Below are 230,686 nucleotides of genomic sequence, written 5' to 3' on the forward strand. Positions count from 1 at the left end.
CTTCTGCAACGCGATTTACAGGGATTCCTGTCATCATCGATACTACCTCAGCCACGTTTTCTTCCGTAACTGTTTCTCGGTGAAGCTTTGAGTCCTCTTCCCATTGCGCCTGCGCTGACTCCAAGGCCATTTCTAAATTCTTTTCGTCATCGCGTAACTTCGCTGCCTCTTCGTACTTCTGTCCGCTTACAGCTTTGGTTTTGCGATCTCTAATTTCTTCTAGTTTTGCTTCCAGCTCTAATATTTGCTGTGGCACTACGATATTTGTAATGTGAATACGCGATCCCGCCTCGTCCAAAGCGTCGATTGCCTTGTCCGGAAGGTAACGATCGGTCATGTAGCGATTGGTCAACTTCACACAGGCTTCGATAGCTTCATCCGTAAAGTTTACGTGGTGATGCGACTCGTACTTTCCTTTGATGTTGTGTAAAATCTGTACCGTTTCTTCCACAGTAGTCGGATCTACGATTACCTTTTGGAACCTGCGCTCTAAAGCTCCGTCCTTTTCGATATTCGTACGGTATTCATCTAAGGTGGTGGCACCGATACATTGAATTTCACCTCTTGCTAAGGCCGGCTTCAACATATTCGAAGCATCGAGTGAGCCCGTAGCTCCTCCGGCACCGACTATGGTGTGAATTTCGTCGATAAACAAAATAATGTCATCGTTCTTTTCGAGTTCGTTCATCAGAGCTTTCATACGCTCTTCGAACTGTCCTCTGTACTTTGTTCCCGCCACCAAGCTCGCTAAGTCGAGCGATACGATGCGCTTGTCAAATAAAATTCTCGACACCTTGCGGTTCACAATTCGCAGGGCTAAGCCTTCCGCGATGGCAGACTTCCCTACTCCTGGTTCACCGATAAGCATCGGGTTGTTCTTTTTACGACGGCTTAAAATTTGAGAGACGCGCTCTATTTCCTTTAATCGTCCTACTACTGGGTCTAACTTCCCTGACTCTGCCAAAGCCGTTAAATCGCGTCCAAAATTATCTAAAACAGGAGTTTTAGACTTCTTTTGTTGTTTGCTTCGCGATGACTGTTGTCCAAACGGGTTGCTCTTCTCGTCTGCAAACTCGTCGTCTGAAGGCGTTTCCGCTATTGGTGATGAAAAATCGTCCACGTGTAATTCTTTATATAGTGCTTTCGCTTGTTCGTAATCGATATCGTACTTCTGTAACAGTTTTGTTGTCGGATCATTTTCATTGCGTAGGATACACAGCAACAAGTGTGCGGTATCGATAGCATTGCTCTGATACAACTTTGCTTCTAAGAAGGTTGTTTTAATAGCTTTCTCTGCTTGTCTCGTTAGGTGAAGACTCTTCTTTTGGTTGCTACCGATCGCTGGGGTCGAGGGATTTAACTTCTCCAATTTATTACGCACCAAATCGAGATCTACATCAAATGTAGTCAAGATTTCAATGGCTTTCCCATCTCCTTTTCGTATCAACCCTAAAAGTAAGTGCTCTGTACCGATGAAGTCATGCCCCAATCGCAGTGCCTCTTCTTTACTGAAGGTGATCACATCTCTAACTTGTGGTGAAAAATTATCGTCCATAAAATTGATTTGTCTATTTGTAAAGTTAGTGAGTTTTTTCTAATAAAGAAACAAAAAAAATGCCACAAAGACCAATTATGACAAGTTGACTTTCATAAAAAGTCGAGATATTCATAAAAAAATTTCAAACTACTGCGAAAATTGTTAATAACTCTAGTCAATTCACGAGTCCAAACTTTGTGTATGAATTCCCATTATTGTATCTTGCAATGTTTTAGAAAACACGTGCTTTTGGGAGCACTAGAAAAAGGGGTTTTATGGTACATAAAATTCATTTTTTTTTATAGAAAAACGAGTACTAATATTTTAAACAAAAATATATGGCAGATGGTGAAAAGTTGATTCCTATCAACATTGAAGAACAAATGAAATCAGCCTACATTGACTACTCAATGTCGGTGATCGTCTCGAGAGCCCTACCAGATGTACGCGACGGATTAAAGCCGGTACACCGTAGAGTTTTATTCGGAATGCATGAGTTAGGAATTAAAGCTACAGGAGCCTACAAGAAATCAGCGAGAGTCGTTGGAGAAGTACTGGGAAAGTATCACCCGCATGGTGACACCTCAGTATATGATTCAATGGTTCGTATGGCGCAAGATTGGAGTATGCGTTACATGATGATTGACGGGCAAGGAAACTTCGGTTCTGTGGATGGCGATAGCCCAGCAGCAATGCGTTATACGGAGGTTCGTATGCAAAAAATATCTGAAGAAATGTTATCAGATATCGAAAAGGACACTGTAGATCACAAATTAAACTTCGACGACACATTAAAAGAACCTACTGTATTACCTACGCGAATTCCTAACCTACTAGTAAACGGTGCCTCAGGGATTGCCGTAGGAATGGCGACCAACATGGCCCCTCACAATTTAACGGAGGTCATTAACGGTACAGTAGCCTACATAGATAATAGAGATATAGAGATTGATGAGTTAATGCAACACATCAAAGCTCCTGACTTCCCTACCGGAGGTATCATTTACGGATACGATGGGGTACGTGACGCTTTCCACACCGGAAGAGGACGTATTGTAATGCGCGCCAAAGCTTCTATTGAAGAAGTAAAAGGACGTGAATGTATCATCGTTACCGAAATCCCTTACCAGGTAAACAAAGCAGAAATGATTAAGAAAACTGCTGACTTGGTAAACGAAAAGAAATTAGAAGGTATCGCGAGTATCCGCGATGAATCAGACAGAAAAGGAATGCGCATCGTGTACGTGTTAAAGCGCGACGCCATCCCTAATATCGTTTTAAATAAGCTCTTTAAGTATACACAATTACAAACGTCGTTTAGCGTAAACAACATCGCCTTGGTAAACGGACGTCCAGAGCAGTTGAATTTAAAACAACTCATCCACCACTTCGTAGAACACCGTCACGAAGTGATCGTTCGCAGAACGCAGTACGAGCTGAACAAAGCTGAAGCACGTGCACACATCCTTGAAGGATTGATTATCGCTTCTGATAATATCGACGAAGTAATTGAACTCATCAAAGGATCGTCAAATGCTGACGAGGCTCGCGAAAAGCTCATCGAACGCTTTGAACTTACTGAAATTCAAGCCCGTGCTATTGTTGAAATGCGCTTGCGTCAGTTAACAGGACTAGAGCAAGATAAATTGCGCAATGAATACGATGAAATTATCAAAACCATTGCCGATTTAAAAGACATTTTAGCGAACGAGGAAAGACGCTACAACATCGTAAAAGAAGAGTTATTACTCATCAAAGACAAATACGGTGACGAACGTCGATCTGTAATCGAGTACGCTGGTGGAGACATGCGTATCGAAGACATGATTCCAAATTCAAAAGTAGTGGTAACCATCTCAAACGCTGGGTATTTAAAACGTACCAACCTCGACGAGTACAAAGTGCAAAACAGAGGAGGACGCGGTCAGAAAGGAGCTACCACGCGTAACGCCGACTTCCTGGAACACTTATTTGTGGCTACCAACCACCAATACATGATGTTCTTTACCCAAAAAGGAAAAGTATTCTGGATGCGTGTATACGAAGTTCCTGAAGGAGGTAAAAACACCAAAGGACGCGCTATTCAGAACCTGATCAACATCGAACAAGACGACAAGGTAAAAGCTTTCTTAGTAACCGCCGACTTAAAAGACGAAGAGTACATCAATAACCACTACGTTATTATGGCTACCAAGAAAGGACGCGTTAAGAAAACTCCACTAGAGCAGTATTCTCGTCCTAGAGCAAACGGTATCAACGCCATTACTATTAAGGAAGACGACGAATTACTAGAAGCAAAATTAACCACTGGTGACAGCCAAGTGATGTTAGCATTAAAGTCTGGTAAGGCCATCCGTTTCGAAGAAGAAAAAACGCGCCCTATGGGTAGAACAGCTTCTGGAGTTCGCGGAATTAGCTTACAACACGACGAAGATGAAGTAATCGGAATGGTTTCTGTTAATGATATGGAGAGCAATATTCTCGTAGTTTCTGAAAAAGGATACGGAAAGCGTTCGAAGCTCGAAGACTACCGTATTACAAACCGTGGTGGTAAAGGAGTAAAAACGTTGAATATTTCTGAAAAAACAGGTAATTTAGTAGCCATCAAAAACGTGGATGACAGCAATGACCTGATGATTATCAACAAGTCTGGTTTGACAATCCGACTCGCTGTTGAGAATTTACGTGTGATGGGACGTGCAACGCAAGGAGTGCGCTTAATCAACATAAAAAACAACGACAGTATTGCTGCTGTTGCAAAAGTAATGCACGAAGAAGAAGAGGAAGAACAAGATGGTCAATTAGAAATTGGCATGGAAATTGAAAACTCTAATGACGAGAACCAAGAACAACAATAAATTTTAATTAAGAATGAAAAAACAAATTTTAGCACTTTCTTTAGGTGTAGCGTCTATGGCAACTTTTGCACAGAAGGCTGAGTTAAAGGCTGCGGAGAAAGCTATTAAGAAACAACAGTTCGCACAAGCTATTAGTTCAATTAACGCTGCTGAAAAGTTAATTGCTAATGCAGATGATAAATACAAAGCTAAGTTCTACTTCTTGAAAGGTAAAGCGTATGCAGCAAAGCAAGATTACGCTACCTCAGCAGCTGCTTTTAATAAGTTATTGGCTTTTGAGAAGGAGATTGACAGAGAGCGTTATACAAAAGATGCAGCTCCTTTATTAAACAAAATGATTCAGGACGTATCTAAAAAAGCAGTAAAAGTTTACAACGAAGGTAAAGACTACGATACCGCTGGTAAGTACTTTTACTTGACCTATCAGTTGAGCCCAAAAGATACTTCTTTTATGTACAACGCAGCAGTAGCCTATACGCAATCTAAAAACTACGAGAAAGCCTTAGGGTACTACAAGGAGTTAAAAGATATGGGCTATACCGGTATCGAAACGCAGTACATCGCTACCAACAAAGCGACAGGTAAAGTAGAGCCATTTAGCTCAAAAGCACAAAGAGATTTAATGGTGCGTTCTAAGCAGTACATCAAGCCTACTGTAAGAAAAACCAAATCGAAAGTAGCAAGTATGGCAAAGAGTGTTGCTTTGATCTTAAAAGAGCAAGGTAAAACTGAAGAAGCGATCAACGCAATGGCTGAAGCTCGTAAGCAAAATCCAAAAGATTTGAACTTAATCTTAAACGAAGCGCAATTATACATTGAGTTAGAGCGTATGGATAAGTTTGGTGAGTTGATGTCTGAAGCGATCTCTTTAGATCCTAACAACCCAATTTTGTACTATAACTTAGGTGTTGTAAACTACAACCAAGGACGTGTTGAGGACGCTAAAAAGTACTACGAAAAGGCGATCGAATTAAAGCCTGATTACTCAGATGCTTACATGAACTTAGCCGTTACTGTATTAGACAAAGACAAGAAAATTGTTGAAGAAATGAACAAAAACTTATCGAACTTTAAAAAGTACGATCAGTTAGCACTTCAACAAAAAGAAGTTTATAAGGAAGCCTTACCTTTCTTAGAAAAAGCGGATAGCTTAAACAGAAATATCGATACTGTAAAAACGTTAATGAACATTTACGAAGTATTAGAAATGTCTGACAAGGCTAAAGAATTCAGAGATTTATACAAATCAATGAGATAATATCACAAAAAAGCTGAGCAATTTGCTCAGCTTTTTTTAATTTTTACACATAAAAAAACAGTCTAAAAGTGGTTCTCTCAGACTGTTTTTTTTTATGCTTTCGGTTGTACTACCTTAGTGAAAAGTCGTTTCCATTTGAAGGTAGCCTAAGAATTCTTTCTTGGTGTCCTTTTCTTTAAACTTCCCACCGAATTCAGCAGTAACCGTACTACTTTCGATGTCTTTTACTCCTCTAGAGTTTACACATAAGTGCTTCGCATCAATCACACAAGCAACATCTTCTGTTCCTAGTGCTTCTTGCATTGCCTGTACAATTTGCATCGTCAAACGCTCTTGTACCTGCGGGCGCTTCGCAAAATACTCTACCAATCGATTCATTTTAGAAAGTCCAATTACTTTCCCATTAGAAATATACGCAACGTGCGCGCGTCCTACTATCGGTAACAAATGGTGCTCACAAGTAGAATACACTACGATATTCTTCTCCACCAACATCTCTCCGTAATTGTAGTTATTCTCAAAAGTCGAAGCTTTTGGTTTGTTAGCAGGATTTAACCCACTAAAAATCTCGTTTACGAAAGCCTTCGCTACACGCTTAGGAGTTCCTTGTAAACTGTCGTCCGTCAAATCCATTCCAAGAGTTTCTAAAATCTCTTTTACATTTTCTTGGATGCGTTCTATTTTTTCCTTGTCCGAAATATCAAAAGCATCGGCACGCAAAGGCGTTTTAGCAGATGTTCCGATGTGGTTTTCTCCTATTTCGTCAATTCTATCTTCGTTCATATTATTATTTAGTTCGAACATTTTTTTCAAAATTGATTTTGCAAAGATACAACAAACAGGTAAGTTAATTTATCAAATTCACTATTTCGTTTACAGTGAGCTCTTTTTGCTCCCCTCCTTGCATTTCTTTGATGGTAAATTTATCTTCTCGTACTTCGGTAACAACAAATTCTATGCCTCTATTGGTTACGTATTTCCATTGTTTCTTTTGTTGCTTGTTGCTCGTAGCTGTATCTGGGTACAATTCGGCATTGATTCCTGCAGTACGCAAAGTCTTTATCGCCTTTACTTTCGCTATATTCTCAGTCTCATCGAAGTTTAAGAACACCACTTTAGGTTTAGGCAATGCTACTTGCTCAAACAACCCGAGCTCCTCCATCACCAAATAAATTCGGTCAAGCCCAAAAGAGATACCCACACCCGACACGTCTTTTAGTCCGAAAATACCTGTCAAGTCGTCATAACGACCTCCACCTCCGATAGATCCCATTTTTACTTGCTCCGGAGCTGCTACTTCAAAAATAGCTCCGGTGTAATAGTTTAATCCTCTTGCTAAAGTAACATCTACGTCCAATTTCGCTGAAGTCAATCCGAGTTCTTCAATTGCCTGTACTATAAAGCGCAATTCACTTACACCAGCCATCCCTTCTTCCGAATCGGCCAACATTCCTTCTAGAGAGGTTAATTTATCAGCACTACTTCCTGAAAAATCAAATAGTGGTGCTACCTTTTCGATGGCTGTTTCAGAAATTCCCTTTGCGATCATCTCTTTTACAACCCCATCTTTTCCTATTTTGTCGAGCTTATCAAGTGCTACCGTAAAATCAATCAGCTTGTCTTTAGCACCGATCACCTCAGCTATTCCCGCCAAAATTTTACGATTGTTCATCTTAATTGTCGTTCCTTCCAAGCCTAAAGCACTGAAAACAGTATCGTACAACTGTACAAAATCTACTTCTTGCCAAAGCGAAGTACTTCCTACCACATCGGCATCACATTGATAGAATTCTCTAAAGCGTCCTTTTTGCGGACGGTCTGCACGCCAAACAGGTTGGATTTGGTAACGTTTAAAAGGAAAAGTAATATCGTTCTGATGTTGTACTACATAACGAGCAAACGGCACTGTTAAATCGTAACGCAAGGCTTTTTCCGATATTTTCGCTGTCATTTTTTGACTGTCCTTAGCGGTATATAAATCGTCATTTACCTTGCTCAAGTAATCTCCCGAGTTCAAAATTTTAAAGATCAAACGATCTCCTTCCTCACCGTATTTCCCCATCAAGGTTTCTGACTTTTCAAAACTTGGCGTTTCAATAGGTTGAAAACCGAAATGCTCGAATGATTGCTTGATAATTGAAAATATATAATTCCTCTTCGCAACTTCCGTTGACGAAAAATCTCTCGTTCCCTTTGGAATACTTGGCTTCATAGTGTTCTGATTATCTGTGTTCAATTCTCGTACTCAATTTAGCACTCCTCGGTAACAGCGGTTTAAGCAAAAATAGCTTCCTAGCCCTGGGCTGGTTTGACAACTGTTCAGCGCTGTGATAAATTGAGCCCACAAATATCAGAATTAATCAGCAGAATCGGAAAGTTTATTTGTATGTTTTAATCGGAAAATCGTAGCGTTCAGTTCGAAGCCTAACAATAAAATTATCGCGTTGAGCCACACAAAAAGCATCAAAATCAATAAGGTTCCAATCGACCCGTACAGTTGGTTGTACTTCGCAAACTCTACCACGTAAATCCCGAATAAATAAAAGGTGAACATCGACACAACAGTGGTCAATATTGCGCCTGGAGAAAAAAACCGCAAGTCTTTTCCCTGTTTCGTCCCATAGCGAAACAAGAGGGATACAATGGTAAAAATCATAATTAAAAACAGCAATCCTCTACCGTAGTAAAACAAATCTAAATCACTGGTATTGAACCACCCTTTCTCATTGATCTTAGCCAAGGCTATCTGATACAGCAAGACAAATACCACGGTGACTATCAAAAAGAAACTCATGAGTAGTGACACCCCTAGCGATATGATATAGGCGCGCAATATGTTTCTGTATTCTTGTACGTGATACGAATATTCAAATCCGCCAAAAATAGCATTCACTCCATTGGTCATCAAAAAGATCGACGCTAAAAAACCAAAAGATAAAAGTCCACCGTACTGATTGTTTAATATATCGCGCAGCACTCCGTCTACGGCATCAAATGTTTTGGGAGGCAACACCTCTTGAATCAACGAAAAAAGTCCTTCCTGAAAACCGTCGATAGGAATGTAAGGTATGAGCGTAAGGATAAATAGCAAAAATGGAAATATCGCCATAAAAAAACTATAGGCAATCCCCCCTGCTCTCGTGGTCAACGCTCCTTTAACGATGCCCATGATATACATTTCGATCACGTCGTACAACGACATTCCTTCTAAACCAGGAATCTTAATCGTTTTTCCAAATTTCACCAAGATATTGATGATCGGTATTTTTTCTAATCTACTTTCAATAGGTTTGGTCATAGCTCCCGTATTTTAAACTCACTCGACGATAATTTGATATTTTCGCAACAACCCTTCTAGTTGGTCTTTGGAAAATACCGCTCCCTTGACACGGTTTTTATCGAGGTCTAGGGACAATCCTTGAGCTGTAACAAAATTAACTTTTTCTAGCTTGGATTCCTCAAAAACAGCTTGATTTAACAAACAATTTTCAAAAGTACTTGCCGTCAGATTTGCTCCTGTAAAATCAACGGCGACAAGTTCGCAGTTTTTAAACTCAAACCCTGCCATGGCAACTCGGTAAAAAGAACTGTAGTTCAACTGACAGTTTTCAAAATCAGCTTTGAATAAAAACGGATCTGCTTCGCTAAATTTGACACCGAGTACTTTACAGGCTGTAAAAGTTACCTCTTTAAAACTAACTCCACGAACCTTGGTATTGCTCCAATTACAGTCTTCAAATTCACATTCCAAAAATTCTGAACTGTGAATGGCCAGGTCTGAAAAATCACAATGTACAAACCTACAAGCATCAAAGTCAGATTTACTGAGTGCTTCACTCGTAAATCTGACTTTGTGATATTCTTTTTGAGCGTAATACTCATTCATAGAACGCTGCTATTTTAATCCTCTGGCTTTTAACATCGGTGCCGCTTTCGGATCACGCCCTGCAAACTCTTTATACATGGCAGCGTAGTCCATCGTATTTCCTTTAGACAGCACTTGTTCACGGAATTTCTGTCCATTTTCACGTGTTAACAAGCCGTTGTTCTTAAACCAATCGTAGGCGTCATGACTCAACATTTCCGTCCACAAATACGAGTAATACCCTGCGGCATACCCGCCTGCAAAAACATGTGCAAAATACGTTGAGCGATAACGCGGAGGAATTTCTGCCAATTGCAATTTCATTTTTTCCAACGCTTCTTTTTCGAATTTAGCTACATCTGTAACAACCATATCAGTACCGATGGTATGCCAATTCATATCCAAGCTCGACGAACACAAGTTTTCTATGAGTGAATAGCCTTGATTAAAGGTCCCTGCATTTTTAATTTTCTCCAACAAGGCTGCCGGTATCACTTCTCCTGTTTCGTGGTGTAAGGCATAATTGTTTAAAATTTCCGGATGGGTAGCCCAATTCTCATTAAATTGAGAAGGAAACTCTACAAAATCACGAGCCACACTGGTTCCTGAAATCGATTCGTATTGTTGATTCCCAAACAAACCGTGTAAGGCATGTCCGAATTCGTGGAAAGTAGTTTCTACATTGTCAAAACTTATCAACGCAGGCTCTCCAGCCGCCGGTTTTTCGTAGTTACACACATTGAAAATGACCGGTTTTTGATTTCGTTGCTTCGATTGTTTTACAAAAGTACTCATCCAGGCGCCTCCTCGCTTGCTATCTCTGGCAAAAAAGTCACCGTAAAACAATCCTAGCTTACTACCGTCCTCTTCAAAAATCTCATAAACAACGACATCTGGGTGGTAAGTTGGGATATCGGTACGCTTTTTAAAGGTAATTCCGTATAACTTTGTCGCGGCATAAAAAACTCCTTTTTCAAGCACGTTGGTCAGTTCAAAATACTGTTTTACCTCATCTTCATTTAAATTGTATTTCGACTTGCGAACCTTCTCTGCATAATGGTTCCAGTCGTAAGGAGCTAGGGTAAATTTCTTACCTTCCTTGTCGATTTCCGCTTGAATTTCTTTAATTTCTGCTCCTGCTTTTTCCAAAGCTCCAGGAATCAATCCAGCAAACATTTCGAATACCTTTGAAGGATTTGAAGCCATAGTTCCTTGTAGACTCCAACTCGCGAAATTATCAAAACCTAATAAGGCAGCTTTCTGCGCTCGCAAGGTCACCATTTTAGCAACGAGCGCACTGGTATCAAATTCCCCCTGGTCTGCACGGTGGATTGATTTATCAAACAGCTCTTTGCGAACGGCTCTATCTTCAAGCGTTTGTAATAAAGGTTGCTGTGTGGTATTGATCAATTGGATTTCATAAGCATCTCCTTTTTTGAGTGCCTTTATCTTTTCATCTGACAAGCCAGCTAACTGTTCTTTTTGCTGGAGTGTAAGACCTCCTTTTTTACTAGCATCGAGTAATTTTTTACCAAAATCATTTGTTAAGCTCGCCAGTTCAGCATTGATTTCTTTAAGTTGCTTCTTTTTCTCTTCAGACAAATTAGCTCCGGCTTTTACAAAATTCTTGTAATACTCTTGTACCAAATGCTTTGATTCAGCATCCAACTCTAAGCTGTCCAATTGTTCGTAAACGGTTTTGATACGAGCAAACAAGGCTGTATTCAAATAAATCTCATCATTGTGCTCTGACATTTTTGGAGCCAATTCCTTTTGATTAGCACGGATGGTATCATTGGTATGCGCACCTGCCAATGCATAAAATACCGAACTCACACGGTCCAAATCTCGATCACTCTCTTCCAATGCTAAGATGGTATTCTCAAAAGTAGCTGCTTCTTTGTTGGCTACTATAGCTGCTATTTTTTCTTGCTGTAAGGCCATTCCTTTAAGCATAGCAGGCATGAAATGTTCGTTTTTGATCTTCGTAAAATCCGGTGCTCCGTACGCTAAAGTACTTGGAACTAGTAATGGGTTTTCCGTGGCTATCATAGGAGTGGTATCTTTTGTGGTCTCTTTGGTTTGGCAAGCCATAAGTAATACGAGACCGGCAGTTAAGTTTAGGTATTTTTTCATGTATATAGTAGTTTAGTCAACAGCTTTTAAGCTCAAATCTAAATTGTAAACAGAATGTGTTAAAGCCCCTGAAGAAATAAAGTCCACACCGCATTCCGCATACGCGCGAATCGTAGTTTCATTGATTCCTCCTGATGATTCTGTCAAGCAAGTATCACCGATCATGGCCACTGCTTTTCGGGTATCTTCGTAGTTAAAATTATCGATAAGAATTCGGTATACACCCGGGTTTTGAAGTATTTCCTCGATTTCTTTTAAGTTACGCGCTTCCACAATAATTTTTATATCGAGGCCTTTTTCAGCAAGGTAGCGCTGTGTTTTTTGTATAGCTTGAGTAATACCTCCTGCAAAATCGATGTGATTATCTTTGATCATCACCATATCGTACAAAGCGAAACGATGGTTTTCACCACCTCCAATTTTCACTGCCCATTTCTCGAGGGCTCGGATGCCTGGAGTTGTTTTACGGGTATCGAGCACTTTCGTCTTGGTTCCTTCCAAAAGGTTTGCAAAGAACTTCGTTTTCGTCGCAATAGCACTCATGCGTTGCATCGCATTTAACACTAAGCGTTCTGCCTGTAAAATGGATTGTGATTTTCCGCTAACGTAGAAAACAATATCACCATGACTCACTGGACTACCGTCTTCAATCAAGGTTTCTACTTGTAAATCGCTATCGACATATGCAAATACTTGCTTCGCAAATTCCACTCCTGCAATAATCCCTTCATCCTTTACCAAAAGCTTTGCTTTTCCTTGAGCTTCCGCAGGAATACACGACAGTGATGTGTGATCTCCATCTCCGATATCCTCGCGGATTGCATTGGCAATAATTAATTCTAACTCTTTATTAAATTGTTCTTTTGAAATCATAGTTCGTATTCTTGATGTAAAAATAAGTTTTTCATCAAGAATTGTCTAATTATATCAAAAGATAGTTCACTTTTACAAAAATGTACCTCCGTTCCTTTCAATCGTAGCTACAATTAAATACTTGGCTCGTGACAAATTCCCTTTGATGGCCCTTTGATAAGCAAAATTCATCATTCGACGTACCGAACGATTATTGGGGAATTGCTTTTTCAAGGTGTAAATATAGTAGGCCACCATCAAATCTTCTTCATTATAAGGCACGTTGGTATAGTTTTGAAGATAGGTCAAATACAACATCCCATGCTCTAAGGTGGGCTCTATCTGGGTACCTTCTCCGAAGTCATTCCAAGTAGCAATTTGCAAAAAATCAACAGGTTGTGCTATAGAAGCCTGTAAAGAAGCGTCAAACGCGGTAATTCCGCCGTCTGCAATGGTCCATTCATCGGGTGACGGAGCCTTCCATCCTCCCTCCACATAATAGTCGTTGAAACGCGGATAGGCTACCCCTCCAACGACATTTGTCGAAAAGTCAATCACATAATTGTAATATCCGTTTAAGGTTAACAAGTGATCCTTGTCAATCCAAGCAAATTCACCCGATGCATTTTCTGCACCAATGGTTGCTCTGGAACCCCATAAACTCAAAAAATCAACAGGGCTGTTGATAGCACTCAAAATCAAATCCCAATCCGCTTTGTCATCGATATAGGCCGGTCCAAACACCATAAACAAATTCTTATCTACACATTTATAATAATTGGGATGCGCAAAATACTGATTTTCAATATACGCCAAGTCATTCCTAGCTTGCTGTACCTGTAACGCTGTCAATCGTCGTTCCTGTTCCTTAATAACGCGATCTTCATACATCACACAGAACTGCAACGGTGTTTTTTCCAATTCCAAAATAAAGGACTCCACTCCTTGCTTGATTTGATCAAAATCTAGAATATCACGCATGCCATACCAATCAAAAATAACCCCTTCTACCCCGCTGAGCTGCATTAAGAGTATATGATATTGTTGCAGGTCTTTATCTCTAGTAGCATACGGACCTATCAAAGGGTAATAATGAGAGGCTATTTGTCGTTTTCCTGAAGCATCAACAATATCTGGATTTCTATTCGTCATGGTCCAGTGTTGCCCCCAAGCACCATCGTACTCTAAACTTCTAAACCAAGGCATATAATGTACAAAAAGTGGCTTCCCTTGTTTTGTGACCTTACGGAAAATACTAACTTCCGTGTTCCGTTCATCAAAGCGTTCTTCTTCTTGTATAATTTGTTCCCAATCAGCAAGTTTTATTTCCGAACTCCAAAGTTCATGAGGGGCTACTTTGTTAGCAGTTGTTTTTAACGGACTGCTGACAGGTTCAATTTCCACATCTTCTTGACAAGCTAAACAAAAGGAGACCAAGACTCCTACAATTAAAAAATTTACTTTCACTTTTTTCATAATACACTGTTTTACAACTACTTAAATCTACCAAAAAAAGTACCAAGACCACTCAGGTTAAATCCCTAATTTTATGGTAATTTTGCAGTCATAAGAACACGATATGAAGATTAAATTACTAGCCATAGGAAAAACAGACAGCAAGCAATTGGCACAATTGATTGAAGAATACCAAAAAAGGCTGCAGCATTATATCAAATTCGAACTAGAAATTATCCCGGACATCAAAAACGTAAAAAATTTACGAGAAGACCAACAAAAGGAAAAAGAGGGAGAACTCATTTTATCCAAACTGCAAAACTCCGATGTTCTCTGCTTGTTAGACGATAAAGGGAAACACTATACTTCCATAGAATTCGCTAATTTTTTACAGAAAAAAATGAATGCAGGAATCAAGCAGTTTGTTTTAGTCATAGGAGGTCCTTACGGATTTTCCGAAGCCGTTTACAAACGTGCCAATGGTAAGTTATCACTGTCAAAAATGACCTTTTCACATCAGATGATTCGCCTGTTTATCACCGAACAATTGTACCGCGGATTTACCATTTTACGCAACGAACCTTATCATCACGAATAATATAAACCCTACTTATTATGAAACTCGTTTTCGCTACCAACAATCTTAACAAACTGGCTGAAGTACAGCAAATGCTTCCTGACAGTATTGAATTAGTGTCACTAAAGGACATTGGTTGTTACGAAGATATTCCAGAGACAGCGACTACCTTGGAGGGCAACGCACAAATTAAAGCCAATCACATCACGGAAACCTACGGATACAACTGTTTTGCTGATGATACAGGTCTAGAGGTAGAAGCCTTAAACGGTGCCCCAGGGGTCTATTCTGCTCGTTATGCAGGAGAACCTAGTAATGCCGATAACAATATGGACAAACTACTCCATGCATTGGACAACGCTAGTACTAGAGCCGCACAATTCAGAACGGCTATTTGCCTCAATTTAAACGGAGAGCAATTCCTTTTTGAAGGTGTTTGTACCGGTGAAATACTTACAGAACGCGAAGGAGCGAAAGGCTTTGGCTACGATCCTATTTTTAAACCCACAGGACATCCGCGTTCTTTTGCTAACATGACTGCGGCAGAAAAGAACGCCATCAGTCATCGAGGTTTAGCCATACAGAAATTGGTGAATTTTTTAAAAGCCTTGTAGTCTAGTGCTTACAAAAACAACATATCGATGGTATTTTTTGGTACTGGTCATCGCCTTACTGATGCTGTTAATGCTAAATATCAGTATTGGATCGGTCCGCATCCCGTTTGACGATATCTTCGCTGCCCTTACAGGACAAGAAGTCAGCAAGCGCAGTTGGGAAGTCATCATTTGGAACTACCGATTGCCCAAAGCCCTTACCGCTCTTATGGTAGGCTCCGGACTCGCCGTAAGCGGATTGCTGATGCAAACGCTTTTTAGAAATCCACTGGCAGGCCCATTTGTCCTGGGAATTTCATCAGGGGCTAGCCTTGGAGTAGCGCTCTTTATACTAGGATCTGGACTTTTCGGTGGGCTTTTTAGTACCCATATCTTTCAAAACAGCTCTTTAGCTATGGCTGCAAGTGCCGGTTCATTCCTCGTCTTATCAGGAGTCATTTTAGCAGCTAATAGAGTCCGCAATACCATGTCTATCTTAATTATCGGTTTGATGTTTGGCTCCCTTACCTCATCGATTATTAGCATCCTTACCTATTTTAGTGAAGCTACAGAAATTCAACAATACCAATTTTGGAGTTTTGGAAGTTTAGGAAACCTAAGTTGGAAAGAACTCGGCGTATTTTTTGGCATCTACAGCTTGGCAATGATAGGAACCTTCAGCGTTATCAAACCACTGAATAGCTTTTTACTCGGAGAGTACTATGCAAAGAGCCTCGGAATCAACATCAAAAAAAGCAGAAATATCATTTTACTAATAACCAGTTTGCTCACTGGAGTTATCACTGCTTTTGCCGGCCCTATTGCCTTCGTTGGGCTCGCAGTGCCGCATATTGCCAAACTGTTGTTCACGAGTTCTAACCACAAAGTGCTACTTCCAGCTGTGAGCATACTCGGTGCATTGGTATTACTTATTTGCGATACGATTGCCCAATTACCTAACAGTGCTTTTGTACTACCTATTAATGCAATTACTTCTCTTTTCGGTGCTCCCGTGGTTATATGGCTACTACTCCGAAAGAAAAAGATGTATGTCTAACTGCTAAATTCCATCAATTTACACGTACCTTCGCGGTATAATTACCCATAGCAAGAATGAATAAGATGTCAACAGCTGTCGTGAATGCCATAGACCTAACCATTGGTTACCGCTCTAAAAAGCAGGTACACAAAGTGGCTTCTGAACTCAATTTTTCGCTGGGCAGTGGACAATTTATTGTCTTGCTGGGAAAAAATGGAATTGGTAAATCTACCTTACTCAGAACGCTCTCTAAAGTGCAGGCTCCGCTGCAAGGAACGGTACAGCTCAAAGGAAAACCCCTCGAAGCCATTCACGATCAGGAGTTAGCTACGATGCTCAGTCTGGTACTGACAGAACGCCTTCCTCCCAGTCAACTCACCGTTTTTGAACTCGTTGCTCTTGGACGACAACCCTATACCAACTGGCTCGATAATTTAAACAACGAGCATTTAAAGAAAATTCTTTGGGCCTTAGAGAAGACCGAAATCTCGCAGCTAAAAAACAAACGATTTTACGAATTGAGTGATGGACAATTACAACGCGTTCTCATTGCGCGCGCGTTGGCGCAAGATACGGAGCTCATTATTCTCGATGAACCAACAGCTCATTTGGACATCCACCATACCTACAAAGTTTTTTCTCTGCTTAAAGACCTGGTGAAAACTACCAATAAAACCATACTTATCTCCACGCACGAAGTCAACCTAGCCATTCAATTAGCTGACAGTTGCTTACTCCTCACCGAAGGAGGACAGCTTCACAGTGGTACCGCCAAGCAACTCATTGAAACCAATGCCTTTGACAGTTTGTTCCCAAAAGACTTAATAAGTTTTAACAAAACATTAGAACAATTCGTTATAAAGAAAACCTAAATTTGACCAATTGTACCGCTGAGTACGTCAACAACTAATCAACCCAAAACATTAAAAAAGTATTAATGAGAAAATTACTGTATTTAGCAAGTACGGCTGCCTTAATTGCCTGTGGTTCTAGTAAGGAAACTACGGGAATAGAGCCGGACGCATCGGTAGACTACGCCGAGAAATTTGCTAAGAGTATTACCGCCAAAGATCTAGGTAAACACTTATTTGTGTATGCTTCTGACGAATTTGAAGGAAGAGATACCGGTGAGCCTGGACAAAAAAAAGCGGTCAATTACCTAAAAGACTTCTATAAGAGTCAAGGAATTGCATCTCCTTTAGGAGGTGACGATTATTTCCAGGAAGTTCCTTCTGAATATTTGAGTAATAACAGAAGAGGACGTAGCCTTAAAGACTCAGAAAACGTAGTGGCTTATATCAAGGGAACTGAAAAGCCAGATGAAATTGTCGTGATCTCAGCACATTTAGATCACGAAGGTGTTAAAAATGGAGAAATCTACAACGGAGCAGACGATGACGGTTCAGGAACTGTTGCCATCCTGGAAATTGCTGAAGCCTTTAAAAAAGCGGTGGAAGCAGGTAGAGGTCCTAAGCGTTCGATACTCTTTCTTCACGTTACTGGAGAAGAAAAAGGGCTACTCGGTTCAAAATACTACACAGAAAATCCAATATTTCCTTTAAAAAATACCGTTACCGATTTAAATATCGATATGATCGGTCGTGTTGATGATCGTCATAAAGGAAATCCTAATTACGTATATCTAATTGGCTCTGATAAATTGAGTACAGAACTCCACAACATTTCAGAAGCCATCAATACCAAGTACACAAAAATTGACTTGGATTATAAATACAACGACGAAAATGACCCGAACAGATTTTACTATCGCTCGGATCACTACAACTTTGCAAAACACAATATTCCTATTATTTTTTACTTTAACGGAACACATGCTGACTACCATCAGCCTTCAGATACGCCAGATAAAATCAACTATCAATTACTTGAAAACAGAACGCGTTTAGTATTCCATACAGCCTGGGAAGTAGCCAATCGCGACAAGCGTATCGTTGCTGATAAAGCAAAATAATAATAGCAATTGACTATTTAAATTAATCGTTTATAAAAAACTCACCTCATTGTAGGTGAGTTTTTTATTTTCAATAAATGTGTATATTTGCCCTGAAATTGCATTGCTATGGAAATACCTTCACCTTTTTGCTGAGGAAGTTATCCCTATTTGCTTTGCATGAAAATTGCAATCATCAACAACCTATACATTATGACAAGAAAAGAAGATTTGGCCTTGGAAGAAAATCAGGCTGCAGAGAACACCCCTATGGCAACTACGGATACAGCAACCGTTGAAAATCCAGCAGAGAGCGCTGAGGAAGTTACAACGAGGTCTACCTCAGCTAACGAAGAGGATGAACCTTTGAGTTTTGACGAGTTCCTTAACAAACTATCTCCACGTGTGGCAGATCAAATAAAAAGCGAGCAAAACTTTCTCAAAGCAGTTTTTTCAGGGGTACTCGCTGGACTTATCGGAGCGGCTATTTGGGCCGCAATTACCGTAACCACAGAATATCAAATTGGCTATATGGCCATCGCAGTAGGAGCCCTAGTAGGAATTAGCATGCGTTACACCGGAAAAGGACTTGGTCAACATTTCGGTATTGCTGGTGCAGTCATTGCGTTAATGAGCTGTTTATTAGGGAACGTATTTAGCATTTTAGGATTTGTAGCCAATCAGGAAAGCATCAGCTTTTTTAACGTACTGATGATGTTCAACTACGAACAGCTGATACCTATTATGAAAGAATCATTCAGTCCTATTGATTTGCTTTTCTACGGAATTGCAGCTTATGAAGGATATAAATTCGCTTTCCGTACTTTTTCACAAGAAGAAGTACAACAATTAAGTGAACGTTCTTAAAAAATCTACCCCTATAAGCTATTACTTGTAGGGGTATTTTATTTCCTGTATTTTCACAACCTACTTAACAGCAACCTCCCTATTTTAGGTTCTTTTTTAATTTATGCTCATCACCTCTACCATAGTCGTCGCCCTTATAAGTTTTTACTTCGTTCGAAGAAAGAAAGGAGCGAAAAACGAGCCATGGAAAACTCCAAACACAGACTTTCCTGACGAGTGGAAACAAATTTTAAGCAATCATGTCGCATTTTACAATGCACTAGGCAACGAGCAAAAAACCTTATTCGAATACAAAACACACGAGTTTTTATTGAACTGTGCTATTATTGGCGTAGATACTTCCGTAGACACTACGGATCGTCTTTTAGTGGCTTCCAGTGCCATCATCCCTATTTTTAACTTTCCAGAATGGCGCTATCCTAACATTCAAGAAGTTATTTTGTACCCCTGTAGTTTTAGCAAAGATTTTGAGCGCACTGGCGAAGGCAGAAACGTACTAGGTATGGTGGGAACTGGCTACCTAGAAGGAAAGATGATTTTGTCAAAAAAAGCACTGCATTTGGGCTTTGTCAACGAAACCGACAAACACAATACAGCAATTCACGAATTTGTGCACCTCATCGACAAACTCGACGGTAAAGTAGATGGTATTCCCGAAGTGCTCTTATGTAGGCAATATACCATTCCATGGATTGACTTGATGAACAAAAAAATGGATGAAATCTACCGAAACGACTCAGATATCAATCCTTATGGAGGCACCAACCAGGCGGAATTCTTTTCTGTGGTCAGCGAATACTTTTTCGAACGCCCCAAACTACTGGCCAAAAAACATCCAGCACTTTACCGAAAAATGGAACTGATATTTAAACAAGATATGGACGCTATGAACTTGCGCCTACCCAGTGAAACACAGGTTGGCCGTAACGATCCCTGTCCTTGTAATAGCGGAAAAAAGTTTAAAAAATGCTGTGGAAAAAATTAAACTTTTCCCGTTCATGATTATTTTGTAATTTAGAGTAATGATAAGCTCTACGAGCACTTATTTTTTCCTCTTTTATGAACAAGTTAATTACTTTCATACTGCTTTTAGTTCTGAACCTAAATGGATTCAGTCAGCAAAAACAATCGCAACCCGCAACTAAAATCAATGTCTTATTTGTAGGGAACAGCCTGACCTATGAACACAAGCTACCAAAACTCGTAAAGAGGAAAGCGCGTTCGCAGGGGTACCGCATGGAAGTAACGTGCATTGCCTATCCCGATTTTTCCATTCGCGATCATTTGAATGGAGGAAAGATTCAACAACTTTTAAAGACAACTTCGTACGATTTCTTGGTCATTCAACAAGGACCTTCTTCTTCTCCATACGGAAAAGAAAGCCTTATAAAAGTAGGAGAAGAACTGCAAAAAATCTGTGCGACTACCAATACGACACTGTGTTATTATATGGTATGGCCTGCAAAAAATCAGCTGGATCGCTTAGACAATGTCATTGCCAATTACGAAGCAGCTGCAAAGCAAAACAAGGCTTTACTCATTCCTGTAGGGCGTTATTGGCGTGATTATATCCGTACAGAAAGCAATTACCTGCTCTACGGAAAAGATGGATTTCACCCATCGCTTAAAGGTGCTAAAATGAATGCAGAAATCATTGCTAACTACTTAATAAAAGCCTTCCGAGAGCCCTCTCAAACGCGCTAACGGCGACAATTTCTGGCATCTAACTTTTTTTTAGTAAGTTTGTAACTGTATCCCTCATCCCCCCGATTTATGACTCAATAAAATTTGAGCTTAAACTAATACCCGTTTAGCTACAGTTCTGGTTTTGAAGAGTCAATGTTATAAACACATTAAAAAATCTATCTCGTCGGAAGACGGGTACGCTAGCAAATGAAAAAATTAGTTCTTATCACTACCCTACTCACAATCAGTTATTCCTGTAGTTGGAAAGCACCGATTGGAAATTCACACAACAAATCACGAGAGCGGATTCAAAACAGAGAAAACGCCGTTCGGTACGATTTTAAAAACCTCAACTACAGTAAAAGCTTAGAGCTCTTTTCGAATAATGAGTTTATTTTTACTGAAACCCTAAATGGCTCCCTCGGGAACTCAACCGTCAAAGAGTATTTTGGCGACTATCATCAAGATAGCACCTCACTCCAATTATACCCGAAAGAAATTGCCATTAAAAAAATCCCTGAACATGCTAAAGAACATGTAAAAAGTACCTACTTCCCCTATGAAGAAGGTTCAAAAATAAATACCAACTACCTAAAGTTCGCCTGGAATCACAAAGAATACCTGTTATCAGAACAATTCAATACGCAATCGTATATCGATGAAAAAAATGACTTTCAACGTTTTGCAAACTTTGTAAATCAAGGTATAGAACCCGACGACAGCGGTGCTTATTTTACGCGAATTATACAAACCACTTCTCTAAATTCAGATAGTTTAGATTTAAAGCGAATTCCACAAAAATGGCGTTCTTATTTTATTAAAACTCCCATACAAGCACGGGTTATAGAGCACCGACAACACCCGTCTGAAAATCATCATTTAAATAAAAAAATGACCTGTTGGCACGTCACTATTGACAAAGGGACTGCCGATGGAGTACACCAAGGATTGGCTTTTACGACACAATACGAAGAGGTTCAAATAAAAATTGACTCGCTAGACAGCGGTACGAGTTACGGGCATTTTAAAAGTATAAACACCAGTCCAACATATATAGAAATTGGAACGGAAATGAGAACTCAATGGTAATACCAAAAAGACCGACCTTCACGTCGGTCTTTTTTTGGCTATACAGTAGTTACTACTTCTTAACCTAATGCTCATTTGTGATACGAATATTATTTGTAGCTTTAACCTTGTAAAAAATTGACCCCAATCAACGGGGTGGCTACTAAAAAAACTAACCATGCTAATTCAAAATCTTACGCGCCCTAGGTTCGGCGCCTTGCTTGCGCTATTCCTTATTTTACTGCAGAGCTGCACTACAGTCCGACTTATCAGTGATTACGATGAAATTACGGATAAAACGGTGACTCGTGTACAAGAAAAAGTCACCAAATACTTTGTCGTTCTCGACAGGACCATCGGAACACCAGCAGCTGCCTATGAAAACTTTGTAGAAACCTTTGACGACATCAAAGTAGATTTAAACACCTTAAAACTCAGAACGGCGGCACTCGATAAAAATCGCATTGTTGAAGACCAAATTAAAGAGCTCATTTCGATGGTTGACAACCTAGAAAAATTGCACAAAATAGGCTTCTTAAACGCGGCGCAAATACGCCCTCTTAAACAGCCCTTTGACAGTGCTTTCACCGCCATAATACGACTACAACTCGCTTTAAAAAGAGGAGAAAAATAACCAAACTACAACACCTATGAATTCAATTAATGTCAACGATGTACTACTCAAGATGATCGGAGCTGCCAAAGGCAAACTTCAAGAACACTGGGAAGCCGCTGCTCCCTTTGCGGAACAGCAGTTCAAATCACTAGCCGAAAATTTGGCACTCATCGTTAAACTACAACGCGAAGGCACCATTACTAAAGAACAAGCATCGTATTATCTAGAAATTCAAAAAAGCAGTGTACGCATCGTATTGCTCACCATTGAAGGGCTGGGGCTTTTAGCTGTCGAAGCAGCCATTAATGCTGCACTAGACATCGTCAAAACGGCCGTCAACACCGCCATTGGTTGGGATATCTTATAAAAAAAGCTAGGAAATATTTCCTAGCTTTCTATTTATAAATCAATTTCTTTTAGTGCTCGAATATTGTTGCGCTCTAAAAACGCATCAATGGTTTCGAAATGCTCAATTACTCGTTTGTCTTTAAACTCAAAAACTTTTTCACTCAACCCCTGCAAGAAGTCACGATCGTGCGATACTAAAATCAAGGTACCGTCATAATGCATCAAAGCCTCTTTAATCACGTCTTTGGAACGAATATCTAAGTGGTTAGTAGGCTCATCCAATATCAAAAGATTTACCGGTTCTAGCAATAACTTAACCATTGCCAAACGCGTTCGTTCTCCTCCTGAAAGAACCTTGACCTTTTTATCGATATCCTCTCCTCCGAACATAAAACGCCCTAATATCTTTTTGATCTGAGTTCTGATATCACCTTCCGCTACTTCGTCAACCGTTTGAAATACGGTTAACTCCGGATCCAACAACGACGCTTGGTTTTGTGCAAAATACCCCACTTTGGCGTTGTGTCCCAACTCGCAATGTCCTTCAAAATCAATTTCTCCCAAAATCGCTTTAATCATGGTTGATTTACCTTCACCATTACGTCCTACAAACGATACTTTCTCTCCTCTTGCTATGGAAAAACTAGCGTCTTCAAAGACGGTCAATTCCCCGTAGCGCTTCGAGAGTTCTTCGACTTTAACCGGATAATCTCCAGACCTCGGCGACGGTGGAAAACGCAATTTTAACGACGAATTATCCACTTCATCTACTTCAATAGGCACCAATTTTTCGAGCATGCGCTCACGAGAAGCCACCTGGTTAGTTTTTGAGTAGGTTCCTTTAAAACGTTCAATAAACGATTTGGTTTCCGCTATAAACTTTTGCTGTTCCTCGTAGGCTTTTAACTGATGAGCTCTGCGTTCTTTTCTCAATTCTAAGTAGTGCGTATAGTTGGCTTTGTAATCGTAAATGGTTCCCATACTCACCTCAATGGTTCTGTTGGTAATATTATCAACAAAAGCCTTATCATGAGAAATTACGACTACTGCTTTCGCCTTGTTTTTAAGAAACTGCTCCAACCAAATTACAGATTCAATATCTACGTGGTTAGTTGGCTCATCCAACAAAATTAAATCGGGTTTCTGCAATAAAATTTTTGCCAACTCGATACGCATTCTCCATCCCCCACTAAATTCAGAGGTCGGTCGGTCTAAATCGGTTTGCTTGAATCCCAGTCCTTTTAAGGCCTTCTCTACTTCAGCTTCGTAGTTAACTTCTTCCAATGCATAGTACACCTCCCCTAACTCCGAAACGCGTTCTATGATCTTCATATATGCTTCTGATTCGTAGTCCGTTCGCGTTTCTAGTTCCTTATTCAAGGCTTCCATTTCTTCCTTCATCGAAAAAATACGCGAAAAGGCTTTTGCCGCTTCTTCCTTCACAGTACAGTCGTCTTCCAACAACAAATGCTGCGGTAAATAGGCGATAACAGTATCCTTCGGACAACGTACACCTCCTTTAGTAGCCTGGTTAATGCCTGCAATAATTTTCATCATGGTAGATTTTCCTGCACCATTTTTTCCCATTAATGCAATCTTATCATTCTCATTGATGACAAAAGAAACATCGCTAAACAAAGCTTTACCGCTGAATTCCACGGTTAACTGATCTACAGATATCATATATATTAGAATTTGTGCGAAAATAGTAAAATCCGTTGTAGTATGGTCAATCCTCTGGGCTTCAAAACACTTCATTCCAACCTAAACAAATCAGCAACAACTTCTTATCATTATATAAATTACGTTAAACGGTTCGGATTATCCGAGCGATAGCCGTACCTTTTAGTAACTAATTAAACTTTAAAACTTAAAACTATGGCTACAAGTACCCAGTACCGCGTTGCTGAATGGCTTCCATCAGATGCCCTATTTCTTGAAAACTGGCTCACTGAACTCATTGACTACGTAGATCGCACCCCGCAATCGTTGGTTCCTCCTGTTCAAGACCTCAAAAAACTTATCGAAAGTAACAACTATTACCGCACCCTGTTTACAGCTATGTTTACCGAGATCCCCAACAAAGCTCCATACAACCAAACACCCACCGGTGCTCCTCAAGTACGTGACTACGAACACATGCTACTGTTAATCAATGCAATTATGACACAAGCTCCGGAATTCAACACCACGGGGCTCGTAGGCTTTCCTATCAACGCTATCCTAGATTGGCCCATGGGAACCCTTGCCGGATACGTCGCATTTTTGGATAAAAGGGTCAATGAAAAATTCAAGGCCATTTTAAATTATTGGAAATCGTTTTTACAAAGTTCGGATTCTACCTACGTATTGAATACTACAAGTCAAGGCTGGCTCTCCGATGAAGCCCTAAAAGAAATGTGCGACGTTGCTTATGGAAATGGAGCTTCCTTTACCGATATCTTTAACTGCCCTTCTCCTGATGTGCAAAATGCTTTCGGGTTCCAATCTTGGGACGATTTTTTTACCCGAACTTTTAAAGAGGGACTTCGCCCTGTAGCCGGAAAAGACAATCCTGATATCATCGTCAATGCCTGTGAGTCAGCTCCGTTCCGCCTAGAGAGAGATGTCCTTGAAAAAACCAACTTCTGGATTAAAGGGCAGCCCTATTCTTTGCGCGATATGCTCGCCGACGATATCTATACCTCACAGTTTATCGGTGGAACTGTATATCAAGCTTTTTTGAGTGCTTTGAGTTACCACCGTTGGAACAGTCCAGTAAGTGGTACAGTGCTCAAAGCCTATATTATTGACGGCAGTTATTATTCGGAAGATTACTACGAAGGATTTGCCAACCCTGCTGGTCCAGACAGTGCCGCTCCTAACCAATCGCAGGCCTACTTAACAGAGGTAGCAACACGTGCTTTAATTTTTATCGAAGCCGACAATCCTAAGATTGGCCTGATGTGTTTTATGTCGGTGGGCATGGCAGAAGTTTCTTCCAACGAAATCACTGTTAAGCAAGGACAGCGCATTGAAAAAGGCGAACAACTGGGCATGTTTCACTTCGGAGGTTCTACCCATTGCCTGATTTTCCGACCGGAAGTGCAGTTAGAATTTGACTTACACGACCAAATACCCGGATTGAACTCTAAAAATATTCCAGTACGCTCAAAATTAGCCACGGTAAAATAAAACCAAAAACGCCCCAAAATGGGGCGTTTTACTCTATTAGTGCAAGATTTTGAATAATAATTCTTTGAGAATGTCGGCATGAGAGAGCGCGTTGGCTCCTACTCCCTTGCTCTTGACATCAGCATCGCGAAGCAGTGCAATGGTTTGCGATACCTTCCGCATTGGATAATTTCTGGCGGCGGTCGCATAATCATCCACAAAATACGGATTTACTCCTAAGGCCCTCGCTACAGACGCTTTTGACTTGTCTTGTAAACCGTGATATAACAACAGCTGCGTAAAAAAACTGTTGAGCAACGAAATGCTCATCACTATCGGATTGCTCTTTGGGTTCTGTGCGAAATAATTGATAATACGATTTGCCTTAACCACATCGCGTTGCCCAATAGCCTTGCGCAACTCGAAATTGTTAAAATCTTTCGAGATCCCAATATTTTCTTCGATATGTGAAGGCGTAATAATCGTTTTTGCAGGCAAAATAGAAATCAACTTTTCCAACTCATTGTTAATCTTACTCAAGTTAGTACCTAAAAACTCAACCAACATTTGCGCTGCTTTAGGCTCTATATTAAATCCTTTGGTACCGAGGCGTTTTCGAATCCAATCGGACACTTGATTTTCGTATAGTTTTTTACTCTCAAAAATCACCCCATTCTTAGCAATGGCCTTATAGGCTTTTTTACGTTTGTCGAGCTTTTTGTATTTGTAGTTAAAAACGAGTACCGTGGAAGGCTGGGGTTGTGCTGCGTAGGCTTCTATTTTGTCAATGGTTCTACTCAAATCCTGTGCTTCTTTGACAATGAGTACTTGACGCTCTGCCATCATAGGAAAGCGCTTTGCAGAAGCAACAATCTCTTCGATAGTTACATCTCTACCGTACATCACCACCTGATTAAACCCTTTTTCAGATTCTTCCAAGACATTTTTTTCGATGTAGTCCGATATCTGATCGATGTAAAAGGCCTCTTCACCCATTAAAAAATAAATGGGTTTTATATTTCCACTGCGGATATCCTTAATTAGCTGTACTGCTTCATTCATTGTCCTTGTGCTCGATTTACTCCTTAGCTTCGGAAAGTTTTGCTATTTTTACTCCATGCAAAAATTAAATTTACCTCCCTGTGATTTCAGGCTCAAAAGTAACGAAAATAAGACGCTTATTTTCGATAGTTTGAGAAAAAAATACTTGGTATTAACTCCTGAAGAATGGGTACGGCAGCACTATGTACAGTACTTAGTAGCGCAAAAAAAATACCCGGTAAGTTTAATTGCCATTGAAAAACAACTCACAGTAAACGGTTTAAAAAAGCGAACGGATATCGTAGTATTCTCCCGCCTTGGAGTACCCGATATCATTGTCGAATGCAAGGCCCCATCCGTAAACATCACTCAGGCAACCTTCGATCAAATTGCGAGGTACAACATGAAACTAAACGCCCGATTGCTGGTGGTTACGAATGGCTTACAGCACTATTACTGTACCCTTGACAAAGAAAACGAACGCTATGTTTTTTTAAGAGACCTCCCTGAATACGAACGCAGCGTCTAAAGGCCAGAAATTAACGTATACTTATACCTTTAAATCAACTTAAAACTGTATTTTTGGCCTCTTGAAAATAGCTATCGTCATATTAAATTGGAACGGAAGAAAACTGTTAGAACAGTTTTTACCCAGTGTAGTAAACTACAGTGAACAAGAAGCTGAAGTCTACGTTGCTGACAACGCCTCTACAGATACTTCTATCGACTATATCAAAACGCAATTTCCTTCGGTTAAAATTGTTCAGAATGAGACCAATGGAGGATATGCCAAAGGATATAACGATGCTTTACAGCACATTGAGGCAGATATTTATTGCCTGTTAAACTCGGATATCGAGGTAACAGAAAACTGGTTAACCCCTGTAGTAGACTGCTTTAAAAAGCAACCTGAAACTGCGATCATCCAACCCAAATTACTGGATTACAAAGACAAAACCAAATTTGAATATGCCGGAGCTGGTGGTGGCTTTATCGATTTACTCGGTTATCCGTACTGCCGTGGTCGAATTTTTAATTTTTTAGAAACTGATACCGGACAATTCGATGATACCGCCGATATATTTTGGGCCTCGGGTGCCTGTTTGTTTATCCGATCGGAGGTATACCACAAATTAGGAGGCTTTGATGAAGATTACTTTGCCCATCAAGAAGAAATTGACCTCTGTTGGAGGGCGCAAAACGAAGGGTATAAAGTGAGCTATGTGGGAAGCTCAACAGTATATCATGTGGGTGGAGCAACCTTGCAAGAAAGCAATCCTCACAAGACCTTTTTAAATTTTAGAAATAGTTTATTAAACACGGTCAAAAACGTGCCAAAACGCTGGTTTTTGTTTGTCGTTTTTTCTCGACTGATACTCGATGGAGTCGCTGGTTTAAAATTTGCTTTGGAACTGCGTCCAGTGCACACTTTGGCCATTTTAAAAGCGCATATTAGTTTTTATGCTAATTTTTTGAAGTTCTTAGGAAAGCGAAAAAAACTACAGAAAAAGCTTCATTATAACCACTGTACTTCTGTGGTTTGGCAACACTTTATTGCAGGTAGAAAAAAGTTTAAGAATTTGCAATAAGAGCCTCTCGATCCTTGTAGATATACAAGAGTAAAAAGAACACGGCAACGCCGCCAAAGGTATGCCACAACCAATGCGTTCCCATAGGCAGCAGCACTACAAGTGAATCAAGAGTTCTGAAAACTATCGCGAGCGCAAAAAACACCAATCCCAAGCCAATATAATGTACCCTTTTCCACGCTGTTAAGTAAGCGTAATACAAAAAGGGAGCTATGACCGCAATGGCCGTCATCACATATCCGAACGAAATTCGAAACGAGTCGGGCAACGATAAAAATCGAGGAAGTATTGTGGCGACTAAAATTGCTACTAACAAACCAGTACGTTGCCACCAAACCGGAGTAATCTTTCCGATAAAATAAAGGATTCCTCCCAAGCAAACGATCATGATAGGCAACCAATCGAGCACTAGCCAAAACTCGTGACTTCTAGTTCCGTGAAACATAGTGCCACCGATCCAACTGATAAAAATAACTGGAATTGCAAACAGAAAAAAAGGATGCTGCTTAGGATGCTTTGCTATTTTCTGAAAAAAATAAATGAGAATGGCAATAAAAATTAAATTGCTAAACGTATTAAATGGTTCAACAGGCAAGCGCCCTTCGAGCGTTTCCTGATAAATAGGACCGCTGTCATTAGGAAACTTTGGCAACCAATTACAAAACATCTAAATCTCCTTTACCTTCTCTGATAACTTCGGGTTCCTCCGCTGTCAAATCAATCACAGTCGAAGCGTGATTATCTCCATACCCGCCATCGACCACGAGGTCAACGAGGTTCTGCCACTTTTCAAAAATAAGTTCAGGATCGGTAGTGTACTCTATAATTTCGTCTTCATCGTGAATCGATGTAGAAACTATAGGATTTCCGAGAGCTTCCACGATGCTTCTCGCTATATTGTTATCGGGCACGCGAATCCCAACGGTCTTTCTCTTTTTAAAGGTCTTGGGAAGGCTATTACTTCCAGGCAATACAAAAGTATAGGGACCTGGAAGTGCTCTTTTTAATATCTTATAGGTCGGAGTATCTATTTGTTTTACGTAATCCGATAAATGACTCAAGTCATTACAAACAAATGAAAAGTTTGCTTTATCCAGCTTTACTCCTTTTAATTTTGCCACGCGTTCCAAAGCTTTCGCATTGGTAATATCGCACCCCAGTCCGTACACGGTATCTGTCGGGTAAATGATAACGCCCCCTTTTTGTAAAACCTTGACGATTTTATCAATTTCTTTCGGGTTCGGATTTTCGTTATAAAGCTTTACAAACTGTCCCATACTCACTAATAATTGTCAAAATCAAAATCGTCAAGACGCTCAAAACCGGTGAAATTATCTCCAAACTCATCGTCGAACTCCTTGTCATCACCTTTCGTTAAATCGTCTGCCTTAAACTCTTTCATCGGAGCCTCGCCTGGAATTTCTCCCACAGACAACACCACTGCTCCGTCATCACCATCGGCTTGCAGGGCTACTAACTCGATGTAAAACGTCCACATGTGCAAAAAATCATACACGTAAATCAATTTGTCATTCACACGTAACAACGTGTCTTTGATTGAGCAGTTTGCCATCGAAAGACCTTCTCCTGCCTCAGCCATATTAAACAACGGTATTTCTTCTCCTTGGTTCCACTCATCATCTGTACGGTAAAAAGAAGCCATTTCCTGACCGTCAAATCCAAAGGCCTTGGCTGCAGCGAAATGCATGTCCTCTAAGGATTTGTTCTCATCGATAACAAAAGTTCTAATTACGTCTTCTTGCGTATCTAATATAGCGCGTACTTTATACATTAGGTTGTTTTTTATAGGTACAAAAATACGTATTTTTGAATGAAATTTCTTTTTGTATTTATGGATTCACAACAATTATTAAACAAACTCAACAGTTTTAATAAAAATACCCTCATGGAAACCTTGGATATTGAGTTTATCGCAATAGGCGAAGACTACATGACAGTATCCATGCCAGTAAACCCCAACGTACACCAACCCTTTGGGTTACTTCACGGTGGCGCCAGTGCAGCACTCGCAGAAACTGTTGGAAGTTCTGCCTCTGCCTTTCTATTTGCAGACGCAAAAACACAAGTGATCAAAGGAATCGAACTCAGCATTAACCATGTCAAAAGTAAAAAAGAAGGAATGGTATATGCCACTGCTCGTCCTATTCACCTCGGAAAAACCACCCATTTGTTAGAAGTTAAAATTGTAGATGAGGAAGACCGATTGATTTCCATAGCCAAACTCACAAATATCGTTTTACCCAAAAAATGAGAAAGCGACTATCAAAAATAATTCGCTATGCCAGCATTAGCTTACTGGTCCTACTCGTTGCACTATACGTGGTATTTGTACGTTTTTCAGCTCCGCCTTCTGACAAGGCTTTGATGGAGCTTTTCCAAACCAGTCCCACCCCACTAACCATCGCTAAATGGCACTTTAAGGATTTTTCATTTCGCGTACTCAAAACAGCCCTCAATCCCGCCAAACCTACACTGGTCTTTGTACACGGGACTATTGGGTCTTGTGCTAATTTTGAAGCCTATATGAACGACAGTACGCTGACCGAGCATTTTAACATGCTCTCCTACGATCGAATCGGCTACAACTATAACGATCCACATCCGGTACAAGAGAGCATTGCCTTTGAACGCGATATGCTCCATAGCATTTTAGACCAACTCCCCAACGACAATACCATACTCGTAGGTTATTCGTACGGCGGCCCCATTGCACTTGCCACTCGTAAAAAGCTAAAAAAAGTAGTACTTTTGGCTCCTGCGGTGTACAGTGCGGTAGAACCAATGCCTTGGATGGTAAACTTGTACCGCTGGCCAATGACACGATGGATGATTCCTAAAGTATGGCAGGAAGCCTCCAAAGAAAAACTATCACATCGTTCCGATTTGCAAAACTTTGAAAAAACGTGGGCTTCAACCCCGAATCAAGTGATTAGCATGCACGGTAATTCCGACTGGATAGTCCCTTTGGAGAATTCGACCTATTTACAAAAACAACTACCGAGCTCACGTTTTCAGTTGATCCCTTTACACGATGCTGGGCACGATTTAGTTTGGAGTCGATTTGAACCTATTAAACAACAACTCTTAAAGCTCAAAGATTGACCTTATTTGACGACATACAAAACGCATTACAACAACAGCGTCCTTTTGTAATTTACAACAAGGCAGGCAGTGACCGACTGAAAGCGATCATACAACAGAATGACCAGGTGTATTACAGCGATGAACTAAATGAAAGCGGATTCGTTTTTGCTCCATTTTTAAAAAATACGGCTCCTATTCTGATTCCCTTAGCGGAATCCATATGTAAGGAGGTACACTTTAATCCACAACAGGTAACCGTTCAGCCTAGCACAATTACTGACCTTAACTCAGCAGCGCAACAACACATACAGCTTGTTAAAAAAGCGGTCGAGACAATTGAATCAGGGGCATTTCAGAAGGTTGTACTGTCGAGAAGTGAGGTGGTTTCACTCCGCAAAGGAACCCTGCTTAGCATCTTTGAACGACTCCTACACAGCTATCCGAATGCCTTTACCTATTTGTGGTACCACCCTAAAATTGGACTGTGGTCAGGAGCAACTCCGGAAACACTAGTAACCGTCAACAACAAGGAATTCCGTACCATGGCGCTTGCAGGTACTCAGGTATACCGAGGAAGTACAGACGTGGAATGGGGAGCCAAGGAAATTGAAGAACAACAAATGGTAACGGAGTATATTTGCGAGCAATTAAGTTCTCTTGCTCCAGATCTTCACTGCGGGCCGTTGCACACGGCAAAAGCAGGGAGCCTACTTCACTTAAAAACGATGATTACTGGAACTTATGAAGGAGCGCTCAGTACGCTTGTGAATCGCTTACACCCAACACCAGCGGTATGTGGCCTTCCCAAGGAAGCGGCACTCGACTTTATCAACAAACACGAAAACTATTCGCGAAAATATTATACAGGATACTTAGGAGAAGTCGATATTGAAAAACAAACGGAACTCTTTGTCAACTTGCGCTGTATGGAGCTCGAAACCTCTAAAGCCACCTTGTATATCGGTGGAGGTATCACCGTCGACAGCATTCCCGAAAATGAATGGGAAGAAACCGTTGCGAAATCCAAAGTGATGAAACAAGTATTGTAAGTTCCCGGATAGGGTAACTCAAGTGACATCATCAAGTAAAAACAAAAAAAACCACATAGTGATTAAAGCTAGGTGGTTTTTATAGTGTAAATTGAATTTGAATTGAAATTTTAAGGTACAACAATGAGCTTAACTCAAGCTGTTTCCTTAAATATCATCAAAAGAAACATCGGTAAAACTCTCTGCAGAGGCTTCTACGGCCGCTTCTTCTTTTTTGTAATCTCTTTGATGGCGCTCACTAATAACTTCCTCTCCTTTTTCGCTTACAATGTAATTAGTTGCCTTGTCCAACATGTCCTTAAAGTCAGAAAAATCTTCTTTGTACAAGTAGATCTTGTGCTTTTGGTAGTGGAATGAACCATCATCGTGTGTAAACTTCTTACTTTCCGTAATTGTTAAGTAGTAATCATCAGCCTTAGTTGACCTAACATCAAAAAAATAGGTTCTTCTACCAGCTCTTAAAACCTGTGAAAAAATTTCTTCTTGTTCTACTCTCTCGCTCATAATTCTTGTCTTAAGTAATATAAGTAATAGTTGTTTATTTAAAATTGCTCAACAAATCTAACAAAATAATTGACGTAACAATGCGAAACACTATATTTCTTTTTCCAAAAGTTGCTGATTATACAAATCTTTGTAATATCCTTCATGTTCTATGAGCTGATTGTGAACTCCTTGTTGAATGATCTTACCATCTTCTAGGATAAGTATCATATCTGCATTCTTAGCTGAGGATATTCTATGGCTGATTATGAAGGTTGTTTTACCACTTGAAACCTTTTCTAGGTTCGTCAAAATTCGTTCTTCCGTTTCCGTATCTACCGCTGAAAGACAATCGTCAAACACCAATATTTGGGGGTCTTTGATAATCGCTCTGGCAATAGAAGTTCGCTGTTTTTGTCCTCCTGACAGGGTAACACCACGCTCCCCTAAAACCGTTTGATACCCTTCGCTGAAATCCATGATATTCTCGTGAATTACCGCATTTTTAGCAGCTTCCTGAATCTCAGTAAGCTCCGCCGTTGCTTTACCAAATTTGATATTGTTCTCTATGGTATCTGAAAACAAAAATGGATCTTGAGGTACAAACCCGATTTGATTGCGCAAATCGTACAAATTGCATTCCTTGATATCCACTCCATCCACTAAAATTTGTCCACCTGTAGTATCGTACAAACGCGAAACGAGGTTGACTATTGAAGACTTTCCACTTCCGGTAGTCCCTAAAATGGCCACCGTTTGTCCTTGTGCTACCTTAAAGCTAATACCTTTCAGTGCGGTGATGTCTGTATCGTCGTAATGCAACCACACATCTTTGAACTCAATAGTTCCTTGAATTTCGGTTCCTGTTTCTACTGTGTTTTGGATTTCGGGAACTTCCTCTAAAAATTCATTAATACGTTTTTGAGAAGCCTCCGCTTGTTGCACAATAGAAGTCACCCACCCGACAATGGCTACTGGCCAGGTCAAAATGTTGACATACAGAAAAAATTCGGCTACGACTCCAATTTGTATATCTCCAGCAATGTATTGCTTCCCTCCGACGTACAATACGATGATATTACTCAAACCTATCAATAAAATCATCAAAGGAAAAAACAAAGCTTGTACCTTGTGTAAGGCAATATTCTTTTCCTTACTGGTATCGGCCAAGTTATCAAAATTAGCAATGACTTCTTTTTCTATGGCATAAGACTTTACCACATTCACCCCCGAAAAGAACTCTTGATTAAAGGTTGTCAGCTTAGAAAGGTACTGTTGGACCACACCACTCTTCTTATTAATTTCTCGACTCAACACAAAAATTGAAATCGATAAAATAGGAAACGGCAGTAAGGTATACATGGTCAAAGTAGCATCGATTTGAATCATTTGAGTAAAGCCCACAATAAACAGTACAATCATATTCAAGGAGTACATGATTGCTGGGCCAAAATACATGCGAACCTTCGACACATCTTCACTAATTCGGTTCATCAAATCACCGGTTCTATTCTTTTTATAAAAGTTAATAGACAGTCGCTGATACTGTTGATATATCTCATTTTTTAAATCAAATTCTATCAAACGTGACATCACAATTATTGTTTGTCGCATTAAAAAAGTAAAAAATCCTGCCACCAAGGTCACGGCAACTATCCATAAAATATTGTACAACAACTCTTGTTTTACCGCGGGTAAATCGGTTGTTTTCCCCTGTACGTATTGCTCTACAACATTTAAAGAATCTCTTATGATTACTGGGATTTTCAGTGCTAACAACTTGGATAATACGGTAATGACTACTCCGACTAGAAGTCGCCACTTATACTTGATAAAATACTTGTTCAGATATTGTAATTCCTTCAAAACTGTTTAAAAAATTTCTCTAATTAAAAACCTATTTCCGTTCTAATTTTGTTAAAGATAATACAATTACAACGGCTTTTTTTGATTATGTTTTAACGATTTCCTATTTTTGCGACCTAATTTTTTGAGATTATCAAAATAAACTCAAATCAAAACACATAACAAATGACATCAGAAATCATTGATACTAAAGATCTTAAAAACGATCCAGTATTTGGTCAATTATCTTTTGACAATCACGAACAAATCGTTTTTTGTAATGACGAAGATACAGGTTTAAAAGCAATAATTGGTATCCACAATACAACTTTAGGACCAGCTTTAGGTGGAACTAGAATGTGGCAGTACAAAAGTGAATGGGAAGCTTTAAACGACGTATTGCGTCTATCTCGTGGAATGACCTTTAAGTCAGCTATAACCGGATTAAATCTCGGTGGAGGAAAGGCCGTTATTATTGGTGATGCTAAGACTCAGAAGAACGATGCCTTAATGCGTAAATTTGGAGAGTTTGTTCATTCATTAAGTGGAAAATACATTACTGCTGAAGATGTAGGAATGGAAACTAGAGACATGGATATCATCCGTGAAGTAACACCTCATGTTACTGGAGTTTCTGAAGCGATTGGTGGATCAGGAAACCCATCTCCTGTAACAGCATACGGAGTTTACATGGGTATGAAAGCCGCGGCAAAATACAAATTTGGAACCGACAATTTAGCGGGTAAAAAAGTATTAGTTCAAGGAGTTGGTCATGTTGGTGAAACCTTAGTGAAGCACATCACTGACGAAGGAGCTCAAGTAATCTTAAACGACATTAGCGAAGAGCGTTTAGCTGCTTTGAGTAAAAAGTACGATGCAAACGTAGCCTTAGGAAACGATATTTACGGATTAGATATCGATATCTACGCACCTTGTGCCTTAGGAGCTACCTTAAACGACAACACTATTGCACAGTTAAACGCAAAAGTAGTTGCTGGAGCTGCTAACAACCAATTAGCAAACGAACTTAAACACGGAAAATTATTACAAGAGCGCGGTATCGCTTATGCTCCTGACTTCTTAATCAACGCTGGTGGAATTATCAATGTATACGCTGAAGTTGAAGGATACGGAAAAGAAGAGAGTTTAAAGAGAACTGAAAACATCTACAATACCACTCTTGAAATCTTTGACTTAGCAGAAAAAGAAAACATTACAACACACCAAGCAGCCTTCAATATCGCACAAGCGAGAATTGATGCTCGTAAAAAAGAGCAAAATAGCTAGGTAAGATAAATAAAAGTTATAATTTTGCAGAGCGTAAGAATTACCATTCTTTACGCTCTCTTTTTTGTTTAAAGTTCTTTCAAATGATTAATAGAAGACATATTCGAGTTAAAGTAATGCAGTCGGTGTATGCGATACAACAAGCGCATAGTGATGACCTAGTTAGAGAAGAAAAGTTTTTAAAACACAGCATCGACAAGATGTTTGACCTATACGTTTTAAACTTACAATTACTGGTTGAAGTACAAAAGTTAGCTCGAAAGAGAATTGAGCTCTCTAAAAAGAAAATTCTCGCCACTAAAGAAGACTTAAACCCCAACACAAAATTTATTGACAACCGCTTACTCAACCTGTTAACAGACAGTGTGAGCTTAGAAGGTTACGTGGAACTCAACAAACTTAATTACTGGGATTTAGACGACAAGTACGTGGAAATTATTTTCGAGGAGCTCTTGAACAGTGAACTTTACAAAAAGTATATGGACACGGTAGAAGACTCTTACAACGTTGACCGTAGCTTTGTGATTAATTTCTTTAGAGACATCATCGCTCCAAATGAAAAGATTGCCGATTACTTTGAAGATAAAATGATTTCGTGGGTAGACGACATGCCTTTCGTGAATACTTGGGTCCTCAAAACCCTCAACAAGCAAACACCTAAGAATCCTTTTGTTTTAGGTAATTTGTACAAAGATCAGGACGACAAAGATTTCGTTGGAGCCCTCTTTACAAAAACAGTACTTAACCAACATAAGTACAGTGATGATATCAAAGATAAAACTCCGAATTGGGAAGCAGACCGAATCGCTGATATTGATCTTATCTTGATCAAAATGGCCATCACTGAGTTCTTGCACTTCCCATCGATTCCGAGCCGTGTAACCATCAATGAATACATCGAACTTGCCAAAGACTATTCGACCAACAAGAGTGGATATTTTATCAACGGAGTGTTGGATAAATTGGCAAAAGAATACTTGGCTTCCAATGCCATGGTGAAAATTGGAAGGGGATTATTGTAAGATTTTGTATTTTTACCAAAACATAATATCAATATGAAAAAAATAGTATACGCAATGGCCATCGCTGCCGCTAGTTTTACGGCTGTGTCTTGTTCTAATGGAAATGCAGCTACCAAGATAAAATCAGAAAACCTAGCCAAAGCTGCAGAGCGCGATAAGACGATCAATGTCGGAGCTCCTGAAATTAGTTTTGATAAAACCGAATTTGATTTTGGGACCGCTACAGATGGCGATGTCATTAAAACTTCTTTTATCGTAACGAATACTGGTAAGTCAGATTTGATTATCTCAAAAGCAGACGCTACTTGTGGTTGTACTGTACCTGAATGGCCTAAGGAGGCTATTGCACCAGGAAAAACTGGAGAGATCAAAGTTAGTTTTAATACGAGCGGTAAGGTTGGTAAACAATCGAAAACGGTAACCCTACGTACCAATACAGAAAAAGGTATTGAAACCGTAAAGATCGGTGGTATGGTAAAAGCGAAAAGCAAAGAATAATTCGATATAATGTTAGCACAAACTCTATTTTTACAGGCTAATAATAGCCTTATGCAAATGGTGCCTTTCGTACTTATGTTTGGAGCCTTATACTTCCTAGTCATAAGACCGCAAAGATCGCGTCAGAAAAAAGAAAAAAAATACCAAGAAGAATTAGCTAAAGGAACCAAAGTGGTGACGACAAGTGGAATTCACGGTAAAATAGTTGAACTAAACGATAATGACAATACGGTAACTGTAGAAACCGGAGCAGGAAAAATAAAATTTGAGCGCTCGGCAATTTCTATGGAGTTGAGTAAAAAATATCAAAAGCCAACTGCAAAATAACAAAAGTGAGCTCTGCTCACTTTTTTTTTGCATCGCATTATTTTTGTGGAAAAAAAATTAAACATACCCAAAGTATTTATCGGTTTCTTATCGGCATCGCTCCTTTTTTGGTTGCTGATGAACCTGTCTAAAACGTATACTACCACCGTTCGTTACGAGGTAAAGTATCACAGTTTAGCACAGCACCGACAGTTTAATAAAGTTCCCCCAAAAGAACTGGCAGTCATTGTAAAATCTAGTGGCTTTAATCTTATTAGCACCCAATTAAGACAAGCTCCTTTGACTATTAGCTTGGGAAAACTCTATAAGAAAACACCCAATTCTTATTATATTTTGACGAGGGAATTAATAACGCCCTTGCAAAAACAATTTGCTTCAGGACTTTCGGTTGTTCAAATTCCGCAAGACAGTTTATTTTTTAACATCAGTGAATTACAATCCAAAAAAGTTCCAGTTGTCTTTACACACAGCCTTCCATTAAAAAAAGGCTTTGATCTCGCTGCTCCCCTGCGTATTTCACCTGACTCAGTTACGATATCAGGCAATGAATCGCAGTTAAAAGCTATTAATGAAATCAATACAAAACCTATAAAAGGCCAACAAATTACCGATGTGTACACAGAGGTTGTCGCTTTGGATATTCCGTCGGGTATTAATTCCAAGCAACGAGAAGTTAGCCTGGAGTTAAACGCCGTCAAATTTACCGAAGGTGCTTTAAAAGTTCCTGTGACCTTGATAAATTTACCCAAAAACAAACAGCTCACCATCTTTCCGAAAGAAGTGAGTATCCGTTACAAGGTAGGATTGGCAGATTTCGATAAAATAACCCCCGCTTCTTTCGAAGTGTATTGTGATTATCAGCAATCGGCATCCAAAGGATTGCCCTATCTTATCCCCGTGGTCAAGAGAGCTTCCAACATGGTATCGGCCGTGCGCATCACCCCAAAAAAAATTGATTACCTAATACACAAATAATGATTATTGGACTTACTGGAGGTATCGGTAGTGGCAAATCTACTGTCGCCAAGATGTTTTTAAAATTTGACGGTGTCGTTCTGTATCACGCAGATGAAGAAGCCAAGCGACTCATGAACAACGATGCGGACTTACGCGAGCAACTCTGCGCCACCTTTGGCGACGAGACCTATACAGCTGAAGGCATTTTAAACAGGCAGCACCTAGCATCCATTGTATTTAAAGATGCTTCTCAACTCGCAAAGCTCAACGCCATAGTTCACCCAGCTGTCCACCGTCACTTGCAGCACTTTATAGCTAGCCACCAAGAGGCCACCTATATACTCTACGAGAATGCCATACTTTTTGAAAATGGCAGTAGTGGTTTTTGTGATCGTATCATCACAGTTACAGCTCCAATAGCAACCAGAATTGAAAGGGTAATGCAACGCGATCAATGCAGTGCGGAAGACGTTCAAAACAGGATGGACAAACAATGGGCTGAAAACAAAAAAATCCTGCAATCCAACTATATAATTAACAATCAGGATTTAACAAAAACTGCGGAGCAGGTTTTAAGAATTCATAATTTTTTAACAACGAAGCCGAATTAATTTAACCTATGTTATAATTTTTTCTTAAAATTTTCTTAAATTTAAAAAACGATTGTTAATCTACGTTAAAAGAAAATTCCACTTCGTTCGAATAATTTATTTTTGACTAATGGGCAAGAAAATCTTTATCATTATTGTTGTCTTAATGAGTATTTCACTGATAGGAATTATCTCTGTTCAAGTGTATTGGATTAAAGATGCACTAAAAAACAAACAACAACAATTTGAAAGCGATGTTACAAAAGCGTTGGCGAAGACTTCGGAACATATCAAAGACCGAGAATACCGCGAATTTGTATTGACACACGAACAATTTTTAAAAGATAATAAATTACGCACCAATGCGGAGATAAAAAACTACTTATTCCAACGAATCGATACGACGAACAAACAGAAGTTTACGTTTGGGGCGACGATTTTAGAGGAAAATTTTAAAATTCCATCAAAATTTGTCGACAATGACTCCATCGTAATCAAGCGGTTTACTGGGAAAGAAGATTTTTACTTCTCCAAAGAAGTAAGTTCACAAGACCGAGACTTTGCAACGATGATAGATGAAAATAGGTTTTCTACCTATAAGACCTATTCAAAGTGGCAACAGTTACAGATGGAAGATATATTCAGGCAGAGCCAGCAATTTACGCCAATACACCAACGAATTAGCAACAAAGAGCTGAACAGAACCCTGAAAAAAGAATTGGCAAATCAAAACATTCATCAAGACTTTAAATACGGAGTATACGAAGACGGTTTTGCTACGCGCTTAAAATCTGGATATTTCAATATTCAATTGAAGGATAATTTTTACTATCCTTTGCTGGAAGATGAAAATGGAAATAGCAAGTATATGCTGTATATCAAATTTCCAAACAAACGGGAAAACCTCCTGTCGGGCATGATGAAAATTTTATTGCTGTCATTGCTCTTTATTGGTATAATTATTGCAGCTTTTTCAACCTCATTATACCAGCTGGTACGTCAGAAGAAGATCTCTGAAATAAAGACCGATTTCATCAACAACATGACCCACGAGTTTAAAACGCCGATTGCTACGATAAACTTAGCTCTGGATGCGATCAAAAACCCGAAAATCATCAGTGATGAAGAAAAGGTAAAGCGTTATGTTCAAATGATTCGAGATGAAAATAAGCGCATGCACGGACAGGTAGAAAATGTATTGCGTATATCCAAACTCGAAAAGAACCAGATCGAAATTAGTAAGGATGCAGTCGATGTTCACGACATTATAGAAGAGGCTATTGAACATATACAATTGTTAGTCAGTAGTAAAAACGGTTCTGTTACGACACATTTTCAGGCGATTTCTACAGAAGTTCTCGGAAATCAATTCCACCTGACAAACGTCGTTGTCAACATGTTGGAAAACGCCGTAAAATACTCTGAAGAGGCCCCTAAAATTGAGGTATTTACCGAGAGTACCAACAAGTACTTTATCTTCAAAATAAAAGACGAAGGTATCGGTATGAGTAGAAATGCACAAAAATATGTTTTCGATAAATTTTATCGCGAGCACAAAGGAAATATACACAATGTAAAAGGACACGGTTTAGGATTGGCCTATGTAAAAGAAATCATAGACAATCACCAAGGTACCGTTTACGTTGAGAGCGAAAAAAGTAAGGGAAGCACATTTACAGTTAAATTACCATTAATATAAAATGAAAGGATACAATGGGAAGTAAAAAGATTCTATTAGTAGAAGACGATCCAAATTTTGGAACCGTTCTTAAAGATTATTTAGCATTAAACGATTATAATGTAACACATGCAAAAGACGGAATTGACGGATTGATTATGTTCAAAAATGCCGAATATGACTTGTGTATTTTAGATGTAATGATGCCCAGAAAAGACGGTTTTTCTTTGGCAGAAGATATCAGAACCACCAACAAGGAAATTCCAATTATTTTCCTAACTGCGAAAACCTTAAAAGAGGACGTTTTAAGAGGTTATCAGGTGGGGGCCGATGATTACTTAAATAAGCCCTTTGATTCGGAAGTACTTTTGCATAAAATAAAAGCTATTTTACAGCGTAAAGAAAGCGAAAAGTCTACCGAAAGTGAAGAATTCGAGTTCAAGATTGGAAAATTCGATTTCAATTCAAAGTTACGTCACTTGACTTTTAACGGTGGAGAGCCACAAAAACTATCGCCGAAAGAAAGTAAGTTGTTGCGCATGTTAGCCATCCACAAAAACGATTTGATGCCTCGTGAATTGGCATTGACAAAAATTTGGAGAGATGACAACTACTTTACTTCTCGTAGTATGGATGTGTATATTGCCAAGCTACGTAAGTATTTAAAGAGTGATGAAGATGTAGAAATCTTAAACATCCACGGAGAAGGATTCCGTTTGATTGATAAATCATAAACCTCAATATTACAACCACTAAGCTTCCTAATTTTAGGGAGCTTTTTTTTTGTAACAAAAATTCCTCATCTTCGTCTTATCAGTATAACTCTCAAAAAAAACTAGCTTGGAAACAATCTTATCTATTAAAAACCTGCATAAAAACTACGGAAAAATCCAAGCCGTTAACGATTTATCTTTTGACATTCAAAAAGGAAATATTTACGGAATTCTAGGTCCTAACGGAAGTGGTAAATCTACCACGCTTGGAATTATCTTGAACGTAGTTAACAAAACCAGTGGTTCTTTTAGCTGGTTTAACGGAACTAGCACTACTCATGACGCACTAAAAAAAGTAGGAGCCATTATTGAGCGCCCAAATTTTTACCCGTATATGACGGCTACTCAAAATTTAGAGCTCATTTGTAAAATTAAGGGAGTGTCTCGTGAAAATATTGACGACAAACTAAAAACTGTCAATTTGTACGAACGCCGTCACGACAAATTCCAAACCTATTCATTAGGGATGAAACAGCGATTGGCCATCGCTTCCGCCTTGCTCAACAATCCTGAAATCCTGATACTCGATGAACCCACAAATGGACTAGATCCTCAAGGGATTCACGAAATCCGTAAAATCATTAAAAAAATTGCCCAAGGGGGAACCACAATTTTACTGGCTTCTCACCTACTTGATGAAGTAGAAAAAATATGTACCCATGTAATCGTGCTCCGCAAAGGAGAAAAACTGTACAACGGTCGCGTAGATACGATGATTGCTTCTAACGGTATTATCGAAGTGAAAGCTGCAGAAGACAGCTCCGAAGAAAATTTGATCAACGCCTTAAAAAACTATCACGAAACCGCTAGCGTCAACAAAGAAGACGATTTGCTCATCGTGCAATTAGAAAATGACATTTCGGCAGCAACGCTCAATCGCTACTTGTTTGAAAACAACATTGCTGTCGCCCACCTCGTGAAGCGCAAACCGAGTTTAGAAGAGCAATTTTTAGATTTAACCCGCAACAACTAACCTAACTATGTTACGATTACTAAGTATAGAATACCACAAAATACGATACAATACAGCCAGTAGAGTACTCACCTTTATTTACTTTGGGCTACTGACTTCTATCGCACTTATTGCCGCTATCAAATTCGATATCGGCCCCGTAAAATTTCATTTGGCTGAACAAGGGATTTTTAATTTTCCGTACATCTGGCACTTTAACACCTTCGTTGCCTCGATTTTTAAATTCTTTTTATTGCTCGTTATTGTTTCGATGGTCGCCAATGAATACAGCTACAAAACACTAAAGCAAAACCTGATTGACGGTTTGAGTAAAAAGGAATTTTTACTTTCAAAGTTTTATACCGTTCTCGTGCTTGCACTAATCTCTACAGTTTTTGTCTTTGTCACCTCTTTAATTTTAGGGTTAGTTTATTCGGACTTCAATGAGCCTGCTATCATTTTCTCAGACCTCTCCTATTTAGTGGCCTTTTTTGTAAAACTCGTTGGGTTTTTCTCATTTGGTCTGTTCTTAGGTATGCTGATAAAGCGTTCTGCCTTTGCTGTTGGTGCCATGATCGTTTGGGCGATTATAGAAGGGATGACTAAAGGAATGTTGTACTGGCAATTCAGAAATGTCGAGGGAAGCACCCAGGCAGCTGTAGACCAGGTAATGCAATTTTTCCCGCTAGAAGCGATGTCTAACTTGATTAAAGAGCCCGTTACTCGTTTAGGCGCTGTAAAAACAGTAGCCAATCAAATCGGAGAACACATTACCAAGGACTATTCTGTTAGCTTGTTATCGATAGTCATTGTACTTGCATGGACGGCTATATTTATGTTATTATCGTATAGATTGTTAAAAAAACGTGATTTATAGAGGGTTTTAAGTAGTTAAGTTGTTTTATATTAGCAAGAAATTTATTTTTCTATAGAATGAAGAAACTACTTATACTACTTACAACATTTCTATCAATAGCTAGTTATGCTCAAAAAGAAGCAAACGTCTGGTACTTTGGAGAAAATGCTGGGTTGGATTTTAACACCACCCCTCCTACTGCATTAACCAACGGACGTTTAAGCACCCTTGAAGGATGTTCTTCTTTTGCTGATGCCTCGGGTAATCTGTTATTTTACTCAGATGGTATTACGGTTTGGGACAAAAATCACAATGTGATGAACTACACCAACGGTAACCCAGCAAATGATTTGAAAGGAGATCCTTCAAGTACACAATCAGGAATGATTATTCCAAAACCGGAATCCTCATCTATCTACTACTTATTTACCGTAGATGACGGACCCTCAGCTAGTGGTCCTGCAAGTGGACTCCACGTATATACCATTGACATGTCATTAAACGGAGGTGCTGGTCAGCTTATCGATGAAGATAAAGACGGCGTTTTCTTTAAAGACTTATCCGACGGAAAAGCGAGTCAATGGACTGAAAAAGTAGCCGCTGTTCGCGGAAAAGATTGTAACACTTATTGGGTTGTATCTCCAACACAATCGCAATTTTACGCGTACAAAATTGATAAAACTGGAATCATTAGCACTCCTGTAATCTCTACCGTAGGTGGAGGATTCACCAATAGAGGAAATTTAAAGCTCTCTCCTGATGCTTCGAAAGTCCTCATTGCGAATCAAAGTAACAATCAAGCGACACTTTTTTCGTTTGACAACGCTACAGGTGTGGTTGCCAACGACGGGGTTAACTTATTGAGTTTTGCTGATGGTCAAGCCTATGGGGTTGAATTTTCTAGAGATTCTCGCAAAGCCTACGTATCAACCACTCGCTTTTTCACAGATGACCCCTCGCGTCCAAGTACCTATAAATTGTTCCAATTTGACTTGACCAAAACCGATATTCGCGGTTCGAAACACAAAGTAGTAGAACAAAATGGATTTAGAGGTTCGCTACAGTTGGCTCCAGACGGGAAGATTTATGTAACCATCCCACAAACCTATAGCAATCCTGCTGGTTTTGCCACGCACTTAGACGTAATCGAGAACCCGGATGCCGATCCTGTTGACCTGCGTTTTAGAAAAGATTATATCGATTTAAAAGGAAAAAAATCAACACAGGGATTACCTCCTTTTATTTCGTCTCTTTTAATCCCTATTGAAATTAAAGATCAAATTTCAGGGCTTCCTGTAAATAATAAAACACTGCAGTACTGTATTGGTGAAAGCAAGACCATTGCTCCTGATCCATTAAGTGGTACTGGGGTGACCTATGAATGGACCTTTAACAACGGAACCACGACGACGACTATATCGAATTCAATTTCAATCACCCTAAACAACCTCACGCTTGCCAATGCCGGAGAATACCGCCTAAAGGTTACTTTGACAGACAGTTGTGGAAACAAGGTTATTCGCGAAGGAGTTTTTAAAATCGAAGTATATCCTGCGACCTCAGCAACACAACCTAGCGACATCAACTTCTGTGATGTTGACAATGATGGATTTAATGTATTCGATTTACAGAAAGACGTTACTCCACAAGTACTCAACGGTCAAGACCCTGCTATTTTTGAAGTAGTGTACTACCTCTCTATGGCAGATGCTACCAACAATACAACTGCTAATGCCTTGGCAAATCCATATAGAAACCCAACGGCCTTTAGCAATCAAACCATTTATGCCCGTATGCATAACAAGGCGGCACCTGAAGCTTGTGCCGATATCAAATCGTTCAAACTAGTCGTTACCGGAAAACCAGCTCCGACCAAACCTGCGGATTACGTTTTTTGTGATGATGCGACGGTTGGAACCGATACCGACGGAATTCACGAATTCTTACTCAATACAAAGGACAGTGAAATACTAGGTGCTTTAGACCCGGCTATTTACATCGTATCGTACCACAAAACCTTGGTCGGTGCACAGTCAAATACTGACGTAATTAACAAAACTGTTCCTTATCGCAATGAAACGGCAAACAACCAAACGGTCTATATTCGCGTTGAAAACAAAAACAACGTAGCTTGTAACGACACTGCCACTACCTTACAGTTGGTGGTTAATGCTTTACCGACGATTAACAATGTCGTTGAATTAAAACAATGTGATAACGATACGGATGCTTTTTCAGACTTCAACTTAGAAGAAGCTCGCGGAAAAATTTCAACGAATTTCACCAACGAAACCTTTGTCTTTTACGAATCATTGGCCAATGCCCAAGCGGCAACCTCGCCAATTGCGAATCCGACTGTATACCGAAATAAAACTGCGACTTCAGACAAAGTATGGGCTACAGTAACCAACAGCAATGGGTGTCGACGCATTGCCGAAGTAAACTTAACTGTTTCAACGACGGGAATCCCAAGTACCTTTAGTCGTAGCTTTAGACAATGTGATGATTTTCGTGATATCAACGGACTTAACAACGTAAATAACAATGATACCGATGGTATTAGTAGTTTTGACTTTAGTTCAGTAGATGCTGAAATTAAGAACATGTTCACAGCAGTAGGACAAAAAATTAACGTAACCTATTACCGCAACGAACCAGATGCCTTAGCTGAAAAAAATGCTATTACAGACATCACCAACTACCGTAATATTGGATATCCGAACACACAACAAATTTACGTGCGTGTGGACAGTGATTTAGACAATGATTGTTTGGGATTCGGACCTCATATAACACTTACGGTTGACCCGGTACCTACAGCAGCTGCGGTTGCCAACATAGAACTCTGTGATGATTTTAACAGTGGTGCTTTTGACGATGGTATCAATACCAATATCAATTTACGCAACTATGCGGCTACAATTTTAGGAAGCCAATCTGCTGCAAATTTCACCGTTACGTTCCACAAATCGGCTGCAGATGCCAACTCAGGGGCAAATGCTATTCCTAATGACAACAACTATAAGAATACTACTCGTGACCGTGAAACCATTTATGTTCGCGTAAGAAATAACGCTACTGGATGTTTTAATGACCACACCAAATTTGACATCATTATTCACCCATTACCAACCATTTCAAACACAATCCCGAACTTAGAAGTTTGTGATGTTCCTACGGCGAGTGACAGTGATTCTAGAAACAGAATTGCGCAAAATATTCCTCTGGGAGATCGCGATGTAGACGTATTGAACGGTAAAAATCCAGCGCAGTTTGAGGTGAGTTATCACAAAACGAGAAATGATGCCATTAACGGCGTAAATCCATTGTCGAAAACTACCTATGCGAACGATCCAACAACGACTAATTTCCCGGCGAGTTTGGCAGGCGATGATCCAGCTACAGAGATCATATTTATCAGCATGCTCAACAAAACTACCGGTTGTCGCAACGGTATTGCTACTTTACAAATCATTATACATCCAGAACCTAATATCCCAGTAAACATCAATAATTATGTAGACTGCGATAATACTTCTGACAGTGCTAATGACGACACCAACTCTATTAACGGAGATATCACGCTCAAAAATAAAGTTCCGGAAATTTTAGCCAATTACCCGGTAGCTGATCACAATAAGTTTGCTGTGACCTTCCACGCTTCACAAGCAGATGCAAGATCAGGAGCCAACCCGTTAAATGAAAACACGTATCAAAATACGGCGAATAATCAAAAAGTATTTGTTCGCGTTGTCAACAACCAATCGCGTTGTGTAAACAGCAACCTATCGTTTGATATTATTATCAATCCACTTCCGTTCTTTACAGTGAACACGCCAGTAATTGTTTGTTTAAACAATCCTCAAACGCGTTTAGAGCCTATCAACCCATTGGCGACCTACTCGTACGAGTGGAAAGTAAAAGGCAGCACTAGCACATTGAGTACAGCAAATTACCTCGATGTCACAAAAGGAGGAACTTATGTGGTAACAGCTACGATGCAAGACGGAACGGGATGTCAGAGAACTCGTGAGATTGTCGTAAACGAATCGAACAATCCAACCTTAAAAGAAGAGGATATCATTATCGTTGACGATACGAATAACAACCGACTCAACACCTATTCTATAAAAATCGTCACGGAAAACAACAATTTGGGTATTGGTGATTATCAATTTGCCCTCGTTGACGAAAAAGGAGATCAAACACCTTTCCAAGACGAGCCACTATTTACGAATATCGGTGGAGGAATTTACACCGTATTGGTAAATGATAAAAACGGATGTGTTCCTGATGCGAGTTTAGAAGTTTCGGTAATTGAATATCCGAAATTCTTAACACCAAACAATGACGGACACAACGATACTTGGAAAGTAAAAGGAGCGAACTCCAGTTTTTATCCGAGTAGCAACATCTACATTTACGATCGCTTTGGTAAACCTGTTGCCACGATTCCTGTAGATGGTGAAGGCTGGGACGGTACCTACAACGGAAACACACTCCCTTCTAACGACTACTGGTTTAAAATAGAACTCGTAGATAAAAAAGGGAAAGTTCACCAACACAATGGTCACTTTTCATTACTTAGAAAATAATCACTAAATTAGCTAGTAGGAAACTACTAGCTAATTTGTTATGAGACCGGCACTTACACTACTACTACTAACCTTTGCATGGCTATGCTACGGCCAAAACGAAACTAATCACTGGTATTTCGGAGAGGAAGCTGGTATGAATTTCGTTCGAGGTAAACGACAAATTCTTACCGATGGAAAGATGACTGCTCCAGCAGGATGTACCAGTATTTCTGATGCGAATGGAAATCTACTCTTTTACTCCGACGGCAATACCATCTACACCAGCGACCATCAAGTGATGACCAATGGTGACAACCTTCAGGGAAATGTCAACCACTTTCAGAATTCTATCATCATCCCCAAACCCAAAACACCTGGGGTGTATTATTTATTCTACTCAAAAAACTTTAATCCTCCGCCCAACTCAGGGCTATTTTATGCAGAAATTAAATTTGACGCAGCCAATCCGAAGGGAATTGTAACTAGCAGGAGTTCCTTGTTACGCAGCTTGAGTTCTCATCGAATTTCGGCGGTACATCACACCGACGGTTCTTCTATATGGCTGGCAACACTGCATCAAAATCCATATGAAAAAAATGCCGTCAACCGATTTTCGGTGTTTAAAATTGACGACACCGGAATTATTCAACCTCCCGTAGTTCATACAGGTAAAACCACCGTATCGAATACTGGAGTCATGAAATTTTCACCTGACGGTACCAAACTGGCCGTCGCTGATTACGGACAATCTGATATCTTTTTATACGATTTCGATGCGAGTACCGGAAAACTCGCACACAAAACCACGATTTTTACGGATATGATGATTTTCACTCCGACAAATCCACTCGGACTCGCCTTTTCTCCAGATTCAAAAAAAATCTATTTTTCAGCACGAGAAGTCATCACGCGAAGTGCCATCACACAATACTATATTGACAAGCCACCGACAACACCCCCTACTCTTGACGAAAAAAAACGAATTTACACATCGACAGATGTGCACTTTGGCTCGTTACAATTGGCAGTTGACGGAAATATTTACGTTTCAATTTTTGAGAATAACCGTCCGATCGATTTGGAAGATGGCATCGTTAGTCAATCTGAACTCGGTGTTTTAAAGTTCCCAGACGACGAAGATACTCCTGTGCAATACGAGCACCTGTCCGTTTCCTTAGGAGGTAAAAAAGCGAGTAAAGGCTTGCCTAACTTTATCCAATCGTATTTCAGAAATCGCATCATCGCTAACGACGAATGCGTTTTTGAAAATATCGACTTCAAAGTAGATGGCTATACTACCATTAACGCAGTAGCATGGGATTTTGGTGATGGAACTACGGCTAGTGGTTTGCAAACAAACCACACCTATACCAGTCCTGGTAACTACACCGTTTCAGCGGAAATCACTTTTAATGGAAGTACAACTACCGTTTATAAAGACCTCAACGTATTTGCCCTTCCCAACCTAGTTCCCAACCAACGATTGGTACAATGTGATCCAGATAACAACGGTACAGATTACTTTAATCTCACGCAAATCACGAGTAAAATCACTAGCGACCCTTCTTTGCAATTTACCTATTACGAAAGCTTAGCAGATGCCCAAAGTGCTAGCAATGCACTGAGTAATCCACAGGCCTACCAAAACAAACAAAACCCACAAACGCTCTACATCCGAGCTGTCAACGAATATGACTGTGTACAAGTTGCCGCTTTTGAAATTGAATCCGTTTTTGTGTCGGTACCTTCGCTAACCCCACTGATTGTTTGTGAAGACAGTGATGGTGTCGTTGCCAACAGTCAAGGAACTTTTGATTTAGCAACCTACGCCGCTGCCATCAGAAATCAACTAAGCCTAGCTCCAGCCGCTGTACTGAATTTCTATCGATCACAAACAGATGCACAGACCTTAAACAACCCGATACCTGCGAGTTTTACAAGTCCGAGTACCACCATCTGGTTGCGCATCGACTTACCTACTGGCTGTGGAGGAATTCAATCGAGTCAGCTCATTGTTAATGCAACACCGGTAATTAATTTACAAACGGAATACACCTTGTGTATCGACCCATCAAAGCATCCTCCTGTTATTTTGCAAGGCGATCCTTCTAACGATCGTTTTGAATGGCGCGATGCTCTTGGACAAGTAGTCAGCACTCAGGCTAATTTTCAACTCCAGCGAATTGGTAAATACAATTTAACCGTATACAAAACGGAAAACGGAATTCTGTGTTCAAACAATCGCGACTTTTTAGTTGTCAATCCGAGTATTCCCAGCATACAATCGTGGGAAGCTACAGCAACTGGTGATGCTACCTTTGATGTTTTAATTGAAGTTTCCGGCAATGGAAATTACGAATATTCATTGGACGATCTCAGCTATGTTGGAAGTGGTAATAGTCATAATTTTCAAGGAGTTCCTCCTGGCATCCAAACGGTTTATATTCGTGATATTAGCAGATGTGAACCTGCCATTCAACAGGAAATTACCTTACTGGGATTCCCTAGCTTTTTCACTCCGAACAACGACGGAAAAAATGATGTTTGGAGAATAGCGGGAGCCCAGCCGAGCTTTTTTCAAGACATCGACATCAAAATATTTAATCGTTACGGTCGTCTTTTACATCGCATGAACACCTACACCGCTGATTTTGGGTGGGAAGGTATATTTAATGGTAAAGTTTTGCCTCCTGATGGTTATTGGTATTCTGCGAAACTAACAGACTTTAAAGGAAAAGTAATTCAAAAAACTGGAAACATTTCATTAGTGAGAAATTAACCAGAAACTATGTGTATTTTTGTTATATGAATTTCGAAATACAATCCGCATTTAAACCTACAGGTGATCAGCCAGAAGCTATCAAGCAACTCGCAGCAGGCATTGAGAATAACGAAAAGTATCAGACGCTTCTCGGTGTTACAGGGTCTGGTAAAACATTTTCCGTTGCCAATGTCGTAGCAGAGGTTAACCGCCCTACCCTAGTGTTAGCGCACAACAAAACCTTAGCAGCGCAATTGTATTCCGAATTCAAACAGTTTTTCCCGAACAATGCGGTAGAATATTTTGTATCCTATTACGACTACTATCAACCCGAAGCTTATATTCCCGTCACAGGAACCTATATAGAAAAAGACCTCTCTATCAACGATGAGATAGAACGACTCAGAATTAGCACTTCGTCTTCTTTACTTTCGGGGCGTAGAGATGTTCTCGTCGTAGCTTCTGTTTCCTGTTTATACGGTATTGGGAATCCGGTAGAATTTAAAAAGAATGTCATTAGCATCGAACGTGATCAGCAGCTATCACGCACCAAATTTTTACACCTGCTCGTGACCAGCTTATACGCCAGAACCGAAGTTGAAATCAAAAGTGGTACGTTCAAAGTAAAAGGAGATGTCGTTACCATATACCCATCGTACGGGGACAGCGGTTATCGCGTTCACTTTTTTGGTGATGAAATTGAAGAAATAGAAACTTTTGATATCGAAACCAATCAAACGGAAAGTCGATTAGATCGCCTAAATATTTATCCAGCAAATCTCTTTGTTACCTCTCCTGACGTATTGCAGGAAGCCATACATAAAATTCAAGACGACCTAGTTAAGCAATGTGATTATTTCCAAGAGATAGGAAAACATCTCGAAGCAAAACGCCTCAAAGAGCGTACGGAATTTGACTTAGAAATGATTCGAGAATTGGGATACTGCTCTGGTATCGAAAATTACTCGAGGTATTTAGACGGTAGAGAGGCTGGCACCAGACCTTTCTGTTTACTAGATTATTTTCCTGACGACTTTTTAATGGTGATTGATGAGAGTCACGTTACGGTTCCTCAGGTACACGCCATGTACGGAGGAGACCGCAGCAGAAAAGAAAACCTTGTGGAATACGGTTTCCGCTTACCGGCGGCTATGGACAATCGTCCTTTAAAATTCGAGGAGTTCGAAGTATTGCAAAACCAAGTTATTTACGTTTCAGCGACACCTGCAGATTACGAACTTCAAAAAACAGAAGGACTGTTCGTAGAACAGGTGATTAGACCCACGGGGCTATTGGATCCTGAAATAGAAATTCGTCCTAGTGAAAATCAAATTGACGACCTTATAGAAGAAATTCAAATTCGCGTTGAAAAAGACGAGCGTACTTTGGTGACTACCTTGACCAAGAGAATGGCAGAGGAACTCGCCAAATACCTAACGAGAATTCAAGTACGTTGTCGTTATATACACTCTGATGTCGATACACTCGAACGCGTTGAAATTATGCAGGACCTTCGCAAGGGACTGTTTGACGTACTCATAGGTGTAAACCTACTTCGTGAAGGACTCGATCTACCCGAGGTATCCCTTGTGGCAATACTCGATGCGGATAAAGAAGGTTTTTTAAGAAGCCACCGTTCGCTTACGCAAACTGTAGGTAGAGCCGCTAGAAATGTCAATGGGAAAGCCATTATGTATGCGGATAAAATTACCAATAGCATGCAAATGACTATCGATGAAACTGCTAGGAGACGAGAGAAACAAATGAACTACAATACAAAACACGGCATTACTCCTACACAGATTAACAAGAAAATTGACAATACGCTCTCGAAAAATGCCATTACAAGTCATCAATACGAAGCGGCAACTCAAAAAGTTGCAGAACAAGACTTGACCTACTTACCCAAAGAAGAAATTGAGAAACGTGTTCGCGAGAAAAGAAAAGCGATGGAAACTGCTGCTAAAAACTTAGACTTTCTAGTAGCTGCTCAATTACGCGATGAAATTAACTTACTAAAAGAGCAACTTAAATAAACTTCAAAAGGCAAAAATATTTATATTTGCGCCCTGATTGAGAATATTAAAAAATTTGCTTTGCTATGAAACAACTACCTGAGGTATTTTCGGGTGTGGTGATGCTGTAACCTGCTATCCCATATCGCCTTGAACGAATTCAAAGAGCATCAACCTTCTGGTTTGATGGGTACTTCTGTGTGCCTACTCTTGAACTATCAATAAACCTAATACAAGCTCTTTGAGCTTGCATCTAAACACTTAATATACATTAAATTAAACTTTATTATCGCATGAGAACTCAACTATTGCTATGGATGTTACTCTTTTTAAGTTTACAATCCTTTGCCCAATTACATTTTGAAAAAGGTCATTTTATTACTTCAAAAGACAAAAAAATTGACGCCTTTATCCTCTTTGAAAACCGAAAACACACTCCTTCGGAATTTCATTATAAGCTTAGCTTAGACGCACCAACACAGCTCATGGAAGCCAAAGACCTCAAAGCTGTTCAAATTGGCGAATTGGCCAGATACGAAATTCACATCGTTCGTATCGACAATTCTACCACTAAAAGTAGCGAGCTCAGCAACACCCGTTTATCTGTTTTTAAACACAAGCGACTCGTATTAAAAGTACTTCTCGAGGGGAAAGCGACCTTGATGAATTATAAAAGAAATTCACTGGAACGCTTTTTTGTCCGAACTGGAACTGAGGTCGTTCCTTTAGAATTCAAAAAATACGTTACTAGTAGAGGAGAAGTAAAATACAATCGTAACTATCAAAAACAACTTCGAGACTCCTATAGCTGTCAGGACCAAACATTAAACACAGCTATTGGTTACCGTTCAAAGTATCTCGTTCCTTACTTTAAAAACTACAACCATTGCTATGATGAGCCCATTAAGGAATACCCGAAAAAAGGAACAAAAAATTCCACCGCAGAAGGCATTGCCAAAATCAGAATTAAGGCTGGGCTCTCGAACTTTGTCGTAGGTTTTGACACCCCAACATCGAGCCCAACAAGTTCTACCTTAAACTATCATATAGGTGTTGAACTCGAATACAAATTCCCGTTTAACAACTACAAACTATCCATGTTTACAGAACCAACTTATCATTTTAATATCAAGGAAAACGTACCCTATCAAATAGGAACTAAACAAAGTTACCCCAACGGTCCCTATGTTTCCGTATTTGAAAATGCAGTAATTACCTACAGTGGATTGGAAGTCCCATTTGGAATTAAAAATCATTGGTTTCTAGACGATGTCAATTTCCTCAACCTTCACGCAGGGGTATCGTTTAACATCCCTATGAATAGCACTATAAAAAGTTCTCCCAAAATCAAAGGGGAAAAAATTCGATCTTTTACCTCTACCTTTATCGGTCTGGGTTATGAAAACAACAACAAATGGAGTATTGATGTGAGGTACTATCTACATCCGCGAGTACTTTCTAATGATCTCGGACCTATAATTTATAACAATCTGAATTTAAAAGTTGGATATACACTATTCTAATAGTTACTGTAGTTGCAAAACCCTGACTTCCTATCAGGGTTTTGCAGCTCAACGGTTCTTACTACCAATAAATCTGTTAGCAAAAGGCCAGCACAAAAAAAATACACGAAACGCACTTAAAGCACCGATTCTTTAAATTAAATACAATTAAATTATCTATATTCGCGCCCTGATTGAGAAAAGTTAAATAATTGCAACACTTAAAAAACCATTTTAGCCAGGAAAAAGCCTCTAAATCGTACAGTTACCATGTACTAGTCAGGTCTTTTATCTTACAAACGGAAAACTACCATAAGATCGGTCCTGTACATCAGTAATGCTACTCATCTTTTGCTGTTGCTGTAACTACTATTATGACTACAGGAAACGACTATCTATAATTACGCCCGAGTCTACTACTCGATTTTCCCATTAAATTCTGAACACTATAAATTAAACTATATTATGAAAAACAAATTATTGCTATGCTTATGGATACTGACCAGCGTCAGTGCCTTTGCCCAATTAAACTACGAAAAGGGATATATCCTCAAAAAGGACAACCAAAAATTAGAAGGGTTTTTACTTCACGATGACGTCTATGAGATTCCTTCAGAATTTCACTTTAGAAAATCACTTGCTGATGAGCGCAGTACCATTCCTTCAGCACAGGTAGAAACTGTCTATATTACTCCAAATCTCAAATACGAAAGGCATACGGTCGCCATCGATGATTCCAATACTAAAACCGGTAAATTGAGTGACACTCGAATTTCAAACTTCCAACAAAAATCACTTTTACTAAAAGTACTAGTTGAAGGAAAGACCTCTTTGTTAGTATATAAGAAGAATAACATCAAGCGATTTTTTATCAAGCAAGGAACAAAAGTTACTGCCTTAGAATACAAAAAATACGCAATTGGTGAAACCAAAATTGGATACAATCGAAACTATCAAAAGCAATTGAAAGATTTATTCCACTGCGGTCCTCAAAACACCTTAAAAGTTCGTTACCGAGAGAGTGACTTAATTGACTATATCAATCAATACAACAGCTGTAAAGGAGAACAAGCTATTGATTACAGTCAAATACGACTAAAAAAGCATACCAAAGGGCGTTTATTGTACAAAGTAAAAGCTGGAGTTAGCAGTACTACTCTCGGTCTTCAAGTTTATAAAAGTAATTCGACCGCGACAACGTTTGCTACCCAGTTAGGAGTTGAATTGGAATACTTACTTCCTTTTAACAGCCAACGTTTTTCTCTATTTTTAGAACCTACTTATCACCTTAATGCTGCTACAGATGTAAAATACGCCGCTGGTAGTGGGACTATTCCTTCTTCAGGGCAAGTGGTAAAAGTATACCAAACAGGGAATGTTAGCTACGAGGGTATTGAAATCCCATTAGGTATTAGACACTATTGGTTTTTAAATGACACTAGCAGTTTAACGCTTCACGGGGGAGCTGCCTATCATATTCCTACCTCGAGTACGATGCAATTCACGGCGAAGGATGCCCCTAAAACACTAGAGAGTAAGGTCTCATTCTTTGCGGGTATCGGATACGATTACCACAGGAAATACAACCTAGAACTTCGATTCAATCTCAAAAGAGACATGAGTCATGAAAATGTTGCCCTGGCAAATTACAGTGCAATTGCCTTAAAATTCGGATATACCTTATTTTAATACTAGAATCTCCGCAATAACTTTGACATCAATCGGGTGATTGCGGAGAAACTATTGGAAATCTAAGAATACTACAACGAGCATATACTAGGATAATAAAATAAGACATCCCTAACAAAAGTCTGTTTATATTAAACTTTATGAAAAACAAACAACTATATTTGTACACTGAATAAGAAAAACACAATAATTGCAACACGTGAAAACTCGTCATTTTTCCGATTTCTCGGATGGTAATATTTCAGCATTACGGCTCGAAGCAGCCAACACCTATTCGTCGCTATTGATTGTAAAACTGCAGCGAGTAATGAGGACTTACTCAAACTGTAGGGTCAACTGCGAACTTCTAATAACTAGCAGCCGATTCAAGGCTTACTCTGCACTATACTAAATTAAACTACCCTATGAAAAAAAATATATTGCTATGGTTAACGGTACTTATGAGTATCAGTGCCTTTGCTCAAAAACACTATGAAAAAGGACATATTCTAACTGTTGGTAACAAAAACTTTAAAGGCTACTTACTTCATGAAGATCTCTTTCATACCCCGACAGAATTTTACTTTAAACAACAGCTAACCGACAAAAGAAAAACCATTAGCGCCGAGGAAGTAAAAACAGTCGTTATTAACCCCAATTTAAAATACGAAAGACATACGGTAAAGATTGACCTCAATAATACGAGAACCAGTAATAATACGAGGATTTCCAATTTCCTTCCGCATTCCCTTCTATTAAAAGTCATTCTAGAAGGAGACATCACATTACTCAGTTACGAAACCAGTAAAATCAAGAGATTTTTTGTAAAAAAAGGGAACAACATCATTCCTTTAGAGTACAAAAAATACAAAATTGACGATAAAATTAACTACAACCGAAATTACCTTAAGCAGTTAAGAGATTCCTTTGCTTGCAACCTTCAATTTAGGTTAGCACCCTCATATACTGCGGAGGCCTTGATGAACTACTTTGAAACTTATGCCGAATGCAAACAATTAAAAATCAAAAACCTAACAAAAATAAAGGTTATTAAAAACCGCAAAGGTATATTCAAACTCCGCGCTAAGTTAGGAGTCGCCAATACAACTTTTCATACAGAAGTACCCCATAGTTTCAAATACCAAACAAGTGCAACCGGGCTGCAATACGGTATAGAAGTAGAATATATTTTCCCTTTTAACAACCACAGACTTTCCGTATTTATTGAACCAACGTTTATATCGAGACGAACAACTACATATACTATCCCAATTCATTTTATCAGAACTAATCAACATTCTACAATAGATCCCAAAAAATTCCAATTAGAAGAATATTCTCATCGTGGATTCGAAATTCCTGTAGGATTAAAGAATTATTGGTTCATTAGTGACAAAAATGCTATCACTCTTCATGGTGGAATCTTGTTTAGTATACCTGGTAATAGTTATTATCGTTACCCTAACATACCTGGAGCTTCACTTTCTCCTAGTAAAACCACTTCAGTATTTATGGGAATAGGATACGACTACAATAAAAAAATGAGTATTGAACTCCGATACAATGCCAACAGGGAATTCGCTTTTGAAACTCTAGCAATCAGTGATGTATCGCTAAAAATCGGATACTCAATCTTCTAAATATCAAACCTCAAATTAATTCAAAATGAAAAACAATTTTTTAATGATCATTTGCTGTATATTCAGCATGTCAGTACTAGGACAAAATAGCTACCGTAAAGGTTATTTTATTAACCAACAAAACGAGAAAGTAGAAGGTTACATCATGGACGAAGACAGTTTTTTTACTCCTACGCAGTTTTTGTTTAAAGCGAGTATTGACCAAGCTACCCCTACGAACTTGAACATTGACAATGCCTCAGAAGTCGTTATCAACAACATTGCTACTTATAGCCGACTAGAGGTTTCTGTTGATGAATCGAGTTCACAACAAGAGCGTTTAACACGTTCTCGTATCTCGTCATTCGTAGCTCGTACCCTATTTGCGAAAAAACTGACACAAGGAACGGTAGCGCTATACGAATTGTCGACAAGTGAGTATCAGCGATTCTTTGTTGCAAAAGACGGGAGTGTCACTTCACTAGAGTTCAAATACTTTCTCAATTCAAAAATGAAAATCGGTAAAAACCTCAACTATCAAAAACAACTAAAAGAAAAATTTTCTTGTGAGGGCACCAATAACCCAACGGCCATTGCTTATGACAGACGTTCTTTGGTACAGTATTTCAAAAACTACAGTCGTTGTAAAGGGTACGATTTCAAAACTTTAAAAGAAGACAGAAGTGAATACGTCAATGCACTGTACAAGGTGAAAGCCGAAGTAGCGCTCGCCATGAGTTCTTTTTCAAGTACTTCCGGAACAGAGGTAGAAGGGATAAGCGCTACCGCCCTCAAAGTTGGGGTTGAACTCGAATACGTATTTGCCTTTAACAACAACAAGTGGTCTGTTTTTGTCAATCCTGTTTGGAGCAGCCCTAATGAAATAAAAATGGTAACGGAAGCAGGAACCATTGCTGGGCCTCCTTCAAGTGGTGGAGTGAGAATTCCGGTATACGATACGAGTACTGTATCCTTTTCTATGTTTGAACTTCCTATAGGTGCGCGTCATTACTTGTTTATCGACAAACAAAATGCACTCTTCTTAGAAGGTGGACTCACCTATAGCATGCCTATTTCGGACAGCGTTGTAAAAACCGTAAACTATAAAGACGAACTTATCCATGAAAGTAAATTGCGTTCCACAACCAATTTCTTTGTAGGTGCTGGATATACCTTTAACAGAAAATTTAATGCTGCCCTGCGTTACGATCTCGTTCGCCCACTAAAGGTAAGAGATTTAACCGTAAATCAGAATACGCTATCACTTCGATTGAGTTATAGCATCTGGTAAGCAGTGACGAGCTTTTAATTCCCAAAGTACAGTCCCTAACTGTGCGAAAACAAAAAGCCCTTAAGAAATTAAGGGCTTTTTTCAAACAATTAGAATCGCTTTTGAGCGGCGTATTCCATCGCCTCTCCTTTACCAAAACCAAAACTTACACCGAGTGTAAAAAAGCGTCCTCTTGCCCTGTTGCTCTCCGAATAAAACGTTGGTTGATCTGTTATCGAAGCTCTTCTTCGGGTAGCAAATACATCGCGAACTCCTAAGTTCACTATCAACTTACCCTGCAACAGTTTTTTTCTCAGTCCTACGTTTACAAAACCGTTCGATTTTATGGTACTCTGTGCTGTTTTATAGCTCGACTGGTAATTCCCTGTCATTTCAAAATCAAACTGTGCCGGAAGTTTCAACTTTGCGGTTGCCTTTGTATCCCAACGCGTCCCGTTGAAGTCAAAATTATTAGCAGCATCAAACTGCCCTTTTCTGTTAAACCAGTTGTAATTTACATCTCCATTCACGGTTAACCACTTGGTAATTCCCCAACGGTAATTCGCTTCTAAACCGGTAATGGCATTGGTCCCGAAATTCTCCGGTCTGCGCGTAGTTACGTTCGTCGTGGTATTGTAGAAACTCACATCCTCTATAACATCTGTGGTATAACGATGGTAGAGCCCGAAATTGACACTGGCCTTTCCAATTTTATGAATAGATGTTAACTCATACGAATCTGTAAACTCTGGAAGCAGGTTTGGATTTCCCGTAAAAATATCGAAGGTATTTCGTATGTTGAAAAAAGGATTTAAATCCCACAATCTAGGTCTAAAAATACGACGAGAATATCCCGCTTGCAGGGAAAATCCAGTACCTACCTTATAAGAAGTATGAACGCTTGGAAAAAGATTGGTATACTGCTGAGTATGCTCTTGATTGGTCGTTTTTAATACGGTACGTAAATCTGTGTTTTCTACTCGCAATCCGGCTTTAATTCCCCATACATCTCCTTCATAAGCAGCGGTTGCGTAGGCTCCTAACACATTTTGATAGTATTCAAAAACATTGGTTAATCCTGGGTTCCCAATCCAATTCCCTCCGATCAACGAACTAACGGCATAATCATTACGGACATCGTTTAACACGTATTGGGCTCCCGTTTCGATAGTGTACTGATCGTTTAAAGGGTGCACGTAATCTAGCTTAAACGTATATCGTGCCTCTTTAAAATCTGTTCTCGTTCTTTGAGAGTTCGAAGCCAAAGTACCGGCGGTAACTTCATTAGAAAACGTCGAAGATTGATCTTTACCAAAAAAGCTTCCTAAAGCACTAAATAATAAGTACTGTTCTTTGTGGCGCTCAAAATCCTTTTTGTACTGCAGTTCGTACTGGTACTTCGGATTGGTAGCCTCCGTTACTTCTGCACGCGTGTAGGCAGCTTGCAAGATGCGATTGGCGTATTCTTCAAAACGCATATTCGAATCCTCATCTTCTATTTCGTATGCTACATTCCCTGACAGGGTAATGACATTTTTATCATTGATGTGGTAATCCGTTCCCAATGATAAATTGTAAAACTGTTCGTGTTTGTTTCCCTTCCCTGAACTGGTAATTTCATTGTTTGCTACCTTGTTTCTATTCAAGGTACTCACGGTATTTGGAAAAGTCCGCTTCCCCACTCCTAACTGTCCGAAAAAGTTAAATTTCTGGGTTCTTTTATTAATACTCAAACCTATACTGTGGTTATTAGGACTTCCCGTATTCAATGTCACGGCGCCATTCAAGCCTTTCTTTTCGCTTTTCTTGAGTACGATGTTGATGATCCCTGCAGTTCCTTCCGCTTCGTATTTTGCAGATGGGTTGGTTATCACTTCTATCTTTTCTATCTGCTCAGCAACAATTGTCCCGAGGGCATTTCCTTCTTGGCTAGCAATGACAGAGGGTTTTCCGTTGATTAAAATCTGCGCTCCTTGTCCTCCTCGCAACGTGATAGCTCCCTCTATACTGACGTTTACCGATGGTACATTGTTCAGTACTTCGATAGCGCTGGCTCCGGCAGAAGTCAGATCTTTTCCGACGTTAAAAACGCGTTTATCCAATTTAAACTCTGTAGTAGATTTTTCTGCCCTTACGACTACTTCTTCTAACTGTTCCGCATCTTCTTCGAGCCACAAAGTACCCATATTTACATAGGCATTCTTAACCTCAGGTTGTAATCGCAAAGATTTAAATCCGATAAAACTTATTTCGACCAGAAAATTTGTCTTTTTTACTCCCAAAACAAACGTTCCATCTACTCCCGTGGTGGTTCCTGTTAACGGTTGCTTACTTTCGGCATCCAATAAAATCACCGAGACAAATTCTAGTGGCTGCTGGCTGGCCTTATCCTTGACCACTCCAACAACCTTAGTCGACTGTTGCGCGCAAACGCTCCATGAGACGATCATTAAAAGTAGCCATACTTGCTGTATTAAATATTTCATTTGGTCTTTGTTTAGATCGCAAAAATCTCTCAGATCACTGGATCCGCCCAAAAAAATCTTTCAACTACCAAAACAGCTGGATGAACAACTCAAGTCGTTTGTCCCGCTAGTTTTGTCGATTGCTGATTATTTACCTAGGCTTACAGAAATTCGACTACCTTTATACTATGAACAAAAAATCGACCTTCACAGCGTACAAGGAGTTTATTTATCAGCTTGTATTTTTAAGCATCTTATTCCTCTTTTTCGCCTTTGACAAACACGATCCTCGTCTTGAAATTGACAAAGTGGTCTTTTTCTTACACTATGTAAGTGCCGGACTTTTTATCAGTTATTACCTACTTCCAAAGTACTTTTACACCAAAAAATACGTTGCCTTAAGTGTAGCTCTTTTGGTACTGTGTGGTGTCGTTTATTTTTTAGAAGAATTTGTTTTTGAGAAAATTTTCTTTCCCGGAGAGCGTGGGCAGCACGTTTCGAACGTCTTTCTTACCTTGGTCAATATTTTACCCTTAATTTTTATGATTGTCGCCTTTAAGCTGGCTTGGGACGCCTCTGTAAAACAGCGCGAAGTCAACGAACTTAAAGACCTTATCAAAGAAAGTGAATTGCAGTTTCTGAAGTCTCAGATAAATCCGCACTTCTTATTTAACAACCTGAACAATCTCTATTCTTATGCATTGGACAATTCTCCTAAAACCCCCTCCATCATTTTAGAGCTCTCCTCTGTATTGCGCTATATGTTGTACGACTGTAAAGAGAACTTCGTGCCTTTAGCCAAAGAAATCAAACACCTTAAAAACTTTACTGCTTTAAACGAACTTCAAATTGAGGACCGTGGCAGTGTGCGCTTTGAAACGGAAAACTTAGGAGGAAATTACACTATAGCCCCCTTAATTCTTATGGTATTCATAGAGAACGCCTTCAAACACAGCACGGCAAGTCAATCCGATGCCATAGCTATTCATATTGCTGTTCGTATAAAAAATGATACCTTGTACTTTGAATGTCACAATTCCTATCTTGAAAATACCAACACCCAGAGCTTAGCTCATGGAATAGGCTTGGCGAATGTGCAGAAGCGACTCAAACTATTATACCCAAAGAAACACGATTTAAAAATTGAGCAGTCCGATGCTAAATTCAAGGTAGTGTTAACCATAAAACTTACATAACCAATGAAATGCATTATTGTTGAAGATCAGCCCCCCGCGCAGCGTATTCTGCAGAAGTTTATCGCAGAAATCGATTTTTTAGAATTGACAGGAACTTTTTCTGATGCCTTACAAGCCTTACAATACTTAAAAACAGCTCCGGTAGACTTGCTGTTTTTAGATGTGCATTTACCCAAAATTTCAGGCATTGACTTTTTAGAAATTTTAGACAACAAGCCTCAAATCATACTGACCACAGCATTTTCTGAATACGCTCTCAAAGGCTATGAATTGGACATTGCTGACTACTTACTCAAACCTTTTTCTTTTGAACGCTTTGTAAAAGCTGTAAACAAAGCACAACAACTGGCACTGACTACAAATACAAACGCAATTATGCCAGAGCCATGCGATTTTATTTTTGTCAAATCGGGCTATGAACATCTAAAGATTTACTTTTCTTCCATTGATTATATAGAATCCTCTGCCGACTATACGGAAGTATATACGGGAACCAGCAAGACTCTGACGGCTATTTCCTTAAAAAACTGGCTTTCTAAGCTTCCAAAAAACAACTTTATTCAAGTACATAAATCGCATATCGTAAACACCCATCGCATACAGAAAATTGCAGGAAATTTACTGTACCTCGACACTGGGAAGCAACTCAATATCGGTAGAGCGTATAAAGAAGAATTCAACAAAAGGTTTCTCTAAAAATAAAAGCCTCAACGAAAACGTTGAGGCTTTTTATATCTAACTAAAAATTAATTGCGGTACAAGGTGCTTACGCTTGTAATACTTCTTGTACTTTATCAGCAGCTTCTTGGAATTCAGTGGCTGAAATAATTTCCATTCCGCTATTATCAATTAATTCTTTTGCTTCTTGTGCATTTGTTCCTTGTAAACGACAGATGATAGGCACATTGATTTTGTCTCCCATGTTTTTGTAAGCGTCTACAACTCCTTGAGCAACGCGATCACAACGTACAATACCTCCGAAGATATTTACTAAAATAGCTTTTACGTTCGGATCTTTTAAGATGATTCCGAAAGCAGTTTCAACACGTTGAGCATCAGCAGTACCTCCTACATCTAAGAAGTTTGCTGGATCTCCACCTGCTTGCTTAATAAGGTCCATAGTACCCATTGCTAAACCAGCTCCGTTTACCATACATCCTACGTTACCATCTAAATCAACATAGTTTAATCCTGCAGCTTTCGCTTCTACTTCGATAGGATTTTCTTCTCTCAAATCTCTCATTTCAGCGTAATCTTTATGACGGTACAAAGCGTTTTCGTCTAAAGTTACTTTTGCATCTACTGCTAAGATTTTATCGTCAGAAGTTTTTAAAACTGGGTTGATTTCAAATAATGAAGAATCAGACTTCACGTATGCTGTATACAATGCAGCTACGAATTTAGTCATATCCTTAAACGCAGCTCCAGACAATCCTAAATTAAAGGCAATCTTACGAGCTTGGAATGGTAACAATCCAGTTGCAGGATCGATTTCTTCAGTAAATATTAAGTGAGGAGTCTCTTCCGCTACTGCTTCAATGTCCATACCTCCTTCTGTAGAATACATGATCATATTCTTACCTGATGCACGGTTTAATAAAACCGACATATAAAACTCATTCGGCTCACTGTCACCTGGGTAATATACATCCTCAGCTACTAATACTTGATTTACTAATTTACCTTCAGCTGGAGTCTGAGGAGTTATCAACATCATTCCTAAAATGTCATTAGAAATACTTTTAACCTCATCTAAGTTTTTCGCTAACTTTACTCCTCCACCTTTTCCACGACCACCTGCGTGAATTTGCGCTTTGATTACATGCCAACCAGTACCTGTTTCTTCAGTCAACTTTTGTGCTGCTGCAACAGCTTCTTCTGGTGTATTTGCAACAATTCCGCGTTGTGTACGAACGCCAAAACTGCTTAAAATTTCTTTACCTTGATATTCGTGTAAGTTCATTAGATAAGAATGTTTTTAAAGTCGAACAAAAATACAAATTCAATTGATAATACCTTGTATTTTACCGTTTATTTTAATGTTAGTTCGTTAATATTTGTCTACACCCCTTTTTTTTACTGATTACCATTTGTTAACATAAAAAGTGTCACTACTACATTTTTAACATGTCTTTTAGGTAATTAACATGAATTTATGAAATCTTATCATAAGGCATAAATAATTTAGCACTTTGATAAGAGAAAACAACCCGAAACCTATTACACTGCACTATGCGTACAAAACTAGCCCTGTTGGCGCTGTCTTGGCTGCTATTACCTCAAAAAACAGCTGCACAAGGAGTTAACAGTAACCGAAAGAAATTACCGGCCATCCGCGTCACGGACGCACCTAAAATTGACGGTAAGCTTAATGACCCCGCTTGGGAGCTCGCTCCTACAGCAGATCAGTTTGTGATGATGCGTCCCGACAACGGACAAGCTGAACCCAATACTCATCCCACTAAAGTAAAACTCGTTTACGACGATCAAGCTATTTACATCAGTGCATACATGCAAGCACCCGATCCGCAGAAAATCCCTGCAGAATTCACCAATAGAGATAATATCGGAAATGCCGATTTCTTTCTCATGACCGTGAATCCAAACGATGACGGCCAAAATCCTTTTGAATTTATCGTGACCAGCTCGGGGGTGCAGGCTGATGCTAAAATTTCAAATGGCAACGAAGATTTTAATTGGAGTGCCGTTTGGGAAAGTGAAATTTCCATTACCGACAAAGCCTGGATTGTTGAAATGAAAATTCCCTATCGCGCACTGCGATTTGCTAACCTTCCTGTACAATCATGGGGGATTAACTTTCACCGACGCGTACAAAATTTAAATGCCCAGTTTTCATGGAATTTTATCGATAATAAACAAGGAAACTGGACCCAATACGACGGTTTGTATGAAGATTTCAAAGATATCAAACCTCCCACTCGACTGCTATTTTATCCGTATGCTTCCGCTACGTTTAAAAATACTTCAAAAGAAACTACCACCGATTGGAGTGTAGGAATGGATATTAAATACGGAATTACTGAAAATTTTACGCTCGACGCTACGCTGATTCCTGATTTTGGACAAACAGGTTTCGACAATGTGCAACTGAACCTAGGGCCTTTTGAACAACAATTTACAGAGCAACGTCAGTTTTTTACCGAAGGAACTGAATTGTTTACAAAAGGGCGTTTGTTTTATTCGCGTAGAATTGGAGGACGCCCAATTGATCAGTTCAAAGTTGCCAACCAACTGAGTAGTGATGAAGAGATCATCGATCGCCCGAACAAAGTGGACATGCTAAATGCCATCAAAATTTCAGGACGCACCAAAAACGGACTCGGTATTGGTTTTTTTAATGCGATTACCGATAAAACCGAAGTGACCATACAAAACAAAACTTCGAAGGAAACCCGCAAAGCTGTGATCAACCCCTTTTCCAATTATAATATTATGGTCTTGGATCAGCAATTTAACCAAAACTCAGCCATCACTTTAATCAATACGAATGTAACCCGCATTGGTGACTTTAGAGATGCCAATGTTACCGGATTGCTTTGGCATGTGGAGGATAAGAAAAGTCGCTACAATATTGATGGGTCTTTTAAAATGAGTACTATCTCGGATGACGCTAGCCAACCCAACCTCGGCTATACTTTTGATACCAGTATTGGAAAACACGCTGGGAACTGGCGAGGAGAAATCGGATACAATGTGGAAAGTAAAGATTTTAATCCGAACGACCTTGGAATCTTGTTTAGCAATAACGAACAGACCATCTACAGCTTTTTAGCATATCGAATTTTACAACCCAAGGGGATCTTTAATAACTACCAGATTCGCATGTACTACAACATGAATTTCCTGCATACTCCCGGAACTTATGTCGGTACCAATGCTGGTTTGAATTTTTGGGCATCGACCCGAAAGCGTTTTGGTTTTGGGGGAAATCTAAATTTTAGCACGCCGCGAAAAGATTTCTTTGAACCACGTCAAGGTTCTACGAGTGGTATCTTTTTTAAGGCTCCACTCCGTGTAAACTTCAATCATTGGGGCTCTACCGATTACAGAAAAAAGTTTGCTGTAGACTACAATTGGTACTACACCTTCTTTAAAGACAATCCAAGGGAGAGTTACGGATTTCGCTTTGCTCCTAGATATCGATTTAATAACCGATTCTCGTTAATTTACGCATTGCGATACAACAAAACCAACAGAGAACAAGGGTATGTACGAAAGGTAAATCAGGATTACATAAATAACAATCCTGGTACGGCTAATTTACTCGACCAGATCATTTTTGGAGAACGCGATTGGACGACTTACGACAATTCATTGACCGGAAAATTTAGCTTTAGTACCAAAGCTTCCTTATCACTTGCCTTCCGACACAACTGGAGTAAGGTTCCTTATCACAATCAATACTACACCTTACAGAAAGACGGAAGTTTGGTCGCCAATAATTATCAAGACAACCACGATCGAAATTTTAATAGCTGGAATTTGGATTTGAACTACGTTTGGCAATTTGCTCCTGGGAGTCAGCTCATTGCTTTTTACAGAAACTCCATCAATCCTAGCCATAACTTTGCTCCCGCAAACATCAGTTTCTCGGATAATATTAATCGACTTTTTAAAGAAGATATGCAACATACCTTCTCCGTGAGACTGGTGTATTTTGTCGATTACAACAATCTAAAAAACATATTATAGTCCCTCACCTAAGAAATCAGATTCCTCCCATGCCGAGAATCTGATTTCTTTTTTATACATTCGTTTTTCTAACTCATTTCCTATGATAGTTGCTAAGAATATTCACAAAAGTTTTGGAAGCGTCAATATTTTAAAAGGCCTTGACCTACACATCAAAGAAGGAGAAATCATCGCCATCGTCGGTCCGTCAGGAGCTGGAAAAACCACTTTATTACAAATATTGGGTACCCTTGACCAACCCGACACCACCGATGCTTTTAGCTTGCACATTAATAATGCCTCTGTTACAGGGCTTACTGACAAGCAGCTCTCACAATTCAGAAACCAACACATAGGATTTATTTTTCAGTTTCATCAATTACTGCCTGAATTCACTGCCTTAGAGAATGTTTGTATTCCTGCCTATATAGCAAAAAAAGGCAAAGTTGAAACCGAAAAACGAGCTTTGGAATTATTAGATTTCTTAGGGCTGAGTCATCGTGCTAGTCACAAGCCTAATGAACTCTCAGGTGGTGAACAACAACGCGTTGCCGTGGCCAGAGCACTTATTAACAAACCTTCCGTAGTATTTGCTGATGAACCGAGTGGAAACCTCGATTCCAATTCGGCCCAAAAACTGCACGAACTCTTTTTTGAACTCCGCGACAACTTTGGCCAAACCTTTGTCATTGTCACGCACAACCAAGAGCTCGCCAATATGGCCGACCGCAAGCTAGTAATGAAAGACGGACGCATCGTAGAATCCTAATGAAAGTATTTGTAACCGACCTTTTACGCTTTCTGCGCAAACCGCAATACACTGCACTGCCTGATCACCTGAGTACCTCAGAAAAATGGTTGTTTTTTGGTCGTATGTTCAGTGTTGCATTGCTCACAACCCTTATACTGAGTCCGATATTTAGTCTCGTTGAGTCTCTCGATTGGATATCTCTGGAGAATCACGCAGTGGAACAAGTTTTGGAATCACAACCAAAACTGACCGTTTTTTTACTCATCGTACTACTAGCCCCCATTATTGAAGAACTCCTTTTTAGAGCTCCTCTCAAGTTCACAAAAGAGAGCCGTATTTTTCCATTTTGGTTTTATCTGTTTAGCGCAGTCTTTGGATTTGTTCATATCACCAATTATCCGTTGAGTGTAGAAGTACTTTTACTGAGTCCGTTACTCGTAGCGCCTCAACTAATTCTCGGGTGTTATCTAGGGTATATTCGCATCAAACTCGGGCTGCTTTGGGCCATCTTATTACATGCATTGTACAATGCTTTCTTTATGTTTGTTACCTTTGCCGGACAATAAACCGGTATGACACAAAAAGAACTCAACGAATTTTTAGACCACAAAGTAGTAACGTATAACAACCCTGATTTTATTACCAGTGACCCTATTCAAATTCCACATTTGTTTGCGCGAAAAGAGGATAGCGAAATTGCGGGTTTTCTTGCCGCAACAATAGCCTGGGGAAATCGTACGATGATTATAAAAAACGCCCATCGACTTATGGAACTCATGGGGAATGCTCCTTTCGAGTTTGTCATGGGACATCAGGAAGCCGATCTAGAGCGATTTGACGGTTTTGTTCACCGAACTTTTAACGCTGACGATATACGTCACTTTGTTCGTTCCTTGCGAAATATTTACGAGAACCACCAAGGGCTTGAAGCCGTGCTAAGACCTTCTGCTCAAGAAGACAATTACCAACAAGCCATTCATCAGTTTAAAAAAATCTTTTTTGAGATCCCTCACCTCGATCGCAGTTTAAAACACGTGTCTGACCCGCTTAAAAATTCGGCCTCAAAACGCATTAACATGTTTTTACGCTGGATGGTTAGAAACGATAAAACTGGGGTCGATTTAGGCCTTTGGGAAAGCCATAGTCCCGCAAATTTACACTGCCCTCTGGATGTACATTCTGGAAACGTAGCTCGAAAATTGGGTATTTTAACACGAAAACAAAATGACTGGAAAGCCCTGGTTGAACTCGATACAACCCTGCGTAAATTTGATCCTAAAGATCCTGTAAAATACGACTTTGCCTTGTTTGGTTTGGGGGTTTTTGAGAAGTTTTAAATTGACATTTCCTGATTTTTACCTCACTGTAAGGGCCGAACTCCCTTTCTGAATTTATTGTACCAACGTATTCCAATGGATTTTTACGAATGGGGATGCTCGTTTTTATTTATCTTTAAACCGCTAAATTAAATGACTATGAAACCCAAACGTCCCGACGTAAAAACCCTAGATAGCTCTTTAGGTGTTAGAGCCTTTGCCGCACTTATGATTGTCAGTGCTTTAGGAGTATTGTTCAAGTTCCCGATAAGCTTACCCAATCAGCTATTTTTTAATCGAGATATTGCCTATACTAGCACTCATTACTCCTATAAACCTGGACAAAGCGGAACGTCTTACGATTTCTTTATTCAAAATTCAGACGGCCTTTATGCAGCACTGCCCTTAGTGCTCGTTCTCCTACTCGCTTTTTTATTTTACTTTGGAATCTTCTCGGCAATAGCCGCATTTATAGGATATCGAAAAGGAACAACGACTACCAAACGCGATACTCTTTTTTCATTACTCATCGCAGCTATTTTTATCAGTCCTCAATATTTACCCGTTTTCGACTACTTGAATATCGATACAAAGGGCGCTTATTGGACTAAGGAACGAGTAGTTATTTCACCGGAAACCATGTATGAAATTGGAATCCAAAAAATCCGTGGTGTTCATATCAATGCTGACCACGTTGCTAGAAGCAGTGACTCCAGTTTTGCAGTTCTCAAAAAAATACAAGCAGATAGCAATCGGATTATTTTTGCCGATAAACTAAACATATCTGGGAGTAACTTACATACTGCCGTTGGAAAAGATACCCTTTGGGTTTTTGAAAAAAAATCGAACTATCTAAAAGCATACAGCATGCGTCAACAAAAAGTGGTTGTTGAAAATTTGGATGCTTTAGGTCCTTCACTACTAGGAACCGCACAGGCAGACATTGTAAGCTTTGACTACTCAAGCAGTAGCAAGGTACTGAGTATACGTACAGACGATGGAAACAAATACTACTTCAATCCGAATACGAACACGTTCAGCTCCCGAAAAACCTATGCGTATCCGTTGTTTTACTTTAGTAACCTCAATAAACACAGAAAAAAACTACAACTTCGTACCGGAACACTTACTGCCCCCTGGAACACGAAGCGCGTTTTTCTGGATGCTAGCGTTGTAGCGAGCAATGCAAACCTACTCATTATTCGCCATCGTCCTAATATCAAAGAAAAAACAAAGCACCTCATCAGTGCCTTTGACTTGGAAACCGCTACTTTAGTCTGGCAACTCAACGAAGCTGACTATTCGTTTTTACAAACTATTTACGGTAATCCTAGCGTACGAGCTAGCATGGATCAAACGCATATCGTTTTGCATTTCTATGACAGTTTTACCTTAAAAGGATCTGTTATTTTGAGTCCACAAGGAAAAGTACGTAACATCATCGAGGCCACACCCACTATTTTCTAGGCATTTATTTCTATTAGAAAAAGCAATAAAACAACAAGGGTAGCAGTAGATAAAACGCGTGTCATTGTTTATGAACATTTACAGAATAAAAGCAAAAAAAAAGACCGCCCGAAGGCGGTCTGTATACAATTGATTATTTAATAATCAATTTTCGAGAAAGGGTTTTCGATGCTGTTTGAAGCTTATAGATGTACACTCCCGATTTAAACGAGGTTGCCTCATCTTGTAAGTTCCATTGAACTTTGTGTAAAGTTCCTCCTTTTACTTCCTCTGCTACAAAGGTGTGTACGCGTTGTCCTAGCACATTGTACAAGCTCAACTCTACGTATTCATCTTTTGCCACTTGGAAAGTAATCTGCGTTCTATCTGTCATAGGGTTCGGTTCATTTTGACCTAAACTGTAGGCAGTATCTAACGCATCCACCAACGCATCTGGCTTCGCAGTATGTCGTAATACAAAAGGATTTTCAACCGTTCCTACATGCGCCGAACGTTCAAATTCAAGTGCATTGTCTAAGCTGACGATGCTTTCTCCATCGTACAACTTAAAGCTGATTGCTCCTTTGGCAAATCCTCCAATTCCGACAAAATAGTGGTAAGCGCCGTCGATTAACATCGGCTTAGCTATCCCGCTAATTTTTCCGTCAACAAACGCGGCAACCACGTGCTCTCGTTCTAAGTCAAGCGTTTCCGAATCTAAGGTAGCTACCATATACATAAAGCTCGGGTAGGCATTGCGATCAACTTTCCAGTTTAACTTCGCAGCTTTATCGAGGTAATCCTCCACAGCGAGTGCTGCATGGGCTCCTCTTGCAGCTGGTGCTGGAGTATTGGCAATACCACTGTAATTTAACACCCCTGCTCTAGATGCTCGGTAAATATATCCTAAGGTTGGCGTCATATGCGTTAAACTTCCTTTCCAACCGTCAGCGGTGTACTCTGCTTGTAAACCACGACGCTCTATACGATCACCTATACTTACTGTAGTTGAGTTTAATGAGCGTAACGCTATTGGTAAGGTCTGTAAATCCGTTGGGAAATACGGAATTGCAGTATCTGCATTTGCTAGTACAGGGATATCGGTATCTACAGGAACGTGAATTCCTTCAATGCTTATCAGCTTTGCTCCACTCGCTTTTACGGTGTAGGCTTTACGTGTATCTAACTGGTTCGTCGCTCCTGAGTTTAAAATAAAGCTACCATTAGCTGCAACGGTGGCTAATAAAGTTCCAGATTTCGTATCGTAAATCTGATCTCCTGCAGTCAAACCTTTAATAGCTTGTAGTGATAAATTCATCGATGCGCTATTATCACGTAGGTTAAAACTCAACTCTTGGAATCCAGTTGCCAGTGCTATGCGCTTAGAAATTTTACTTCCAACCGTCATGTTCACCGGTGCACTCACCGATCCAATACGAGAACGGAATGCATAATTGTACGATTCTACAATTCCTTGGTACTCGGTACATGCAGAAGCATCCCATACCTTAAAGGTCAGTAGTCCTGTTTCTCCATTGTTTCCAAAAATACTCAAGTTGACTAGTCCTCCGGTAGTAACCGTGGTTTGTCCGCGGAACTCTTCATTTAGATAAGCCGCAACAATATCTCCAGTATCAACAGACTTTTCACCGTTGATTACTAAGTTTCCACTGATACTCATGCTACCGAAATAGTTGTTGGAGTTAAAATTCCCTGCAAAATCAGGTGCTGCACAGGTCACCTCTACTTCCAAATGGAAAGCTTCTACTCCAATCGGCACATCCTTGTTATTCACTCGTTGGATCACTTCGATATAAACATCCGTAGCATGAACTCCTGGATTTAAATAAGGAGCCACGACGAAATCTAAATCGCGCTCAACAAATCCCGTAGCCAAATCTTGGAAGCTATTCTCTTCGACAGCAGTACCATTTTTTTCAACTGACAACCATGATGGCAATTGCTTAAAGCGATATTTCACAGGAGTTCCTCCTTTAGAATTATCGAGGTCTATCGTCGAAATCTTTGTGCTCGTTCCTTGAGCTTGAGTCACACGGATATTATTTTGACTCCAGCCAATGGTGTTTTTATTCACCACAAATGACCAAGCTTTTCCGGCTATCTTATTACGAGATGGGTCTTCTAAACGTCGGTTTAAAACCATTGCCGTTAACTGAGCTCCCTCTACAAACGAAGCATCAAATACTGGGGTTAGGTGCACTTGTGTGTCGTTGTGAGATGTCGTTACTGTAAACTGTAAGTCCTTCGCCATTCTCGTAAGATCTAACGGTGCTGCATTTGCACTTCCACGAACAAAACTCAATCCTGTTTGCGTAGTTGCCAAAGCATTTCCGGTATAATCTCTAATCGCCTCATCTGGTGCTCCATTAGCTCCTTTAAGTGGATTGTCATCAAATACAAAGTAGGCTACTAAATTCAGTTCATTACCAATCAATTGCTCGTCCATTTTGGCAACGATGTCTGTTGGTGTTCTCTGAATGGTCCAGATACGTACTTCATCTAACTTTCCTACATACGAGTTACCACCTTCATTTTTAGCGATTTCTATCGGATCAGCATTCGTCGTTAAAGCTGTAATGCTTCCTGAACCTGCCGATACTCCATTGTAATAAATAGTCGCTGTTTGGTTACCGTCATACGTTACTGCCACATGGGTCCAGTTAAACGGTTGTAATGAACGTGAGCTAACTACCGTATTATTCAACACGATATTACCTTGAGCATTTAAACCGATATTGTAATTCGACCCTTTTTTAAGAATCGGAACTACGGTTGCACCTGTTGGCAATGAACTTGGATTTACCCACATTTCAACGGTAAATGCCTTCTTGTTCTCCAAATTGAACTCTTGCTGATGTGGGATGGTCACCACGTCATTTACATTATCAAACTCTGCAGAAATTAAATCTTTTGGTACTCCACCTAAGATTCCTCGTAAAGAGAAACTGCTATTTACTGCCGTTAACGGATTGATGGCTCTGTTAAACTCAGCGGTAATTTGTCCTTGCGTTAACACCCCTCCATTTACTGGATTGGTACTGATAATCGTAGGTGCCGAGCGCGCGATTCGCCCTGTCACATAAGGTGTTGGATTCTTTCTACTCGCCGGTAAATTGGCGCCTCCATCATCACAAACAGGAGCAATTCTAAAGCGATACTCTCCGTCTGATAGTCCAGATACATCGGCTGTATAGCTGATAAAGCCAGTGGTCGCATCCATATTTTCCTTAAGCTCTGTCAACGATAACTTTTTCAATTCAAAAGTTTCACTATTCCCTGGTAAAGCGTACTCTAAGGCTACCGTAAATTTCTCATCTACTTGGTTGTTTACCACCTCTGGAATTCTAAAACGGAATTTCAATTGATTCTGACTCGTATTGTTAACCACCCAGTTGTTGGCTGGTAAATCTGGTTGAATTTCACTAACACACGCTCCTTTAAAGTGCGCCGTTACAAAAATCTCTTGGAACGGTACTACCCCTACTTCGTTGTACTCATCAACTCGGTAACTTCTGTACCCATCACCTGCTTGCTCACATGCCGAGTAAATACGGATTCCAATATTTTCATAAGAAATTTCCTCTGGTGCATCCATACCTCTTGCAATGCGCAATTGAGCTTTCACTTCTCGTTGTACTCCTGTTGGTGAATTTCCATCCAAGCCAAAGTTTATTGGAGAAGTCGTTGCAGGCTCAAATATTGGAGATTCGTTTAAGAACACTTGTGCTCCTTTACTATTCGATGCTCCATTCATTCCTACGATGTACACTTTACGAGTGGCATCATTCGCAATTTGTGTATTTCTCAAGGTCAAATTATACAAGATAGACTCTCCTCCAGTACCGTATTTTACAGCACTATCAACAGTGATTTCTACCCCTTCTCTAGGCACTGTTCCCGATTCAAACGGACACACACTTTGCCCGGCAACCGTATAAAAAACAGGTGTATCGTAGACCTTATCACGTGCAATGCGTACGCTAAACTGATCTCCTACATCGCCGTCTGACAAGGTAAAGCTATCTACACGTCCATTCGTATTCGCATTGTTGTCACTGGCCTCTACAACTCCTAAGGTTTTGATATCTGTTTTAAGACTAAAGGCTACACCAGCAATATTAAAACTATTGTTAAAGGTTGTACCTCCACCAAAAGTCGATCCTCCTGAATCCTGATTACTAGATTCTCTCCCTCTAGTTAACGTATAGGTAGTAGAAGTACCACCACTAAACGATACTTGTGAATCCAATTGCGTTACTGAGCTTCCTAAACCGCTACCCACTGCTTTTAAATCGGCAGTAGTACTTGCAAATGTTTTGGTTTGCTCATTCATATACGTCAATTGTTCCGCTCTAGTTTTGCGTTGTACTATTTGTTTCCATCGGTTAATTTGGAATACGTAGTTAACCAAAGCTCTGTCTGTTTCTGGTGCTGCAGAATTGATATTGAAAGCATCGATTGTAGCTTGGTAATTTAATGAACTACGCTTTGCTTTCTCCTCTGCTGTTGGTGGGAAAAGTTCGTCGTGTTTTTTAATTAACAAGTCTTGTAAATTTCTAATAATACGATCTTCAATATCTTGACGAGTATAGACAAAAGGGGTCAATTTATCTGCTGTCATTACCTTCTTATCTGTATCGATAACTGGCATACAGTTCGAATCTACGCGAAGCGTCATTCCCGTACCAAAGGTCAATACACGTGATGCTCCGATAAATACATCGGCATCAGCTCCTACAATATCCTCTGCTGAAGAGGTACTTATTGATTGTTCTAACGAAACGCTCGTACCGTTTTGCTCAGTGTGACGATAGGTGAAGTTCGCATCGATATTTCCAGTAAACTTAGACTCCTGTTCAACCACAGTATAAATGATCCCCTGTCCGATCCCAACTCCTAATGGCGCTGCGATAGCCAATGATACCATCTGCGTTTCGATATCAGACCCTACCGTAATTTCCGTAGCTGTATTTAAATCTAAACCACCTCCTACAGATTTACTAAACGAATAGGTAGCACCTCGTGCTAAAGTCGCTGAACTCGCATCTCCTGGTGGATCGTACAATACAAACCCAACTGTCGGATCTGTTAAGGTAAAATCTTCATTACCCCTTCTGGCACCAGTAACATACGCCGACTTGGTTACCGTTTTAGTACGGTTGTTGTGGCTCACTACTATGGCCATGTTACGCAAATAATCTCCGATAAAATTAGGGTTTCCGGCAAAGGTTAAAAACGATTTCTTCCCGTTATCTCCAGTTTTACCGTTGGTAGGTGCGATAATTAAATCTCCGTTAAGATTCACAGTGGCATTGTCAACAGGACATTTACTTCCGTTGTAGTCCTCGTATACCGAAACTACCGCAAGGATGCTCTTTCCTGCTTCTAATTTATAAATAGACTGATCAGCACCACAGGTTGGATTGATGCGCTTGCTCGCAAGTTGATCCATAGAAGTAATTCCTTCCACCTCTTCTTTTGTAACACTGTACAAAGCTAAATCAATTTCTAAATCGTTGCGATAAGGGAAATCATAACTCTTGTTCCCTGTACGCAAGTCAATAATCGACGACTGCACCTTGTCGGTAGTTCCTTCTCTCGTAATTTCTACGCGGTACTGCCCAGGCAATAAGTCATGTACGGTAAACAAGTTATTCTCATCGTTAAAATTACTCGCTGTAATAGCGCGTTCATAGCGCGGAAACTGTACATCAGTACGAATAATTTTACCTGTCCAATTTCCTACATTGTTATTACACGGAATTACTACATTTCCTACAAAAGAACGACGTGTAATGTTCTCAAAATTGATATTTCCGGTAGGCTCTGTTAAATTAAACAGGTATTCCTTATCATTTTTCGGATTTACCAAGGCTGCTGCATCTCCAGACTCAAAAGCCTTGTAATCAAAAGCAAACTTTCGAATGTAATTCGCTCTCGACTTATTATTAAAGTAGGCTCCTTGATGTAAACTCAGATAGTTGTTAGCAGTTCCGGTACTCAAGGCAAGGTTTACAGCTCTCGTTCCAGAGGTATGCTCAAAATTATACGCTAATTTTAAGTGCTCCTTATCTTTCGCTACCACATTACCACTTTTAATTTCACTGAGTTCTTGACTCGTGTAATGGCTGTTTCTATACTCGATTAAATCGATGTTAGCGATCGCGTGATTACTCATTTCTGTAGGGCTCACATAACTCGCTCCCAAATACAGTTTGCTATCAATTGCTTCTCCTGTATAGGCATGTGTTTGATAATCGTCATTAACCCATAATCCAATAACGTTATTCGTAACATCCTTTGTGATTCCGAAGAAATTGTACTGAGAGTTTCCTTCGATAGCCTTTGATAATAAATCAGCACCTTTCGACATTAATACCAACTCATTATTGTTGCGGAGTTCTAGTTGAATAGCTCCCCAATGCAATACAGTTTGCTTAGCAGGAATAGCGCTGCTTCCGCCTGAACCCACAGTAGGTACATTCGCGTCTGGTTTTACAAATCCAGTCCAGGTAAATCCTTCATCAGCTGCATTGGCAATGTTGGCTTTAGAAACGGCGTACCCTTTCGATTTAAAATCCAAACTTATGCGATCGATAGCGACACTTGACTTTTCTAATTTAGGCTGCCCTATAGAAATTCTGTGTTTTCCTGGAGCACCTGAAATACGGAATACTCCTTGGTTGTTTGTACGCACTAACGATCCTACTTCCGTACTCGTTACTTCTGTACCGTCTAAAAAGACGCCAGTGTTCTGTACTGTTGGAAACTCAACCTTTTCAGCTTGTCCAGGTACTGTGGTTACATACACTACCTTTCCTGAAATATCATACGATGATATATTTGTGAAATTTGTTGGGTTTGGCTCTCCGGGAGCCAAGGTTCTCTCAATATTCTTACGCTCAGATTCAGGGGAAAATTCGTTGTTAGGCTTAGTCGGTTTGATGCGATAGGTCAAATAATTATTCGCAACATTTGCATCTTGACGACCAGAATTCAAACTGGTAAAACGATACAATCCTTCACTGTTGGTATACACTCCATAATGAATAGGTACTTGGGTTACTGCATCCCCGTCAACGATACGTTGATACGGTTGTGCAACAGTTTTTAGCGGACTTCTCGAAACTCCTCTAAAACGCCCTAAGGTCGTTCCTGCTTGGTTGTATACATTGCGTGGATCGTTCATATCAAAACGGTAGTACGCCAAGAGATCCGTAGCGGTATTCGCTCCTAAAATATACTGCCAAAATTTAAAAATTTCCGTTGCATTCTTTTTAGTACTCCAAATACGAACCTCATCCATTTCATAGGTAGTTGTCGCCTTTGCGTTGAAAGAAAACAAAGAGGTACGCGCTAATCCTACTACAAACGGTTGTGCTGTGGTCGCATTGGCAACTATAGGTTGCTCTTTGTTTGTCGGTTGTTTCACACCTCCATCGATAAATAAGGCTCCTCCTGTTGGACTAAACGTCACTGCGTAGTGATGCCAATGAGTATCGTTTGGTTTTGCCGCTGTTAAATACGTGATGGTACTTGCTGGGTTTTGTGGATTTCTAGAAATCACCTGAACCTGTGCTTCAGAAATTCTGATTTCACCATCACTTAACTTAAATACGGTGTTCGTTCCAACTCCTTGCGCAGGCGTACGGTACCAAAACTCAATAGTTCCTGTTCCTTGAGCCTGCTCAAACAAGGAAACATCATTGATTTGAATTGGATTACTGTTTTGCACAAACTGTAATGCCTTTCCTGGAATAACTCCTGAGTTTGCTGTCGCCGCAATCAATACATCTTGAGTTGCGATACGCTTTGGAGTTTCTACACTTCCTTTTACAACGCCGTTTGCAAACACAAACCCGTTATCTTTACCGGGTTTACTCCCAGTAACACCTTCTGCTTTTACCTGATACTCATAGAGCTCATTCGGTAAAATTCCATTGTCATCGTAAGTTAAATACGACGAAACTGCATTGTTCGATGTTGGTGTATAGGTTTGAATATCCGAAAAATTAGACAAAGGGTCTGCTAAGTTTCTCCTAGAAACTATATAACTGGTGGCTCCAGAAATGTGAGGCCAACGCAAGCGAACCACGGGTTTTCCTGCCGAAGTTCTTCCCTCTCCGTCAGAAGCGTATAACAATACGTCTTTTAAACTGTAGATAGGATGGTCTGCATTGGTGGTTAATTCGGCCAACTTCAGGTCGTTCCCCCCACTTTTTATAATGCTACTGGTCACCCTTGCTGCCTTTGGTACATCAGCCCCAAGCGATGCATTGATCATGTTGTTCCAATGCGTCTGCATCAATGGCAAATTCGACACACGCGACTCTACCGAATTGTCAGCTGCATAGGCTACTACCAGTCCGTTAGACCCCAAACGGTCTAAATTCGAACCATTTTCATTCGAAAATGTCAATGCCTTGCTATCTGCAATTTGTTGTAAGGTTCGCACGCGGTTCCAAGCTCGGTATTCCGCAACACTCAACTGATCGTCAGCAGTAACCATCATGTACAATTGCTCTGGATGGTAGTCCGCTGCCGGGTACACCAAGTTAGCGCGCTGCACTCCATCGACGTATAAGCGAATGGTTCCGGCTTGTTTGTTAATGGCAAAAGCAACGTGACGCCAAGTGTTGTTCCAAAATCCATGAGCACCTTCAAGTGCAATGGTTTGACTTGTGGCTCCAAGCTTTACCGTGAGTTGACCGTCGGCTCCTTCCAAAGAAAACTCCTCGGCTCCGGTTTGTAAATTTGACAACCTCCACACTCCGTTCGCTCCTTGACTCGGTAAAGATTGCGTATGAGCTTTCATTACCCAAAACTCCACAGTTCCTTGTCCTTGCGTTCCCGCATTTAATAACTGGGTAGTAAGCTTGTTTTGTGTATCAAAATGAGTTGTGTACTCATTGGCCCCTCGTAAAATTAACACGGGAGGTCTTGATTGTGCCTTGGCTCCCCATACCGTTAAGTATAAGCAACACAAAAGCATTATTTTTTGTATGTATAATTTTGTATTCATGTACTAAATTTTAAAACACGTTGGTTACTCGCTCCAAGCGAAATGAAAAATTTTGATCAACTTTGGCGCCTCCTGGAGTAATTCTGTTCGCTACTTTCGGCGCATTGTTTTCCATTTTTACCGCAAAGCGATTTTTCGCCACTGTTTGCAGCGCTATTAAATTCACGTCCGTTTCACTATTCAATATGATTTCCCAAGTAAAAGGAGTCAGGTTCTCACCTGCATTGATCTTCGCAAACTGAACAGTATTGGTACTGCTATTGAATTTCAGAAAGTATTCTGGTGCCTTGGCAGAGGCGATCAATACTTTTCCGTCTTGGTTCTCGAGCTTTTTTAAGATAAACGCTTGTAGGTATCCTGCCTGCTTGCTAAACTGTTCTGATTGCAAGTTTTCAAATACTGCTGTATGATCGGCACTATTGTGTACCAAGGCCTTTTTAGGTCCATCTGAAGTTGGCTGATACACAAACCTGAAAAGTTCCGTCGTGTTTTGAGCTTGTAATTGCACGCTTAGTCCCAGCAATGCAACTGCAAAAAGACATAGTATTTTCTTCATAAATTATTCTTTAGATTTTAACAATTTCTCAAGTGCTTCTAAACGCGCTGTCAAATTCTCTATCGCCTTTTCTTGTTTAGAAATTTTCGTTTCTTGATCAATAGTATACAAGGTGAGCTCTTCTACTTTCTCCACCAATAACGTATTGATTTGACCGACGTTCATACCTTGAGCTACGACTTCCTTTTCGGTAGGCATATTAGGCAAGTGCTTGTACTTTTTAATAAACTGAGCTACTTTTAACAATGGCATCAACTTGTACTCTTTCGCAAAAACGTAATCGGGAAAAGTACTTACGTTAAGACGCACTTGATCTAAGGTTAAAACACCGTCTTGTAAGCGAGCCATCTCTGCATTGGCACTATTTTTAAAGGCTATAAAATCATCACCTGAATTGTTGGTATCCGGACGTAAAGTCAAGGAACCAGGTGATTGAATAGTATTCCCGCCATTTAAGGTCAAAACTCCGTCGTGGATTTTTGCCATTTCTTGATTGGTACTGTTGCGGAATGAAATAATATCGTCACCGTTATTATCCACATCCGGATGCAATACAACCGCTCCCCAACTTTGGTATTCACCACCGTCTACACGTACGTGTTTGTTTTTTACGTGCAATCCAGCAGCTGGGTTAATTCCGATTCCTACATTGGACCAATGTGTCGTATTTCCGGAAACACTAAACGCTCCGTACACATTGGTATTTCTATGAAAGTGTGTTTCGGCATAAAACCTACTCACATCATTCGTTATCAAACCTTTTTGGAAAAAGGACAACACGTGAAAAATATTATTACTCGGATTAAAATCGGCTAATTTCTTATTGGCCGCATACATTCTAATTCCTTCCAAACCTCCACGAGCATCGGTATCGGCTTTGATATCGATCCCACGTACTGTTCCAATTACATGCTGAGCATTCGCAGTGAATGAAGCCGTTCCTAAAGCCATTAACAAGGCTATTTTAATTGTCTTAATTTTCATTTTTAAATTGTTTTTTTGGATTACTCTATTCATTTTTTCTGCTAATTGGGATACCGCTAAACTACCTGCTAACAGTTGTTTAATTCGGTATCTTTTGTTACAACTAGTTTTAAATTTGACATGAGTATCCCCGTACCACAGTGCTCAAGCACTTGGTATGGTAAGCATTTGTTAAAAAATTAATTTGGAGTTACCTCAATACAGAATTATTTATTCGAGGTCTTTTTGAGCGATTCAATTGCTTTTTGTTGTTGGTCTAACTGCTTTTGTAATTGAATGATGTACAGCGTAAGTTCTTCAACTTTTTCTACGAGTTTGATATTTACTTCCCCTACATTCATTCCTTCTTTTACCACTTCGGCTTCGCTTGGCATATTTGGCAATCGCTTGTTTTTTTCGATATAAGTCGCTACCTCTTGAATAGGCATCAACTCATACTCTTTAGCGAATACGTAATCAGGAAACGTGGTTACATTCAAACGCACCTGATCAAGACTCAATACACCGTCGTGCAATCTGGCCATTTCCTCATTGGCTCCGTTGCGAAAAGAAACGATATCATTAGCTGTATCCGAAGATCCCGCTCTCAATTTCAACATTCCCGATGCCTGTAAAGTACTGTTAAACGACAAGGTCATTGTCCCGTCGGTCAAATTGGCCATTTCCTGATCTGTACTGTTTCTAAACGAAAAAATATCATCTCCTGAATTGTCGACATCTGCGTGTAAAATCATCGGTCCCCAACTTTGGTATTGACCGTTATCTAGGCGGATGTTGGCATTTTTTACATGGAGCTTTTCTAGAGGTGCATCGATACCTAATCCAATGCGGTTCCCTAACAAGTTCCCATTAAAGCGCGCCACACCACCAAAGGTAGCATTGTGTGCTGTTAATGCAGCGTTGTTGTTTAAATGTAAGGGTTGCTGCATGTACACAGGCACTGAAAAATGCGCGGCTGTTTTGGTAAGCTGCAATTTGTAATGATCTAAATTACCATTTTGACCTACTTGAAATGATATCGGCTCATAGTGGTTAGAATTGTCGTGATTGGCTCTAATGATTACGCCTCGACCACCATTAATGGGTACGTCGTACGACTGCGCGTGGGTTTGATGGGAATAGCATCCCATAGCCATTAGTATGGCTACACTTAAGGTTCTCATGTTCATATATATTGATTTTAAAATGTTTCAAAATTTAACTTCACGCTAAGCTCATCCTGTCCAAAAAGTTTACGACTTCAGGATAGGGTATACTAATGCCAATAGGGAAATGGCCTAGTTATGCAAAACGTGGGTGAATTTCTATGAAAACAAATGAGTGCGTGATGCTACGAACATCACAAATAATTTAAGAAGAGTGGTAAAGCTACGACACAGGGGCCAAACGCGCCAATTTCAGAAGTCCTATAACGCGTAATAGGATAAATTCTGGAACAAAACGCTCAACTTCTGCGGGGCATCTTTACCTGATTAGCTCCTAATTTTCAGGAGTATGGGCTGTTTAAAATTGGGGAATAAATAGCAGAATATCGTGTTAGTTATAAGTTGGTTAATCATATTTTGAAGGGTTTATATAATCTTGCTTTATAAGGGTAAGACCGTTATTTTTTTCTTATACCCTTTTACAAACATATTTTTTTTATTTCTTTAATCTTTATACTTCTGGTGCCGAATCAATTAGTATTCGCAACTATTCAATGAAACACCTTTCTTTCTTCTGTCAAATTATATATAGCCTGTGATTTGTAGTGCTGTGCTTTTCTTCTGTGCTCTCGCCGCTACAATCAAATAATTAATTTGCCCTAACTAAGACGATTTAATATATTTAGCCTTACAACTAAATTCATTTTTTCAAAAAAAAGTTACAACCATGAAGAGGTTCTTAGTATTCATCCCCTTTTTAATTGTCTTTGCAACTCGAGCTCAACATGCAGAAATTCCACTAGATACAGTGGTTACCAGCTTTCATTCGACCGTGATAAAAGGAACTCCTTTAAAGTACAAAGCGCAAACTGGAACGATGCCTTTGTTTGATAAAAACGGAAAAGCCAAAGCGAGTATTCATTATACCTATTATCAAAAAACTGGGGTTAAAGACTTAGGAAAGCGTCCCATTGTACTCTCGTTTAACGGAGGCCCAGGATCCGCTTCCGTTTGGATGCACATCGCTTATACAGGTCCTAAGCTACTCGCCATGGATACCGAAGGCTATCCGGTACAACCCTATGGCATCAAAGACAATCCGTATTCTATACTCGACGTCGCCGATATCGTATTTATCAACCCTGTAAATACAGGGTATTCGAGAGCCATTCGCGACGACAAAGGAAAAATAGATAAGAAGTACTTTTTTGGAATCAATGCAGACGCCAAATACCTCGCTGAATGGATTAGTACTTTTATGAGTAGAACCCAGCGTTGGACTTCTCCGAAATACATTATTGGAGAGAGTTACGGAGGAACTCGTGTTATGCAGTTGGCCTACGAATTACAAAATAGTCAATGGATGTACCTGAACGGAGTGATTATGGTTTCTCCTGCCGACTATCTGCTATTGCGCACAAAAAGCTCAGAGGATTACGCAGTCAACTTTCCGTATTATACCGCTGCTGCATGGTACCACAACAAACTTCCTAAAGAATTACAAGAACAGCCCTTAGAAGAAATATTGCCGAAAGCTGAAAAATTTGCCCTGCGTGAATTACTTCCAGCCTTAGCACAAGGAGCGTATATTGCAAAAGAAGAGCGACTTGCTATTGCCAGCAAAATGGCCCATTATTCAGGTATTTCAAAAACTGTGATTCTCCGTCATAACTTAGAGCTTCCCAATACGTATTTCTGGAAAGAGTTACTTAGAAACGAAGGAAAAACCATCGGTCGTTTAGATAGCCGTTACATTGGTATTGACCGAAGGGAAAGTGGAGAAAAAACGGATTTCAATCCAGAAATCGGTGCCTGGCTACACGCTTTCACCCCTGCAATTAATTACTACAACAACCGAGTTCTAAATTTCAAAACCGATGTCAAGTACAATATGTTTGGCAACGTACATCCTTGGGACTTTAGTAAAAATAATGCACGAGAAAATTTGAGGAAAGCCATGGCACAAAATCCCTACCTACAGGTTTTTGTCCAATCGGGATATTTTGACGGAGCTACTACCTATTCCGCAGCCAAGTACACCTTAGGTAAAATTGATCCGAGTGGAAAAATGCGTCACCGCCTGCAATTTAAAGCCTACAAAAGTGGTCATATGATGTATTTACGTGCGGCGGATCTTAAAAGCGCCAATGACGACCTCAGAAATTTTATACAACAAAGCTCCCAAAATATTGGAGCTGCAAAATATTAAGCTATGAAAACTGCCAATCACCAAATGCTCAGTTACGACATCTTTTGCAATCAGCATGCTGATGCACTGCAAACCGACAACAAGGACGCTGCCAGAAATACCGGTACTGTTATAGCTCCATTAAAAAGTTGGGATATTCACTGCGAGCAATTACAACGTCTGTACGCAAATCTTAGCCTTACCAAGGAACTCGGAGAGCTAAACCTGCTCGCTGGCAAATTCGGTTGGAAAAACGACCTATACACCATATTAAATTCGCAACACTACGAAGCACTTGTGGTCACCACCCTTGACAAGCACATACTATGGGTTAACCAAGGATTTACGACGATGACTGGCTACAGCAAAAAATTTGCCTTACACAAAAAGCCAAGCTTTTTACAAGGCAGGAAAACAAGTGATTCAGAACGTCAAAAGATCCGTAAAAAACTAGCACTGCAACAACCGTTTAAACAGGTATTAACCAATTACAAAAAGGACGGAACTCCGTATGCTTGTGAGCTGCATATTTTTCCTTTGTACAATGACACTACCACACATTATTTAGCTTTGGAACGAATAGCGAGTTAATTTTTTGAGCTAGGACTCCATATTTTTTTGATTATCAAAGAAATCATAAAGAATTAGTTCACTTTTTTTAGTATCTTAACAAGAGAAAAACTTGCTTTATGTTTATCGAATCTACCAACTGTAATGAAATCGCCCAACGTATCGCTGCGAAAGCTGTGGGGAAAACGGCGTTGCTTTCCATGGGAGAGCATACGGAAATCGAAGTTACTGAACTCGTTGAAGCCTTAAATCAGCAAGAAGTTCATTTTATGGGTGCTATTTTCCCAAAAGTGATTGCACATAATGAGGCTTTTGAAAAAGGTATTGTGGTCGCTGTTATTGATCAGACCAATGAAATCTATACCGTTCGGGATATCAGTAAACGCGAATACACCATTGCTCCCTATCAGTTTGAAGAAACCCTAGATTACAGTTTGGTAACTTTTGTAGACGGACTCACCTCACACATTTCTAACTATTTGGGAGCCCTCTATGAAAAATACGGAATGAAAACCAACTATTTTGGCGGTGGTGCGGGTAGTCTGAGTTTAGAACAGCAACCTTGCGTATTTTCAAGCGAAGGATTTTTTGAAGATGCCGCCGTGTATTGCTTAGTTCCAATGAAATCTGCAATCGGAGTAAAACACGGTTGGAATAAATTAGAAGGTCCCTATATCGTTACAAAAGCAGAGAAGAATACCGTGGAAGAAATTAATTGGGACACCCCATTTGACACGTATAAAGACATCGTTGAAACCGATACCAACACCGCTTTTAATGATGATAACTTTTTTGACTTGGCCAAGGGCTATCCATTAGGTATTATTAAACAAGGTGTTGACTATATTATTCGGGATCCGTTAACAGTAAACAAAGAAGGAGCCTTGGTGTGTATTGGCGAGGTTGAAGAAAACACCTTAATCAACATCATGAAAGGCGATCAGACTTCGCTATTGCAGGCTGCAAAGGATGCCGCTAACGAATGTCTTTCCAAAGCACAAAACCCAAAAACTGGAATTATAATCGACTGTATTTCCAGAGTTTTATATTTAGAAGATAACTTTAAAACAGAATTGGAAAACATTTCAAATACCATCCATGAAAAATATCCAGAACTTTCAATGACAGGAGCACTCACCCTAGGTGAGATTTCTTCGTACGGAAACGGATATATAGAATTTTATAACAAAACCATCGTAGTAGGCCTGTTTGAATAAATGGAGAAAGAAAATCAAATTTTAGATATTTTACGGCTTTACGAATACGCGATGAGTATAGGTAAATCGTTGAACTATCAAACTACTTGTGACGATTTTTTAACCCTGCTGCTCAAAAGGAGAAACCTAAATGCAGGTTGGATACTCTCAGAGCACGACGGTCGTTTTTTTAAAGAGTTTTCTATTCCTCAAGGAACTACACTTAAAAAAAAACTCCCCAAAGAACTCGAGCGCTTTTTAAAAGATATTAAGAAATATACGCTGGTTGATTACGAAGATCACTATGCAGAAATCTGCCCAATTACCATAGAATCGGGTAGTTTAGCGATTTTTTGTCTGGGTACAGAAGGGTATTTATTCCTCTATGCCAAAGGGGGAATCATGAATCAGAAAAAACTAGGTCAGTTACTGCCAGTAATCAACAAGTTTGCCGTTACTTTAGAAGCCTGTAAAGCACATGAAAACCAACAATTTTTACTGAAACGCCTCGAAGAACGCAACAAAGAACTCAACGACTATGCACATATCGTTTCGCACGATTTAAAATCGCCCTTGCGAAATATCGATGCCTTGGTATCTTGGGTACAGGAAGATCACGGTGATGAACTCAGTGAAGGAGCGCTCAGCTATATCAATCAAATTGGCGATCACATTCAACGAATGGAGTCTTTAGTTAGCGGAATTTTGGAATACTCATCCATACGTTTTAAAGATTTTAAAACCTCGTTGATCGATTTAAACAAGGTCATTGAAGGAATTATAAAACACACCCTAGTACCCCAACACATCCGTATCGAGGTTCAGAAAAACTTTCCGATCATTCAAGGAGACCTCTACAGAACACAGCAGCTCTTCCAAAATCTCATTGGCAACGCTATCAAGTACAATGACAAAGAACAGGGGCTTATCAAGGTGGGATTTACAGAACGAAATAACCGTTTTGAATACTTTGTTCAAGACAACGGTAAAGGTATTGCTCCCAAGTACCACGATAAAATTTTTAAAGTATTTCAAAAATTAGACAATAACAAAGACTCTACAGGAATCGGACTATCCATCGTACAAAAAATTGTAAGTGGTTACGGCGGTGAGATTCGTTTAGAAAGCGAATTAGGCAAGGGAACTACCTTCTATTTTACGCTGCGTCCCAACAGCTAAAATTGCCCCAGTGAACACTGAGGCAATCACTGAATTTATCGTTTCCAAGGCGGCATAAACAACCGGCGTTCTTCTTGTAAATACGCTTCCATAATCCTAGGCTTCCGATTTAGTATTTCCGTCACAGAATTGTCGCCCTTCTCAGGGTTCTTAATAGCCAATACTTCTATTTCTGCCAAGTGTCTCGCCAACCAATCTGGAAGGCCTACTTGCTTGGTTAACCGCTTCAAAAAAACAGCCCTCGTCAAATTTTCATATTGGACTTTTCTACCCGTCACTTCTGATAGCAATGCTGCCACTTCGTAATGCGTATAAGCTTTAGGGCCACGTATAGGCACCACTAGTCCGTTGTGGGGAGAAGGGTCTAACAAATATTTTGCCGCTATTTCTGCCACGTCACGAGCGTCGACATAACAACGCGCTGCCTGCTCCATAATCCCGGAGAACTTTCCAAAAAACTTAATTGGAAACGCTGTTCTTGACCAGTTTTGCATAAATGAACAGGGCTGTAACAATACGTAATTTAATGGTGATGTTTCCAAACGTTTTTCAATCATCCGATGCCAATCACTCACCTCTACATGGATAGTACTCGGAATATCGGGTGCCGACAACTTTACCAAAGTTCCTATGTTCAGTTCCTCACAAACCGATATAACAGCTATTTCGTAATCTACCTGCCTAGGATCGGTAGCGGTGAGTAAAAAAACAGCATCCGATGCTCGACAAACTGCCGCAATACTTTTTTTACAATTCAAATCCACGGCCACTGTAGCCAGTAAATCGCCATAGTCTAGCCAAGACTTAGGCAATTTTCTCCTCGGATTGCTCAATACGGCACGAACTCGACATTTTTGTTCTAGTAGGTATCGTACCAAAGGGCTCCCCACAGTTCCAGTGGCTCCAAATACCACCACGGTTTTACCTTCTGCTATTTCCTTTTTCATAGCCTTCTTAATTTTAACAAACACAGTACTGCTCCTATCGTGCTCGAGAGGAGTATATCTAGGGCCATTGACCACCAATTCATAACTTGTATCAACAGTATTGCTCCTCCTAAAACTGTAAGGAGTATACTCAATAGCAAAGGCCAGCTCGCACGTCCATTACGATAATAATTGCGACAGCTATACAACAAAGCAAAACTCACTACTGTGGCAACTAACGACGGTATTGCGATACTGGTAACACTTGCGTATAGCAACGCAGAATTCCCAGTAATCCAAGCTCCACATCCTGCCGAAATGGCTGGAAAAAAATAGGCTGGAATGCTCATTTTCAAAAGCTGATTTCCTCGAAACTTCTTTTGAATTAAAACGGATTGATTTTCTGTTACCATTGAAACGGATTATAGGTGATACCAAAACTGAGATAAGTGGCAAAGGGTTTTACCATTCGACGCACTATCGTATCATCGGTTTCCTTCCAGTGATATTTTTCATACACAGCAGTGGTTCCTTTTACCTGAAGTCCAAATTTCTTACTGAGCCAATAGGTATACTCCACTCCTACCGTTCCCGAAGTAAAAATAGTTTTACGAGCCACGGATTTTCCAGCGACATTTGCAGTTCTATATACGCTAATATCATTTAAATCACCGACCGCTCTGACACTGTGTTTCGGATGGAAATTATAGCGGATATAACTGTGAGGAACTCCGATTGCAAAGGACAGTTTTTTCGAAAAACTTCCCGCAATATTCAGCACTGGATTTACGGTAGTTTTTCCTTCTAAGGTCAGATAGCCAACACCAAAACTCACTATAAAGTATCGATCGGAACGTCGTGTATTAAAGCGTTTCTCCCCGAATAGAATTCCATTAAATCTCAAATTGTCGCGTTGATAGGCTTCCTGAAATGCTCCGTTAACATGAGGCAGTACCAAGGCATTGATCGACCAATTTTTGGCTACGGAATAGCGCAGTAATCCGCTGTAGTTTACCGAATACAAAGAGGCATTCGAAGTAAAAGGAGTTGTCGTTGCAATATCGGGTAAACGATGAATATCGGCTCCTACGGTACTGTACCACTGAAATTTCGCTGTTTGAAGGGCTGGGAGACCTATTTTAGTGCTGTAGCGTTGGTAGTTTTCAGTAGTTGTATTGTCCGTATCGGAAAACGGTGTATAATGTAAGTAAAACAAGGCCCGGTCTCTGGGTAAGCTAAAAAGCTCACCGGTTACCTGAGCATGGGTAGCTAGGCTAAAGAAGGCACATAAAAGCCCGACAATTCTCTGTATCATTTTGGTAGTATTTTAAATTCACTACAAAGATTTATCAAAATCCTCCTGTGAAAATTACCAAATGATAATTACGTAGTCACGGCTACTTCTGTGCGCTTATTTCCTTTCGAATACGACTCAAAGACTGGGGTGTGATTCCTAAAAAAAATGCTAAATCTTTAAGCGGAACCCTAAAAATCAAATCGGATCTCTTGAGGAGGTCCAAATAGCGTTCCTTGGCCGTAAGCGTTTGAAAATTGTGAACTCCACGGAGTACACTCGCAAAGGCATCTTCCCATAAAAGACGGCCAAACTTTTGCCATTTTGGATACCTATCGTACAAGCGTTCCATTTCCTGATGGGAAATACTATAGACCAAAGTATCTTCTAAGGCCTTGATGTACGACGAGGAGCGCGTATGACTTTTAAGCCTAGAAATGTCACCGATGAACTCATTTTCAAAAGCTAAATACCGCGTGTATTGAACCTCCTGAATAAGTTCGTAAATAATAAGCCCTCCTGAGGCGATAAAGTAATACTCCGTTACCACCTGCTCCTTTTTCATGATAAACTTATCTTTTGCCAGTGATTTCTCTTGAAAAAAAGAAAGGATATCCCTGAGCTCTTGCTCTGGAATATCCACGTATTTTAAAATAAATGCTCTTAATTTGTCCACTCCTTACGGGTATTTTTACCCGCTAAAGTTACGACTTTACAGGAACACCATACAAGTCAAAATCACCTGCATCTACAATTTCAATATCGATAAACTCTCCGAGTTTGATATAGTGCTCCTTGGCATCTACAATAACATCATTATCCACATCTGGTGAATCAAACTCTGTTCTTCCGTAGAAATATTCTCCGTCTTTTCTGTCGAACAAACAACGATAGGTATTTCCGATCTTTTCTTGGTTTAATTCCCATGAAATTTGCGATTGTACCTCCATGATTTCATTTACACGACGGAACTTGACATCGGCAGGAACATCATCCTCTAGATTGTAGGCCCCAGTATTTTCTTCATGCGAATATTCAAACGCTCCTAAGCGTTCAAAACGCATTTCTTCTACCCAATCTTTTAACTCTTGGAACTGCGCTTCCGTTTCTCCTGGATATCCGACAATCAAGGTTGTACGAATAGCCATATTAGGTACGTATTCTCTAAATTTTTTGATTAAGGCGGTCGTTTTTTCGTGGGTAGTACCACGCTTCATCGACTTTAGAATCTCTGTATTGATATGCTGTAAAGGAATGTCCAAATAGTTACAAACCTTTGGTTCGTTTTTCATCACTTCCAGTACGTCAACAGGAAACCCAGTAGGAAAAGCATAATGCAAACGAATCCATTCGATACCATCAACTTTTACCAAAGCTTTTAACAAATCAGCTAAGGCTCTTTTTTTGTACAGATCCAACCCGTAATAGGTTAAATCTTGTGCGATTAGCATGAGTTCTTTAATCCCCTTTTCCGCGAGTTTTGTCGCCTCAATCACCAACTCTTCGATCGGTGTTGACTTGTGTTTCCCTCGCATCAATGGAATTGCACAAAACGAACACGGGCGATCACAACCTTCGGCAATTTTTAAGTACGCATAGTGTTTTGGTGTAGTTGTCAAACGCTCACCGATGAGTTCGTGTTTGTAATCTGCTTCCAAATGTTTCAATAAGTTAGGCAAATCATGCGTTCCGAAATACTGATCCACATTCGTGATTTCTTTCTCTAAATCGGGCTTGTATCGCTCACTTAAACACCCCGTAACAAAAACTTTATCTACTTGTCCAGCTTCTTTCTTTTGCGCGTAGTGCAATATCGTATCTACACTCTCTTCCTTTGCTTTACCTATAAAACCGCAAGTATTAATTACAACGATGTTTCCTTCATCATTCTCATCCTCATGTACTACGTCTTTACCATTGGCTTTTAATTGTCCCATCAACACCTCACTGTCGTATACATTTTTAGAACAGCCTAAAGTAACTACGTTAATTTTGTTTTGTTTTGTTGTTTTTGTACGCATCTTATAAAAAATTCGGTTTGCAAAAGTATGATTTTTTAATGACTTAATTAGAAGCCAACTCAATAGTTTTCAGGAATACTTCTCCTTTGCGTTCCTCGTTCGTAGGCATATCCGAAGGCCAGTAAGGATCTTTCTGTAAATCCTTTCCCTATAAAGGTCAATCCCTGAGGTTCTCCCGTACTCTTAAGCCCAGAAGGAACGGTTAAACAGGGAAGGTTGGCAACTGCAGCTACTCCGGAATGCCAATTATTTACAGAGATAACGACATCTACCTTTCCGGAAAGCAAGGCCTCAAAGTACTGAGTTCCCACAGCTCTCAGCCTCGTTTTAATCGCGTTTAATTCATCATCACTGGTGTTATCTTCAACGATTCCTTCTAATAGTTGCTGTCCATAAGGCGCACGGATCGTCAAATCATCGCGGTTAAATGCAAGTATTTCTTCAACGTTTTTCACGGAGACACCCGCTGCAGCACGCGTAGTTAGATACTTAGGTAAATCGCGTTTCATATCTGCGGTCAGCCACGTCAAAAAGCCGTCAAAGTCTGGATTCTCTGGAGCCAAAACCACGAGTTCTGCTCCTTGTCTTTTGAAAAAATCCGTTGCTTTCACATATAGCGAATCCGATAAGAGCCCTTTTAACACTCCGATTTTCTTTCCTTGAAGAAAATCTTCAGATTTCTCAAAATTACTGTATTTCTGCTCCCCCTGTTCCTCCATGCTTTCGTCGGCTGTATCCAACCCTTGCATGGCTTCAAGCCCTAAGGCTACATCCTCGACACAGATCCCCATGGGGCCTGGGGTATCTAGATCATGAGATATCGGAACGATTCCCGTTCTGCTCAAAACTCCTATGGTCGGTTTCAATCCAACAATACTATTCTGAGCAGCAGGTGATATAATAGAACCTGACGTTTCGGAACCCACTGCCAACGCAGCGTAGTTCACTGCCATTGCTACGGCACTTCCAGAACTCGACCCTCCTGACTCAAATTGACCTCTACCAAAAGGATTGAGTGTTTGCCCACCGACGGCACTGTAGCCTAGAGGGCAATTTTCACAGAAAAAATAAGCCCATTCACTCAAATTTGCCTTTCCTAAAATCAGCGCTCCTGCCTTCCGTAATTGTCGGGTAATAAACGCGTCATTTTCGGTCGTATTACCTGCTAAAACTTCCGCTCCTGCAGTAGTTGCCGACCAATCCGCCTCTATATTATCCTTTAACAACACGGGGATTCCATACAGTAGAGGACGCTGTTTCATACTTGCATAGGCCTGATCTTTAGCACGGGCTTGCGCTAGTACTTCTTTGTTCAGGGAAATTATGGCTTGTAATGACTTTTTTGCATCCGTTTCATAAAGCTGAATTCTGTATAAATACACCAAGGTCAACGCTTCATAGCTCAATTTCTTCTCTGCTACAGCTTGCTGAATTTCTGAGATACTCTTTCCTATCACCAATGGGGCCAGCTGTTGATAATCTTCTGCGGTAAAGTCTAATAAGGCCTCTTCAAAAGGAATCAACTCATTACTAACGGCATGGCTATACGAATGAACTAACGCAAACTGCAATCTCGGATTCTCTTGCGTTTTAGACCTTGCAATCAGTAAGGAATCTGTTGTTGAAAAAACCTTGTCTTCAATTACTTCTTCTTTTTTGGCTTTACATGCCACCATCATCGACAGTAGCACTGTACCTAAAAATAAAATTCTCATGGGTATTAAATTGATACTCAAATATAAAACAAAAAGAGCTGTGCTACTGCACAACTCTTTTGTCTTTTATTTCTTGTTAGATTTTTACTATTTAAAAAAGCTATCTACAAATTCAAACTTATTAAATACCTGTAAATCATCAATACCTTCTCCGACACCGATATACTTTACGGGAATTTTAAACTGGTCAGAAATTCCGATAACCACACCTCCTTTTGCTGTACCGTCTAACTTAGTCACGGCCAGAGAGGTTACCTCAGTTGCTTTTGTAAATTGTTTTGCTTGTTCAAAGGCATTTTGTCCGGTAGAACCGTCCAGAACGAGCAATACATCGTGTGGGGCATCAGGAATCACCTTTTGCATCACGCGTTTAATTTTAGAAAGCTCATTCATCAAATTCACCTTATTGTGTAAACGTCCAGCTGTATCAATAATAATTACATCAGCATCTTGATTCACACCCGACATAACAGTATCATAAGCGACGGACGCTGGGTCAGAGCCCATTTCTTGACGTACAATTGGCACTTCGGTTCTATCAGCCCATACTTGTAACTGATCAATAGCGGCAGCTCTAAAGGTATCTGCAGCTCCTAAAACTACTTTTAGTCCTTTTTTCTTAAACTGCGAAGCTAATTTTCCAATCGTGGTTGTCTTTCCAACTCCATTCACACCAACCACCATCAACACATAAGGCTTGGTTTTGGCAGGTACTACAAAATCCGTTTCATCACCTGTGTTGGTTTCAGAAAGCAATCCTGCAATTTCTTCACGAAGTATTTTATTCAACTCATCGGTTCCCAAATATTTATCACGAGACACGCGAGCTTCAATACGATCAATAATTTTTAAGGTGGTCTCAACCCCTACATCAGATGATACCAATACTTCCTCTAAATTATCTAAAACATCATCATCTACTTTCGACTTTCCTGCAACGGCTTTTGATAACTTAGAAAAGAAACTAGACTTCGTCTTCTCTAGTCCTTTATCGAGGGTTTCCTTCTTCTCTTTTGAGAAAATTTTCTTAAAAAAACTCATGTTTAAATTTTACTATCGCTTCTAATAGGTTAAAAATTATACCAAAAACCACGTAAGCGCCAAATTGTCATTTATCGACTGGTACTGAGCGTCACTGTTACATAACTGAGAGCGCATTCATACATTTTCCGACAGACCTGACGTCCTTATGGGTAACGTCCAAAAATACAGTTTTTTAACACATAAAAAAAGCTACTTTCAAAAGTATTGAAAGTAGCTTTATTCTAAACTGTTTACAAGATTACTTTTTAGCTAAAAAGTCATTTACTTGTGTAGGATCCATAATAGCTTCAACAAATGTGTAAGCTCCTGATTTTGGAGACTTTACCATTTTGATAGCTTTGGTTAATCTCTTTGAACCTGTTTGTAAAGTTGCTACTGATTTCTTTGCCATGTCCTTATAAGGTATTTGTTTTTAATATCAAATGCACAAGACATTTAACCATTAAAAATCGGTAATTATTTAATTTCTTTATGAACTGTCATCTTCTTCAAGATTGGATTAAATTTCTTTAATTCCATTCTGTCCGGAGTGTTCTTCTTATTCTTTGTAGTGATATAACGTGAAGTTCCTGGTTGACCAGAAGCTTTGTGCTCAGTACATTCTAAAATTACTTGAACTCTGTTTCCTTTTTTTGCCATCTCTCTAAAATTTTATCTAGTAAGGAATTATTTTGTTAAGAAACCTTTTTCTCTAGCTTCTTTGATAACAGCAGAGATTCCTTTTTTATTAATATTTTTTAATGCAGAAGCAGACACTTTTAATGTTACCCATTTATCCTCTTCTGGAATATAGAAACGCTTAGTCATTAAATTAGCGTTAAATTTTCTTTTAGTTCTATTTAAAGCGTGTGATACATTGTTACCTACCATCGCTTTTTTTCCTGTTAATTCACAAACTCTAGACATCTTCTTGACAGTTTTTAGTGTTATTTCTAAACGAGGTGCAAATATACGAACTTTTCGCAGAATTAAACAAAATATTCTGTATTAATTTTTTAGAATCTTTTTTTGCAAGAGCTCTAAAGACTTTGTCACCGTCCTATTTATCACCTTTTCACGAGGTTGACCAAAGTTAAACTCCTGTACCTCAACCCCCTCTTTATTTGCTAGTGCAATATAAACCAATCCTACACTTTTATCATTGTGATCCGTAGTAGGACCCGCATTACCCGTCACGGCAATTGCATAATCCGTTTTTAACACCTTTAATGCCCCTGTAGCCATCTCTGCTGCCACTTCTTTACTTACCACAGTAAAAGTGTCAATAGTAGCTTCTTTAACGTCCAGCAATTGCTGTTTTAACGCCGCCGTATAGGTAATCATTCCTCCTTTAAAATAAGCGGAAGATCCCGGTACCTCAACCAGGGTAGCTGCAATTTTACCTCCTGTTAAACTCTCTGCTGTCCCCAAGCTTTGCTCGCGCTCTTGTAGTAATATCCCTACTTGCTTTTCCAATGACATACCATTCTCACTCCCCGCAATAATGTCTGATAACATCGAAGCTAACTCTTCTTGCTTTTGCTTCATCAATGTGCTGAGTGTTTCCTCATCCTTGCTTTTTCCCGTTAAGCGCAAACGCACTCTTCCAAAGGAAGGCAAATACGCCAATTTGATCTCCTGAGGCAAGGCATCTTCCCAAGCTTCAATGCGCTCCGCAATAATGCTTTCCCCTGTACCATAAGTCATCAAGGTAAAATTTTGAATAAAAGGAAGGTCAAAACGCTGTTGTAACCTCGGCAGGACTTCATAGGTAATAAGTCCTTTCATCTCATAAGGGACTCCCGGCAGTGAAACAAAAACAGTCTCCGCTTCCTCAAACCACATCCCTGGTGCTGTTCCGAAACGATTCATCAATAAGGTCGCTTTTGACGGCAACTGCGCTTGGTAGCGTTGTACCTCGTTAAAAGGGTGCTTTACCTTGTTCAAGATCCTTTTGATGTTTTCGATGACCTCTGGGTATTCCACAACTTCGGTATCATTAAAGTAGGACGCAATAGTCTTTTTTGTGATATCGTCTTTCGTCGGACCTAAGCCTCCTGTAATAATGACAATATCCGCGCGGGATTGCGCTTCCTCTAACGCGTTTAATATGTGAGTTCGATCATCCTGAATAGACGATATTTGAAATACCGACACTCCTATTTTTGTCAACTCACCTGCAATCCAATGTGAATTGGTATCGACAATTTGACCGATGAGAATTTCATCGCCAATAGTTATAATTTCTGCTTTCATCTTTATGACTTTCCTATTTCATTAATATTAGGCTCACGCTGTTTGGCTTGCCTTTCCCATTACTTTCTAACAAATAATACGAGAGGTAACAGAAAGCTATCTCCGCTGACATCACTATTAACGCATAGCCAGAACCACTGGTTCCCTCTAAAAACTGGGAATCGAATACAAAGGCAATCAGGCCCAGAATAATTCCTAGTACCAAAGCTCCCGCATAAAAAATGATTCCTAAAATAGCCGCTCACCACCTAGGTTTGTGACAAATTTTAGCTATGTCAAAAAATTTCTTACTGATAAACAGGAATAGTACTAACCCCAGTGGCACGCTTATTTGATTTTAATCGAAAATGCTTCCTTTCCGTCTATGACACCTTTTAGAACATCTCCATCTTTTACAGGACCTACACCTGCCGGAGTTCCCGTAAAAATAATATCGCCTTTTTTCAACGTAAAATACTGCGAAACATAACTGATGAGTTCATCTATTTTCCACAGCATATTTTCGGTATTTCCGTCTTGAACTACTTCGTCGTTCTTCCATAATTGGAAAGGCAACTTTTCGAGATCAAAGGCTTCTTTTGGAAAAAATTCACCAACCACTGCGCTTCCGTCAAAAGCTTTTGCCTTTTCCCAAGGCAATCCTTTAGCCTTGCATTCACTTTGCACATCGCGAGCGGTAAAATCGATTCCAAGACCAATGGTATCGTAATACTTAGGGGCAAATTTCGGAGAAATGTGTTTTCCGACTTTGTTAATTTTCACAAGTACCTCTACTTCATAGTGTATATCTTCAGAGAAAGTAGGGATGAAGAACGGCATTTTTTTAGGTAAAATGGCCGAATCGGGTTTTAAAAAAACCACGGGATTTTCTGGTCGTTCATTCGCTAATTCAGCAATGTGTTTCGCGTAATTTCGACCTATGCATATAATTTTCATTCGTATCTTAATTAAGTATCGTCTCAGTTAAAAAAAGAACCTTGTAAACACGTTGTTTACAAGGCGATTTTATATCTGCTATGGAATCCACTTTTTCTCAAAGTTAGGCTTGCGTTTTTCTAAGAACGCATCTCTACCTTCTTTGGCTTCCTCTGTCATGTAGGCTAATCGGGTAGCTTCACCTGCAAATACTTGCTGTCCAACCATACCATCATCTGTCAAATTCATAGCGAATTTCAACATTTTAATTGAAGTTGGAGATTTCGCTAAAATTTCCTGTGCCCACTCATAGGCCGTTGATTCTAATTCATCGTGAGGAATTACGGCATTGACCATTCCCATTTCATAAGCTTCTTGGGCAGAGTAATTTCTACCGAGGAAAAAGATCTCCCTCGCTTTTTTCTGTCCTACCATTTTCGCTAAATACGCCGATCCATATCCAGCATCAAATGAAGTAACGTCCGCATCTGTTTGTTTAAAAATAGCGTGTTCTTTACTCGCTAGCGTCAAATCACAAACCACGTGTAAACTGTGACCTCCTCCTACTGCCCATCCTGGAACAACACAGATAACGGCTTTGGGCATAAAACGAATCAATCGCTGTACCTCCAGGATATTTAAACGATGGTACCCATCTTGTCCTACATATCCTTGATGACCTCTTGCCTTCTGATCACCTCCAGAACAGAAACTCCAAACACCGTCTTTCGTAGAAGGCCCTTCTGCTGATAATAACACAACTCCGATAGAAGTATCTTCATGTGCATCCTTAAACGCATCTAACAACTCGCTCGTCGTGTGCGGACGAAAGGCGTTTCTGACATTGGGTCTGTTAAACGCAATTCTAGCAACACCGTTTGATTTCTTGTAAGTAATATCTTCATATTCCTTTACTGTTTTCCAGTCAGGTTGTATCATAATTTTAAACTATTATCGTTATAGAAAGCAAAAATAACAATATAACTTAATTTCTTTTTTATATTTGACCATATAAACGAATCCCTATGAAATACCTATCCCTCATATGTGCGCTTTGTGTTTCGGTGAATGTGTTTTCTCAGAAAGTCATCACCAAATCTATCGACTCTAAAGAATTAAAAAGAAAGCGCAAGGTAAAAATATATCTACCCAAAAACTACGACAAAGATTTAACGGCTAACTATCCAGTTGCCGTTGTTTTAGGAAGCGAATACTTATTTGATTTGTACGTGGGTAATGCAAAACTCTTTGCCAATGCCGACAAGGCACCACGTCAGATTGTGGTTGGAATCGACATGACCGGAACCTATGCAAAGGACGTTTCCATAGTTCCAGCGACCAATTTACTCACTTCGCGTTCAGGTCATTTTTACAACTTTATCAAGCACGAACTCCTTCCGTATATGGAGGCTAATTTTAAAACCTCTCCATTCATGACCATCGTAGGGGAAGGAAAAGGCGCTAACTTTCTTACGCATTACCTGAAAGAAGCCCAGCCTATTTTCAATGCCTATATCTGCGCTACACCTGAATTTGCTCAATTCACTCCAGAAATTATTAAATCGTATACCCTAAAGCGCTTGGGTAGTATTGACAACAGTTACTTTATTTATGCGAGTAACTCCGAGAAACAAACCACAAAAGAGCTCTATGATCGTTTTAACAACATCGGTACTTACCTCTCGTCTTTTGAATCAGAAAATTTGAAGTTTACCTTCGACAAGTTTCAAAGCTCGCCTAGTTTTTTAGCTACCATCAGTGAAACTATTCCTAGGGCATTCACAGAGATGTTTGCACTGTATTCAAAAATCACCAAAGAAGAATACGAGACCAAAGTAAAAGACTTAGATCCGCTTGACGCTATTAAATACTTAGAAAAAAAATATCTTGACATCCAGTATTTATACGGTTCCAATATGAATGTCCGATTGGACGATGTCTATGCTATTGAAGGTATTGTTATCGATAAACAAAACGGTGATTACCTTCGAGTATTGGGTGATTTTGTGATGATCAAATACCCTGATTTACATTTAGGAGATTTCTATATCGGTAAATTTTATGAAATAGGTAAAGACTACGAAAAAGCTGATTTTTATTACAAGGCCGCCTATGGTAAAATGGACCCTTCTGATCCTAACGCGAACGATTTTTACGAAAATATTATTCGTGTTAACAGTTTATTGGAAAAGCAGAAAGCTGCGGATCCTGAATTGGCTCCCGAAGAAACTCCTGAAGAAGAAGAAAACAATCCGGATGAAGAAGAAGGTGGTGACGGCGGTAACCGCTAGTCAAATCGCATGCACGAGTCAGCGACCTAAGTCGCTACCCCTATGCTGCTAGCTTTATTTTTGCATCAATCGAATACAATCTTTTTCCAAAGAAATTACGCGCTGTTTGTACAGTGCACCAATAGCTCTCTTGAATGCCTTTTTACTCATTTGTAGTTGAAACTTAACGGCTTCGGGAGAGCTTTTATCTGTCAAGAGTAATACCCCGTCTTTTTGCTTTAATTTTTCTAACACTTTCGTGACGTCCGCGTCGATTACATTTTTAAAGCCTTGGGGTTGTAACGATACATCTACTTTTTCATCTTCTCGAAGTTTTTTAACGTATCCTTTGACGTGCATGCCCTCTTCCAATTCGGTGAACACTTCGTTTTTGTAAAGTAGGCCCTCTATTTCTTCGTTGATCAACACGGTGTATCCCAAGTGGGTACGTACTCCTATGATTAAATCAACTTCTTGTCCTTCTTGTAACATGTTATAAGTTTTTAAAATATTTTTTTAATAGTTCATCATTGACCTCCGCAGGCGTAAAAACCTCCAAAATCTGAGGTTGTACTGAGGTGGCATAAAAATCGTTCAGCACCTCTTCCAAACCTTCTTTGGTACTGGCACTACGGTAGCCAAAGCCATAGGTCATTGCCAAATGTTCAGCAGTCAATGAATGCGGTGTTTCAAAGTATTCCAAGGCATTGGTCTTTTTCGGACCGGGAATAATTTTAAAGATTCCTCCTCCCGAATTATTGAGGATTACGATTCTAAAACTCGCTGGAATGTATTGATTCCAAAGGGCATTACTATCGTAGTAAAAACTCACATCTCCAGTAATTAATACGGTTGGTCGGTCAGAGGCTACTGCTGCTCCAACCGCTGTAGAGGTACTTCCGTCAATTCCACTAGTTCCTCTATTACAAAAAACGGTAAGCGTATCGTCTAATGAAAACAATTGCGCGTAGCGTATAGAAGAGCTGTTGCTAATTTGTAACTGCACCTCCTTGGGTAACGAAGATAAAAGCTCTTGAAACACCCATAAATCGCTAAAAGGAACTTCCGCCATATAACGTTTGTGCTGCAAAATGCGTCGAGCCTTTTCCGCTAACCAAGTTTGTTGATACGATCCTTCCATCACTAGAGATACTCCACCTAGTAATTTCGGAAAAAATTCCCATGGATGCTCTGCTATGTGCTGTGTTAAACAAAAGTAGGTATCCAAAGCATTTAAGGCATCAATATGCCAGTGTAATTTGGGCTTATAAGCTCTTAAAAACTGTTTAATCCTCTTAGAAACGACAAGACCTCCCATCGTAACTAACAGATCGGGTTGCAGGGCTTTAAAAGCCTCCTCATCTAATGGAGTTATCAGTTGATCAATACTATTGATAGTCCCATCAGCCGCAATATTTGAGGTCGTCTCGGTCATGATCAGTACGGAAGGGTCCTTCTTTAACTCGTCAATTACGCGCTGGAATTCTGCAGAGGGATCATGGACACCAATGAGTACCAGTTTCTTTTTTGACGAAGTCCATACAGACGCTACCTCCTCCCAATCAATAAGCTCTTGGCGAGTCTCTTGATCACGAGTTTCCACGTTTTGGGCTACCGTTGCCATGACCTCAGTATCTATTGCAGGTACCGTCGTATACAAAGGCTCATCAAAAGGCACGTTGATGTGAACGGGACCTCGCTGCTCTTTAGCAATTCTCAGTACGCTCATCACTTTTTGTGCATTCGCTTCATCCGTACCTTCTCCTTCCTCCAAATTTGCTTCTGCTAAAATGTGGTTTGCGAAGACCCCTTTTTGACGAATGGTTTGTCCATCTCCTCTATCGATGAGATGTGCTGGTCGGTCAGCAGAAATCACCACCAAAGGGATTTTACTGTAAAAAGCTTCGGCAACTGCGGGGTAATAATTTAACAAGGCTGAACCAGAAGTACAAACTAATGCAACAGTACGTTGCTGTTGTTGCGCGATTCCCAAGGCGAAAAATGCGGCACAGCGTTCATCGACCACACTGTACGCTTGAATGTCAGGATGGTTGTGAAAGCCCACTGTTAACGGGGCATTTCTAGAGCCTGGAGAAATTACGACCTCGGCAATGCCACGTTGTTGGCAAGCCGCAATTACGATTTGTGCTAAAGGTTTTTCTGGATACATTTCTTCTGTTTACAAAGGTACGAACTTCCTCGTTTAAAACCGACTGTTTACAAGGACAAAAAAGTCAGAGGTTCCAATCATTACATTGGAATTCCCTCTGACTTTAAATTTATTTGATTTGGAAAAACTAGTTTCCTTTTTTGTAGTCTGCTAAGAATTTTTCTAACCCAATATCCGTTAATGGGTGCTTTAACAATCCTGAAATAGCGCTTAATGGTCCAGTCATAACATCTGCTCCAATTTTCGCACAATCGATAACGTGCATCGTGTGACGAACAGAAGCTGCTAAAATCTCAGTATCAAAAAGGTAATTATCATAGATTTGACGGATTTCAGAAATTAAATTCAATCCATCTGTTGAAATATCATCCAAACGTCCGATAAATGGAGACACGTAAGTAGCTCCAGCTTTTGCAGCTAATAAAGCTTGTCCTGCAGAGAATACTAAGGTTACGTTAGTTTTGATTCCTTTATCCGAAAAGTACTTACAAGCTTTCACTCCATCAGCAATCATTGGTAACTTCACAACGATTTGAGGATGTAAGGCAGCGAGCTCTTCTCCTTCCTTTACCATACCTTCAAAATCAGTAGCAATTACCTCAGCAGAAACGTCACCTTCTACAATTTCGCAAATTGCTTTGTAGTGATTTTTAATATTCTCTTCTCCTGTAATTCCTTCCTTAGCCATCAATGATGGGTTGGTAGTTACTCCATCCAAAATTCCTAAAGCTTGCGCTTCTCTAATTTGATCTAGGTTGGCCGTGTCTATAAAAAACTTCATATATATTATTAATTAAGTTGTGTTCAGATTTATCTATTTTTCAAGTGGCAAAGATACTCAGCTAAAATCAATTACTTTAGGTATTTTAAAAGAATAATCGATATTTTTTTTACGGAGTTCCTCTATGACGAGACTATAAGTTATAGTGGTTCATCAGGAGTTTTTCGTATAGGCGGTCAGGTAATATTCTCTTGAGCACAATGGAGAACTTTTCCATAAACCCACCAACCTTGTAGTGAATTTTCCCTGATTTTTTGGTAATCACCTCGTGAATCGCAGCTGCCATCATTTTCGGGTCAGCTCCCTCATCGACATGAGCATCCATCAAATCCAAATTTTCGCGATATACCTTTTTATAAGCCGAATCTTCAAAAACAGGGGTATGATAACGTCCAGCCGCAATATTTGTAGCGAAATCACCTGGTGCAACCGAAACCACGCGAATGCCAAATGGTTTCACTTCCATACTCAGTGCTTCAGTGACCAATTCAAAAGCGCCTTTACTCGCTGAGTAAATACCTCGAAAGGGCAATCCCATATATCCCGCTATTGAGGTCACGTTGACCACGACCCCACTTCCTTGTTTTCTCATTGCAGGAAGTACCGCCTTTATTACGTCGATAGCACCGAAAAAATTCGTTTCAAAATTAGATCGCATCTCATCCGTTGGCGTATCTTCAATGGGTCCGGTAATTCCTTTCCCAGCGTTGTTCACTAGCACGTCTATGCGTCCTTCTTTGGCTATCACTTCGGCTACAGCGGTAGTTATCGTCTCTTTTTTAGTTACGTCTAGTGCAACCATGGCAAAAGGAAACTCCCCTCCTTTTGGATTTCTACTCGTTCCGTAAACGACGTAAGATTTTTCGTGTAGATAGCTCGCTATAGCACGTCCTATTCCAGACGATGCTCCGGTGATTAATACAACTTTTGACATCTTTCTAATTTTCAGCAAATATCTAAAAGATAAAGTCAATATAAAAGACTAATTAAAAACTTATATTAGCTGCGAAATACTAAGACTATGATCAAAAAACTCATTGCTGCACTGTTACTTACAAGTTCCGTACAGTTCAGCGCAGCGCAAACATCACTCTTTGACCATCAAACGAAATTCACAAGACAAGACAGTTTACGAGGGTCTATTACCCCGCAACGCGCTTGGTGGGATTTACAATTTTACCATTTAGACATTCGCGTCGATCCTGACACCAAATTTATCATTGGAAAAAATGACATCCGATACGAAGTACTGAAACCTCATCAAGTACTTCAGGTAGATTTACAGCCTCCCCTAAAAATTACGAAGGCAGAACAGAACGGGAAAACACTCGAAGTGATTTCAGAAGGAAATGCTCATTTTATCCAATTACTCGCTCCTCAAAAAAAAGGAACGACTCAAACCGTAACTGTTCATTACCAAGGACATCCTAAAGAAGCCAAACGCGCACCATGGGACGGTGGATTCTCTTGGAAAAAAGACGAAAATGGGCAACACTTTGTAGCCACTTCTTGCCAAGGTTTGGGTGCCAGTGTTTGGTGGCCCAATAAAGACCACATGTACGATGAAGTAGATAGTATGGCCATCAGCGTACGTGTGCCGAACCCTTTGATTAATGTATCAAACGGACGTCTAAAGAAGGTAACCCCTCATAAAGACAATACCACAACCTACCACTGGTATGTTAAAAACCCTATCAACAACTACGGGGTCAACGTCAACATCGGTGATTACATCAACTTTTCAGAAAAATACCAAGGTGAAGGCGGTGTATTAGACATGGACTACTACGTACTACGCCATCATTTAGACAAAGCGAAAAAACAGTTTACCGACGCTCCTAAAATGATGAAAGCCTTTGAACACTGGTTTGGGAAGTACCCTTTTTACGAAGACAGTTTTAAACTGGTAGAAGTGCCTTACTTAGGTATGGAACACCAAAGTTCCGTTACCTATGGCAATCAATTTAAAAAGGGATATCTCGGAAACGATTTGTCGGGAACAGGATGGGGATTAAAGTTTGACTTTATCATTATTCACGAGGCCGGACACGAATGGTTTGCCAACAACATCACCAACAAAGACATCGCGGACATGTGGGTACACGAAAGTTTTACCGCCTATTCAGAAAGCTTGTTTCTCGATTATTACTACGGAAAAAAAGCGGCTTCAGAATACGTTATTGGAACCCGTGCAAGTATCCGAAATGACATTCCTATCATTGGTCAGTACCACGTAAACCACGAAGGTTCAGGCGACATGTATTACAAAGGAGCGAACATGCTACACACCATCCGAACACTCCTCAATGATGACGACCAATGGCGCAAAACACTAAGAGGGTTGAACAAGACGTTCTTCCACAAAACCGTTACGACCAAAGAAGTGGAAAACTACCTTATCAAACAAACCGGGCTTCCTCTTGAAAAAGTTTTTGACCAGTATTTGAGAACCGTCAAAATCCCAATATTAGAATATAAAATTTCAGGAAAAGAACTCGAGTATCGCTGGACTAATGTCGTTGATGGCTTTACCATGCCAGTAAGCCTCAACGTTGCGGGCAAAAACCTCGCTATACATCCCACAGCGACATGGCAAAAACTCCGTCATCACAGCCCTTTGAAAAAGGTTAGCGTAGACCCTAACTACTACGTTCGATCAAAAAGAATAAATTAAATCACTGTATATGTAATATTTATAGGTTTTAGCATACCAATAAGTAAAAAGACTTTAGTATGAAAAACTTTTACTACAAATTACAGTACTACTTCGGCATCCCTTTACTAGCTTTTGGACTTTTCATAGCTTGTAAAGGGGAAGCCAAAGAAACAGAGCAAGTTGGTGATTTTAAGATCGAATTACTCTTCGAAAAAGACGGATGTAAAATGTACCGGTTTAAAGATGGCAAACGCTATGTTTATTGGAGCGATTGCCGAGGTACCACTTCGTACGAAATTACTTCCTTAAAAGGCAAGTCTTCTGGAAATCAAATGAGCATCACTACTGCCCCACCAAACCTTAAGTAACTAGCGACGAATCCATTTTCAGTATTTTTCTTACATTTAAAAGCTGCTTCGGCAGTACAAACAACTAATCGATACTAACTATGGACAGAAAAAATTTTCTTAAGTCAATTCTGGGGGCTTCTGCCTTCGTATCCCTTCCGCTAAACAGCTATGGGTTTTCACAAGAGCTGTTAAGCGAAAGTATGAACAGCGTGGAACAGACTACTACTGGAGCACTCTTCGGGTTTGCTGATGCCCCGATAAAAAAGGTACGAGTCGGAATTATCGGACTTGGTAATCGCGGAACAACCCTGTTACAAATGTTTGAATGGCTTATTAAAAATGGGCATTGCGAAATTGCAGGACTCTCGGATCTCCAAGAAGCCAAGGTTGCTAAAGCGGCCGAACAATTGGCTCAATGGCAATCGAAAAAACCCACGCGTTACCACGGAAAAAAGGAGGCTTGGCAGCAACTCGCCGCTCAAGACAATATAGATTTGTTACTCATTGCCACCCCATGGGAGTTACACACCCCAATGTGTGTTTACGGTATGAATAATGGCAAACACGTGGCCTGTGAAGTCCCCGTCGCCTACACCTTAAGTGATTGTTGGAAACTCGTAAAAACTGCCGAAAAGACCAAACGACACTGTATCATGATTGAAAACTGTTGCTATAATGAAGAAGAGCTCTTTGTTTTAAACATGATTGAAAACGGCGTCTTTGGAGACATCACCCATACAGAAGGTGCCTATTTACACGACTTAAGGGCCCATATGCTCAGCAATGAGTATTACGAAGATCAGTGGAGAATAAAACACCATATACACCGAGATGGAAACTTTTACACCACCCACGGTCTAGGCCCTATTAGCTTTTATCTGGGCTTGGGCAGAGGAGACACTCTCGATCATTTGACATCGATGAGTTCGAGAGAACGCAATTTAAGCGACACAGCTAAACGCTTAAACAGCCCTTATACCTCGTTTAAGTGCGGCGACATGAATACAACACTGTTAAAAACGGCAAATGGCAAATCTATCATGTTGCAATTTGACGTTCATACGGGACGCCCATACTCACGTATCAACAAAGTGGTTGGCACCAAAGCTACCCACGACGGATATCCTAGTAGGCTGTATATAGACAAAGAAGAATTGGCTTATTGGGGCCATCAATGGTTATCTGAGGAAGCTTACCAACAGTACAAGGCGAAATACACGCATCCTATGATTTCAAAACTCAAAACCATTAGCCAGCAGTTTAAACAAGGCCACGGTGGGATGGATTTTGTTATGATGTACCGTCTCATCCGCTGTTTGAACCTGGGACTCCCTTTAGATATCAACGTGTACGACAGTGTTTTGTGGAGTGCTGTTACTCCGCTATCAGAACTCTCTGTGGCCGCAAACAGTCAGTCCATACCAATTCCTGATTTCACCAATGGGCAATGGAAAAAACAACGCTCCTTAGAAATTATGAGAACCTTATAAAAGCAATTATGGCATTAACATTAATCGTACTGGCAGCCGGTATGGGCAGTCGTTTCGGAGGCTTAAAGCAGTTGAGCCCTGTAAACAGTTATGACGAAACCATTATCGACTATTCAGTATACGACGCTAAAAGAGCCGGATTTACTAAAGTGGTTTTCGTTATTCGAGAGGAACTCGATGAAGCCTTTAAATCCAAAATAACCTATAAATACAAAAACCAAATCGAAACCGCTTTTGTGTATCAAGACACAGCAACACTTCCGGTACCTGCTTCTCACTACCCCGATCGGACAAAACCCTGGGGTACTGGCCATGCCATCTGGTCGTGCAGAAAAGTAGTTTCTAACAACTTTGCCGTTATCAATGCCGATGATTTTTACGGATTCGAATCCTTCCAAATATTGGCCAACTTTTTAAGAAAAATTCCACCTACTCAATTGGACACTCAAGCCATGGTCGGATTTGAACTTAAAAACACCTTATCGTCAAACGGAAGTGTATCGAGAGGAATCTGTATTCAAGATAAAAACGGCGTATTGAGTTCCATCACGGAACGCACAAATATCGAAAGGATAGACAAGCGCATTGTTTACCGAGAAGATAGTAATCTCATTGAACTCCCATCCGAGGCCATCGCCTCGATGAATATGTTCGGATTAACTCCGGCTACTTTTGAGGCCTTTGAAAAAGACCTCGTAACGTTTTTAACTCATTCAGGAAACTCACTTACTCGCGAATTTTACCTACCTAGTGTCATGAATAATTTAATCAAAGGGCAACACTGTAACATTCACGTGCTCCCCACAAAATCCCGTTGGTTCGGAATGACGTATAAAGAAGACGCAAAAACAGTTAAATCTACCATCGATACTCTGACAGCAGCAGGTACCTACCCATCAAAACTCTGGCAACGCTAATGGAGGTAGCAGATATCACAGCATTTTTTGAACTCAAAGGAAGGTTTGTAACGGCAACCCCTATTACAACGGGGCATATCAATTCGACGTATAAGGTACAAACCACCCAAGCCAATTACATCTTACAAAAAATCAATTCGGAAATTTTTCAAGATATCGAGGCTCTTACCAGCAATGTATTGCGAATCACCAAACACCTCGCTCAAAAAGCTTCAGAAACATCCAATTTTACCTTGCGTGCACTTCTCACCAAAGATCAGCTCGGTTATCACAAAACTGCCGATGGTAGTTACTGGAGAATGTTTGACTACCTCAACAATTCGGTGAGTTATGAAGTACTAGAGCATCGTGAACAAGCTCAAATTTTAGGAAAGGCCTTTGCCACCTATCAAAAACAGTTATTAGATTTACCTGCTCCTCAACTTCAAGAAACGTTGAAAGACTTCCACAACACCCCGCTTCGAACCACACAATTGCGCGAAGCAATCCAATACGACCTCAGCGGACGTAAGAGATTTGCTCAGAATGAAATTCACGCACTGCTCAAACTTGCACCAGAAATGGAAATCATCAGTTCATGGGGAGCTAAAAACAAAATTCCATTACGAAGTATCCATCAAGATGCAAAACTCAGTAATATTTTATTTCACAACGCAACTGCTGAGTACTGTATCATCGATTTAGACACGACCATGCCTGGCTATCTCTGCTACGATTTTGGCGACGCGGTGCGTACTGGTATGAATACCGCTGCAGAAGATGAGCAAAACCTGACCGTCGTTGCACTAGACCTGGCCTTATTTAAGGAATTTACTCATGGTTATGCTTCAGTGGCCAAAGACTTCATTACCAAAAATGAAATAGACAGCTTGCTTCTCGGAGTTAAAACCATTACCTACGAACAGGCCATTCGTTTTTTAACCGATTTCCTCAACGGTGATCGCTATTACCGCGTTGACTATGCAGAGCATAACCTCGTTCGAACTCGTGTACAACTCAAATTTTTACAAATCATTCTGCATCGTTACGACGAATTGGCTAGTGTCATTCAGCAGGCATTTTACAAATAAAAAAGAGGCTATAAAAAGCCTCTTTTTTTACTTTGTCACCTTGCATTTTTTCATCACTTCCAAGGCTCGTTCTTTACCCCACTTCGGATAAAACTGAACAACCTTTTCCGTATCAAATAACGTTAATGCCTTTTCGACATCCTTGCAATAAGGAGTAATGGGCTGTCCAAAAAACTGAGCACTTCCCATATCCCACTCTGCCTTTCCTAACAATACTCTCGGATTTTCAGGTGCCAATTTCAGGGCTTCTTCATACAGTTTGGTATTTTTTGCCGACAACAACATCCCATAGCGCTGTCCGTCAAAGGCGATATAGGCAGTATGCAACAGGGCCTGCGTTATTAATATTTCTGGATTATTCTCTGAGTTGGCACTGGCCATATCCAAAAAGCGCTGGGCCTTCTTTAGTTTAGCTTCTAAAACTGCCTCGTCTTTAACTCCGAAGCTCGTAATAATTTCTATGGTTGCGACATAGAACGGTGGTAACCAATTGTCTTTTTCTACCTTCGCTATTCGTTCAAAGAGCTGGGCTGCTTCGGTTGTTTTGTTAGCCCCCCACAATTCCATTGCCTTTGACATTCCCTTTTCGTACTGAGACTGCCCCATCATCAAGGTAGTACAACTCAGCAACATCCATACTAATATTTTTTTCATAATTGTTTAGTTTTATTCGTTTATCGTTATTGTTAGTGATCGGTTTTCATTCAATGTAAATTTGGCGTCCTTGTATTTTGGAGGGCCCATAAACCCTTTCGTATCATTTGAAACGCCTATGGGTTCTTTTGGAATCCCCCAAAAATTCGTATCCAACTGCTTATTGTCATTCAGATCGTAAAAACACGAAATGGCATAGACACCAGCGGGAAGTTCCAATACTGTTGAAGCCTTTAAATTTTCAACCTTTACCACCATTCCCTTTATTCGCTTCTTTAAAAAATCTGCTTCGTTGTCATACACGGCGACATACAACTGATGTTGATCCGTTTTCATTCCTGTAAACCCAACGTTTATTGTAAATTTCTCTTGAGCTTTTGAAGCCCACACCCCGCCAAAAAACACAAAGGCTAATAGGGTAAATTGTAGTATCGTTTTCATTTTTTTTCGTTTTGTTATTCAAATATCATCGATTTAGCGAAGGAGCTAAAAAAGAACTTACCGAACTGTAACATTTTAGAGCTGAATTGCAGTTTCTTACAAATTGTCTAATTGATTCGACTTCCCATCATCGCTAATAGTCCAGAAAAACCCTACAAAGAAAAACCTATCAGCCGCCGGAGTAATGGCTTGCCTATCGAAAACTCCTTGCGTATTAACCTGATTTTTATAATTGTAGCCAAACACATTTTGAGTTCCAAGTACATTATTCACCGAGAAGTACAAGATTTTTTGCTGACTGATGAGATAAGCCCAGTTAAGACTTACAGAATTGTAATTAATAGTTTTCGCATTTAAAAACCCTGACTGATTCGGATTGGTATAGGGGCGTCCAGAAGCAAAATTGTAACTCATTCCCACCTGACTTTTCCAATCTTTGATAAAGTGCTTTACAACGAGTGACAAATTATGCGCAGCTGCAAAGCTCGGAGTTGCTTTTACCGGATAATTTTTATAATCTCTTTCAGTATCTAAATACGAATATGACATCCAATACTCCGTATTTTTTATAGTTTTTCCATCTCTCCAAAAAACATCCACTCCTCGGGCAAAACCACTTCCAGTATTGGAGAAATTAGCATAGGGTACCGGTGTTTGCGTATCGAACTTTACCAAGTCATCGTAATTCTTCACATAACCTTCCACTCTGAAAATCTGACGGTCTTTTACATACTGATAATTCGCTATCCAGTGGGTTGCATTTTCAGCCTTCAACTGAGTTGAAAATTTTAAATACTCGTTTTTAGGATTTTGAAAAAACTTCCCATAAGCCAGTGACACCTGGGCATGGTCACTCGTTTTGTAGGCCAGTGATACTCTGGGTGACAGCGTTGATTGCTCCAACAAGCCTGAACGTTCAAATCGCAGTCCAACTTTTGATGCTAACTTCTTAGAAAAATGGATATCCATCTCGGTAAAGGCACTGGTAATATCATTGCTAAAACGAGTATCAAATGTTTGGGTTGTTGACGAAAAGTCTTCCTTAAAATCAGAACGCAAATATTCGGTACCGAAGCGCAATTTCAAACGTGAATTGAATCTTTTTTCCAACTTGACCTTTGCGTGAACGGCGTGCTCCGTGTCTTTGATATCATTTTCCAATACACCTATTGACGATCTATCATTGGTATAACTCAATCCTCCTGAGATTTTCCAATTTCCACCCAAGCGTTGTCTGTACGATCCGTTAAAGTACAGGTTGTTGTTTTTCAAGGCAAAATTGAACCCTTGAGGTAGGTTGATATCCTCTTGAATCATGTCAAACTGGGTATGGCTGAAAGCCCCGTACAGTTTGAGCAGCCCATCCGAATTGGTACGGTAGCGGTATACCATTTCTCCATTTGCTGCCTGGATGGGTTTGTTCCATTGATTTCTGTCAGGATACAAAGCCAAATACGGTGCTAAGTTGATATAAGACGTATTGATGCTAAACGAATTCTTCCCCCATATTTGCGTATTTCCAACACCGGCTCCTACCGTCATCAAGGAAACATCTGTCTTCTCCTGATCGGGTTCGTCAATCGTATTCATGGTTAACACTCCAGACAATGCTTGCCCGTACTCTGCTGAGTACCCTCCTGTAGAAAAGGCAAAACCTTTAAACAAGAACGGTGAAAATCGTCCACGAGTCGGAATGTTTCGAGCGGCCGGAGCATAGGGAGTAAACACGCGAATACCGTCAATAAAAATCTGAGTTTCTTCCGCCTCTCCTCCTCTTACAAAGAGTCGTCCATCTTCGTCAACGGTTGTGGTACCTGGTAAGGTTTGAATGGCTCCTACAAAATCACCCAGCGCACTAGCAGTCGTCACGACATCCAAAGGTTTTAAGGCCGTTACTTTCGCATTATCACCCGCTTCAAACGAACCTGCATTGATGGTCACTGCATCGAGTGTATTGACATCTTCACGCAACTTTACCGTTAGCTGTGACATGCTTCCAACCTTGGCATTCAACACAAAAGGTTCAAAAGAGATAAAAGAAACGACTAAGCTTTGCTCTCCTTTCGCCGTGGTGGTAAAGCTGAAGTTTCCTTGATGGTCAGACGAGGTTCCGTCGTAGGTTCCTTCTAAATACACGTTTGCTCCTTCAATAGGCTGGTTACTGCGGTCCGTAACCTTTCCGGAAATTACCGTTTGGCCAAAGACCAATGCGTTTATAAAAACGAGTGCTATAAAACTTAAATACTTTTTCATGATGATTGTAATCGATAATTGGTTTGTTCGTGTCAAAAGTCCTAAGCTTCTAGGGTATTTAATAAAAAGAAATACCGAACTGTCAATTTTCCGAGACGAATTGTTTTTCAAAATTAAGGGGCAAAGAGGCCGAAGAAGGCTACATTTCTTGCGATAATGTTTACAAATCTTGCTAAAAATCGTACCTTTACCACAACTATTAAAACACGAATGGCACACGATTTAAGTGACTATAGAAAGTCGTATGAAAAGCAGGAATTGTTAGAAAAGCACTGTCCTGAAAACCCAATCGAACTATTTAGAGATTGGTTTATGCTTGCCGATGCCACAGACAATGTAGTTGAAGCGAACGCCATGTCTGTCGCCACCATAGGTAAAGATGGATTTCCAAAAACACGTGTAGTACTGCTCAAGAAATACACGTGGGAAGGTTTTATTTTTTACACCAATTACCAATCTGAAAAAGGAAAGGCTATCGCGGAAAACAACGCCGTTTGTTTGTCTTTCTTTTGGCCTTCCTTAGAACAGCAAATCATCATTAAAGGTCGAGCGGAAAAATTAAGCGAAAACTTATCCGACGGTTATTTTGACTCACGTCCCGACGGGAGTAAACTCGGTGCATGGGCTTCTGAGCAAAGCCAGGTCGTGCCCTCGAGAGACGCCTTAGATCAGCGCTTACTCAGTTTTGAGCAACAATTTAAAGATACCGAAATTCCAAGGCCAGTGCATTGGGGTGGGTACTTAGTCAAACCTGAATCTGTTGAATTTTGGCAAGGACGTCCGAACAGAATGCACGATCGTATTCGCTATACGCTGAACGAGGATTTCACTTGGAATATTGAGCGCTTAGCTCCTTAATTTTTTTAGAATTATTACATCCATACATGAAAACACTTTACATTGTTAGACATGCAAAGTCGTCTTGGAGCTACGACAGCGTAAAAGATATAGACAGACCACTGAAGGAGCGCGGTATCAATGATGCGCACTTGCTGTCTAAAATATTGGCGAAGCGCATAGAAAAGCCAGATGTTTTTATTTCGAGCAGTGCTAATAGAGCTTTGCATACCAGTGTAATTTTTTGCGAGAACTTTGGCTACCCGCTTTCTACCTTGCAAATTAAAAAGCAACTGTACAGTTTTAGCGACGGCTATCTCGTAAAAACTGTCAAAGCTTTAGATGACAGTTTTAGCAGTGCTATAATTTTTAGTCACGATCACGGAATCAACACCTTTGTAAATAAATTTGGTAGTCAACCCATAGCTCACGTACCTACCTGCGGGGTTATCGGTATTCAATTTAGCGAGAAGCACTGGAAAAATATTAAGAAAGGAAATACTATCTTAGTGGAGTTTCCAAAACACCATAGATAAAACAACTTATTTTGAAAATAACGAAATACGGAGCCATCGATATCGGTTCAAATGCAGTACGATTATTAGTTTCAAATGTAATTGAAGACAAAGAAAAAGATCCTCAATTCAAAAAGTCATCCTTGGTACGTGTCCCAATTAGACTTGGTGCAGATGCTTTTGTATTGGGTGTTATCTCAGAAGAAAATATCAACCGAATGATCGACGCCATGCAGGCTTTCAAACTCATCATGAAAGTGCACGGTGTGAAGCGATATAAAGCCTGTGCTACTTCTGCCATGCGCGAAGCCAGTAACGGAAGTGACGTTGTAGCTCAAATCAAAGAGCAAACGGGTGTTGATATTGATATTATTGACGGAAAAAAGGAAGCTGCAATCATCTCTGCGACTGACCTCAACCAACTAATTGAAAGTGACAGTACCTACTTATACGTGGATGTAGGAGGTGGAAGTACCGAATTCACGCTTTTTTCTCACGGTAAAATCATTAACTCTAAGTCCTTCAAAATAGGAACTGTTCGTTTGATCAACAACAGCAAAGCTGAGAACAAGGCAAAATTTAAAAAAGTACAGCAATGGATTGAAGAAAACACCAAGCAGTACAAACGAATTGCTCTTATTGGATCAGGAGGAAATATCAACAAACTATTTAAAATGTCGGGCAGAGAACCCGGTAAACCGATATCTTATATTTACCTCAATGCTCAGTATCAATTTCTAAAAAAGATGTCTTACAAAGAACGGGTTTCAGAACTCGGTCTCAATCCTGATAGAGCAGACGTTATTGTTCCGGCTACAAAGATTTATCTTTCAGCCATGAAATGGAGTGGCGCACGTAAGATATTTGTCCCTAAAATTGGACTTTCTGATGGAATTATCAAAAGTTTATACCTCAATAAATTATAATATCTGTACTAGCTTGTGACTTTTTGATACCGAAGGGGTCAAAAGAATAGCTAGTTGGTTTTGCAATTATATTGCACAAAAAATTTCAGCAACCCTTAATAGACGTTTTTTATTAATGCTGCGCTGACCAAATAATTTGTTAATTACCAACTTACTACTTACTTCTAACAAAGTAATCAAAAGAAAACCGAGCAGTAGCTCGGTTTTTTAATACCTATTAAAAATTAGGGAAAACCCTGAGTCAACAAATAGGGATTATGAGTATTGTATTTCTCATAAAAACATCTTAAGTTTGGCATCCTTTTTACAGGATAACACCCTGTTTAACAAGCAAAAAACCTTGATTAAAATCAAAATTATATACTTACATTTACTCTAAATTAAATAAAAAATTAGAAGTAAATATGAAAAAACTTGTTACACTTTGGGTCCTTCTATTTGGTACAGTATTATTTGTTAATTGTACGGATAACTCTTTAGAAGAATTGAAAAATAATGAAAAACACAGCCATACAAAACAAGGATCAAGCGAATACATCGACCCAGGAGCTGACGGAAGCCTCGACGACGAAGAGGAAGAAGAAGACGGTACTGCCTACCCATAAAAAAGGATTATTTTTAGGCATGGTAGCTTTTTTTGTAGTTACCATGTCTTTGTTACATATTTTCTTTCCCCCTTTTTCTAACGAATATGTCGCTCATAGAAAAACCTACAAACCTATCATTAGAAAGCGAGATAGTACAAATTTAGCACTACTCGAACAGTTTACGGATAAAATAACAACACAGGCCAAAGATTCTGTAGTGACTGAGCTTTCCAAACAATTGATCCTCGAATACAAAAATCACTTAGACAAAGCCAACCTTCGCCTTCAGCAATACACCAAGATAAAAAATGAGCTCGTGCAAGCACAGTCCTTTCGCGGACGTTCTAGTTTTCGATTTTGGATTTTCATGTTTGGCCTAACGACGCTCAGCTTATTTTTTAGTTGTAAATCACTCTTTGACGATTTGTCAAAAGGAAGTTCCTACAGATTTCAATTGCTATCGCTCTCAGGAATTTTTGTAAGCCTGTTTTGGATTACACACCTCTTGTTTCAAACGGAAAAAGACTTTGAGCAAAACACCTATGTTTTTGCCATTCTCCTCGTTGCCCTGCTAGCGAGTATATTCACGTATTTCCTCATTAAGAACTACACCTACAAAGACGACATCATACTTCGACAGCTCTCCCTAATTGATCGAATAAAAACCATACACTACCCCAAGGTGGCTATTAAAGCCCTGTATTCTGAACGCAATGATAAAGCCATGCTTTCGACAGATACAGTACGTGAAAATGCCGACGCATTTGACGATGATATTGTTAACACCCTCAAGGAAATTTAAAATCATGAAATCCCTCATCCAATTTTTAAAGAAAATCCTTCGCAAAAAACGCTACTCTTCAAAAGAGCAATTAAAAAATCGCGAAAAAAGAACTATTATTGAAATTGCTAAAAAAGTAATTGAAGAAGAAAAGAAAACGAAGAAAATCAACGATCGGCTCGACCAAAAGATGAGCGAGTTTTTGACTAAAAAAAAAGCTTACCTTCTCAGTAAGCAGTCTTAAAATTGTTAACAATTTCACTCTTTTAGTAATTCTTCATAGCGGGCAATTTTATCATACATCTCTTCCATTACCCGTTGCTGTTTAAAATTTGAGAACAACGCTACTACTGCGTCTATTTTAGGCTCTCTTCTAAACACCTCTACATTGGCCAATATCAAGTCGAGCAACGGTTCTGGATAAACGCAGTCGCCTGCCAACAATTCTGCCTGTTCTAACTTCCCGTGAAACATACTCCCACGTCCAGTTAACAACCAGTTTGCATCCACATCGGGAAAACGCGCTACGATGGCTTGAACATGAGTTGCTGTCAGTACATTTTTCCCTTCAAAAACCTCAGCCAAACTCCCTTTTTCTTCTCTTAGTTCGGTCTCGAGCTCGGCTACGGTAATACTCTTTGCCGCAATAATTTCTTGAATTCTTTTGATCATAGTTGGTATTGGTATAAATAAAGCTCCCAAAAGATTGGGGTATCTAACAAAGATACTTATAATAACAGGGAAACACCTAAGAGTAAAACGAAAGATTATTGCAAATATTACCAAAAAACTCCTTCTTTCGAAGGAGTTTACTGTTTAATGTTTGATCGCTATTTTTTTGATGGATAATTGTTTTTGCATCCATAGTTGCAATTCCTTTTCTTTCTTTATCCTGTCTGCCTCAGTTACTTTTTTATTCCAAGTAACCTCGAGCTCTGGAATGGTATCCACCTTAATAAAATCATTCGTACTTAAGGCCTTTGCAAACTGAATAGAAGTCAATCCGTTGTAACGAATTTTTGCTTCTTTCATGAGGTCGTTAAATGGCACAGCATTTTTATCCCTTACCTGTGCATCTGCCTCTATGCGTTTTTGCAGTTGGTCGATCGTCCCTTCTAACTCCTCAATTTGTTTGTGTAATCCTTTGATGACATTGTCTTTTTCGTCCAATGCCACTATCGCTCTGTCGTAAGCATCTACCACTCTATCAACACTTCTCGCTTTATTTTCATTGATATGCAAAGCAAAAGCGTCAATCTTTGGATAGTTTTTGAGTTCATTCGATAAAAAACTCTTCGTAGCATCATCGACATCACCGTTAAAAAACAGACTGATTTTTTTATCATCCATCTCCATTTTTTCACGTTGTAACCACAAATTTGGATTGGACAATATTTTTTCTTTCAAATACTTCTTATAATTCGCTTTGGTGATACTCTCTTGATACACGTTAATAAAGGTAAAAACCGCAGGAATCATTACCAATATGGCCAACAGAGAAGCAAAACGTGCTATGCGCTTACGCTTTACGGAATTCACGTAGCGAATCATCGTAAACCCTAATAACTTCAAGACTAAAAATGTTGCTAGTGCAATAAAAATAGTATTGATGGTGAAGAGATACATCGCTCCTAAAAAGTAATTCCACTTTCCTATAGCTAGTCCATATCCAGCTGTACACAATGGTGGCATCAAGGCTGTGGCAATCGCCACTCCGAAAATTACTGATGCTATAGTTCCTTTTTTGGTACGGGCAATAATTAACGCCATTCCACCAACGAAAGCAATCAGTACATCTCGAATATCAGGTTTTACACGACCTAATAACTCTGAAGTCTCTTCCTTTAACGGAAACAATAAGAAAAATAAAAAGGCCGTTAGCAAACTCAAGACAATCATCGTTGCCAAATTAATTAGCGACTTTCGCAGGGTATCGATATCATTAATGGCTATAGACATTCCAATTCCCAAAATAGGTCCCATTAGTGGTGATATTAACATGGCACCAATAACTACAGCCGTAGAATTTGCATTTAGCCCAATAGAAGCGACAAAAATTGAACAGATTAAAATCCACGCAGTTGCTCCCTTAAAAGCGATATCTCCTTTAATTGCCTCTATAGTGGCCTCTTGATCTGTATCGTGTCTAAAATCTAAAAGTTCTACCAAAAATTTCTTAGAACTCTGAAACAATCCTTTTGCATCCTCTTGAACCGCTTGTTTCGATTGCTCTACCGACTCCTCATTCTTCAATTTTTCTTCCATATGTAGTGATTTTTTGTTACAGCTGGAAATATACAAAAATCTCTGCGAGAAGTGATGCTTGCCCCCAATGAAAAAACCCAAGAACGAGTCTTGGGTTTCTAGCTTTTAAGCAGTATTTAACTACAATTTCAATTGCTGTTTCATCGGTTTTGACAAGGCGTCTTTATGCATCAATACCGAAATTGTTTTTAATTTAAAATACGGTACAGACATGTAAATGTAACCGCCATTTCCTCGTGCCGATCCCCATGAGTTCTTCACTTTAAAGTACACCGTACCACGTTGATCTTTAACGATTCCAACGATATGCATCAAATGGTCATCTGTCGTGTGGAAGTTTTCAAATTCTGCTTGGCGTAATTCAGGTGTAATTGTACGTTCTTCCACTATTTCTTTCAGTCCCTTTTTTCCTTCTGATGAGCTCGCAGGAACAATCGCTACACCAGCTTTCGATGAGAACGTCTTTTCTGACACGTCACAATCCAACGCGATGGTATACCCGTTTTCCAAGGCTCTTTTCGTCGCAGCTACTAACTCATCAACAGAAACATTATAAAAAGATCCATTTGAAAAATTATCAGGAATGGAAAGGATAAACGATTTGTATAAAGGCTCATTCGCAAAAGAACTCAAAGTCACGTAGTTTTCTGGAACAATTTTTAAATGTTTCGCAAACGATTCAGGTGTGTATTCCTTACCTTGAAAAGTAAAATTCTTTGGATTTGCTCCTAAATAAACATCCAACACTTTTTGCACCGCCATTTTCCATTTTGGACTCAACGTTCTTGCTGGGTTCTTAATATAAGTATCGAGCATACTTTTTAATACAGCCACCATTTCGACGTGGTTGTGCACCTCTTGTCCCAAATCGAGCCCAGAAAACACCGTTCTCGGCACCAATCCGTAGTCTTCTACAGAATTAATAACATCATGGGCTAATCCTCCTTGACTAAACTGGGCTTTCCCTTGACGGTAAAGGTAATTGTAAGCCTTTTCAACATAGGTGTTTCTCACCGTGTACATTTCCGATAAATCCACGCGTTTTCCCGTAAGTCTAATGACCTCTGACTCCAAAAAAGAAGTTGTCGAGAAACTCCAACAAGTTCCTGTTTTACCTTGACTTTTTACCTCTGTACTTTCAATATCTACCACGGGGGTAAACTCGTATTTTTGCGCTTGCACCCCAAGGCTTAGCCCTAGCGCTAACAAGGCTCCTAAACACAATCGTTTCATAGTTATTCTTATTTTATTCGGACAAGGTACTACTTTCCCTCCCTTTTAAAAAAATAAACCCTACCAAAAATTTAGAAGTCGACGATCACACCAATCCTAGGAATTGCCCTTCCCGAGGTACTCCCAACTTCTTCTAATAGATAACGCGACGCGTCATTAGGATCAGTTAAACGCACGCCATTAGCATCTTCTTGAGGTAACAAAAACGGTTGTCTATCAGCGGTACTGGCATATACATTCTGTACATCTACATATAAGTTAATCGCCATATTTTTTAGGTACCATACTTTATCCACACGAATATCTAACTGGGTATAAGTACCGAAACGAGCCGAATTCAAACGAGCGAAATCTAATATTCCTCCATTGCTGATATTGTAATTTGCTTTCACTGCTGAAACATCGTAGTTATATGGAGTATACGGGCGGCCACCTACCAAACGGAATTTGGTTCCTACCTCCCAATTCTTTGCTAGCTTTTTCCCTGCTGTGATGGTCAATAAATGCCTGTTGTCCCAAGTAGAAGGAATATAAGCACCTAGGCGATTTTGAAACTCACTTCTTACAAATGTATAGGCGGCAATACCATACACACCTCCATAAGATTTTTTTTGCGCCAGAATTTCGAAACCATAGGCTCTTCCTTTAGAATTCGAAACGACTTCTTCATTTCCGACCACACCGAAATCTGCACCTAAATTGGCCAAACTGATTTGGTCACGAACCGAAAATGGGTAGTCGCGATAACTCTTGTGAAATCCTTCCAAACTCAGCTTGGTAGTCTCGTCTGGTCGGTACTCAAAACCACTCACAAAATGTTCAGAAGTAATGTACTTTACGCCTTTTTTGTTTACCAACACATTGTTGGTATCGCGGTACCCTAAAATTGTATAGGACGGTAACTGTTTGTATATGGCCCACGAATTATTCCACGACAACTTATCACTCAAAGCAAAAGTGGTAGCAATCCTCGGAGAAAACTGATTCCATAAATTTTTCATATGATCGTTATAATCGATACCGTCGAATCGAAATCCAAGGGATACTCCTAACCTCTTTTGAAACAAAGAAGTCGAATATTGCCCGAACAACCCGTATTTGACAAAATCAACAGTCGAGAAAAAGTTGCGTTCTGCAATACTCTGGGTGTTCACTATTTTCTGAAAGGTAGCATTGGTGTATTTCGCCAATTCGAGGTTAAACCCTAAATTCAACGTATGCCCCTTCATTTTCATCGTATTTTCAAAACGAAGTTTATTCTCGATTTCCTTCGAATTGTAATCTAATAATAAGTTTTCACGACGCTCTTGCTCGTCGTTCATAAAGTACTTAACCGCTTTGTTCTTCCACTCATTTCTACTAAACACCAATTGCTGAGTTGCGTTTTCACCAAAGTGCTTGTACGAAAGACCAACGGTATAATTCCATTGGCTGTTTACAGGCACCGTATTTAAAATCACCTGATTTCTCTTCAGCGTTTCTTCGTCGGTAACGCCATCGTTCACCTCCTTGTTAATTTTAAAATCATCAATGGCACCCAGCCCAATAAACGACAATTCACTGCGCTCGCTTAGTTTGGTTTTTACATTGAACTGAAAATCGTTATAGGTAGGTAAAAAAGGAAGCTTTATCAGTTTAAACAAAAACTGCAAATACGATTGCCTTACCGAGACGATATAGGTCGTATTTTTACCGATCGGACCGTCCATGGTAATCCCCGCATCAGAAGTACCGAGGGTAGCTCTTACATTTAAGCGATTCGGGTTTCCGGTTTTTTGCGTAAACTCTATAATGGAACTCAAGGTATTCCCTCTATTTGCTGGGAAGGCCCCGGCGTAAAAGTCAACCTTGCGAATTAAATCTGTATTCATGATTCCCACCGGACCTCCGGTTGCTCCTTGCGTTTGAAAATGATTAATCACCGGCACCTCTATTCCATCTACATAGAACTTATTTTCGGAGGTTGCTCCACCTCTAATAATGATATCATTTCTAAAGCCTGGATTTGACGCTACTCCAGGAAACGATTGAATAACTCGTAAAACATCGCGATTTCCCCCTGGGTTGCGTTCGATCTCTGCAACTCCTAATGACTGCAAAGACAAGGGACTCTCCAAAGATTTCTTAAACAACTTTGAACGCACTTCTACTTCCGCTAACTGGGTTTGATCTTCCGACAATTCCAACACGACAAACGGAACTTTTTCCTTGGTCACCAAATAATCGTCAGAAACTACCGTTTTATAACCGAGAAAAGATGCTTGAATTCGCAGGTAGCCCAGCGGTGCATTTTTAATCTCAAAACTTCCATCTTCTGCAGTGGTCGCCCCTCGGGTCGTCCCCACTATGGTCACATTTACAAAGGGTAACACCTCTCTGCTTTTTGCATCAATTACTTTTCCTTTTACAACTCCTGACTCCTGAGCCATACTTAAAGTAAACTGAAACAGTAATATACATATAGTTACTAATCTCATCTTTCGTTAATTTACACAAATATACGTTTTGTTTAACGAAAAAATAAAAAAACTAAACATTAATAAACTGTTAAGTCCCGGCTATTCAACATTATTTTTGGACTATTTACACAAAAGTCATTGGAAAATTCAATTAATTTTCTACTACGAAAATTGCAGTAAAAAGACAAACCTCCAATCCCCTAGTTTCTCTACCTCACAACCCCTATCCCCTACCCTCCCTACCCCTTAGTTTTACTAGGGATACACCGCATAGAACAACTAGGAAATCTCCTTATTTTACGGAGGAAATAGATGCGCTAGCTTTGCCTGGGAAATTAAAAAACTTTTATCCAGTGAAACAAAAAATTACACTTTTCACACTTGTATTCCTATGCAGTTTAGGAAACCTATTTGCCGACCCTGTCGACAAAAAAACAGCAGTGAAAGCTGCTGCTCTTTGGATGCAACAAAACGCGCAACAAAGAAGCTCACACTCACAAAAAATTCAAAACATCAAGGAAGTTTACTTTAACAAAAGCAAAGTATACTACATTGTTAATTACCAAGGAGGAGGTTATGTTATTGTATCGGCGGACGATGCTACACAACCCGTTTTAGCGTATTCAGATCGCGGAACTTTAGAGGCTACAGAGCCCAATACTCAACACATATTAGCTGCCTATAAATCATTTGTGTACGAAAGTGCCCAAGTGCAAAAGGCCGGAAAGCAAGCGCGTAAAAACAACCGATGGAATGCTTTAAAGCAGGCTTCGGGGAGCCGTACCAAAGTGGTCGCTCCTTTTATGGATGACATCTTGTACACCCAGTCTAGTGGGTTTAACAAATACTGCCCTAGCGATGCCGATGGTCAAGCTATTGTGGGTTGTGTTGCTACCGCCATGGCACAAGTAATGCGCTATTGGGAATTCCCTGCTCGAGGGCGTTCACAACACAGCTATACCCACAACAAGTACGGAAACATCTCTGTAAACTTCGCTAACCAATCATACGATTGGGCAAATATGTCAAAAACCAGAGCAGATGACGAAAATGCCAAGTTATCATACCATTGTGGAGTTGCCGTATCAATGAGTTATGGTACCTCAGCAAACGGAGGCTCAGGAGCGTATTCAAGAGATGCCCTTGCTGCGTTAAAAAAATACTTCAAGTACAACCAATCAGCACAAATGATCTACCGATCTCGTTACTCTGATGCCGATTGGAATGCTGTTATTAAGCAACAGTTAGACCAAAAGCGCCCTGTATTATACTCAGGGAGAAGTAAGAACTTACAAGACCCTAACGCCGGAGGTGCGGGACACTTGTTTGCCTTGGACGGTTATGACACCACTGACCAAGGAGACTATTTCCACATCAACTGGGGATGGGCCGGAAGAAGCAACGGATACTTTTACTTGACAGAAATGATTACCCACGGCGGGAAGTACAATTGGATTGACAGCAATGCCATCATGATCGACGTTTATCCTACCAACGTAGCTCCGAGCTTTGTATCTACTCCGAGTAACTTTGTACGTATCGACCAAGCCTATACCTATAACGTACAAGTAATAGATGAAAACAAAAGAGACCAAGTAACCTTAACCCTTACGCAAAAACCAAACTGGTTACAGTTCGACAATACTTCAGGAAACTACACGCTTAGCGGTACTCCTACCGAGGCAGATGCTGGGAAACACGAAGTTGTATTAACAGCTACTGATGGACAACAAACTACAGAGCACCGCTATACCTTATATGTATTGACAAACAAAGAAGTCGTTGCAAATAAAATTATCGATTTCGAAACTGCCGATTTTAGCCAAGCTAACTTTGCTTCCAATCAAACACACCCTTTCGTTATCGGAACTGAAGGAGGAAATTACAGTATTTCTAAAAACATACAAGACAACCAAAGTTCTGTATTAGAATTAACTCAGGCCTTTGAAACAGCGACAGAAGTTCAATTCGATTACGCCGTATCATCAGAAAGCGGTTATGATTATTTAATTTTTGCTATCGACGGTAAGGAACAAAATAAATGGAGTGGTGAACAAGCTTGGACCACGGTTAGCTTTACAGTACCAGCAGGAAACCACAAACTAACTTGGACCTATCGCAAAGATGCCTCTGTAAAGAAAGGTAAAGATCAGGCTAAAATTGACAATATCCGTTACCAGTACATCACTACTGATACTGAAAAGCCGAGTATTCCTGCCCAGTTAACAGCTGCTGATGTTACCGAAAACAGCCTAACTCTACAATGGCAAGCGGCTACTGACAACGTTAAAGTTAAGCACTACGAGGTGTACCAAAACAACCAATTGGTTTCGACTACGAGTAAAGTAAGTCTTCCTATTAACGACTTAACAGCCAATACCGAGTACCAGTACACTGTTAAATCAGTAGATTTCGCCGGGAATAGCTCTGATGCTTCGAATGCACTTACCCTTACCACACAAGGATCACAACTCAACTACTGTGATGCTAAAGGGCAACGCGTATCATACGAATGGATTGACAGTGTATCATTTGGAGCTATGACAAATACTTCTGGAGCTAATGGTGGTTACGCAGATTTCAGCTCTATGGTAGCAACCGTTACTGCAAATAGCGAAGTAACACTTTCATTAAAAGCAGGATTTAGTAGTAGTACTTATAAAGAACACTTCAGCGTTTGGATTGATTACAACCAAAACGGAACATACGAAGCTGAAGAACAGATTGTGAACGACACGACCGATAATGCTAACAGCAAAACGTACGCCATTCAAATTCCTTCTGGAGCCACTTTGGGAATGACTAAAATGCGCGTTGTTATGCAATACAACCAAGCGCCTGCTGCCTGCGGGACCTTTGTTGATGGTGAAGTCGAGGATTATGCAGTGAACATAGTTCAAACTGCGGCGCGTTATGAACCCAACCAACACCAAACATCTCAACCAATGATCGATTTACAAGTTTATCCAAACCCAGCAAGTCATTTTGTTAACATCTCTAGTGATTTTAACCTACAGAATGCACGTTATGAAATTATAGATACCAACGGACGTATTGTCAAAAGCAACAGCTTTAGAGCAGCCTCGTCTATCGATATCAGAAATTTACCTATTGGAAGTTACTTTGTAAAGGTCTATAACGACACTATTAGCTTTTCAAGAACCTTATTAAAAACTAAAAGATAGTATTTCTAGTCTTTTGTTATCGTGAATGCAGAAAGCGCTCGGGAATGATTTCCGGGCGTTTTCTTTGTTTAATAGCTTTGATAAAGGTAAAAACAAGGAAAGTACTTCATTTATAAAGGATGCTAAAAAACAAAAACCTCAATCGAAATGATTGAGGTTTTTGTGGGGAGAGCAGGATTCGAACCTGCGAAGTCGAAAGACAACGGAGTTACAGTCCGTCCCATTTGGCCGCTCTGGAATCTCCCCAAGAGCTTTTTATTTACTTTTATTTAAAAAGTTTTTCAGTGACCGGGCTGGGGCTCGAACCCAGGACCCTCTCCTTAAAAGGGAGATGCTCTACCAACTGAGCTACCCGGTCATTGTTTTTTGCTTTAGCATATCTGCGTTTGCGGGTGCAAATATAGAAGCTTTTATTGATTGCACAAACTTTTTTTGCGATTATTTTACAAAAAAAATGAAAGTTTTTTTTACTAATCTCATTAACAAAAAGTTAAGTTATAGATTATTTAAGTAGGCTTTTCGCACTTTTTTGAATAAGTTGGACGAATACACAAAATTCACTACTGCTTCATTGTCGGTTTTGAAAATTTCTTGGCTACTTCCCTCCCATGCTTTGTATCCATTTTGCAAAAAAACAATCTTTTCACCGATCTCCATCACTGAATTCATGTCGTGGGTATTGATCACCGTGGTTATTTTATACTCATCCGTGATCTCCTGAATTAAATTATCGATAACGATGGCCGTTTTCGGATCGAGTCCGGAATTGGGCTCGTCACAAAACAAATATTTCGGATTCATCACAATGGCTCGTGCGATAGCCACACGCTTTTGCATTCCTCCTGATAACTCTGCCGGGAACTTCTTGTTGGAGTTTTCCAAATTAACTCGTTTGAGTACTACATTAACTCTTTCTAACATTTCCGCATCCGATTGCTTGGTAAACATCTTTAGCGGGAACATCACGTTTTCTTCCACCGTTTGCGAATCAAACAAAGCACTACCTTGAAACACCATTCCCAATTCTTGACGAAACTGCCTTTTATCATCTATGCTCATTTCTGTATTGACACGGCCGTCATAAACTATAGATCCTGCTTCAGGGGTGTGTAAGCCCACCAATGATTTTAAAAAGACGGTTTTTCCCGAACCACTCTGTCCAATTATTAAACTCGTCTCCCCTGGATGAAAGGACGTCGTTATTCCTTTTAAAATTTCAACCCCATTAAATCCTTTATGTAAATCCTTTACTTCTATCATACCTAAGTTAATAACATTTGAGTGAGAAAATAATTCGCTATTACAATAGTAACTATTGTCCAAACCACTGACTGAGTACTGGCTTTCCCTACTTCTAAAGAACCACCTTTTACATAATACCCGTGGTACGATGGTACGGTAGCAATGATAAAGGCAAATACAACCGTTTTAATTAAGGCATAGGTAATGAGAAAAGGTTTAAAATCCATCTGTACTCCTGTAATAAAATCGATTCCAGAAAACAATCCTGATAATTCCCCTGCTACCCATCCTCCAAAAATTCCGAGGAACATTCCCAAAACAATCAAGAAAGGATAAAAACAAACAGTGGCTATAATTTTGGGGAGTACCAGATAATTCAATGAATTAATCCCCATCACCTCCAAGGCATCAATCTGCTCCGTCACACGCATTGTACCAATACTCGAGGTGATATAAGATCCCACTTTACCTGCCAAAATAATGGAACAAAAAGTAGGTGCAAATTCTAAGATCACCGATCGTTTTGCTGCGAATCCAATCAGGGATTTCGGAATAAACGGACTCTCGAGGTTCAAGGCCGTTTGTAAGGCAATAACTCCTCCGATAAAAAAAGAAATAAAACCAATAATCCCGATAGACTTATGTCCTAACTCCTCAAGTTCTCGTAATAGGGCTTCTTTAAATACGCGAAATCGCTGTGGTTTAGCAACCACCTGTCCAAGCATGGAAAAATACTTACCAATATGCTCTATATAATTCATGAAATGAAAAAATTTTCTTTTGCTAAGGTATAAAAATACCGTTAAATGTAACTATAAATATCCCCCTTCGCTTTCTTTTTAATTACCTTTACAGGGTATTAATTTAGCACACAAAATGAAAAACATTATTGCAGCATTGTTCCTAACAGCTAGCTTAGGAAATGTAACCCAAACAACTGCACAGCAAAAAAATACCAACCCCAAACTCGTTGTAGGTATCGTGGTAGATCAGATGCGCTACGATTACTTAACGCGATTTTATCACCGATATGGTGACGGCGGATTTAAAAGGTTGTTAAAAGATGGATTTTCTTTAGAAAATGCACATTATAACTACATTCCTACCTATACTGCTGTAGGGCATACCTCAATTTACACAGGAACCACACCGTCAAATCACGGAATCATCGGAAATCACTGGTATGACAAATACGCTAAAAAATCAATTTACTGCGTTGACGATGCCAAGCAAACTACCGTTGGTAATTCTGGTAAAGGAGGACAAAAATCACCTTATCGACTCGTAACAACGACCATTACTGATCAGTTACACCTCGCACAAAACATGCAGGGAAAAACCATCGGTATTGCTATAAAAGATCGCTCAGCTATTTTACCTGCCGGGCATACTGCCAATGCTGCTTACTGGTTTGACGGAGGGCAACGCGGAGAATGGATTTCTTCTAGTTATTACATGAAACAACTGCCAACGTGGGCACAAAAATTCAACGCAGCTAAAAAAGCTGACGCCTATTTGAGTACTCCATGGAATACCTTATACGATATTAATACCTATACAGAAAGTATTGAAGACGATAATAATTTTGAAGCTACTTTTAAGGGGGAAGATAAACCTGTATTCCCACATGACATCCCTAAATTAAGAGCGAGCAATAACAATTATAGTATTTTAAAAGCAATCCCTGCGGGGAATACCTTTACTACGGACTTTGCCAAAGCGGCCATTATTGGAGAGCGCCTAGGGAAATCGGCACATACCGACTTTTTAGCCATTAGCTATTCATCTACGGATTACGTGGGGCACCAATTTGGGGTTGCTTCTAAAGAAACGCAGGACACGTATTTGCGTTTGGATCGAGATTTAGAAAGTCTTTTAAAGTTTTTAGACAAACACGTAGGAAAAGGAAAATACACAGTATTCTTAACAGCCGATCACGCGGCAACTCAAGTTCCTTCGTACTTACAATCTGTAAAAATACCTGGTGACTATATCAGCATTAAAAAACTCCGCAACTACCTCGATAAAAGTACCAAAACACAATTTGGATCAGCGGCATTAATTGAAAACATTTCGAACTTCCAAGTGTTTTTAGATCACGATGAACTTAAAAAGAACAGCCTTAAGGCAAACGAAGTTGCTCAGTTCATAGCAGATGAAGCTATTAGATACCGAGGAATTTACAAGGCCGTTACCGCAGCAACGCTTCAAAAAACGACCTTTACCAACGGAATTTTAAACTCACTGCAAAACGGTTACAATCAAAAATTTTCAGGTGATGTTTTACTCATACCAAATCCATCGACGATTAGTTATATGAAGAAAGGAACTACTCACGGATCTGGATATTCATACGATACGCACGTACCTATTATTTTTTACGGGAATGGAATTCGCAAAGGACGTTCTAAAAAGAAGTACGAAATCATTGATATCAGCCCAACCTTGGCCAACTTTTTACAGATTGAATTTCCGAATGGAACTTCAGGAAAAGTCATCGATGAAGTTTTAAAAAGATAAATCTTCGAAAAAAAAAGATGCTCACCGAAATCGGTGAGCATTTTTTTTATTTTTCTGTTTCAACAGGCTTACACTTTTCTTTCGCCTTTTGAAAACATTTATTGCTAGCTCGTTTCTTCCTAAAACGCAGGGTTCCGTTTTCTAAGAGTGCCGTAGCCTCCTTTTTAGTCAGACGTTGCTTTGCGCGTTTTTTTCGCTTTTTTATGTTGGCTTGCTGCTCTTTGTTCTTTTGAGCTACCATTTTTAAATCCAGTGAATTTGCATCTTGCTCTTCCACACCGTCGGCTAAGTATTCTACACCGTTTTCAACGACTACTTGTTGTGCCTGAACAACCATGGATGATAAGCAAAACAAGGCTGCGATTCCAAATCTTTTTAATAATTGTATTGCTTTCATATAGTATTACTTTTTTGTAGCTAGTGTTCAATAAATTTGACACTTTCTCCTATAAAAAGTCACAAAAACAATCAATTCCTTACAAAAAAAGCAATTAATCTGGATTATTGAGAATCACCAAAGCACCAATTACTCCCGGTACCCAACCACAAAGGGTTAATAAAAAAACAATAATTACAGAGCCACATCCTTTCCCTAATACGGATAATGGAGGAAATAAAATGGCCAATAAAACTCGTAGTAAACTCATAAATCTTCTAATTCTTTACTTAAAAGACGAGTAATACTGAATATTGTTACATCAATTTCCCGAAAAATACGGCATTCATAAACAATTTATTCGTTCCGTACCAAAAAGCTCTAAAGTTGGTATTGTCTGTAAATCCAATCACTCTTCCTTTCCCCAATCGCTGAACTTTAAAAGGCACCGATCCTTTTAGTAATTCGAGATTCTCTTCAGAAATATACCCTGAAAGTAGCGGAGTTTGTGTATACTGAATCGGATTGTTGTAGCTCTTTGCATCCGGAGCCATGAATACTGTCGTGTTTCTAAACAGAGCCAAATCTTTATTTTTATATCCAAAAGCTATGGGATGAGAACGATCGAGTGCCGCCTTAAAAATGGCACCACCGATAACCTGAGCCCCACTTTGCAGTCGTTTATTTTCAAAACTAACTCCTGTTACTTGGTCGTTTTTAGGCTTTTTAAAGGTTGCCTTAAAAAGACCTCGCTGCTTCATCCAACGCAAGGAATTTCTGAAACCAATCAACACCCCTCCATTTTTAACCCAGGTCTTTAATTTTACGACTGCTTCTGGAGACAGGGATCTCGAATTCGGAACTACTATTGTCGTATAACGACTTAGGTCTACTCGAGTCACGTAATCTGTTGAAAGTTTTGTCAATTTCATACCGTAGCGTCTGTCTAATAAATGCCATATCTCTCCGGCATCATTGCTAGAGACCCCATCACCTACGAGCATGGCAACCGAAACTTTTTTTACCCTTTTAAAGCGTCTACTTCCCAAATCAATACCTCCGTTCAAACCAGTTGAAACCGCTTGCAGCGCTACGCCCGATTCAGCCGCTAGCTCTTTTAAATAAGCGTACAAGGCCTCTTTTGACAGACATTGGTTTTGTACGGGAATAAAAATTGTTCCATAATCATAGGTCCTATTGTTATTCGTAAATTTTTTCATTCCGACAAATGCGCGGAGCTCTTTATTTAAGAGGGCATTCAATACTTTAGGTGTGTAGTACTCATTCCAAGGCATCAAGTATCCCAGCCCACTCTTTGCCGATACTGTACCGCTGTTCTTAGAAGGTGTTACTATTTCATCACCTAATAGCTCTAGAGAAACGTTAGCTTCAGCATCCACCCCGAAGGCGTGATCAAATGACCAAGCAGAAACATCGTAAAAAAGGCTGTCTCTAAACTGAGTTCTCTTGTCAAAAATAGCCTTAACCAATCGCGATTGCTGCTGCTTGTAAGGTACAACAAAACTCGAAGTACTCGAGTACTTCTTTCCTGATTTCACAACATCCTTCTTTAATCGATGTACTTTTATCTGATGTTTTTTTAACACGTTCACCAAAGCCAAGGTTTTACTTTTGTCTTTAGCATCTCCAAACAAAATTCCTTTATTCGCGCCTTCTGTTCTTGCTTTCTTAAAAAAGTTTCGTTGGTATTGCAGCAGTTTCACACGCATCGCTTTGGCTGCTTCCAATGTCGACAAGGCTGCCGTAAACTGATTGCGGATGGTAAACGGAAACCTCAGCACTCCGTGATCACTCTCTTGCGCATGTCCTCTCGAACTCCCTTGTTCGAATAAAATACCAATTCCCCCATTAATATCCGGAAACGTAGATCCTTTTCCGTAATAAAAATCATCGAAATCCTCTTCCGAATAATACAACGATCCAATGGCATCCAGTGCCTTGGCATGATAGGTTCCTATCTCACGAGTTAATTCTTGATTTAACTCAGGGGTTAGTGGGTGGGTTCTTTCAGGAATACCTGGTTGAAAAAAGAAGGTAGAGTTGGTACCCATTTCATGGTGGTCAGTCAATATATTGGGTTTCCATTCATGGAAGGTTTTAATTCGAACCTTACTTTCCGGTAACTGCACAGGTAACCAATCCCTATTCATATCAAACCAATAATGGTTGGTTCTTCCTCCGGGCCATACTTCGTGATATTCACGATCGTTTGGATCTGGGTTGATTTCTGAAGCTTTGTGAATATTTGCCCAATATGCAAAACGTTGCAAGCCATCTGGATTCAACGACGGGTCGAATAGTATTACTGACTTGTTTAACAGTTCTTGAATTTCAGGTCCTTCAGCAGCCGTAAGGTAATACGCCAAGGCCAAGGCCGCATTGGAACCACTCGCTTCATTACCATGAATAGAAAACCCTTGGTATACCACCACTGGTTGTTGCTCTATATCAACCTGTTCTCCATTGACATTCGCCAGGTGATTACGGCGAATTTCCGCGATGTTTTGCAAATTCTCAGGACTGCTAATTTTTAGTAAAATCAAAGGGCGACCTTCAAAAGTTTTTCCTCTTTTTTCTAATTGAACTCTATCGGAAACTGCAGCCAAGTTTTCCATGTACTGAAGCAATTTGTCGTGGGTTATATGCCACTCCCCTACCTCGTGTCCTATAATTGATTTGGGTGTCGGAATTTTTTCGTTGTAGGTTACCCCTTTCGGGAGGTAGTACGACAAATCTATCTTTTGTGCATTGATTCCTGTGGACATCAGGAACAACAAGATCCATAGAGTTTTCTTCATATACTAATACGTTTAAAACTCTAAAGATACTTAATAGGCTTCTCAATTAAAATCCAACCATCACTTTAACGAAATTTTAAGAATACCTCCCTCCGAGTTCTTGAAACGTTCTCGTCGAAAATCCCACTTTCGCAAACTGTTGTAATAGACGTTCTATTTCAGGGTTTTGCAAACTTTTCCTGTGATATCCAATACCTACTTCACGGTAATACACTGGACCTTCAAAAGGACGTACCTCAAAACCGTACCATCCATCGATGAGTCCTTCTGGTAAAAATGTCAAGCCTACCCCAGCCATGAGTAAGGAGAGTACCTCTTCTTTTGAATGGCAGTTCGCCACTGTTTTGGGCGCTTCTCCTTGGGCATTTAACAGGGATAAACACTGCTGATGAGCCTCGCAGGGAGGGCAGTGAATAAAAGGTTCTCCTATGAGATCTTGTAAAGCAATAGCATCCTTTTTAAGCAAGGCGTGTCCTTCTGGAATACAGAGTACATAGGCCTCTTTCCACAAAGGTTGAAATAGCGTACCCTCGAACTTCCATTCCCTGACCAGTAAATTCAAATCTCGGTCGCGGTGTATTTCTCCAACTTCCCATTGAACTGCCCCTAATACGGCATTGCTCTGCCTAAAGAATTGCTGTTTTTGCTCCTGCGCTAAACCACTGGCAATTCCAATAGTAATTTCGCAAGTAAAGTCAAGTGTTTTAAACTGTTGAGACAAGTCGTTTAACTCCGTAACCAAACGCTTCGCTCTCGGGTATAATTGATGTCCCTCAGCAGTAGGAACAACTCCCTTTTTACTTCGGTGAAACAACACCACACCCAATTGGTATTCTAAGTCCTTTATCCCATTTGACACATTGGGTTGTGATACAAAATTTCGCTTTGCTGCTCTGGTTAAGTTCTTTTCTTCATATACCGTAACAAAAAAGCGCAACAACCTACTATCCATAACTAAAACTTATACATTCAATACAAATATAGTATTTTGAAACAACACACTTGTGTAAATACCTTTGCATTCATAACTAAAAAATATAGTAAACCCATGTCAAAACCGTTACTAATTATCACAGGAGCGAGCTCAGGAATTGGTGCCGCCACCGCTGAGCTTTTCGCACAACAAGGACATCCTCTTTTATTGATTGCAAGAAGACTCGAGAAACTAGAAGCGCTTTCCCTTCCCAACACCCTATGCAAACAAGTAGATGTTACCGATTTTACAGCTCTCACTCAAGCTATTCAAGAAGCAGAAGCACTGTTTGGACCTGCGGATGCTATTATCAACAATGCAGGAACTATGTTACTAGGCGCTATTGATACGCAACAGCCCGAAGAATGGAAAAAAATGTTTGATGTCAATGTACTCGGAGTATTGCATGGTATGCAAGCCGTGCTTCCTCAAATGAAGCAACGACAAAGAGGGACTATTATCAATATCAGTTCTATTGCTGGACGAAAAACCTTTCCAAATCACGCGGCCTACTGCGGAACAAAGTTCGGCGTTCACGCCATATCGGAAAACACCCGTGAAGAAGTCGCCTCTTTTGGTATTCGCGTGGTTACGATTGCACCGGGAGCGGTCGAAACCGAACTCCTCTCACATACCAGTTCGGATAGTATTAAAAATGCCTACGAAGAATGGAAAAACACGATGGGTCAGGTGCTGCATCCAACAGAAGTTGCTCAGTCAATACTCTTTGCCTACCAACAACCTCAACACCTTAACATTCGAGAAATTGTGCTTGCCGCCACGAAACAAGAAGCCTAATAACCAACTGATTGAACTCATAATTCAATCAGTTTTTGTACCTTGGAGAGATCAACTAACATCGCTCTATGTACATACAAAAAACCTTTCCTTTGAAAGCCATGCTTCGATGGACACGACGTTATACCTACCTCTTTTTTTTACTCAGCATCATCCCCGTTGTTTTATTCGATTTGCTGCGTTGGAAATGGCTATACGTTCCTTGGTTACCACTCGGAGTTTTGGGAACTGCCGTTTCTTTCATCATCAGTTTTAAAAACAACGCCTCATACGACCGCCTTTGGGAAGCGCGAAAAATTTGGGGTGGTATCGTGAACACCTCTCGTTCCTTTACCGTCATGGTCAAAGACTTTGTACAGAGTGATCAACTCACTGCAGCGGAACTCCATACAATCCACAAAGAGCTCGTATATCGCCATGTGGCTTGGTTAACGGCATTGCGCTACCAAATGCGATCAGACAAGCCTTGGGAAAACCACTTAAAAAACAATGCTTCCAATCGGGAATTTCGCAGAGAGCACCTAGAGGTATTGGAAGACAAGATCCCCTTAGAAAAAGAACTGCTCCCTTACCTAACTGAAAACGAATTGCAGACAGTACTTCAAAAAGGAAACCGAGCATCACAACTCCTAGGAATTCAATCGACCCGACTACGTGAACTATACCAAAACGGCTGTATTGATAACTTCAGACATATGGAACTCGAAAAATCATTGACGGAACTGTATACCTTACAAGGAAAATCTGAACGCATCAAAAATTTCCCTTATCCTCGTCAGTTTGCAACTCTCAATTTTATTTTCGTTTGGATTTTCATCATCTTACTTCCCTATGGCATGATGCAAGAATTTGAAGCTCTAGGAGATCGCATTTTAAAATCTCTAGCGCAACACGAAGTAAAAACCGCCATAATGCACCAAGTTCAAGTATTTATTGCCCGACATTTTGAATGGTTTTCCATTCCTTTTAGCGCGCTGATTTCATGGGTGTTTTTCACGATGGAAGCTATAGGAGAAAATTCGGAAAACCCTTTTGAGGGAGGGCCGAATGACGTTCCGATTACTGACTTGGCTCGAGGCATAGAAATTGATATTCGACAATTAATTGACGACGAACAGATTCCAGAACCCAGAATTTGGAAAAATGATATCATCCTTTAAAAAACCTATCATTTACAAGCTATTTAACAAAAAATAACACAATAAAATCACTATAATTTTGAGAAAAGTTCAAAATTAAAAGTAGGGTGATTTAAAACTTAACTGTCATTAAATAAAGCAAAACATTAAAACAACAATGAAAAACACATTACCCCTACTGTTTGGTGCTTTTATGATGTTTCCTAGCTTAACGGAAGCTCAAGAAAGCAATTGGAGGTTAGCTCCAGTTCAAGAACAAAGTAACTTTTTTGAAATCGTAAAAAACGAGAACAACAAGTTACAACAAGCGCGTTCTAGAAGCGATCGCAAAAGCAAAAAACAGGTAAAACAATTTGAGCGTTGGCAAAACTTTTGGAAAGACCGCGTATTAGCCGACGGTTCGTTCATGCCAGTATCACACGATTACAACGAGTGGTTAAAAGAAAATCAGCGCCATGCTAAAATGTCGAGAAATCGCGCAGCTAGCGCTCCTAAATGGACACTCGTTGGACCAGCAAAGCCACCAAAGTCGAACGTTGGATTCTACCCTGGAATGGGACGTTTGAACACTGTTGCCTTTAATGGAACCGATTTAAACACTTTGTATGTTGGAAGTCCAGCAGGAGGTGTATGGAAAACTACTGATGGTGGTAAAACATGGGCTCCAAAAGGAGATAACTTTCCTAACCTAGGAGTATCACACATTGACATCAGTAAAAAAGATCCGAAAATCTTGTATTTAGCTACTGGAGATTTTGACGGAGGACACACCCGTTCATTGGGAGTATTTAAGTCTGTAGATGCTGGGGAAACTTGGAAACCAACAGGACTTAGCTATACCTTAGCTGACAGAAACTTAATGGCTAAAGTATTGATTGACCCTGCAAATCCAGACATCGTTTTAGCGTGTACTAAAAGTAGTATTAAAAGAACTACTGACGGTGGTAAAACTTGGAAAGACGTGCATACCGAAGCCAATGCCTTTTTTAACGATTTACAGTACAAAACTGGAAGTAGTACTACAGTATACGCTACTACCTACCGTGGAAAATTCTTAATTTCAAAAGACAACGGAGCTACGTGGAAAGTAGCAAGTACTCCTTCAACTGCACGTTTGGATATGGCACAAACTGCCAATGACCCGAATTTAATTATGGTTGTTGATGCGAACGGTAAAGTGCAAAAATCAACGAATGAAGGAACTTCATGGTCTACCGTATCAACCATTGCTCAGTACTCTTCGCAAGGAGGATACAATATTACCATTGCGATTTCTCCTAAAGACAAAAACCTTGTCCTCGTTGGAGGTGTTGAAGGATGGAGATCTAAAAATGGAGGAACGACTTGGGAAAAGTATTTAGACGGATACTGGGAACCAGGAAGAGCGTATTTCTACGTACACTCTGACCACCACGATATGATGTTTGTACCAGGTACCAACACTGCAATCTCTGTAAACGATGGTGGAATTTTCAAAGGAGATGCTTCTTTGGATACCAAATGGACAGACTTATCTTCAGGATTGGCAATTACTCAATATTACAATGTATCTGGAACTCCTAAATCAGCAGGAAAATTGATTATGGGAGCACAGGATAACGACATCGCCATCTATGACGGTACCGAGTTTAAAGGTGAAAATGCAGGAAGTGACGGAGTAGAAGGTCTTTGGGATTATTCAGATTCTAACTACGCATGGACTTGTAGTCAAAACGGAATCATGATGCGTACTACTGATGGATTCAAAACTGCTGCTCGTAGACTTAGAACACCTGCAGGAGCTCCTTTCGTTTGGGAATTGGAAATTCACCCTACAGACCCTAAAACCATTTATGGTGGATTTGGAGACATCTATAAGTCTACCGATCGTGGAGATACTTGGAAGAGTTTAAATTCAGGTGTTGGAACTATTGAATTCATTTCTATTGCACCTTCTAACCCTAACGTAATATACGTGTCAAGTGGAAGTAATGTAAAAATGACTATCAACGGAGGAACTTCATGGACGAATGTAAACCACCCTCAAATAGCCACGGTAAAAAGTATCGAGGTACACCCTACTAAACCTAATGAAGTGTATATCGCTTATACTGGATATACGGCTGGAAAGGTATACAAATCGACTGATTCAGGTAAAAACTGGTCAAACATCACAGGTTCGTTACCAAACATTCCTACCCATAAAATCATTTATAAAACAGGAACTAGTGATGGTGAATTGTTTTTAGCTACAGATTTAGGAGTATACTACAGAAACAACACGAAAGGTGACTGGGTACGTTTAGGACAAGGGTTACCAAATGTTATCGTATACGATTTAGAAATTCACTACGGAACCAATAAATTAAGAGCTGCAACTTACGGAAGAGGACTTTGGGAAGTTTCTGTCGCTGCTTCAGTATTGAGTACGGAAGAGACGAGCTTGCCTACGAACGCAGTAGCTCTTTATCCAAACCCTACTTTAGACAAGAGCTTTACAGTAAAGTTAGCCAACTTAAATGGTGATAGTACCATTTTAGTATACAACGTAATTGGAAGTGTGGTAAGAGAAATCAAAACCTCACAAAAAGAAACTCAAGTGAGCTTAAATGGATTTGCAAAAGGTATTTACTTAGTTAAAGTAACTAATAATAACAAGAGCACAACCAGAAAATTAATTGTAAAGTAATTACAAACGACAAAAGAGGTTAAGCCAGTGGTTTAACCTCTTTTTTTAATCTATGCATTTATGAAAAAAGCCATCCCCTTAGGTCTTTTCCTCGTTTTTTGTTTGGCCTGTAAATCACCTGTAGTCATTGATACTGCTATCAAACAAATTCGTTATGGAGGACGTGCTGGTGCCCAGCCTATTACTTCCTTTCTCATCGAATTTAAGGTAACCAAAGATATCTTGGTACAGCTTGACAGTGCCGACGTTGTTACTAGTGCTCAAAAACACCGTGTTCAACAACAATTAAGCGCTGCCAAATCCAATACCTTGCTCAGCACAATTCGCAAAAAAGGCAGTTACTTATTAAGCCTTGAATTAAGTCCTGACAACATCATTACAACAGTACCGGACGCACGTACAAACGATCAAGTAACACTGTACTATCGCATCAATAACACGCCAAAAAAACTCGTTCTTGAAAAATTCATAGAAAAGCAAAAAACGCGACGTTAATATTTAAGAGATTTCTAATTAGAAATCTCTTTTTTTTTCAATTCATCAAAATTTAACATTTTTATAAAATTCTAACATTACTTTAACAGCGTAAACTAGCGCACTGTGGCAATCCGTTCTATTTTTAATAGCCTAAAAAAATAGCACGAATTATCTATGGATTCTATCCCAAATTTTACAACTTCGGACTTCAAGTCTCATTTTTTCACCCCTAATTCCGACACCGATTCACTGTATGGGCAAGATCCTGAAAATTTTTTAATCGCACCGTTTAGTGCCTTTAAAAACCTGATGAATTTACCCATCCCTCTCTACCGGCGATCCGTTACCCAACTCTATGTCATTACCCAGGGAAACATGATTAAAACCTGTAACTCTAACTCCGTAAGCATCAAAAATAACCAGGCTCACTTTTGGTTACAAGACCAGATTACCGGACTCGAATATTTTTCGGAAGACGTCGATGGCTTTTATTGTCATTTTACTACGGAATTTTTGGTACAATCCAAGTTTACCACTATGGTTATGAATGATTTTATCCCGTTGAACTCGCATATGGAGCAACAGGCCGTAACACTCCCGAATGCAACCGTGTCATTACTCATCAACAATTTAACTCGTATGCACGAAATTTACCTCCAGAACTACGATCCAAAATTATTGAGAACCTATCTCCTATCTGTTCTGTATGAAATTAAAAACGCGCTACCGGAGTTCAGCCCACTACATAGTCATGACAATCGACAAGCAAAACTGGTCAATGATTTCAAGCAATTGTTAGCTGACAACATCACCAGAGAGCAACACATTCAATACTATGCTGACCGGCTAAACGTTTCACCGAATCACCTCAACAAAACGGTAAAACAGCTCACGGGAAAAAGCACAAAAACTTGGGTCAATGAAACCTTAATTTTAGGAGCCAAAATACTGCTCAAACAATCGGATTTATCCATTCAAGAAATCGGATACACTCTCGGTTTTACCGATCCGTCGTACTTTACACGCTTTTTTAGAAAACACACTGGACTCGCCCCTTCAAACTTCCTCAAAACTCTTGAAAATGATTGAATTATACTAGTCAGTGATTACTTTGTGAAAGCCTGAACACTGCGAACATTCTATTTTTGAGTATTGTCAAGTATAAGGGTTTTGACAGGTTCACACAAACGGGTTTTAAGGACCGTTGATTTTAAAAAGTTTTCCCCTTTTTTTAACCGCTCTATCCTCAAGTACTCGTAGAAAAAACAACAATGTACACAGGCCACTTAACAAAACACCTGTAGATACCCGTTAGTAATCTTCACCAAAAAATTACCGTTGTTTTCATAACAACCGGGTAGGTCAACCTGTGATATCAATTGAGTAAGTAGTATTGACGTTGTTCTCCAAGGCAACCTAAATCAGTCACTTTCCACCCGTCTGCCTCCTCGAACTCCCCGTCAATTCTCAAACTGTCAACAACCGCAACCTATACCTCCTCATTGTTCGAGATTGAATAATCCCATTTTTAGATTGAATTTTAAAATCGCTCCCCAAGGTGCTTCGCTAAGTTTGTAAAAAAGAAACAGATGAGAAAATTAAAATTATTCACCACCTTGGCCCTCGCCTTTTTACTCTTGGCTAGTTGTCAGGATAGCAGCCCTGCAGACCATCCTGATCCAGGGCAACCTGCACCTCCGCAAGTCCAAGTTCAATTCAATAAAATTGACCTACCTACTGACCTGCCACTGCGAAAAATTCAATTTGCCTCTCCCCAAATAGGCTATATCGTAACAGGTACCAGTTATCCCTCAAACAAAGGAAGTATTTTAAAAACTACGAATGGAGGAAAAACATGGAATACTGTATTTGAAAGTGATTCCTTTTATTTTAATGATGTAAGTTGTAAAAACACCACCACAGTAGTTGCAGTGACCAACAATGGTACCATCCTTAACTCGAAGGATGGCGGTCAACAATGGTCAAAACTCGAAACCTTTACCAATAAAGGATATTACATGAGTTCTGTAAGCCACACCAAAAACGACGAATTGTATATCGTTGGTCAAAAAGGGGCGTTGAGTAAAGGGTTTATTTTACACTCTACAGACTCAGGAAACAATTGGAATGATCTTGAAAAAAACAATACCAATCCCGCATTAGATTACGCTACACTCTTACACAATAATATACCGACCTGTATTGCCTACCACGCTCCAAGTGATGCCTTAATTTTTAGTGGCGGCATTTGGTCCGAAGGAAAGGTTGCTATTCAACAGAACAATTTCTGGGATGTTTACAATCCAAAGCAACCCGTTCGATTTACGGATTTAGCAATGAAAGAAGGGTTTGTTATAACGGTAGGCAATAACGGTCAAACAGGTTCCGGTGGCGAACGAGGAGCAATGCATACCTATGACTCCCAAACTAAGCTTTGGACAACTATCGATTACGGCTTCCAAAACAAATTAACAGCAGTTGCCTTGCACAACCAACAAATTATCGCAGTTGGTGCCAATAACTCCAACAACCTCATCGATGGAGAATTCATCATTCATTCCGCCGATCAAGGAAAAACTTGGCAACGCCTCAAACATTCTTTTGTTACGGCTGGATGGGAAGATGTATACGCCTATGACCATCGAACATTTTACGCACTGGGGTACAAAGGCCTCTTAGTAAAATTAACGGTAAACTAAGGTCGTCGTACACCTAAAAGATTAGGGTACCTGTGTACTGCTAACAACTCCATCAGGAACCCCGACACTCCCAATGGAATCCATTGACAGCAGTACCTTGTGAACGTACCGATCAACTCCTCAATAACAGCACTGTTTAGAGGAGTTTCCTTACAGAGAATTGGCCAATGATTTTCTCTATTCGTCTGATCAAAATCAGTTAAATAACTACTGACGATTGCTCCTAAGGCCAAGGGAGCAATTTTTACCATTAACACAAGCCTCTAATGCCAAAAATAACCACAATACACAGCCCTAACTGCAATGCTCAATTGTTAAAGAAGATACTAGAAAAACGCTTCATTCCACTAGGCTACGAAGTAGAATACAGCAAACTTCACACTTCTGATGTTCATGTAAAAACGAGTGAATGGATTGCTACCAACCTAAAAATATCGCAGACAAAAGATAGTACCGAGTTTATCGTAAACAACTACATTCCTAACCCAGTCTATCGATTACTGGCAACTGGGCTCTTGAGCTATCTCGTACTCAATACAAAATGGAAAGTACTCGAAGAGGAAATCACAGACTACCTAAAGTCGGAGAATTTCGTTAAAAAGCTAGCTACTGAAAAAATTACCAACCCAATAAACTAAGCCCAGTTATGCGCGTTTTTCTCAGCTCCTCGTATTCGGATGTCGCCTCCTTACTACCGGAGGTTTATCCTGAGTTTCGAACAGGTCTCACGGTAACACGTATTATCCTTTCGCACAATTGCGAAGCAGGTAAGGCCTGCGGTTCGAATGACCAAGAAGTGCTCTTAGCACAAGGATTCAATATTGACGACTTAGACATTACAACCAGCGATCAACAAACAATTGAAACGGTTATTGAACGTAATGACGCACTCTTTATTTCGGGAGAAAATGCGTTCTTGTTGTTACAAGAAGTACAACGTACCCGAGCTGATCAGTACATAAGTAAGCATATACGCAAAGGGAAACTGTATATTGGTGTGTCAGCAGGTGCTGTAATTACCACTCCCAACATCCATTATGTACTGGGTATAAACAATCCTGCAAAAGCGCCATTACTCAGTTCGTTTCGAGCGCTAAATGTAATTCCGTTTTATCCGGTGCCCCATGTTAACCAACCTCCATTTACTGAAAAGGTTGCCGACATTATTCGTAAATACGAACACCTTTTAGAGCTAATTCCCATTCAAAATTCAGAAGCTATATACTACACTGGCAAACGCTGCACGGTAGTTGACAGCATCGCATTTCCCCAATAGTAATAAGTACCGTTGTAGCAGCCTTACTCAAAATAATTTTTCCCCCGCTACAACACTCGTGCTTATTGTGAATTTTAGCCCCCTAGTTAAATAGAAAAACAGCCAAGCAATGCTTGGCTGTTTTAAAAGAATAGACCTAATATGCCTATTGTAATTTCATATCAGTACTCTCGAAAATTTTATCTGCTGAACCTGCGATAAACCCTGAATACAATTGACCGTTACTCATTGGGTGACGGAAAGCAAACTCGTAATAACACGAAGTAATTTCCTTAGTAACTTCTTTAAATGCTACTGGAATTCTATCGGCTAAAACACTTGATTGCTCTAACATTTGCTCTGGAGTTCCTTTGATTTCTCCTCCAGAAGTATTCATTTTAAATCCGTTTTCTTTTAAAAACTCGTTCACTTCCTGTAAAGAGTTAAACGTGCTTAATTTATTCACATCTACAGTAAAGTGGTTAGAGCAGAATCCGTTTACGTACAACCAAGCTGCATATTCACTCTCTTGCTGTAACTTTTCGTATACATCAAAACTCGGTTGTTCCCATAAGCGCCCTTTAAACACTAAAGTACTAGCATCTAAATCAGCTGCTGGAATACTGTCGATCATCGCCTTTACCTCTGCTTGTAATTCAGCAGAAAACTCTTTTGTTTTCAACTGACTGATAAATACACGTGGTGCATTTTTATCCGTAGCATGCTCAAAGTGTTTTGCGTATAACTTTTTAGCTTCAAATACGTAGTCTCCTTTTTCAACATACCCCGCTTCAATGAAAGGCTTAGCCAAAACTTCAATATTAACACGCTCATCATCAAACGTTCTGAATGCCACGTGATCATTGAAAACTTCATTTCCTTGATTACTAAATAATTCCTTTATTTTTTGTGCAGAAGGAGTACGCTCTGTATACTCGTTCCATAACTTATCAAAAATTTGTGTTGTGTTCATTTGAGTTACATTATTTTGCTACAAAAATAAACCGATTTTCTTTTAATAACGCTATAATATAGTTAATTTTACACCCACAACAACTATTTTATAAAAATATAACTCAAATAACAATCAATAAATATCATATTGACATTATTGAATTAAAAATCACTCTATGGATAATCAATTTGATTATATAGACAAACAAATTCTGAACATTTTAAGAACTGACGCTCGTAAAGCCTATTCTCAAATAGCTGAAGAACTAAAAGTTTCCAACTCGCTCATCCATCAAAGAATTAAAAAGCTCCAACACGAAGGTGTTTTAGGCAAAGCAGAATTCATTGTAGATGAAAACAAGCTCGGTTATAAAACCAAATCATATACAGGGATACGCTTGCGAGAAGCTCGATTTGCGAAAAGTGTGATGAAAGAATTAGAAAAGATTGAAGAAATCGTTGAATGTAACTTTGTTTCTGGGAATTATGCCATATTTATTCTCATCTTTGCCAAGGATAACGAGCACTTGCAAAAGATTTTATACGATGAAGTACACCTCATCAACGGCGTTGCCGGAACCGATACTTTTATCTCTTTTGACACTTGCTTTAAACGTAACATACTTATTAAATAACAACAATGAGTAACAACAAACTACACAACCTACACCTATCATTAGAAGGGGAAGTTCACTTCGATGATTTACATAAAAGTATTTACGCAACCGATGCTTCGGTGTATCGAAAAATACCTTTGGCGGTAGCCTACCCTAAAACCCAAGAAGATTTAAAAAAATTAATCGCCTTTGCCAACGAAAACGAGGTGACGCTCATTCCGAGAACTGCGGGAACCTCCTTAGCCGGTCAGTGCGTAGGCGAAGGAATTGTTGTGGATGTTTCTAAGTATTTCACCAACATCCTTGCTTTCGATGAAGCCAATAAAACTATTACGCTAGAACCCGGAATTATTCGAGACGACTTAAACCGTTTTTTAAAACCTTTTAAGTTGTTTTTCGGCCCGAATACCTCTACCTCTAATCGCTGTATGATCGGTGGTATGGTAGGAAACAATTCCTCTGGTAGTACTTCTATACGCTATGGAGTAACCCGTGATAAGGTCCTTGCCATAACGGGAATTTTGAGTGACGGAAGCGACGTTCATTTCGGTGAATTAAGTTCAGAAGCCTTTAAACAAAAACGCTTCGAGCCCACACTTGAAGGTCGCATCTATAAAGATTTATACAACGAGCTGAGCAATACAGCAGTACAGCAAGAAATAAAAAAGGAGTTCCCAAAAGCGAGCATTCACCGAAGAAATACGGGCTATGCTGTAGATGAATTTCTGAGTTCTGAATTGTTTGGGGGGACAGAAACTACCGTGAACCCAGCCAAATTCCTATCGGGAAGTGAAGGTACCTTAGTATTTTCAACGGCAATTACAGTTCAACTCGATGATTTACCACCACCGGTAAGTATTATGGTTTGCCCACATTTTACAAGTGTTGATGCTAGTTTAAAAGCGACAGTTACCGCCATGAAACACCGATTGTTCGCCTGTGAATTGATGGACAAGGTAATTTTGGACTGTACGAAAAACAACCGAGAACAAGCTAAAAACAGGTTCTTTTTACAAGGTGACCCTGAAGCTGTTCTCATGCTAGAAGTCAGCGCCCATACCCTCGAAGATGCAGAGCGCCAAGCGGATGCTCTTATCGATGATTTGAAAACCCACGGGCACGGGTATCACCACCCCAAGATCTACGGTGCAGATATCGCTAAAGTTCATTACCTCCGAAAAGCCGGTTTAGGTTTGCTAGGAAACATGGTGGGTGATATGAAAGCCGTTGCTTGTATTGAAGATACGGCTGTAGCTCTAGAAGATCTTCCCGATTACATCGAAGAGTTTACTGCCATCATGACCAAGTATCAGCAAGAAGCAGTATACTACGCTCATGCAGGTGCTGGAGAATTACACCTACGTCCTATATTGAACTTAAAAAAACAAGCCGATGTAGTACTCTTCAGAAAAATCACTACGGAAACTGCAGAGCTCGTCAAAAAATACCAAGGGAGTTTCAGTGGAGAGCACGGAGACGGTATCGTGCGAGCAGAATTTATCCCGTTAATGATTGGTGACAAAAACTACCAATTACTAAGGCGTTTAAAAAAATCATTCGACCCAAACAATATCTTTAACAAAGGGAAGATTACCGATGCCTATGCTATGGATGAAAACCTGCGCTATACGGTAGATCGAGAAGAACCACAAATCGAGACCCTTCAAGATTTTTCAGATAGTGAGGGCATACTAAAACTCGCCGAAAAGTGTAACGGTTCTGGAGACTGTAGAAAATCACCTGAAGCTGGCGGAACTCTATGCCCTAGTTATAGAGCCACTCGAAATGAAAAGGAAACAACTCGTGCAAGAGCCAATACACTCCGCGAAGTATTGACCAATAATACGGCAAAAAACAAATTTGACTCTAAGGAGTTAAAACAAGTTCTCGATTTGTGTTTGAGCTGTAAAGCCTGTGCAACAGAGTGTCCTAGTAATGTAGACATAGCCTCTATGAAAGCCGAATTCCTATACCAATACCAAGAAACCAACGGATATTCATTTCGAAGCAAGTTGTTTGCCAACAATGCTAAGTATAATAAGCTCGGAAGTAAATTTCCTGGGCTCACCAACTTTATGACCAATACGAGCATCGCTAAGAAAATTTTGGGAGTAGCCATGCAGCGAGAAGTTCCGAAATTGGCCAAACAACCGCTAGATGCTTGGTTGCGTAAACACCCGAGACAAGGGCAAAAAAACCCCGTAAAAACGGTGTATTTATTCAATGATGAATTTACCAATTTCTACGATACAGAAATAGGAAAAGACAGTATTTGGGTACTCGAAAAATTGGGATACAACATCGAAACCATAGCTCATGAAGAGAGTGGTCGTAGTTATATTTCAAAAGGATTCCTCAGAGAAGCTAAGGAAATCGCTACAAAAAATGTGGCCTTATTTGCACCATTAATCAATGAAAACACGCCACTTATTGGTATTGAACCTTCAGCTATTTTGAGTTTTAGAGATGAATATCTCCGATTGGCAGATGACAAACAAGCCGCTCAGGAACTCGCTAAACACACCTTTACCATAGAAGAATTCTTAGCCAAAGAATACGACCGCGGCAATATCGATACCAGCCTGTTTACTGATGCTCAAAGAGAGCTAAAAATTCACGGACACTGCCATCAAAAAGCGTTGTCAAGCACGCACGCATCCTTTACAGTGTTAAACATCCCTAAGAATTACAAGGTCACCATCATGAATACAGGTTGTTGTGGAATGGCTGGTTCTTTTGGGTATGAAAAAGAACACTACGACGTAAGTATGCAAGTAGGAGAAGATACGTTGTTTCCAAAAGTTCGCAATTGTAGTGACCAAACAGCAATTGCTGCAGCCGGAACGAGCTGTAGACATCAAATTTACGACGGTACCAAACGACTCGCACAGCACCCAGTTAGTCTGTTGCGAGAAGCTCTTACCAAATAAACACGAAGCACCTCCTCCCGAGGTGCTTTTTTTGTCAAAAATGACACCATCCGTACACAGTTCTGTACCTTCCACCCATTAAAACAAACTATATAGTTAATTTACAACTACTTATACAAAAGTATTTCGTATTTTTAAGTAACATTAAAAAACAGTACGTATGTCGTCAAACAAAATTATCGTAAACAATGCTTTACTTATTTTTGCGGGCATCACTGGGTTCTTTTTTTTCATGAAAATTCTAGGATTAGACAATGTCTCTGAGTTAAGACTATTGAATTTTGTTTTTGTATTTTGGGGTATTAACCGAGCTATAAAAACAAATATTCACAACAACCGAGAACTCGTTTATTTCCAAAATTTATTGATTGGAGTTGGAACTTCCATTATGGCCGTTGGCCTCACTATTTTGGGGCTTATTATTTATGTAACTTTTTTGGATGCTGCCTTTATTGAAGTATTAGAAAATTCTTCTTTTTGGGGCAAAGACCTCAACCTGTCACTGGTTGTTTTTGCACTCGCCATTGAAGGCATCGCCTCCTCTGTAGTTTGTGCATTTATTTTAATGCAGTACTATAAAAATTACAAAATTAACACTACCGCTGTTGCCTAGCATACAGTATAAAAGTCCTTTACCTCAAACTCCTTCTCTGTATGATGGTAAAGGGCTTTTTATTTTTTTAAAAGGGCAGACACGGCTCGAATTACACCTCTTTCTTTGTAAATATCATGACCTCCCTGATTCCAAAGTTGGTAGCTATAAGGGTACTGTGTCATCCACTGATCATCAGGTCTGAAAGGATCATTCACTCCAAATATCAAAAAGTGTAACTGGATATCTTTTGGCAATTCATAACGCAATCGCGTGGTAGATATACACACTACACGGAACCTCGATTGCTGCAAAGTACTTAATCTCCAAGCTATATATCCTCCTATACTCAAGCCAATTACCGATAATCCCGGAATCAATTGAGGAGCTAAATGCTCCAAACATTGATCAATTCCGTATTCAAGGTAATACTCGTGCATCGATTGCTCGTCCGTGAGATTCTTTGGAATTTGCGCAAGTGTTCGCACATCGATAAAAGACAGTTCAAAATACGGAGCGAATTCTGTTAGGTATAATTCCTTCCACAGCGCATTCGACCAGCCCCACATATCCGATAAAATCCACAGTGGCGGTTTACTATTTTGCGCTGTTTCCATATATCAACTTACACGTGGTCTGTAGGTAAAAAGACTTCTGCCATCATACAACGGGCACTCCCTCCTCCACAGGTTTCAATCGTTTCTAACGAACTGTGAACAATACTGCAGTGTTTTTCAATCGCCGTACGTTGTTGTTGTGTTAGAGATGCATTTGCAGCACTACTCATGACTAAAAACAACCTTCCTTCGTCATTTTGAACCTGTAGCATGTTGCCGGCAAACTGTGTTACTTGATTTTCTGAAATCGCCACAACCTCTTTACCATCAGCTTTTAAATGTTTGAGTAGATTTTTCTTTTCTTTTTTATCATCAATGGCATCCAGGCAAACAACGGCAAAAGTTTCGGCCACACACATCATAACATTCGTATGATAAATGGCTTCGCGGTTACCAGCAACTGTTTGGTTGGCTGTAAATACAACTGGAGTAAATTCAAAATCTTCACAAAACTCAATAAACAATTCTTCATCGGCTCTTGGTGATAATGCACAATAGGCCTTACGATGCTTTCTGTCTAAGATCATACTACCAGTACCTTCCAAAAAGATACCTTCCTCTTCCGCTTCTGAATAATCGACCACATTTTCAATTCGCAGTCCCTGTTCTTCCAGTAGGTCCAAAACATCCTCTCGCTTTTCCAATCGTCGATTTTCAGCGAACATCGGATAGATGGCTACATCTCCATTTTCGTGGAATGAAATCCAGTTGTTTGGAAATAGCGCATCAGGGGTATTCGGTTCTTCTGTATCTTCAACCACAATAACGGTTACTCCAACCGCTCGTAACTTAGCTACAATAGTATCAAATTCTTCCTGGGCTTTGGCATTGATAGTGGCAGGCAATAATGCGACTTCCTGCTGGTAGTAGTTATTTACCGCCGTTTGCTCGTTCATCCTAAAACTGGCAGGACGAACCATAAGTATCGTATTAGTTGTTTGCTTCATACTGCGAAGGTAAGGAGATTTATCGTTTTAAACTACGAGCGCTATTCGACGATTGCTCCACACTATGCTTGAACTGCATCCATACCTCCGATAAGATTGTAAACCTCTAGTTCAGGACGAAGCTCTTGAAGTACAGCCATCGCGTTAGAACTGCGACCTCCCGATTTACAATAGACTACCAAAGGTTGATCCGGAGGGATTTTGTGATGCTCGCTGCGCAATGCTGCCAACGGAATGTGTAAGCCTCCAATATTAAACTGATCGCGTTCCCACAACGCTCTCACATCTAATAATTGAAAAGACTCCAAACGCCCTTCAAGCTCCCCCCAACTAATCTGTTGCTCTTCTTTTGAGGTGGGGATACCACAAAATACTCGGTAATCGTCTAAGAGTTCTGTTACCACTGCTTCAGCGGTTTTCTGGTACTTTAACTGGAATTGTCGCTGGTTTAAGACATCGTACATCAACAAGGTATTTGTCAATACCCTTCCGATACCACAAATGATTTTAATCACCTCGTTAGCCTGTAAACTACCGATAATGCCTGGCAACACCCCTAACACCCCAATCTCCGAGCAATTCGGTGATTCTTCAGGGTTTGGAGGAGTAGGATACAAACAACGATAACTGGCACTCCCCTGATAATTAAACACACTAACCTGTCCTTCAAACTTAAAAATGGCACCGTAGACCAATGGTTTCCCAGTGAGCACGGCAGCATCATTTGTCAGGTATCTCGTTTCAAAATTATCACTTCCATCAACGATGATATCGTACTTTTCAAATAACTCCAAAGCATTTAAACGACTCAATTGGGCGACGTGTACTTCAAAATTGATATAGGGATTTAATTTTGCCAATCGTCGCTGAGCGGTCAGTGCTTTGTACTCACCAATGTCCTCCATTGTATACAAAACTTGACGTTGTAGGTTTGATTGGTCAATACGGTCGTGATCGATTATTCCGATGGTTCCGACACCTGCAGCTGTCAAATACTGCAGTATCGGACAACCCAAGCCTCCAGCTCCGATAACCAATACCCTAGCTTTTTTTAACTTTAACTGCCCAGCTTCCCCAATGGTATCGAGTAGTATATGTCGACTGTATTGTTTGTATTCTTCTTTCGATAATTCCATACTCAAAATTAACTAAAATGTTCCCAATCTTTCCAAACGACTTCCAATCCTTGTGACTTTAACATCGCTACGATTTCCTCCGTACTTCGTTCGTCCGAAATCTCAAACTGCTCCAATGACTGTGGTTCAACACTGTAGCCTCCTGGATTGGTTTTTGATTCCGCACTCATCGATGTTGCTCCTAGATGGACTATGTGGTTTCTGAAAAGTTCACTCTCTCGGGTAGACATCGACAATTCAACATCCTCATCCAGTAAACGAAACGCACAAATTAACTGTACTAAATCGGCATCCCCCATAGCGACCTTCGGTTCTAAGCCTCCTGAATGCGGTCGCAATCTCGGAAAGGATATCGAGTACTTTGTCTTCCAATACGTTTTCTGCAAATACTTTAAATGCAAGGCCGTAAAAAAACTATCGGCTCTCCAATCTTCCAATCCAAATAGAGCCCCCAGTCCTATTTTATGAACTCCGGCTTTCCCTAAACGATCGGGAGTATCCAGTCGGTAATAAAAATTTGATTTTTTCCCTTTAGGATGATGTTTTTTGTACTCCTGTTGATGATAGGTTTCTTGATATACCAAAACAGCGTACAATCCTTCCGCTACAAGTTCATCGTACTCTTCTTTATCCAAAGGCTGTACCTCAATAGTAATGTTAGAAAAACTAGCTTTAATGAGTTGTATCGCATTTTTTATATACGGAACTCCTACAGTCCTATTTGCTTCTCCTGTTACGAGTAAAATATGATCATAGCCTTTTTCTTTAAGAAAAGCTACCTCTTGCAATATCTCTGCATCGGTTAGGGTTCGTCTGGGAATTTTATTCGTCAAACTAAACCCACAATAGGTACAAATATTCTGACATTCATTACTCAAATACATCGGAGCGTACATTTGTATCGTATTCCCAAATCGCTTTTTTGTCAAGGCGCTGCTCAACTGTGCCATTTGTTCGATATAGGGTTTTGCGGCAGGAGAAATCAACGCTTTAAAATCGTCTAAGTTCCTTTTATCTGCACGCAGCGCTCGTTCTACATCCAGCGTTGTTTTGGTTAGTATGCTTTGGAGCTCTCGATCCCAATCGTAGGTATCGAATACTTCTTGAAATCCTCCAACTTGTTTGTTATTTTTAGCATTCATTGCTACCATTGACTTTGTAACTTCGTACTTTAGCTTATTCCATTTGACTTAAAAAAGAGGTCAGTGGGCTACTCGCCTCTGCGTGTTGCTTAACGGGAGCCAACTTGGCTTCGTAGGCCATACGCCCGGCTTCAACTGCCTTTTTAAAGGCCTTCGCCATTGCTACAGGATTTTGAGATACTGCTATTGCGGTATTTACCAATACGGCATCAGCACCTAACTCCATAGCGAAAGCGGCATGTGACGGTGCTCCTATTCCAGCATCTACAACCACTGGTACATTTGACTGCTCAATAATGATTTCCAAAAACTCCAAGGTCTTAATTCCTTTGTTACTTCCGATAGGTGCTCCTAAGGGCATAACGCATTGCGTTCCTACTTCTTCAAGGCGTTTACACAAAACAGGATCCGCATGAATATAAGGCATTACCACAAACCCTTTCTTTACCAAGGCTTCTGCTGCCTTTAGCGTTTCAATTGGGTCGGGCAATAAATATTTCGGATCGGGATGAATTTCTAGTTTTATCCAATTAGTTTCCAGTGCTTCTCTTGAAAGTTCAGCTGCAAAAACAGCCTCCTTTGCCGTTCGTACGCCTGAAGTGTTAGGAAGAAGGTTTATGCGCTGATGCACCAGGTGATTTAAAATATCATCTTCTTCACTTTGTATATCTACGCGTTTTAGCGCAACGGTTACCAATTCACTTTCAGATGCCACAAGTGCCTGCTCCATCAATGCTGAGGAGCTGAATTTTCCCGTTCCAGTAAACAATCGCGATTGGAAGGTTTTATCTGCTATTTGTAATGCTGTCATAATTTAAATTTTATATACCTGATCATGGGTACTATTTGCCTTTAACATCGAATGGAATGACGGAATCGCACTGAAGTTCTCAGTAATCTCTCCTGACACTGCCACTCCGTGAATTCCTGTTTTCATCAATGCTGTAACGTCTTTGAGGGTTATCCCCCCAATAGCAACTACCGGAATCGGCTTTGATAATTGTCCGAGTATTTCTCGGTATCCTTCTAATCCTAAAATTGGACTCAATTTCTTTTTGGTTTCGGTAAATCGAAACGGTCCCATACCAATATAATCGACGTTTTTAGCAATCAATTGCTCACAGTCATCAAGGGTATTGGCAGTACCACCGACAAGTATCCACTTTCCTAACATGGCTTTCGCTTTGGCCGGACAAAAATCCGATTTCCCTAAATGAACCCCATCGGCATTTACTTCTTTGGCTACCGTTACGTAATCGTTTATAATCAAACGCGTTTGAAAATGCGCGCTGATTGCTCTCGCTTCTTTAGCGCATTCCAACACGGTTTTCTCCGGCATATTTTTTAACCGTAATTGCACCCATTCCGCACCGTAAGAGCAAGCTTTTTGTAAATTTTCTAAATGCTCTGCTGCGGTTGCTCCTTGAGTTATGTATTGTAGTTTACTTATCATTATCCGTTATTTTATGCGTGTCTTTTTCATCGTAGTCATGCAGTCCTAGAGCCCTGGTACTCGAATTTAAAAATCGCTCTGTATATCGCTTGGCGCGCTCACCTGCCTCTTGCATCTCATATCCCAGTGCTAAATTCGCAGCCAGTGCTGACGACAATACGCAGCCACTTCCGTGTTTTTGATGCACTTGAGCCACCCCTGGCGGAATCTTTATGAGCGCTCCTGACTCGGTGTAAATTTCATCCCACCCAAGCTTCTCTTTCCGATGCCCTCCTTTGAGGTACAAGGTGGTTAACTGCTTCAAAATTTCAATAATTTCGGGCAATGCGACTCCTGGGAACAAGGCAAAAATCTCTTCGTAGTTCGGTGTAATCAATGCACAATTACGCAATACTTCTCGAAGAGCTTCCGATTGTTTTTGCTCTCTAAAATCAAAACCTGCACTTGCTTTAAGTACGGGGTCCAACACTATTTTTATTCCAGGTTTGAGCTCTTGTAAGTACTGTTGGATCCCCAACAGACTTTCCCAAGACTTCACCAGGCCAATTTTTACAACTGCAATATCATAGCGCCTAAAAAGCACCTCCAATTGCGATAAAATCAGGGCCTGCTCCACCCATTGACAGCTTTCAAATTCGCTATCATTTTGCACCGTAATTGCTGTACAAACCGCCAAACCGTATAAACCGTGTGCTTCAAAGGTTTTTACATCGGCTGTTAACCCAGCTCCACTACAAGGATCAAAGCCTGCGATGGTGAGTGCGTAAGGCAATTGCTGTTGGTCTGATAATTTCATCTCAAAAAATTAGCCTACTTCTTCTGTAAACTTCGCAAACTCCTCGCGAATAGCTGTAAAGCTCTTCACAGGATGCGCTGCATTCCATACTCCTCCTAACACTCCTACTCCTTTAAATCCCAATGCTAGTGTTCGGTGAAGGGTCTCTACTTGTATGCCTCCCATACCGATGACTTTTTTAGTCAGGTGATTGACATCAAACCCACGTCCTTCATATCCTTTTTTAGATATGGAAGCGAACACTGGGCTCAGTAAATGATAATCAAAAGTAGCCTCTACAGCTTCCAACTCGTGCAATTCGTGAAAAGAACTACTCACTGTCTTTCCTTTGATCTGAAAACTCTCGACATAAGATGTCAACTGCTCTCCTAGTGCTATTCGCGGTTGTTCTTGTAAATGTACTCCTTTTAAATCAAAATCGTTTAGCAATTCGTGATAGTAGTGTACCACTATTCTGGAATGGTATTTACTGTCGATTTGATTTAAATACGCTACGTGTTCCTCGTAGCCCTTAAACGGCTTACGCAGGTGGTAGTAGTCGAGTCCTTTTTCGAAAAGACCGTGTAATATTGCTATTTCTTCAGGTAAATCTTGTTCTGGAGCTATTAAAACAATCATGGTTATGTTGTATGTATCGGTTCACATGGAGCAGTTAACCACGCCATGTGAACCTTATGAATTTTATAAATATACTTCAGATCCTTTTGTTTTGAACTCTTCTGACTTCTCTTTCATACCCTCTGAAATTGCTTGTTGAGAATCTAACTCCTTCTGTGCCGCATAGTCGCGTACCTCCTGGGTTATTTTCATCGAACAGAATTTAGGACCACACATCGAGCAGAAGTGGGCTATCTTTGCTCCCGCTGCTGGCAAGGTCTCATCATGATATTCTCTGGCCAATTCTGGATCTAAACTCAAATTGAACTGATCTTCCCAACGGAATTCAAAACGCGCCTTACTCAAAGCATCATCTCTGTGTTGTGCTCCCGGATGTCCTTTTGCTAGGTCAGCGGCATGTGCTGCTAATTTATACGTCACTACTCCTGTACGTACATCGTCTTTATTTGGTAAACCTAAGTGCTCTTTTGGCGTCACGTAACACAGCATCGCTGTTCCGTACCACCCGATCATGGCCGCACCAATACCCGAAGTAATATGATCGTATCCTGGAGCGATATCTGTTGTCAAAGGTCCTAAGGTATAAAACGGAGCTTCGTCACAGGCTTCGAGTTGTTTTTCCATGTTTTCTTTAATCATGTGCATAGGTACGTGTCCTGGTCCTTCAATAAAACACTGAACTTCGTGCTTTCGCGCTATTTTCGTCAACTCACCCAAGGTTTCTAATTCTGCAAACTGTGCTTCATCATTGGCATCTGCAATACATCCTGGACGTAATCCGTCACCTAATGAAAAGGCTACGTCATAAGCTTTCATGATCTCACAAATTTCTTCAAAATGAGTATATAAGAAACTTTCGGTGTGATGTGCCAAACACCATTTCGCCATGATAGACCCTCCACGTGAAACGATTCCTGTTATTCGCTTGGCAGTCATAGGTACATAGGCTAATCGCACTCCTGCATGAATGGTGAAGTAGTCTACTCCTTGTTCAGCTTGTTCTATCAAGGTATCTCTAAAAATCTCCCAAGTTAAATCTTCTGCGATTCCGTTTACCTTTTCAAGGGCTTGATAAATAGGCACTGTCCCTACAGGAACCGGAGAGTTACGAATAATCCATTCACGTGTTTCGTGGATGTTTTTTCCGGTCGATAAATCCATGATATTGTCTGCTCCCCATCGACAAGCCCAAACAGCTTTTTCTACTTCTTCTTCAATGGAAGAGGTCGTTGCTGAGTTTCCGATATTTGCATTGATTTTCACCAAGAAATTACGTCCGATAATCATCGGTTCGGCCTCTGGGTGATTGATATTTGATGGAATTACAGCTCTTCCGCGTGCCACTTCATCACGAACGAATTCCGGTGTAATCTTCTTGGGGATACTCGCGCCAAAATCCTTTCCTGGATGTTGTTTTGACAACCTAGTCATCTCGTCTATTCGCTGATTTTCTCGGATAGCGATATACTCCATTTCAGGGGTGATAATCCCTTGCTTTGCATAGTGTAACTGGGTCACATTACTCCCTTTTTTTGCTCTGAGTGGCTTTTGAAGGTGGTTAAATCGCATGTGATCTAAACTAGCATCATTCAAACGTTCGTTACAGTACTCTGACGAGAATGAATCTAGCTGTTCCACATCTCCTCTATCCATAATCCACGATTCGCGTATGCGCTCCAAACCATTATGGATATTAATGTCTTTATTGGGGTCTGTATACGCCCCTGAGGTATCGTATACGGTTAAGGGTTCGTTTTTTGTTTTTTCTTTGGTTGTGGCATCGATGGTATCGCTGAGTTCAATCTCACGCATGGCCACTTGAATTTGCGGGTGTATGGTCCCGTTTACATAAATTTTCTTAGAATTCGGAAATGGTTTTCTCGTAATACCATTTTTTGGTGCCGTGTCTTTTTTCTTCATAAGTACGTATTGTTAGTATCAGAATTTTGTTTATGACCGGTAAGCATCACTAGCCTCCTTGGGTAGACTTGATAATGAGTACTTCGTCATTTTGTTGCAGATAGGTTTCCGACCAGTGATCGCGTTTGGCAACGGTTGCATTTACGGCAATAGCAATTCCTCTCGAAGAAATTTCGAGCTGAGCTACTAATTGCTCTAAATTAATTGCCTTTTCAAATTGATGTGCTTGGTCGTTTACTTTTATTTGAATCATTTTTCACTAATTAAAGTAAACTATAGAAGAAGTTTTAGCAGGTACCCGAAGTTCCCCATACTAAAATACGATTTATGACTTTTCCCTACGCAGGTGTTAACCCAACAGGTTCCAAGGATATTTCTCAAACTAGTTTCCTAGCTACTCCTAAAGCTTACAGTTACAAATATAAAAGATTATTCGTTTTGAGCCTTTCTAAATTAGCTTTTCTCTTCGCGGATTGCTCAACGAAGACCAATATACCTTCCTTATCCGCAATGAGCTGATAGCTTTGTAACCACACTTAATACTGAAATAACAGAATTCATACTCAAAGTAATCACTTTTAAGGATTAAACCTACAACTGTGTACAAAGGCTGGCTACCTTTAACCTCAGGTGGAGCAGTCCCCACCCTAAAAACGACTCTGTTTCGCGGAGGTAATGAGCGAAAGGCGTTTACCGAAAAGCCATATGAGTAGGAACCAAACTAATAGAAGATGGAAACGAACACTTTAACTGAAAAGCACCTAGGGGTGCTAGGAGGATGGACTAAGTACAGAAAACTAAACGATGAAGATTTAGCCGTTTGGGAGGCAACTCCAAAACCTATCGGCGTTAACTATGCTCCTTATGAGGTAGCCTCACAAGTAGTGAGTGGAATGAACTACAAATTTAAAACGGTGGCTTCTATTCCGCACGCAGATGTTGAATGGCCAGCGATCGTAGAAATTTACAAGCCACTTGACGAACCTCCTTATATTACTGGAATTACAAGATTATAAAAACAACAAACGAGCCTTAACAGGCTCGTTTCGTTTTGCATTGTATTTTGTTATTTTGTTTACACACTTAGGCGTCTAAACTTTGTATTTTAGTTGTTACAGCATCTAAAACGTCAAATGCCGTCTCTGCCATTTTATTTCCTTTCAAATCCAGTAGTGGATTTACTTCCACAAACTCGACACAAGCTACTTTTTGGCTGTCTAGTAACTGCGAAATAATATCGATAATTTCGAACTGATCGAATCCTTTAGGCACAGGAGTTCCCGTTCCGTAAGAAATCATATCACAATCCATAGCATCTACATCAAAAGATACGTAGAGTACGTCACAATGTCCTAACTTTTCAAGTGCTTCTTGTACACATACCTCTAAGCCTCTGTAACGAACTTCGGCCACCATATAATTTTTGATGCCGTGTTTTTCCATTTGCTTATCCTCTGGTTCTTCGGTATCACGTACTCCAAAAAACACTATATCTTCCGGGTTTACCTTTTGTCCAGGAACACCAATATTTTTCATGCGCTCCCAAAACTCGGTAGTTTCTCTGTCTACATCGTTAATTTGACAATCGAGATTATCATCAGCAATCGCTGCAGCTAGTGGCATTCCGTGAATATTACCTGATGGAGAGGTATAAGGTGAATGCAAATCGCCATGGGCATCAATCCAAATCACTCCAACTCTTTTTGTAGCATTTGCCGCCTTTACACCACTAATGGTTCCTAGTGCTGACGAGTGATCCCCTGAGAGTACCAACGGGAACTTCCCTTCTTGTAAATTCACTTTTACGTGGTTTGACAATCGCTTACATTGATTAAAAACATTTTCAATACGCTTTGCTACTGAATTGTTTTCTTTGTTGTAGATAGACTCATTTTCCGTAATTACATCTTCGTACTCAAAACGGTCAAAATAATTACTTCCTTTATTGATTGCCGCAATTTCTATGGCATCAACCCCCATATCAGACCCCCGGGTTCCGGCTCCAATATCCGATCTGTTTTTTATAATTTTTACTTCTTTCATCGTGTTGCTATGAATTCAATAAAAAAATGTCATTTGAAATCAAATGACATTTTTGATATGCTTATTATCTCTTGTTAATCTTTACAAAAGGACGGTAGTTTTCACCAGTATATACCTGACGTGGTCTACCAATAGGCTCTTTGCGTAAACGCATCTCTCTCCACTGAGAAATCCAACCTGGTAAGCGTCCTAATGCGAACATTACCGTGAACATCTCAACAGGGATTCCTAAAGCTCTGTAAATAATTCCAGAGTAGAAATCTACATTTGGATACAACTTACGCTTAACGAAGTACTCGTCATTTAATGCTTCTTGCTCTAAACCTTTAGCGATATCCAAGATTGGATCTTGAATTCCTAAATCGTCTAATACTTCGTCTGCTGCAACCTTGATGATTTTAGCACGAGGGTCAAAGTTTTTGTACACGCGGTGTCCGAATCCCATTAAGCGGAAAGGATCTTCTTTATCTTTCGCTTTCCCCATGTACTTTTTCGTATCTCCTCCATCTTCTTTAATCGCTTCTAACATTTCTAGAACGGCTTGATTAGCTCCACCGTGTAACGGTCCCCACAAAGCTGAAATTCCAGCTGATAAAGAAGCGAATAATCCTGCGTGAGACGACCCTACTACACGCACTGTAGACGTAGAACAGTTTTGTTCGTGATCTGCGTGTAAGATTAATAATTTATCAATAGCGTCCTTGATAATAGGATTGATTTCATACTCTTCGTTTGGCTTTTCAAACATCATTTTCATAATGTTTTCAACATAGCCTAACTTACGAGATCCGTAGTGTAGTGGTAATCCCTTTTGCTTGCGCATAGTCCATGCAACCAACACAGGGAATTTACCCATGATTTTTACAATAGCATTGTACATATCCTCTTCTGAATCAACGTTCACAGAACTAGGGTTGAATGCAGTTAATGCAGATGTCAATGATGATAACACTCCCATCGGATGCGCATTCTTTGGGAAGGCATCGATGATTTTCTTGATATCGTCATCTACAATAGCATTGTCTAAAATGTCATTGTAAAATTTATCCAATTGTTCTTTGGTAGGTAACTCTCCAAAAATTAATAAATACGCTACTTCTAAGAAGTCTGCTTTTTCAGCCAATTCTTCGATTGAGTATCCTCTATAGCGTAAAATTCCCTTCTCTCCATCTAAAAATGTAATAGCACTTTGGCACGAACCTGTATTTTTGAAACCTGGGTCGATGGTTACAACTCCCCCTGTCGCTCCTCTTAAAGAAGCTATGTCTATTGCTGTTTCTTTCTCAGTACCCTGAATTAATGGAAATTCATAGGTGTTCTCGCCAATTTGTAATTTTGCTATATCTGACATTTTATATCTTAAATTTATAATTTGAAGTGAGTTGCGAAGATACCATTTTTTATAAAATTTAAAAAGTCCGAACTGATAGAATTTTAATATGAAAAAATAAGTTAATTTTATTTTACAATTTGGTAATACCACAACGTAATTTGCCCGCTAAACATCCAAATGCTGTCTTTTTAATTCATCCCTATTGCTAGGATTAGCTCATAAAAAAACCCCGCAGTCAAACTGCGGGGTTTTCAGCGTAAAGCACGCTTTATTTTTTAATCTTAAAGGCTTTTTCCTTTGGATAAAAAGCCACATCTCCTAAGGCTTCTTCGATGCGTAACAACTGATTGTATTTCGCCATTCTATCCGAACGAGATGCCGAACCGGTTTTAATTTGTCCGGTATTCAAGGCCACCGCTAAATCGGCAATGGTATTGTCTTCAGTTTCTCCCGAACGGTGACTCATCACAGAAGTATATCCAGCGTTATGTGCCATGTTTACCGCGGCAATAGTCTCTGTCAAGGTACCGATTTGGTTTACTTTAATAAGAATTGAATTCGCAATTCCGTTGTCAATTCCTCTCGACAAACGTTCAACATTGGTTACAAATAAATCGTCACCTACTAACTGAACCTTATCTCCTATTTTCTCCGTTAGGTATTTCCATCCTTCCCAATCGTTTTCATCCATTCCATCTTCGATAGAAATAATTGGGTATTTTTCAGCTAATTCAGCCAAGTAATCCGCTTGTTCTTTACTGCTTCGTACTTGTCCTTTTGCTCCTTCAAATTTCGTGTAGTCGTAGTTTCCATCTACAAAGAATTCTGCAGCTGCACAGTCAAGGGCAATCATCACTTCGTCACCAAAAGCATACCCTGCGTTTTTAGTTGCTAAAGCAATTGTTTCAATGGCGTCTTCCGTCCCTTCTAAAGTCGGTGCAAAACCACCTTCGTCACCTACTGCAGTTGACAAATTTCGATCGTGTAACACTTTTTTAAGGTGGTGAAAAATTTCAGAACCTACTTGCATAGCTTCAGTAAAATTAGCCGCTTTTACCGGCATTACCATAAACTCTTGAAATGCGATTGGTGCATCAGAATGCGACCCTCCATTGATGATGTTCATCATCGGTACTGGTAAGGTGTTTGCTGATACTCCACCAACGTATCTGTACAACGGTAGGCCCAATTCATTTGCTGCTGCTTTTGCTGCTGCAAGTGACACTCCTAATATAGCATTGGCTCCTAAGTTCGCCTTGTTTGCAGTTCCGTCTAAATCGATCATAATCTTATCGATCATGTTTTGTTCGAATACAGAAACCCCTAATAATTCTTGAGCGATTACTGTATTTACATTCTCTACAGCCTTTAACACTCCTTTACCCATATAGCTTTTCTCTCCATCACGTAATTCAACTGCCTCGTGCTCTCCTGTTGAAGCTCCTGAAGGAACAGCTGCTCTACCTACTATACCATTTTCAGTAGTCACGTCTACTTCGATAGTAGGATTACCTCTTGAATCAAAAATTTGACGTGCGTGTATGTTGATAATAATACTCATAGTTATTTTGTTTGTTAGAAATTATTTCGGTAGCCAAGTTACAAAATACTACCCTCTTATTTTTTTTTAATTGCGAAAACGTTTTAAAAGCCAAATTCCCGCATAAACGCGGGAATTTCTTTAGGCTTTTACCTTTTTTATTAAGTCGATAAAATCGTCGAATAAATACTCAGCATCGTGTGGTCCAGGGCTCGCCTCTGGATGGTACTGTACTGAAAATACATTCTTGTTTACCATACGAATCCCTGCTACCGTATTGTCATTGAGGTGCACGTGAGTGATTTCTACATCTGGGTGTGCCTCTGTCTCTTCTCTATTGATGGCAAATCCGTGGTTTTGTGACGTAATTTCACCTTTTCCTGTCAATAAATTCTTTACAGGGTGGTTAATTCCACGGTGCCCGTTGTGCATTTTATAGGTTGAAATACCATTGGCCAAAGCGATTACTTGATGTCCTAAACAAATTCCAAAAAGCGGTAAGTTGTTTTCGATAATTTCCTTGGCTGTTTCCTGTGCTGCTGTCAGCGGCTCTGGATCTCCAGGACCGTTAGAGATAAAGTAACCATCAGGATTAAAACTCTTGAGGTCTTCAAAGCTCGCATCGTACGGGAATACTTTTACATAAGCTCCGCGTTTAGCGAGGTTTCTCAAGATGTTTTTCTTGATTCCGATGTCCAATGCTGAAATCTTGATAGGCGCAGTTTCTTCTCCGAAGAAATAAGGCTCTTTGGTTGACACTTTAGACGCCAACTCAAGTCCTTCCATATTCGGAACCTCTGCTAATTTCGCTTTCAAAGCATCGATATTATCTACCTCCGTAGAAATAATTGCGTTCATCGCACCGTTGTCACGGATATACGAAACTAACGCACGCGTATCGACATCTGAGATTGCTACGAGATTGTGTTTAACAAACCAATCTTTTAAATTACTCTCTGAATCTGGGCGTGAATGAGTAAAACTAAAATTTCTACAAATTAACCCGGAAATTTTAATTCCATCTGATTCTACCTCTTCGTTATTCACACCGTAATTTCCGATGTGCGCGTTGGTAGTCACCATTAATTGTCCAAAATAAGAAGGATCTGTAAAAACTTCTTGATATCCTGTCATACCGGTGTTAAAGCAAATTTCACCAGTAGCAGTTCCTTCAATTCCTATAGATTTCCCATAAAAAATAGTTCCGTCTGCTAACAAAACTAAGGCCTTTTTTCTCGACTGATATTTCATTTAGTGTGTTGTGATATTTGTTTGCAAAAATATTTAAAAAAAAGGGATAAACACTAAGTGTTCATCCCTTTTAATATGATTGATAGAATAACGCATTCTATTCTTCTTCTTGAGTTGCTTGAGTTTCAACAGCTGCAGGAGCGTCAGCTTTCTTACCACCTCCACGACGGCTACGACGTGTAGATTTTTTAGCCTTGTTTCCTTTAGGGTTGTACAATTCGTTATAATCAACTAATTCAACCATTGCCATAGGAGCGTTATCTCCTTGACGGTTTCCTAACTTGATGATACGAACGTAACCACCTGGTCTGTCTGCTACCTTTACAGAAATCTCTTTGAATAATTCAGTAACTGCGTACTTGTTTCTCAAGTAGCTAAATACTACACGACGGTTGTGAGTTGTATCGTCTTTTGATTTCGTAATCAAAGGCTCTACGAACTTACGCAACGCTTTAGCTTTCGCTTCTGTAGTATTGATACGCTTGTGCTCGATTAACGAACAAGCCATGTTTGCTAACATAGACTTTCTATGCGCAGTTTTTCTTCCTAAATGGTTAAATTTCTTTCCGTGTCTCATGACATTTGGTTTTGGCTTTCATCTTGCTCAACTCTCTTTGAGGAGCAAATTATGAAAGATTAATCTCTATCTAATTTGTATTTGCTTAAATCCATTCCGAAATTTAAACCTTTGTTATGCACTAACTCTTCTAATTCAGTTAATGACTTCTTACCAAAGTTTCTGAACTTCATTAAGTCACTCTTATTAAACGATACTAAGTCTCCTAAAGTATCTACTTCTGCCGCCTTTAAACAGTTTAAAGCACGCACAGATAAATCCATATCTACCAATTTGGTCTTTAACAACTGACGCATGTGTAATGACTCTTCGTCATAAGTTTCCGTCTGTGCAATTTCATCTGCCTCTAAAGTGATACGCTCATCAGAGAATAACATAAAGTGGTGGATTAAAATTTTAGCAGCTTCAGTCAACGCGTCTTTTGGATTAATAGACCCATCCGTATCGATATCGAAAACTAACTTTTCGTAATCAGTTTTTTGCTCTACACGGAAGTTTTCTACTGCGTATTTTACATTCTTTATCGGAGTGTAAATAGAGTCAGTAAAGATGGTACCTAATGGCGCTCCAGCTCTCTTGTTTTCCTCTGCAGGAACAAATCCTCTTCCTTTTTCTATGGTAATCTCAGCGTTTAAGTTTACTGATTTGTCCATATTACAAAGTACTAAGTCTGGGTTCAATACTTGGAAACCAGAGATAAACTTTTGTAAATCACCTGCTGTTAATTGCTCTTGACCAGAAATCGCGATAGAAACAGTTTCTCTGTCCGATTCTTCGATTTGCTTTTTAAAGCGCACTTGCTTTAAGTTCAAGATAATTTCAGTCACATCCTCAACAACTCCTTCGATAGTTGAAAACTCGTGATCTACACCATCCACGCGTAATGATGTAATTGCAAACCCTTCTAAAGAAGATAACAATACTCTTCTCAAAGCATTACCTACTGTTAAACCAAATCCTGGTTCTAAAGGTCTGAACTCAAATCTACCTGAAAAATCGGTAGATTCAACCATAATTACTTTGTCTGGTTTTTGAAAATTTAAAATCGCCATATGTTTTTCTTCGTTTTGATTGTTATTTGGTTGCGCGGTTTAAAAGATTGAAGAAGTTCTGACAAACCCTTTGGCCAAATACCAATATGATTAATTTATTACTTAGAGTATAATTCTACGATTAATTGCTCTTTGATATTCTCAGGAATTTGTAATCTTTCTGGAGCTTTTACGAAAGTACCAGACTTTTGCTCAGCATTCCAAGTTAACCACTCGTATACACTGCTGTTAGAAGCTAATGCATTTTCGATAGCGTCTAAAGATTTAGACTTCTCTCTTACTGCAACAACGTCTCCAGCTTTTAATCTATAAGAAGGAATGTTTACGATGTTACCGTTTACAGTAATGTGACGGTGAGAAACTAACTGACGAGCAGCTCTACGAGAAGTAGCAATACCTAAACGGTATACTACGTTATCTAAACGAGACTCACATAATTGTAACAATACCTCACCAGTAATTCCTTTAGAAGCTGATGCTTTTTTGAATAAGTTAGAGAACTGACGCTCTAAGATACCGTAAGTATACTTAGCTTTTTGCTTTTCCATTAACTGGATAGCGTATTCAGATTTCTTTCCTCTTCTCTTACCAACTCCGTGTTGTCCTGGAGGGTAATTTCTTTTTTCGAAGTTCTTATCGTCTCCGAAGATTGCTTCACCAAACTTACGAGCAATCTTAGTTTTTGGTCCTGTATATCTTGCCATTTCTATTAAATTTAGTAGGGATTATGAATTAAGGCGTACTCCTTCGATAATCTAGATCCTACTGAGTTAAAAATTTTTACTTTAAAAAACAAAGTAAAAGTATAAACTGAACGGATGTTCAGCTTATACTCTTCTTCTTTTAGGTGGACGACATCCGTTGTGAGGAATTGGAGTAACGTCAATGATTTCAGTTACCTCGATTCCAGCATTGTGGATAGATCTGATAGCAGATTCTCTACCGTTACCTGGTCCTTTAACATATACTTTAACTTTGCGTAATCCAGCTTCTTTAGCCACATTAGCACAATCTTCAGCTGCTAATTGCGCAGCGTAAGGAGTGTTCTTCTTAGAACCTCTAAAGCCCATTTTCCCGGCAGATGACCAAGAGATAACGTCTCCTTTTTTGTTCGTTAAAGATATGATGATATTGTTGAATGATGCAGTAACGTGTGCTTCACCTACTGATTCAATTACAACTTTACGTTTCTTTGTTACTTTAGACTTTGCCATAATTCTTTACGATTAGTAAAAATAATCTAGCGATTATTTTTTCTTGTTAGCTACAGTTTTTCTCTTACCTTTTCTCGTACGAGAGTTATTCTTAGTTCTCTGACCTCTTAAAGGTAACCCAAGTCTGTGACGAATACCTCTTTGACATCCGATGTCCATTAAACGTTTGATGTTTAATTGAACTTCCGAACGCAATTCACCTTCGATAGTGTAAGTTCCAACTTGCTCACGAATTGCTGCAATTTGATCATCAGTCCAATCTTGAACTTTGATACTTTCATCGATGTTTGCAGTCGCTAACACTTCTTTAGCTCTGCTTCTTCCTATACCAAAGATGTAAGTTAAAGCGATTACGCCTCTTTTATTCTTTGGAATGTCAATACCTGCGATTCTTGCCATAACTACCCTTGTCTTTGTTTAAATCTAGGATTCTTCTTATTTATTACATATAATCTGCCTTTTCTGCGAACGATTTTGCAGTCGGCACTTCTTTTCTTTAATGATGCTCTTACTTTCATCAGTGTTGTTTTTTAATATCTGTAAGTAATTCTAGCCTTCGTTAAATCATACGGGCTCATTTCTAACTTTACCTTATCTCCAGGTAAAAGTTTAATATAATGCATACGCATCTTTCCTGAAATATGAGCCGTTACAATATGCCCATTTTCTAATTCTACACGGAACATAGCATTGGACAATGCTTCCGTTATCGTTCCATCTTGTTGAATTGCTGGTTGTTTAGCCATATTATTTCAATGATTTTCTGTTACTATTACCAGTTTTCATTAAACCGTCATAACGACTGTTTAATAAGTACGAGTTAATTTGCTGAATCGTATCAATAGCTACCCCTACCATAATGATTAATGAGGTTCCTCCGAAGAACATCGCCCAGTTTTGAGTTACCCCAAACTTTACGATAATCGCAGGTAAGATTGACAATGCTGCTAAGAACAACGATCCTGGGAAAGTAATTCTCGACAATACAGCATCTAAGTAATTTGCAGTTTCTTCACCTGGCTTATATCCAGGAACAAAACCATTACTTCTCTTTAAATCCTCAGCCATCTTGTTTGTAGGAATAGTAATTGCCGTGTAAAAGTAACTGAAGACAATAATTAAGATAGCAAATATAACGTTATACCATAACCCGAAATTATCAGCTAAGCTCTTCATCTCTGGATATTTTTGCCCAAGTGCTACCGGTATAAACATGATAGCCTGTGCGAAGATGATAGGCATTACCCCAGCAGCATTCAACTTTAAAGGAATGTACTGACGCGCTCCATCAACGTCTTTAATATCCGTTACTGCCGTACGACGAGCGTACTGTACAGCAACCTTACGAACAGCTGTTACTAATAATACAGTTAACAAAATTACCACAAACCACGCGATTAACTCGATTAAGATCATCATGATTCCACCACCACCAGCATTATCCGTTTTAGAGATAACCTCTTGGATAAATGCTACTGGGAAGTTCGCGATAATACCAACAGTAATTAATAATGAGATTCCATTACCAACTCCTTTGTCAGTGATACGCTCTCCTAACCACATGGCAAAAATTGTTCCTGCAGTTAATAAAATCATTGACGACACCCAGAATACTGGTCCTTGTACTAAGAAAGCAGCCTCGGTTAAACCGAATTGAGTTTTGATCGCCGTGATATACGTAGGTCCTTGAACCATGGTAATTAAGATCGTTAACCAACGAGTTATTTGAGTAATCTTTTTTCTACCACTCTCTCCATCTTTTTGTAATTTCTGTAAATACGGTACCGCGATACCCATTAACTGAACTACAATCGATGCAGAAATGTAAGGCATAATCCCAAGTGCCATTACTGACGCGCGAGCAAATGCCCCTCCTGTAAATGCGTTTAATAAACCTAAAAGACCATCTCCAGCTTGGTCTTTTAATGCTGTTAGCTGTGTAGGGTCTATTCCAGGTAATGGAACAGCTGCCATAAAGCGGTAAACAGCAATTAAACCTATCGTTAAAAGAATCTTAGATTTTAATTCTTCTATCTTGAAAATATCTCTTAAAGTATTTATAAAATTCATCATTTACAGTTTTCTTATAAGGTAACCGCCTCTCCACCGGCAGCCTCGATAGCCGCTTTTGCAGTAGCAGTAAATTTGTGTACAGTAATATTTAATTTAGCTTTCAACTCACCACGACCTAAGATTTTCACTAAGTCATTCTTACGAGCTAAACGGTTCTCAACTAATACGTCTAAAGTAACTGTATCAGTGATTTTACCGCTATCCACTAAACCTTGTAATTTATCTAAATTTACACCAACATATTCCTTGCGATTGATGTTTGTAAAACCAAATTTAGGCACACGTCTTTGAAGTGGCATTTGCCCTCCTTCAAATCCAATCTTTCTAGAATATCCTGAACGAGATTTAGCTCCTTTGTGACCTCTTGTCGAAGTTCCTCCGTGACCAGAACCTTCACCACGAGCGATACGCTTACCGCTTTTAGTTGATCCAGCTGCTGGTTTTAAGTTATGTAAACTCATCTTATAATATCTTATTTAATTTCTTCTACAGAAACTAAGTGTTGAACTTTTTTTACCATTCCTAAAACTGTAGGTGTAGCGTTGTGCTCTACAGTTTGATTCATCTTACGTAATCCTAAGGCCTCTAACGTCAATTTTTGATTTTTAAGGCGACCTATTTGGCTTTTTACTTGTGTAACTCTAATCTTACTCATCCTCTTAAAAATTAACCGTTAAATACTTTATCTAAAGAGATACCTCTTTGCTTAGCGATGGTCTCAGCACTACGTAATTGTAATAAAGCGTCAAAAGTAGCCTTTACTACGTTGTGAGGGTTAGAAGAACCTTGAGACTTCGATAATACGTCTTTAATTCCTACTGATTCTAATACAGAACGTACAGCACCCCCTGCAATAACTCCGGTACCGTGTGAAGCTGGCTTGATAAATACTTTAGCTCCACCGAATTTACCTTTTTGCTCGTGAGGTAAAGTTCCATCTAAGATAGGAATGCGAACTAAGTTTTTCTTTGCATCTTCTACTGCTTTAGCAATTGCAGAAGAAACGTCTTTAGATTTCCCTAATCCGTGTCCTACAACTCCGTTACCATCTCCTACAACAACAATTGCAGAAAAACCAAAAGCTCTACCACCCTTAGTTACTTTAGTAACACGTTGAACTCCTACTAATTTATCTACAAGCTCTAATCCGCTTGGTTTTACTCTTTCTACGTTTTTATATCCTAACATAATATAATTTCTTAAAATTTTAAACCAGCTTCTCTTGCAGCGTCTGCTAATACTTTAACTCTCCCGTGGTATAAATACCCGTTACGATCAAAAGCAACAGTAGTGATGCCAGCTTTTGAAGCTTTTTCAGCGATAGTTTTCCCTACAGCTGTAGCAGCTTCTGCTTTAGAACCAGATGCAATCTCCTTGTCTCTTGATGAAGCAGATGCTAAAGTAACACCAGCAACATCGTCTATAATTTGAGCATAGATCTCTTTGTTACTTCTAAAAACCGATAATCTTGGCTTTGCAGCAGTACCAGAAATAATTTTTCTAATTCTATACTTAATGCGTTGTCTTCTTTCAAGCTTTGATAATGCCATAATAATATTTTCTTAGTTATTATGCAGATTTACCTGCTTTTCTTCTTAATACTTCTCCTACAAACTTAATTCCTTTTCCTTTGTAAGGCTCTGGCTTACGGAAAGAACGGATTTTTGCTGCTACCTGACCAACTAATTGCTTGTCGTGTGAAGTCAACTTAACGATAGGGTTCTTACCTTTTTCAGATACAGTCTCTATCTTAACTTCAGGAGCTAATTCTAATACGATGTTATGAGAAAAACCTAAAGCTAAATCTAATTTTTGACCTTGGTTAGAAGCTCTATAACCTACACCAACTAATTCTAGTTCTTTGGTAAAACCTTTAGTAACTCCTTCAATCATGTTGTTGATTAAAGCACGGTACAACCCGTGAGCAGCTCTTTGATCTTTACCGTCTGATGGTCTCTCTACAGTGATGATACCATCTTCAATTTTTACAGTAATTCCAGCAGTCAACTCTTGAGATAACTCTCCTAACTTCCCTTTTACTGTAACCACGTTTCCGTCTACTTTTACTTCAACACCTTGTGGCAATGCGATTGGATTTTTTCCTATTCTACTCATCTTACAACTGTGATTTTAGTAAACGTAACATAAAACCTCTCCACCTACATTTTCTTGACGAGCTTTCTTGTTTGTCATTACACCTTTCGATGTAGACACGATAGCAATCCCCAATCCGTTAAGTACTCTTGGCATTTCTTTCGAACCAACGTACTTACGTAAACCTGGTGTTGATACTCTTTGAATTTTTCTAATAACCGACTCTTTAGTCGCTCTGTCGTACTTTAAAGCTATCTTGATGGTACCTTGAACAGTCTCATCATTAAATTGATAACTTAAAATGTACCCTTGATCGAATAAAATTTTGGTCATCTCCTTCTTCAATTTTGAAGCAGGAACTTCAACCACTCTGTGTCCTGCACCAATTGCATTTCTCACACGAGTTAGAAAATCCGCGATAGGATCTGTGTACATAATTAATTAATTTGCGGTTTTGGTTTTTAGCAGTTTCTATAGTTCCTACGAAAAATCGTAACTACTAAACCTGAAACCAGTTAATACTTATTTTTGTCAACGTTTTCGACAAGGCGTAATTTACCCTACGAAAAACAGTTTGCAAATATACACAAAGTTTTCGGATTTCAAACCATTTTGTCAATTATCGTTTTGACTCTTAATTTATTGGCTCACGATCACAGCTCGCACAACCGAAATCCACACCGATTTGAAACCCTTTAAACGAGGTGTAGTTCAAAAAAAATAGGTGCACAACTTGCGTTGTACACCTATTTAAAGCTTTTTAGCATAAGGAAAACTTTCTACCAGCTTGCCTTTTTAACTCCTGGGATTAACCCTTGGTTAGCCATTTCACGGAAAGTAACACGTGAAATACCGAACTGACGCATATACCCTTTAGGACGTCCCGTTAATTTACAACGGTTGTGCTTTCTAATTGGAGATGCATTCTTTGGTAATTTCTGTAACGCTTCGTAATCTCCAGCTTCTTTTAAAGCCTTTCTTTTCTCAGCGTACTTCTCTACCATCTTAGCTCTTTTACGCTCACGCGCTTTCATTGATTCTTTAGCCATCTTATTGATTCTTTTTAAATGGTAAACCTAATTCTCCTAATAATGATTTCGCTTCTTTATCAGTAGTAGCAGATGTTACAAAAGTAATATCCATACCGCTAATTTTCTTCACTTGATCAATATTAATCTCTGGGTAGATGATTTGTTCAGTAATTCCTAAGTTGTAATTACCTCTACCATCAAAACCATTTGCCTTGATTCCGTCGAAATCTCTTACACGTGGCAATGAAGCAGTTACTAATCTGTCTAAAAATTCGTACATGATATCTCCACGTAACGTAACTTTTGCCCCGATTGGCATCCCTTTACGTAATTTGAAGTTTGCAACGTCTTTTTTCGAAATAGTTGGTACTGCTTTTTGACCTGTAATCGTAGTTAACTCGTCAATGGCATATTCAATTAATTTCTTATCAGCAATTGCAGCACCTACACCTTTCGATACAACGATCTTTTGTAATTTAGGTACTTGCATTACATTCTTATAACCGAATTCCTCAGTAAGAGCACTAATTACTCGGCTCTTGTACTCTTCTTTTAATCTTGGTACGTAACTCATGGTTATATAGCTTTATCTGATTTTTTTGAAAATCTCACTTTCTTATCACCTTCCATTTTGTAACCAACGCGAACTGCTTCACCGTTTTCCACTAAAGCTACGTTAGAAATATGTAAAGGTGCTTCCTTTTTTACGATACCTCCTTGTGGGTTAGTAGCGCTAGGTTTCGTGTGCTTAGACACCATGTTTACCCCTTCTACTACTACTCTATCCACATCTTTAAGGATACGTAAAACCTTTCCTTCAGATCCTTTGTGATCACCTGCTATAACTTTAACAGTATCACCTGATTTGATTTTGAACTTCTTCATCTTACACTCGATTTTAAAGCACTTCAGGTGCTAATGATACGATCTTCATAAATTGCTTATCACGTAATTCACGAGCCACAGGACCGAATACACGTGTACCTCTCATCTCTTCAGAAGGATTTAATAATACACAAGCATTGTCATCAAATCTGATATATGAACCGTCTTTACGTCTAACTTCCTTCTTAGTACGAACAACAACTGCACGAGAAACTTGACCTTTCTTTACAGTTCCGTTTGGAGTTGCAGACTTTACCGTAACAACGATCTTATCTCCAACGCTAGCGTAACGCTTTTTTGTTCCTCCTAAAACTCTAATCACTAAAACCTCTTTAGCTCCAGTGTTGTCTGCTACTTTTAATCTTGATTCTGTTTGTAACATATTATTTAGCTCTTTCTAGGATTTCTACTAATCTCCAACGCTTAGATTTACTTAATGGACGAGTTTCCATTATTTTAACAGTATCTCCAATGTTGCAATCGTTATTCTCGTCATGTGCAACGTACTTCTTCGTTTTCAAAACGAACTTTCCGTACATAGGGTGCTTTACTCTTTTTACCTCGTTAACAACAATAGACTTCTCCATTTTGTTACTTGATACAACACCTATTCTTTCTTTTCTAAGATTTCTTTTTTCCATCTTTAAAACTGACTAGAATTATTGTAATTCTCTTTTTGTTAACTCTGTAGCAATTCTTGCTACAGTTTTTCTTAAGCTACGTAACTCTAATGGGTTCTCCAAAGGAGTTATGGCGTGTGCCATCTTAAGATCAGTATAATTTTTCTTCAACGCTCCTAGCTTGTCTTGTAAGTCAGCTGTTGATAATTCTTTAATTTCTGATTGTTTCATTGTCTATAGAATTAAGCGTTATAATCGTAATCTCTTGCAATCACAAACTTCGTTTTCACTGGAAGTTTCTGTGCAGCTAAACGTAAAGCTTCTTTTGCGATTTCCATTGGTACACCACCAACTTCAAACAAAATTCTACCTGGTTTTACTACTGCAACAAAATGATCAGGTGCACCTTTACCTTTACCCATACGTACCTCTAATGGTTTCTTAGTAATTGGCTTGTCTGGGAAAATTTTAATCCAAAGTTGCCCCTCTCTTTTCATATAACGAGTTGCCGCGATACGAGCCGCCTCAATTTGGCGTGAAGTAAGTAAGTTCTGGTCTAATGATTTGATACCAAACGTTCCGTTAGAAAGTTGCGTACCTCTACCAGAGTTACCACTCATATTACCCTTGCCTTTCTGAACTCTACGGAATTTTACTCTTTTTGGCTGTAACATGTTTAATTTCTTTTAAAAAAATTATTTTCTTCTGCGAGGTTGACGCTTTCCTCCACCTTTTGAATTACCTCCTTTTTGCTTAGATAATCCAACTAATGGTGATAACTCGCGCTTTCCATAAACCTCACCTTTCATTATCCATACTTTCACACCAATTCTTCCGTATGTAGTATGTGATTCAACAAGTGCATAATCGATATCTGCTCTGAACGTAGATAGAGGAATTCTACCTTCTTTATAGTGCTCAGAACGCGCCATCTCAGCTCCGTTTAAACGACCTGATAATTGTACCTTGATACCTTCAGCGTTCATACGCATAGCAGCAGCGATTGCCATCTTCGTAGCTCTCTTGTATGAAATTCTGTTTTCGATTTGACGTGCAATACTAGCAGCTACTAATTTAGCGTCTAATTCTGGACGTTTGATTTCGAAAATATTGATTTGAATTTCCTTACCAGTAATCTTCTTGAGCTCCTCTTTCAACCTGTCTACCTCTTGACCTCCTTTACCAATGATGATACCTGGACGTGCTGTAGTGATAGTAACGGTTACAAGTTTTAAAGTACGCTCAATAATTACACGAGAAACACTTGCTTTAGATAAACGAGCATTGATATACTTTCTTATCTTATTGTCTTCAGCAATCTTATCTCCGTAGTCATTTCCACCGTACCAGTTAGATTCCCATCCTCTGATAATTCCTAAACGATTTCCTATTGGATTTGTTTTTTGTCCCATTTCTACTTTGATTAATTACTGTTATTTTTAGTTCCTAACTCTAAAGTTACGTGATTAGAACGTTTTCTAATTCTGTGTGCACGTCCTTGTGGAGCTGGTCTTAATCTCTTTAACATTCCTGCGCTATCCACACAAATCGACTTTACAAATAATCCAGCGTCTTCGATGCTAGCGTCTTCGTTTTTCGCTTGCCAGTTAGCAATAGCAGATAATAATAACTTTTCTAAGTTACGAGATGCTTCTTTAGGGCTAAACTTTAAGATCTGTAAAGCTTTTTCAACTTCAACACCTCTTACTAAATCAGCAACTAAACGCATCTTTCTTGGTGATGTAGGACAGTTAGTAAGCTTAGCAAACGCTTTTTGTTTGCGCTCTTCTTTAAGCTTCCTCGCCATTTCTTTTTTACGAATTCCCATAATTTCCTACTATTTTTTTCCTTTATTTTTTGCACCAGCGTGCCCTCTAAACGAACGTGTTGGTGAAAATTCTCCTAATTTATGACCTACCATGTTCTCAGTAACGTATACTGGTACAAACTGACGTCCGTTGTGCACAGCGATTGTTTGTCCAACGAAATCAGGAGTAATCATACTTGCTCTAGACCAAGTTTTGATCACTGACTTACTTTCAGTTTCAACGTTAGCTAAGACTTTTTTCTCTAATTTATAGTGAACGTACGGTCCTTTTTTTAATGATCTTGCCATGACTTATTATTTCTTTCTACGTTCGATAATATACTTGTTACTAGCTTTAGTTTTCGATCTAGTCTTAAATCCTTTCGCTGGGATTCCGTTTCTAGATCTAGGGTGTCCTCCTGAAGAACGTCCTTCACCACCACCCATTGGGTGATCAACTGGGTTCATTCTTACAGCATTCGTTCTTGGTCTTCTACCTAACCATCTGCTTCTACCAGCTTTACCTGATACTAACAATTGGTGGTCAGAGTTAGACACAACCCCGATCGTTGCTTTACAAGTTAACAAGATTAATCTCGTTTCACCAGAAGGTAACTTTACAGTAGCATACTTACCATCTCTTGCCATTAACTGTGCAAAAGATCCAGCTGAACGAGCCATAACAGCACCTTGACCTGGGCGTAATTCGATACATGAAATTGTAGTTCCTAATGGAATATCACTTAAGAACATTGCATTTCCAACATCTGGAGTTGCTTCTGATCCTGAAACGATTTTTTGACCTACTTTTAATCCGTTTTGTGCAATTACATAACGTTTTTCTCCATCAGCATAAACTACTAATGCGATAAACGCTGTACGGTTTGGATCGTACTCAATAGTTTTTACTGTTGCTGGGATACCGTCTTTCGCTCTTTTAAAGTCGATGATACGGTATTTTTGTTTGTGACCTCCCCCGATGTTACGAGTAGTCATTCTTCCCTGATTGTTTCGACCTCCAGATCGTTTTTTCGGAGCTAATAATGATTTCTCCGGCTTATCAGTAGTAATGGTGTCGAACCCATTTACAACTCTAAAACGCTGACCTGGTGTTATTGGTTTTAATTTTCTAACTGACATTCTGTCTTTTCTTAAAGATTGTTATAAAAATCAATAGTTTCACCTTCTGCTAACTGAACTACAGCTTTCTTGTACCCACTAGTTAATCCAGAAACTAAACCTTTCTTAGTGTATTTAGTCTTTCTTTCTGCTGGATGGTTCATTGTACGTACAGACTTTACTGCTACACCATAAGTAGCTTCAACAGCTCCTTTGATTTCAACTTTGTTAGCCTTCTTATTTACAACAAATGTAAAACGGTTGAATACTTCGCTTTCATTTGTAGCTTTTTCCGTAATAATAGGTTTAATTAAAATACTCATTTCGTTCCCTATTTACTTAAATTAGATTCAATTCCTTCTAATGTGCTCTCAGCAATAACAACTTTGTTTGCGTTTAATACGCTGTAAGTATTTACTCCTGTAGCCTTAACCACTTTAGATTTCTCTAAGTTACGAGATGATAAGTACACATTTTGACTCTCTTCTCCAACTACGAATAAAGATTTTTTAGTATCTAATTCTAAAGCTTTTAATACCTTAACGAATTCTTTAGTTTTTGGAGCCTCGAAGTTGAAGTCTTCAATTACTACTAAATTGTTATCTTTTGCTTGAATACTTAAAGCTGATTTACGAGCTAAACGCTTTAAGTTCTTGTTTAATTTGAAAGAATAGTTTCTTGGTCTTGGACCGAAGATACGTCCACCACCTCTAAAAACTGGAGATTTGATACTACCCGCACGAGCTGTACCTGTACCTTTTTGTTTTTTAATCTTTCTGGTAGATCCAGTGATCTCACCACGCTCTTTAGCTTTGTGAGTTCCTTGTCTCTGATTCGCCAAATACTGCTTAACATCTAAATAGATTGCGTGGTCGTTTGGCTCAATACCGAATACTTCGCTAGAAAGTTCAACTTTTCTACCAGTATCTTTTCCTGTGATATCTAATACTGCTACTTTCATTATTTCTCGATAGTTACATAAGAGTTCTTGTGTCCTGGAATCGCACCTTTCACAACGATAAGGTTCTTTTCAGGAACTACTTTTAATACTCTTAAATTTTGAACTTTAACTTTGTCTCCTCCCATTCTTCCTGCCATGCGCATTCCTTTGAATACTCTTGCAGGATATGAAGCTGCACCAATTGAACCAGGCGCTCTTAAACGGTTATGTTGACCGTGAGTAGCTTGTCCTACTCCGGCAAAACCATGACGTTTAACAACCCCTTGAAATCCTTTACCTTTAGAAATTCCTGAAACATCAACGAATTCTCCTTCAGCAAAGAAATCAACTGTAATTGAGTCACCTAAATTGTACTCACCTTCGAATCCTTGGAATTCAACAACCTTTCTTTTAGCAGTAGTACCTGCTTTTTTGAAGTGACCATCTAAAGCTTTGTTAGAGCTTTTGGCTTTTTTGTCATCGAAACCAAGTTGTAAAGCGTTGTAGCCATCAACCTCTTCGGTTCTGACTTGGGTAACTACGCAAGGACCTGCTTCGATTACTGTACAAGGAATGTTCTTCCCGTTTTCGTCGAATAAGCTGGTCATTCCTACTTTTCTTCCTATTAACCCAGACATATTTGTAAGTTTTCAGACGATTAGATACTATTTTTTTCTATCCAGCGCGTCTATTAATAAATGATTTGTTTGAAACAAAAGTTTCGGGCGACATACCGAGTTAGATTTAAACTAAAAAAAGAGCGTAAAACACCTTTTTAGCTCTTCTAGTGTTTTACCGTTTTTCCTTCGCGAAACCCTCCGGACATGTCTACTGAATTCAAATTCAGTGTATAAAATAAGCACACAGAATCGTAATTCGGTGTGCAAAAATATAAAAAACTTTCGGTTTAACAAAATTAAACCGAAAGTTATTCAATTACTTAGACTTTGATCTCAACTTCAACTCCACTTGGTAACTCGAGTTTCATTAAAGCATCAATAGTTTTCGAAGAAGAACTATAGATATCTAACAAACGCTTGTAAGCAGATAATTGAAATTGCTCTCTTGACTTTTTGTTTACGTGTGGTGAACGTAAAACAGTGAAAATCTTTTTATGAGTTGGTAACGGAATTGGTCCATTAACTACCGCTCCAGTACTCTTTACAGTCTTTACGATCTTCTCAGCTGACTTGTCAACTAAGTTATAGTCGTAAGATTTTAATTTAATTCTAATTTTTTGACTCATCTTAATTAACCTTTAGCATTAGCGATTACTTCCTCTGCAATATTTTGAGGTGTCTCAGCATAGTGAGAGAACTCCATAGTAGACGTTGCTCTACCAGAAGATAACGTACGTAACGAAGTTACATATCCGAACATCTCTGATAATGGAACGATAGCCTTTACAACCTTCGAACCGTTACGGTCACTCATGTCGTTTACTTGTCCACGTCTTCTGTTTAAGTCTCCTACGATGTCTCCCATGTTTTCTTCAGGAGTTAACACCTCTAACTTCATCATTGGCTCCATGATTACAGCACGTGCAGCTTTAGCTGCAGCCTTATAACCTAATTTAGCCGCTAATTCGAACGATAATTGATCCGAATCTACAGGGTGGAAAGATCCATCCTTTAAAGTAATCTTCATCGAATCCATTTCGTATCCAGCTAAAGGACCATTTTTCATTGCTTCCTTGAATCCTTTTTCTACTGAAGGAACGAATTCTTTTGGTACGTTTCCACCTTTAATGATAGATTCGAATACCAATCCTTGAGTTCCTTCTTCTGCTGGCTCCATAGTAAATACAATATCCGCAAACTTTCCACGTCCACCAGATTGCTTTTTGTAAACCTCTCTGTGTTCAGCAGTAGCTGTTAATGCTTCTTTGTACTCTACTTGTGGTTGTCCTTGACTTACCTCAACCTTAAACTCACGCTTTAAACGGTCAACGATAATATCTAAGTGCAACTCTCCCATTCCAGAGATAACTGTTTGCCCTGAAGCTTCGTCAGTTTTCACTGTAAATGTTGGATCTTCCTCAGCTAATTTAGCTAAAGCAATTCCTAATTTATCTACATCAGCTTTTGTTTTTGGCTCTACAGCGATACCGATTACAGGATCTGGGAAGTCCATTGATTCTAAAACGATAGGCGCTTTTTCATCAGATAAAGTATCTCCAGTTTTAATATCCTTAAATCCTACAGCAGCTCCAATATCTCCAGCTTCAATAAAATCTAATGCATTTTGTTTGTTCGAGTGCATTTGGTAGATACGTGAGATACGCTCTTTTTTACCAGAACGGTTGTTTAACACGTACGAACCTGCATCTAAACGTCCTGAATAGGCACGGAAGAATGCTAAACGTCCTACGAAAGGATCCGTAGCAATCTTAAATGCTAATGCAGCAAATGGCTCTTTTACATCTGGCTTACGAGAAATAGACTCGTCAGTGTTAGGGTCTGTTCCTACGATCGCTTCCTTATCTACTGGTGAAGGTAAATAACGACAAACAGCGTCTAATAAGAACTGAACTCCTTTGTTTTTAAATGCAGAACCACAAACCATAGGAATGATAGACATGTCCATTACGGCAGCGCGTAAGGCAGCGTGGATTTCATCTTCAGTGATAGAATCCTCATCCTCCATGAATTTCTCTAACAAGTTTTCGTCATAAGCAGCAACCTCTTCAATAAGTTTACCACGTAACTCTCTTGCTTCTTCTTTTAAATCTTCTGGAATGTCGATTACGTCAAAAGTAGACCCTTGAGTCTCATCGTGCCATACGATAGCACGGTTCTTTACTAAATCAACGATTCCTTTAAAATCAGCCTCATCACCGATATTTAATACGATAGGCACCGCGTTAGATCCTAACATATCTTTAACCTGCTGACATACCGCTAAGAAGTTAGACCCTTGACGGTCCATCTTGTTTACAAATCCCATACGTGGAACTTTGTAGTTATCAGCAAGTCTCCAGTTAGTTTCAGACTGTGGCTCTACCCCATCAACTGCAGAGAATAAGAACACTAATCCGTCTAACACACGTAATGAACGGTTTACCTCTACTGTAAAGTCAACGTGACCTGGAGTATCAATAATATTGAAGTGATATCCTTTAGCGTCAGCTGTTGGCTTTCCGTTTTCAGTTGGGAAGTTCCACGTACAAGTTGTCGCAGCAGAAGTAATGGTAATACCTCTTTCTTGCTCCTGCTCCATCCAGTCCATAGTAGCAGCACCATCGTGCACTTCTCCAATTTTATGAGACACTCCTGTATAATAAAGGATACGCTCAGTTGTAGTTGTTTTACCGGCATCAATGTGCGCAGCAATACCAATGTTTCTTGTGTATTTTAAATCTCTACCCATGGTTATTAAAATCTAAAGTGTGAGAATGCTTTGTTTGCTTCAGCCATTTTATGCGTATCAACTCTTTTCTTAACAGCAGCACCTTCTTCTTTAGCAGCAGCTAAAATCTCAGCAGCTAAACGTTGTGCCATTGTCTTCTCATTACGCTTACGAGCGTAAGAAATCATCCACTTAATCGCCATTGAAACCTTACGGTCTGGACGAATTTGCATTGGAATCTGAAAAGTTGCCCCACCTACACGACGAGAACGAACCTCTACGTGTGGCATCACATTTGATAAACCATCTTTCCAAACTTCTAAAGCTGACTTCTCTTCGTCAGTCTTTTTTTCGTTTACGATATCAATTGCATCGTAAAATACTTTGAATGCTACTGATTTTTTACCGTCCCACATTAGGTTGTTCACAAAACGTGTTACTAACTGATCATTAAATCTTGGATCCGGTAAAAGAACTCTTTTTTTAGCTCTTCTTTTCCTCATGTCTTTACATTAAAAAAGTTACTAATTATTTTTACTTTTTGTCTTTAGGGCGTTTTGCTCCGTACTTAGATCTACGTTGAGTTCTTCCCTCAACACCTGCAGTATCTAATGCACCACGAACAATGTGATATTTAACACCTGGTAAATCTTTTACCCTTCCACCTCTAACTAATACTATCGAGTGCTCCTGAAGGTTGTGTCCTTCACCTGGGATGTACGCGTTAATCTCGTTACCATTTGTCAATCTAACACGAGCAACTTTACGCATTGCTGAGTTAGGTTTCTTTGGTGTTGTAGTATATACACGCGTACAAACTCCACGTCTTTGAGGACATGCCATCAAAGCAGCCGATTTACTCTTCTTAGTTATTTTGGTTCTTCCTTTACGAACTAATTGTTGAATAGTTGGCATACTAATTAATTACTATTTTTCGTTTGTACTAAATAATTCTCTTATTTTAAAGAGTGCGCAAATGTACGATATTTTTTCAATTTATCAAATCGTGCTAAGTTATTTTTAATCAACTCAATAAAAACATCACATTTAGTTAATATTCATGTACCTTCGCCTTGTTGAAATATCTAATTTTAGTTTTTTGAATCGCATAGCCCTCTTCCTCTTGTTTTTTTTGAGCTCCTTTCTCTGTTACAGCCAAGAATCTCCCTTGCTCATACAAACAAAAAACCCAATACATCAAACTGTACTGGACAGCCTGAAGCTCACACAAAAATCGATTGATAAAAAGCAACTTAGCTCCCACCTTCAAAAAACCCATGCAACACTTCAACGTCAAGGGTATTTCAATTCCGATTTTAAAATTCTACAACACAGCGATACCACAAAAATCATCGTCACACTCGGTCAAAGAGTGCCTCGCGCTAAAATAAAATGGCAACAAAAGTATTACGAAATGCCCATGGAGAAAGTTTCTCCCTTTTTACGAGAACAAACGATTGCACGTGATGCCCTAGGAGAGTCATTTGCTAAGCTTCAACTCACCGATATTCGCATACACAACAACTGTTTAGAAGCCACGCTGACCATTAGCAACCAAACGCGTCGTCATCTCGATAAAATAACTATTAAAGGTTACGAAAACTTCCCGAGGTCTTTCCTCAAACATCGAATAGCCCTTACTCCCGGAAAAATTGTGAGTAAAAAAGAACTACAACGAATACACAAACGTTTAAACAACCTGAATTTTAGCAAGTCAATTAAAACCCCAGCACTGCTATTTTCAAAAGATTCAACAGTAGTTTATCTTTACCTAGAAAAAAAACAACACAATAGCATTGACGGAATGCTCAACTTAGGCTCTAAACCCAAGTCTTCTGGCATCCAATTAAACGGACATCTCGATTTACAACTAAACAACATATTAAATACCGGTGAACAATTTCGATTGAACTGGAAGTCGTTTAACAGCAACCAGAATTTTTCATTGCGTACAGATATCCCGTATCTTTTTAACAGTTCCATTAGTGCTCGACTCCAATTCAGCATCCATCGGCAAGACTCCAGTTTTGTGAATTCTAAATTCAACACTGCTTTGACACATCAGCTCAACCCAAAAACGCAAGTTGGTCTAAGCTATGAACAACAAGAATCTACCGAAACACTGCTTCCAACGGGGAATCAAAACAACGCTTTGGCTTCTTTTAACAGTCAATTTATAGGTGCCCTTGTAGCTTATCAGCTCCCTAACGAAAACTTTTTATGGAGTCCGTACAAACACAGCTTAATTGTCAATCCAGCAATAGGAAGCCGCGGTAATACACGTCAATACAAATTGGTAGCTGAGGGAAGTGCTTGGTTTGAAATCAATGAAAAAAACGCCATACTCACCAAAGGCAGGAGCGGATACCTTCGCAGTCCCAACTTGTTTAACAACGAGCTCTTCCGTATGGGAGGCATTAACAGCCTACGCGGATTCAACGAACAGAGCATTTTCACTCATTTGTTTGCCAGCTTACAAACAGAATACCAATTTTTAGTGAGTCCCAATCAAATTCTGTACAGCATCACAGACATTGCGTATTACAAATCAGGGGCCAACTACAAATCTGCCCTTGGGCTTGGCCTGGGCTACAAACAGCAGCGCAACAACACACTACTTTCGATCTCCTACGCAATCGGTAAAACGAGTGACGATTCTTTTGATTTCAAAAAATCATTTCTAAATATTAAAATTATCAATTTCTTTTAAAAAAAGAAACAAATGTTAGAATCGAATACTGAACCCCTAAATTCGGTAAAATCTACTTATTTCCTTTTGAAACCCTTATCATCACTGGGCTTAACGGCCTTTTAAGAGCGAACATAAAAAACAAAGTCTTCCGCCCTTATTCTGTTAAAAAACACCACAGCTCTCAATCAACACGTGTTTTTTTAACAAAATCTCAAAAAAACACCCAAAACACCTAGCAAAACCCAACAAAGACAACGCTTCTCACTTTAATTAATAATTAGTTAACAAAAATGTTGTTTTTTTAAGTTTTATTTAAGACTTTTGAGCCAAATAATTCAAACAATTACGCAATGAAAACAAAGTTTAATGGAATTTTAACGCTACTACTAGCGTTGATTGTGCAAATTTCATTTGCACAAGAAAAAACGATTTCAGGGACGGTTTCGGATGAATCTGGGCCATTACCTGGAGTTACTGTGTTAAAGAAAGGGACTACCCAAGGAACAGAAACGGATTTTGACGGTAAATACTCAATCAAAGCAGCTACAGGAGACATTCTTGTATTCAGTTTTGTTGGGATGAAGACTGTAGAAAGAACAGTTGGAGCGTCAAACACGATTAATGTTGCTATGGCTAGTGACAACGTACTTGATGAAGTAGTAGTTACTGCATTAGGTATTAAAAGAGAAGCTAAAAGTTTAGGTTTCGCACAGCAATCTGTAAAGGGAGAGCAATTAACACAAACGAGAGAAGTTGACATTAACAATTCAATCGCTGGTAAAGTAGCAGGGGTTCAAATGTTAGGTGCACCGAGTTCTGGTTTTGGTAATGCTTTAATCCGTTTAAGAGGTGAAAGTGATTTATTATACGTTGTGGATGGAGTAAAAGTAGATAGTTCTGCTGACATCAACATCGATGATATCGAAACGTTAAACGTACTTAAAGGTAGTGGTGCTACTGCACTATACGGACCGATTGGTAAAAACGGGGTTGTTGTAATTACTACGAAGAGAGCTAAGAATGGAAAAACTGCAGTTACTGTAGACCAATCTATTCAAGTTTCTAACGTATACATTTTACCTGAGTACCAAAATGAGTACGGTGGTGGATACACACAAACTTTTTCTACTCAAGGAGGTCAATTAATCCCTAACTACGCAGCTGACGAATCTTGGGGACCAAGATTAGACGGAAGATTAGTTAGACACTGGGATTCTTGGATTCCTAACTCAGCGGAATTTGGAGAGTTAAGACCTTGGTCTGCAAATCCAAATAACGTTCAGAACTTCTTCGAAACTGGAATTACATCGAACACCTCTGTTAACTTTTCAAAAGGTGGAGATGGATACAACATCAAAACAATCTTAAGAAACGTAGATATCGAAGGGATTGTGCCAAACTCAGAAAGAAACTTAAAGCAAATCAGCACAAGTGCTAGCTTTGATATTTCTGAAAAATTAGAAGTATACACGAACTTGAACTACCAATACAGACATACAGTAAATGATCCTGTAGGTAGATATAACGGTATCGGATCTAACTTTAACCAATGGTTCCAAAGACAGTTAGACATGAATCGTTTAAGAGACAACTACTTCCAAAACGGAAACTTCTACACTTGGAACATCAGAAGTACTTCTAACTTAGCTCCTCAATATTGGGATTCTCCTTATTTTGAAGTAAACCAAAACTTAAAGCACCAAACTAAAAACGCTACTTTTGGTAACGTTGGATTGAACTTCAAGTTAACGGATGATATCACACTTAACGCTGAATTAAGAAGAACTGTAAACTCTTACAAGAGCGATGCACGTGTAGCATTTGGTGGATTAAACCAAACGTCATTCACTGAAACTGACCAAACAATTAGCTCTACGGAGGTATTTGCAATGGCAACGTATACGAAAGACTTAACTGAAGATTTAGACTTAACTGCTTCGGTTGGTACGGAATTAAGAACTTTCCAAAACAGATATATCACTGGAGCTTCTAGTGGTGGATTAACTATTCCTGGAATCTACACAGTAGCTTCTTCTAAGGATAGACCTGTTTACACAAACAGAGAATTCAACAGAAAGAACCGCGGTTTATTCGCTACAGCATCTTTTGGATATAAAGACATGTTATACTTAGACGGTACTTTACGTTCTGACTGGAACTCTACCGCTACTCCAGACAACAACCGCGTATTAACGTACGGTGGATCTTTGAGTTTCTTATTTGACAAAGTTATTGACTTTGACGCATTGAGCTTTGGTAAGTTACGTGTTGGATATGCAGAAGCGCCAAGTTTCCCTGCTATCAACGCTACAAAAGTTGTTTACCAAACTGGTGGTTCATACAATGGAGTAACACCATTATTCCCATCTGCTAACCAAGCGAATCCTTTAATTGAAGGAGGTACTCGTCAGGAATTAGAAATCGGTACAGAATTAAAGTTCTTCAACAGCCGTTTAGGAGTTGACTTCACGTACTTCGACAGAAAAGACGTTAACTTACCTATTAACGTGCCGTTATCTGGATCTACTGGATTTACTTCTGCAACAGTTAACTCAGGAAAATTCTCATCTAAGGGTATTGAATTAGCCTTAACTGGTACTCCTATCAAAACAGACGATATTACTTGGGATGTTGGAATCAACGTTGCAACATTAAAGAGACAAGTAGACGAATTATACCCTGGAGTAACTACTGAAGTATTAGTATCATCTTGGAGAGGTTTAACATTAGAAGCTAGAACTGGACAAGAGTGGGGTGCTTTCTACGGTAGAAAAATCAGAAGAGACGCTAACGGAAACGCAGTGATTAACTCTAATGGTTCATACGCCTTTGACCAAAACCAATACTTAGGTAACTTATTACCTGACTTTACTGGAGGTTTAACAAACTCTTTCACTTACAAAGGAATTAACTTAACTTTCAACATCGATTTCCAAAAAGGTGGAAAGTACTTCTCAGTAACAGACATGTTTAACCACTACTCTGGATTAGGTGCTGGAACTGTTGGAAACAACGCTTTAGGAAACCCTGTACGTGACGGATTAGTTGCTGCTAACGGATCAACTATTGACCCAGCTACTGGTAACCCATATACTGTATTACCTGCAAACAATGCAGCTAGTAACTCAGGAGGTCAATTGGTAGAAGGTGTTGACGCATCAGGAAACCCTGTTTCATACTATGTAGAGGCTAAAACGTATAACCACAGTTTATTCGCTTTACACGAAAGATGGATCCACGATGCTTCTTACATCAAATTAAGACAATTATCTTTAGGATATACTTTCTCTTCAAAAATGTTCGAGAACACTCCTATCGAAAATATTTCTGTAAACTTATTTGCTAACAACCTTTGGTTGATCTATTCAGAGATTCCAGGTATCGACCCTTCAGAATTAGAAAACTCTAACGGAGGTTCAGGTGCTGGAAACGGATTTAGATGGACAGAAGGAGGACAATTACCAAGTGCAAGAACTTTTGGTATGAACATTAAAGTTAGATTTTAATTAAATAAAAATTTAAAGAAATGAAAAAAACAGCATATAAAGCTATTGTCCTATCAGCTCTTTTAGCCCTAGGTGTTAGCTGTAAATCATATGATTTTGAAAATACTGACGACAACTTAAACAACCCGTCAGTAACGGTACCATCGTCTTTATTAACGGCGAGTCAAGCAAAATTAGTAGGAACCTTAAGTTTAGTAGGTACAGCGACACCATCGTTATACGTGCAACACTTGTCACAAACTCAATATACTGAAGAATCTCGTTACCAAACGATCAACTTCAACTGGAATGTGGTAGGTAGTGGTACTGGACAACAAGGAACTACAAGTGCTTATAACAAGCCTATTTTAGCCTTACAGACTATTATTGATGCAAACACTACAGACCCTGCAAAATACTTAGCCTTCGGTTCGACTAACAACCAATTGGCTGTAGCAAGAATCATGAAAGCTTACTACTATCAGTGGATGACTGACAGATGGGGTATGTTACCTTATACAGAAGCTTTAGGTGGTATTAACAAACCAAACCCTAAATACGATACTCAAGAGTTTATCTATAAAGACTTATTCAAGGAAGTAGACGAAGCTTTAGCACAAATGGACGCTGGAGCAGGACCTCAAGGAGATATCATTTTTGGAGGAGATATGGCTAAGTGGAAAAAATTTGCAAATACGTTCAAAATGAACATGGCAATTCGTTTAGCAAAAGTATATCCTGGTGCTAGTGACTACGCAGCTACTAAGTTTAAAGAAGCTATGGCCGCTGGAACAATTACTTCTGCCGCTGAAAACATCATGTTCCCATGTATTTCTGATGATCAATACGACAATCCTTACCAAGATGATTACGTAGATTTAGGAAGAGAAGATGAGTGTTTAAGTGATGTACTTGTAAACAGAATGCAAGCGTTAAGCGATCCTCGTTTACCTAAGTTTGGAGCTCCAGCAGCTGCTACTGGTACTTTTGTTGGATTGCGTTATGGATGGGCGAATGCAGGAAGTATTCCTAACACCGCTGTATCATTCATGAACAACGATTTAATTAAAAATTCTACCAAGTCATTACCAATGTTCACCTATGCTCAGGTTTCTTTCAACAAGGCAGAAGCTGTTATGTTAGGATGGATCACTGGAAATGCGCAAACTTTCTATGAAGATGGTGTAAAAGCATCTATGACGCAATGGGGAATTTCTGCTGCTGACGCAACTACGTACTTAGGTAGAGCTGGTGTTGCTTACAACGCTGGTACTGCCATGAACCAAATTGCTGAGCAAAAGTGGTTAGCTTTATTCTACCAACCATATGAGGCTTGGGCAGAGTGGAGACGTTTAGATTTCCCAGTATTAACACCTGCTGTTGATGCAATCAACGGGTCTTCTATCCCAGTAAGACACGCGTATCCATCAACAGAGCCATCACAAAACAAAGCAAACTACGATGCTGCTGTAGCAGCTCAAGGTGCTGATGGATTGTTCACTAAATTATGGTGGGACAAATAAGAACTTGATTTTTAAATCATTATACAAAACTACCTTTTGAAAAAAAGGTAGTTTTTTTTATATTTAAAATTCACTTAAAACACTAATTATGAAAAAGCAAACATGGATGGTGATAGCGCTTATCTTGAGCCATTACCTCAGCTATGCCCAAGGAGGAAAAAACAGTACAAACATCATGGTGCAAAACCCACCTCCCAAAATCAAAACTGAAGTTAATTTCAATCCACAAATGATTGGAGGTGTCTTACAACCCACCAACCACAAATACTTCAGAAAAAACGATGAATTTAACGGTGTTTTAGGAAGTTTCTACCTCTACGAAAAGTGGTCACACGCTTCTACTATTGAAACGGAAACTGGTAAGAAATACGAGATTAATAATTTAAACTTCGATCTCGATGAGGAAAAATTTCTATCCAAGCTTTCCAAAGACAGTGTATACGTCTATCAAAACCTTTCTAGAGTAGTCATCAACAATCGCATTTTTAAAAGCATCGATGACAAATTTTACCAAACCCTATCGGATGAGGGAGCTGTAGTACTTCTTAAAAATTTTAGTGGCAAACTAAAAAAACCCGTAATGAACAAAATGACCAACCAAATTGTAAAACCTGCTCAATACGTCAAAGTAGAAAAGTACTTCGTCCAAAAAAACGGTGAAGACAATCTGGTAAAATTGAGCTTGAAAAAGTCAAAAATCCTAAAGGCGCTATCCGATAAGAAGAAGGAAATCAAAGCTTTTGTTTCCAAAAACAACTTATCGTATGACAACGAAATAGATGTCATCAAAATAGTCAATTACTACAATACCTTAAGTTAACGAGCAAAAACAACTCAATACGAAGATCGTTACTGTTAATTATATATAGGCTCGCTTATCATATTAAGTTTTATGAGAGGCGAGTTTTTCTTTTCCATTTCCCCCCGATTATTTATTATAGACTTTCGGACTTCTGTAACCCCTTTTAGATGACCCATTAACTACAAGAGCCGTATTCATTTTAAGCTATGTTAAAAACAACTCTTATGTAGATTAGTTTCTGTATCTTTAAATCACACTAAATCCCTAATCATGAAAAAATTAACAATTGTTATGACACTCACCTTAGCCTTCACTACAGCTGCTTTTGCTCAACAAGTACCAGGCGGAGGTTCCGTAATCAACTTTAATCCACAAATGGTAGGTGGTTCCTTCCAAGGCACAGATCACGGTAGCTTTAAAAAAAATGACGCATTTAACGGAATAGAAGGATCTTTCTACCTCTATAAAATTTGGAATTTTCCGGCGGTTATTGAAACGGAAAATGGGAAGACCTTCAAAATCAACAATCTCAATTACGACTTAGACGAAGAAAAATTCTTATCTAAAATCAGTAATGACAGTGTTTACTTTTATGAGAATCTTAAACGCATCGTCATTAATAAAGACGAATTCACTCAAATAGATGGTAACTATTATCAAAAACTCTCGGCTAAAGGGAACTTAACCCTATTAAAAAAATACAGTGGAAAACTAAAAAAACCTGTACTAAACAAAATGACCAATCAAGTACTCAAACCAGCAAAGTACTTAAAAGTAGAAACCTATTTCGTAGCTGTAGATGGCGATAAACTCATTGAAGTTAGTTTAAAGAAGTCGAAAATCATGAAGCTTATGGCAGCTCACAAAAAAGAAATTAAAGCTTTTGTAAAGACTCATAGATTATCCTTTAAAAAGGAAGCAGATGTCATTAAAATCATCAATCACTACAACAGTCTTTAAAAAGCAATAGCTGTTTGCTCAAAAAACCATTGCCACGCCCAAAGCTCGGCATTATAACACCTAGGAGAAGCTAATTGCTGACCTTTTTTAGGGCCTTCAACGGCTTCTCCAAAAACGTTGTACACCGTTCCATCAGTACCTAACATCACATTTGGAAAATCACTTCTCAACGTAAACACTGCTCCGGGCTGCACGTAAAAGGCAGTAAATAGTTGTTTCTCCTTATCCCCGAGAACTACGACGTTTTTCCCTCCAACAGTCGTTTCCCTGATTCTTAGCTTGTCAAAAGATTGATGTCTGTACAATTCTATGCGTTCTTCCAAGCCTTCTAATACCACCCCAAAATGATTAGATCCGTTACTCGCTGTTCGAACTCCTTTGGTTTGTAATTTATCGTGAATATAAACCTTCGCTTCTGGAAAATAATTTTTTACCGTTTTCCAAGTAGTTTCAATAGAATAAGTAGTTTGTATAGGAAGTTCCTTTTGCCCACCACGAATACCTTTAAGGAGCATTTGTGACCAGTAACTCTTGTTTTCGCGATCTGTTAATACCAAATTGTCTTTAAACAAATAGCCTGAGGCCAACACTGGTTGCGGCGCCCCATTAATTCTATTTGTAAAACAAATACCGCTTTTCGTTTGAGGACAATAGCTGACGATATAATTAAAACCATCGATGGCATCATTAACCACCTCTGAATAATTTAAATAAACATACGGATAAACCTTAAGGGTTTCATTGTGCTTCACCAAAAGTACCCGCTCTTCATCCGCTACCTTATCCACAGCGCCAACGGCTGCAAATTCAGGAGCATCGATGAAAGCAAAAGGCGCACCTTCCTTGATAAAACTTTCATCCACCGACCACAGCGAACTCTCTGGAGTAGGTTCGGCAACACCTTCTGAGTCCGCAGTACTACAAGCCATCAAAAACAAGGCTACCACAACTAATGTATTTCTCATATTAATCATTTCGAAATCAGTCGGTTTCAAATGACAAAACTTACAAATCACTCGTTCAAATAAATCACTCCCGATTTCATCACAAAATGAACGCGTTCCATCGTAGTAACATCGTTAACAGGATTAGTGTCCACCGCAATAATATCGGCTAAAAAACCCGGTTTTACCTGACCTAAATCGGTACTCCTTTGCAATATCTTTGCGTTGACCACAGTCGCTATCTTCAATACCTCCATTACAGGCATTCCCGCTTCATGCATATAACGGAATTCACGACCATTTAACCCGTGCTTAAAAACTCCTGCGTCCGTTCCAAAAGCAATAGGAACCCCAAACTTATAGGCTTTGGCAAAGGTACCCTGGATTTGAGGCCCAACCGCTAAAGCTTTGGGAACAACAATCGCTGGGTAAAACCCTTTAACTTTTGCCTTTTCCTCAACTTCCTTTCCTGCTGTAATTGTCGGAACAAGATACACGTTGTTCTCCTTCATCAACTCCATGGTTCTTTGACTCATATAGGTCCCGTGCTCGATGGTTTTTACTCCACCTAAAATGGCTCGTTGCATACCTTCATCACCGTGGGCATGCGCAGCTACATGCATTCCGTAATCCTTAGCCATCGCACAAATTGCCTTAATTTCTTCAATGGTAAACTGCGGATTATCTCCACTCTTCGCAACACTTAACACTCCTCCTGTCGCCGTAATTTTTATGCAATCGGCACCGTTTTTATAGCGCTGTCTAACCGCCTTTTTGGCATCTTCGACACTGTTTACTACTCCTTCTTTAGGACCAGGGTTCCCTGTTAAAATTCGCTTTGCACCATTCGAAGGGTCAGCGTGTCCTCCGGTAGAGGCTAAGGCTTTTCCTGCCGTGAATATTCGAGGCCCCAGTATTTTACCAGCAGCTATCGCCTTTTTCAAGGAAATGTTTACGCCAGTACCTCCTAAATCTCTTACCGAAGTAAACCCGTTCATCAAAGTAATTTTAGCGTAATTGACAGCGTTAAAGGCAATATCCGCCTCATTTAAAGTATAGCGTTCTAATTGAGTATGCGGATTAAACTCTTGTTCGATATGTACATGCATATCGATCAACCCAGGCAGCACAAACTTATTTCTCAAATCGACCACCTCAATTTTCTTATTTTTCGGCTTCAGGTATCCTAGCTTTACCGCAGTTATTTTATTACCGGTAACCACAACGGTTCGTTTTTTTAACACCACTCCCTTAAACGTGTCTATTAAAGCTCCACAATGCAGGTAGGTATCTTGTGCACTCACCTCAAAGGATTTTACAATCAGCACGAGTAGTAGTAATTTTCTCAACATCTTTTAACTCTTTTGGGTTCAAAGCATTAAATATAACACTTTCTCAAATCCATCACTCTTGGATAATAAAAAATTTAATCGCATTTTTGACTAAAATCAGATTTGCTTATGCTAGAAAACACCCACCAAGCCACCCCATCAAAAAAGCTACGCTATAGTGCTGAAGGCAGTACTTTTGCGCTCATTTATTTCAAAAATTTAGTATTGACAGTGCTCACACTTGGCTTCTACTACCCATGGGCACGAGTAGCTGTATTAAAATACCAACACCGAGCTACTTACCTGGGAGACAAAACCTTTGATTTCCACGGAATTCCAAGTACTATTTTTAAAAGTTACGCAAAACTCTACCTCCTCATTGTACTATTGTATTCCGTATTATTCTTTGGGCTACTCTCCCAAAACGATCTAACCTCAGCAATATGCCTCGGCTCTTTTTATCTACTGCTCGTACTTCTTCTGCCATTCGTTTTACATGGAATTGTTCAATACCGTAGTAAAAATACGAGCTGGAAGGGGATTACATTACAATATTTAGGTAGCAAATACGAATTGTTTTGGGCCGTACTACAAGGTGTACTCATCACACTACTGACCCTTGGGATTTACGCTCCGTGGTTTCATATTAAAATTAGAAAGTACCTCATCAGTCACCTTCGCTTTGGCAATTTGTCTTTTGACTTTAAAGGGACCGGCGAAACCTTGTTCTGGATTCAACTAAAATGCATACTTTTTCTCATTCCCTCTCTTGGAATCTACAGTTTTTGGTATCTTCGCAATCTTTTGAATTTTTATGTAGAAAACATAGAAATCACTCAAGATGGTAAAAAAGTAGCACTCAAGTTCGACATTCAGATGGGCGACTTATTCCAGCTCATCATCATCAACGTTGTACTGCGTATGATAACGCTCGGAATCGCAACGCCTTGGATTATGACTAGGAATCTTCAATTCTTTAGCAAACACTTGGTTATTGAAGGAATTGAACTCAGTGAAATACAACAAGTAACATACTCGACTCCTCAAACAGGAGCACAAGCTACTGACTTTTTACATTTTGATTTAGCTTAATAAACAAGACAAGACCTATGAACAAAAACATCGTTATTACAGGAACCAGCAGAGGTATTGGATTTGAGCTCGCACGTCTTTTTGCAGACCAAGGGCACCAAGTTATTGCCCTTTCCCGAAATGCTGACCCTATACGTGCTTTAGATCACCCTAATTTGCACCCTTTTGCTACGGATTTAACAAATGAACAATCTCTTAAAGAAGTTACCCAACAAATTAAAGCGCAATTTGAACACATCGATATCTTGGTTCACAACGCCGGTGCTTTAGTCAACAAACCTTTTGAAGAATTAACACAGGCAGATTTTCAAAAGGTATATCAAGTAAATGTCTTTTCAGTTGCACAACTCACACAATTGCTCTTGCCCGCTATCCCGAAAGGAGGTCATGTGGTAAGCATTAGTAGTATGGGAGGAATTCAAGGAAGTATGAAGTTCCCGGGATTGGCAGCTTATAGCTCTTCGAAAGGAGCAATAATCACCCTGTCCGAATTGCTGGCCGAAGAATACAAAGAGCAGCAAATCGCGTTTAATGTATTGGCTTTGGGTGCAGTGCAAACAGAAATGTTAGAAGAAGCCTTCCCTGGATATCAGGCGCCGACAACAGCGCTGCAAATGGCTGAATACATCTATAATTTTGCATTAACCGGACAACAGTACTACAACGGAAAAGTACTACAAGTATCGAGTTCAACCCCTTAAAAAACAAACGAAAAGCTAAGGACTCAAGAACGCAATGGCTCATATTTTAGAGAAATACATACCGAAAGCCGCAGTTACACCTGCCTTGTATCTTATTAAGAAGTACCAAATCAACTTAAAAATTGTTGGAGAACGCCAATCTAAACACGGTGATTTTCGACGACTTCCTTCTGGTGAAATGCAAATTACGGTGAACAATAACTTAAATCCTTATCAGTTTTTACTGACCTTGATACACGAGATTGCGCATCATGTTACCTATCAAAAATTTGGTCGCGTGCAACCTCATGGGCAAGAGTGGAAAACGGTTTTCCAACACCTTATGATTCCCTTTCTCAACCCTGAAACCTATCCGCTTAGCATCTTACCTCACTTAGCAAACTACTTAAAAAACCCAAAAGCGAGCACCGATACCGATGTAAACTTATCTTTAGCTTTACGTGGTGGTGTCGCAGAATCAGGAAAGAATTTTATCTTTGAAATCCCTTTAAATAGCGTATTTAGCTTTAAAAACACCTTATTTAAACGAGGAAAAAAGAGGAGAACTCGATATGAATGCTTAAATTTAAAGAACCAAAGAGTCTATTTATTTAATCAAAACGCTGAAGTTTTTCTAATAGAGTAAAAAAAACAACCAAATGAGTACGAATTATTACGCAGTTATCATGGCCGGAGGAGTAGGATCTCGATTTTGGCCTGTAAGCACACAAGAATACCCAAAACAATTTCACGATATGCTAGGTACTGGTGCATCGTTGATCCAAAAAACATTTTCGAGGATCAACGCTTTAGTTCCTAGTGAAAATATTGTCATTGCTACCAATGAAAAATACGAAGACCTAGTACTGGAGCAACTCCCTGAACTCAGCAAAGCTCAATTACTACTAGAACCTGCTATGCGCAATACTGCTCCGTGCATTCTCTATGCAGCCTTAAAAATATACGCCCAAAATCCAGACGCCGTGATATTAGTCGCTCCTTCGGATCACTGGATAGAAAACGAAGCGGAGTTCTTAGCCAATATTGAAACCTCATTCAAAACCTGCGGGGAAAACGATTATTTAATGACCTTGGGTATTCAACCAGACCACCCAAATACTGGATACGGTTACATCCAATTTGAAAATTCTGATAGCCGCGTAAAAAAAGTAAAAAACTTTACGGAGAAACCCAACTTGGAAAAAGCACAGGAGTTTTTGACAAGTGGTGATTATTTATGGAATGCAGGAATATTTGTTTGGTCGGCTAAAAGCATACTTAATGCTTTCAAAAACTTCCTCCCTGAAATGTTAGCGATTCTCTCTGAAGATACTTCGGTATACAACACAGCTGCGGAAGTTGACTTTATCAATAAAAATTACGAGCGCTGTGAGAATATTTCGATAGACTTCGGTATTATGGAACACGCTAAAAACGTTCATGTCCTTCCTGTTAATTTTGGCTGGAACGATTTGGGTACTTGGGGCTCTCTCTATAACAAACTCGATAAAGACACGCAAAACAATGCCGTAGTCGGAGCGACAACACTGTGCAGAGATGCTGAGGGTAATATGATTAGCACTACACAAGGCAAGCGCGTAATTCTTCAAGGACTTCAAGATTATATTATCGTTGAAAAAGACGACGTTTTGTTGATTTGTCCGCGAAAAGATGAACAAGACATCAAAATAATAGCCGCAGAAGCCTCGGCAAAATTCACCAAAGAACCCGTACAATAAGGTTCGAAATCAAAAAAACCTCCTAATCACACAGCTATTTAGGAGGTTTTTTTAGCGTAAAAGGCATCGATATGCTCTGTAATAGCCTGGTCAAAGACTTCTCCTCCGCCTATAAATTCACTTTCTATAGCAAGGTATTGCAAACTGGGTAGCTTCCCTTCTAAGCGCACAAAATCTTTCTCTGTAGTCAAAATACAAACTGCATCTTCAGTGCGTTCAAATCGTTCCTGAATCCCCTTTAAATCGCTTTCATTGAAATTGTAATGATCTGGGTAACTCAAATGTTCAAACAGTACTAGCTGACTTTCTAAATATGTTAATAAAGGCGTCGGATTCGCAATTCCAGTTACTAAAACCACTTTCTTCTTTTTTAAATCCCCGATGTGTATGACTTGTGCTCCCCTTAATTGTTCATCGTATTTAATTCGTGAAAAAAACAAGCGTTGCCCAGCTACTAATTGCAGTGATTTTTCAATGCGTTCTCGTTCTGAGTTCGACAGGTTGTTTGGACATTTCGTCACAACTACCAAGGTTGCTCTGCGCGCTCCTGCTCTCGATTCTCTTAAATTCCCCGTCGGCAATACATAATCTCGACTGTACAAGTCGTCGTACTTTGTTAATAAGATGTACAAACTCGCTTTCACTTTTCTGTGTTGAAAGGCATCGTCTAACACCACCAATTCTGGAATAGGAGTTCCCTGCAACAAGGTTTCAATTCCCGCTACCCTGTCGGCATCTACAGCAACTTGAATTTCCGTTCCAAATTTCCTAAAAAATTGTTTGGGCTCGTCTCCTACCTCCCCTGCAGTATGGCTAGCAGTCACTAACTGATATCCTTTGGTACTTCGCTTGTATCCTCTGCTGAGCGTCGCCAATTGAAAGCGATCTTTAAGAAGTCGAATAAGATATTCAACTTGAGGCGATTTCCCTGTTCCTCCCACACTCAAATTTCCGACTGCAATGACTGGTATTTGAAATGAGCGTTGCGGAAACAATCCCCAATCAAAAAAGGCATTTCTCAGGCTGGTAATCCCGCGGTACACTAGTGACAGCGGAAACAATAGATATCTCAGTAGTTTCATCAGAGCGAAAATAATTAAAAATCTTAACTTTGAATTTCAAAAAAGAGCCAATATGCAAATAAGAGACATTACCAATTATATAGAAGAGTTAGCTCCTTTAGCCTATGCAGAGGACTTTGACAATGTAGGCTTATTGGTAGGAGACTACCAAACTACCGTTACCGGAGTCTTAGTCACTTTAGACACCTTAGAAAATACTGTAGACGAAGCCATTGCCAAGGGATGCAACTTAATTGTTAGTTTTCACCCTATTATATTCAAAGGCTTAAAAAAGATTAACGGATCGAACTATGTCGAACGCGTTGTTATCAAAGCCATCCAACACAATATTGCCATCTATGCTACACATACAGCGTTAGACAATGTTAACCGAGGGGTGTCAGCAAAAATGTGTGAGGTTTTAGGATTGAACAACTACCAAACACTTATTCCTAAAGCGGGCAACATTAAAAAACTAACCACTTTTGTTCCAACGACGCATGCGAACGCACTGCGTTCTAAACTATTTCAGGCCGGCGCAGGAACTATAGGAAACTACGACAACTGTTCATTCAACTTTCAAGGCATGGGCAGTTACCGCGGTAACGAACACTCGAATCCAACCGTGGGAAAACAAGGTGATCTTATGTTCGAAGAAGAAACTTCTATTAATGTGACCTACGAATCACATAAGGAGGGAGCACTGCTGAAGGCCTTGTTCGTCAATCACCCCTATGAAGAAGTTGCCTACGAACTTACCCAACTCACCAATACAAATCAACACGTAGGAATGGGAATGATTGGGGAATTCGATACACCCATGGCTCCAGAGGCGTTTTTACAACAAGTAAAAACCACCTTTAATACCGGTTGCGTAAGACACTCAAAAATTCTGGACCGCCCCATTAAAAAAGTAGCCGTTTTAGGCGGATCTGGAAGCTTTGCCATCAAAAATGCACTTCGAGCAAAAGCGGATGCTTACCTCAGTGCCGATTTCAAATATCATGAGTTTTTTCAAGCAGAAGGGAAAATTTTACTAGCAGATATTGGACACTATGAAAGTGAGCAGTTTACAAAAAATCTTTTGGTTGATTATCTTAGCAAAAAATTTAGTACTTTTGCAATTATTTTAAGTGAAGAACGAACAAATCCAATATATTATATATAAAGATGGCAAATAAAGAAATAACGGTAGAAGAAAAGTTAAGAGCGTTATACGACTTACAATTAATCGATTCAAGAATTGATGAGATTAGAAACGTTCGCGGTGAGTTACCTTTAGAAGTTGAAGATTTAGAGGATGAAGTTGCAGGATTAAACACCAGACTTTCGAACTTAGCTAACGATTTAGCCACATTGGAGACAGATATCAACAACAAAAAACTTGCGATTACCGAATCAAAAGGATTGATTGCCAAGTATGTTGAACAACAAAAAAATGTGCGTAACAACAGAGAATTTGACTCGTTGACAAAAGAAGTTGAATATCAAGAATTAGAAATTCAATTATCAGAAAAGCGCATTAAGGAGTACAAAGCAAAAATCGTTCAAAAGAATGAAGTGATTGCCAACACTAAAGATAAGTTAGCTCAGCAAGAAAATCACTTGGCTCACAAGAAGAACGAATTGGATGCGATTTTAAAAGAAACTGAAAAAGAGGAGCAATTATTAAAAGAAAAGTCAGCGGAATTTGCGGCTTCTATCGACAAGCACCTCATTACCGCTTATACGCGAATCCGAAATAAAGTAAAAAATGGATTAGCTGTTGTATCTATCGAGCGTGGAGCTGCTGGAGGATCTTTCTTTACCATCCCTCCACAGGTTCAGTTAGAAATTGCCAACCGTAAAAAAATCACTATCGACGAGCACAGTGGTCGTATTTTAGTTGATGCTGCTCTTGCTGCCGAAGAGCGCGAAAAAATAGACAACTTGTTCTCTTAAGATAAAAAGAACAAACTCAATATAACTTAAACCATCGATACACATCGGTGGTTTTTTTGTTAGTATCCTGAACTCTACGGCAATCGTCAGATCACCTCCTCTCTCCTATCAATCCTTATCAACACCTATGTACCAATACCGATAGCCTTATAACTTCATTCGCTGAGCTTTCATATACCCATAGACTTGCGACGCCAAGCATAAAAGACGTTGCTTAAAAATGGAAGAATTCAGGATTGAAGAATTCAGGATTCAAGAGCTATATAAAGAGCAAAAAAAACTCGCCTTTTCGGCGAGTTTCTTTTTAGATGGTTTCTCCAAGCTCTTTGAGCTTCGAAGTATTTTCTGCGAGCATGAGCTCGTCGATAATTTTCTGTATATCTCCGTTTACGATGTTTTGTAGATCGTATAAGGTTAACCCTATTCGGTGATCGGTTACCCTTCCTTGCGGATAGTTATAAGTTCTAATTTTAGCAGAACGATCTCCTGAGGTTACCATAGATCCTCTTTTTGCAGCATCTTCTGCTTGTTTCTTGGCTAACTCTAAATCGTATAAACGAGAACGCAGTACTCTAAAGGCTTTTTCCTTGTTTTTATGCTGAGATTTCTGATCCTGACATTGCGCCACTAATCCCGTTGGGATATGGGTTAAACGCACTGCAGAATAGGTAGTGTTTACAGATTGTCCTCCAGGCCCTGACGAACAGAAATAATCAATACGTACATCTTTCGGGTTGATTTCTACGTCAAATTCTTCTGCTTCTGGGAATACCATACAGGTAGCTGCCGATGTATGTACACGCCCTTGAGTTTCTGTTTGTGGTACGCGTTGTACACGGTGCACCCCAGCCTCAAACTTTAGCGTTCCATACACATCTTCTCCTGACACTTCAAACTGGATTTCTTTAAATCCTCCGTTTGTTCCTTCACTGTAGTCTACTACCGATACATTCCAACCTTTACCTTCACAGTACTTGGTATACATTCTGAACAAATCACCGGCAAAAATACTAGCTTCGTCTCCACCAGTACCTGCACGTAGCTCTACAACGGCATTTTTAGCATCTTCAGGATCTTTTGGAATTAATAAGAACTTGATCTCATCTTCGAGCTCAGGAATCCTCCCCTTCGCTTCATCCAACTCCATTTTAGCCATTTCCACCATTTCTGCATCACTTCCATCAGCAATGATTTCCTTAGCTTCTTCCATGGTATTTAAAAGTCCTTCGTACTCATTGGCCTTCTTAACCACTTTTCCTAAGTCCTTGTATTCTTTATTTAACTGAACATATCGCTTTTGATCAGAGATAATGTCCGGTTGAATAATCAAATCGGATACCTCGTCAAATCGTTGTTTAACTATCTGTAATTTATCTAGCATTGTATCTTTTCTATGGTCTGCGAATTTACGATTTTTCTTTAAATTTGAATAATATATAAAGAACTAAAAACAAAGCCATTATGCGCAATGCTCTTTCACTACTCCTCTTCGCCATTCTTATTTCCTGCCAACAGGACACTACGCAATACCCTAACTTTCTGTTAGGTTCATGGAAACGGGTCAACGACTCTCCTGAAAATCACACCTATGAACACTGGGAATCGGGTTTTACAGGTATCGGATACACACTGCATAGCAACGATACCGTATTTAAAGAGCACTTAGCAATCATCAAAAAAAATGGGAAGCTCTATTTATCGGTTACCGGTGTGAACGAATCGCCTACCTTGTTTGAATTCACACAACAAAACGCCTCGAGTTTTACTTGCAACAATCCCGAAAACGCCTTTCCTAAAATCATTCATTATGAGTATAAAGACAACTTTCTCCACGCGAGTATCTCCAACGAACAACAAACCATTAATTTTAAATTTGAGAGACTCCCCTAGTCTCTTATTTTTTTCTTAAGCTAATTTTAACATCTTTTCTCTCATTATTGATAGTAATACTATTAAATTTGCAATGTAAACGATTACGCATGAAAAATTTACTATCAAATCTAAAAATTGACATTCCGTCGGGGATTTACCTGAAAGACCCAGAGTCTTCCGATTTAGGAAAGCGAATTATAGGAAACAGCATAGTACTCATCGAAGAAATTGGTTTTGAGAAATTTAACTTTAAAAAGCTAGGTCAAAAAATCGGAAGTAATGAGAGTTCTATCTATCGTTATTTCGAGAGTAAACACAAGTTGCTAATTTACCTCTCTTCATGGTATTGGGGATGGGTAGAATACCAACTGGTACTCGAAACCTTCAGCATACAAGACCCGAAAGAAAAATTAGAAAAAGCCATCGAAGTAGTTACGAGAACTACCCAGCAAGACAACAACTACGGACATATTAATGAAGTTGCATTGAATCAGATTATGATCAATGAGAATTCTAAATTTTATTTGACCAAAGATGTAGACACTGAAAACAAAGAAGGCTACTTCTTAACATTCAAACGAGTAGTTCGACGCCTCTCAGAAATTATCGAAGCTTACAATCCAAAGTATTCGTATCCGTTAACACTGGCGAGTACACTCACGGAAAACGCACTGCATCAACACTTTATCAAATCGCATTTTCCATCAATTACGAATTGTAATGATTTAATAACACCTACCTCGTTTTTTAAATCATTAATTTTAAACACCTTAGCAAATGAATAACCAGCCACTATCGCCTTGGAAGCGATTTATAAGTCTACTTGAAACCGATAAAAAAGACATCTTTCAGATAGCCTATTTTGCCATTTTTGAAGGTCTTGTAGCACTCTCTCTCCCTTTGGGAATCCAGGCCATCATCAACCTTATCCAAGGAGCCCAAATTTCAGCTTCATGGATCATTCTGATCATCTTAGTGACTTGTGGTGTCGCTTTTTCAGGTACGCTTAAACTCATGCAAATGCGCATTATTGAAACCATCCAACAGCGTATTTTTACGAGGGCATCTTTAGAACTCAGTTATCGCTTTCCAAAAATTAAGACGAACGAGTTACGCAATTACTATTTACCCGAATTAGCGAATCGTTTTTTTGATACACTTACCATACAAAAAGGTCTGTCAAAGATATTGGTTGACGTCCCTTCGGCGTTCTTACAAATTCTCTTTGCCTTGGTATTACTATCATTCTACCATCCTTTCTTTATTTTCTTTGGTTTGTTATTGTTGGTATTGATTTACGGAGTATTTAAGTACACAGCTCAAAAAGGACTCGATACGAGCTTAATAGAATCAAAACACAAGTACCGTGTTGCACACTGGTTACAAGAAATTGCTCGAACCGTTATAAGTTTTAAAATTTCAGGAAGTACCAATCTGGCCATCAATAAAAGTGACAGCCTAGTAAAAGACTATTTAGATGCCCGTGAAAAGCACTTTAAAATTCTCGTTATCCAATTCATTCAAATGATCGGTTTTAAAGTACTGGTAACTGCGGGGCTACTCCTCATTGGTGGATTTCTAGTACTCAATCAGAAAATGAATATCGGACAATTCGTCGCGGCAGAGATCATCATTTTATTGGTAATCACTTCGGTTGAAAAACTCATCATAGGACTTGAATCATTTTACGATGTACTGACATCTATTGAAAAATTAGGACAGGTAATTGACAAGCCTTTAGAACGTCAAGAAGGTGAAGAAGTCAATAACAAAAAGGATTTTACCCTAGAGCTTCAAGATGTTACTTACGAAGTAAAAGATTTAAACAAACCTGTATTAGACGAAATTTCCTTAACCGTTAATCCTAAAGACAGAATTCTTATCGAAGGAGAAAGTGGTAGTGGAAAATCGAGCTTATTGCAATTGATATCGGGTATTATTCAACCCACTAGTGGATATATGTTTATCAACAACGCTTCAGTAAGCAGTTTAATCATCAGTAAATACAGAGCACATCTTGGCTTATCCCTTTCTGAAGAGACTCCTTTTGAGGGAAGTATTCGAGAAAACATCACCTTTGGAGATACGTCGATTAGTGATGATGTCATTTATGAAGTATTGGACAAAGTTGGTCTGACGGAATTCATCAAGCTACAGAAAAATGGATTAAACACCTTGTTAAAACCGGACGGAAAGCAAATAGCCTATACCATTGCTAAAAAACTCGTTTTGGCAAGAGCTCTTGCCAAGCGCCCTAAGGTTTTAATTTTGGAAGATCCACTTGACCAGTTCAAACAAGAAGAAACACAAAAAATCATTCAATATTTATCGTCTCCTAAACAACCGTGGAGCCTTATAGTAGTAAGTAATAACAAAGCTTGGAAACAACAGTGTAACAAACACATCACTCTTGAAAACGGCGCTATTAAAAACATTACCCTCTAATATGTTAAATATTTCGCACAATAAAATCACAAAATACGTAGATGAGACCTCTTTTAAATCGGGGAAAAACATCTTTACCAAAGAATACCACAAACGCTTTAGAAAATTCCTATTGTTTTTTACTGGATTTCTATTTGTTATCTTGTTCTTACCGTGGACTCAAAACATCAGTAGTGCAGGAAATGTAACTACCTTAAAACCGAGTCAACGCCCACAAAGCATACAATCGCAAATTCCAGGGCGCATTGAGGAATGGTTTGTACAGGAAGGAGACCTGGTACAAAAAGGAGATACGATATTGCGCATCTCAGAAATCAAAAGTGAGTATTTTGACGAGCTACTCACCAAGCGAACGAATCAGCAGTTAACTGCTAAATCGTCCTCGGTAACTGCTTACAAGAACAAGGTAAAAGCATTACAAAACCAAATCAAAGCACTGAAGCAAGAGCGAACGCTCAAGTTAGCTCAGGCCCAAAACAAATTGATACAATCCCGCTTAAAGGTTACCAGTGACAGTATTGATTTGGTTGCAGCGACTACCAAAGCAAGCATTGCAGAAACGCAATATCAACGAGCGGTTACGCTACAAAAGGAAGGATTAAAAGCAGTCAAAGACGTCGAAGAAAAACGCGCCAAATTGCGTGAGGCACAAGCAAAAAACATTGCCCAGCAAAACAAATTACTCAGCGCTAAAAACAATGTAATTAACAGTGAGTTGGCCATTTCTACATTAAAAGCGACTTACAGTGATAAAATTGCCAAAACCGAAAGTAACTTGTACTCAGCTGAATCGAGTGCATTGGATAGTGAAGCACAAGTTTCTAAGCTCGCGATTAATTTAGCCAATTACGAAAAACGAAGCAGCCTTCGTTTTGTCACGGCTCCACAAACAGGCTTTATTAACAAGGCTATCAAATCAGGGATTGGTGAAACCTTTAAGGAAGGTGAAAAATTAGTGAGTATTATGCCTGCTGCCTATGAATTAGCCGTTGAAATGTACGTACGTCCTATTGATTTGCCACTCATCCACCTCGACGAAAAAGTGAGAGTTCAGTTCGATGGTTGGCCGGCCATAGTTTTTAGCGGTTGGCCTAATGTATCGTACGGAACCTACGGAGCCCGTGTAGTTGCCATTGAAAACTTCATCAGCGACAACGGTAAGTACCGCGTACTAATTGCTCCCGACGAAACAACGGTTCCTTGGCCTAAAGCTATTCGAGTAGGTTCAGGAGCACGTACTATCGCGCTTTTGGAAAACGTTCCTATTTGGTATGAATTATGGAGACAAATCAATAGTTTCCCTCCAAATTTTTACCAGCCCAACAAAACGAAGTCAAGTTCTGATACAAAGAAAAAATGATTAAACGAATAATACGTATACTACTCCTCTGCACTGTTTTTAGTGGTTATGCGCAACAAAGCGACCAGACGCTGAGCCTGGAACGTTATTTGACCGTGGTAAAAAAAAATCACCCACTGTTAAAACAAGCGCAATTAATTAGTAAAAAAGGAAGTGCGAAGCTCCAAAAAGCTAGAGGAGGCTTAGATCCTAAAATTGAGTTGGATTACGATCTTAAAAACTTTAAGAAATCGACCTATTACGACAAACTCAATACCGTTTTAAAAATCCCAACTGCCTACGGGATCTCGTTTAAAGCGAGTTACGAAGTTAACGATGGGAAATATTTAAATCCGGAATACACGACTCCCGATCGCGGTTTATACAGCGCAGGGGTTTCTATTTCTCTTGCCCGAAACCTGCTTATTAATGAACGTGCAGCAACTTTACGCCGTGCAAAACTGTATCAACAACAGTCGCTAGAAGACCAACGTTTACAAGTAAATGAATTACTTTTTAAAGCCGTGGCAGTGTATTTTGATTGGTTGCAGTATTACCAAATAAAAAACACGTATAAAACCTATATTGCTAATGCGGATTTCAGACTGCGTAATGTCAAAAAGAGTTTTGAAGCAGGTGACAAACCCGCCATTGATACCTTGGAGGCTTCGATCAACTTAAAAAACAGGAAAATCGATTTTGAAAAGGCCAAACTAGACTACCTAAAGGCATCTTTGAAAGTAGCTAACTTTGTTTGGTCATCAGAAGAAGTTCCTATGGAATTACGCGAAGGAACCATCCCTTCAACGGTAAGCTCTGAAACCTTAGACGCGTTACTCAACCAGTCGCTTAACGAAGCAACTACCAGTTTTATCAATAAGCACCCTAAAATAAAGGCCTTAAATTTAAAACGAGAAAGTGCGTTGATCAACAAAAAACTCAAAGCAAACAACCTGTTGCCTATAATCGATTTGGAATACAATTTTTTGAGTGCAGATATACATCGTTTTAGCTCATTTAACACGGCGAATTACAAAGGAGGCATTCGTTTTAGCATACCGTTATTTATGCGCAAACAACGCGGTGACTTAAAACTGGCTAAACTCAAACTGGAAGAGTTAGATTTTGATATCCAAAATACCACGCGTACGTTAAAAAATAAGATCAGTGTTACTGAACAAAAAATCGCCTCTTATACCGAACAAAACAGACTCTTAACGGAGTTGGTTGATGACTATCGTAAATTAGTTGCCAGTGAAGAGCGTAAATTTAATCTTGGAGAGGGCTCCTTATTTCTCGTTAACTACAGAGAAGTAAAGCTTATTGAACAGCAATTAAAAGCTATCAAAACTCAAAACAAACTCTACACTTCGAAATCCGAATTGGTAAAAACGCTGGCTAACTTTAGTCTATAAATTAAAAAGGACCTTGAATCTGCAGATTCAAGGCCTTTTCGTCTAACCAAACTTAGTATAAAAACTAACTACTACTATTTTAAAATTAATTATCTTCAAATTAAAAGCTCTCCTTTCAGTTAGATGTCATCAAGGACTTATATAAGGGAATCCTACTCAGAGAGACTTGGGGGGTTTACTTTTATAAACCGAGGGAAAACAAACTAAAACTAATTATATATTGAAATTGTTTAATGATCGTATTTTGTTCAAAGCGGCTTTTTTAAAACTGCCTTCATTCTTTTGACACCCTTTTTTTTGATAGGTCACATTAAAACAAAAAAAAATCTCAAAAAAATTTGAGATTTAATATAAATACTTTCGCAACACGATACGATGTTCTGGTTTTGACTTGTCGTAATCCTCTACAAGTAGCTCTATTATTTCGGGTTTCGCTTTACCAACTTCCCTTGCTGATCCATAGCGGGATACGTATAAATCATAGGACTCTTGGCCTTCGTGTGGTTTTTTTACGAAAATTAAAAAGTGTTGTTCATTTAACACAGAATAACAAATTTCATTTCCTTCAAACTGTCCAGAATTATCCGAAAAAAAATCGGAGAATTCATAATATCTAAAAACATTTTCCATTGCTATACAATCTCAGCAGATAATCCGAGGTCCAATAATTTTGTACATCTCGGTTCCAAATCCTTATACTCTCCGGTTTTAACGGCACATTTTCCTTTATAATGTACGAGAACCGTACATTGTTCTGCCTGTTCTGGAGTGTGTTCACACACACTGATTAAACTATCGATTACGAAATCAAAGGTATTGACATCGTCGTTGTACAAAATAATTTCGTGCTTTCTAGTCGAAGCTGTCAGCACATCCAGTTCTTCTTGAATTTTCTCTATGGTACTCATACTTCTTATTTTTGATATCGAAGGGCTACCCAATTATTTCTTTCTATAGTTTTCTCTAAAGACAAACCGTACTTAGTGACTTCCGCATCAATGATAGGAATGTCTTCACGGTAAAATCCACTCAATAACAAGACTCCATTTTCATTCAGAGTACTCGTATAAGTTTCCATATCTTTCATCAAGATATTTCGATTGATATTCGCAATAATAACATCGTACTGCTTCCCTACCAGTAAACTTGCATCACCTTCGTAAACACTGATACTTTTACAGGCATTACGAGCTGCATTTTCAACAGAATTTTCATAACACCAATTATCGATATCAATGGCATCGATAGGCTCAGCGCCTTTCATTTCAGCGAAAATAGCTAGGATTCCAGTTCCACAGCCCATATCTAGTGTTTTCTTCCCTGTAAGGTCGAGTTCCAGTAAATGTTGCACCATCATGTGAGTAGTTTCGTGATGCCCCGTACCAAAACTCATTTTAGGTTCTATCACAATATCAAACGGCAGGTTTGGATTTTCGTGAAATGGCGCTCTAATACTCACTTTATCCGCCACTTGAATCGGTGGAAAATTCTTTTCCCACTCCGCATTCCAATTGGTTTGAGCAACTTCTTTCTTTTCGAAATTCACCGAAAACTCATCAGAACTCAGAATAAATATATCTTCCAAAATACTTCCATTCCACTCGTCTTTTTGAATATACGCCAAAACTCCTGCTTCGTGCTCGACAAAACTTTCAAAGCCCACACTACCTAGTTCGGCAATCAAAATCTCTGTTCCCGGTTCTTTGGGACTCACTTCAAAATTATATTCGATATAAATATTATCCATCTAAATTATTCCTTCTATTCTTATTTTGCTCTAAATCATTGTATTCAAAAGGCTATTCTTAAAACATCTACAACGCGTTTTAAGCCTTTCTCGCATTTGTAGGGTCTTACTCCGCTGCAGCAACAATCGCCAAGAAATCTTCTGCTTTCAATGAAGCGCCTCCAATGAGCCCTCCGTCAACATCAGGTTTTGAAAAAATCTCCTTCGCATTTGCCGGCTTCACACTTCCTCCGTATAAGATAGCAACGCTATCGGCTAATTCTTGGGTATATTCTTTAGCTAAGATACTACGGATAAACGCGTGCATCTCCTGTGCTTGTTCGGGACTTGCTGTTTCACCAGTTCCGATGGCCCAAACAGGCTCATAAGCCAAAACCACCTTTTCAAAATTCTCTTTTAACAGGTGAAATAAGCCGTGACGCAATTGATTTTCAACTACTTCAAAATGCTTTTCTGACTTGCGATCTTCGAGTAGTTCGCCAAAACAGAAAATCACTTCCAAGCCTTCTGCCAAAGCGCGATCTACTTTTTCAGCCAATTGCTGATCGGTTTCTCCAAAATAGGTTCTTCTTTCAGAATGCCCTATAATCACCACGCCAACTCCAATATCCGTTAACATATCTGCCGCTACCTCTCCAGTATATGCGCCATTCTTTGCTGCGTGTACATTTTGTGCAGCCACCTCAATTTTTGATTTTCTGGTGCGTTTTACGGCCCCTACCAAGTTTACAAATGTCGGTGCAATAATTACTCGCTTATTGTCTGTATCTATCGATTTAAGACCTTTTTTAATTCCTTTGATCAATTGCTTAGCCTCGCTAAGATTTTTGTTCATTTTCCAGTTTCCTGCAATGATATTCGTTCTCACGATTAAAATATTTAAGTAATTATTGATTAGTTTTCTACAAATAAATTTGTACTGCAAAAGTACATCATTTTTTTAAGCTTTCGGCGATTTGTTGACTACTCGCTTCCGTTGCATTAAAGACGATAATCTCATTGGCTTCATCGAGTACCAAGTACCTCGGGATCCAGCTCAATTGCAAGAAGCTTCCCAACGGCCCTTCCCAACCAGATGCCAACCAGTAATGCTGCCCACCTATGTGGTATTTTGTAGCAGCCACTTTAAAATCTTTTAAGGATCTATCTAACGACAGGTATAGAAACTCCACATCGGTAAATTCTTTCTCCAGCGCAGTGAGCTTCTCACTGTCGTTCAAGCAATCTCTACACCATGAAGCCCAAACTATGAGTACTTTCTTCTGCTTAGTATTGGATGCCAAAACTGCCTCTAATGGAATGGATTTCCCAGAAGTATCGATCAAAACATCCTGTAAAGCTTCTTTGCTAAAGCTCGTTTCGTTTTTTATGCCACAGGCCGTAAACAGTACAACACTCAGCAAGAGCAAGTATTGTTGAATTTTCGGTAAAATCATCTCCTATATTTTTTTAGCTATATCTGCAACTTTAGACGATTTATACACCAACAACTTACCCGTAGGATCTACTAACAAGAAGCGCGGGATTGTTTTCAGTTTTAAAAACTTCCCCAAGGTTCCTTTACCTTTCCTTGGCAAGTAGTAGTGATCTCCTTTTACAGGGAGGTCTGTCAATCCTCTTTTCCAATCGTGATACGAGTGGTCAACTGACAAAAACACATAGGTCAACTCTTTGTGCTCCTTTTGAAGTGCTACCACATCTTTAAAACTGTCTTGACTATACGGACAGTAACTTGCATATACTTGTATCAATACTTTTTGTCCCCTGTACTTTTCAGTAAGTTCCTCCAACGTTATGGAATTTCGATCGGTTGTTTGAATGGTATCTTTAAGCGCCGCTTCACTAAAGGTAGCGGGATGAAAAATTGCGCAACTCGAAAAAACCAAGCCACACAAAAGCAAAAAACAATATTTCATAATCTAACTTTTTAAGCGAATTCTAGGATCTAACCAACTGTACACGATATCCACTGCGATATTTATAGCTATAAACAAACTCGCTATAACTAATACACTTCCCATAATAACGGGTAAATCCAAATTATTCAGTGCATTTACAATCTCTTTACCTAAACCGTTCCAATTAAAAACGTACTCAACAAAAACGGCACCGGCCAACATCGACGCAAACCATCCGGAGATCGCTGTTATTACTGGGTTCAAGGAGTTTTTCAATGCGTGTTTCACCACGACCTCTCCCCTTCCTAAGCCTTTGGCTTTTGCTGTTCGAATATAATCTAAACTCAGTGTTTCTAAAAGCGAATTTCGCATCAACTGTATAACCACGGCAAGAGGACGGATTCCTAATACAACAGCCGGTAACACGAGGTTTTTCCATTGTAGGTATACTCCCTCCCCAAAATCATCGACGACAAACAAACTTCCCGTCATTTCTAATCCAGTGTATTTTCGCCAGACAAAACCAAAAAGCCAAGCTACTAAAATTGCCGAAAAGAACGAAGGAACGCTCATTCCAAAAGTACTTATGATCGCTATAAGCCTATCGAACACACTGTCTTTCCAGAGTGCCGATAAAATTCCCAAGGCAATTCCTAGTACAATCGCAATACAAATCGCCACTAAGGCAAGAACTGCCGTATTGGGTAAGGTTTCTCCGATGATTTCACTTACGTATTTTCCATTCTTTTGAAAGGACTGCCTCAAATACGGAAACTTCAACACCACTACCACCTGGTCCGTAGCAATGAACTCTCGGTACTGATAGGCCTTACTCTTCAAATTCGTGTAGGCATTCTCTTCCGTACTGTGAAAAGATATCGGTGACAGGTCGTTGAGATAATAGCCATACTGAGTTAACAGTGGCTGGTCAAAGCCGTATTTCTTACGTATGAGCTGAAGTTGCTCAGAATTTTCTTGCTGATCGAGCATCATTCGAGCAGGATCGCCGGGGAGTATCGTGAACAGAATAAAAATGACTGTAACTACCCCAAATAAAGTTAGGAAACCGTAAAATATTTTGTTTAAAACATATCTGAACATTAGAGACAAAGATAACAGAAACTAGTAAAATTCATTACTTTTGCCTCATATTTATACAGACCAATGACAACACAACAACTCATCGATCAAATACATAAAAAACAATCCTTTTTATGTATTGGACTAGACGTAGATCTCAACAAAATCCCTGCACATTTATTAGAAAAAGAAGATCCCATCTTTGAATTCAACAAGGCCATCATCGATGCCACTCATCATTTATGCGTTGCATACAAGCCCAATACGGCTTTTTACGAGGCCTATGGGATTAAAGGATGGAAAGCTTTGGACAAAACTATTAGTTACCTCAATGAAAACCATCCTGAAATCTTTACTATTGCAGATGCTAAGCGCGGAGACATTGGAAATACATCGACCATGTATGCCAAAGCTTTTTTTGAAGATTTAGCCTTTGACAGTGTCACAGTAGCTCCGTACATGGGAAAAGATTCAGTAGAGCCGTTTTTAGCTTTTGAAAACAAACACACCATCATGCTTGCATTGACCTCGAATCAAGGCGCCTTTGATTTTCAAACCAAAGAAACGGCGGGTACCGAGCTTTACAAAAAAGTGATTAGTACCTCTAAAACGTGGCAGAACAGCGAAAACCTTATGTATGTAGTTGGCGCTACGAAAGCCAGTTACTTGGGAGAAATACGTCAATTGATTCCCGATAGTTTTTTACTTGTTCCAGGCGTGGGTGCCCAAGGAGGAAATTTAGAAGAAGTTTGTCATTACGGAATGAGTGCCAATATCGGCTTACTCATCAATTCATCACGAGGAATTATTTATGCCAGTCATGGAACTGATTTTGCGGAGGCAGCGGCAACAAAAGCGGCAGAGCTCCAAGTAAACATGGCGAGCATATTGCAAAAAAAAAGTCAAGGTTAATTACTCCTTGACTTATTAATTAATTCAAAATAATATACCATAAGAGAACAAAGTAATGGTATATCGATTTCAAAGGTAAGCACAGGCTTACCTTTTTTTATTGGATATGATATGAACCACTAGAGTTTTGAACTAAACGCCTTAGAATATTCATTAAACAAAAAAGCTGGAATCTTGCGATTCCAGCTTTCGATATTGAGGGATCCTCCAAGGAGAATCAAACATCCAATGTATTAGTTGATGAACGGGTTGTTTTGAACCTCAGCTTGAGGGATTTCAAAATCCAATTTATCATCGTTATAAGGAATAGTTTGACCAGCTAAGAATAAGTGGTTAGCACCTCTTACTACAGGCGACTTGTGTCTTCTCTGAGCCCATAAACTCTTCCCTTCACCCCATAACTCGATACGAGTTTGCAAGTGAATTTCACTTTGTAGAGCAGCACCATTTAAAGCGTCAACATAAGCGTAATCTGCCGCGTTGTCAAAACGTTGCGACAATACCTTCTTTAATTGAGTTTTCGCTTCTGCATCTTGCCCCATTCTCGCAGCTAATTCAGCTGATAATAACACCATTTCGTCTACACGCATATAAATGTAGTCAGTTGTAATGTTACGTTGTCCTCCAGCTCTTCTTTCAGGAGCGTAGAACTTGTTAAATGGAATCAAGTTGTTACTTCCACTTCCAGTGAAGAATTGCTTCTTTCTTACGTCATTAGCACGGATTGCGTTGAATAATCCAACATCAATAGCTTTTTTATCACCAGCAAACTGGTAACTATACGTGTAGTAATCCATTTGACCCCACCAAGAAACTAAATCTAATCCGTTATCAAGAGTAATATCTACACCCCATAACCAACTAGGGTTTTTAGCGATATCGTTAAATCCTCCTAGAACTTGCTCTTTGGTAGTAATTGGAGTTCCTCCAGCTACTACTTCGTCAGCTAATTGTTTAGCTCTTGCATTATCAGCAGCAGTTCCTCTTGCAGCATATACATATGCTAAGATTCCCTTTGCTACTTCTTGGTTGATTTGATATTTATCAGAACGAGTAAATCCATTTAAAAGAACCAACGCTTCTTCTAAATCTTTGATCATGAACTCGTATACTTCCTTCGTAGTGCTCTGTGGCTTTGCATTTCCGTTAGGCTCAGTATAAATTGGTAACACCTTTGACGTTTCTGAATACTCAGTCATGTACAATTGTGCCAAGTTAAAATACGAGTGCGCACGTAAAGCTTTTGCTTGTCCCATAGATGCTTTGTTCTTTGCATCTGTCAACACAGCATTGTTACCACCTAAACCTTGAATTACTAAGTTAGCCGCATTAATTAAACGGTAATAGTATCTCCAAGCTGTGTAATTTGCTTGTAGGTAAGTGAAATCTGTAGTAGTAATCAACTGGGCAAAGTTACTATAACGGCTGTAGTTATTCACCGTTAAAGCCATATCACCTGATAACATATCACTATAGATATCGTATCCTTTTTGACCGAAATCCTCATGACGTGTCGTACCTCCTAAACCGGTGGTAAACATCATTTCATAAATACCACGAACGGTACCATCAGCCAATGCAGGGTGAATACCACTTAACTCAGTAACATCCGCTACAGTTACATATCTCGTAGGAGACTCATCGAGGAAGTCTTTGCTACAGCTTACAGCTAACAAGGCCGCAGACCCTGCTAAAATTGATTTAATATATGTTTTTTTCATTTCTCTTTTATAAATTAGAAGTTAGCTCTTACACCAAAAGTCAATGTAGATAATGGTGAATAACGATACGTATCAGAAGCACCAGTTTCTGAAGTTGCAGGGTTAAATCCGTCACGAGCACTTAACAAGAATAAGTTATCTCCAGACACCCATAAGTTTAATCCATTAAGACCAGACTCTCCTAAGAAACGTGTAGGTACAGTATATCCGATACGGATGTTGTTTAACGACAAGTAATCAGATGAAGTGATGAAACGACTTGAACGAGAGTTTACCTGAACATTTCTGTTACTGATTAACCTTGGTACGTCAGTAACATCTCCTGGTTTTTTCCAGCTGTTTCTGATATCTGTGTGCCAGTTGTTAGATCCGATTTGACGGTTACTCATTAATCCAGCGTATACACCATCATATGAATATCCTCCTAAGCTATATCCGAACAATGCGCTAATTGTAAAGTCGTGAACTTTTGCATTTAATCTGAAAGCACCACGTACTTTAGGGATTGCTGATTTTCCGATATATTTTTGCGTTGCATTTGAATATACACTAGTAGTAGTTCTGCTAATAGTAGCATTTGGATTTTTTTGTTGGTACTCGAATAAACTTTGGATACCTTCTCCTGAATCAACAGTTCCGTTACCATTTTTATCATCGTAGTACTGGTACCATAATGGGTTACCATTTGCTTTATCAACACCTGCCCACTCTCTCATGTAGAAATCGAATAAACCGTGACCTTGTGCACGACCGTAGCTACCAGCGATATCGATAATTTTTCTCTGTCCAGTAGATGGGTCAAGAGGCATTTCAGTTAACTCATTGTTAAAGATTTCACCATTAACAGAGAAATCCAACTTATAGTTTTCTTTATCTAAAATGTGAGTAGTTAAATCGAATTCAAAACCAGTATTTCTCAACGTTCCGTCATTAACAGCGATCAAAGCATTTCCTGTAGATGGCGCTTTTCCTCTGTTGAAAATTAAATCGTCAGTCTTTTTGATATAATAATCAAAAGATCCTTCTAATCTGTTGTTAAACAAAGTAAACTCTAAACCTGTTTGGAACATTTTAGAAGTTTCCCAAGTTAAGTTAGCGTTTTGAATAGCACGAGGTTGTAATGAAATTTGACCACCTAAGTTACCGATAGTATAAGTATCTCTACCTGAATAGATATCAACACCAGCTTGGTCTCCTAAGATACCATAACTAGCTTTCAACTTTAAGAAGTTTACGAAATCTAAATTAGTCATGAATGATTCCTTAGAAATTACCCAAGACGCACCTGCAGAACCGAAAGTTCCCCATTTGTTAAGAGCGAAACGAGAAGAACCATCACGACGGATAGACCCAGTAAAGTAGTACTTACTCATATAATCATAAGATACTTGACCAAAATAACTTTCTAAAGCTGCTTTTGTAGAATAACCAGAAGGTAAAGATGAATTTACTACATAGTTGTTTAAATCTTTTAATCCTCCGTTTAAGTTTACTACTTTGTTCTTAGAAATAGAAGAAGTTTTAAACTCTCTTTGGTTGGTTTCGTGAGCCGCTAAAGCAGAAATCGAGTGATCTCCGAATGACTTGTTATAACGGATAATGTTCAAGAAGTTTTGAGTCAAGGCGCTAGAATACGTTTTGAATAAGCTTCCTCCTTGTCCTTGAGCAGAACCGTAGAATGGGTTACGTACTGTGTTTGCCTCTCTTGTGTAGTATTGAGCACCGTACTTAGTTTCAAATTCTAACCCTTCTAATAGTTGGAATTTAAACGAGAAATTACCGTTTAAAGAGTGTCTGTCATTTCCTACGAAATCTAAGTTAGATCCAGCGATTGCATTTGTTAATCCACCAAATCCTCTGTTATCACCGTAATCGTATTGGTTTCCACCGTATTTTGTATCAGGAACGATGTTACCGTTTTTATCTCTTAAGAATAATGGATAGATTGAAGGAATGTTATCTACAAACCAGAAAATACTTCCTGAATCTTCAGTTTGACCGTTGTTTAAGGTTCTTCCTAAAGAGTACCCAATATTAGCAGTTGCAGTCAACCACTCTTGAGGTTGGTGAACTAAGTTTAAACGCGTTGAATAACGCTTGTATCCTGAGTTGATTAAGTATCCTTTATCATCTAAGTATCCAAAAGAAGAGAAGTAACGAGTTTTATCGTTTCCTCCACTCATTTTTAAGTTTGCCTCTGTTCTGATAGAAGTTTGGAAACCGTAGTCAGACCAGTTTTCTGGAGTGTACTTAGTTGCTACGTTTGGACGTACTTTTCCTGTTGCAGGATCAATAATTTGACTCACGTCATTCGTTCCAAAGTAGTTATACGTTGGATCAATACCTCTGTTAGAGAATAAGTAAGTATTTGCATACGCTACTGGATCATTAGCAGGGTTGAACGATAAAGTTCTGTTCCCGATAGAGTGCCATGCTAATTCGATGTATTCAGTTGGCGACTTGATTACGTCGTAACGAGGTAACGCTTGGAAGTTTACACCAGTTTTAACATCTAATTCCATAGAAGTTTTACCTGCTTTACCTGCTTTCGTCGTAATTAAGATAACCCCGTTTGCACCACGTGATCCGTAGATAGCAGTTGCAGTTGCATCTTTTAAAACGGTAGTATTTGCAATATCAGCAGGGTTAATAGAGTTGATAGATCCAGAGAAAGGAACACCGTCAACTACGTATAAAGGATCTCTGTTTCCGTTAACAGAACCAAATCCACGAATACGTACTGTAGCTACAGTACCTGGCTGTCCAGAAGTGTTAATTACGTTAACCCCAGCAACCTCACCTACTAATGCTTGTGAAACGTTGGCTACAGATTTTGCTTCTAACTGCTCTGCATTTACCACTTTAGCGGTACCTGTATACGATTGTTTAGTTGTTTTACCATACCCTACTACAATAACTTCTTCTAATAAGTTATCATTTTCAAGTACGACACTGATTTGGTTAGCAGCACCAACTTTGCGCTCAACTGTTTTCATTCCTACAAAACTAAACACAAGAGTTTCTCCTGTATTTACGCGTATAGAATAATTACCGTCAAAGTCAGTCTCAGTACCTTGAGTAGTACCTTTTTTCAAAACTGTAACTCCAGGAAGTGGCCCCGATGCATCAGAAACCGTCCCCGAAATGGTTCTTTCTTGCGCAAAAGAAATCTGCACAACTAACGCCAATAACAGCGTTAGAATTCCATTAAACTTTGTTTTCATTATAAATTATTGAATTATTATTAACAGGCATAAAACTACCCCGAGTAACCTTTTCTTAACATCATTTTGATGCAAACAACCCTTTTTTTGATGCAAATAAACCTTATTGAGATTTTAACCAAATAGACTTGTTAAACCCCTTAAATGTTAATTCCTGTTAAATTTTTGCAAAAGCCCACAAACACTGTGCATACGTAGCATTTCTTCGCTACATTTGTAGCAAAAAACTGAAAAATCTGCAGAACAATCCCCTTTAAATTACGAACTATGAACAAGGCAGCTTTTATCAACTAAAAAGAAAAGCTTAGATAGCTACTGAGCACCAGCAAAATAAGTACCTTACTTAGTTTTTTTAACGTTTTTTTAACATTTAAAAATTAGGGAATAGCATTTCTGCACTTGTTTTAAAAGAAATTAAAAATGAATATGAAAATCTCATGTCTTATAGTCAATGAAAAAACTGCTATCCAGTCGAAGATAAAGGAACTGGTTGACCTTCACGGTCAGTTTGAAATCAATGCCACCGTAACTACCGGAAGCGAAGCATTAATACAACTTAAAGAGTCACAACCAGCTGTTATTTTTCTCGATGTAGACCTTCCTGATATGAGCGGTTTTGAATTGCTGGATGAGATGAGTGCAATGGGTAAAAAACCCTTAATCATATTTGTTACCGAAAATAAAGAAAGTGCTTTGACTGCTTTTGACTATTTTGCTTTTGATTATTTGATTACGCCTTTCAAAGAAGAACGCTTTATGACTTCGTTGAACAAAGTGATCGAATTTCAAAATCGCGAGCAAATGAGTAGCTTGCAAAACAATTTAGAAAACATTCTTGATTTGGTTAAAGCCAACGCTGCACCTACGAGTAACAGTACGGTAAAACGAATCAATATTAAATCTGGTAACAAAATTATCTTTATCGAGGTGGATACCATAAAGTACATTTCTGCTTCGGGCTATTACGTGGAAGTATTTACTACAGACAATAAGAAATTTTTACTCCGCGAATCGCTATCAAGTATCATAGAGCGCATCAATTCAGCCAATTTCATGCGTATACACCGATCGACCATTATCAACATCAATTTCATCGATGAAGTGATCACTTCGAACTACGGTGAAACCGATGTAAAAATAAATGACAATAAAACTTTTAGAGTTAGTAAAGGCTATAAAAAAGAGTTTCAAGAAATCATGGGAGTCAAATAGGTTTACTATTTGATTCTTTTTATCTTGCCCCTCAAAAACATGTTGTTCGATCAATTACAACGTCCGGTAAAACTCACACACACTCCAAAGAGAATTGTTTGTCTGGTACCCAGCCAAACTGAACTTCTGGTAGATTTAGGCTTGGAATCCTCCCTTGTAGGAATCACAAAATTTTGCGTGCACCCCGTTCATTTAAAGAAAACCATTACCGTTGTTGGAGGGACAAAGAACGTACACATCGATCGAATCAAAGCATTAACCCCCGATATTATTCTTTGTAACAAAGAAGAAAACACACAGGAAATTGTAGCAGCATGTGAACAAATAGCCCCTACCCACGTAGCGGATATTTATACATTGGCAGATGTTTATGAACTGATTTCACAGTATGGCCAACTTTTCGCCTGTCGAACTCAAGCTCGAGCTATCATGGACAAACTACAGTTTAAAGTTAATGATTTCAACGGCTTTATACAGGATAAATCTGTAAAAAAAGTGGCCTACTTTATTTGGAGAAATCCTTGGATGGCCGCTGGTAATAACACGTTTATCGACCACTTACTGCGCTTAAATAAATTCGAGAATATATACCACAACAAACCTCGATACCCTGAAGTTACATTGAAAAAAATTCGACTAGAGGGTGATCCTGATTTGGTTTTTCTCTCATCAGAACCCTATCCATTCAAAGAAGAGCACGCCTTTGAATTAGGACGCTTCACGCATCATGCAAAAACAGTATTTGTAGATGGTGAAATGTTCTCTTGGTATGGCAGTAGACTTCTGAAAGCTTTTGATTACTTCAAACAACTACACAATAGAATTTGAGAATTCCTTATCTAAGTCTAAGTACTTAATCCGGTTCAGTTTTTCGAGGACTTTCATTGCCTTAAATGCAGAGCGATCGCTTTTGCACTCATCAACATATTTGTAATCATTGGCTCTCTCAACTAGCCTTCCGTACCTTTCTTCTAGGTGCTTTCTGTATTTTTGAATTTGACTTACTCGTAACATTTCCCTTGATTTAACGACCTTATAAATATACACAAATAATTGATTAACAACTAATTAAAATTAAATCACAAAAAAAACTCCACTTAGCAGTGGAGTTTTTCTAAAATATATCGATCGGTTATTTTCTATCTTGTAAGGCAAATACTCTTTTCAAAAGTGCTGTGTTTCTAAGGCCAACCTTCTCACGAATACCTTTTTCTTCCACGGCAATCATGGTAAACACCCCTTTTAAAGCTTCTTGAGTTACGTAATCCGTCAAATTAGGATTCACTCTTGTAACAAAAGGAATACTATTGTACTTCTGAATTAAATTACTCCAAATTTTATCGGCCCCTACTTTTTTAAATGAGGCACTGATTACCGGGCTAAATTCAGCATACAAGGCCTGGTTGGTTTTACTTTGTAAATACGTAGTCGCTGCGTTTTGCTCTCCTAACAGAATATTTTTAGCATCGTTAAACGTAATTCCTTTTACGGCATTAACGAAAATAGGTCCAGCCGTTTTTACCGCATCTTCAGCGGTTCTGTTAATCGCCTTTAACCCTTCGTCTGCTAGAGAACTAAGGCCAATTTTACGAAGCCCTTTATCTACTACTTGCAATTCTTTTGGCAATACAATTTTAACCAGCTCGTTTCTGTAAAATCCATCTGTAGCAGTCAACTTAGCTACCTGGTGGTCAATTCCGTTTTGCAAAGCCTGACGCAATCCTGCTCCAATTTGATCTTGGGTAAGCGGTGCTTGCGTAGGCAATTGGCTCACTACTTTTTTAATCTCATTACATCCAAAACACTGGATTAACAAAAAGAGGAACACTAGTTTTTTCATAAAATACTTCAATTTAAAAGGTTTATTTATTTGTTAAGATACTAAGATTGTAAAAAAGTCACTATCTAAAACTATCTGTTTTTTTGTCATATCCGTACGGACAATGTTTACATCCACTTTTACAACAGTACCCTCGTCTTAGGTGAAATTGCTCGGTAAACACCTTGTATCCTTGTTCATTCAAGTAATAATCACCCTCTTGTAATTCTAATCGCTGTCTATACATGGTACAAAAGTAAGGATACTGTGCTAATTTTAACGGATTAATTTATTCAGGTTACTCACTCCATACCAATCGTTTTCTTATTTTTGTTTTACTATGATACTACGAAAAAACATGGGAGACACTACTGTGGTTTGGTTAAAAAACTCAAATCAATACCTAGTAGTCGAAGCACTTGTTGCAGACCTTCTTGAGGAACTTCAAGCAGGGATTAAGACAACTACCTTGGCCCAGAAATTAACTAAAATCACCGAAGCTCCACTTACAGAAACCACAGAATTTATTACAGAGTTGGAGACGCTTTTAAACAGTTCTTCAACTCGCACAGACGAGGCACTGACGCAGGACATTCCGAAACAATTTGATAACACGGTATTTTATCAAATCAATGACCTTGTCCTTAAAGTGGATTTTGAATCGGAGTACGAACTCGCTTTGATTCATCCTAAATTTGCCCATCTGGAAATCAACACCCCAAAAGAGGTTCACCACAGCTATCAAGTATTTAGCTCCGACTCACATCTGTTTTTTTATAGAAATCAGCAAAGTGTAGGCAGTTGGACGAAGAAGAACAGTCATTATTTTCAAGGAAAGTTTTCCATGAAACTCATAGAAGACACTCACCAATTTCCAGAAAACGAATGGATGGGAATTTTTCACGCCTCAGCTGTGAGCAATGGAAAGGAATCTATTTTATTTTTAGGAGATTCTGGAAATGGTAAAAGTACTTCCTTAGCCTTATTACAGGCTCATGGTTTTCAGTGTTTAGCCGATGATTTTGTTCCTATACTCGCCAAGAACCACCAAGTATATAGTTTCCCTTCTGCTATATCTATTAAAAGAAATAGCGTTCCTGTTTTGCGCTCCTTATACCCCACGCTAGAGAATAAAGCGGAATTTCATTTCCCAAAAGTCAATAAAATAGTTCGTTACTTACCACCAAACAACGACAACTACAAACAAAATCGACCTTGTCATACCTTGGTGTTTATCAAATATACTCCGGATGAACTTTGCAAATTAACCGCCATCACAAGACAAGAAGCATTGCAACAATTGGTACCTGATTCTTGGTTATGCCCAGAGGAATCTAATGCTCAGGAATTTCTAAATTGGTTCGAAAACTTATCCTGTTATCAATTGCACTACTCCAACAATGAACACATGATTGCGAAGGTTCAAAAACTATTTAACCATGACATATAAAGAAACTTTCCTTTTTTTAATAAAATGTTTGAGTATTAACCAAGATCTTAGTGTTAAAGCTGAAGTAAAAAAATCATTAGAACTACAACACATCAATTGGGATACCATAGTAAAAGTAAGTACTGCCCACTATATTTTCCCTGCTCTATATTGCAACTTTAAGAGATCAGGATTCTTGAGCTACCTACCATCAGACTTAATTAACTATATGGAGCATATCACGCAACTCAATCGAGATCGCAATTCAGCAATACTAAAACAAGCGCGAGAATTAAATTCAGAGCTAAAAAAACAAGGAGTTAACCCCATTTTTTTAAAAGGCACAGGACATCTTCTAAACGGACTCTATTTCGACATCGGTGAACGGATGATTGGTGATATAGATTTTTTGATTGCAGATTCTGATATCGCTGTTACAGAAAAAACAATACTCGCAATGGGATACCATTACGAGGAACCACAATTATTGGACCACAGACATTTTCCACGAATCACCCATCCTAAAAGAATTGCTGCAGTGGAAATTCATAAGAGAATGCTTAGAGGCAAATACAGCAAACACTTCAATTACGAAGACGTCAAATACAACTTCATTACCACCAAAGACAATGCTCTTGTTCTTTCTATTGAAGATCAATTAAAACTTACTGTTTTTTCAAAATTCATTAATGATTTTAACTACTATTTACAATCCATAAACCTGCGTGGGGCCTATGACTTCTTCCTTCTGTCTCAATTATTAACATCATCAACAACCCTAAACAACAAAGGTTTAACCAAAGAACTTAATGCAGGTATCCAACTATATAGTTCTTTATTCCCATGTTCTCAAAACCTCAAACTAACACAAGACCAAAGAAAAAAACAATACCTCAATCTTTGCCTTAAGAGACTTAACCTTCGCCGAACTGATAAGCTTAAAAGCTGGTTAATAAAACGATTAATCACTCTGCGTTCTCGATTTAAAATACTGCTAAAAGCTCCATTTAAAAAAAACTATCGCACTTTTGTTATGTATAAGATTTCCAAGAAATCATGGATCAATCAAAAGTGAAATTTATTTTAACTAGAAAAACTCTGTAAATCTATCCCTCCATAATTTCCTGAACTCATAAACAGCAGAGCTGTATCTTGTAAGTTTTCGCGCTGTAAATGCTCACGAAATTCCTCTGAGCTGGTAAAAATCTCTAAGTCTTCTCGCTGAAAAGCTGCTGCTATTTGCTCTTTTTCAACAGGGTTTAATCGTTTAATTGCTACGGCGTCTGGAGAGTAAAAGACCACTGCCTTATCTGCCGCATCCAAAGCACCTCGGTACTCTTCTAAAAAGGTAGCATTTAAACTACTGTACGTATGCAGCTCCAAACAAGCCAATACTCTTCTATTCTGATACTGTTTCTTTACAGCCTCCGTGGTTGCCTTTACCTTACTCGGACTGTGAGCAAAATCTTTAAAGACTACGGTCGAATCGTTTTCTGAAATCTTTTCCAATCGCTTACTCGCTCCAGCGAAACTACTAATTGCCTCGTAAAAGTCTTCTTCATCGATTCCCATATGCTGGCAAATCCACTTAGCCCCTGCCAAGTTTTGCAAATTGTGCTCTCCAAACACTTCCAAAGGCATTGCTCCCTCAGGAGTATCTAAATAGGTAACACCGTCTGTAATACTGTAATTTGGCGTGGTATAGGGATACTTTTTTATAACGTGTTCTGACGACTCTACCACAGATTTTACCGCTGCATCTTCTTCATTGTACACCATAATACCACCATTGGTCAACGAATTTGTAAACAGCTTGAACTGCTCTACGTAGTTTTCATAGGTAGGAAATACGTTGATATGATCCCAAGCAATCCCCGAAATCAACGCAATATTCGGTTTGTACAAATGAAACTTCGGACGCAAATCTATTGGTGAACTCAAGTACTCATCGCCTTCCAAAACTATAAAGTCATTGTCTTCAGTCAACTTTACCATGGTTTCAAAGCCCTCTAGTTGTGCTCCAACCATATAATCCACATCGCGATCGTGGTAATTTAATACGTGTAACACCATAGAGGTAATGGTCGTTTTCCCATGTGATCCTCCGATAACTACACGCGTCTTATCTTTTGATTGTTCGTATAAAAATTCGGGATATGAATAAATTTTAACGCCTAACTCCTGTGCTTTTACCAATTCTGGATTGTCTTGTTTTGCGTGCATTCCTAAAATAACCGCATCTAAGCCCGCGTGTATCTTTTCAGGAAACCACCCAAACGCTTCCGGGAGTAACCCGTATTTTTCTAATCGTGCTTTCGAAGGATTGTGAATAGTATCATCACTTCCGCTAATTTGGTATCCTTTTTGGTGTAAAGCTATGGCGAGGTTGTGCATGGCACTCCCTCCAATGGCAATAAAATGTAGTTTCATAAATCCGTTTGCATTTGCAACAAAAATACAAAACCGCAGTTCAATTTCGTTATCTTTAAAACCAAAACTCAGTGAAAAAGTAAATTCACCAATTTAACGGCTAACTTTACGAAGAGCAGATTGACTTACATCACTGTAATCCGTTGCTTTACCCCCAATAATCTATGTGTAATTTACACTCTAAAAAATCAAAAAATGAATAAACTCACGCCCATACTTTTGTTATTTTGTTTTTTTTCAAATAACATTCAAGCTCAGCAATCCTATGAAGACCTTTGGAAAGAGGTATACCAATTCGAGTTGGACAAGCTTCCTAAGTCTGCCGTCGCTATTGTCAACACTATTCACGACAAAGCGGTACAAGAAAACAATTCGCAGCAATTGATCAAATCCATAATTTACCAAAGTAAATTTTTATTGGTCTTAGAAGAAAATGCCCAATTAAAAGTAATTGAAAGATTGCAAGAACAAGCAGCAAAACAATCTTTCCCGAGTAAAAACATACTTCATAACATACTTGCCAATTTGTATTGGGAATATTTCAAAGAGCACCGTTGGCAATTTTACAACCGCACCCAACTGGGAAGCTCTCAAAAAAGTAAGGATTTCAGAACTTGGGATCTCACCACACTTTTTAAGGAAATCCAACACAGGTTTACAGCCTCGCTAAACCAAGCACAAGAATTGCAAACTCTTCCCATCACTCAATTTAAAACCTTGCTTAAAATAACAAACAGTGCTCCCACTTACCAGCCTAGTTTGTACGATTTTTTAGCTCAAAATGCCTTATCCTTTTACAAGTCATCTGAACGAAGCATTACCCAACCAGCTGTTGCATTTACAGTAGACAATCCGGATTATATAAAACCGCTAACAGACTTTCTCAGCCTTAACATTAAAAGTGATGATCCTTATGCATTGCCTTACCGAGCATTGGCGCTTTATCAGGAACTGCTAAAATTCCACCAAAAAGCACAGCACCTTGAGGCGTTGGCTTATAACGATTTACAGCGGTTATACTACGTAAAAGACGAAGGAAGCTTCCCTTTAAAGACAACGCTTTTCGAAACCGCTTTACAAACGCAAATTGATAGGCAATTAGACGACAATGCCAAGGCACATTACCAATTCGCTTTGGCCAATCACTACCACGAATTGGCCTCGAGCTACCATCCGCATAACACAGCGCACCAATTCAAGAACAAAGAAGCTTTAAAACTGTGCACAAGCCTATTAAAAAGTGTACCTAACCACAAGATTGCAGCGTCGTGTAAACGCTTGATTAAAAATATCGAGTTGGTCGCCATCAACATTACTAGCGAAAAGTTTTTACCTATCAACACCTATACTCGCGCCTTGGTCAATTATAAAAACACGCAAAAATTATACATGGCGATTTATAAAATCACTCCTGGAGCATGGGATAAAATAACACAGACGCATGGAACGACCGAGCAGGTTCAACTCATACAACAACTGCCCCGCTTAAAACACTGGAGCACAGCTTTAAAAAAAACGGATGACTACCAAACGCACAGCACAGAAATTGGACTCCCTAAATTGGCAGGAGGTCAATATCTTCTCGTCGCTCATAATTCGCCTAGCTTAATAGCGACAGACATCTATGGTTATACAGCGTTACAGGTCACCAATTTGGTACTCATAGAAAACCATCAGGCTAGTGATAATTTTCAGGTGGTCAACAGACAGAACGGAAAACCCATATCAGGTGCTAGCGTAGTTTTCGCAAATGAACCAACGCGTCATCATCAAAAAAAACTCCACAAAAAGTTCACTACGAATCGCCATGGAGCCTTTAGCTTTGTTCCTGAGCACAATTACTATTCAAATGTCAAAGCGAATGTCCGATATAAAAATGATCGCGCTCAATTCAGTAACTTTTACTTAACCCCTGTACACCGCTCAAGAAAGAATTACGAGGACAAGGCTCGTACCCACAGCTTCCTGTTTACCGATCGCAGTATTTATCGACCTGGACAAACCGTCTACTTTAAAGGAATTGCTTTACAGCAATTAAAAACGCGTACCCAAGTACTAGCCGCTAAAAAAGTGACCGTAATTGCCAGAGATCCGAATTATCAAATTATCGAAACAAAAAACTTTGAAACCAATGATTTCGGTTCCTTTCACGGAAACATCCAACTTCCTTTTGAAGGAATTACTGGAAGTTATGCGCTTGAAGTTATCGTGGACGGAAAAACAACCCATGAATACATTAGCATGGAAGCCTACAAGCGTCCCAAATTCAAAGCTACGTTTACTCCACTTACATCTACTTTTAAAATAAACGATAGAATAACACTCCCTGGTAAAGCTACGGCTTATTCAGGGGCTAATATTTCCAAGGCAAAAGTAGTGTATCGCGTACATCGAAGAGCGGTATTTCCGGAATGGTGGTATTGGAGTCGACCTCAACTCACATCACTGGCCCGAGAAATTGCTCAGGGTGAAACCACTACCGATTCGCAAGGAAACTTTTCTATTCACTTTACAGCCCTTCCCGATGCAAGTATCGATCCTAAAAGTTTACCGACTTTCAAATTTGAAATTCATGCGGACATTACTGACCTCAATGGCGAAACTCAAAGCACACAAAAAACAATTTCTGTCGGGTATCATTCAATTGTGGCAAGTATCACCATGGATGACCAACTCAACAACCAAATTTCACAAGAATTCAATATCACCACCAAAAATCTCGCTGAGCAATTTGTTTCTGTTGACGGTGACATTACCATTCACAAACTACAAGCTCCTGAGCGAATACTAAGAGAACGCCCTTGGCAACAGCCCGAATTTCAAACCATTGCTAAAGCGGATTTCATCAAGAAATACCCACACGATGCTTATGGCAAAGAAGACGATTATCAATTTTGGAAACTAGGCAAACTCGCCTTTCAAAAAAAGCTCACTACCAAAGCGGAACAACGCATTGCTATTCCGGACATGAGCAAGTGGACCCCGGGTAAATACCTCGTTCAATTCAACGCTACAGACGCAGATGGCAACAAAGTACTCGCTAAAAAATTCATCAGTGTATTTGATACTAAAGCTTCAACACCAGCCGACAATGCTTACCTGAACGTACAGGCAGATAAAGCGTCGTACCAACCTGGTGATACTGCCAAGATTGCTGTACAAACCAACACTCGTGATGGCCACCTCGTAGTCGTCGTTGAAAAGGACTACAAAATTTACAAGAGGTATTACCTCCGTCTTCGCAAAAACCAACAAGTTATCGAAGTTCCTGTAACTAAAGAAGATTTAGGAGGATTTGCAATTAAGTGGTACGGGGTATTTGCAAATTCTATTATCAAAGGAAACGAAACTATTAAAGTTCCTTATCCGGCTACCCAATTAGACATAGAAACCGTTACATTTCGTGACAAATTACTTCCCGGTAATAAAGAACAATGGACCTTTAACATACGTGGACCTCAGCAAGAAAAGGTAACTGCCGAAGTATTGGCAAGCATGTATGACGCTTCATTAGATACCTTTGCTCCGCACGATTGGAATTTTACTCCAATACGACGTGCTTATTACAGTAGTTATCACAATACACAAGCCAATCACAGTATTTCCACGGTAGGACTCCGCATGAGAAATCAGTTGTACCCCGAACGTATCAGCCCTTTTCAACCCGTTGCGCCACTACTAAAAAATTTCGGGTTTAGCTTTCATCAAAATCAATGGATTCAAAATCAATATTTGCAGCTGTTAAAAGCACTCCAACGAAATCCGGATGGAACTCTTACGGGTATAGTCAGCGATCATAACGGTCCTCTAGGCGGGGTAAGCATACTCCTAAAAGGAACAACTTTAGGTACGCAAACCAATTTCGATGGAGTTTTTAACATCCCTGGAAAGGTTGGAGATACCCTAATAATAAGCTTTATTGGTTTTGAGACCCTCGAATATACCATAACCGATATGAAACCGATTGCTTTCCAATTAAAAACTAGCGATGAAACATTAGATGAAGTCGTAATGATAGCTCACGGAAAGTCCGAAAGAAGATTTAATAAAGCGCTCAGTGCTCAAGGCAATAATGGTGTAGCTATTGCTAAGCTGGAAGCGGATGATATCTCTGGATGGTTGAATACGAACGATCTGAACATCAAAGAAAAAAAAACCACCTCACCATCACCAGCGAGAAAAAACTTGAAAGAAACAGCATTTTTCTACCCACAATTACGCACAGATGATCAAGGTAAACTCTCCTTTAGTTTTAAAGCTCCTGAGGCCCTTACCACCTGGAAACTTCAATTATTGGCGTATGACAAACAAGCACATTCCGCAGTGAAAAGTTTTGAAGCTGTCACGCAAAAAAAACTAATGATTTCCCCGAATGCACCGCGATTTATGCGTCAAGGTGATGTCGTTCGCTTTTCAGCCAAAATTGACAATCTCTCGGAAGCCCTACTGCAAGGGACTGCGACACTTGACTTAACAGATCCGACAACCGGTGCTGTCATTCCGCTTCAAAATTTCAACGCTCATCAATCTTTCTCAATTATACAGAACCAGAGCGTCCAAGTATCATGGACATTTCAAGTTCCTCAAGAACTCTCAGTTGTTCAATACAAAATAACAGCAAAAGCTGGTCAGTATTCTGATGGTGAGCAAGCACTCTTACCCGTGTTGAGCTCTAAAAAACTAGTTACCGAAACACTTCCACTTTGGACAGCTGGAAACGAATCAAACTCTTTTCGTTTTAACAAACTCGTCAAAAACAAATCAAAGAGCCTTGAACAGCATCAACTCACTTTAGAGCTTACTAGCAACCCTACTTGGTACGCTGTAAAAGCGCTTCCTTTTTTAATGGAGGGCTCTAAAGAATGTAGCGAACAAGTCTTTGCTCGTCTGTACGCCAATGCGCTAGCAGAAAAAATTGTTTCAGCAAATCCTGCAATTCAAACTGTATTTAAGCAATGGAAAAACAGCAAAGCTCTTCTGAGTCCTCTGGAAAAAAACCAAGAATTAAAGGCTCTAACAATCCAAGAAACCCCTTGGCTACGCGAAGCGCAATCCGAATCAGCTCAGCGCAAACGCCTCGGCTTGTTATTCGATAAAAACAACCTCAACAATGGACTTAACAACGCTCTTCGTTTACTTGAAAAATTCCAATTAGAAAACGGAGGGTTTCCTTGGTATCAAGGTGGTAGGTATCCAAACTCGTATATTACCTTGCACATTGCTAGCGGACTTGGACATCTCAAAAAACTCGGGGTTACTCTCAACACTTCGAAAATTAGTACCAAAGCCCTTCGATTTTTAGACAATGAAATTGTAGAACGTTATGAATCTTTACAAAAAGAGGCGAAAAAAATCGCTGCTAAGAAAAGTAGTGAGGCTTCAGAGGTATTTTTAGCAAAAAATCACCTCAATAGCTTTATCATCGGTTACCTGTACTTAAAGAGTCTTTACCCAGACAGCAAAAGTACTGACGAACGCTGCTCCCAAGCAATTGCGTACTACGCACAGCAAAGTACCCAGTTCTGGCAGGAGTTTCCTTTAGCAAGCCAAGCCATGATTGCCTTAGTACACCAACGTAATCACAGTTCCACGCTACCTAAAAACATTATGAAATCACTGCACGAACGCAGCATTCACTCAAAAGAGTTAGGGCGTTATTGGAAAGCCAACAAACCTAATTGGCATTGGTATCAATCGCCTATTGAAACACAGGCACTCCTAATTGAAGCCTTCGCAGAAATTACGAAAGACGCTACGACCGTTGATGAATTAAAAATATGGTTACTCAAAAACAAGCAAGTGCACCAATGGAAAACGAGCAAAGCCACCACGGAAGCCGTGTATGCTTTGTTGCAACAAGGAAGCTCTTGGATCTCTAACACAGAGTTACCAGAAGTTACACTCGGAACTAACCCCTTGTCCATTCCTCGTGCATCAGCGGAAGCTGGTTCTGATTATTTCAAAAAAACCTGGTCGGCCAAAGATATACGTCCTGAACTAGGTACTATCCGCATCAAAGCAAACAACAACAGCACTACCTGGGGAGCTATGTACTGGCAATATTTTGAAGAGCTCGACAATATCAGTGCTGCGGCGACCACGTTGAAAATTCGTAAAAAGTATTACAAAAAGGTAAATACTGCTCAAGGTCCTAAACTTATCCCTATCACAGAAGGGAGTCCGTTAGCAGTAGGAGATTTGCTCACGATTCGCTTAGAATTACAAACTGATCGCGACTTGTCATTCGTTCACCTAAAAGACGGAAGAGCTAGTGGTGTTGAACCTTTATTTACACCGTCAGAATACCACTGGCAAGACGGCTTGTACTACTACCAAAATACGCAGGATGCTGCAACAAACTTCTTCTTTGATCGTTTACCTAAAGGAATTTACGTATTCGAATATGATGTTCGCGCGAACAACGCAGGGAATTTTAGTGGTGGTATCAGCGAATTACAATGTATGTACGCTCCCGAATTTAACAGTCATTCTAAAGGGATTCGCCTGCAGATTGCAGAATAATAAATATCTTTGAACCGATTTAAACTGAATATTAAAATTTAATCATATGAAAAAACTATTGGCGTGTTTGGCCTTTTTAGCGATTGCTTTTTCAGCTTCAGCACAACAGATTGCTGACAATGCAATTGGTATTCGTTTTGGAGGAAACAACGGTTTTGGTGCAGAATTATCGTACCAACGTAAAATGAGTCCGGTAAATCGATTAGAAATAGACTTGGGTATCCGCGGAAAAAGTGATTATAGCGCTTTTAAAGCTACAGGTTTGTACCAATGGGTATGGCCACTTCAAGAAGGATTTCAATGGTTTGCTGGTGCCGGTGGAGGATTAGGAAACTGGAAAAACAAAATCACGGACAACTCCAATACTTTTTTATTTGCTGCTGGAGTGGTGGGTATCGAATACAGTTTTGATTTTCCTTTGATGATTTCTTTGGATTTCCGACCTGAATTCGGCTTTAGTGATGCCTATGACGGATTCAATAGTGACTTCGGATTAGGGGTGCGCTACCAATTCTAAAACATAAAAAAAGACCTTCAAATAGAAGGTCTTTTTTATTTCTTGTCAATTACTAGTTCGTTTTAAAAGTACCTGTATTCGTACCTCCATAACTTTTAGTACCGTCTGCATATATCGCAAATGGCTTGATATAATAAGTCGTTGCCGATTTCAACCCTTTAATAACCGCTTGGTATTTCTTTTTTTGGATGTTACCAGTAAGTCCGTTCACATTCCATTGTTTTGCTCCGCTAAAGTTTGCTTGCTCACTGTATTCAAAACCGATGGTCACGGGTGACTCTTTCAATAAATTTGTCACTTCCATCGTTGGAGTCAATTGATCTTTAGCTACGAAAAATGGCTTGTCTTCAATTTTTAAAGCTAGCTTACGCACCGCCTTCATATCTGATGGTGTCAATACCTGCACTGACTTTCCGTAAAAGAAGGTTCCTGTTTGCATTTTAAAATAACCGCGAACGTAATACGTCTTTCCTTTTTCTAAACTCTTAATTTCTCCCACTACTGCATTCTCGATTACTCCTTTAGCAACCACCGTGTTGCTTGCTGTAACTTCTGGATCTAATTTTAACCCGTATACAAAACCTCTCTCTACCACTACTGAATTCGGATTGGTATCTTCAAAGGCCCCTTTTACAATAGCAGTAACACTACCATCGCGATTGATAAAATGCTCAGCCTCTCTTTTAGTTACAAAGCTCTGCTTGTAATTCAAATCAACCATATCGTCTTTCGAACATCCTACCGTTAGTAGAGCCGCCATTGCTACTACGACTCCTCTCACTACTAATTTCATTTTGTTTAATTTTTTGTGTAGGGGTGAAACAGCTTAATCGGCGAAGACCATAAGTTAAATTTGTTAATAAAATGTTAAAACAACTTCATTTACTAGCCTCAGCTTCCAACAGAATTGCCAACTTATTGAAAAAAAGAAGCGATTCACAAACAATTCTTAATTTAGGCTACTAATCCCTGACAATCTCACCGTTTTTTACTCATTTTATTGAGACCTACGATTTCGAGCTTCCCGCCTTTAAATAGGCAAGGAATTCCCCCAACATTTTCTGCTTTAATACTTTCATTGTGTACAATTTGTTAGTACCTTGTGTGCAAAAGAATTGTAGGACATCGTTTTTATGCTAGCGCGATGTCTTCAAAAAAGATAAAAGAAATGGATACAAAAGAACCAACACTGTCTGCGT

At 39.4% G+C, this 230,686-nt stretch carries 212 protein-coding genes, 2 tRNA genes and 1 riboswitch (1 of these 215 cut by a window edge); of the genes, 96 read left to right on the forward strand and 118 right to left on the reverse strand.

The features are described 5' to 3' along the window. Positions 1 to 1,555 (reverse strand): Clp protease N-terminal domain-containing protein (locus ACXAG7_RS07935; protein ID WP_476666541.1); only part of this gene is annotated, 1,555 nt, incomplete at its 3' end. A 320-nt stretch (positions 1,556 to 1,875) separates the two neighbouring features. Between ACXAG7_RS07935 and gyrA the strand changes: the two genes are divergently transcribed. Together gyrA and ACXAG7_RS07945 are read left to right on the forward strand one after the other, a co-directional pair. Then, positions 1,876 to 4,395, forward strand: coding sequence for a DNA gyrase subunit A (gyrA, locus tag ACXAG7_RS07940; protein WP_408044773.1), 2,520 nt, complete (start codon positions 1,876 to 1,878; stop codon positions 4,393 to 4,395). A gap of 13 nt (positions 4,396 to 4,408) precedes the next feature. After that, a complete protein-coding gene (locus ACXAG7_RS07945; RefSeq protein WP_408044774.1) occupies positions 4,409 to 5,653 on the forward strand; it encodes a tetratricopeptide repeat protein in 1,245 nt (414 codons plus the stop codon). A 114-nt stretch (positions 5,654 to 5,767) separates the two neighbouring features. Here the strand turns inward: ACXAG7_RS07945 and folE are convergent, their stop codons facing one another. The 7 genes from folE to ACXAG7_RS07980 all read right to left on the reverse strand — a co-directional run bounded on the left by folE (position 5,768) and on the right by ACXAG7_RS07980 (position 13,982). Next, positions 5,768 to 6,436, reverse strand: a complete 669-nt coding sequence (gene folE / locus ACXAG7_RS07950; protein WP_408044775.1) for a GTP cyclohydrolase I FolE — start codon at positions 6,434 to 6,436, stop codon at positions 5,768 to 5,770. 64 nt (positions 6,437 to 6,500) lie between these two features. Then, entirely contained in the window at positions 6,501 to 7,865 is a 1,365-nt protein-coding gene (gene hisS, locus ACXAG7_RS07955) for a histidine--tRNA ligase (protein ID WP_408044776.1), read from the reverse strand. A gap of 144 nt (positions 7,866 to 8,009) precedes the next feature. Then, the gene (locus ACXAG7_RS07960) at positions 8,010 to 8,951 is read right to left on the reverse strand and encodes a YihY/virulence factor BrkB family protein (protein WP_408044777.1); all 942 of its coding nucleotides are present in this window, start codon (positions 8,949 to 8,951) and stop codon (positions 8,010 to 8,012) included. Positions 8,952 to 8,969: 18 nt separating this feature from the next. Beyond that, the gene (locus ACXAG7_RS07965; RefSeq protein WP_408044778.1) at positions 8,970 to 9,539 is read right to left on the reverse strand and encodes a pentapeptide repeat-containing protein; all 570 of its coding nucleotides are present in this window, start codon (positions 9,537 to 9,539) and stop codon (positions 8,970 to 8,972) included. A 9-nt stretch (positions 9,540 to 9,548) separates the two neighbouring features. Next, positions 9,549 to 11,654 carry a M3 family metallopeptidase gene (locus ACXAG7_RS07970; protein ID WP_476666542.1) on the reverse strand — a complete coding sequence of 702 codons (2,106 nt, stop codon included), beginning with the start codon at positions 11,652 to 11,654 and terminating at the stop codon, positions 9,549 to 9,551. Positions 11,655 to 11,666: 12 nt separating this feature from the next. Next, positions 11,667 to 12,527 carry a carboxylating nicotinate-nucleotide diphosphorylase gene (nadC, locus tag ACXAG7_RS07975; protein ID WP_408044780.1) on the reverse strand — a complete coding sequence of 287 codons (861 nt, stop codon included), beginning with the start codon at positions 12,525 to 12,527 and terminating at the stop codon, positions 11,667 to 11,669. 72 nt (positions 12,528 to 12,599) lie between these two features. Next, the gene (locus tag ACXAG7_RS07980; RefSeq protein WP_476666543.1) at positions 12,600 to 13,982 is read right to left on the reverse strand and encodes a glycoside hydrolase family 99 protein; all 1,383 of its coding nucleotides are present in this window, start codon (positions 13,980 to 13,982) and stop codon (positions 12,600 to 12,602) included. A gap of 103 nt (positions 13,983 to 14,085) precedes the next feature. Here ACXAG7_RS07980 and rlmH point away from each other — a divergent pair, with 103 nt between their 5' ends. The 11 genes from rlmH to ACXAG7_RS08035 all read left to right on the forward strand — a co-directional run bounded on the left by rlmH (position 14,086) and on the right by ACXAG7_RS08035 (position 22,725). Then, positions 14,086 to 14,559 (forward strand): 23S rRNA (pseudouridine(1915)-N(3))-methyltransferase RlmH, encoded by a 474-nt coding sequence (gene rlmH, locus ACXAG7_RS07985; protein ID WP_408044782.1) that lies wholly within the window; start codon positions 14,086 to 14,088, stop codon positions 14,557 to 14,559. Between the two features lie 17 nt (positions 14,560 to 14,576). Then, the gene (locus ACXAG7_RS07990; protein ID WP_476666544.1) at positions 14,577 to 15,152 is read left to right on the forward strand and encodes a non-canonical purine NTP diphosphatase; all 576 of its coding nucleotides are present in this window, start codon (positions 14,577 to 14,579) and stop codon (positions 15,150 to 15,152) included. Between the two features lie 61 nt (positions 15,153 to 15,213). Beyond that, positions 15,214 to 16,188 carry a FecCD family ABC transporter permease gene (locus ACXAG7_RS07995; protein WP_408045230.1) on the forward strand — a complete coding sequence of 325 codons (975 nt, stop codon included), beginning with the start codon at positions 15,214 to 15,216 and terminating at the stop codon, positions 16,186 to 16,188. 65 nt (positions 16,189 to 16,253) lie between these two features. Further along, positions 16,254 to 17,042, forward strand: coding sequence for an ABC transporter ATP-binding protein (locus tag ACXAG7_RS08000; RefSeq protein WP_408044784.1), 789 nt, complete (start codon positions 16,254 to 16,256; stop codon positions 17,040 to 17,042). Between the two features lie 65 nt (positions 17,043 to 17,107). Beyond that, the gene (locus ACXAG7_RS08005) at positions 17,108 to 18,142 is read left to right on the forward strand and encodes a M28 family metallopeptidase (protein WP_408044785.1); all 1,035 of its coding nucleotides are present in this window, start codon (positions 17,108 to 17,110) and stop codon (positions 18,140 to 18,142) included. 192 nt (positions 18,143 to 18,334) lie between these two features. Next, positions 18,335 to 18,988, forward strand: coding sequence for a hypothetical protein (locus ACXAG7_RS08010; RefSeq protein WP_408044786.1), 654 nt, complete (start codon positions 18,335 to 18,337; stop codon positions 18,986 to 18,988). A 103-nt stretch (positions 18,989 to 19,091) separates the two neighbouring features. After that, the gene (locus tag ACXAG7_RS08015; protein ID WP_476666545.1) at positions 19,092 to 19,973 is read left to right on the forward strand and encodes a M90 family metallopeptidase; all 882 of its coding nucleotides are present in this window, start codon (positions 19,092 to 19,094) and stop codon (positions 19,971 to 19,973) included. A 74-nt stretch (positions 19,974 to 20,047) separates the two neighbouring features. Beyond that, positions 20,048 to 20,692, forward strand: a complete 645-nt coding sequence (locus ACXAG7_RS08020) for an SGNH/GDSL hydrolase family protein (RefSeq protein ID WP_476666546.1) — start codon at positions 20,048 to 20,050, stop codon at positions 20,690 to 20,692. A 189-nt stretch (positions 20,693 to 20,881) separates the two neighbouring features. After that, positions 20,882 to 21,763 (forward strand): hypothetical protein, encoded by an 882-nt coding sequence (locus ACXAG7_RS08025; RefSeq protein WP_476666547.1) that lies wholly within the window; start codon positions 20,882 to 20,884, stop codon positions 21,761 to 21,763. 157 nt (positions 21,764 to 21,920) lie between these two features. Continuing rightward, a complete protein-coding gene (locus tag ACXAG7_RS08030; protein WP_476666548.1) occupies positions 21,921 to 22,376 on the forward strand; it encodes a hypothetical protein in 456 nt (151 codons plus the stop codon). Between the two features lie 16 nt (positions 22,377 to 22,392). After that, a complete protein-coding gene (locus ACXAG7_RS08035; RefSeq protein ID WP_408044791.1) occupies positions 22,393 to 22,725 on the forward strand; it encodes a hypothetical protein in 333 nt (110 codons plus the stop codon). A 32-nt stretch (positions 22,726 to 22,757) separates the two neighbouring features. On the opposite strand, the gene ACXAG7_RS08040 is transcribed toward ACXAG7_RS08035, so the two are convergent. Further along, positions 22,758 to 24,389 (reverse strand): ABC-F family ATP-binding cassette domain-containing protein, encoded by a 1,632-nt coding sequence (locus tag ACXAG7_RS08040; protein WP_408044792.1) that lies wholly within the window; start codon positions 24,387 to 24,389, stop codon positions 22,758 to 22,760. 195 nt (positions 24,390 to 24,584) lie between these two features. Between ACXAG7_RS08040 and ACXAG7_RS08045 the strand changes: the two genes are divergently transcribed. Beyond that, complete coding sequence (locus tag ACXAG7_RS08045; protein ID WP_476666549.1) at positions 24,585 to 25,880, forward strand: phophatidylserine decarboxylase associated domain-containing protein; 1,296 nt, start codon at positions 24,585 to 24,587, stop codon at positions 25,878 to 25,880. 36 nt (positions 25,881 to 25,916) lie between these two features. On the opposite strand, the gene holA is transcribed toward ACXAG7_RS08045, so the two are convergent. Further along, on the reverse strand, positions 25,917 to 26,921 hold the full coding sequence (gene holA, locus ACXAG7_RS08050; RefSeq protein WP_476666550.1) for a DNA polymerase III subunit delta: 1,005 nt from the start codon (positions 26,919 to 26,921) through the stop codon (positions 25,917 to 25,919). 55 nt (positions 26,922 to 26,976) lie between these two features. Between holA and ACXAG7_RS08055 the strand changes: the two genes are divergently transcribed. Continuing rightward, entirely contained in the window at positions 26,977 to 27,429 is a 453-nt protein-coding gene (locus ACXAG7_RS08055; RefSeq protein ID WP_408044795.1) for a type I restriction enzyme HsdR N-terminal domain-containing protein, read from the forward strand. A gap of 61 nt (positions 27,430 to 27,490) precedes the next feature. Next, on the forward strand, positions 27,491 to 28,489 hold the full coding sequence (locus ACXAG7_RS08060) for a glycosyltransferase family 2 protein (RefSeq protein WP_476666551.1): 999 nt from the start codon (positions 27,491 to 27,493) through the stop codon (positions 28,487 to 28,489). Here the strand turns inward: ACXAG7_RS08060 and ACXAG7_RS08065 are convergent. The 3 genes from ACXAG7_RS08065 to ACXAG7_RS08075 are packed head-to-tail and all read right to left on the reverse strand — an operon-like array spanning position 28,473 to position 30,281. After that, entirely contained in the window at positions 28,473 to 29,156 is a 684-nt protein-coding gene (locus ACXAG7_RS08065) for a hypothetical protein (RefSeq protein ID WP_408044797.1), read from the reverse strand. The genes ACXAG7_RS08060 and ACXAG7_RS08065 overlap by 17 nt on opposite strands. Beyond that, complete coding sequence (locus tag ACXAG7_RS08070) at positions 29,146 to 29,766, reverse strand: L-threonylcarbamoyladenylate synthase (RefSeq protein WP_408044798.1); 621 nt, start codon at positions 29,764 to 29,766, stop codon at positions 29,146 to 29,148. Before ACXAG7_RS08070 ends, ACXAG7_RS08065 begins: the two co-directional genes overlap by 11 nt. Before the next feature lie 5 nt (positions 29,767 to 29,771). Further along, positions 29,772 to 30,281, reverse strand: a complete 510-nt coding sequence (locus ACXAG7_RS08075; protein ID WP_408044799.1) for an IS1096 element passenger TnpR family protein — start codon at positions 30,279 to 30,281, stop codon at positions 29,772 to 29,774. 39 nt (positions 30,282 to 30,320) lie between these two features. Here ACXAG7_RS08075 and ACXAG7_RS08080 point away from each other — a divergent pair, with 39 nt between their 5' ends. From ACXAG7_RS08080 to ACXAG7_RS08090, 3 genes are read left to right on the forward strand one after another with little or no spacing between them, the layout of a single operon-like run. Next, positions 30,321 to 30,761 (forward strand): PaaI family thioesterase, encoded by a 441-nt coding sequence (locus ACXAG7_RS08080; protein WP_408044800.1) that lies wholly within the window; start codon positions 30,321 to 30,323, stop codon positions 30,759 to 30,761. Next, entirely contained in the window at positions 30,758 to 31,612 is an 855-nt protein-coding gene (locus tag ACXAG7_RS08085) for an alpha/beta fold hydrolase (RefSeq protein WP_408044801.1), read from the forward strand. Before ACXAG7_RS08080 ends, ACXAG7_RS08085 begins: the two co-directional genes overlap by 4 nt. Then, on the forward strand, positions 31,609 to 32,643 hold the full coding sequence (locus tag ACXAG7_RS08090; RefSeq protein ID WP_476666552.1) for a chorismate-binding protein: 1,035 nt from the start codon (positions 31,609 to 31,611) through the stop codon (positions 32,641 to 32,643). Before ACXAG7_RS08085 ends, ACXAG7_RS08090 begins: the two co-directional genes overlap by 4 nt. 147 nt (positions 32,644 to 32,790) lie before the next feature. On the opposite strand, the gene ACXAG7_RS08095 is transcribed toward ACXAG7_RS08090, so the two are convergent. Both ACXAG7_RS08095 and ACXAG7_RS08100 read right to left on the reverse strand, forming a co-directional pair. Continuing rightward, positions 32,791 to 33,147, reverse strand: coding sequence for a PUR family DNA/RNA-binding protein (locus ACXAG7_RS08095; RefSeq protein ID WP_408044803.1), 357 nt, complete (start codon positions 33,145 to 33,147; stop codon positions 32,791 to 32,793). Between the two features lie 90 nt (positions 33,148 to 33,237). After that, on the reverse strand, positions 33,238 to 34,992 hold the full coding sequence (locus tag ACXAG7_RS08100) for an ABC transporter ATP-binding protein (protein WP_476666553.1): 1,755 nt from the start codon (positions 34,990 to 34,992) through the stop codon (positions 33,238 to 33,240). A 165-nt stretch (positions 34,993 to 35,157) separates the two neighbouring features. Here ACXAG7_RS08100 and ACXAG7_RS08105 point away from each other — a divergent pair, with 165 nt between their 5' ends. The 17 genes from ACXAG7_RS08105 to ACXAG7_RS08185 all read left to right on the forward strand — a co-directional run bounded on the left by ACXAG7_RS08105 (position 35,158) and on the right by ACXAG7_RS08185 (position 59,344). Further along, a complete protein-coding gene (locus ACXAG7_RS08105; RefSeq protein WP_408044805.1) occupies positions 35,158 to 36,258 on the forward strand; it encodes a Glu/Leu/Phe/Val family dehydrogenase in 1,101 nt (366 codons plus the stop codon). An 83-nt stretch (positions 36,259 to 36,341) separates the two neighbouring features. Then, a complete protein-coding gene (nusB, locus tag ACXAG7_RS08110; protein WP_476666554.1) occupies positions 36,342 to 37,280 on the forward strand; it encodes a transcription antitermination factor NusB in 939 nt (312 codons plus the stop codon). Between the two features lie 33 nt (positions 37,281 to 37,313). Then, complete coding sequence (locus ACXAG7_RS08115; RefSeq protein ID WP_408044807.1) at positions 37,314 to 37,778, forward strand: DUF1573 domain-containing protein; 465 nt, start codon at positions 37,314 to 37,316, stop codon at positions 37,776 to 37,778. Positions 37,779 to 37,787: 9 nt separating this feature from the next. Beyond that, entirely contained in the window at positions 37,788 to 38,105 is a 318-nt protein-coding gene (gene yajC / locus ACXAG7_RS08120; protein ID WP_408044808.1) for a preprotein translocase subunit YajC, read from the forward strand. Positions 38,106 to 38,150: 45 nt separating this feature from the next. Further along, the gene (locus tag ACXAG7_RS08125; protein WP_476666555.1) at positions 38,151 to 39,080 is read left to right on the forward strand and encodes a YbbR-like domain-containing protein; all 930 of its coding nucleotides are present in this window, start codon (positions 38,151 to 38,153) and stop codon (positions 39,078 to 39,080) included. Further along, the gene (gene coaE, locus ACXAG7_RS08130; RefSeq protein WP_408044810.1) at positions 39,080 to 39,673 is read left to right on the forward strand and encodes a dephospho-CoA kinase; all 594 of its coding nucleotides are present in this window, start codon (positions 39,080 to 39,082) and stop codon (positions 39,671 to 39,673) included. Before ACXAG7_RS08125 ends, coaE begins: the two co-directional genes overlap by 1 nt. Before the next feature lie 109 nt (positions 39,674 to 39,782). Beyond that, complete coding sequence (locus ACXAG7_RS08135) at positions 39,783 to 41,351, forward strand: sensor histidine kinase (protein ID WP_408044811.1); 1,569 nt, start codon at positions 39,783 to 39,785, stop codon at positions 41,349 to 41,351. A gap of 14 nt (positions 41,352 to 41,365) precedes the next feature. Further along, on the forward strand, positions 41,366 to 42,064 hold the full coding sequence (locus tag ACXAG7_RS08140; RefSeq protein ID WP_408044812.1) for a response regulator transcription factor: 699 nt from the start codon (positions 41,366 to 41,368) through the stop codon (positions 42,062 to 42,064). 106 nt (positions 42,065 to 42,170) lie between these two features. Then, positions 42,171 to 43,076, forward strand: coding sequence for an ABC transporter ATP-binding protein (locus ACXAG7_RS08145; RefSeq protein WP_408044813.1), 906 nt, complete (start codon positions 42,171 to 42,173; stop codon positions 43,074 to 43,076). Between the two features lie 7 nt (positions 43,077 to 43,083). After that, positions 43,084 to 43,932: an ABC transporter permease gene (locus tag ACXAG7_RS08150; protein ID WP_476666556.1), complete on the forward strand. Its 849-nt coding sequence runs from the start codon at positions 43,084 to 43,086 to the stop codon at positions 43,930 to 43,932. Positions 43,933 to 43,988: 56 nt separating this feature from the next. Further along, positions 43,989 to 48,506 (forward strand): T9SS type B sorting domain-containing protein, encoded by a 4,518-nt coding sequence (locus ACXAG7_RS08155; RefSeq protein ID WP_476666557.1) that lies wholly within the window; start codon positions 43,989 to 43,991, stop codon positions 48,504 to 48,506. A gap of 40 nt (positions 48,507 to 48,546) precedes the next feature. After that, positions 48,547 to 51,267, forward strand: coding sequence for a T9SS type B sorting domain-containing protein (locus ACXAG7_RS08160; protein ID WP_476666558.1), 2,721 nt, complete (start codon positions 48,547 to 48,549; stop codon positions 51,265 to 51,267). A gap of 26 nt (positions 51,268 to 51,293) precedes the next feature. After that, complete coding sequence (gene uvrB / locus ACXAG7_RS08165; RefSeq protein ID WP_408044817.1) at positions 51,294 to 53,285, forward strand: excinuclease ABC subunit UvrB; 1,992 nt, start codon at positions 51,294 to 51,296, stop codon at positions 53,283 to 53,285. Positions 53,286 to 53,557: 272 nt separating this feature from the next. Then, a complete protein-coding gene (locus ACXAG7_RS08170; RefSeq protein WP_476666559.1) occupies positions 53,558 to 54,787 on the forward strand; it encodes a porin family protein in 1,230 nt (409 codons plus the stop codon). Between the two features lie 444 nt (positions 54,788 to 55,231). After that, the gene (locus ACXAG7_RS08175) at positions 55,232 to 56,455 is read left to right on the forward strand and encodes a hypothetical protein (RefSeq protein ID WP_476666560.1); all 1,224 of its coding nucleotides are present in this window, start codon (positions 55,232 to 55,234) and stop codon (positions 56,453 to 56,455) included. A 404-nt stretch (positions 56,456 to 56,859) separates the two neighbouring features. Further along, entirely contained in the window at positions 56,860 to 58,074 is a 1,215-nt protein-coding gene (locus ACXAG7_RS08180; protein ID WP_476666561.1) for a hypothetical protein, read from the forward strand. 25 nt (positions 58,075 to 58,099) lie between these two features. Further along, positions 58,100 to 59,344: a hypothetical protein gene (locus ACXAG7_RS08185; protein WP_476666562.1), complete on the forward strand. Its 1,245-nt coding sequence runs from the start codon at positions 58,100 to 58,102 to the stop codon at positions 59,342 to 59,344. Positions 59,345 to 59,433: 89 nt separating this feature from the next. Here the strand turns inward: ACXAG7_RS08185 and ACXAG7_RS08190 are convergent, their stop codons facing one another. After that, a complete protein-coding gene (locus ACXAG7_RS08190) occupies positions 59,434 to 61,809 on the reverse strand; it encodes a TonB-dependent receptor (RefSeq protein ID WP_476666563.1) in 2,376 nt (791 codons plus the stop codon). 167 nt (positions 61,810 to 61,976) lie between these two features. Between ACXAG7_RS08190 and ACXAG7_RS08195 the strand changes: the two genes are divergently transcribed. Next, a complete protein-coding gene (locus ACXAG7_RS08195) occupies positions 61,977 to 62,984 on the forward strand; it encodes a sensor histidine kinase (protein ID WP_408044823.1) in 1,008 nt (335 codons plus the stop codon). Positions 62,985 to 62,987: 3 nt separating this feature from the next. Continuing rightward, on the forward strand, positions 62,988 to 63,680 hold the full coding sequence (locus ACXAG7_RS08200; RefSeq protein WP_408044824.1) for a LytR/AlgR family response regulator transcription factor: 693 nt from the start codon (positions 62,988 to 62,990) through the stop codon (positions 63,678 to 63,680). A 70-nt stretch (positions 63,681 to 63,750) separates the two neighbouring features. Here the strand turns inward: ACXAG7_RS08200 and sucC are convergent, their stop codons facing one another. After that, positions 63,751 to 64,947, reverse strand: a complete 1,197-nt coding sequence (gene sucC / locus ACXAG7_RS08205) for an ADP-forming succinate--CoA ligase subunit beta (RefSeq protein WP_408044825.1) — start codon at positions 64,945 to 64,947, stop codon at positions 63,751 to 63,753. Between the two features lie 269 nt (positions 64,948 to 65,216). On the opposite strand from sucC, the gene ACXAG7_RS08210 reads away from it, so the two are divergent. The 5 genes from ACXAG7_RS08210 (at position 65,217) to ACXAG7_RS08230 (ending at position 71,210) form a co-directional block, all read left to right on the forward strand. Continuing rightward, entirely contained in the window at positions 65,217 to 67,697 is a 2,481-nt protein-coding gene (locus ACXAG7_RS08210; protein WP_476666564.1) for a DUF5916 domain-containing protein, read from the forward strand. A gap of 82 nt (positions 67,698 to 67,779) precedes the next feature. Next, a complete protein-coding gene (locus tag ACXAG7_RS08215) occupies positions 67,780 to 68,445 on the forward strand; it encodes an ABC transporter ATP-binding protein (protein WP_476666565.1) in 666 nt (221 codons plus the stop codon). Next, a complete protein-coding gene (locus ACXAG7_RS08220) occupies positions 68,445 to 68,993 on the forward strand; it encodes a CPBP family intramembrane glutamic endopeptidase (protein ID WP_408044828.1) in 549 nt (182 codons plus the stop codon). The genes ACXAG7_RS08215 and ACXAG7_RS08220 overlap by 1 nt, the downstream gene beginning before the upstream one ends. Positions 68,994 to 68,999: 6 nt before the next feature. Then, entirely contained in the window at positions 69,000 to 69,764 is a 765-nt protein-coding gene (locus tag ACXAG7_RS08225) for a TIGR02757 family protein (RefSeq protein WP_476666566.1), read from the forward strand. A gap of 138 nt (positions 69,765 to 69,902) precedes the next feature. Further along, positions 69,903 to 71,210: a hypothetical protein gene (locus ACXAG7_RS08230; protein ID WP_476666567.1), complete on the forward strand. Its 1,308-nt coding sequence runs from the start codon at positions 69,903 to 69,905 to the stop codon at positions 71,208 to 71,210. A gap of 133 nt (positions 71,211 to 71,343) precedes the next feature. On the opposite strand, the gene ACXAG7_RS08235 is transcribed toward ACXAG7_RS08230, so the two are convergent. From ACXAG7_RS08235 to ACXAG7_RS08250, 4 genes are all read right to left on the reverse strand, one after another. Next, a complete protein-coding gene (locus ACXAG7_RS08235) occupies positions 71,344 to 80,232 on the reverse strand; it encodes a LamG-like jellyroll fold domain-containing protein (RefSeq protein ID WP_476666568.1) in 8,889 nt (2,962 codons plus the stop codon). A gap of 10 nt (positions 80,233 to 80,242) precedes the next feature. Next, a complete protein-coding gene (locus ACXAG7_RS08240; RefSeq protein WP_476666569.1) occupies positions 80,243 to 80,788 on the reverse strand; it encodes a hypothetical protein in 546 nt (181 codons plus the stop codon). 3 nt (positions 80,789 to 80,791) lie between these two features. Further along, the gene (locus tag ACXAG7_RS08245; RefSeq protein WP_408044833.1) at positions 80,792 to 81,772 is read right to left on the reverse strand and encodes a hypothetical protein; all 981 of its coding nucleotides are present in this window, start codon (positions 81,770 to 81,772) and stop codon (positions 80,792 to 80,794) included. Positions 81,773 to 81,978: 206 nt separating this feature from the next. Next, the gene (locus ACXAG7_RS08250) at positions 81,979 to 82,941 is read right to left on the reverse strand and encodes a hypothetical protein (protein WP_476666570.1); all 963 of its coding nucleotides are present in this window, start codon (positions 82,939 to 82,941) and stop codon (positions 81,979 to 81,981) included. 703 nt (positions 82,942 to 83,644) lie between these two features. Between ACXAG7_RS08250 and ACXAG7_RS08255 the strand changes: the two genes are divergently transcribed. The 4 genes from ACXAG7_RS08255 to ACXAG7_RS08270 all read left to right on the forward strand — a co-directional run bounded on the left by ACXAG7_RS08255 (position 83,645) and on the right by ACXAG7_RS08270 (position 88,050). After that, entirely contained in the window at positions 83,645 to 85,126 is a 1,482-nt protein-coding gene (locus tag ACXAG7_RS08255) for a S10 family peptidase (RefSeq protein WP_476666571.1), read from the forward strand. 3 nt (positions 85,127 to 85,129) lie between these two features. Beyond that, entirely contained in the window at positions 85,130 to 85,696 is a 567-nt protein-coding gene (locus ACXAG7_RS08260; protein WP_408044836.1) for a PAS domain-containing protein, read from the forward strand. Between the two features lie 98 nt (positions 85,697 to 85,794). After that, a complete protein-coding gene (locus ACXAG7_RS08265) occupies positions 85,795 to 86,892 on the forward strand; it encodes an FIST signal transduction protein (RefSeq protein ID WP_476666572.1) in 1,098 nt (365 codons plus the stop codon). Beyond that, the gene (locus tag ACXAG7_RS08270; RefSeq protein ID WP_476666573.1) at positions 86,893 to 88,050 is read left to right on the forward strand and encodes a sensor histidine kinase; all 1,158 of its coding nucleotides are present in this window, start codon (positions 86,893 to 86,895) and stop codon (positions 88,048 to 88,050) included. 35 nt (positions 88,051 to 88,085) lie between these two features. On the opposite strand, the gene ACXAG7_RS08275 is transcribed toward ACXAG7_RS08270, so the two are convergent. The 13 genes from ACXAG7_RS08275 to ACXAG7_RS08335 form a co-directional block, all read right to left on the reverse strand. Further along, positions 88,086 to 88,997, reverse strand: coding sequence for an NmrA family NAD(P)-binding protein (locus ACXAG7_RS08275; RefSeq protein ID WP_408044839.1), 912 nt, complete (start codon positions 88,995 to 88,997; stop codon positions 88,086 to 88,088). Next, positions 88,994 to 89,389 carry a hypothetical protein gene (locus ACXAG7_RS08280; protein ID WP_408044840.1) on the reverse strand — a complete coding sequence of 132 codons (396 nt, stop codon included), beginning with the start codon at positions 89,387 to 89,389 and terminating at the stop codon, positions 88,994 to 88,996. Before ACXAG7_RS08280 ends, ACXAG7_RS08275 begins: the two co-directional genes overlap by 4 nt. Then, positions 89,383 to 90,291, reverse strand: a complete 909-nt coding sequence (locus ACXAG7_RS08285; protein ID WP_476666574.1) for a hypothetical protein — start codon at positions 90,289 to 90,291, stop codon at positions 89,383 to 89,385. The genes ACXAG7_RS08280 and ACXAG7_RS08285 overlap by 7 nt, the downstream gene beginning before the upstream one ends. Positions 90,292 to 90,373: 82 nt before the next feature. Continuing rightward, on the reverse strand, positions 90,374 to 90,946 hold the full coding sequence (locus ACXAG7_RS08290) for a Crp/Fnr family transcriptional regulator (RefSeq protein ID WP_408044842.1): 573 nt from the start codon (positions 90,944 to 90,946) through the stop codon (positions 90,374 to 90,376). Positions 90,947 to 90,974: 28 nt separating this feature from the next. Continuing rightward, the gene (gene rimO, locus ACXAG7_RS08295) at positions 90,975 to 92,291 is read right to left on the reverse strand and encodes a 30S ribosomal protein S12 methylthiotransferase RimO (RefSeq protein WP_476666575.1); all 1,317 of its coding nucleotides are present in this window, start codon (positions 92,289 to 92,291) and stop codon (positions 90,975 to 90,977) included. Positions 92,292 to 92,350: 59 nt separating this feature from the next. Continuing rightward, positions 92,351 to 94,006, reverse strand: coding sequence for an amidase family protein (locus ACXAG7_RS08300; RefSeq protein WP_476666576.1), 1,656 nt, complete (start codon positions 94,004 to 94,006; stop codon positions 92,351 to 92,353). 87 nt (positions 94,007 to 94,093) lie between these two features. Next, complete coding sequence (gene ftsY / locus ACXAG7_RS08305) at positions 94,094 to 95,047, reverse strand: signal recognition particle-docking protein FtsY (RefSeq protein ID WP_408044845.1); 954 nt, start codon at positions 95,045 to 95,047, stop codon at positions 94,094 to 94,096. 241 nt (positions 95,048 to 95,288) lie between these two features. After that, complete coding sequence (locus ACXAG7_RS08310; RefSeq protein ID WP_086030136.1) at positions 95,289 to 95,441, reverse strand: DUF4295 domain-containing protein; 153 nt, start codon at positions 95,439 to 95,441, stop codon at positions 95,289 to 95,291. Positions 95,442 to 95,506: 65 nt separating this feature from the next. Beyond that, entirely contained in the window at positions 95,507 to 95,689 is a 183-nt protein-coding gene (gene rpmG, locus ACXAG7_RS08315; protein WP_013070733.1) for a 50S ribosomal protein L33, read from the reverse strand. 27 nt (positions 95,690 to 95,716) lie between these two features. Then, the gene (gene rpmB, locus ACXAG7_RS08320) at positions 95,717 to 95,956 is read right to left on the reverse strand and encodes a 50S ribosomal protein L28 (RefSeq protein ID WP_020082122.1); all 240 of its coding nucleotides are present in this window, start codon (positions 95,954 to 95,956) and stop codon (positions 95,717 to 95,719) included. An 81-nt stretch (positions 95,957 to 96,037) separates the two neighbouring features. Beyond that, entirely contained in the window at positions 96,038 to 97,285 is a 1,248-nt protein-coding gene (locus tag ACXAG7_RS08325; RefSeq protein ID WP_408044847.1) for a competence/damage-inducible protein A, read from the reverse strand. Between the two features lie 327 nt (positions 97,286 to 97,612). After that, positions 97,613 to 98,221 (reverse strand): fumarylacetoacetate hydrolase family protein, encoded by a 609-nt coding sequence (locus tag ACXAG7_RS08330; protein WP_408044848.1) that lies wholly within the window; start codon positions 98,219 to 98,221, stop codon positions 97,613 to 97,615. Positions 98,222 to 98,299: 78 nt separating this feature from the next. After that, positions 98,300 to 99,139 (reverse strand): 1,4-dihydroxy-2-naphthoyl-CoA synthase, encoded by an 840-nt coding sequence (locus ACXAG7_RS08335; protein ID WP_476666577.1) that lies wholly within the window; start codon positions 99,137 to 99,139, stop codon positions 98,300 to 98,302. Positions 99,140 to 99,225: 86 nt separating this feature from the next. On the opposite strand from ACXAG7_RS08335, the gene ACXAG7_RS08340 reads away from it, so the two are divergent. Further along, the gene (locus ACXAG7_RS08340; protein ID WP_476666578.1) at positions 99,226 to 100,491 is read left to right on the forward strand and encodes an alpha/beta hydrolase; all 1,266 of its coding nucleotides are present in this window, start codon (positions 99,226 to 99,228) and stop codon (positions 100,489 to 100,491) included. A 54-nt stretch (positions 100,492 to 100,545) separates the two neighbouring features. On the opposite strand, the gene ACXAG7_RS08345 is transcribed toward ACXAG7_RS08340, so the two are convergent. The 4 genes from ACXAG7_RS08345 to ACXAG7_RS08360 form a co-directional block, all read right to left on the reverse strand. After that, positions 100,546 to 100,962, reverse strand: a complete 417-nt coding sequence (locus tag ACXAG7_RS08345; RefSeq protein ID WP_476666579.1) for a S1 RNA-binding domain-containing protein — start codon at positions 100,960 to 100,962, stop codon at positions 100,546 to 100,548. Between the two features lies 1 nt (position 100,963). After that, positions 100,964 to 102,640 carry a 2-succinyl-5-enolpyruvyl-6-hydroxy-3-cyclohexene-1-carboxylic-acid synthase gene (menD, locus tag ACXAG7_RS08350; RefSeq protein ID WP_476666580.1) on the reverse strand — a complete coding sequence of 559 codons (1,677 nt, stop codon included), beginning with the start codon at positions 102,638 to 102,640 and terminating at the stop codon, positions 100,964 to 100,966. 127 nt (positions 102,641 to 102,767) lie between these two features. Next, positions 102,768 to 103,421, reverse strand: a complete 654-nt coding sequence (gene fsa, locus ACXAG7_RS08355) for a fructose-6-phosphate aldolase (protein ID WP_408044853.1) — start codon at positions 103,419 to 103,421, stop codon at positions 102,768 to 102,770. Between the two features lie 133 nt (positions 103,422 to 103,554). Continuing rightward, positions 103,555 to 104,355, reverse strand: a complete 801-nt coding sequence (locus tag ACXAG7_RS08360; RefSeq protein ID WP_408044854.1) for an SDR family oxidoreductase — start codon at positions 104,353 to 104,355, stop codon at positions 103,555 to 103,557. Between the two features lie 87 nt (positions 104,356 to 104,442). On the opposite strand from ACXAG7_RS08360, the gene ACXAG7_RS08365 reads away from it, so the two are divergent. From ACXAG7_RS08365 to ACXAG7_RS08385, 5 genes are all read left to right on the forward strand, one after another. Continuing rightward, positions 104,443 to 106,095, forward strand: a complete 1,653-nt coding sequence (locus ACXAG7_RS08365) for a M1 family metallopeptidase (RefSeq protein WP_476666581.1) — start codon at positions 104,443 to 104,445, stop codon at positions 106,093 to 106,095. 59 nt (positions 106,096 to 106,154) lie between these two features. Continuing rightward, complete coding sequence (locus ACXAG7_RS08370; protein ID WP_408044856.1) at positions 106,155 to 106,445, forward strand: DUF4884 domain-containing protein; 291 nt, start codon at positions 106,155 to 106,157, stop codon at positions 106,443 to 106,445. 80 nt (positions 106,446 to 106,525) lie between these two features. Further along, positions 106,526 to 107,917, forward strand: a complete 1,392-nt coding sequence (locus tag ACXAG7_RS08375; protein WP_408044857.1) for a Gfo/Idh/MocA family protein — start codon at positions 106,526 to 106,528, stop codon at positions 107,915 to 107,917. A gap of 8 nt (positions 107,918 to 107,925) precedes the next feature. Beyond that, on the forward strand, positions 107,926 to 108,834 hold the full coding sequence (locus ACXAG7_RS08380; RefSeq protein ID WP_476666582.1) for a nucleotidyltransferase family protein: 909 nt from the start codon (positions 107,926 to 107,928) through the stop codon (positions 108,832 to 108,834). Next, positions 108,834 to 109,904: a phosphotransferase enzyme family protein gene (locus ACXAG7_RS08385; RefSeq protein ID WP_476666583.1), complete on the forward strand. Its 1,071-nt coding sequence runs from the start codon at positions 108,834 to 108,836 to the stop codon at positions 109,902 to 109,904. Before ACXAG7_RS08380 ends, ACXAG7_RS08385 begins: the two co-directional genes overlap by 1 nt. Before the next feature lie 27 nt (positions 109,905 to 109,931). Here the strand turns inward: ACXAG7_RS08385 and ACXAG7_RS08390 are convergent, their stop codons facing one another. The 3 genes from ACXAG7_RS08390 to ACXAG7_RS08400 all read right to left on the reverse strand — a co-directional run bounded on the left by ACXAG7_RS08390 (position 109,932) and on the right by ACXAG7_RS08400 (position 113,252). Next, positions 109,932 to 110,558 carry a tetratricopeptide repeat protein gene (locus ACXAG7_RS08390; protein ID WP_408044860.1) on the reverse strand — a complete coding sequence of 209 codons (627 nt, stop codon included), beginning with the start codon at positions 110,556 to 110,558 and terminating at the stop codon, positions 109,932 to 109,934. A gap of 12 nt (positions 110,559 to 110,570) precedes the next feature. Continuing rightward, the gene (locus ACXAG7_RS08395) at positions 110,571 to 110,999 is read right to left on the reverse strand and encodes a DUF2141 domain-containing protein (protein WP_476666584.1); all 429 of its coding nucleotides are present in this window, start codon (positions 110,997 to 110,999) and stop codon (positions 110,571 to 110,573) included. Between the two features lie 96 nt (positions 111,000 to 111,095). Further along, positions 111,096 to 113,252, reverse strand: coding sequence for a TonB-dependent receptor (locus ACXAG7_RS08400; RefSeq protein ID WP_408044862.1), 2,157 nt, complete (start codon positions 113,250 to 113,252; stop codon positions 111,096 to 111,098). Between the two features lie 210 nt (positions 113,253 to 113,462). Here ACXAG7_RS08400 and pdxH point away from each other — a divergent pair, with 210 nt between their 5' ends. The 5 genes from pdxH (at position 113,463) to ACXAG7_RS08425 (ending at position 117,142) form a co-directional block, all read left to right on the forward strand. After that, positions 113,463 to 114,110, forward strand: a complete 648-nt coding sequence (gene pdxH / locus ACXAG7_RS08405; protein WP_408044863.1) for a pyridoxamine 5'-phosphate oxidase — start codon at positions 113,463 to 113,465, stop codon at positions 114,108 to 114,110. 26 nt (positions 114,111 to 114,136) lie between these two features. Continuing rightward, a complete protein-coding gene (locus ACXAG7_RS08410; protein ID WP_408044864.1) occupies positions 114,137 to 114,625 on the forward strand; it encodes a SixA phosphatase family protein in 489 nt (162 codons plus the stop codon). 8 nt (positions 114,626 to 114,633) lie between these two features. Next, the gene (locus ACXAG7_RS08415; protein WP_408045231.1) at positions 114,634 to 115,530 is read left to right on the forward strand and encodes a Ppx/GppA phosphatase family protein; all 897 of its coding nucleotides are present in this window, start codon (positions 114,634 to 114,636) and stop codon (positions 115,528 to 115,530) included. 495 nt (positions 115,531 to 116,025) lie between these two features. Further along, entirely contained in the window at positions 116,026 to 116,919 is an 894-nt protein-coding gene (locus ACXAG7_RS08420; protein WP_408044865.1) for a hypothetical protein, read from the forward strand. A gap of 4 nt (positions 116,920 to 116,923) precedes the next feature. Continuing rightward, positions 116,924 to 117,142 (forward strand): hypothetical protein, encoded by a 219-nt coding sequence (locus tag ACXAG7_RS08425; RefSeq protein WP_408044866.1) that lies wholly within the window; start codon positions 116,924 to 116,926, stop codon positions 117,140 to 117,142. A gap of 14 nt (positions 117,143 to 117,156) precedes the next feature. On the opposite strand, the gene ACXAG7_RS08430 is transcribed toward ACXAG7_RS08425, so the two are convergent. The 4 genes from ACXAG7_RS08430 to ACXAG7_RS08445 all read right to left on the reverse strand — a co-directional run bounded on the left by ACXAG7_RS08430 (position 117,157) and on the right by ACXAG7_RS08445 (position 122,873). Next, a complete protein-coding gene (locus ACXAG7_RS08430) occupies positions 117,157 to 117,570 on the reverse strand; it encodes a hypothetical protein (RefSeq protein WP_408044867.1) in 414 nt (137 codons plus the stop codon). Positions 117,571 to 117,714: 144 nt separating this feature from the next. Next, complete coding sequence (locus tag ACXAG7_RS08435; RefSeq protein ID WP_408044868.1) at positions 117,715 to 119,163, reverse strand: DUF389 domain-containing protein; 1,449 nt, start codon at positions 119,161 to 119,163, stop codon at positions 117,715 to 117,717. A gap of 120 nt (positions 119,164 to 119,283) precedes the next feature. Beyond that, entirely contained in the window at positions 119,284 to 120,396 is a 1,113-nt protein-coding gene (locus ACXAG7_RS08440; RefSeq protein ID WP_476666585.1) for a C1 family peptidase, read from the reverse strand. Between the two features lie 71 nt (positions 120,397 to 120,467). After that, on the reverse strand, positions 120,468 to 122,873 hold the full coding sequence (locus ACXAG7_RS08445) for a TonB-dependent receptor (RefSeq protein ID WP_408044870.1): 2,406 nt from the start codon (positions 122,871 to 122,873) through the stop codon (positions 120,468 to 120,470). A gap of 335 nt (positions 122,874 to 123,208) precedes the next feature. Between ACXAG7_RS08445 and ACXAG7_RS08450 the strand changes: the two genes are divergently transcribed. After that, positions 123,209 to 126,040 (forward strand): C10 family peptidase, encoded by a 2,832-nt coding sequence (locus ACXAG7_RS08450; protein WP_476666586.1) that lies wholly within the window; start codon positions 123,209 to 123,211, stop codon positions 126,038 to 126,040. Positions 126,041 to 126,203: 163 nt separating this feature from the next. Here ACXAG7_RS08450 and ACXAG7_RS08455 read toward each other — a convergent pair. The 4 genes from ACXAG7_RS08455 to ACXAG7_RS08470 form a co-directional block, all read right to left on the reverse strand. After that, a tRNA-Tyr gene (locus ACXAG7_RS08455) sits at positions 126,204 to 126,286 on the reverse strand. Between the two features lie 39 nt (positions 126,287 to 126,325). Beyond that, positions 126,326 to 126,398 (reverse strand) — tRNA-Lys (locus ACXAG7_RS08460). Positions 126,399 to 126,535: 137 nt separating this feature from the next. Continuing rightward, positions 126,536 to 127,300, reverse strand: coding sequence for an ABC transporter ATP-binding protein (locus tag ACXAG7_RS08465; protein WP_408044872.1), 765 nt, complete (start codon positions 127,298 to 127,300; stop codon positions 126,536 to 126,538). Positions 127,301 to 127,302: 2 nt separating this feature from the next. Beyond that, positions 127,303 to 128,043, reverse strand: a complete 741-nt coding sequence (locus ACXAG7_RS08470) for an MlaE family ABC transporter permease (RefSeq protein ID WP_408044873.1) — start codon at positions 128,041 to 128,043, stop codon at positions 127,303 to 127,305. A 115-nt stretch (positions 128,044 to 128,158) separates the two neighbouring features. Between ACXAG7_RS08470 and pafA the strand changes: the two genes are divergently transcribed. Then, positions 128,159 to 129,802, forward strand: a complete 1,644-nt coding sequence (gene pafA / locus ACXAG7_RS08475; RefSeq protein ID WP_476666587.1) for an alkaline phosphatase PafA — start codon at positions 128,159 to 128,161, stop codon at positions 129,800 to 129,802. Positions 129,803 to 129,848: 46 nt separating this feature from the next. On the opposite strand, the gene ACXAG7_RS08480 is transcribed toward pafA, so the two are convergent. The 4 genes from ACXAG7_RS08480 to ACXAG7_RS08495 all read right to left on the reverse strand — a co-directional run bounded on the left by ACXAG7_RS08480 (position 129,849) and on the right by ACXAG7_RS08495 (position 133,949). Then, positions 129,849 to 130,199: a hypothetical protein gene (locus tag ACXAG7_RS08480; RefSeq protein WP_408044875.1), complete on the reverse strand. Its 351-nt coding sequence runs from the start codon at positions 130,197 to 130,199 to the stop codon at positions 129,849 to 129,851. 94 nt (positions 130,200 to 130,293) lie between these two features. Next, complete coding sequence (locus tag ACXAG7_RS08485) at positions 130,294 to 130,449, reverse strand: YqaE/Pmp3 family membrane protein (protein WP_408044876.1); 156 nt, start codon at positions 130,447 to 130,449, stop codon at positions 130,294 to 130,296. A 46-nt stretch (positions 130,450 to 130,495) separates the two neighbouring features. Then, entirely contained in the window at positions 130,496 to 132,997 is a 2,502-nt protein-coding gene (locus ACXAG7_RS08490; protein WP_476666588.1) for a M14 family metallopeptidase, read from the reverse strand. A 76-nt stretch (positions 132,998 to 133,073) separates the two neighbouring features. Next, positions 133,074 to 133,949, reverse strand: coding sequence for a LysR family transcriptional regulator (locus ACXAG7_RS08495; protein ID WP_476666589.1), 876 nt, complete (start codon positions 133,947 to 133,949; stop codon positions 133,074 to 133,076). Between the two features lie 96 nt (positions 133,950 to 134,045). Between ACXAG7_RS08495 and ACXAG7_RS08500 the strand changes: the two genes are divergently transcribed. From ACXAG7_RS08500 to ACXAG7_RS08525, 6 genes are all read left to right on the forward strand, one after another. Then, a complete protein-coding gene (locus tag ACXAG7_RS08500) occupies positions 134,046 to 134,768 on the forward strand; it encodes an SDR family oxidoreductase (protein ID WP_408044879.1) in 723 nt (240 codons plus the stop codon). A 68-nt stretch (positions 134,769 to 134,836) separates the two neighbouring features. Continuing rightward, positions 134,837 to 135,928: a bestrophin family protein gene (locus ACXAG7_RS08505; protein ID WP_408044880.1), complete on the forward strand. Its 1,092-nt coding sequence runs from the start codon at positions 134,837 to 134,839 to the stop codon at positions 135,926 to 135,928. A gap of 136 nt (positions 135,929 to 136,064) precedes the next feature. Beyond that, complete coding sequence (locus ACXAG7_RS08510) at positions 136,065 to 138,575, forward strand: T9SS type A sorting domain-containing protein (RefSeq protein ID WP_476666590.1); 2,511 nt, start codon at positions 136,065 to 136,067, stop codon at positions 138,573 to 138,575. Between the two features lie 60 nt (positions 138,576 to 138,635). Then, positions 138,636 to 139,070, forward strand: a complete 435-nt coding sequence (locus ACXAG7_RS08515; protein WP_408044882.1) for a hypothetical protein — start codon at positions 138,636 to 138,638, stop codon at positions 139,068 to 139,070. Between the two features lie 156 nt (positions 139,071 to 139,226). Beyond that, positions 139,227 to 140,141, forward strand: a complete 915-nt coding sequence (locus ACXAG7_RS08520; RefSeq protein ID WP_476666591.1) for a helix-turn-helix domain-containing protein — start codon at positions 139,227 to 139,229, stop codon at positions 140,139 to 140,141. A 500-nt stretch (positions 140,142 to 140,641) separates the two neighbouring features. Further along, positions 140,642 to 141,751, forward strand: a complete 1,110-nt coding sequence (locus ACXAG7_RS08525; protein ID WP_476666592.1) for a YCF48-related protein — start codon at positions 140,642 to 140,644, stop codon at positions 141,749 to 141,751. On the opposite strand, the gene ACXAG7_RS08530 is transcribed toward ACXAG7_RS08525, so the two are convergent. Further along, positions 141,748 to 142,002, reverse strand: a complete 255-nt coding sequence (locus tag ACXAG7_RS08530; protein WP_408044885.1) for a hypothetical protein — start codon at positions 142,000 to 142,002, stop codon at positions 141,748 to 141,750. The genes ACXAG7_RS08525 and ACXAG7_RS08530 overlap by 4 nt on opposite strands. 15 nt (positions 142,003 to 142,017) lie before the next feature. On the opposite strand from ACXAG7_RS08530, the gene ACXAG7_RS08535 reads away from it, so the two are divergent. Further along, a complete protein-coding gene (locus tag ACXAG7_RS08535; protein ID WP_408044886.1) occupies positions 142,018 to 142,389 on the forward strand; it encodes a hypothetical protein in 372 nt (123 codons plus the stop codon). Positions 142,390 to 142,397: 8 nt separating this feature from the next. Further along, the gene (locus ACXAG7_RS08540) at positions 142,398 to 143,027 is read left to right on the forward strand and encodes a Type 1 glutamine amidotransferase-like domain-containing protein (protein WP_476666593.1); all 630 of its coding nucleotides are present in this window, start codon (positions 142,398 to 142,400) and stop codon (positions 143,025 to 143,027) included. A 145-nt stretch (positions 143,028 to 143,172) separates the two neighbouring features. Here the strand turns inward: ACXAG7_RS08540 and ACXAG7_RS08545 are convergent, their stop codons facing one another. Further along, positions 143,173 to 143,979, reverse strand: a complete 807-nt coding sequence (locus ACXAG7_RS08545) for a 2-oxoadipate dioxygenase/decarboxylase family protein (protein WP_476666594.1) — start codon at positions 143,977 to 143,979, stop codon at positions 143,173 to 143,175. A gap of 157 nt (positions 143,980 to 144,136) precedes the next feature. Between ACXAG7_RS08545 and ACXAG7_RS08550 the strand changes: the two genes are divergently transcribed. From ACXAG7_RS08550 to ACXAG7_RS08560, 3 genes are all read left to right on the forward strand, one after another. Beyond that, a complete protein-coding gene (locus ACXAG7_RS08550) occupies positions 144,137 to 144,595 on the forward strand; it encodes an Lrp/AsnC ligand binding domain-containing protein (protein ID WP_408044889.1) in 459 nt (152 codons plus the stop codon). Between the two features lie 5 nt (positions 144,596 to 144,600). After that, a complete protein-coding gene (locus ACXAG7_RS08555; RefSeq protein ID WP_476666595.1) occupies positions 144,601 to 147,507 on the forward strand; it encodes an FAD-binding and (Fe-S)-binding domain-containing protein in 2,907 nt (968 codons plus the stop codon). A gap of 160 nt (positions 147,508 to 147,667) precedes the next feature. Continuing rightward, positions 147,668 to 148,120, forward strand: a complete 453-nt coding sequence (locus ACXAG7_RS08560; RefSeq protein ID WP_408044891.1) for a hypothetical protein — start codon at positions 147,668 to 147,670, stop codon at positions 148,118 to 148,120. Positions 148,121 to 148,179: 59 nt separating this feature from the next. Here the strand turns inward: ACXAG7_RS08560 and ACXAG7_RS08565 are convergent, their stop codons facing one another. From ACXAG7_RS08565 to thiS, 10 genes are all read right to left on the reverse strand, one after another. Next, a complete protein-coding gene (locus tag ACXAG7_RS08565) occupies positions 148,180 to 148,716 on the reverse strand; it encodes a hypothetical protein (RefSeq protein WP_476666596.1) in 537 nt (178 codons plus the stop codon). An 8-nt stretch (positions 148,717 to 148,724) separates the two neighbouring features. Continuing rightward, positions 148,725 to 149,663, reverse strand: a complete 939-nt coding sequence (gene ctlX, locus ACXAG7_RS08570; RefSeq protein WP_476666597.1) for a citrulline utilization hydrolase CtlX — start codon at positions 149,661 to 149,663, stop codon at positions 148,725 to 148,727. 62 nt (positions 149,664 to 149,725) lie between these two features. Further along, positions 149,726 to 150,799 (reverse strand): molybdopterin-synthase adenylyltransferase MoeB, encoded by a 1,074-nt coding sequence (gene moeB, locus ACXAG7_RS08575; protein WP_476666598.1) that lies wholly within the window; start codon positions 150,797 to 150,799, stop codon positions 149,726 to 149,728. 8 nt (positions 150,800 to 150,807) lie between these two features. Beyond that, positions 150,808 to 151,950 (reverse strand): 2-iminoacetate synthase ThiH, encoded by a 1,143-nt coding sequence (gene thiH / locus ACXAG7_RS08580; RefSeq protein WP_476666599.1) that lies wholly within the window; start codon positions 151,948 to 151,950, stop codon positions 150,808 to 150,810. 25 nt (positions 151,951 to 151,975) lie between these two features. Continuing rightward, complete coding sequence (locus tag ACXAG7_RS08585) at positions 151,976 to 152,752, reverse strand: thiazole synthase (RefSeq protein ID WP_408044896.1); 777 nt, start codon at positions 152,750 to 152,752, stop codon at positions 151,976 to 151,978. Positions 152,753 to 152,755: 3 nt separating this feature from the next. Then, positions 152,756 to 153,394: a thiamine phosphate synthase gene (gene thiE, locus ACXAG7_RS08590; protein ID WP_408044897.1), complete on the reverse strand. Its 639-nt coding sequence runs from the start codon at positions 153,392 to 153,394 to the stop codon at positions 152,756 to 152,758. Then, positions 153,384 to 154,190 (reverse strand): hydroxymethylpyrimidine/phosphomethylpyrimidine kinase, encoded by an 807-nt coding sequence (locus ACXAG7_RS08595; RefSeq protein ID WP_476666600.1) that lies wholly within the window; start codon positions 154,188 to 154,190, stop codon positions 153,384 to 153,386. The genes thiE and ACXAG7_RS08595 overlap by 11 nt, the downstream gene beginning before the upstream one ends. A gap of 9 nt (positions 154,191 to 154,199) precedes the next feature. Beyond that, positions 154,200 to 154,808 carry a thiamine phosphate synthase gene (locus ACXAG7_RS08600; protein WP_408044899.1) on the reverse strand — a complete coding sequence of 203 codons (609 nt, stop codon included), beginning with the start codon at positions 154,806 to 154,808 and terminating at the stop codon, positions 154,200 to 154,202. Between the two features lie 63 nt (positions 154,809 to 154,871). Next, on the reverse strand, positions 154,872 to 156,728 hold the full coding sequence (gene thiC, locus ACXAG7_RS08605; RefSeq protein WP_408044900.1) for a phosphomethylpyrimidine synthase ThiC: 1,857 nt from the start codon (positions 156,726 to 156,728) through the stop codon (positions 154,872 to 154,874). A gap of 49 nt (positions 156,729 to 156,777) precedes the next feature. Further along, positions 156,778 to 156,981 carry a sulfur carrier protein ThiS gene (thiS, locus tag ACXAG7_RS08610; protein WP_408044901.1) on the reverse strand — a complete coding sequence of 68 codons (204 nt, stop codon included), beginning with the start codon at positions 156,979 to 156,981 and terminating at the stop codon, positions 156,778 to 156,780. A 65-nt stretch (positions 156,982 to 157,046) separates the two neighbouring features. Then, positions 157,047 to 157,140: riboswitch (TPP riboswitch) on the reverse strand. A gap of 319 nt (positions 157,141 to 157,459) precedes the next feature. Between thiS and ACXAG7_RS08615 the strand changes: the two genes are divergently transcribed. Next, positions 157,460 to 157,744, forward strand: a complete 285-nt coding sequence (locus tag ACXAG7_RS08615) for a hypothetical protein (protein ID WP_408044902.1) — start codon at positions 157,460 to 157,462, stop codon at positions 157,742 to 157,744. Between the two features lie 67 nt (positions 157,745 to 157,811). On the opposite strand, the gene ACXAG7_RS08620 is transcribed toward ACXAG7_RS08615, so the two are convergent. From ACXAG7_RS08620 to rpsL, 36 genes are all read right to left on the reverse strand, one after another. Beyond that, a complete protein-coding gene (locus ACXAG7_RS08620) occupies positions 157,812 to 158,771 on the reverse strand; it encodes an arginase (protein WP_476666601.1) in 960 nt (319 codons plus the stop codon). 64 nt (positions 158,772 to 158,835) lie between these two features. After that, the gene (locus ACXAG7_RS08625; protein ID WP_408044904.1) at positions 158,836 to 160,122 is read right to left on the reverse strand and encodes a citrate synthase; all 1,287 of its coding nucleotides are present in this window, start codon (positions 160,120 to 160,122) and stop codon (positions 158,836 to 158,838) included. Positions 160,123 to 160,372: 250 nt separating this feature from the next. Continuing rightward, positions 160,373 to 161,665, reverse strand: a complete 1,293-nt coding sequence (gene eno, locus ACXAG7_RS08630; protein WP_408044905.1) for a phosphopyruvate hydratase — start codon at positions 161,663 to 161,665, stop codon at positions 160,373 to 160,375. A 120-nt stretch (positions 161,666 to 161,785) separates the two neighbouring features. After that, positions 161,786 to 162,895 carry a glutamine-hydrolyzing carbamoyl-phosphate synthase small subunit gene (gene carA / locus ACXAG7_RS08635; protein WP_408044906.1) on the reverse strand — a complete coding sequence of 370 codons (1,110 nt, stop codon included), beginning with the start codon at positions 162,893 to 162,895 and terminating at the stop codon, positions 161,786 to 161,788. A 97-nt stretch (positions 162,896 to 162,992) separates the two neighbouring features. Continuing rightward, on the reverse strand, positions 162,993 to 163,472 hold the full coding sequence (rplQ, locus tag ACXAG7_RS08640) for a 50S ribosomal protein L17 (protein WP_408044907.1): 480 nt from the start codon (positions 163,470 to 163,472) through the stop codon (positions 162,993 to 162,995). A 59-nt stretch (positions 163,473 to 163,531) separates the two neighbouring features. Further along, a complete protein-coding gene (locus tag ACXAG7_RS08645; protein WP_408044908.1) occupies positions 163,532 to 164,524 on the reverse strand; it encodes a DNA-directed RNA polymerase subunit alpha in 993 nt (330 codons plus the stop codon). A gap of 98 nt (positions 164,525 to 164,622) precedes the next feature. Next, positions 164,623 to 165,228 carry a 30S ribosomal protein S4 gene (gene rpsD, locus ACXAG7_RS08650; RefSeq protein ID WP_408044909.1) on the reverse strand — a complete coding sequence of 202 codons (606 nt, stop codon included), beginning with the start codon at positions 165,226 to 165,228 and terminating at the stop codon, positions 164,623 to 164,625. A gap of 123 nt (positions 165,229 to 165,351) precedes the next feature. After that, a complete protein-coding gene (gene rpsK / locus ACXAG7_RS08655; RefSeq protein WP_068703467.1) occupies positions 165,352 to 165,738 on the reverse strand; it encodes a 30S ribosomal protein S11 in 387 nt (128 codons plus the stop codon). A 33-nt stretch (positions 165,739 to 165,771) separates the two neighbouring features. Beyond that, complete coding sequence (rpsM, locus tag ACXAG7_RS08660) at positions 165,772 to 166,137, reverse strand: 30S ribosomal protein S13 (RefSeq protein ID WP_408044910.1); 366 nt, start codon at positions 166,135 to 166,137, stop codon at positions 165,772 to 165,774. 2 nt (positions 166,138 to 166,139) lie between these two features. After that, entirely contained in the window at positions 166,140 to 166,256 is a 117-nt protein-coding gene (gene ykgO / locus ACXAG7_RS08665; RefSeq protein ID WP_010181906.1) for a type B 50S ribosomal protein L36, read from the reverse strand. 12 nt (positions 166,257 to 166,268) lie between these two features. Continuing rightward, on the reverse strand, positions 166,269 to 166,484 hold the full coding sequence (gene infA, locus ACXAG7_RS08670; RefSeq protein ID WP_068206835.1) for a translation initiation factor IF-1: 216 nt from the start codon (positions 166,482 to 166,484) through the stop codon (positions 166,269 to 166,271). Position 166,485: 1 nt separating this feature from the next. Continuing rightward, positions 166,486 to 167,808, reverse strand: a complete 1,323-nt coding sequence (secY, locus tag ACXAG7_RS08675; protein WP_408045232.1) for a preprotein translocase subunit SecY — start codon at positions 167,806 to 167,808, stop codon at positions 166,486 to 166,488. Positions 167,809 to 167,822: 14 nt separating this feature from the next. Continuing rightward, entirely contained in the window at positions 167,823 to 168,272 is a 450-nt protein-coding gene (gene rplO, locus ACXAG7_RS08680) for a 50S ribosomal protein L15 (RefSeq protein WP_408044911.1), read from the reverse strand. A gap of 11 nt (positions 168,273 to 168,283) precedes the next feature. Continuing rightward, a complete protein-coding gene (gene rpmD / locus ACXAG7_RS08685; protein ID WP_408044912.1) occupies positions 168,284 to 168,466 on the reverse strand; it encodes a 50S ribosomal protein L30 in 183 nt (60 codons plus the stop codon). A gap of 11 nt (positions 168,467 to 168,477) precedes the next feature. Continuing rightward, positions 168,478 to 169,002 (reverse strand): 30S ribosomal protein S5, encoded by a 525-nt coding sequence (gene rpsE / locus ACXAG7_RS08690; RefSeq protein ID WP_408045233.1) that lies wholly within the window; start codon positions 169,000 to 169,002, stop codon positions 168,478 to 168,480. A gap of 8 nt (positions 169,003 to 169,010) precedes the next feature. Further along, a complete protein-coding gene (gene rplR / locus ACXAG7_RS08695) occupies positions 169,011 to 169,361 on the reverse strand; it encodes a 50S ribosomal protein L18 (protein ID WP_408044913.1) in 351 nt (116 codons plus the stop codon). Between the two features lie 19 nt (positions 169,362 to 169,380). Then, positions 169,381 to 169,926, reverse strand: coding sequence for a 50S ribosomal protein L6 (rplF, locus tag ACXAG7_RS08700; RefSeq protein ID WP_408044914.1), 546 nt, complete (start codon positions 169,924 to 169,926; stop codon positions 169,381 to 169,383). Positions 169,927 to 169,941: 15 nt separating this feature from the next. Continuing rightward, the gene (rpsH, locus tag ACXAG7_RS08705) at positions 169,942 to 170,340 is read right to left on the reverse strand and encodes a 30S ribosomal protein S8 (RefSeq protein WP_408044915.1); all 399 of its coding nucleotides are present in this window, start codon (positions 170,338 to 170,340) and stop codon (positions 169,942 to 169,944) included. A 344-nt stretch (positions 170,341 to 170,684) separates the two neighbouring features. After that, on the reverse strand, positions 170,685 to 170,954 hold the full coding sequence (gene rpsN, locus ACXAG7_RS08710; RefSeq protein WP_093868905.1) for a 30S ribosomal protein S14: 270 nt from the start codon (positions 170,952 to 170,954) through the stop codon (positions 170,685 to 170,687). A gap of 1 nt (position 170,955) precedes the next feature. Continuing rightward, the gene (rplE, locus tag ACXAG7_RS08715) at positions 170,956 to 171,510 is read right to left on the reverse strand and encodes a 50S ribosomal protein L5 (protein ID WP_408044916.1); all 555 of its coding nucleotides are present in this window, start codon (positions 171,508 to 171,510) and stop codon (positions 170,956 to 170,958) included. A gap of 2 nt (positions 171,511 to 171,512) precedes the next feature. Next, the gene (rplX, locus tag ACXAG7_RS08720) at positions 171,513 to 171,821 is read right to left on the reverse strand and encodes a 50S ribosomal protein L24 (protein ID WP_408044917.1); all 309 of its coding nucleotides are present in this window, start codon (positions 171,819 to 171,821) and stop codon (positions 171,513 to 171,515) included. Positions 171,822 to 171,834: 13 nt separating this feature from the next. Further along, entirely contained in the window at positions 171,835 to 172,203 is a 369-nt protein-coding gene (gene rplN, locus ACXAG7_RS08725; protein WP_086030197.1) for a 50S ribosomal protein L14, read from the reverse strand. 1 nt (position 172,204) lies between these two features. Then, positions 172,205 to 172,462 (reverse strand): 30S ribosomal protein S17, encoded by a 258-nt coding sequence (gene rpsQ / locus ACXAG7_RS08730; RefSeq protein ID WP_408044918.1) that lies wholly within the window; start codon positions 172,460 to 172,462, stop codon positions 172,205 to 172,207. Between the two features lie 18 nt (positions 172,463 to 172,480). Continuing rightward, positions 172,481 to 172,672, reverse strand: a complete 192-nt coding sequence (gene rpmC / locus ACXAG7_RS08735) for a 50S ribosomal protein L29 (protein ID WP_320417884.1) — start codon at positions 172,670 to 172,672, stop codon at positions 172,481 to 172,483. Between the two features lie 11 nt (positions 172,673 to 172,683). After that, positions 172,684 to 173,115 carry a 50S ribosomal protein L16 gene (gene rplP / locus ACXAG7_RS08740; protein ID WP_408044919.1) on the reverse strand — a complete coding sequence of 144 codons (432 nt, stop codon included), beginning with the start codon at positions 173,113 to 173,115 and terminating at the stop codon, positions 172,684 to 172,686. Between the two features lie 21 nt (positions 173,116 to 173,136). Then, positions 173,137 to 173,853, reverse strand: coding sequence for a 30S ribosomal protein S3 (rpsC, locus tag ACXAG7_RS08745; RefSeq protein ID WP_408044920.1), 717 nt, complete (start codon positions 173,851 to 173,853; stop codon positions 173,137 to 173,139). A gap of 11 nt (positions 173,854 to 173,864) precedes the next feature. Beyond that, positions 173,865 to 174,269 (reverse strand): 50S ribosomal protein L22, encoded by a 405-nt coding sequence (gene rplV / locus ACXAG7_RS08750; protein ID WP_408044921.1) that lies wholly within the window; start codon positions 174,267 to 174,269, stop codon positions 173,865 to 173,867. Positions 174,270 to 174,278: 9 nt separating this feature from the next. Next, positions 174,279 to 174,557, reverse strand: a complete 279-nt coding sequence (rpsS, locus tag ACXAG7_RS08755) for a 30S ribosomal protein S19 (RefSeq protein WP_408044922.1) — start codon at positions 174,555 to 174,557, stop codon at positions 174,279 to 174,281. Positions 174,558 to 174,563: 6 nt separating this feature from the next. Beyond that, positions 174,564 to 175,388 (reverse strand): 50S ribosomal protein L2, encoded by an 825-nt coding sequence (gene rplB / locus ACXAG7_RS08760; protein ID WP_408044923.1) that lies wholly within the window; start codon positions 175,386 to 175,388, stop codon positions 174,564 to 174,566. 11 nt (positions 175,389 to 175,399) lie between these two features. Continuing rightward, the gene (rplW, locus tag ACXAG7_RS08765; RefSeq protein WP_408044924.1) at positions 175,400 to 175,690 is read right to left on the reverse strand and encodes a 50S ribosomal protein L23; all 291 of its coding nucleotides are present in this window, start codon (positions 175,688 to 175,690) and stop codon (positions 175,400 to 175,402) included. Between the two features lie 8 nt (positions 175,691 to 175,698). Then, positions 175,699 to 176,328: a 50S ribosomal protein L4 gene (gene rplD, locus ACXAG7_RS08770; RefSeq protein ID WP_408044925.1), complete on the reverse strand. Its 630-nt coding sequence runs from the start codon at positions 176,326 to 176,328 to the stop codon at positions 175,699 to 175,701. Beyond that, a complete protein-coding gene (gene rplC / locus ACXAG7_RS08775) occupies positions 176,328 to 176,945 on the reverse strand; it encodes a 50S ribosomal protein L3 (protein WP_408044926.1) in 618 nt (205 codons plus the stop codon). Before rplC ends, rplD begins: the two co-directional genes overlap by 1 nt. Before the next feature lie 302 nt (positions 176,946 to 177,247). After that, the gene (gene rpsJ, locus ACXAG7_RS08780) at positions 177,248 to 177,553 is read right to left on the reverse strand and encodes a 30S ribosomal protein S10 (RefSeq protein ID WP_075342599.1); all 306 of its coding nucleotides are present in this window, start codon (positions 177,551 to 177,553) and stop codon (positions 177,248 to 177,250) included. 5 nt (positions 177,554 to 177,558) lie between these two features. Then, entirely contained in the window at positions 177,559 to 179,676 is a 2,118-nt protein-coding gene (gene fusA, locus ACXAG7_RS08785) for an elongation factor G (protein ID WP_408044927.1), read from the reverse strand. 5 nt (positions 179,677 to 179,681) lie between these two features. Continuing rightward, a complete protein-coding gene (gene rpsG / locus ACXAG7_RS08790) occupies positions 179,682 to 180,158 on the reverse strand; it encodes a 30S ribosomal protein S7 (protein ID WP_408044928.1) in 477 nt (158 codons plus the stop codon). A gap of 31 nt (positions 180,159 to 180,189) precedes the next feature. Then, positions 180,190 to 180,570: a 30S ribosomal protein S12 gene (gene rpsL / locus ACXAG7_RS08795; RefSeq protein WP_132722869.1), complete on the reverse strand. Its 381-nt coding sequence runs from the start codon at positions 180,568 to 180,570 to the stop codon at positions 180,190 to 180,192. Positions 180,571 to 180,754: 184 nt separating this feature from the next. On the opposite strand from rpsL, the gene ACXAG7_RS08800 reads away from it, so the two are divergent. The 5 genes from ACXAG7_RS08800 to ACXAG7_RS08820 all read left to right on the forward strand — a co-directional run bounded on the left by ACXAG7_RS08800 (position 180,755) and on the right by ACXAG7_RS08820 (position 189,117). Further along, the gene (locus tag ACXAG7_RS08800; protein ID WP_476666602.1) at positions 180,755 to 182,365 is read left to right on the forward strand and encodes a BamA/TamA family outer membrane protein; all 1,611 of its coding nucleotides are present in this window, start codon (positions 180,755 to 180,757) and stop codon (positions 182,363 to 182,365) included. Between the two features lie 332 nt (positions 182,366 to 182,697). Beyond that, positions 182,698 to 185,853 (forward strand): SusC/RagA family TonB-linked outer membrane protein, encoded by a 3,156-nt coding sequence (locus ACXAG7_RS08805; protein ID WP_476666603.1) that lies wholly within the window; start codon positions 182,698 to 182,700, stop codon positions 185,851 to 185,853. A gap of 20 nt (positions 185,854 to 185,873) precedes the next feature. Continuing rightward, entirely contained in the window at positions 185,874 to 187,355 is a 1,482-nt protein-coding gene (locus ACXAG7_RS08810; protein ID WP_476666604.1) for a SusD/RagB family nutrient-binding outer membrane lipoprotein, read from the forward strand. A gap of 88 nt (positions 187,356 to 187,443) precedes the next feature. Next, positions 187,444 to 188,175, forward strand: a complete 732-nt coding sequence (locus ACXAG7_RS08815) for a hypothetical protein (RefSeq protein ID WP_408044932.1) — start codon at positions 187,444 to 187,446, stop codon at positions 188,173 to 188,175. Positions 188,176 to 188,427: 252 nt separating this feature from the next. Continuing rightward, a complete protein-coding gene (locus tag ACXAG7_RS08820) occupies positions 188,428 to 189,117 on the forward strand; it encodes a hypothetical protein (protein WP_476666605.1) in 690 nt (229 codons plus the stop codon). Here the strand turns inward: ACXAG7_RS08820 and ACXAG7_RS08825 are convergent. Beyond that, complete coding sequence (locus tag ACXAG7_RS08825) at positions 189,114 to 190,082, reverse strand: DUF3179 domain-containing (seleno)protein (RefSeq protein WP_476666606.1); 969 nt, start codon at positions 190,080 to 190,082, stop codon at positions 189,114 to 189,116. The two genes, ACXAG7_RS08820 and ACXAG7_RS08825, sit on opposite strands and share 4 nt — an antisense overlap. A gap of 47 nt (positions 190,083 to 190,129) precedes the next feature. Next, positions 190,130 to 191,413, reverse strand: coding sequence for a metal-dependent hydrolase family protein (locus tag ACXAG7_RS08830; protein WP_476666607.1), 1,284 nt, complete (start codon positions 191,411 to 191,413; stop codon positions 190,130 to 190,132). 108 nt (positions 191,414 to 191,521) lie between these two features. On the opposite strand from ACXAG7_RS08830, the gene ACXAG7_RS08835 reads away from it, so the two are divergent. The 4 genes from ACXAG7_RS08835 to ACXAG7_RS08850 are packed head-to-tail and all read left to right on the forward strand — an operon-like array spanning position 191,522 to position 194,903. Then, positions 191,522 to 192,484, forward strand: a complete 963-nt coding sequence (locus ACXAG7_RS08835; protein WP_476666608.1) for a DUF898 family protein — start codon at positions 191,522 to 191,524, stop codon at positions 192,482 to 192,484. Positions 192,485 to 192,501: 17 nt separating this feature from the next. Next, complete coding sequence (locus ACXAG7_RS08840; protein WP_408044937.1) at positions 192,502 to 193,185, forward strand: SDR family NAD(P)-dependent oxidoreductase; 684 nt, start codon at positions 192,502 to 192,504, stop codon at positions 193,183 to 193,185. Between the two features lie 34 nt (positions 193,186 to 193,219). Continuing rightward, on the forward strand, positions 193,220 to 193,810 hold the full coding sequence (locus ACXAG7_RS08845; protein WP_408044938.1) for a SprT-like domain-containing protein: 591 nt from the start codon (positions 193,220 to 193,222) through the stop codon (positions 193,808 to 193,810). A 13-nt stretch (positions 193,811 to 193,823) separates the two neighbouring features. Continuing rightward, positions 193,824 to 194,903 (forward strand): mannose-1-phosphate guanylyltransferase, encoded by a 1,080-nt coding sequence (locus ACXAG7_RS08850; protein WP_476666609.1) that lies wholly within the window; start codon positions 193,824 to 193,826, stop codon positions 194,901 to 194,903. 38 nt (positions 194,904 to 194,941) lie between these two features. On the opposite strand, the gene lpxK is transcribed toward ACXAG7_RS08850, so the two are convergent. Continuing rightward, the gene (gene lpxK, locus ACXAG7_RS08855) at positions 194,942 to 195,985 is read right to left on the reverse strand and encodes a tetraacyldisaccharide 4'-kinase (protein ID WP_476666610.1); all 1,044 of its coding nucleotides are present in this window, start codon (positions 195,983 to 195,985) and stop codon (positions 194,942 to 194,944) included. Between the two features lie 52 nt (positions 195,986 to 196,037). Here lpxK and ACXAG7_RS08860 point away from each other — a divergent pair, with 52 nt between their 5' ends. Beyond that, positions 196,038 to 197,132 carry a Nif3-like dinuclear metal center hexameric protein gene (locus tag ACXAG7_RS08860; RefSeq protein WP_476666611.1) on the forward strand — a complete coding sequence of 365 codons (1,095 nt, stop codon included), beginning with the start codon at positions 196,038 to 196,040 and terminating at the stop codon, positions 197,130 to 197,132. Between the two features lie 2 nt (positions 197,133 to 197,134). Beyond that, the gene (locus ACXAG7_RS08865) at positions 197,135 to 197,905 is read left to right on the forward strand and encodes a zinc ribbon domain-containing protein (RefSeq protein WP_408044942.1); all 771 of its coding nucleotides are present in this window, start codon (positions 197,135 to 197,137) and stop codon (positions 197,903 to 197,905) included. Positions 197,906 to 198,209: 304 nt separating this feature from the next. Here the strand turns inward: ACXAG7_RS08865 and prfA are convergent, their stop codons facing one another. After that, positions 198,210 to 199,286: a peptide chain release factor 1 gene (prfA, locus tag ACXAG7_RS08870; RefSeq protein WP_408044943.1), complete on the reverse strand. Its 1,077-nt coding sequence runs from the start codon at positions 199,284 to 199,286 to the stop codon at positions 198,210 to 198,212. An 80-nt stretch (positions 199,287 to 199,366) separates the two neighbouring features. Here prfA and ACXAG7_RS08875 point away from each other — a divergent pair, with 80 nt between their 5' ends. From ACXAG7_RS08875 to ACXAG7_RS08895, 5 genes are all read left to right on the forward strand, one after another. Further along, positions 199,367 to 199,795 carry a hypothetical protein gene (locus ACXAG7_RS08875; protein WP_476666612.1) on the forward strand — a complete coding sequence of 143 codons (429 nt, stop codon included), beginning with the start codon at positions 199,367 to 199,369 and terminating at the stop codon, positions 199,793 to 199,795. Between the two features lie 89 nt (positions 199,796 to 199,884). Beyond that, complete coding sequence (locus tag ACXAG7_RS08880) at positions 199,885 to 200,562, forward strand: TetR/AcrR family transcriptional regulator (RefSeq protein WP_408044945.1); 678 nt, start codon at positions 199,885 to 199,887, stop codon at positions 200,560 to 200,562. Beyond that, positions 200,555 to 202,222, forward strand: coding sequence for a peptidase domain-containing ABC transporter (locus tag ACXAG7_RS08885; RefSeq protein WP_408044946.1), 1,668 nt, complete (start codon positions 200,555 to 200,557; stop codon positions 202,220 to 202,222). Before ACXAG7_RS08880 ends, ACXAG7_RS08885 begins: the two co-directional genes overlap by 8 nt. A 1-nt stretch (position 202,223) precedes the next feature. Beyond that, entirely contained in the window at positions 202,224 to 203,582 is a 1,359-nt protein-coding gene (locus ACXAG7_RS08890; RefSeq protein WP_408044947.1) for an HlyD family secretion protein, read from the forward strand. Further along, positions 203,579 to 204,976, forward strand: coding sequence for a TolC family protein (locus ACXAG7_RS08895; protein WP_476666613.1), 1,398 nt, complete (start codon positions 203,579 to 203,581; stop codon positions 204,974 to 204,976). The genes ACXAG7_RS08890 and ACXAG7_RS08895 overlap by 4 nt, the downstream gene beginning before the upstream one ends. Positions 204,977 to 205,321: 345 nt before the next feature. Here the strand turns inward: ACXAG7_RS08895 and ACXAG7_RS08900 are convergent, their stop codons facing one another. The 7 genes from ACXAG7_RS08900 to ACXAG7_RS08930 all read right to left on the reverse strand — a co-directional run bounded on the left by ACXAG7_RS08900 (position 205,322) and on the right by ACXAG7_RS08930 (position 209,722). Then, positions 205,322 to 205,606, reverse strand: coding sequence for a hypothetical protein (locus ACXAG7_RS08900; RefSeq protein ID WP_476666614.1), 285 nt, complete (start codon positions 205,604 to 205,606; stop codon positions 205,322 to 205,324). Between the two features lie 2 nt (positions 205,607 to 205,608). After that, positions 205,609 to 205,884, reverse strand: coding sequence for an ATP-dependent Clp protease adaptor ClpS (locus ACXAG7_RS08905; protein WP_408044950.1), 276 nt, complete (start codon positions 205,882 to 205,884; stop codon positions 205,609 to 205,611). Positions 205,885 to 205,889: 5 nt separating this feature from the next. Beyond that, positions 205,890 to 206,723 (reverse strand): 50S ribosomal protein L11 methyltransferase, encoded by an 834-nt coding sequence (gene prmA / locus ACXAG7_RS08910; protein ID WP_476666615.1) that lies wholly within the window; start codon positions 206,721 to 206,723, stop codon positions 205,890 to 205,892. A gap of 106 nt (positions 206,724 to 206,829) precedes the next feature. Further along, positions 206,830 to 207,591 (reverse strand): triose-phosphate isomerase, encoded by a 762-nt coding sequence (gene tpiA, locus ACXAG7_RS08915; RefSeq protein WP_476666616.1) that lies wholly within the window; start codon positions 207,589 to 207,591, stop codon positions 206,830 to 206,832. Positions 207,592 to 207,655: 64 nt separating this feature from the next. Beyond that, positions 207,656 to 208,159, reverse strand: coding sequence for a TlpA family protein disulfide reductase (locus tag ACXAG7_RS08920; protein ID WP_476666617.1), 504 nt, complete (start codon positions 208,157 to 208,159; stop codon positions 207,656 to 207,658). A gap of 3 nt (positions 208,160 to 208,162) precedes the next feature. Then, on the reverse strand, positions 208,163 to 208,639 hold the full coding sequence (locus tag ACXAG7_RS08925) for a TlpA family protein disulfide reductase (protein WP_476666618.1): 477 nt from the start codon (positions 208,637 to 208,639) through the stop codon (positions 208,163 to 208,165). A gap of 3 nt (positions 208,640 to 208,642) precedes the next feature. After that, positions 208,643 to 209,722: an ABC transporter permease gene (locus ACXAG7_RS08930; protein WP_408044955.1), complete on the reverse strand. Its 1,080-nt coding sequence runs from the start codon at positions 209,720 to 209,722 to the stop codon at positions 208,643 to 208,645. A gap of 63 nt (positions 209,723 to 209,785) precedes the next feature. Here ACXAG7_RS08930 and pyrF point away from each other — a divergent pair, with 63 nt between their 5' ends. Further along, positions 209,786 to 210,613 carry an orotidine-5'-phosphate decarboxylase gene (gene pyrF / locus ACXAG7_RS08935; protein WP_476666619.1) on the forward strand — a complete coding sequence of 276 codons (828 nt, stop codon included), beginning with the start codon at positions 209,786 to 209,788 and terminating at the stop codon, positions 210,611 to 210,613. Positions 210,614 to 210,846: 233 nt separating this feature from the next. Here the strand turns inward: pyrF and ACXAG7_RS08940 are convergent, their stop codons facing one another. Beyond that, positions 210,847 to 212,334, reverse strand: coding sequence for a RagB/SusD family nutrient uptake outer membrane protein (locus ACXAG7_RS08940; RefSeq protein WP_476666620.1), 1,488 nt, complete (start codon positions 212,332 to 212,334; stop codon positions 210,847 to 210,849). 14 nt (positions 212,335 to 212,348) lie between these two features. After that, entirely contained in the window at positions 212,349 to 215,558 is a 3,210-nt protein-coding gene (locus tag ACXAG7_RS08945) for a SusC/RagA family TonB-linked outer membrane protein (protein ID WP_476666621.1), read from the reverse strand. Positions 215,559 to 215,978: 420 nt separating this feature from the next. Between ACXAG7_RS08945 and ACXAG7_RS08950 the strand changes: the two genes are divergently transcribed. After that, positions 215,979 to 216,770, forward strand: a complete 792-nt coding sequence (locus tag ACXAG7_RS08950) for a LytR/AlgR family response regulator transcription factor (protein WP_476666622.1) — start codon at positions 215,979 to 215,981, stop codon at positions 216,768 to 216,770. Positions 216,771 to 216,809: 39 nt separating this feature from the next. Further along, entirely contained in the window at positions 216,810 to 217,598 is a 789-nt protein-coding gene (locus tag ACXAG7_RS08955) for an ABC transporter substrate-binding protein (RefSeq protein ID WP_476666623.1), read from the forward strand. A 304-nt stretch (positions 217,599 to 217,902) separates the two neighbouring features. Here the strand turns inward: ACXAG7_RS08955 and ACXAG7_RS08960 are convergent, their stop codons facing one another. Together ACXAG7_RS08960 and ACXAG7_RS08965 are read right to left on the reverse strand one after the other, a co-directional pair. Then, entirely contained in the window at positions 217,903 to 218,610 is a 708-nt protein-coding gene (locus tag ACXAG7_RS08960; RefSeq protein ID WP_408044961.1) for a DUF4197 domain-containing protein, read from the reverse strand. Positions 218,611 to 218,671: 61 nt separating this feature from the next. Further along, positions 218,672 to 218,836 (reverse strand): DUF5522 domain-containing protein, encoded by a 165-nt coding sequence (locus ACXAG7_RS08965; RefSeq protein WP_408044962.1) that lies wholly within the window; start codon positions 218,834 to 218,836, stop codon positions 218,672 to 218,674. Between the two features lie 93 nt (positions 218,837 to 218,929). Between ACXAG7_RS08965 and ACXAG7_RS08970 the strand changes: the two genes are divergently transcribed. Beyond that, on the forward strand, positions 218,930 to 220,039 hold the full coding sequence (locus ACXAG7_RS08970; RefSeq protein WP_476666624.1) for a hypothetical protein: 1,110 nt from the start codon (positions 218,930 to 218,932) through the stop codon (positions 220,037 to 220,039). Further along, positions 220,029 to 221,093, forward strand: coding sequence for a nucleotidyltransferase family protein (locus ACXAG7_RS08975; protein ID WP_476666625.1), 1,065 nt, complete (start codon positions 220,029 to 220,031; stop codon positions 221,091 to 221,093). The genes ACXAG7_RS08970 and ACXAG7_RS08975 overlap by 11 nt, the downstream gene beginning before the upstream one ends. A gap of 8 nt (positions 221,094 to 221,101) precedes the next feature. Here the strand turns inward: ACXAG7_RS08975 and ACXAG7_RS08980 are convergent, their stop codons facing one another. Next, complete coding sequence (locus ACXAG7_RS08980) at positions 221,102 to 222,448, reverse strand: UDP-N-acetylmuramate--L-alanine ligase (protein WP_476666626.1); 1,347 nt, start codon at positions 222,446 to 222,448, stop codon at positions 221,102 to 221,104. Positions 222,449 to 222,643: 195 nt separating this feature from the next. Here ACXAG7_RS08980 and ACXAG7_RS08985 point away from each other — a divergent pair, with 195 nt between their 5' ends. Further along, entirely contained in the window at positions 222,644 to 228,970 is a 6,327-nt protein-coding gene (locus ACXAG7_RS08985; RefSeq protein ID WP_476666627.1) for an alpha-2-macroglobulin family protein, read from the forward strand. A 46-nt stretch (positions 228,971 to 229,016) separates the two neighbouring features. Continuing rightward, a complete protein-coding gene (locus tag ACXAG7_RS08990) occupies positions 229,017 to 229,487 on the forward strand; it encodes a hypothetical protein (protein ID WP_408044967.1) in 471 nt (156 codons plus the stop codon). Positions 229,488 to 229,539: 52 nt separating this feature from the next. Here ACXAG7_RS08990 and ACXAG7_RS08995 read toward each other — a convergent pair whose 3' ends face one another. Next, positions 229,540 to 230,280, reverse strand: coding sequence for a hypothetical protein (locus ACXAG7_RS08995; RefSeq protein WP_408044968.1), 741 nt, complete (start codon positions 230,278 to 230,280; stop codon positions 229,540 to 229,542). A 375-nt stretch (positions 230,281 to 230,655) separates the two neighbouring features. On the opposite strand from ACXAG7_RS08995, the gene ACXAG7_RS09000 reads away from it, so the two are divergent. Next, a protein-coding gene (locus ACXAG7_RS09000; RefSeq protein ID WP_476666628.1) for a suppressor of fused domain protein crosses the window boundary here: on the forward strand, positions 230,656 to 230,686 show its beginning. It continues 704 nt past the right edge of the window; only the first 31 of its 735 coding nucleotides appear in the window; the start codon lies at positions 230,656 to 230,658; its stop codon lies beyond the right edge, outside the window.

Source organism: Tenacibaculum sp. AWR4_210 (assembly GCF_056160945.1).

Coding starts and splice junctions, on each gene's coding strand:
- gyrA (WP_408044773.1), top strand. CDS start 1,876: ATGGCAGATGGTGAAAAGTTGATTCCTATCAACATTGAAGAACAAATG.
- ACXAG7_RS07945 (WP_408044774.1), top strand. CDS start 4,409: ATGAAAAAACAAATTTTAGCACTTTCTTTAGGTGTAGCGTCTATGGCA.
- folE (WP_408044775.1), bottom strand. CDS start 6,436: ATGAACGAAGATAGAATTGACGAAATAGGAGAAAACCACATCGGAACA.
- hisS (WP_408044776.1), bottom strand. CDS start 7,865: ATGAAGCCAAGTATTCCAAAGGGAACGAGAGATTTTTCGTCAACGGAA.
- ACXAG7_RS07960 (WP_408044777.1), bottom strand. CDS start 8,951: ATGACCAAACCTATTGAAAGTAGATTAGAAAAAATACCGATCATCAAT.
- ACXAG7_RS07965 (WP_408044778.1), bottom strand. CDS start 9,539: ATGAATGAGTATTACGCTCAAAAAGAATATCACAAAGTCAGATTTACG.
- ACXAG7_RS07970 (WP_476666542.1), bottom strand. CDS start 11,654: ATGAAAAAATACCTAAACTTAACTGCCGGTCTCGTATTACTTATGGCT.
- nadC (WP_408044780.1), bottom strand. CDS start 12,527: ATGATTTCAAAAGAACAATTTAATAAAGAGTTAGAATTAATTATTGCC.
- ACXAG7_RS07980 (WP_476666543.1), bottom strand. CDS start 13,982: ATGAAAAAAGTGAAAGTAAATTTTTTAATTGTAGGAGTCTTGGTCTCC.
- rlmH (WP_408044782.1), top strand. CDS start 14,086: ATGAAGATTAAATTACTAGCCATAGGAAAAACAGACAGCAAGCAATTG.
- ACXAG7_RS07990 (WP_476666544.1), top strand. CDS start 14,577: ATGAAACTCGTTTTCGCTACCAACAATCTTAACAAACTGGCTGAAGTA.
- ACXAG7_RS07995 (WP_408045230.1), top strand. CDS start 15,214: ATGCTGTTAATGCTAAATATCAGTATTGGATCGGTCCGCATCCCGTTT.
- ACXAG7_RS08000 (WP_408044784.1), top strand. CDS start 16,254: ATGTCAACAGCTGTCGTGAATGCCATAGACCTAACCATTGGTTACCGC.
- ACXAG7_RS08005 (WP_408044785.1), top strand. CDS start 17,108: ATGAGAAAATTACTGTATTTAGCAAGTACGGCTGCCTTAATTGCCTGT.
- ACXAG7_RS08010 (WP_408044786.1), top strand. CDS start 18,335: ATGACAAGAAAAGAAGATTTGGCCTTGGAAGAAAATCAGGCTGCAGAG.
- ACXAG7_RS08015 (WP_476666545.1), top strand. CDS start 19,092: ATGCTCATCACCTCTACCATAGTCGTCGCCCTTATAAGTTTTTACTTC.
- ACXAG7_RS08020 (WP_476666546.1), top strand. CDS start 20,048: ATGAACAAGTTAATTACTTTCATACTGCTTTTAGTTCTGAACCTAAAT.
- ACXAG7_RS08025 (WP_476666547.1), top strand. CDS start 20,882: ATGAAAAAATTAGTTCTTATCACTACCCTACTCACAATCAGTTATTCC.
- ACXAG7_RS08030 (WP_476666548.1), top strand. CDS start 21,921: ATGCTAATTCAAAATCTTACGCGCCCTAGGTTCGGCGCCTTGCTTGCG.
- ACXAG7_RS08035 (WP_408044791.1), top strand. CDS start 22,393: ATGAATTCAATTAATGTCAACGATGTACTACTCAAGATGATCGGAGCT.
- ACXAG7_RS08040 (WP_408044792.1), bottom strand. CDS start 24,389: ATGATATCTGTAGATCAGTTAACCGTGGAATTCAGCGGTAAAGCTTTG.
- ACXAG7_RS08045 (WP_476666549.1), top strand. CDS start 24,585: ATGGCTACAAGTACCCAGTACCGCGTTGCTGAATGGCTTCCATCAGAT.
- holA (WP_476666550.1), bottom strand. CDS start 26,921: ATGAATGAAGCAGTACAGCTAATTAAGGATATCCGCAGTGGAAATATA.
- ACXAG7_RS08055 (WP_408044795.1), top strand. CDS start 26,977: ATGCAAAAATTAAATTTACCTCCCTGTGATTTCAGGCTCAAAAGTAAC.
- ACXAG7_RS08065 (WP_408044797.1), bottom strand. CDS start 29,156: ATGTTTTGTAATTGGTTGCCAAAGTTTCCTAATGACAGCGGTCCTATT.
- ACXAG7_RS08070 (WP_408044798.1), bottom strand. CDS start 29,766: ATGGGACAGTTTGTAAAGCTTTATAACGAAAATCCGAACCCGAAAGAA.
- ACXAG7_RS08075 (WP_408044799.1), bottom strand. CDS start 30,281: ATGTATAAAGTACGCGCTATATTAGATACGCAAGAAGACGTAATTAGA.
- ACXAG7_RS08080 (WP_408044800.1), top strand. CDS start 30,321: ATGAAATTTCTTTTTGTATTTATGGATTCACAACAATTATTAAACAAA.
- ACXAG7_RS08085 (WP_408044801.1), top strand. CDS start 30,758: ATGAGAAAGCGACTATCAAAAATAATTCGCTATGCCAGCATTAGCTTA.
- ACXAG7_RS08095 (WP_408044803.1), bottom strand. CDS start 33,147: ATGAGCGAGAGAGTAGAACAAGAAGAAATTTTTTCACAGGTTTTAAGA.
- ACXAG7_RS08105 (WP_408044805.1), top strand. CDS start 35,158: ATGACATCAGAAATCATTGATACTAAAGATCTTAAAAACGATCCAGTA.
- nusB (WP_476666554.1), top strand. CDS start 36,342: ATGATTAATAGAAGACATATTCGAGTTAAAGTAATGCAGTCGGTGTAT.
- ACXAG7_RS08115 (WP_408044807.1), top strand. CDS start 37,314: ATGAAAAAAATAGTATACGCAATGGCCATCGCTGCCGCTAGTTTTACG.
- yajC (WP_408044808.1), top strand. CDS start 37,788: ATGTTAGCACAAACTCTATTTTTACAGGCTAATAATAGCCTTATGCAA.
- coaE (WP_408044810.1), top strand. CDS start 39,080: ATGATTATTGGACTTACTGGAGGTATCGGTAGTGGCAAATCTACTGTC.
- ACXAG7_RS08135 (WP_408044811.1), top strand. CDS start 39,783: ATGGGCAAGAAAATCTTTATCATTATTGTTGTCTTAATGAGTATTTCA.
- ACXAG7_RS08140 (WP_408044812.1), top strand. CDS start 41,366: ATGGGAAGTAAAAAGATTCTATTAGTAGAAGACGATCCAAATTTTGGA.
- ACXAG7_RS08150 (WP_476666556.1), top strand. CDS start 43,084: ATGTTACGATTACTAAGTATAGAATACCACAAAATACGATACAATACA.
- ACXAG7_RS08155 (WP_476666557.1), top strand. CDS start 43,989: ATGAAGAAACTACTTATACTACTTACAACATTTCTATCAATAGCTAGT.
- ACXAG7_RS08160 (WP_476666558.1), top strand. CDS start 48,547: ATGAGACCGGCACTTACACTACTACTACTAACCTTTGCATGGCTATGC.
- uvrB (WP_408044817.1), top strand. CDS start 51,294: ATGAATTTCGAAATACAATCCGCATTTAAACCTACAGGTGATCAGCCA.
- ACXAG7_RS08170 (WP_476666559.1), top strand. CDS start 53,558: ATGAGAACTCAACTATTGCTATGGATGTTACTCTTTTTAAGTTTACAA.
- ACXAG7_RS08175 (WP_476666560.1), top strand. CDS start 55,232: ATGAAAAACAAATTATTGCTATGCTTATGGATACTGACCAGCGTCAGT.
- ACXAG7_RS08180 (WP_476666561.1), top strand. CDS start 56,860: ATGAAAAAAAATATATTGCTATGGTTAACGGTACTTATGAGTATCAGT.
- ACXAG7_RS08185 (WP_476666562.1), top strand. CDS start 58,100: ATGAAAAACAATTTTTTAATGATCATTTGCTGTATATTCAGCATGTCA.
- ACXAG7_RS08190 (WP_476666563.1), bottom strand. CDS start 61,809: ATGAAATATTTAATACAGCAAGTATGGCTACTTTTAATGATCGTCTCA.
- ACXAG7_RS08195 (WP_408044823.1), top strand. CDS start 61,977: ATGAACAAAAAATCGACCTTCACAGCGTACAAGGAGTTTATTTATCAG.
- ACXAG7_RS08200 (WP_408044824.1), top strand. CDS start 62,988: ATGAAATGCATTATTGTTGAAGATCAGCCCCCCGCGCAGCGTATTCTG.
- sucC (WP_408044825.1), bottom strand. CDS start 64,947: ATGAACTTACACGAATATCAAGGTAAAGAAATTTTAAGCAGTTTTGGC.
- ACXAG7_RS08210 (WP_476666564.1), top strand. CDS start 65,217: ATGCGTACAAAACTAGCCCTGTTGGCGCTGTCTTGGCTGCTATTACCT.
- ACXAG7_RS08215 (WP_476666565.1), top strand. CDS start 67,780: ATGATAGTTGCTAAGAATATTCACAAAAGTTTTGGAAGCGTCAATATT.
- ACXAG7_RS08220 (WP_408044828.1), top strand. CDS start 68,445: ATGAAAGTATTTGTAACCGACCTTTTACGCTTTCTGCGCAAACCGCAA.
- ACXAG7_RS08225 (WP_476666566.1), top strand. CDS start 69,000: ATGACACAAAAAGAACTCAACGAATTTTTAGACCACAAAGTAGTAACG.
- ACXAG7_RS08230 (WP_476666567.1), top strand. CDS start 69,903: ATGAAACCCAAACGTCCCGACGTAAAAACCCTAGATAGCTCTTTAGGT.
- ACXAG7_RS08235 (WP_476666568.1), bottom strand. CDS start 80,232: ATGAATACAAAATTATACATACAAAAAATAATGCTTTTGTGTTGCTTA.
- ACXAG7_RS08240 (WP_476666569.1), bottom strand. CDS start 80,788: ATGAAGAAAATACTATGTCTTTTTGCAGTTGCATTGCTGGGACTAAGC.
- ACXAG7_RS08245 (WP_408044833.1), bottom strand. CDS start 81,772: ATGAAAATTAAGACAATTAAAATAGCCTTGTTAATGGCTTTAGGAACG.
- ACXAG7_RS08250 (WP_476666570.1), bottom strand. CDS start 82,941: ATGAACATGAGAACCTTAAGTGTAGCCATACTAATGGCTATGGGATGC.
- ACXAG7_RS08255 (WP_476666571.1), top strand. CDS start 83,645: ATGAAGAGGTTCTTAGTATTCATCCCCTTTTTAATTGTCTTTGCAACT.
- ACXAG7_RS08260 (WP_408044836.1), top strand. CDS start 85,130: ATGAAAACTGCCAATCACCAAATGCTCAGTTACGACATCTTTTGCAAT.
- ACXAG7_RS08265 (WP_476666572.1), top strand. CDS start 85,795: ATGTTTATCGAATCTACCAACTGTAATGAAATCGCCCAACGTATCGCT.
- ACXAG7_RS08270 (WP_476666573.1), top strand. CDS start 86,893: ATGGAGAAAGAAAATCAAATTTTAGATATTTTACGGCTTTACGAATAC.
- ACXAG7_RS08275 (WP_408044839.1), bottom strand. CDS start 88,997: ATGAAAAAGGAAATAGCAGAAGGTAAAACCGTGGTGGTATTTGGAGCC.
- ACXAG7_RS08280 (WP_408044840.1), bottom strand. CDS start 89,389: ATGGTAACAGAAAATCAATCCGTTTTAATTCAAAAGAAGTTTCGAGGA.
- ACXAG7_RS08285 (WP_476666574.1), bottom strand. CDS start 90,291: ATGATACAGAGAATTGTCGGGCTTTTATGTGCCTTCTTTAGCCTAGCT.
- rimO (WP_476666575.1), bottom strand. CDS start 92,291: ATGCGTACAAAAACAACAAAACAAAACAAAATTAACGTAGTTACTTTA.
- ACXAG7_RS08300 (WP_476666576.1), bottom strand. CDS start 94,006: ATGAGAATTTTATTTTTAGGTACAGTGCTACTGTCGATGATGGTGGCA.
- ftsY (WP_408044845.1), bottom strand. CDS start 95,047: ATGAGTTTTTTTAAGAAAATTTTCTCAAAAGAGAAGAAGGAAACCCTC.
- ACXAG7_RS08310 (WP_086030136.1), bottom strand. CDS start 95,441: ATGGCAAAGAAATCAGTAGCAACTTTACAAACAGGTTCAAAGAGATTA.
- rpmG (WP_013070733.1), bottom strand. CDS start 95,689: ATGGCAAAAAAAGGAAACAGAGTTCAAGTAATTTTAGAATGTACTGAG.
- rpmB (WP_020082122.1), bottom strand. CDS start 95,956: ATGTCTAGAGTTTGTGAATTAACAGGAAAAAAAGCGATGGTAGGTAAC.
- ACXAG7_RS08325 (WP_408044847.1), bottom strand. CDS start 97,285: ATGAAAGCAGAAATTATAACTATTGGCGATGAAATTCTCATCGGTCAA.
- ACXAG7_RS08330 (WP_408044848.1), bottom strand. CDS start 98,221: ATGAAAATTATATGCATAGGTCGAAATTACGCGAAACACATTGCTGAA.
- ACXAG7_RS08335 (WP_476666577.1), bottom strand. CDS start 99,139: ATGATACAACCTGACTGGAAAACAGTAAAGGAATATGAAGATATTACT.
- ACXAG7_RS08340 (WP_476666578.1), top strand. CDS start 99,226: ATGAAATACCTATCCCTCATATGTGCGCTTTGTGTTTCGGTGAATGTG.
- ACXAG7_RS08345 (WP_476666579.1), bottom strand. CDS start 100,962: ATGTTACAAGAAGGACAAGAAGTTGATTTAATCATAGGAGTACGTACC.
- menD (WP_476666580.1), bottom strand. CDS start 102,640: ATGTATCCAGAAAAACCTTTAGCACAAATCGTAATTGCGGCTTGCCAA.
- fsa (WP_408044853.1), bottom strand. CDS start 103,421: ATGAAGTTTTTTATAGACACGGCCAACCTAGATCAAATTAGAGAAGCG.
- ACXAG7_RS08360 (WP_408044854.1), bottom strand. CDS start 104,355: ATGTCAAAAGTTGTATTAATCACCGGAGCATCGTCTGGAATAGGACGT.
- ACXAG7_RS08365 (WP_476666581.1), top strand. CDS start 104,443: ATGATCAAAAAACTCATTGCTGCACTGTTACTTACAAGTTCCGTACAG.
- ACXAG7_RS08370 (WP_408044856.1), top strand. CDS start 106,155: ATGAAAAACTTTTACTACAAATTACAGTACTACTTCGGCATCCCTTTA.
- ACXAG7_RS08375 (WP_408044857.1), top strand. CDS start 106,526: ATGGACAGAAAAAATTTTCTTAAGTCAATTCTGGGGGCTTCTGCCTTC.
- ACXAG7_RS08380 (WP_476666582.1), top strand. CDS start 107,926: ATGGCATTAACATTAATCGTACTGGCAGCCGGTATGGGCAGTCGTTTC.
- ACXAG7_RS08385 (WP_476666583.1), top strand. CDS start 108,834: ATGGAGGTAGCAGATATCACAGCATTTTTTGAACTCAAAGGAAGGTTT.
- ACXAG7_RS08390 (WP_408044860.1), bottom strand. CDS start 110,558: ATGAAAAAAATATTAGTATGGATGTTGCTGAGTTGTACTACCTTGATG.
- ACXAG7_RS08395 (WP_476666584.1), bottom strand. CDS start 110,999: ATGAAAACGATACTACAATTTACCCTATTAGCCTTTGTGTTTTTTGGC.
- ACXAG7_RS08400 (WP_408044862.1), bottom strand. CDS start 113,252: ATGAAAAAGTATTTAAGTTTTATAGCACTCGTTTTTATAAACGCATTG.
- pdxH (WP_408044863.1), top strand. CDS start 113,463: ATGGCACACGATTTAAGTGACTATAGAAAGTCGTATGAAAAGCAGGAA.
- ACXAG7_RS08410 (WP_408044864.1), top strand. CDS start 114,137: ATGAAAACACTTTACATTGTTAGACATGCAAAGTCGTCTTGGAGCTAC.
- ACXAG7_RS08420 (WP_408044865.1), top strand. CDS start 116,026: ATGAAAAACACAGCCATACAAAACAAGGATCAAGCGAATACATCGACC.
- ACXAG7_RS08425 (WP_408044866.1), top strand. CDS start 116,924: ATGAAATCCCTCATCCAATTTTTAAAGAAAATCCTTCGCAAAAAACGC.
- ACXAG7_RS08430 (WP_408044867.1), bottom strand. CDS start 117,570: ATGATCAAAAGAATTCAAGAAATTATTGCGGCAAAGAGTATTACCGTA.
- ACXAG7_RS08435 (WP_408044868.1), bottom strand. CDS start 119,163: ATGGAAGAAAAATTGAAGAATGAGGAGTCGGTAGAGCAATCGAAACAA.
- ACXAG7_RS08440 (WP_476666585.1), bottom strand. CDS start 120,396: ATGAAACGATTGTGTTTAGGAGCCTTGTTAGCGCTAGGGCTAAGCCTT.
- ACXAG7_RS08445 (WP_408044870.1), bottom strand. CDS start 122,873: ATGAGATTAGTAACTATATGTATATTACTGTTTCAGTTTACTTTAAGT.
- ACXAG7_RS08465 (WP_408044872.1), bottom strand. CDS start 127,300: ATGATAGAAGTAAAGGATTTACATAAAGGATTTAATGGGGTTGAAATT.
- ACXAG7_RS08470 (WP_408044873.1), bottom strand. CDS start 128,043: ATGAATTATATAGAGCATATTGGTAAGTATTTTTCCATGCTTGGACAG.
- pafA (WP_476666587.1), top strand. CDS start 128,159: ATGAAAAACATTATTGCAGCATTGTTCCTAACAGCTAGCTTAGGAAAT.
- ACXAG7_RS08480 (WP_408044875.1), bottom strand. CDS start 130,199: ATGAAAGCAATACAATTATTAAAAAGATTTGGAATCGCAGCCTTGTTT.
- ACXAG7_RS08485 (WP_408044876.1), bottom strand. CDS start 130,449: ATGAGTTTACTACGAGTTTTATTGGCCATTTTATTTCCTCCATTATCC.
- ACXAG7_RS08490 (WP_476666588.1), bottom strand. CDS start 132,997: ATGAAGAAAACTCTATGGATCTTGTTGTTCCTGATGTCCACAGGAATC.
- ACXAG7_RS08495 (WP_476666589.1), bottom strand. CDS start 133,949: ATGGATAGTAGGTTGTTGCGCTTTTTTGTTACGGTATATGAAGAAAAG.
- ACXAG7_RS08500 (WP_408044879.1), top strand. CDS start 134,046: ATGTCAAAACCGTTACTAATTATCACAGGAGCGAGCTCAGGAATTGGT.
- ACXAG7_RS08505 (WP_408044880.1), top strand. CDS start 134,837: ATGTACATACAAAAAACCTTTCCTTTGAAAGCCATGCTTCGATGGACA.
- ACXAG7_RS08510 (WP_476666590.1), top strand. CDS start 136,065: ATGAAAAACACATTACCCCTACTGTTTGGTGCTTTTATGATGTTTCCT.
- ACXAG7_RS08515 (WP_408044882.1), top strand. CDS start 138,636: ATGAAAAAAGCCATCCCCTTAGGTCTTTTCCTCGTTTTTTGTTTGGCC.
- ACXAG7_RS08520 (WP_476666591.1), top strand. CDS start 139,227: ATGGATTCTATCCCAAATTTTACAACTTCGGACTTCAAGTCTCATTTT.
- ACXAG7_RS08525 (WP_476666592.1), top strand. CDS start 140,642: ATGAGAAAATTAAAATTATTCACCACCTTGGCCCTCGCCTTTTTACTC.
- ACXAG7_RS08530 (WP_408044885.1), bottom strand. CDS start 142,002: ATGGTAAAAATTGCTCCCTTGGCCTTAGGAGCAATCGTCAGTAGTTAT.
- ACXAG7_RS08535 (WP_408044886.1), top strand. CDS start 142,018: ATGCCAAAAATAACCACAATACACAGCCCTAACTGCAATGCTCAATTG.
- ACXAG7_RS08540 (WP_476666593.1), top strand. CDS start 142,398: ATGCGCGTTTTTCTCAGCTCCTCGTATTCGGATGTCGCCTCCTTACTA.
- ACXAG7_RS08545 (WP_476666594.1), bottom strand. CDS start 143,979: ATGAACACAACACAAATTTTTGATAAGTTATGGAACGAGTATACAGAG.
- ACXAG7_RS08550 (WP_408044889.1), top strand. CDS start 144,137: ATGGATAATCAATTTGATTATATAGACAAACAAATTCTGAACATTTTA.
- ACXAG7_RS08555 (WP_476666595.1), top strand. CDS start 144,601: ATGAGTAACAACAAACTACACAACCTACACCTATCATTAGAAGGGGAA.
- ACXAG7_RS08560 (WP_408044891.1), top strand. CDS start 147,668: ATGTCGTCAAACAAAATTATCGTAAACAATGCTTTACTTATTTTTGCG.
- ACXAG7_RS08565 (WP_476666596.1), bottom strand. CDS start 148,716: ATGGAAACAGCGCAAAATAGTAAACCGCCACTGTGGATTTTATCGGAT.
- ctlX (WP_476666597.1), bottom strand. CDS start 149,663: ATGAAGCAAACAACTAATACGATACTTATGGTTCGTCCTGCCAGTTTT.
- moeB (WP_476666598.1), bottom strand. CDS start 150,799: ATGGAATTATCGAAAGAAGAATACAAACAATACAGTCGACATATACTA.
- thiH (WP_476666599.1), bottom strand. CDS start 151,950: ATGGTAGCAATGAATGCTAAAAATAACAAACAAGTTGGAGGATTTCAA.
- ACXAG7_RS08585 (WP_408044896.1), bottom strand. CDS start 152,752: ATGACAGCATTACAAATAGCAGATAAAACCTTCCAATCGCGATTGTTT.
- thiE (WP_408044897.1), bottom strand. CDS start 153,394: ATGATAAGTAAACTACAATACATAACTCAAGGAGCAACCGCAGCAGAG.
- ACXAG7_RS08595 (WP_476666600.1), bottom strand. CDS start 154,190: ATGAAATTATCAGACCAACAGCAATTGCCTTACGCACTCACCATCGCA.
- ACXAG7_RS08600 (WP_408044899.1), bottom strand. CDS start 154,808: ATGATTGTTTTAATAGCTCCAGAACAAGATTTACCTGAAGAAATAGCA.
- thiC (WP_408044900.1), bottom strand. CDS start 156,728: ATGAAGAAAAAAGACACGGCACCAAAAAATGGTATTACGAGAAAACCA.
- thiS (WP_408044901.1), bottom strand. CDS start 156,981: ATGATTCAAATAAAAGTAAACGACCAAGCACATCAATTTGAAAAGGCA.
- ACXAG7_RS08615 (WP_408044902.1), top strand. CDS start 157,460: ATGGAAACGAACACTTTAACTGAAAAGCACCTAGGGGTGCTAGGAGGA.
- ACXAG7_RS08620 (WP_476666601.1), bottom strand. CDS start 158,771: ATGAAAGAAGTAAAAATTATAAAAAACAGATCGGATATTGGAGCCGGA.
- ACXAG7_RS08625 (WP_408044904.1), bottom strand. CDS start 160,122: ATGTCAGATATAGCAAAATTACAAATTGGCGAGAACACCTATGAATTT.
- eno (WP_408044905.1), bottom strand. CDS start 161,665: ATGAGTATTATTATCAACATACACGCACGTCAAATTTTTGATTCAAGA.
- carA (WP_408044906.1), bottom strand. CDS start 162,895: ATGAAATATCAGTCGAGAAAAAAGGCCTTAGTTTTGTTAGCAGACGGA.
- rplQ (WP_408044907.1), bottom strand. CDS start 163,472: ATGAGACACGGAAAGAAATTTAACCATTTAGGAAGAAAAACTGCGCAT.
- ACXAG7_RS08645 (WP_408044908.1), bottom strand. CDS start 164,524: ATGGCGATTTTAAATTTTCAAAAACCAGACAAAGTAATTATGGTTGAA.
- rpsD (WP_408044909.1), bottom strand. CDS start 165,228: ATGGCAAGATATACAGGACCAAAAACTAAGATTGCTCGTAAGTTTGGT.
- rpsK (WP_068703467.1), bottom strand. CDS start 165,738: ATGGCAAAGTCTAAAGTAACAAAGAAACGTAAAGTTGTAATTGAATCA.
- rpsM (WP_408044910.1), bottom strand. CDS start 166,137: ATGGCAAGAATCGCAGGTATTGACATTCCAAAGAATAAAAGAGGCGTA.
- ykgO (WP_010181906.1), bottom strand. CDS start 166,256: ATGAAAGTAAGAGCATCATTAAAGAAAAGAAGTGCCGACTGCAAAATC.
- infA (WP_068206835.1), bottom strand. CDS start 166,484: ATGGCTAAACAACCAGCAATTCAACAAGATGGAACGATAACGGAAGCA.
- secY (WP_408045232.1), bottom strand. CDS start 167,808: ATGAATTTTATAAATACTTTAAGAGATATTTTCAAGATAGAAGAATTA.
- rplO (WP_408044911.1), bottom strand. CDS start 168,272: ATGAGTTTACATAACTTAAAACCAGCAGCTGGATCAACTAAAAGCGGT.
- rpmD (WP_408044912.1), bottom strand. CDS start 168,466: ATGAGTAAGATTAGAGTTACACAAGTAAAAAGCCAAATAGGTCGCCTT.
- rplR (WP_408044913.1), bottom strand. CDS start 169,361: ATGGCATTATCAAAGCTTGAAAGAAGACAACGCATTAAGTATAGAATT.
- rplF (WP_408044914.1), bottom strand. CDS start 169,926: ATGAGTAGAATAGGAAAAAATCCAATCGCATTGCCACAAGGTGTTGAA.
- rpsH (WP_408044915.1), bottom strand. CDS start 170,340: ATGTACACAGATCCTATCGCGGATTTTCTAACTCGTGTGAGAAATGCA.
- rpsN (WP_093868905.1), bottom strand. CDS start 170,954: ATGGCTAAAGAATCAATGAAAGCGCGTGAGCGTAAAAGAGCTAAGATG.
- rplE (WP_408044916.1), bottom strand. CDS start 171,510: ATGAGTTACGTACCAAGATTAAAAGAAGAGTACAAGAGCCGAGTAATT.
- rplX (WP_408044917.1), bottom strand. CDS start 171,821: ATGAAGAAGTTCAAAATCAAATCAGGTGATACTGTTAAAGTTATAGCA.
- rplN (WP_086030197.1), bottom strand. CDS start 172,203: ATGTTACAAACAGAATCAAGATTAAAAGTAGCAGACAACACTGGAGCT.
- rpsQ (WP_408044918.1), bottom strand. CDS start 172,462: ATGGAAAAAAGAAATCTTAGAAAAGAAAGAATAGGTGTTGTATCAAGT.
- rpmC (WP_320417884.1), bottom strand. CDS start 172,672: ATGAAACAATCAGAAATTAAAGAATTATCAACAGCTGACTTACAAGAC.
- rplP (WP_408044919.1), bottom strand. CDS start 173,115: ATGTTACAGCCAAAAAGAGTAAAATTCCGTAGAGTTCAGAAAGGCAAG.
- rpsC (WP_408044920.1), bottom strand. CDS start 173,853: ATGGGACAAAAAACAAATCCAATAGGAAATCGTTTAGGAATTATCAGA.
- rplV (WP_408044921.1), bottom strand. CDS start 174,269: ATGGGAATTCGTAAAAAAGAAATGGCGAGGAAGCTTAAAGAAGAGCGC.
- rpsS (WP_408044922.1), bottom strand. CDS start 174,557: ATGGCAAGATCATTAAAAAAAGGACCGTACGTTCACTATAAATTAGAG.
- rplB (WP_408044923.1), bottom strand. CDS start 175,388: ATGTCAGTTAGAAAATTAAAACCAATAACACCAGGTCAGCGTTTTAGA.
- rplW (WP_408044924.1), bottom strand. CDS start 175,690: ATGAGTATTTTAATTAAACCTATTATTACGGAAAAAGCTACAAATGAA.
- rplD (WP_408044925.1), bottom strand. CDS start 176,328: ATGAAAGTAGCAGTATTAGATATCACAGGAAAAGATACTGGTAGAAAA.
- rplC (WP_408044926.1), bottom strand. CDS start 176,945: ATGTCTGGGTTAATAGGAAGAAAAGTAGGAATGACCAGCTTATTCGAC.
- rpsJ (WP_075342599.1), bottom strand. CDS start 177,553: ATGAGTCAAAAAATTAGAATTAAATTAAAATCTTACGACTATAACTTA.
- fusA (WP_408044927.1), bottom strand. CDS start 179,676: ATGGGTAGAGATTTAAAATACACAAGAAACATTGGTATTGCTGCGCAC.
- rpsG (WP_408044928.1), bottom strand. CDS start 180,158: ATGAGGAAAAGAAGAGCTAAAAAAAGAGTTCTTTTACCGGATCCAAGA.
- rpsL (WP_132722869.1), bottom strand. CDS start 180,570: ATGCCAACTATTCAACAATTAGTTCGTAAAGGAAGAACCAAAATAACT.
- ACXAG7_RS08805 (WP_476666603.1), top strand. CDS start 182,698: ATGAAAACAAAGTTTAATGGAATTTTAACGCTACTACTAGCGTTGATT.
- ACXAG7_RS08810 (WP_476666604.1), top strand. CDS start 185,874: ATGAAAAAAACAGCATATAAAGCTATTGTCCTATCAGCTCTTTTAGCC.
- ACXAG7_RS08815 (WP_408044932.1), top strand. CDS start 187,444: ATGAAAAAGCAAACATGGATGGTGATAGCGCTTATCTTGAGCCATTAC.
- ACXAG7_RS08820 (WP_476666605.1), top strand. CDS start 188,428: ATGAAAAAATTAACAATTGTTATGACACTCACCTTAGCCTTCACTACA.
- ACXAG7_RS08825 (WP_476666606.1), bottom strand. CDS start 190,082: ATGAGAAATACATTAGTTGTGGTAGCCTTGTTTTTGATGGCTTGTAGT.
- ACXAG7_RS08830 (WP_476666607.1), bottom strand. CDS start 191,413: ATGTTGAGAAAATTACTACTACTCGTGCTGATTGTAAAATCCTTTGAG.
- ACXAG7_RS08835 (WP_476666608.1), top strand. CDS start 191,522: ATGCTAGAAAACACCCACCAAGCCACCCCATCAAAAAAGCTACGCTAT.
- ACXAG7_RS08840 (WP_408044937.1), top strand. CDS start 192,502: ATGAACAAAAACATCGTTATTACAGGAACCAGCAGAGGTATTGGATTT.
- ACXAG7_RS08845 (WP_408044938.1), top strand. CDS start 193,220: ATGGCTCATATTTTAGAGAAATACATACCGAAAGCCGCAGTTACACCT.
- ACXAG7_RS08850 (WP_476666609.1), top strand. CDS start 193,824: ATGAGTACGAATTATTACGCAGTTATCATGGCCGGAGGAGTAGGATCT.
- lpxK (WP_476666610.1), bottom strand. CDS start 195,985: ATGAAACTACTGAGATATCTATTGTTTCCGCTGTCACTAGTGTACCGC.
- ACXAG7_RS08860 (WP_476666611.1), top strand. CDS start 196,038: ATGCAAATAAGAGACATTACCAATTATATAGAAGAGTTAGCTCCTTTA.
- ACXAG7_RS08865 (WP_408044942.1), top strand. CDS start 197,135: ATGGCAAATAAAGAAATAACGGTAGAAGAAAAGTTAAGAGCGTTATAC.
- prfA (WP_408044943.1), bottom strand. CDS start 199,286: ATGCTAGATAAATTACAGATAGTTAAACAACGATTTGACGAGGTATCC.
- ACXAG7_RS08875 (WP_476666612.1), top strand. CDS start 199,367: ATGCGCAATGCTCTTTCACTACTCCTCTTCGCCATTCTTATTTCCTGC.
- ACXAG7_RS08880 (WP_408044945.1), top strand. CDS start 199,885: ATGAAAAATTTACTATCAAATCTAAAAATTGACATTCCGTCGGGGATT.
- ACXAG7_RS08885 (WP_408044946.1), top strand. CDS start 200,555: ATGAATAACCAGCCACTATCGCCTTGGAAGCGATTTATAAGTCTACTT.
- ACXAG7_RS08890 (WP_408044947.1), top strand. CDS start 202,224: ATGTTAAATATTTCGCACAATAAAATCACAAAATACGTAGATGAGACC.
- ACXAG7_RS08895 (WP_476666613.1), top strand. CDS start 203,579: ATGATTAAACGAATAATACGTATACTACTCCTCTGCACTGTTTTTAGT.
- ACXAG7_RS08900 (WP_476666614.1), bottom strand. CDS start 205,606: ATGGAAAATGTTTTTAGATATTATGAATTCTCCGATTTTTTTTCGGAT.
- ACXAG7_RS08905 (WP_408044950.1), bottom strand. CDS start 205,884: ATGAGTACCATAGAGAAAATTCAAGAAGAACTGGATGTGCTGACAGCT.
- prmA (WP_476666615.1), bottom strand. CDS start 206,723: ATGGATAATATTTATATCGAATATAATTTTGAAGTGAGTCCCAAAGAA.
- ACXAG7_RS08920 (WP_476666617.1), bottom strand. CDS start 208,159: ATGATTTTACCGAAAATTCAACAATACTTGCTCTTGCTGAGTGTTGTA.
- ACXAG7_RS08925 (WP_476666618.1), bottom strand. CDS start 208,639: ATGAAATATTGTTTTTTGCTTTTGTGTGGCTTGGTTTTTTCGAGTTGC.
- ACXAG7_RS08930 (WP_408044955.1), bottom strand. CDS start 209,722: ATGTTCAGATATGTTTTAAACAAAATATTTTACGGTTTCCTAACTTTA.
- pyrF (WP_476666619.1), top strand. CDS start 209,786: ATGACAACACAACAACTCATCGATCAAATACATAAAAAACAATCCTTT.
- ACXAG7_RS08940 (WP_476666620.1), bottom strand. CDS start 212,334: ATGAAAAAAACATATATTAAATCAATTTTAGCAGGGTCTGCGGCCTTG.
- ACXAG7_RS08945 (WP_476666621.1), bottom strand. CDS start 215,558: ATGAAAACAAAGTTTAATGGAATTCTAACGCTGTTATTGGCGTTAGTT.
- ACXAG7_RS08950 (WP_476666622.1), top strand. CDS start 215,979: ATGAATATGAAAATCTCATGTCTTATAGTCAATGAAAAAACTGCTATC.
- ACXAG7_RS08955 (WP_476666623.1), top strand. CDS start 216,810: ATGTTGTTCGATCAATTACAACGTCCGGTAAAACTCACACACACTCCA.
- ACXAG7_RS08960 (WP_408044961.1), bottom strand. CDS start 218,610: ATGAAAAAACTAGTGTTCCTCTTTTTGTTAATCCAGTGTTTTGGATGT.
- ACXAG7_RS08965 (WP_408044962.1), bottom strand. CDS start 218,836: ATGTATAGACAGCGATTAGAATTACAAGAGGGTGATTATTACTTGAAT.
- ACXAG7_RS08970 (WP_476666624.1), top strand. CDS start 218,930: ATGATACTACGAAAAAACATGGGAGACACTACTGTGGTTTGGTTAAAA.
- ACXAG7_RS08975 (WP_476666625.1), top strand. CDS start 220,029: ATGACATATAAAGAAACTTTCCTTTTTTTAATAAAATGTTTGAGTATT.
- ACXAG7_RS08980 (WP_476666626.1), bottom strand. CDS start 222,448: ATGAAACTACATTTTATTGCCATTGGAGGGAGTGCCATGCACAACCTC.
- ACXAG7_RS08985 (WP_476666627.1), top strand. CDS start 222,644: ATGAATAAACTCACGCCCATACTTTTGTTATTTTGTTTTTTTTCAAAT.
- ACXAG7_RS08990 (WP_408044967.1), top strand. CDS start 229,017: ATGAAAAAACTATTGGCGTGTTTGGCCTTTTTAGCGATTGCTTTTTCA.
- ACXAG7_RS08995 (WP_408044968.1), bottom strand. CDS start 230,280: ATGAAATTAGTAGTGAGAGGAGTCGTAGTAGCAATGGCGGCTCTACTA.